The sequence below is a fragment of the Parvibaculum sp. genome (assembly GCF_046297875.1).
In the GTDB taxonomy this organism is placed as follows: Bacteria; Pseudomonadota; Alphaproteobacteria; order Parvibaculales; family Parvibaculaceae; genus Parvibaculum.
Map to the genome: position 1 here is coordinate 2,072,134 of NZ_JBKBHD010000001.1, position 218,812 is coordinate 2,290,945.

The following is a 218,812-nucleotide window of genomic DNA, read 5'->3' on the forward strand; positions in this document are numbered from 1 at the left end:
TGCGCTGCGTTCGCGCGGCATGAGCGTCGACCAGACAGGCTTCGATGCCGCGATGGCAAAGCAGCGGCAGGATGCGCGCGCCGCCTGGGCGGGCTCGGGCGAAAAGGCGACGGAAGCGGTCTGGTTCGAACTGCGCGAGGCGCATGGCGCGACCGAGTTCCTCGGCTATGAAAGCGAGGTCGCGGAAGGCAAGGTCGTGGCGCTGCTCGTCGGCGGTCAGCCGGTCGATGCAGTCGAGGCGGGGCAGGAAGCGGCGATCATCACCAATCAGACGCCCTTCTATGGCGAGTCGGGCGGGCAGGTCGGCGATACGGGCATCATCTTCTCGGCGGATGGTGCCGAATTTCCCGTGATCGACACGATGAAGAAGCTCGGCGACATGCATGTCCATATCGGCAAGCTCGCGCGCGGGCGGCTGACGGTGGGCGGCATTGTCGAAATGAAGGTCGACAAGGCGCTGCGCGATGCGACGCGGGCGAACCATTCGGCGACGCATCTCGTGCATGAGGCGCTGCGCCGTGTGCTCGGACCCCATGTCACGCAGAAGGGTTCGATGGTGGGGCCGGAGCGGCTGCGCTTCGATTTCAGCCATCCGAAACCGATGACGGTGGGGGAGATTGCCGAGGTCGAGACGATCGTGAACCGCATCATTCGTCAGAACACGGAAGTTTCGACGCGGCTGATGACGCCCGACGATGCAATCGCTGCGGGCGCGCTGGCGCTGTTCGGCGAGAAGTATGGCGAGGAAGTGCGCGTGCTTGCCATGGGCGTCGACGATGCAAAGGACAATCACACCTATTCGGTGGAGCTTTGCGGCGGCACGCATGTACGCCGTGTCGGCGACATCGCAATCTTCAAGATCGTGAGCGAGAGCGCGGTTGCCTCCGGCATCCGCCGGATCGAGGCGCTGACGGGCGAGGGCGCGCGCGCCTATCTTTCGCAGCAGGAGCGCATTGCGAAGGAAGCGGCCGGTGCGCTGAAGATCGCGCCGGAAGACCTGCCCGCCCGCGTCGTCTCGCTGATGGAAGAGCGCAAGCGCCTCGAGCGCGAGCTTGCCGAGGCGAGGAAGAAGCTGGCGATGGGCGGCGGCGCATCCGGCGGCGATGCCGGTTCGCAGATCGAGGAAATGGGCGGCGTGAAGCTGATACTTCGCAAGCTCGAAGGTGTGAACCCGAAGGATCTGCGCGGCCTTGTCGATGACGGCAAGAAGCAGCTCGGTTCGGGCGTCGTTGCCTTCGTTGCCATTTCCGAAGACGGCAAGGGTGCCATCGCGGTCGGCGTCACGGCCGATCTCACCGGGCGTTTCAACGCCGTCGAACTCGTCAAGGCGGGGGCGAAGGCGATGGGCGGTTCGGGCGGCGGCGGCCGGCCCGACATGGCGCAGGCCGGCGGGCCGGATGCCTCCAAGGCCGATGCGGCGCTTGAGGCCGTTCGCGGCGCCATCGGCGCGCTGGCGGGCGCTGCCTGATTTTCCGATACGGCTTTGGAAACAAAAATGGCCCGGTAGTTCCGGGCCATTTTTATTTCGTCTAGCCGGAAGGCCCTCACCCAGCCTTGGCGAGTGCCTTGTCGAGATTGGCGGCGACCTTGTCGAGGAAGCCTTCGGTCGAGAGCCAAGACTGTTCCGAGCCGACGAGGAGGGCCAAGTCCTTCGTCATGTAGCCGGACTCGACGGTGGAGACGCAGACCTTTTCAAGCGTGGCGGCGAACTTCGCCAACGGCTCGTTGCCGTCGAGCTTTGCGCGATGGGTGAGGCCGCGCGTCCAGGCGAAGATCGAGGCGATGGAGTTGGTGGAGGTTTCCTCGCCGCGCTGATGGGCGCGGAAGTGGCGCGTCACCGTGCCGTGGGCGGCTTCGGCTTCCATGATCTTGCCATCGGGCGTGAGCAGCACGGAGGTCATGAGGCCGAGCGAGCCGAAACCCTGCGCCACCGAGTCCGACTGCACGTCGCCATCATAGTTCTTGCAGGCCCAGACATAGCCGCCCGACCATTTCATCGCCGAGGCCACCATGTCGTCGATCAGGCGGTGCTCGTAGGTCACCTTGGCCTTTTCGAAATCGGCCTTGAATTCCTTTTCGTAAATCTCCTGGAAGAGATTCTTGAAGCGGCCGTCATAGGTTTTCAGGATCGTGTTCTTGGTCGAGAGATAGACCGGGTAGCCGCGGTCGAGGCCGTATTTCAGGCAGGCGCGGGCGAAGTCGCGGATGCTGTCATCGAGATTGTACATGCCCATCGCGACGCCGCCGCCGGGGAAATCGTAGATCTCTTCCTCGATCGTCTCCTTGCCGTCTTCGGACACCCACTTCATGGTGAGTTTGCCCTTGCCGGGAATGCGGATATCCGTCGCGCGGTACTGGTCGCCAAAGGCATGGCGGCCGATCACGATCGGCTCGGTCCAACCGGGCACGAGGCGGGGAATGTTGCGGCAGATGATGGGCTCGCGGAAGACGGTGCCGCCGAGAATGTTGCGGATGGTGCCGTTCGGCGACTTCCACATCTTCTTCAGCTTGAATTCCTCGACGCGGGCCTCATCCGGCGTGATGGTCGCGCATTTCACGCCGACGCCGTATTTCCTGATCGCCTCGGCGCTGTCGACCGTCACCTTGTCGTCGGTGTCGTCGCGGTGCTCCATGCCGAGGTCGTAATAGTCCAGCGTCAGGTCCAGATAGGGGAAGATCAGCTTGTCCTTGATCATCTGCCAGATGATCCGGGTCATCTCGTCGCCATCGAGGTCAACCACGGGATTTGCGACTTTGATCTTCGGCATGGGGGGTCCTTCGAAGCTGGTACGGAATTGGGCAGAAAACGGCGGAATCGCGCGGCGAGCCGCCATATGCAAGCCTAACCCCTATAACATTGCAGGCCGATTGATTAAAGGCGGCCAATCGCCTATTGACCGGCTGCCCAGCTTCGCGGGCATGGTTCCCCCAACGGAAAGCGGCAGATTGGCAGCATGGCCGGAACGGATCGCACGAAAAAATCGGAGGCTACGGTCACGCCCGGTCCGGCGGTGATTCTCGTCGCGCCGCAGCTTGGCGAGAACATCGGCACGGCGGCGCGCGCCATGCTGAATTTCGGGCTATCGGACCTGCGGCTGGTCAGGCCACGCGACGGCTGGCCGAACGAGCGGGCCAATGCGGCGGCTTCCGGCGCCGATCTCGTGATCGAGCGGGCGCGGCTTTTCGACACCACGGCGGAGGCAGTCGCCGATCTCGATTATGTCGTTGCGACGACAGCGCGCAGCCGCGACATGGTGAAGCCGATCCTGACGCCGGAGACGGCGGCGCGGCAGATGCGGCAGACTTTCGCCGGGGGTGGACAGGCGGGGCTGCTGTTCGGGCCGGAGCGCACGGGGCTCGAGAATGACGATGTGGCGCTGGCCGATGCCATCATGATGGTGCCGGTGAACCCGGCCTTTGCCTCGCTCAATCTCGCCCAATGCGTTCTTCTCATGTCCTATGAGTGGTTCAAGGCCGGGGACGATACGGAGGCGACACGGATCGAATATCTGCAGACCCGGCCCGCGAGGAAGGAAGAGCTGATCGGCTTTTTCGAGCATCTGGAAGGCGAGCTTGACCGGTTCGGCTTCCTCAAGCCGCCGGAGAAGCGGCCCTCGATGGTGCGGAACCTGCGCAACATGTTCCAGCGGGCCGGCCTCACCGAACAGGAGGTGCGGACGCTGCGCGGCGTCGTCGCCTCGCTGACGCGGCGATATCCGAAGGGCGAGAGGCCGACGGAATAGGCCTGAACCGGGGCCATTTGACACCCCCGGCCCCCCGCGCTACAAACCGCCTCGAAACGGGCTCCCTCCTATCGGGGGCCCGCTTCATTTGAATACGCACCCGCGGGAATGGCGACGCTTGTAGCCGGTCCCTGTCGGCCTCGATCCCCGAAAGGGGAAAAGGCAAAGGAGGGCGCGTTTCCTTAGTTTTTGACCTTCAAGGGAACTGCGATGACAAAGCGCCAGGAGTCCAAGTACAAGATCGACCGCCGGATGGGCGAAAACATCTGGGGGCGTCCGAAGAGCCCGGTCAACCGCCGCGAATATGGCCCCGGCCAGCACGGCCAGCGCCGCAAGGGCAAGCTCTCGGACTATGGCGTGCAGCTGCGCGCCAAGCAGAAGCTCAAGGGCTTCTATGGCAATATTTCCGAAAAGCAGTTCCGCGGCATCTACAAGGACGCCGACCGCCTGCGTGGCGACACGGGCGAGCTGCTGATCGGCCTGCTTGAGCGCCGTCTGGATGCCGTCGTCTATCGCGCCAAGTTCGTGCCGACCGTCTTCGCCGCCCGCCAGTTCGTGAGCCACGGCCATGTGCTCGTGAACGGCAAGCGCGTCAACGTGCCGAGCTACCGCGTCCGCGAGGGCGATGTGGTGGAAGTGCGCGAGAAGTCGAAGCAGCTTGCGCTGGTTCTCGAAGCCGCGCAGTCGGCCGAGCGCGACACGCCGGACTATCTCGAAGTCAATCACGACAAGATGACGGCTAAGTTCGTCCGCATCCCGGCTTTCGCCGATGTGCCCTATGCGGCGCAGATGGAACCGAACCTCGTCGTCGAATTCTACTCGCGCAGCTAATCGCAGCGCTGACCGCAAAACGAAAAGGCCGCTCGAAAGAGCGGCCTTTTTTGTTGTGCGTTTCCCATTTCGTCATGACCCGCTTCAGGCGGGTCATCCACGTCTTTCTTCCTGGATCGGTTCAAGACGTGGATGGCCCGGACAAGCCGGGCCATGACGGGAATGGTGGTGCCTGAGAGCCGGAGCGTTACGCCGCCTGCGTCTCGATGCCCTTTTGCGCGAGGTAGTCGCGCAGTTCGCCCTGTTCGAACATTTCGCGGACGATGTCGCAGCCGCCGACGAATTCGCCCTTCACATAGAGCTGGGGGATGGTCGGCCAGTCGGAGAATTCCTTGATGCCCTGGCGAATTTCCTCGTCCTCCAGAACATTGATGCCCTTGAAGGGGACGCCGAGATAGGTCAGCACCTGCACGACGGCATTGGAGAAGCCGCATTGCGGGAAGACCGGCGTGCCTTTCATGAAGAGCACCACGTCCTGGCTTGCCACTTCGCTCTTGATGCGGTCGAAGACCGGGTTCTCGCTCATTGTCGTTCTCCTTCGCCGTAAGGCGGGTTCAATCCTGCGGCGCGCTGGTCTGCAGCGCCAATGCGTGAAGTTCGTTGCCCATGCCGCCTTTCAGCGCCGCATAGACCATCTGGTGCTGCTGCACGCGCGTCTTGCCCTTGAAGGCGGCGGAGATGACGTTGGCGGCATAGTGGTCGCCGTCGCCGGCGAGATCGCGGATGTCGACCGTCGCGTCGGGAAGTGCTTCCTTGATGAGCCGTTCGATTTCCGACGCCGTCATGGCCATGCGTTCGTCTCCTCGCGTCTCTTCAGAGTTCGGCGCCGGCGGCCATATAGGCGGGCAGCCAGCCTTCGTGTACGTCCTTGAGCGCATTCAATGATATGGGTTTGGCGCCCTCAAGTGTCAATTCCGTGCCGCCGGTCGTGCCGATGCGGGCGGCGGGGATACCGGCTTTTGCCGCCCGCTCAAGGAAGGCGGCGGCGGCGCTTTCCGGCAGGGTCACGGCATAGCGCGCCTGATCCTCGGCGAAGGCCCAGACATGGAGGGGGAGGGCGGTTTCCGGCGCGAGCTTGGCGCCGATGCCGCCTGCCATCGCCATTTCGGCGATAGCGGCAAGCGCGCCGCCATCCGAAAGGTCGTGGACGGCTGTGAGATTACGGTTGCGGATTTCGGCGCGGATGAAATCGCCATTGCGGCGCTCGACGGCGAGATCCACCGGCGGGGGCGCGCTGCGGTCGTCCGACTTGCGAACGATGTCGCGCAGATAGATCGACTGGCCGAGATGGCCTTTCGTTTCGCCGACAAGGATGATGGCCTCGCCCGCCGCCTTGAAGGCGATGGTGGTGCGGACCGCGATGTCGGGCAGAAGGCCGACGGCACCGATGGCAGGGGTGGGCAGGATGCCCTTGCCGTTGGTCTCGTTGTAGAGCGAGACGTTGCCGGAGACGACTGGGAAGTCGAGCGCGCGGCAGGCTTCGCCGATGCCTTCGATGCAGCCGACGAACTGGCCCATGATCTCGGGCTTTTCGGGATTGCCGAAATTCAGATTGTCGGTGATGGCGAGCGGTTCGGCGCCGACGGCGGTGAGATTGCGCCAGCATTCGGCCACCGCCTGCTTGCCGCCTTCCTGCGGATCGGCGGCGCAGTAGCGCGGCGTCACGTCGAGGGAGAAAGCGAGGCCCTTCGGCCCGTCGCCGATGCGGACCACCGCGGCGTCGCCGCCCGGTCCGATCGCCGTGTTGCCCTGAATGAGATGATCGTACTGCTCCCAGACCCAGCGGCGCGAACACATGTCGGGCAGGCCGAGCATTTTCGTCAGCGCGTCCGAGATGTCGTTCGGCGCGGGCACATCGGACGGGGCGAGCGGCGCAGGCTTTGCGGCTTTCACGAAGGGGCGGTCATATTCGGGGGCCTGATCGCCAAGCTCCTTGATCGGGAGATCGGCCATCACGTCGCCATGCTGCCTGATGCGGAAGCGCAGGTCGTCGGTCGTCTTGCCGATGATCGCGAAGTCGAGGCCCCATTTGCGGAAGATAGCTTCCGCGTCCTTCTCGCGCGCCGGATCGAGCACCATGAGCATGCGCTCCTGGCTTTCCGACAGCATCATCTCATAGGCGGTCATGCCCTCTTCGCGGCAGGGCACCTTGTCGAGATCGAGTTCGACGCCGAGATCGCCCTTCGCGCCCATTTCGACGGCGGAGCAGGTGAGGCCCGCGGCGCCCATGTCCTGAATGGCGATGACGGCGCCGGAGGCCATCAGTTCGAGGCAGGCTTCGAGCAGCAGTTTTTCGGAGAAGGGATCGCCGATCTGGACGGTCGGGCGCTTCTCCTCGGAGTCCTCGCCGAATTCGGCCGATGCCATGGTGGCGCCGTGAATGCCGTCGCGGCCGGTCTTGGAGCCGAGATAGACGATGGGCAGGCCGACGCCCTTTGCTTCGGAGTAGAAAATCTTGTCGGCATCCGCGAGGCCCGCCGCAAAGGCGTTCACAAGACAGTTGCCGTTGTAGCTTGCGTCGAAATTCACTTCGCCGCCGACGGTCGGCACGCCGAAGCTGTTGCCGTAGCCGCCGATGCCGGCGACGACGCCCGAGACGATGTGGCGCGTGCGCGGATGGTCCGGTTCGCCGAAGCGCAGCGCATTGAGCGCGGCGATGGGGCGCGCGCCCATGGTGAAGACGTCGCGCAGGATGCCGCCGACGCCCGTTGCCGCGCCCTGATGCGGCTCGATATAGGAGGGGTGGTTGTGGCTTTCCATCTTGAAGATGATCGCCTGTCCGTCGCCGATATCGACGACGCCCGCGTTCTCGCCGGGGCCGCAGATGACGCGGGGGCCCGTGGTCGGCAGCGTGCGCAACCACTTCTTCGACGACTTGTAGGAACAGTGCTCGTTCCACATGGCGGAGAAGATGCCAAGCTCGGTCAGCGTCGGCTCGCGGCCGATCAGGTCGAGAATGCGCTGGTACTCGTCGGGCTTCAGCCCATGTTCGGCGACGAGTTCCGGCGTGATCCTGATATCGTTCGGTATCACGCCACGGCCTCCATAATGCTTTCAAAAAGGGCGCGCCCGTCGGTGGCGCCATTCAGCGGTTCGATCATGTTTTCGGGATGCGGCATCATGCCGAAGACATTGCCGCGCTCATTGAGAATGCCGGCGATGTCGTTCTGCGAGCCGTTCGGATTGGTGCCTTCTGCATAGCGCAGGCCGACGCGGCCTTCGCCTTCGAGGCGCTTCAGTGTCTCGGCATCGGCGAAGTAGTTGCCGTCACCATGTGCAACCGGGCAACGCCACACCTCGCCTTGCCTGTATTTGCGCGTGAAGTCGGTTTGCGCATTGGCAACTTCGAGCTTCACTTCCTTGCAGACGAATTTGAGGCCCGCATTGCGCATCAGCACGCCGGGCAGGAGCCCCGCTTCGCAGAGGATCTGGAAGCCGTTGCAGATGCCGAGTACACGCACGCCTTTTTCAGCGGCTTTTGCGACGGCGGGCATGATATGGCCGCGCGCGGCGATGGCGCCGGTGCGCAGATAGTCGCCATAGGAAAAGCCGCCGCACAGGACCACGAGATCGAGGTCGGGCAGCTCGGTATCCGCATGCCAGATATAAGCGGGCTTCTTGCCGGTGATCTTCTCGAGCGCGATCAGCATATCGCGTTCGCGGTTTGAGCCGGGGAAAACGACGACGCCTGACTTCATGCTCACTTCTCGTCGAGCTCCACGGCGTAGTTTTCGATCACCGTGTTGGCGAGGAGCTTCTTGCTCATCTCGTCCAGTGCGGCCTTTGCCTTCACCGGATCGGTTTCGTTCAGTTCGACCTCGAAGAGCTTGCCCTGACGGACGCTGGCGACGCCGGAAAAGCCGAGCGAGCCCAGCGCACCTTCGATTGCCTTGCCTTGCGGGTCCAGCACGCCGTTCTTCAGCGTGACCTTGATGCGCGCTTTCATGCTTCCTCGTCTTTCACGTAACTCACTTCACCAGCGTGGGCCCGCGCCGTTTCGGTTCGGTCTCAACGAGAACGCCGAGGCGCCGCGCTACTTCCTGATAGGCTTCGACGAGGCCACCCATGTCGCGGCGGAAACGGTCCTTGTCGAGCTTGTCGTTGGTGCGGGTGTCCCAGAGGCGGCAGCAATCGGGGCTGATCTCGTCGGCGAGCACCACGCGCACCATCTCGCCTTCATAGAGGCGGCCGAACTCGACCTTGAAGTCCACGAGGCGGATGCCTATGCCGAGGAAGAGGCCGGTCAGGAAGTCGTTGATACGCAGCGCAAGCGCCATCATGTCGTCGATTTCCTGCGGCGTCGCCCAGCCAAAGGCCGTGATGTGCTCTTCGGAGACCATCGGGTCGTGCAGCTCGTCATTCTTGTAATAGAACTCGATGATGGAGCGGGGCAGCACCGTGCCTTCGTCGATGCCGAGCTTTTTCGACAGCGAGCCGGCGGCGACATTGCGCACCACCACTTCGACGGGGATGATTTCCACTTCCCGAATGAGCTGCTCGCGCATGTTGAGCGCGCGGATGAAATGCGTCGGCACGCCGATCTCGTTCAGCTTGGTGAAGATGAATTCCGAGATGCGGTTGTTGAGGACACCCTTGCCGTCGATGATCTCGCGCTTGGTCGCGTCGAAGGCGGTCGTATCATCCTTGAAATGCTGGATGAGCGTGCCCGGTTCCGGGCCTTCGTAAAGCACCTTCGCCTTGCCTTCATAAACGCGTCTGCGCCGGCTCATGTCATGAATTCCAATCGGTTAGCCCGGATGGAAGGTCCGGGGCTGGCGGGGGGCTCCGCACATATTCGAGGACCGCCTCGCGGCGGAAAAGAGCCGGGCGGGCAGGTTCGGAATCGGCCCTTCGGCGAGCGCAAGGTAGCCCAAGGCCGGACGCGATACAATGAAGCTGTGCTGCGCCGCACCTGTCATAAAAAATGTCTGAAAATCATGGGGTTAGACAATTCGACGCGGGGGCGCCCCGGCTGGCCGATGGCTGTTGATTTGAATTGATGGGCCCGCTATGCCTAAGGCCAATTCCGGGAGTTCCCCAAGCCGGGGCCCCGCCACATGACCCCAATACGGAGTGCCAGGTTCCATGTCCAGCTTCGACAAGCGCGAGGAAGGTTTTGAAAAGAAGTTCGCTCATGACGAGGAGCTTCGCTTCAAGGCAAGCGCACGCCGCAACAAGCTGCTCGGGCTCTGGGCGGCCGAAAAGCTGGGCCTCACGGGCGAGGCCGCCGAGTCCTACGCGCAGGACGTGATCGCCGCGGATCTGAAGGAAGCGGGCGATCAGGATGTGTTCGACAAGATCCGCGCCGATTTCGACGCGAAGGGCGTGGCACAATCCGACCATCAGCTTCGCCGCACCATGGACGAGCTGATGGATGAGGCCGTCCGTCAGATAAAGAGCTGAGACTCAGTGTTCCGGGAATATCGAGATACAGCCGAGGAGCAGGATTTCGTCGGCGCGTGCGCCTTCCATCGGCAGGTGAACGATCTCGAGATTGAGGAAGTCCCGGTTAATGCCGGACAGGCGGCCCTGCGTGATGTGGGGCCGCTTTTCCTTTGTCACCATGCGATAGATGCCGGCATCCTTGCCGACGGTCGCCGGGTGATAGATCTCGCGGATCGTCATGCCGGTCGGATCGAAGTCGAGCCAGCGCGTCAGCGTCGTGCCGACCAGACGTAACCGCCAGTCGTAGCCGTCATCATCCAAAGGCTCGAGAACAAAGACGCTCGGCAGGAAGGATGCGGCTTCGCGGCAGGGAAGATCGGATCGGCTCAGGAGACGCCCATCCCGGCAGTGACGCTGCCAGAATTCCATCAGCTTTATGGATTGGGCATGCAGGGGCTTTTCGATCGGGACGACATTCGTCTCGATCCGCGTGGCGCGATCCTGCGTCGTACGGGCTCCGGGCCGGGTTTCCATGAACATGGGGCCTGTCCTGCATTCAACGAGGCCCTTCTTCCGGCCCTCCATTTCCCATGTCAGCAGCAAAGCGATAAAAAGCTCTTAAGTGTTGCGCCGGGCTGCCTGAGAAGGCGCCGAAGGTGTCGACAATATGACAGCAAAACTTTCCGCCGCCGTCTCGCGAGCGCCATTTTCCGTCAATCCGGCGATTGCATTGGTGGCGGATTCCCTCAGGCGGTGCATGGCCGCCCAGGCCACTGTCTCGATGGCAAGACGGGCGGCAAGTTTTTGCTCTGGCGAGGGCGGGCCTGCGGCCCCGGCGAATTTGAGGGCAATTTCGGCCAGTTGATCGCGGTGGCGGCCACGCAGATCCAGCGCATGAAGCTGCTCGAAGGCAGGGACTTCCCTTGCGCAGCGATCGACCAGCCAGATGGCGCGGCGGGCCTCGTGCAGCATGTCGTAAAGCTCGTGGCCGATGGCGCGGAGCGTTTCCATTTCCACCTTTGCGCCGGGAGCAAGCGCGGTGTCGAAGGACGGCCAGTGGCGCACTTCCTTCACGCGCGCGGCAAAGATTTGCACCGTCGCAATGATGCCGGGGTCTTCAAGGGGGAGGGGGAGACCTGTGAGCGGGCGGGCGCAGACCTTCAGAATGGCAAGGTGGAGCAGTGCTTCCTTGCTCGCGACATAGAGATAGACCGTGCCGGCGGAAACGCCTGCGGCCTTCGCCACATCCGCCATCTGGGTGCGCCTGATGCCGAGTTCGGAAAAGCAGGTTATTGCCGCATCGGCGATTTCTTCGAGTTTTCCTTCGGATTTCTTTCGGGCCACGGCGCCTGCTTCTCCCCTCGGCTGCGCCGTTTCACGTGAAGCAGCGCAAATCATCTTGACTCCTGATAATAAATGAATGACTCATTCAGTCAATTGATTTGAGGAGGGACTCATGGGACGCGTCCGGTTTGCATTTGTCGCTGCGCTTCTTGCTGTGGTTTTTGCGGGATTGCCGCAAGCCGCGGCTGCCGGAATGGGCTGGCTCCATTATGGCGGCGATGCCGGCGGCACGCGCCACTCGGCCGCTGCCGAGATCACGCGCGAGAATGTGAAAGGTCTTCGCGAGGCCTGGACCTATCGCACGGGCGACATGGAAGCCCGTGCGGACGTCATGAAGCACAGCGCCTTTCAGGCAACGCCCATCCTCTTTCACGGGTCGCTGATCCTTTGCACGCCCTTCAACGAAGTGATCGCGCTCGATCCGGGCACAGGCGCGGAGAAGTGGCGCTACGATACGAAAATTGCGACGGACTACCGGCCGGCCAACCAGTTTGTCTGCCGCGGCGTGACGCCCTGGGTGGATGCGGCCGCTGCGCCGGAGGGGCTTTGCGCATCGCGGCTTTTCATCGGGACAGCGGACGCGCGACTGATCGCGCTCGATGCGGGAACGGGGCAGCCTTGTCTCGGCTTCGGCATGGATGGCGAAGTGCAAATCGATCCCGGCATGGAACTCGAATGGCCGGGCGAATTCCAGATCACCTCGCCGCCTTCGGTTGCAAATGGTGTCGTCGTAGCCGGCTCGTCCATCGGCGACAATCGCCGAGCCAATGCACCGAAGGGGACGGTGCGCGCCTTCGATGCGCGGACGGGAAAGCCTGTGTGGGAATTCGATCCGGTGGTTCGCGGCGCGAAAGATCATCCCGAAAGCTGGCCGCGCGGCGGCGTGGCCGAGCGCACGGGCCATGCGAATGTCTGGGCGCCGATCGCGGCGGACGAGGCGCGGGGGCTCTTCTTCCTGCCGACCTCATCGCCATCGCCGGATTTCTTCGGCGGGCTTCGCGCGGGTGACAATCGCTATGCGAATTCCGTGGTGGCGGTTGAAGCGGCGAGTGGAAAGGTGCGCTGGCATTTCCAGACGGTGCATCACGATGTCTGGGACTACGATCTTCCGGCGCAACCGAGCCTTGTCACGCTGATGCGCGATGGCCAGCCTGTCGATGCCGTGGTTCAGGTGACGAAGCAGGGTTTCGTCTTCGTGCTCGACCGCGACACGGGCAAGCCGATCTTCGATGTGGAGGAACGGGCTGTGCCGCAGGACGGTGCGGCGGGCGAGTTTCTGTCGCCGACGCAGCCTTTCCCGGTTGCGCCGCCGCCGCTCGTGCCGCAGATGCTGACGGCAGACGACGCATGGGGCCTCACTTACTGGGACCGCAAGGCATGCCGCGACAAGATCGCGGCCGCGCGCTCCGAAGGCATCTACACACCGCCTTCGGCGCAGGGCACGATCATGTATCCGTTCACGGCAGGCGGGGCGAACTGGGGCGGGGCGGCATACGATCCCGCGACACAGACGCTCTATGTCAACACGAACCGCGCGGCGCATATCATCACGCTGATCCCGTCGGAAAACTATGAAGCGGCGAAGGCTGCCGAACCGAATGAAGAGATTTCGCCGCAAGCGCCGACGCGCTGGGCCGTGAAGCGCGAACTGTTGCTTTCGCCGCTCGGCCTGCCTTGCACGCCGCCGCCCTGGGGCATGCTGACCGCCGTCGATCTCTCCGATGGCACGATCAAATGGGAAAGCGTGCTTGGCACAGTGCGCGACATTGCGCCGGTTCCCGTGTCCCTCAAATGGGGCGTGCCGAATTTCGGCGGACCGATCGTGACGGCAGGCGGCGTCGTCTTCATCGGCGCGACGATGGATGACTATCTGCGCGCCTTCGATGCGGCATCGGGCGAGGAGTTGTGGAAGGGGCGCCTTCCGGCGGGCGGGCAGGCGACACCCATGACCTATGTATGGGAAGGCCGGCAATATGTTGTCATCGCGGCAGGCGGCCATGCCCGCGCCGGCACGAGACCTGGTGACTATGTGAAGGCTTATGCGCTGCCGGAATAGTCTATTCCGCTTGTAACTCTGTCGCGTTTACCCGCAGAATTGCCCGACAAGAACAACAAGACGGGGAGACGGCCATGGGCGACTACAAGAATGTGACGATCGAGAAGCGCGGTGCTGTCGCACTGGTGCGATTCGACCGAAAGGGCGCCCGCAATGCCTTCAATCAGGAGACGATCCTCGAACTCACCGATGTTGCACGGCGCTTCCAGGACGATCTCGAGACGCAGGCGGTGGTGCTGACGGGCACGCGCGAAGCCTTTTCCGGCGGCATCGACCTGAAGGAGCGGGCGAGCCGCGCCGTTACCGCCGGGACAGACCTCGAACTCCGGCAGGTCTATTATCGCGGTGTGAAACTCTGCCAGGCGTGGGAAGACATGCCGCAGATCACGGTTGCCGCTATCGAGGGCATGGCGGTCGGCGCGGGTGTGGCTCTGCCGCTCGCGCTCGACTGGCGCGTGATGGGCAAGGGCGCTTTCCTCTATGTGCCGGAAGTGAAGATCGGCATCAACCTGCAATGGGGCGCGCTGCCGCGGCTCATCACGCTGGTGGGACCGGCGCGCGCCAAGCGCATCTGCATTCTCTGCGAGCGCATGGGCGCGGAACACGCGCTCGATTGGGGACTCGTGGACGAGATTGCAGAGGACGGGCATGTGGCCGATAAGGCGATGGAGCTTGCCGCGGCGGCTGCGTCGATGCCGGCGCCGGCGGTGCGCATGGTGAAGGAGGCGGTCAATGCGACGGCGAACGCGCTTCACAAGGTCAGTGCCTATGCCGATGCCGACCAGAGCCAGCTTTCGACCAATTTCCGTTCGGCGCAGGCAGAAAGCGACAAGTTCGTGAAGGGCAAGAGCTAGGTCAGGCGTCTGCCTTCGCCCTGAGCCGCATCGCGATCTGTTCCAGCGACTGCAGGTGGTTGCCTTCCTTCACGACGTCATAGACGGCGATGTTCATGGCGCGCACCGACTTGCGGACGATGGTGCGCGTTTCCGGGTGCTCGTCGAAGTCGATGACGTTGAGGCAGCAGGTGTTCTGGTCGATGGCGGCAAATGTCTGAAGGCCGGTGCCGAAGGCCCAGCCGATGACGAGCCTGTTGATGCCGCCATGCGCGACAAGGGCGAGCGTGTCCCATTCGGGCTCGGCGATGAGGCGCTCGAGCGCTGCGACCACACGCGCATTCACTTCCTCGAAGCTGTCGCCGCCATTGTAGCGGGCGCCGGGGAGGTGGGCGTCGCGGAAAGAATAGGCGATGTCGTTCAGGTCGAGGATCTTGTCGCGGTATGACGCGTCGCTCTGGAACTCGACGAAATCGTCATGGCGTTCCACGGGCAGGTTGCGGCCTGCGAGGATGATCTCCGCCGTTTCGACCGAGCGCGGAAAGGCAGACGCCACGGCGCGGTCGAAGGGGATGTTCGTCAGCGCCTTGCCCGTCATCTCTGCCTGTTCGCGGCCCCAGGGGGTCAGCCGCACGGCGGTCGAATCCGCCACCCGGTTGCCCCTCTCGTCGACATAGGAGACGTCGCCATGGCGGAACAGATAGATCCGGCGGCGGCGGGAGCCGTCAAAGGCGGTGCGGAGCATGGGAATCCTCAAAGTAGTGGAATGTCTGTGCCGCGCAGTATAGGGCGGATTGTGACAGGCGGGTGAAGCAGAGGCGGCAGATTTCCTTGCAATCCCGATATACCCGTATTATATATCTGTATATCTCTAGAGGATATAAAGATGGCATTCTCCGTCAAAGACGAAGCGACCGACGCGGCAGTTCGCAAGCTGGCAAAGCTCAAGAAAACCGGGCTGACCGACGCCATCCGCATGGCCGTGGAAAACGAGATCAAGAGGTCTGCCGAAGAAATGCCGCTGGTTCAACGGCTGAAAGCGATCGGCGACCGCTATTCCAAATACAAGAAGACGGGGACGAAAGCCGACAAGGCTTTTTTCGACGATCTGGGTGGCGGGCTCTAGATGTTTGTCGACGCCTCGGCCGTCATAGCCATCGTCGCGCAGGAAGAAGGGTGGGAGGCGCTTGCCGGGCAATTGAGGCAGGCCGAGCGCACCTATGTATCGCCGCTCACGCTATGGGAGGCGGCGGCGGGGCTTGCGCGGCAGGCCGATTGCCCCCCGGCGGAAGCGGAGGCGCTTGTTCGGGAATTTGTCGCGACCGTCGATGCAGAAAGCATCGCGGTAGACGACGCCATAGGGTGGGAGGCTTTTGCCGCCTTCGGCCGCTACGGCAAGGGCCGCCACAAGGCGTCGCTCAATTTTGGCGATTGCTTTGCCTATGCCTGTGCAAAGGTCCTCGATATGCCACTTCTCTATAAGGGCGACGATTTTCTGTATACGGACCTTGGCTGACGCCTATTCCGCCGCCTTGCCCTTTGCAGATGCCGCCATGGCTTCCTTGCCGAAGATGCGGGCGAAGATCGTGTCCACATGTTTGGTGTGGTAGCCGAGGTCGAAGCGTTCCTCGATGTCGGCGTCGGTGAGATATTTCTTCACGTCGGCGTCGGCCTTCAGCAGTTCGAGGAAATTGCCCTCGCCGCGCCAGACCGGCATCGCGTTGCGCTGCACGAGGCGGTAGGCGTCCTCGCGGCTCGCCCCCTTCTGCGTCAGCGCGAGGAGGACGCGCTGCGAATGGACGAGGCCGCCGAGCTTGTCCATGTTCTTCTGCATGTTCTCGGGATAGACGAGCAGCTTGTCGATGACGCCGGTGAGGCGGACAAGTGCGAAGTCGAGCGTCACCGTCGCGTCCGGGCCGATCATGCGTTCGACGGAGGAATGCGAGATATCGCGCTCATGCCAGAGCGCGACGTTTTCCATCGCGGGGATCGCCATGCCGCGCACGAGGCGCGCGAGGCCGGTGAGGTTTTCCGTCAGCACCGGGTTGCGCTTGTGCGGCATGGCGGAAGAGCCCTTCTGGCCTTCCGAGAAATGTTCCTCCGCTTCCAGCACTTCGGTGCGCTGCAGGTGGCGGATTTCGGTCGCCACGCGCTCGATCGACGAAGCGATGACGCCGAGCGTCGCGAAGAACATGGCGTGGCGATCGCGCGGGATGACCTGGGTCGAGACGGGCTCGACTTCGAGGTCGAGCGCCTTTGCGACATGCTCTTCCACGCGCGGGTCGATATTCGCGAAGGTGCCGACGGCGCCGGAGATGGCGCAGGTCGCGATTTCCTTGCGCGCATTGACGAGCCGTTCGCGGCAGCGCTCGAACTCGGCATAGGCTTCCGCCATCTTGAGGCCGAAGGTGACGGGTTCGGCATGGATGCCGTGGCTGCGGCCGATGCAGACCGTATCCTTGTGCTCGAAGGCGCGGCGCTTGATGGCGGCGAGAAGCTCGTCCATGTCGCGGAGCAGGATGTCGCTCGCGCGGGCGAGCTGCACATTGAGGCAGGTGTCGAGCACGTCGGAGGATGTCATGCCCTGATGGACGAAGCGCGAATCCTCGCCGATGAATTCGGCAAGATGCGTGAGAAAGGCGATGACGTCGTGCTTCACCTCGCGCTCGATCTCGTCGATCTTGGCGACATCGAACACCGCCTTGTCGCCGCGCTCGCGGATGTTCCGTGCGGCTTCCTTCGGGATCACGCCGATTTCCGCCAAGGCCTCGCAGGCATGGGCCTCGATCTCGAACCAGATGCGGAATTTTGTGTCGGGTTCCCATATGGCGACCATTTCGGGCCGCGAATAGCGCGGAATCATCAGGCGCCTCTCAATGGTTGGCGGGCGGGCGGGAAGGAATGGGCAGGGTTTAGCACTTGGGGGGAGGCCCCTCAAGGGGTGGTTGGGGAGCGGCGGCAACGCAGCGGTATGGCGCCCAGCGTGCGTTTGGGGCTAGGCTTCGGGTACAGAAAAAGAACAAAGGGGAGGGGCTGATGGACAGCAATCTGAAAGGTGCCGCGCCGGTGATGCCGGAGCTAGCAAAGCTCGATGCGACGGCGCAGGCCGCGCTGGTCGCCAAGGGCGAAGTGACGGCGCTGGAGCTGGTGGAGGCAGGGATTTCCCGCATCGAGCAGGTGAACCCGAAAATCAATGCGGTCGTCGGCACGTTTTACGACCGCGCCCGCGAGGCGGCGGAGGGGAAGCTGCCCGCCGGGCCCTTCACCGGCGTTCCCAATCTCGTGAAGGATCTCGACAACCTCAAAGGCACGTCCGCCACCTCGGGCTCGCGCTTCCTTGCGCAGAATATTTCGCCGGAGACGGACCCGATCATCGCAAGCTGCGAGGCTGCGGGCTTCGTGATGGTGGGCAAGAGCAATACGCCGGAATTCGGCTTGCTCGGCACGACGGAGTCTCTGCTGCTGGGCCCATGCAACAATCCGTGGGATGTCACACGCTCGCCGGGCGGATCGTCGGGCGGCGCGGCGGCGGCGGTTGCCTCCGGTATGGTGCCTGTTGCGCATGCGACGGATGGCGGCGGCTCGATCCGCATTCCCGCGTCGTGCTGCGGCGTGTTCGGCCTCAAGCCGAGCCGGGGGCGCATCGAACTTGGCGAGCGGCAATTGCCGGGCGATATCGGATTTCAGCATTGCGTCTCCCGCAGCGTGCGCGACAGCGCGACGCTTCTCGATGCGACGGAGCGGAAGGGTGCCGCCGCCGTGCTGCCGCCCGTGGGCAAGGTCGAAGGGCCGGGGAAGAAGCGCCTCAAAATTGCTTTCGCCACGATGGATTACAAGGGCAAGGAGCCGGCGGCGGATGTGAAGGCGGCGATTGAGGATGTGGCGAAACTTTGCGCCTCGCTCGGCCATGAGATTATTCCGGCGCGCAACCCGCTCGATGGCAAGGCCTTCGAAGACGCGTTTCTTGCGGCCTGGGCGTCCGGCCCGGCGGAGCTTCTTGCGCTGGTGACGCAGATGGGGCTCAAGCCCGAAGATGTGCTCGAGCCCTGGACGCTCGGTCTCGCCGATCTCTACAACAGCAAGCCGAAGGACACGCTGGCGAAATCGCTGGCGCATTTCGAGAAGATCACGGCGGACACGCTTGCCTTCATGGCGGATTACGATGTGTGGTTGACGCCCGTGCTTGCCGCTGCGCCGCCGAAGACGGGCGAGCAGGCGCCGACCGTTCCCTTCGACACGCTTTATGAGCGCGTGTTCAATTATGTGAGCTATACACCGCTTCACAATGTGGTGGGGACGCCCGCCATGTCGGTGCCGCTCTCGTGGAACGCGGAGGGGCTTCCCATCGGTTCGCAATTTGCGGCGCTGCCCGGGCAGGAGCGGGTGCTGCTTGAGCTCGCCTTCGAGCTTGAACAGGCGCGGCCCTGGGCGGAGAAATATCCGCCGGTGTTTGCGGGGTAACGGCCCCTCACCCTTCCGCGGGCTGACGCCCTGCTTCCCTCTCCCCAGCGGGGAGAGGGAAGCAGGGCGTTTCAATTACATCAGCCCGAGCGATCTGAAGCTCGCGTGGCGGCCCTTGCCGACGACGAGGTGGTCGTGGACTTCGATGCCGAGGGGTTTGGCGGTGTCGACGATCTTGCGGGTCATTTCGACATCGGCGTTGGAGGGGGTCGGGTCACCCGAGGGGTGGTTGTGGACAAGGATGAGAGCGGAGGCGTTCAGCTCCAGCGCGCGTTTCACGACTTCGCGGGGATAGACCGGCGTGTGGTCGACCGTTCCCTTCTGCTGCACTTCATCCGCGATCAGAACGTTCTTGCGGTCGAGAAAGAGGATTCGGAACTGCTCCACCGGATTATGCGCCATGGAGGCAGCGCAATAATCGATCAGCGCGTTCCATGAGCCGATTACTTCCTTTTTCATGACTTTGGCTTGCGCGAGGCGGAGGCCGGTTTCGCGGGCGATGCGGAATTCGGTGACGATCGCGTCCGACACGCCTTTTACTTCGCGGAGCCGCGCGGGCTCGGCATTGATGACTTCCGCGAAGCCGCCGAATTTTGCGATCAGTTCCTTTGCCAGCGGCTTCACGTCGCGGCGCGGCACAGCGCGGAAAAGGACGAGTTCGAGAAGTTCGTAGTCGGGCAGGGTGTCGGGCGATTTCAGGAAGCGTTCGCGCAGCCGCTCGCGGTGGCCGGTGTAGTGGGGCTTGCCGTCATCCGCCGCCACGCGCTTGCCGCCCGGTCAGGCGTAGGGCGGGCAGTCGAGGCCCGCGGGGGACTTGGTGAAAATCTCGCAGCCATCGGCGGTGACGCCGACCGAATGTTCGAACTGGGCGGAGAGCGAGCGGTCGCGCGTCACCGCTGTCCAGCCGTCGGAGAGGATCTTCACGCCGGGCTTGCCGAGATTGATCATCGGTTCGATGGTGAAGAACATGCCTTCCTTGAGCGTGGCGCCCTGGCCCTTGCGGCCGTAATGGAGCACGTTCGGCGCGTCGTGGAAGACGCGGCCCAAACCATGCCCGCAGAATTCACGCACCACGGAGCAGCGCTGGCCCTCGGCATGTTCCTGGATGGCGTGGCCGATGTCGCCCAATGTCGCGCCGGGCTTCACGGCGGCGATGCCGCGCATCAGCGCTTCGTAGGTGACTTCGACGAGGCGCTGCGCCTTGCGGGGGGCTTCGCCTGCGAAATACATGCGGTTGGTGTCGCCGTGCCAGCCATCGAGGATATAGGTGACATCGACATTGACCGCGTCGCCGTCGCGCAGCACGCGGTCGCCGGGAATGCCGTGGCAGACGACATGGTTGATCGAGGTGCAGCAGGACTTGCGGAAACCGCGATAGTTCAGCGGCGCGGGATAGGCGCCGTGATCGAGGCCGAAATCATGCACCAGCCGGTCGATATGGTCGGTCGTGATGCCGGGCTTTATTTCAGCCACAAGCATGTCGAGCGCCTGCGCCGCAAGGTGGCCGACGCGGCGCATGCCTTCGAAGGCTTTGGCGTCGTGGATCTTGATCCGGCCGATATTGCGGTCCGGGGCTTCGATGGCGTCGGTATAGCTCATGGCAGCTTTCACAAAATGGCGGCTTTGCCTTGCTTTCTAACATAGTGCGGTGGGGCGGCATTTGAAAGCCGGGCCCTCAGCGCTATTCTCCCTTACTCACGTGACCCCGGGGATAGGTTTCATGTCCGACCAAGCGGCGCAAGCGCGCCCGAAAACCGTTACCGCCTGTGTGTTGACCATTGGCGACGAAATCCTCTCCGGCCGGACGCGGGATGCGAACCTTGCCTATATCGCCACGCATCTGAACCGCATCGGCATTCAGGTGCGCGAGGCCCGCGTGATCCCCGATGTGGAGGAGGTGATCGTCGCGACGCTGAATGAGGTTCGGGCGCGCTACGACTATGTGTTCACCACGGGCGGTATCGGCCCGACGCATGACGACATCACGGCGGATGCGGTGGCCAAGGCCTTTGGCGTCGGCATCGGCTATCACCCGGAGGCGCTGAAAATCCTCGGCGAGCATTACGAGCGGACGGGGGCGGAGTTCAACACCTCGCGCAAGCGCATGGCGCGGCTGCCCGACGGCGCCAGCATGATCGACAATCCGGTGAGCAAGGCGCCGGGATTCCAGATCGGCAATGTTTTCGTGATGGCGGGCGTGCCGATGGTCATGCAGGTGATGATGGACAGCCTGACGGACCGGCTGGAAGGCGGGGCGCAGATGCAGAGCCGCACGGTGACGGGCCAGATCGGGGAGGGGACGATCGCCGAAAAACTGGGCGAATTGCAGGCCCGGCACCCGGATGTGGGCATCGGCAGCTACCCCTATTATGTGGGCAAGACCTTCGGCACGAGCATCGTCATGCGGGGCGTCGATTCGAGTGAGCTCGACATCGTGGCGGGCGAAGTCATGGCGCTGATGCGGGAGTTCGGGGTGGAGCCCGTTGCGGGCGGGGCAGCCTGAAAAACGGCTGAAACCGGGGCTTTTGTCGCATATCTGCAACAGATTCCGGCAACATTACGAAAGTTTCAGCATTTCCGCCGTTTCCGCGCGATACAATCTCCCGTGGACCGATTACAGTTTCCGGCATGAAGGTCTGACGGTCGCAGCCAAGCGCGAAGACGCAAGGGGCCCGGCAGAGGGGGATACAGGCTCCGACCTGATCGGCCTGAGAACAAAATTGGGGTCAGTTGACCCGGAGGGAGAAACGACATGAAGAAGACCATCGGAATTCTCGGCATGGCCGCCGGCGCGATGATGCTGTCCAGCGCGGCTCTGGCTCTCGACTCGAGCTTCGACGCTATGTCGAAGGCTGGCAACCACAAGTTCTATGTCTGGTGCACGGGCGGCCCGGATCGCGAAGCGAGCCAGCAGGGCTCGAACGCGAAGGAAGCCCAGGCGGCGCTCGCCGCTTCCGCCGGCAACAATTGCTGGCCGGTGTGGCAGGGCCTCGAAGGCTAAGCCAGTCCCGCATCAGCGGACGATACGGAACGGCGGTCCCAGTGGCCGCCGTTTCCTTTTTCAGCATTTCCTTTTGCGCGGACGCGGCCAAGCGGGCATAGCTAGGGCGCTGTGCGGCGCGCAGGCCGGCGCGCGATGCGCATGGGGCCCCTTGGCGAAACTGGTATACGCAGCGGACTTAAAATCCGCTTCCCGCAAGGGAGTGCGGGTTCGAGTCCCGCAGGGGCCACCACCCTAAGTCCGCCAAATAAAAACGGGCCAGCCTGTGCGGTTGGGGAATGCGGGCGCAGGACTCAACCGCTCAAAAAGATTGTCACCCCGGCACTTGTTGCCGGGGCCCAATCGATCTTCCGCAAAATTCGAGAGGCTAATGGGTCCCGGGAATAAATCCCGGGATGACACTTATGGTTTTGGCAGGCTCAGGCCGGCTTTCGGAAAATCAGACTGCGACTTTGCGCGGCTCGTGCCAGAGGGCGTCGGCGGGGACGCTTTGATCCGCCTTCATGCCCGCATCATGGCGGTAGAGCGTCGAGCAATAGGGGCAGACGATCTCGCTCTCGCGGCCCATGTCGAGGAAGACATGCGGATGGTCGAAGGGCGGGGCCGCGCCGATGCACTCGAATTCCTTCACGCCGATGCGGATCTCGCGCATACCCGCCTCATTGCAGAATTTCGGTGTCTTGCCGCCCGCCATGTCGCTTACTCCTCGGATGTCCGGGGCCTGTCCGGATGGGCCGAAACTAGAGGCGCCGGGGCCGGAGGGCAAGGGGGCACGCAGAGGCGCAGAGCCGCAGAGAGAATGTGAAAAAAACTTGTCCCTGGATTTCGTAGCTCGCCATCTTGGCCACCTCACGGGGCGGGCGGGCCCCAAGCAAGCGCAGGTGGGTTGGGCATATCTCGCCGCCTGCACGAATGACCGTTTCAATGTCATTTCGCTGTCACCAGCGACGGAATTGGCGGCAATCTGCATTCAAGGTTACGAAATTGTGAGGGTGGCCCTTCCGATGCCGCTTGGAGGGGGAAGGGGGGCCGGGCATAATTGACGTAATGTCATGATCGGGCGGGGACGGGCCGGAAGAGCCTTGCGCCTGCCTTTGGGAGGAGGAACCCCATATGAGCGATGCGGCCGCAACCGGCCCGGCTGCCCGCGAGGCGCACCGGCCCCTGTCGCGCTGGACACTGCTTGCCTTTGCGCTGCCGGCCGCGCCGATCTCGGCGATGGGGCTGCCGCTCGTCGTGCATCTGCCGCCCTTCTATGCGGGTTCGCTCGGCCTGGGGCTCACCGTCGTCGGCACGATCTTCATGCTGGCGCGCTTCTGGGACGTGTTCACGGACCCGGTGCTCGGCATCGTTTCCGACAAGTTCGAGACGCGGTGGGGCAGGCGGCGGCACTGGATCGTGCTAGCCGTGCCTATCATGATGCTCTCGGTGGTGATGATCTTCATGCCGCCGGGGGGCGTGTCGGCGGCCTATCTGATCTTCTGGCTGTTCGTGCTTTATGTCGGCTGGACGCTCATCACCATCTCCCACATGAGCTGGGGGGCGGAGCTGACGCCCGATTATCACGAGCGGACGCGCGTGCATGGCGCGCGCGAGGTGGCGCTCATTCTCGGCATGGTGCTGGTGCTGACGCTGCCGGTCATCATCGAGCAGTCGAACCCGGAAAATCTCGCCGCGGCGCGCGTCGCCTCGATGGGCTGGTTCGTGCTGATCCTGCTGCCGATCGCCGTCGGCCTTGCGGTATGGAAGGTGCCGGAGCGGCCGACGCCGCGGCCCGTGCATGTGCCGTTCAAGCAGGCGGTGGGGGCGCTCGTGTCGAGCCGGCCGCTGCAGATCGTTCTCGCGGCCGATCTTCTCGGCGGCATGTCGGGCGGACTTGTCGCCTCGATGTTCCTGTTCCTCGCCGAAGACGCGCTGAAGCTCGGCACCTATTCGAGCCTGATGCTGCTCGGCTATTTCATTTCCGGCGTCTGCTTCATTCCGCTGATCCTCGCGGTGGCGCGCCGCCTCGGCAAGCACAAGACGGCGGCGGCGTCGGCCGTGTTCAACGCGCTCACCGTGCCGCTCATCCTGCTGGTGCCGGCGGGCAATCATTTTGCGGCGCTCGGCGTCTGGGTGCTGTGCGGCGTCAACATGGCGGCGGGGCCGTTCCTGTTCCGCTCGCTGATGGCCGATGTGTCGGAGCATGACACGGTGGTGACGGGGCAGCAGCGGACGGGGCTCTTCTATTCGCTGCTCACTTCCACCAGCAAGGTGGGCGCGGCGCTCGCCATTTTCATCGCCTATACGCTGCTCGACAGTATCGGCTTCCAGGCGGGCGGCGAGAATTCGCAATCGGTGCTCGACAGCCTGCGGGCCGTCTATGTCTGGCCGGCCTGCATCATCAGCGCGGCGGTGGCGGGCATTCTCTGGTTCTATCCGATCGACGAGGAGCAGCAGGTGGCGAACCGGCGCATCATCGAAGAGCGGGGGCTGCAAACGGCGGCGGCGGCGCTCGCCATGCGCACCGGCCAGCCGCGCGACCCGCAGTCTTCCGGCGTTGCGGCGGATTGAGCGGCATGGGCGAGTTCACGTCGAACGGCGTTTCGATCGCCTATGAAGTCACGGGCGAAGGGCGGCCGATCCTGCTGATCCACGGCTTTTCGGCGACGGCACATGACAATTGGGAGCGTACGGGCTGGGTGCAGGCGCTCACCCGCGCGCGCTTCAAGGTGGTGACGTTCGACCTGCGCGGGCATGGGGCGAGCGGCAAGCTCCACGATCCCGCCGATTACGGCCATGCGAAGCATGTGGGCGATGCGCTGGCGCTGCTCGACCATCTGGGCATTGCGGAAGCGGACCTGATGGGCTTTTCCATGGGGGCGGGGATCGCCATGCGGCTGGCGGCGCATCATGGCGAGCGCTTCGGGCTTGTGGTGCTGGCGGGCGTGGGCGGCAAGGCGCTGGAGCCTGCCTCCTCCTTCGGGACGAAGACGGCGGATGCACTCGAAGCCGCGGACCCCAACACGATCGAGGACCGCACCGCCAAGGCCTTCCGGCTCTATGCCGAAAATCTCGGGCAGGACCTCAAATCCATCGCCGCCTGCGCGCGGGCGCCGCGCGAGGGGGGCGCTGCCGATCTCGTGCCGCTGATCCGCAACCGGGCGCTCGTGATCGCCGGCGCGCGGGACGACCTTGCGGGCGATCCGACTGCGCTTGCGGCGCTGATGGCGAATGCGCGCGCCGAAATCATTCCCGGTACGGATCATATGTTCGCGCTGCCGAACCCGATGTTCAAGGGCGCGGTGATGGATTTCCTCACCGGCTACAGTTGAAGCCTTGGCGCGGCACCCCATCTGACAGTTTCGCTTTCCCTTTCGGCACATGGCAGGACAAATGACTTCTTCGGACGGTTCCGCGAACAATTCCGCGGGAAATGGCGGACGGCTTTCCGGCTGGCGGCTTTCCGCCTTTTCAGGGCCCGCCATTCCCATTGCCGCGCTGGGACTGCCGATCGGTGTCTATCTGCCGCAATTCTATGCCGGGCCGATGGGGCTCGGGCTTGCCGCCGTCGGCACGATCTTCATGCTGGCGCGGCTCTGGGACGTGATCACCGACCCGATGATGGGCGTGCTGTCGGACAAATATCCATCGCGCTGGGGGAGGCGCAGGCACTGGCTTGTGCTCTCGGTGCCGCTTCTCGTCATCTGCGCCTATATGGTGTTCGTGCCGACGGCGCCGGTATCGAGCTTCTATCTCATAGGCTGGATGTTCTTTCTCTATATCGGCTGGACCATGCTCACGATTTCGCACATGGCCTGGGCGGCGGAGCTGAGCGAGGACTATAACGAACGCTCGCGCATCCAGGGCTACCGCGAGGCGTTCCAGCTTCTCGGTGTGCCCTTGGTGCTGCTGATCCCGGCGATCATCGAGCAGATCGGCGCGGAGAATATGGAGTCGGCGCGCGTCGCCGCCATCGGCTGGTTCATCGTCATCACGCTGCCGATTGCGGTCGCCATCAATATTTTCTTCGTACCGGAGCGCAAGGCGACTCCGCAGCCACCCGTGGAGATCGGCGCGGCAGTGAAAGCGATCTTGCGCAATGTGCCGCTCCGGCGGCTTCTTGCAGCGGACTTCTTGTCCGGTTTTGCGGGCGCGGCGCTTGCCTCGATGTATATCTACGAGGCGACCTATGTCTGGGGCATCGGCTCGGTCGCAAGCTTCCTGCTGCTGCTCTATTTCTTCGGCGGCATCATCTTCATTCCCGTGGTGCTGAAGCTTTCCTACCGTTTCGGCAAGCACATAACAGTGGTGATGGCGGGGCTGTTCAACGTCGTCTTCCCGCCCGTCATCTTCCTGATCCCGGAAGGGAATTATTATGTGGCGGCGCTGGTGCTGCTGTTCCTCGGCGTGAATGTCGGGACCACGACGACGCTCTATCGTTCGATCATGGCGGATGTGGCCGATATCGACGAGCTGGAAACCGGGCAGCGGCGGACGGGGCTTTTCTATGCGCTGCTGACGCTGACGCAGAAGCTCGGCGGGGCTTTCGCGGTCGGCGTCGTGTTCTGGACGCTGGCGCTGATCGGGTTCGAGCCGCAGGGCGAAAATTCACCCGCGACGCTGACCGGGCTTTCCATCGTCTTCGTGGCGACGCCGATGATCTGCAATGCGATCGTCGCGCTCATCATGTGGAAGTTCCCCATCGGCCTCAAGGAGCAGGAGGAACTGCGCCGCAAGCTCGACGAGCGTTTCGTCGAGGAAGTGGAACAGACGGAGCGGCTGCCGAATCTGCCGTGAGGCGTTACATGCAGCCGCAGCCGCCGATATGGGCGAGGCCGTTCGGATCAAAGGCGGCGGCAACGGAGCGGGCAGATGCATCCGCCGTGGCGGCGAAATCGGCCTTTGCCTGTTCGCGCATGCCGGCGTCCATCATGAAATCGATCGCGGTCATGGCGAGCGCCTTGGCGCCGTCGAGGCAGGCCTTGTCGCCGAGATCGGACGCCGCCCATTTCGCGAATTCCGGGTTGTGGATCACGACATGAGGGGGCGCGGAGGCGATCATCGGATGGATGGACGGCACGCGATGGCTGATATTGCCCATGTCTGTGCTGCCCGATGAGCCTGCCGGCATTTTCGACAGCGGGAAGAAATCGCGGCCGAGCGATTTCGCATTCGCCTCATAGGCGTTGGCAAGCGGCATACTGGTCTTCAGGTCGAGATAGTCGGCCTTCGCCCATTTGATTTCCGCCGTGCAGCCGCTTGCGAGCGCGCCCGCCTCGAAGCAGGCCTGGACGCGCTTTTTCAACGGCGCGAGGTCTTCGGCATTGGCGGCGCGGACATAGAACAGCGCCATCGTCTCGTCCGGCACGATGTTGGGCGCGAGGCCGCCCTTCTTGATGATGCCGTGGATGCGCTCGGTCGGGCGGATGTGCTGGCGGAGTTGCGCAATCGCCTGATAGGCGGTGATGAGCGCGTCGAGCGCGTTCAAGCCCATATGCGGCATGGCGGAGGCGTGCGCCGAGCGGCCGTGATAGGTGACGGCGACTTCCGAGACGCAGATGCAGGGCATGGTGACGAGGTCGACGCCTGCCGGGTGGACCATCATGGCGGCGTCGAGACGGTCGAAAGCGCCTTCCTGCGCCATGAGTTCCTTGCCGCCGCCTTGCTCCTCGGCTGGCGTGCCGAGATAGCGGACGCGGCCGGGCAGGCGGGCCCCGAGTTTCGCGAGAGCAAGAGAGGCGCCAAGGCCCGTCGTCGCGATGATGTTGTGGCCGCAGGCATGGCCGATGCCGGGAAGGGCGTCATATTCGGACAGGATCGCGACTTCAGGGCCCTTTTCGCCGAAGCTCGATGCATAGGCGGTGGGGAGGCCGAAGGCGCCTCGCGTGACGGGAAGGTCTGCGCGATCGAGCGCGGCGGTGAGGATGCGTGCTGCCTCATGCTCGTGGAACGCGAGTTCGGGCTTGCCGTGGATCTCGTGGCTCACGGCGAGGAGGTCCGCCGACATGGCGTCGATCGTATCGCAGACTTCGCGCTTCAGGGCGGCGGCATCGGTCATGGTTCTCTCCCCGTGTTTCCGCTTAGCCTAGACTGCGAAGCGTGTATTTTCCAGCCGAAGCGGAAAGTGGAGCGGATGGAGCATTTCATTTCCCATGACGGCTTGAAGATCACCTACCGGGTGGAGGGCGAGGGGAGCCCGGTCATGCTCGCACATGGCTTTGCCTCCACCCATGAAGCGAACTGGGTGGCGACGGGATGGACGAAGGCGCTGGTCGAGGCCGGCTACTGCGCCATCCTGCCGGACATGCGCGGGCATGGCGAAAGCGGCAAGAGCCATGAGAAGGCGGACTATACGCTCTCCACGATGGCGGCTGATCTTGTTGCACTGCTCGATTATCTGGGCGAGCCGGGCGCTGACCTGATGGGCTATTCGATGGGCGCGATGGTGGCGCTGGTCGCGGCGATGGAAGCGCCGGAGCGGTTCGACCGGATCGTGGCGGCGGGCGTCGGTGCGCGGCTGCTCGATCCCGACCGCGATCCCGGCCCGGTGATCGAGGCGCTGCTGGCGGACGATCCCTCAAGTGTGACGGATGCGGGCGCGCGCGGATTTCGCGTATTCGCCGATCAGAACGGGCAGGACAGGCATGCGCTTGCGGCTTGTTTCGAGGCGGTACGCGCGCCGTTTCCGGTTGATGGATTGGCACGGATCAAGCGGCCGGTGCTTGTGGTGGCGGGCGAAACGGACATGCTGGCCGGTGCGGCGAGCCCGCTCGCCGAACGGATACCAGGTGCACGCGTCTTCACTGTGCCGAAGCGCGACCACATGAAGACGGTGGGGGACAGGGCTTACAAGCAGGCAGTGCTGGCGTTTCTGGGGGAGTGAGTAGCGGCTGAGGCACTAGATAAAATCGTCATGGCCCGGACAAGCCGGGCCATGACAAGTTTGTTTTTGGAGTTTTCAGGTCTTAACGCGCCGTCAGCGGGGCGAAGCCGAGATGCATCCCCGCATCGGTGATGAGGGTTTCGCCGGTGATGTGGTCGGAGCCTTCGCCGCAGAAGAAGACGACGGCGGTGGCGATGTCTTCGGGCGTTCCGGCGCGGCCGAGCGGTGTCGACTGTTCCTGCTGGCGCTTGATGCCTTCAAAGGTCTGCTGGCCGAAGCGATCCGAGAACCAGCGCGTACCGATGAAACCGGGGCAGACGGCATTGACGCGGATCTTCGGCGCCAGCGAGCGGGCAAGCGAGAGCGTCATGGTGTTGAGTGCGCCCTTCGACGCCGCATAGGCGACCGAAGAGCCAATGCCGGTGACGCCTGCGATGGACGAGACGTTTACAACCGAGCCCTTGCCAGCCTCTTTCATATGCGGCGCGCAGGCGCGGATCATCTGATAGGCGCCGACGACATTCACCTTGTAGATCCAGAGGAAGTCTTCGGCGTTCAGCTCGTCAAGCTCGGCATGGTTGGCGAATTTCGTGCCGCCGGCATTGTTCACCAGCACATCGACGCGGCCCCATTTCTTCACCGTCTCATCGACGATGCGGCGGCAGTCGGCGTCTTCGCCGACATCGCCCTGGGCGAGGATCGCCTCGACGCCCTTCGCCTGACAGGCGGCAAGCGTTTCCTTCGCTTCCTTTTCGCTCTTCGTATAGTTGATGACGACATTGCAGCCCTTGTCCGCAAGCTGCAGTGCGACGGCGGCGCCAAGCCCGGTGGCAGAGCCTGTGACGATGGCGACCTTGTTCTTGAGCGACGACATGACGTATCTCCCCTGATGAATTTTGAGGGGAGTGTAGCGGGCGCGGATGCCAGACCCAAACGGAGATCAGCGTGGGCCGGGCTCGGGCGGATTGCGGAAGGCGGCGAGGATCAGCCGGTCGTTCAGCCGGTCGCGCCGGGCGGGCGGCGTTTTGAGGTCAATCGAGACAGTGAGGCCGTCATGGCGCATGGCGCGGCCGCGGGCGAAGCCGACGCCCGGCACTTCGAGCGCCACATCCGCGCCGATGGCAGGGAGCGGCGAGGCTTCGACGATGGCGCCCGTGGCGGACATTTCATGGATCAGGCATTCGGCATCGACACCGGCAAAGACGATGCGGCCCTCAATGCGCGTGGCGATGCGGCGGAAGCGGCGGCGTTCCGCATCCGTCTGATTTTCCTGGGTGTTTTCCGGTCCAGCTTCGGACGGTATGGCCATGAGAAGCGCCTCCAGCCCGGAGGCTAGAGGCGAGAGATTGCCAAACCCTTGATGCGGACCGGCGAGGCCTAGGCCGGTTTCCGCTGGTCTTCCGGCAGGGCGGCGAGGAAATCGCCGATCACCTTCTCAAAGTCGATGCGCTTGCCGAGCGTGGCCATCGGGCCTGCGGTCAGCGCGCCGTCGACTGCGATGGTCTGGCCGTTGACAAAGGTGGACTCGTCGCTTGCAAGGAAGAGGGCGGCATTGGCGATGTCTTCCGGCAGACCCGAGCGCGGCGTCGGCTGGATTTTCGCCAGATGCGTCTTCATCACTTCGGCGAACTGGTCCGCCACCTGCGTGCCGAGGCCGAGGCCGGAGCCGAAGATCGAGGTGGCGATGCCGCCGGGGCAGATCGCATTGGAGCGCACGAAGAAGGGCGCGAGTTCGAGCGCGGCGCAGCGCGAGAAGTGATGCACGGCTGCCTTGCAGGCGGAATAGACGAGAGGGCCATAGCCCGCCTGGAGGCCGGCGACGGAGGCCGTCGAGATGATCGAACCCGATTGCTGCGCCTTCATGTGAGGTACGGCATATTTGTAGCCGAGGACGACGCCCTTCAGCAGCACGCCGACGGTTTCGTCGAAACCGTTCATGTCTATCTCGGCGAGTTCGCCGCCGACGCCGCCATAGCCCGCATTGTTGAAGAGGATGTCGAGCTTGCCGAATTTCTTCACCGTGTGGTCGACGAGGTTTTTCACTTCGTCTTCATGGGCGACATTGGTGCGGCAATAGGAGAAGGCGGCGCCGAGTTCGCGCTCCATCGCTTCGCCCTTGTGGTCCTGCAGGTCGGCGGCGACGACTTTCGCGCCTTCCTTCAGGAAGAGATCGACCGTGCCGCGGCCAATGCCGCTGGTGCCGCCGGTGATGATGGCGACCTTGCCGTCGAGACGTCCCATGATGTTTCTCCTTGTTTGAATTCTTATTTGCCCTTGAAGGCGGGCTTTCTTTTTTCCATGAAGGCGGCGCGGCCTTCCTTGTAGTCGTCGCTGGCGAAGCAGCGGGCGATGAGCGCGTCGCATTTTTCAGCGTCGAAGTTGCCCGGCGCTTTCGCGAATTCATCCACCACCTGCTTGGCGGTGTTGACGGTCATGGGCGCGTTTTCGGCGATGAGAGCGCAGTAATCCCGAACGAAATTCTCCAGTGCCTCTTTCGTCGTCACGCGGTTGACGAGGCCCATCGCCAGCGCTTCGTCATGCGTGAAGCGGCGGGCGGTGAAGAAAATTTCCTTGGCGAAGGAGGGACCGACGACATTCACGAGGCGGCCGGTGCCCGAAGCGCCATAGGCGAGACCGAGTTTCGCGGCGGGGATGCCGAAAGTGGAGCCTTCGGCGGCGATGCGCATATCGCAGGACAGTGCGATGCCGAGACCGCCGCCGATGCAGAAGCCGTCGATCATGGCGATGGTGGGTTTCTGCGCTTCGGTGATGGCATTGAAGGCGCGCTCGGTCGCTGCTTCATAGGCGAGGATGCCTTCCGCCGTGGAGCGGCTTTCGCCGAATTGCGAGATGTCGGCGCCAGCGACGAAGGCGCGATCGCCCGCGCCCGTCAGCACGATGACGCGGATTTCCTGGTCGGCATCGAAAGCGGAGAGGATCTCCGGCACGGCCTCCCACATGTCGAGGCTGACGGCATTCAGCCGCTCGGGATTGTTGAAGATCATCCAACCGATCGCGCCGTCCTTCTTCGCGATCATGCGGGGGGTGGGGGAGGCAATCGTCAAAGGTCTGTTCCGGCCAGAGTTTCTGCTGCCGACTGGGATACAGGCGGGGCGGGGTGCTGGCAACAACCTAACAGAAGTCATTGCCGGGCTTGACCCGGCAATCCAGAGCGGGATGGCATGGGGCACGAGGCCCTTGGATGCCCGGGTCAAGCCCGGGCATGACAACCTTGTTTCAAACCGGCGCGACGCATTCGAGGCGGGGCGTACGGGCGGGGGGCTCGGCGTCTTTCAGGTCGGCGAGAAGGTCCGATTTCAGCTTCGCATAGGCCGGGTCGTTCCAGAGGTTGCGGAACTGCTGCGGGTCTTCCTTGTGGTCGTAAAGCTCGCCCTCGGTGCCGTCATAGATCGTGCCAGGGAGATAGGCGGTGATGGTGTAGCCGTCGCGATAGATGGTGCGGAGCACCACCGTCGTGCCATCGACATGCTGGCAGTCCCATTCGGTGAAGACGCGTTCGCGCTTCTGCTTTTCGGCCTCCGCTTCCGATTTCGGCATGGGCTTTCCCTGCATCCATTCGGGCACGGGCAGACCTGCGATCTCGCAGAAGGTGGGCGCGAGGTCGACCTGACCAACGGGCTTGCCGACAGTGGCGGGCGAAATCTTCGCCGATTTCGCGGGACGCCAGATCATCGGCAGGCGCATCAGCGCATCGACGTGATAGGGCCCCTTGAAGAGCAGGCCGAATTCGCCCTGGAATTCGCCGTGATCGGTGGTGAAGACGACATCGACATCGTCGCCCCAGCCGCGCTTTTCGACATAGGCCATGACTTTCGCAATGGCCTCGTCGATCAGTTCGTTCTCGACATGGGTGAAGGCGTTGATCTCCTGCACCTGATCGGCGGTCATGTCGCATGCGCGGAATTCCGGCGGCGCCTCGAAATTCGTGACGCGCTCGCCCTTGTACCATTCCATCCAGTGGCGGGGCTTGTCGGCCAGCATCTTCTCGATCTTGTCCTTCGAGCCCGGATAGAACTCGGGCAGCGGCGTGTCGCGCCAGGGATGGCGGTGCAGCTCGGATTGCGGCGGGTCCCAGGGGTGGTGCGGATCGGGGAAGCTCATCCAGCAGAACCAGTCGTCATTCGCGCCGACTGAGCCCAGCCAATCGATGGTGCGGTCTGCCACCCAGTCGGTGTGGTAGTGCTCGCGGCTCACGGGATTGAAATGCACCTGACAGGCGCCGGTATCGCCGCCGCCGGCCGCATTCACCTGAAACTTCTCGTTGAGGTTCTGGTAGAAATAGCCGAAGGCGTCGGGATCGTTCTTCCTGATCCATTCGGCGTAATGGAGGATGAGCGGCGAGTGCGTCGCAAGCTCCATATAGTCGAAGCCGCGATGAGGCCCGTGCTCGCCCTTGCGCGCCATCTGGCTTTCATAGAATTGCTGCTTCGGGTCGATGAAGGGCTCGAAATGCGCCTTGCCGATGAGCGCTGTCTTGTAGCCCGCCTTGTCATGCAGATATTTCGCGACGGAGGGCGCATCTTCCGGCAGCGGCACGCCGTTCATCCAGACGCCATGCGTCGAGACATACTGGCCCGTTATCATGGTCGAGCGGGCCGGCATGCAGACGACATTCTGGTTATGCGCGCGGGTGTAGTTGATGCCATTTGCGGCAAGCGCGTCGATGGCGGGGGTCTTCGCGATCTTCTGGCCGTTCGCGCCGATGGCGTCGAAGCGCATCTGGTCGGTGGTGATGAAAAGGATCTTCCGGCCCATGCGTCACTCCCTCGCGCCCGCGTTTTAATGTTATCCATTAATTTTACAAGGAAAGGCGCGGCAGGGCAAGGATGGAGGGGCGGTCAGGGAGAAAGGGTATCAGCTGCACCAGCTTTCGCGACGTCCGCCACCATAGGGCCGGGCGAGGCCCTGCGCGATCAGTGTATCGGCTACATCGCGGCCGTCCACCGTGACGCGGGCGAGCGTGCGGCCATAGCGGTCTGTGCCCTGGCGCTGGAGTTCGACATTGCCGCGGGCAATTTCGCCGATCAGCGCCTGTTTCGCCCGTTCGGCGGCGAGGGCTTCGAACTCGCATTCGGCGCGGTGGCCAAGCTCCGGCGTATCGAGGCCGACGATGCGGATGCGCTCTTGCCCCAAGCGGATCGTGTCGCCGTCATAAACGGAAATGGCGTAATGAAGTGCGGGCGCGGGTGGAGGACTGTCCGTGAAGATGATGGCGGCGGCAAAGGCAGCAAGCAGGAAGAGCACGAAGCCGCCATGCCGCCGGCCAAGCAGGATGGCGAGGGGCGAGGGCGGCCGCCTGCCCAGAAAAAGACGCCGCGCCTGCCGCAAGGGGCGGGTGCGGGAACCGAAACTGCCGATCATGGAAGGGCCGCCTCAGACGCTGATGTCGAGGCGCTGGCCGAGGCCTATGGGCGGGGTGGATTTGGTGACGGCCTGCGAGGCTTCCGCCAGCATGTCGATAAGCGCCTTTTCCTGCTCGTGCCCGGCGCGGATCATGGCCATCTGCATGGCCTGAGCGATCTGGCTCTGATTGGCGGCAACGGCGGCCGACGCGATACTCGAAACAGACATGGATACCCGGACGCGATACGAGGGATTCGCGTTCAGACTAGGCGTCGGAGATTAACGGTTGATTGCCGGATTGTGCCAAAACGGGTCAGCCGGCGTCCTCGCCCTTGAGGAACGAGATCATGGCGGGGAGCGCCGTTCGGTCCTGCAGCATGAAGAGGTGGCCGCCTTCGAAGAAGCGAAGTTCCGCGCCGCGGATGCGGGAGGCCATTTTCTCCTGCGTTTCGGGAAGGGCGATGCCGTCATATTTTCCGGCGCAGATGAGGGTGGGGCAGCGGATCTGATCCAGCCGGTTCCATGTGTCATGGGCGGCGCGGGCCTCGAGCTGGCGGCGGGCGCCCATCTCGCGGCCCGTTTCATCCGCATAGGGATCATTTGCTGCGAAGGCGAGGAGCTGTTCGTAAGCATCCGGGTTTGCGGCGGCCCAGGCGGCATCGTGGCGCGTGTCGGAAATCGGGATCATGTGGCGGGCGCGCCCCTCGCGGCTCATGCCGATCAGCGTGTGGAGCGGATATGATGCGCCGCCCGCGCCGCCGGGCGAGGTGCAGGCGAGAACGAGCCCTTCCACGACATGGGGATGATTGATCGCGAGTTCCTGCGCGACCATGCCGCCGAAGGAAACGCCGACGACGAGTGCCGAGCCCCAGCCGATGGCGGCCATGAGGTTCACCGCATCCTCGGCATATTCGGACATGGAATAGGGGCGGTCGGGCTTTGCCGACTGGCCGAGGCCGCGCTGGTCATAGGCCAGCATGTCGAAATGTTTCGGGAAGGGGCCGTCCAACACATTGGGCCGCATCCGCAGATCGCTGCCGGTGCCGGAAATGAAAAGAAGGCGGGGGCCGCTGCCCACGCGCTCATAGTAAATGTCGATGCTGCCTGCGGCGATGACCGGCATTGGCCCCCCATACTCAACAAATTTCGAATCCGGCGGAGGTTAACACGAAGAAAAGTGAGTTCCCCCATTGAACTCGCTCAGGAGCGGCCCATGTGTTAGGCTTCCGGAAACCGCCGCCATGCATTTCATATGGCGGCCTTCCGCCGCGGGGTCGGCCATGATGGCTGGGCAATCCCGGAGACAGGGCGAGGAGAGAGACATGTCGAAGCCGGTCGAACGCAATCAGCCCTTGTCGGTCTGCGATCCCGTGTGGGAGCGCCTGCGCAAGGAAGCGGAAGAAATGGCGGCGGGCGAGCCCGTGCTTGCGAGCTTCCTCTATGTGACGATCCTCAATCACCGCGATTTCGAGAGTGCGCTTTCCTATCATCTGGCGCAGAAGCTGGCGCATCCCGAGATGCGCGCGATGCAGCTTCGCGAGCTTCTGGACGAGGCGCTGGAAGCCTCGCCCGAAATCGGCGAGGCCTGCCGCGCCGACATCGTGGCCTATTACGAGCGCGACCCGGCCTGCCATTCCTATGTGCAGCCCTTCCTGTTCTTCAAGGGCTTCCACGCGCTGCAGGCTTACCGCGTGGCGCATTGGCTGTGGGGGCAGGGGCGCAAGGCGATGGCTCTCTATATCCAGAACCGGATTTCCGATCTCTTCGCGGTGGACATTCATCCGGCGGCGAAGATCGGCCGTGGCATCTTCATCGACCATGCGACCGGCATTGTGATCGGCGAGACGGCGGTTGTGGAAGACGATGTGTCGATGCTGCATGGCGTGACGCTGGGCGGCACGGGCAAGGAACAGGGCGACCGGCATCCGAAGGTGCGCCGCGGCGTCTTGATCTCGGTGGGCTCGAAGGTTCTCGGCAATATCGAGATCGGCGAATATAGCCGCATCGGCGCGGGCAGCGTGGTGCTGCAGAACGTGCCGCCGCATTGCACGGCGGTCGGCGTTCCGGCGAAGATCGTCGGCTGCGCAGGCTGCGACAAGCCGGCCCATGCGATGGATCAGATGATCCAGGGCGAAGACGGCGAGAGCATCTGACGCGGTTGCTGCCGGTTCAAGGCAGCCTGTCCTTCATTGCATAGAAGAGCATGCCGGCGACGAGGCCGGGATAGCGCAGCCATGTGCCGCCGGGGAATTTTGGCGTCTTGAGCTTCGCCATCACGTCGAAGCGTTCGGCCTGACCGGCGACGGCTTCGGCGACGAGCTTGCCGCCGAGCGTTGCGATGTTGATGCCCTGTCCCGAATAGCCATGCGCGAAGACGATGTTCGGTTCGAGGCGGCCGAAATGCGGCATGCGCTTCAGTGTGATGGCGACGGAACCCGACCAGGCATAGTCGATGCGCTTGTCTTTCAGTTGCGGGAAGACGCGGAGCATGGGCTTGCGCACGAAACCGGCGAGGTCCTTCGGCAGGTTCGGCGAATAGCTTTCGCCGCCGCCGAAGAGCATGCGTCCGTCCGCCGAGAGGCGGTAATAGTCGATCACGAATTTCGTGTCCTGCACGCAGGCATCGTTGCGGATGAGCGCGCGGGCTTCATCGCCGAGAGGTTCGGTTGCGATGATAAAATTGTTGATCGGCATGATGGCGCCGGCGACGCGCGGCTCGAGCATACCGAGATAGGCATTGCAGGCGAGGACGACATGGGCGGCGCGGACGGAGCCCTTCGCGGTTTTCACCGTTGCGGGGTCGGTGCGCGAGATATCCGTGACACGGCTTTCCTCATGGATGACGACGCCCTTTGCGCGCGCGGCGCGGGCGAGGCCGAGCGCATAGTTCAGTGGATGGAGATGGGCGCCGTCTTCGTCGTAGATGCCGCCGTGATAGCAATCGCTCGCAATCGTCTCTCGCATTTCCTCGCGGGATAGGTAGCGCATTTTCGTGTAGCCATATTCCGAGGCCATGTGTTCAACCTCGGTGCGGTGCCAGTCCGCATCGCTCTTTTTCCAGGCGGCCTGAATAAGACCCGGTTTCAGGTCGCATTTGATCGCGTGGCGGGCGATCAGCTCCTTCACCAGCGCATTGCTTTCGACGCCGAGATCCCAGAGGCGGTGCGCCCACTCCTTGCCGAGCCGTTCCTCAAGCGAACGCTGGTCCTTGCGCTGGCCGATGCCGAGCTGGCCGCCATTGCGGCCCGATGCGCCCCAGCCGATGCGCTCCGCTTCGAGGACGACAACGGAATATCCACTCTCCGCGAGATGCAGCGCTGCGGAAAGGCCGGTATAGCCCGCACCCACCACGCAGACATCGGCGGACATTTCGCCTTCCAGCGGTGTGACCGGCGGCGCGTCATTCGCGGTTGCTGCGTAGTATGAAGCGGGATAAGCCATCGGTCAGAGTTCGACCTTCTCGTCCTTGCGATCGTCCGCATAGATGTCGCAAAGATCGAGACAGGCTTCGAATGGCGCACTGTCGAGCGTATATTCGAGCGCGTCGTCATTTTCCCAATCGCTCTGGAAGACCACCCTGCCGTCCACTTCCTCGATCCGCGAGCCGAGGAAGCCGCGCGGCGGATTGCGGTCGAATTCGCGCTCCTTGTAGGCGCGGAGCTGCGTGAGGATGTGGTCTGCCTGCGAGGTTTCGAAGGTAATCCTGAGGGCGATAGCCATTTCTGCTCCTTGATCGGCCCGCCCGTTCTGGCGGGGTCTTCCGTGCTGTTTGTGCGGTTCTATAGCACAGGCTGCGGGTGCGGCGCTTTCGTGCTTTGCCGCAGCCCAAGGCCACGGCAGAATGGCACAAACAAACCATAAATTCAGGGGAGATGGCGGCTTATGGCAAGACTGAACGGCAAGGTGGCATTGGTGACGGGTGCGGCGAAGGGCATCGGCGCGGCGACGGCGAAGGTGCTGGCGCGCGAAGGCGCGAAAGTGGTCTGCACCGATCTCGACGAAACAGGCGGGCTTGCCGTCGCGGACGAGATTGCCAATGCGGGCGGCGAGGCCGCCTTCATGCGGCAGGACGTGGTGGACGAGGCGCAGTGGGAAGCGGCGGTGAAGCTCGCGGAGGACCGTTTCGGCGCGCTGCATGTGCTGGTCAACAATGCGGGCATCGCGCCGGAAGGCGGGCCGATCGAGGAGAAGACGCTGGCCTCATGGCGGCGCACGATCGAGGTCGATCTCGACAGCGTTTTCCTCGGCTGCAAGCACGGCATCCGCACGATCAAGAAATATACGTCGAAGGGCGGTGTGGGAGGGTCGATCATCAATCTCTCGTCGATCCTCGGCCTTGTCGGCCAGCCCAATGCGAGCGACTACAATGCGGCGAAGGGCGGCGTGCGGCTGATGACGAAATCCGTGGCGCTCGAATGTGCGGACGCCGGGTACAATATCCGCGTGAACTCGGTGCATCCGGGTTATATCGATACGCCGATGGTCAAGGATGCGCTCAATCGCGGTGTCGTTCAGGGGCAGGCGGTGGGGCCGAACGAAATGCGCGAACTGCTGATCATGCTGCATCCGATCGGCCGGCTGGGCATCGACACGGAAATCGCCAATGCGATCCTATTCCTGGCGAGCGACGAATCGAGCTTCATGACGGGAACGGAGGTCGTGGTGGATGGAGGCTATACCACCCGGTAAGGCGTCAGCGGGGGCTCGGCATGAGGAGGGCGCGCTGATCTGCGCCCGATTCCGGCGGGAAGGCCGCTTGCGCCAGCGTGAGGACTGCGGCGACCGTCAGTGCGCAGGCTACAAAGGTCAAAAATCTGCGAGTCCGGCGTGACATCTCGCCTTCTCCTCCGACAGGTCCGGCGAGAATGACATCGCAAGCGCCTGCCCGCCATTGGACCAAGCGCCGCAGGGGGGTGCCCGTCAGGGTTTACACCTGCGGCGGCAAATGGGTACAACCACCGGGCGCGGCCCTGAGGGGCCCATCCGGCCCCCGAGAGGCGGCAGGACACCAATCCAGCGTCGACGGGAGAGCTTCGTGAACAAGACCGAAATCCAGCGCATCGAGAAATATCTGCGCCAGAAGTTCCAGCTTCCCTCGATCATCGTCCGCCAGCGGCCGCAGAAGGACGATTCCGCCGAAGTGCATATCGGCGATGAGTTCATCGGGGTGCTTTTTCGGGACGACGACGAAGGCGAGGTTTCCTACGCCTTCAACATGGCCATTCTCGAAATCGATCTCGACTGATCTCAGTCGGCGATCGAGCCCTGCAGATCGTCGATCCGTTCGATCGCGGCGAAGCGGTCCACCAGCGCGGAAATGTTCCGGTCGATCATGCGCCAGCTATCGAGATGGTGCCGCTTGTAGCGGTAGGACATTTCGAGGCGGGGCCCGAGCAGCAGCGAGCGATAGCAATTCGGGCTTTCGATCTGGGCGCTGCGGCGGTCGCAGATCAGCAGAAGGATGCGTTCTTCCGCATCCTTTCCGACAAGTAGATCCTGATTGGCATAGCCGGTATTGTCACGGAAGCGAAAGAGCTGAAGCCCGTCCGGGCCTTCCTCGGGCTCTGCCGATGCCAGATATTTCGAATAGATGTCCTTCAGGCGACGCGATGAATTGAGCGCGGCGTCGCGCTGGCTGAGCGAGAAGTAGATGACATTCGAGCGGATGGAGTTGTCGGCGAAGCTCTCCTGCTGGTCCGGTGAATAGGGCAGGAGGCCGGGCAGGAGCGCGTGCATGTCTATCATGTTCATGCGGCCGCCGCCGCGCTGCGCCGGATAGCGGGTGTAGTTTTCGGGGATCACGAAGCGCTGGTCGGCGATGATGGCCTCGATCTCGCTGCTGGCGCTGCTGGCGCGCGCGTCGCGGCCGAGCAACTCACCCGGCGTCGGTCCGAAGTAGTAGTAAAGGAAGATGCCGGAGAAGATCAGGACGCCGGCGAACACCAGAAGCGGGATCATCCAGGCCGGGCGCTCATGGACCAGCTCGTCGTCTGTCTGTCTGCCTCGCGCCAAGCCGCTGCCCTCTCGCCACTGGCCCAATTCGTTCCGCTTTGAAACAGCCCCGGCGCAAACCGGTACGTCCGTTCCGGGAACCGGCGATGCGCGGCCCGGCGCTGTCTCAGATCCATCCTTATAACCCGCTGAAATTAAAAGATCATTTCAAATCGTTCGCGGTGGGGGCGGATCTTGCGCGCGGCTGGTACGCGGCTTGCGGACGGGGTGGCATGACCCGTTTCGTTTTCAAATCGCTGATGATCGCAGGCGCCTTCCTGTTTTTCGGGGGCCACCTTCCCATGCCGGAAGGGCGCGCCGGGGGCACGCCTGCCGCCAATCTGCAAATGAGCCTTGCCGATCCGGAAGTGATCGGACTGCTCGATGAACGGGTCGTACCGGAATTCATCATTGCGGCTGCCGAAGAGCGGGTGGCGGCCATAGCGCATCGTTTCATCGAGGAGGTCGAAGCCGGCCGCCGCTAAAGGCCGGACGACAGCAGCAGGGGCTATCAGGGGCACATGAGTCAGTTGGCGACATTGTTTTTTGCGATTGCGACGGGTTTCGTCGCGGCCGGTCTCACGAGCAGCTTCTACAGGCTCGTCACCAAGAAGCCGCCGAGCTTTCAGCTCACGTCGCATTCGGCCTTCGGCCAGATCATCGGTGTGTTCACACTGGTTCTGGCCGGTCCGACGGTGATCCTGCGCAATGCGCTCCGGGCGCAGGTGTTCGAAAACCGGCCACCCTTCTGGATGCTGCTGTCAGGCTGCATCGCGACGTTCTGGAGCTTTCTCTCCGGTGTCTTCCTGCTCGGCTTGATGCTTTCGATCTGACCGGGCCCGCCGGTCATGCTCTCCGGCGGCTTGCAACGCGGCGGCCAAGCGCCGTCGCAACGAGAGCGCCGATGCCGCCGATGATTGCCCACACCCATTCAAGTGCCATGAGGATCAGGTTCCACGCCGTCTTGAAGGCGCGGAGACTGGTCTTGCCTGTGATCTCCATGATGCCACGCGACTTTGTGCCGTATTTGCCTGTCATCTTGCCGACGCGGGCGAGATCGTCGGTGTTTTCCACATAGCGCATCAGCCGCACGGTTTCCGCAGGCCCGGCGGCGCGTTCAATTGCCGCCACATCGTCGAGTACAGGCGCTACGCGCGCAAATGAAATGCCGTCCGCATAGGAAGTGACTGCGCGGCGCGTGGCCGCCGTGTCGGCGAGATCGACGGCGCGCAATGTGTCGCCCAGCTTATCGAAATTCATCGCTTCATTGAGAAGCCGGGACATGTCGCGGGCGAAACCGGCGGTGATCGTGCCCGATTTGCGGGCAATCTTGAGAAGCGACACGCCGACGCGGGCGGGCAGCCCGCCGCCGCCGGTTGCGACGGTTGCGGTGGTCGCCGCAAGCCCGACGACGGAGAGGCCCAGGATCATCGTGGAATATTCCTCGCCGCGCGCGAGCTTCGATCCTTCCGAACTTATGTCGCGAATATCGCCGACGACAGTGAGGTCCGATGCGAGGGCGCCCATGAAAGCCGGCGTGTCGTCGCCCGTGCCGGTGACGAAGCCGGTGACGAAGCTGCCCGTGTTGCGCGCCGCGCGGCGGGCGAAGGCATTTTCCGCCTCAAGGCGCATGGCCGTGTCCGGTGCGAGCGGCATGTCCATGAAGACGGCGATTTCGGCGTACATGGCAGCGTCATCCCAGGCCTTTGCCTCAAGCGCCGCATCGACGCGCCGGCTCAGATCCTCGGGGCTCGTTTTCGAGGCGAGTTCGGCGCGGATGAAGGGTTCGTCGGGAATTGCGTCTTCGTTCACATAGTCGTCGAGCAGGCCGCGCTCGAAAGCGAGCATGAAGACAAGCGGCAGGGCCAGCAGGAAGAAGACGAGGCTGAACAGAAAGCGCATTTACACATAGCCCTTGTCGCTCCGGCGGGGCGCGAGGCGCCCGGCCGCTCATGCCGCATTCCAAGAGTGGGCCATCAGGCGCCGATGCGCAACCCGCATGGGATCAGCCGCCGTCAACCGCCCACCGGGCCGCCATTCTTTGCGGTGATGACGACGATCGAGGGCCGGGGCGGCATGCCGGGCTGGAAGTCGGGCCAGCGGGTTGCCGGATCATCGAAGGTGGAGGCGCGCTCAAAGCCCTCATAGTTCTTCGTGCCATCGGCGGCGGGATGCTGCACGGCGACGAAAAGCGTGGTGCCGTCAGGCGTGAAGCAGGGACCGCAGACTTCGGCGCCGATGGGCGCGCGGAAAATCTGCCGCGCCATGCCGCGCTTCTCGCCCGCGGTGGCGAGCGCATATAGCCCGTCGGCGGTGCCGGAAGCGGCGCTCCATCCGGAGCCCTGATCGGTGGCGACCCAGAGGCGGCCCTTGGCATCTATGGTGAAATTGTCCGGGCAGGCGAACCAGCCGTTTTCACCGGTCTCGGGATGCCATTCGGCACCAATGGCGGGGGAAGCCGGTTCGCCACATTTCACCACGAGGTTCCAGACGAAGGTGGCAGAGCCGTGATCGCCGCTGCCGGGTTCGATCTCGACGATCTGGCCCCAGAGGTTTGCAGCACGCGGATTGACAGCGTCGGTTTCGGTGCGCTCCTTCGAATTGGTGAGCGCGAGATAGACCTTGCCGGTGAGGTCGTTCGGTTCGACGTCTTCGGGGCGGTCAAGCGGCGTTGCGCCAAGAATATCAGCGGCGCGTCGCGTTTCGATGAGCACGTCCGCCTGCGAGGCAAAGCCGTTCGATTCATCGAGGCCGTTTGCGCCGAAAGTCAGCGGCATCCATGTGCCGGAGCCATCCTCCTCGAAGCGCGCAACATAGAGCGTGCCGTCATCGAGCAGCGCGGCATTGTCCTCGCGATTTCGTTTCACCTTTCCGGCGGTGACGAATTTGTAGAGATATTCGAAAGCCTGATCGTCGCCCATGTAGATGGCGAGGCGGCCGTCCTTCGTCAGCGCGTTCTCGCAGCCCTCGCGCTTGAAGCGGCCAAGCGCGGTGCGCTTCACGGGCGTCGAGGCGGGATCGAGCGGATCGACCTCAACCACCCAGCCATAGCGATTCGGCTCGCGCGGTTCGGCGGCGAGGTTGAAGCGTTTGTGGAAATAGCCCCAGGGATAGGAGCGGCTGCCGGGCACGCCGAGCCGCTTGTGGTTTTCGGCTTCGGCGGCATCGGTGTTCTCGCCGAGGAAGTAGAAATTGAAATTCTCTTCCGACATGAGCCATGTGCCCCAGGGTGTGATGCCGCCAGCACAATTATTGAAGGTGCCTATGACACGGCGGCCTGAAGGGTCTTCATTCGTTTGCAGGCGGGCGTGACCTGCAGCAGGGCCGGAGAGCTTCACCTCCGTTGCGAGCGGCGTGAGGCGGCGATTGTAGTCGCTGTCGCGCACGACCTGCCATTTCCCATCTTCACCGCGCGCCACTTCCACGATGCTGCCACCATGCGCGGCCATCGAAATATCGACGATCTCGCGCGTGTAGAAGCTTGCCGGATTGTCTGCCGGATAGTCCGGATACATCAGGTCGTCATTGGTGTATTCGTGATGGATGCAGAGAAGACCGCGGTCGCTGGCGCCGGAGCCAAAGGGCAACGGCACGAAGCCGATGAAGTCGTTGTTGTAGCCGAATTGTGCAAGCTGCGCGGCGGCCGTCTGGCTTCGAACGTTGAAATCCGGTGCGTCCTTCAGGATCGGATCGCCCCAGCGGATCAGAATGTCCGCATTGTGATCGGCGGGGACGTGATGATCGCCGTCGATGCCATGCGGCACGGACTCGAAGCCGAATATGTCGTTGGGGGTGGCTTTCGGCGGTTCGTCGCAGGCGGCGAGCGAAAGAATAGCGGGCGATGCCGTGGCGAGAAGGGCGGCCTTGCCCATGCCGGCAAGAAAGCCGCGCCGTGCGATGCGCCTTTGCCAGATTTCGGCGAGCGAGGGGGCTGTGCTGCGCGCGGCGGGGCGGTCGTCCAGTTCCTCGAATTTTTCGCCAAAGGATTTGCCGTCCGCCATCGCTGCCTCCATTTCGTGCCGCCTGATCGTAAGGGGCGGCTTTGACCCTCAGATGACAACCATATCAGGCCGGGACCGCAAGTCTCGTATCGCGGCGCTGAGCGTGGCATATTGCCCGGCAAAGCAATGATTTCACGGAGGAAGACCCATGCCCGTCTATGCCATTGGCGACAGAAAGCCGATCCTGCCCGCCGAGGGAGAATACTGGATCGCGCCCAATGCGGAGGTGATGGGCAATGTGAAGCTCGAGACGAATGCCAGCGTCTGGTTCGGTGCGGTGCTGCGCGGCGACAATGAACTCATCACCATCGGCGAGAACTCCAATGTGCAGGACGGTTCGGTGCTGCATACGGATCCCGGTTCGCCACTGATGATCGAGCGCGATGTGACCATCGGCCATATGGTGATGCTGCACGGCTGCACCATCGGCGCGGGGAGCCTCGTCGGCATCGGCAGCATCATTCTCAACAATGCGAAAATCGGGAAGGGCTGCCTGATCGGTGCGAATACGCTGATAGCGGAGGGGAAGGAAATTCCCGACTATTCGATGGTGCTCGGATCGCCGGGCAAGATCGTTCGGTCGCTTGAAAAGGAAATGTCCGAGGCGCTGCGTCTTTCCGCCGATCACTATGCAGAGAACTGGAAGAAATATGCCGCCGGTCTGAAGCGGATCGATTGATGCGCGGGGCCTTATTTCTTGCCGCGTTTCTTCTTGCCGCGCTTGCAGGATGCGACGGCGAAGAGGCGCGGCGGGTGACCATCGAAACGCGGGGCGGGGCACTCCATTCCTTTTCGGTGGAGCTTGCGCTGACACCGGACGAGCAGCGGCAGGGGCTGATGTATCGCCGCGAACTGGCGGAAGATGCAGGAATGCTGTTCTTCTATCCAGCCTGCACGCGCGCCGCCTTCTGGATGAAGAATACCTATATTCCGCTCGACATGATCTTCGTGGCCGCAGATGGACGGATCGTCAGGATTGCCCGGATGACAGAGCCGGAGACGCCCGATATTCACGATAGTGGCGTGCCGGTGAACGGCGTCTTCGAGGTGAATGGCGGGCTGACGCAACGTCTCGGGATAGAGGAGGGGGATTTCCTGAGGCACCCCTGGTTTGGCGAAAACGGGCGGGCTACTTGCGGCTGATTTTATCGGCTAGACTGCGCAAAACGGACATCCGGCAAAAGCAGAATATCGGGAGGGGCCATGAGCCAGGCAAAGGCAGCGCCGCAGGACGCACAGGAAGTTCTCTACGAGGTGGATGGTCACATTGCCACCATCACGCTCAATGCGCCGGAGCGCATGAACACGATTTCCGGCCCGATGCTGAACCAGCTGACGGTGCGGTTGCAGGAGGCCGATGCCGACCCGCAGGTCCGCTGCGTGATCCTGACCGGCGCGGGGCGCGCCTTCTGCGCGGGGCTTGACCTCAGGGCGCAGACGCAGAGCGGCGGGCTTTCCATCGGTTCGAGCGGCGGGGTGACCTCGACCACGCTCGACCTCAAGAACACGCCGCCGACCGTGCTGCAGGAAATGGAGACGCCGACGATCTGCGCGATCAATGGCGGTGCGGCAGGCTATGGCATGGACACGGCGCTTGGCTGCGACATCCGCATCATGGGCAGGTCGGCGAAACTTGCGGCGGCGTTCTGCAAGCGCGGTCTTGTGCCGGAATCGGGCGGCACCTGGTATCTGCCGCGGCTGATCGGCTGGTCGAAGGCGGCGGAGCTCATCTTCACCGGGCGCACGCTCAATGCGGAAGAGAGTGTTGTCTGGGGGCTTGCCTCACAGGCGGTGGAAGATGCCGATCTGATGCCACGGGCACGCGCGATGGCAGCCGAGATTGCGGGCAATGCGCCGCTCGCCGTGCGTGCCGCCAAGCGCATGATGCGGATGGGTCTCAACGAACCCTTCCCGGAGCATGTGCACCATGTCTATCTGCAGCTTCTGCCGCTGATGCGGACGGAAGATGTGAAGGAAGGCATGATGGCCTTTGTGGAGAAGCGCACACCTGACTTCAAGGGACGGTAAGGCTGCGGAGATACTGAGGCAAATGACGGCTGGTCATGCCGCGCGATGCGCGGCGGGAGAGACGAAGCGGACAGCGTGGACATTGTTCACGCTGTTCCTGTTTCTTGCCGTCTTCATTCAGATTTCCCCGCTTCGGGCCGCGGAATTTTCCGGTGGCTATGACGGGATCGGCGAGGCGGCGGGCATGTCGCTCACACTGAGCGAGATGGAGCGGCGCGTGGTCGGACGGCTCACGCTTCCGTCCGGCACGTCCTACACGCTGAACGGCGAACGCGCACGTGCGGGCGATGGCGATGCGCAGGGCGCGCTGCGCGTGGCGGGGGCGGTCGAGGACGGCGCTTTCTTTCATGTCGAGGAACGGCCGCTCGGGCTGCAATTTCTTTTCATTCCGGCCCGGGGCGACGGCACACCGGATCTTGCGGCGGGACGGGAATATTCATTCCTCAAGCGCGGTGTGCGGCCGACCGTGCCGCAGGAGGCGGCACGCAAATACAAGCCTGCGCCGGAACAGGCGGGCGATATCGTCGTCTTTATCGATGGTTTCCGCACATGGTCGCCTGCCGATATTGCACGCCACTACACGTCGCTGCCCGACAAGGCGCGGGGACTGCTGCTGCTTTACGACCATGCGACGGCGGAACTCATGTGGCGCATCTGCGAGGCGCAACCGGAAGCGGGGACGCTCACCGCTTCGCGGCTTGCCGAAATGCAGGACCGGCAGCAGACGGAATGCGCGGCCTATCTGCCGCTTGTCACGGCGGCGCAGAAGGGCGGGCTCTTTCCTGAATTTCTGCGGCGATCGCTGTTTCAGCTTGAGCTTGTGCGCGCGACCGCGCTTTGCGACCTGGGCGAAACGCCGGCTGCACGATGCGCGGACGTAAGCGCGCTGGCGGCGCCGCTTGTGCTCCGGTGGCGGCGGGCGGACGCGATCATGCGCGAGCTAGGGCGGGCGGGCGGCGTAGCGGTGGAGGAAGCGGCTCAGATTGCGCCGGTGGCAGATGCACCTGAGCCGGAGGAAGAAGCGGATGAGGCGCCGGTTGCCGCGGCGGCGCGCGGTGTGCCAATGCCGCTTATCCGTCCAGGTACTGAGGATCAGGGCGTTTCCGATTTCGAGCCCGATGTCTCGATGATTACGCTTGAGACGATCAGGGCTTACCGGCTGCCGCTATCGCGGCCCTGAAGATCAGGCCGCGATTTCGACGAGCTGGATTTCGAAGGTGAGGTCTTCGCCCGCGAGCGGGTGGTTCGCGTCGAGGCGGACGGCAGTGCCGGTCACTTCAGTGATGACGAGGCCGATCTCGCGTCCGTCCTGGCCCGTCGCCGTGAGGCGCATGCCGGGCTGCGGCTCAAGGCCGGGCGGCAATTCGCTCAGCGGCACATCCTGCACGAGACGCGGATCATGCTCGCCATAGGCTTCGGCGGAAGCGACGGTGAAGCTCTTGGTTTCGCCCGGCTCCATGCCGAGAACAGCGCTTTCGAAGCCGGCGATCACCATCTGGCTGCCGATCGCGAATTCGATGGGCTCGCGCTCGCGGCTCGTGTCGAACACGGAGCCATCATTGAGGGTTCCGGTGTAGTGGACGCGCACCGTGTCGCCGTTCTTCGCTGCCATAGTCATGCCTTTCCGTCCGCGCCCTGCCGCGCTTCACATTTGATGTTCGATTGATGAAATGGAAAAGGGCTTTCCGGCAGAACACCGGAAAGCCCTCATATCATCGACGGAAGCCACGTTATCACTCCCGTTCCTTCGTGGCCACCTTGCGGATGGAATTAATCGAAGGGATCGATCTCAATATGTGCGGCGCCAGACGCGACGGATTTTGGCGTCGACCTCGGGGCCCATCGAGCTCCAGGCAGTGCGGTCGCGCGTGGTGTCGGCGATGAACATGCTGTCGGTACGGCCGATATACTGGCTGAGATCGTTGAGCAATCCGGCGGCCGTCGCATCCGTGTTCACGCACCAGACATTGGGGGCGAGCTTGTAGGCAGGCCCGAGCGACATGATCGCCTGTTCGAGGGGGCCGGCGAAACGAGCCTTGATGTCCATGACGATCAGGAAGTTCGCCGTGTCGGGCTGGCGGCGGCGGTCGACCTGGCCCTTGCCCGGGCCGTAGGCGGGGCGTTGGCCATCGGCCGAAGGCGAGGCCGGCTGGCGGATCGCCATTTCATGCGTGACGTCGGCTTCGGGCGAGGCGTCGGGTTGCCGGGCGGGTACATCCGCCGCGCCGGCATCCCCCGTCTCGCCAGCCATCTCTTCCGCGGTCGCGGCGTCCTGGCTGGCGGGCGTTTCGGTTGCATCGGTTTCAGGCAGGCCGGCATCGGCGGGCTGGCTCAGGAAGAGTTCCGCGAAGGCCGGGATGTCGGCCGCGTATTGCCACATGGTCGCGCCCGCGGGCGTGCCTTCAGGCGCGAGCAGGCTGTGCTCGGCGACACGGCCTTCCGCGACATAGGATTTCATGGCCTCGAAACTGTAGGGGCCATAGACCTTGTCGCCATATTTCAACACCCAGCGATGCTGCTGCGCAGCGGCAAGCTGAGTTATCGCGTCGGGAGATGTTTCCGCTGGATAAGCCATGATTTACACGCGGCGGCCTCCGCCGCCTTCCCGGTAGAGAAACTGTTTCCAGACATTTTTACCGGCTTTTGGTTACCGCAAGGTCAACACGACAGCGCTTGATGCGGCACGGGCGAGGGGGCAAAGTCGGCCCAAGCGCGGATATCCGCGAAATAACTGGTTAACCTGAACTTAACGGGAAGCGCCGATGACCGAATTCTGCACCACCGAACGCGACGGCCATGTGCTCGTCGTCACCATCAACCGTCCGGAGCGCATGAACGCGCTGCATCCGCCGTCGAATTTCGAACTGGAAAAGGTGTTCGACGATTTCGCGAAGGATGACGATCTCTGGGTTGCGATCGTGACAGGTGCGGGTGATCGCGCGTTCAGCGCGGGCAACGATCTGCGCTGGCAGGCCGAAGGCAACAAGATCGAAGTGCCGAAGACGGGCTTTGCGGGCCTCACCGCGCGCTACGATCTCAACAAGCCGGTGATTGCCGCGGTGAACGGCGTTGCGATGGGCGGCGGTTTTGAAATCGCGCTTGCCTGCGACCTCATCATTGCGTCGGAAAATGCCGTCTTTGCGCTGCCCGAGCCGAAGGTCGGCCTTGCCGCGCTGGCAGGCGGTCTGCACAGGCTACCGCGCCAGATCGGCGTGAAGCAGGCGATGGGCATGATCCTGACGGGCCGCCAGGTGCCTGCGAAGGAAGGCAAGGAGCTCGGCTTCGTGAACGAGGTGGTGCCGGCGGGCGACCTCATTGCGGCGGCAAAGCGCTGGGCGAAGCTCATCGAGGAGTGCTCGCCCATGTCGATCCGCGCCTCGAAGGAATCCGTCTACAAGGGGCTCGACGAGGCCAATCTGCAGAAGGCGGTCGAGGGCAAGTATCCGGCGGTTGCCGCGCTCTTCAAAAGCGAGGATCTGATCGAGGGTCCGCGCGCCTTCGCCGAGAAGCGCAAGCCCGTCTGGAAGGGCAAATAGACCGTTGCAAAAAGAACCGGCCCTGCCGCGGGGGGAGCGGCAGAGCCGGCCTCGACAGGACCAGGCTCCGAGTTGGGGGGCGGCGGAGACTGGTCAGCAGGTCAATTGATCGCGGCGGTCGGTTCCTCCTTGGGTGCTGTGACGGCCGCGGTCAGACCATCTTCGATGCCCGGCCGAAGCGAAGGCTCGGGCGATTTCCTCTCGATCGCGGCAAGGAACGGCGCCTTTTCGCCAAGCGGCGGCAGGGGCGGGTTCATTGCGGCAACGCGAACGGCATTCACGTCGAGATTGACCCAGATGTAGGGCCGTTCCTCGGACTGGCGCTTGATCCACTGATAGGGCGTGTCGGACCAGATCGCGATATCCCAGCTCTTGTTGTCGAGCACGAATTCGCCGCGATCCGTCTTCACGAGAAGCACGGCATGACCGTCGCCGTTCCACTCGCGGACAACGGAAATGAGCAGGTTTTCCGGCGCCCAGCCGCGCTTGATCAGCAGGCGGCGCTTTTCGAGCGCGAAGTCCTCGCAGTCGCCGCCGCGTTCATCGGGAAAGGCCCACCATTCGGCGCGGCCGTATAGGTCGATATCCTCGACCTGCGGAACGGTGCGGTTCACATAATCGTTGATCTGGGACAGCTCGATCCATTTTTCCGGCGTCATCGCCGCGGGTTCTGGCGTATCCGTACCGCCTGCGCATTCATCCGGGTGACGGATGCAGAAACCGATATAGCCGAAGGGCGGCGCGACCTGCTGGTAGGTCGGCATGTTGGCGGCAATGACCTGTGCCCTGTCCGAGCGTTCGAAATGAGCAGCCGTGATACTCCCCACATAGTCGGGAGACTGACATCCCGCGAGCAGGGCTATCGCCCCTATCGCCATCATGAATTTTGTACGCCACAACATGATACCCACCCAACAATCGTCGTCTTGGGTGGAACAATGGCAGGCACCAATTTGTGGCCGTTTAAATCCGGGACGCGAATTTGAGACAAACAAAGCTCAAACTTGAAGTTGGTTTTCCTAAAATTCGAAAGAGCCGGATTTGAATAAAATTGTTCCGATTGGCGGGTGACGGAAAAACCCTTTGTTTCAAGCGTTTTCCGCGCATTCGAAGGTGGAAATCGGCCGCGGAACGGATACGAAGAGCGGTGCCGAAGATGCCTTGCGAGGCACCCGGTTATGGATCAAAAAAATTTTTGCAGCTTTGTCTTCAGCGCGATTGTGCGCCGTCGAAAGTGCCGGAATCCACCTTCAAGGTACTGCGGATAAGGGTGATCGTGGCCTGCCTTTCCTTGCGTTTCGTATTGGCAAAGGCGGGCTGCTGAAGGGTGGCGAGAGCGGCGGCGCGGGTCTTTGCCGTATCCATCAGTGCGGCGGCAGGGACCGTCCCGTCGAGATAGCCGACTGCCACGGCGTCGGCAGGGCCATAGATGCGGGCCTGGGTGACAGCCTCGCTGAAACGGTTGCGGGCAAGGCGGTCGCGGGCAAGTTCGATGCCGAAGACGGGCATGGTCATGCCGATGGCGACTTCGGGCAGGCCGATGCGGAATTCGCCGTCGGTGCCAATCCTCGTGTCGCCTGCAAGCAGAAGCAGGCCACCCGCGGCGAGCGCGTGGCCGGTGCAGGCCATGACGACCGGCAGGGGATATTCGTAAAGTCTCAGGAGCAATTCGGCGCCGGCTGTGACGAGCTTGCGGACGTTTTCCGGGCCGGAGCCCATCACATCGAGGTCGAATCCGGCGCAGAACCGCTTTTCGCGACCGGCAATCAGCACGGCCTTTGCCTTGCCTTCGGCCTCGTCGAGCGCGCCATTCAAGGCGTCGATCATGGCGTGGCCGAGCGCATTGGCGCGGCCGTCATCCATTGTGAGAATGGCGAGATCGTTCTCGAAGGCGGTGGTAAGCGGTGCGGACATGAGTTCCCCCAGATGTTTCGGGGCAGTCTAGTGCGCCGCAGGGCTTTCGTCAGCCGAAGGGACGGGAAAGGGCGGCAGCCTTTTCCGGCATGTTCGTGAACTGGATGCCGATGCCTTCTTCCGTGTGGCGGACGATGCGGCCCGACATGCGGCCAATGGAGACCTCGGTTCCGATGGGCGGGCGGTTCTCGACGGCAACCTGGGCACCGCCAAGCGACATATCGATGATACGGCAGGGCATGGACTCTCCGTCCGCCAGCGTCAGGACCGAGCTTTCCTCGAGTCCTGCTTCGCCCGGCGCATAGCGGGCAAAGGCGCGGCGCGCCGAAATTTCGAGCTTTTCGCCACGGGCAAGCGCCTCAAGACGCTGGCGCAGGCGCTCACGGCGGGGACCGGCGATCGAGGTTTCGATGGCGAAACCGCCTTCGTAGCAACGGACGACCTTGCCTTCGAAACGGCCATAATCATCGAGATAGACGATGATCTGGGCGCCTGGATCGAGCACGACGTCGGTGGTGAGGGCGATGCCCCCGAGCGACATGTCGCGTATGGAGCAGGTATGTTCCGAGCCGTCGGGCGCGAGGAAGCGGCCTTTGGCTTCAAAGGCTACGCGCGGATTTTGACGGCGTTCATCGTGGTCGGACTGCATTGGTTTGCCTGCAAAGAGTCGACGGCGCGAAAGCGCTGAAATCTGTTCCCGGCAGGATAAGGGCAACAGAGTTAATGAAATTCTACTCACGCACTGATTACAGGCGAATATTTGCCCGTTTCGGGACTAAAATACCGGAGGGCCATCTGAAATTGACGCTTGCGTCAGCTTCGGCGATTCCCGACAATCGGGCAAAATCCGGCCAATAGCGGAATCGGGCGAGGTATCGGCACAGGGCTGCTGGCCTTGGGCCGCTGCAGTTTGCAGGATGGCACCCGGCGCAGCGTTGAAACACCAGTAACGGCCGGCAAAAGGGATTGGGAACAGTGTAATGAGCGAATTCGACTACATTATCATCGGTGCGGGAAGTGCGGGCTGCGTTCTGGCCAATCGCCTCTCGGAAAACCCTTCGAACAAGGTTCTGCTGCTCGAGGCAGGCTCGAAGGACTCCAATTTCATGATCCATATGCCGGCGGGCGTCGGCAAACTGATCGGCACCGATATGGCCAACTGGTGCTATGACACCGAAGGCCAGCCCTTCCTGAACAATCGCAAGCTCTACTGGCCGCGCGGCAAGGTGCTGGGCGGTTCGTCCTCGATCAACGGCATGATCTATATTCGTGGTCATGCGCGCGACTACGACATGTGGCGCCAGCTCGGCCTGGAAGGCTGGGGCTTTGCCGATGTGCTTCCCTATTTCCGCCGTTCGGAAGGCAACGAGAACGGCAACAGCGCCTTCCACGGTGGCGATGGTCCGCTCGGCGTCTCCAATCCGCGCAAGACGAACGTGCTTTTCGATGCCTTTGTCGAGGCCGGCAAGCAGGCAGGCCACCCCTATACGGAAGATTTCAACGGACCGCAGCAGGAGGGCGTCGGCCCCTATCAGCTGACCATCAAGAACGGTCAGCGCTGCAGCGCCGCCAAGGGCTATCTCGTGCCGGCGCTCAACCGGGCGAACCTCACCATCGAAGTCGAGGCGCTGACCTCGCGCATTCTCTTCGAGGGCAAGAAGGCCATCGGCGTCGAATACACGCAGAAGGGCGAGACGAAGGTTGCCAAGGCCGGCAAGGAAATCGTGGTGTCCGGCGGCGCGGTAAACACGCCGCAGATACTGATGCTGTCGGGTATCGGCAAGGGCGAGTATCTGCGCAAGTTCGGCCTTGATGTGGTGGCGGATCTGCCGGGTGTCGGCCAGAACCTGCAGGACCATCTGGATTGCGTGGTCATCAACGAATGCACACAGCCGATCACGCTGCACAGCACGGTGAGCAATCCGTTCAAGCAGCTCATGAGCGGCATGCAGTACACCTTCTTCAAGACCGGTCTTGCGACGTCGAACGGGCTTGAAAGCGGCGGCTTCCTGAAGACGCGGCCGGAGCTTGAAATCCCGGACATCCAGCTGCATTTCGTGGCGGCGATGATGCGCGATCATGCGCGCATCAAGTCCGACCGGCACGGCTTTACGGTGCATATCTGCCAGCTGCGGCCGGAAAGCCGCGGCTATATCGGCCTCAAATCGACCAACCCGTCGGATTATGCGCTGATCCAGCCGAACTATCTCGAATCCGAAACCGACCGCAAGGTGATGCGCGACGGTGTGCGCATGGTGCGCAACATCATTGCGCAGCGCGCGATGGACCCCTATCGCGGGCCGGAATTCTGGCCGGGTGCGGGCAAGCAGTCGGATGCTGAAATCGACGCCTGGATCCGCGAGACGGCGGAGACGATCTATCATCCCGTCGGCACGGCGAAGATGGGCAACGATCCGATGGCAGTGGTCGATGCGAAGTGCCGCGTACACGGGTTGCAGGGCCTGCGCGTGGTCGATGCCTCGGTGATGCCGACGCTTGTGGGCGGCAACACGAATGCGCCGACCATCATGATCGCGGAGAAGATTTCCGACGACATGCTGGGCAAGGTGCCGCTGCCGGCCGAGAATGTGACGATCGCAGAAGACCGTGTGGGCCACGCGGCCTGATCCCGACTTCGCACAAAACAAAAGCCGGTGTCGCGAGACACCGGCTTTTTTGTTTGGCTGGGGGGTTGGTGCCTAGCCCAATTCTTCCTTGCCCTGGGCGGGCACTTTCACGAGGCGCAGATAGGATCGCTCGCTGCGCAGCGGCGCGCGGCTGCGGCTTGCATGGCTGGCGATGCTGGCGACGGCAAAGGGCGGCTTTTCCGACAGGATGCGCTGGGCAACGGCTTCGGCATCGTGCTGCGGCGTGCGCATGCGCTCAGGGTCGAGGCGGCGCAGGCGATCGATCCACTGGCGCGCGAACATGCGCTCGCCAATCCAAGGGAAGCGGTCGATGGGAACGGCGGCGCCGAGCACACGGCTCATCGAGCCATCCTCATGCGCGAGCGGCAGCAGGATCATTTCGAAGGTCGCTTCGCGCTCGTCATTCGTGGCGGCGGTGTATTCGACGACCGAGATGGTGGCATTCACCGTCACGTCTTCAAGCGCAGCCTTGAGGTTTTCGGCGCAATCGTCCGACCACATGGACAGCATGTTGTGGCCGCGGAATTCCATGCCATAGGTGCTGCAAAGGCCGGTGCCCGCGAGGCGGAAGCGCCAGGTGTCGCGGTCCTTGCGTTCGAGAATGAAGACGTAGGGAAGGACGCGGCGAATATCGCCCGGCTCGATCTCGGCGCGGCGCGGCGCCGGCCGGCCGGCCCGCAGCGCGTTCCAGTAATCGAACAGAATCTGGTTGTTCCTGTGCTTCATAGCCCTCGACCCCGCCGCGCTGCCCGCCCGGCGGGGAAGCCCCCGTTTGCCCTTGGCGGAAATCCTAACTCAAACCGGAAAGTCCGTCCCGTTTCGGATCGACTTTCCCAAATCCGGTCCCGAATTTGTCCGGGGTACCGATCCGGCACGACTTTGAGCGATGTTCGCCCCGGACAGCCCCTTGGGAGCAGAAAGCGTGCCAGACGTTAACGGCAGCGGCGCGACAGCGGCGGCGGCAGCCGGACCGGAAAATAAAAGCAAATAAAAACAAATGGTTAGTTTGATTTTGTGTTCGGCCCGGGCGGTCGCATTGGTTAATGGCGCGGCCTGGCTGCGTCTTTTCGGGGCGTGTTGGCGGTTCGTTAACCATGTTCTGTCGCGTTTCGCGCCATGCCGGGCGTCCGGCATGTGTTCTGCATCATCCGCTTCGAACGCCCCCCAAGGGTTTCCTATCGACGCAGGCCAACGAGCCCCGAAAGGGCCGGGAGTGTCAGGATGAAGCAGATGTCTCTTTCCAGTTCGAACCGGGTTCCGGTTCTCGGTGCGCTCGCATTCGGCGTGGCGCTGTTCCTCTTCGCCTTTGCGACGCCGGCGGGCGCCGGTTCATATGGCGGCGGTGGCGGATGCAACACGGGCTGCAAGCCCCCTCCGACAAATTGCGGCACTTGCGGCGGCCATGACGGCGGCAAGGGCGGCAACTACAACAGCAACAAGAATTACAACTACAACTACAACAAGAACTACAACAACAACACGAACACCAATACGAACACGAACACCAATACGAACATCAACGAAAACAACATCAACATCCAGGTGAACGCGAATGCCAGCGCCTCGGCGTCGGCGACCGCTATCGCCAATGCGAACGCCGCGGCTGACAGCGCCTCGCAGTCGATGGGCCGCGACAGCGCAGTCGGTATCGGCAATGGCAGCGGCGGCGGCTTCGGCGGCGGTTCGAGCTATTTCGTGTCGGCACCGCAGGCGGCGCCGATGGGCGCGCTCAATGTGATCGTGCGCACGGCGCGTGTCGTGAAGCCGGTGAAGGCCATCTGCGTCAGCGCCAAGGGCCTTGAAGAAGCGGCGCGGATGAGCTCGAACGTCACGGAAGTCAATCCGACCGACGATGTCGAACTCTTCCATTGCACGGCGGGCGACATGCTCGTCGCCACGATCGGCCGCATGGCGGGCAAGGGCGATGACGCGAAGCCGGACTATATGGGCGGCTATGTGATCGAGTGCCGTCCGGGCGAGGCGCTGCGCCACGGCTCGAACGGGATGCTCGCCTGCCTGCCGCAGCAGAAATATGGCCAGAGCAACGTGCCGGCGGCATCGCGCAAGGCTTATGCGGAAGTCTTCATCCGCAAGAACGAACGCGGCGAGGAAGTCGCCGCGACGGGCGGGGCATTCTTCTCCGGCGGCGTGGGCTACTGACGAGGGGCGTGGGCCGCGAGCGCTTCATCCCGCGACCCGCAAAGCGCCGGAAGGAACGGGGAGGACGAAAGTCCTCCCCGTTTTCGTTCGGGATAGAACTCCAGGTGCGCGGAAAATGCGTCCCAATAAAAATGCTCCCGCTTACTTTCCCTGGGGGTGTGAACGGGAGCGAGGTGGAGCGGAGGAGGAACGCTCTGCTTCCTTGAGGAAACCTATTCGGCGCGTTCCCAGGTCTGGGTGCGGCTTCCGATGCCGCGCGAGCCGGTGACTTCGAGTTTCGTGCCGCCGTCGGCCAGCGCAATGCTGGCATTTGCCGTTCGGCCATTGGCGGGGCGGAGGATGGTGCCGCCGGCCCAGCCGCTGCCCTTTGGCGTCAGATCCCAAAGAACGACCATGCCGACCAGCGGCTGGTTCTTTCGCGCGCCGTCGCATTTCGAGCAGATGGTTTCGTCATCGTCGAGCAGTTCGACGACGGTGCCGGTGAGTTTGCCGCCGGTCTCGCTGATTTCGATGATGGTCTTGGGTGCGCCGGTATCCGGGTCGAAGGTGCGCCACTTGCCCAGCGGCGAAGATACATCTGCGGAAGCGGGAGCCGTGTGCATGACGGCCATGAGTGCCACCGCGCAGATATATGTCAGTATACGAATTGTCATGTCAGTCCTCCCTGACTGAAAACCATTTTGCCGCCGGGCGCCATCGCCAGACGGTCTCAATCGATCCGCTGCCAGCGCTGATCGACCTGAAGCGGGCCGCGGCCCGTCGTCATGTGGATCGCCTCGCCGCCTGGTTCGAGCTGGAAGAATGCCGGCGCGACCATGCCTGTGGCGGGGCGCATCATCACCGCGGTCCAGCCCTGACCGTTCCACTTTCCATCCTTGATAAATTCCATGCCGGCGAGCGGCTTGTTCTTGTTTTCGCCGATACAGCTCCAGCAGATTGCGTCGGCCGGACCATCGGCCAGGCCGATAATATGACCGGAGAGATCACCGTTCTTTTCCTCGATCTCGACGATCATGTAGGGCTCGCTCGTCACAGGATGATAGATACGCCATTTGCCTGCAGGCGACGTGTTGTCTGCCTGAGCGGCGGGCGCGGCGAATGCGGCGAGGGCGATGACTGCCGCTGTTGCCACGGCGGTGCGGCGTTTCCGGAAACGTACGGTCATCTGGACCCTCCTGGCTCATATATTGGCATTGATCATGCCAATATAAGGAAAATGCGCGGGGATGCAAGACCGTTCCCGATTTGCTATCCATGCGCGTGCAGGGACGGCCCTGCATGCGGCGGCATTCCGCCAGTTTTCCTTTTGCGGGGACGGCCTCGCTTCTTCGACAGGAGAGGCAGATGGCCTGGATCTATCTTCTCATTGCGAGCGGCGCGGAAATCGTCTGGGCGTTCACGCTCAAGGCAAGCGACGGTTTCACGAAGCCCATGATGGTGGCACTCAATGTGACGGCGCTGCTCATCGCGGTCTGGTTTCTGGTGCAGGCGATGCGTGTGCTGCCGCTCGGTACGGCCTATGCCGTGTGGACCGGGATCGGCGTTGCGGGCGCGGCGGTGCTTGGCGTGGCGATGCTTGGAGAGAGTATGGCACCGATGCGGCTCCTTGCCATCTGCATCATCGTGGCCGGCGTGGCGATGCTGAAGTTCGCGGAAGGATGAACCGCAAAAAAGGGGAGGGCCATTGGCCCTCCCAAGTGGTCTTCCTGACCGGATAAAGGAAACTTGTGAAACCCGGTCCGGGATCGGCGGACAAGCTCCGCCTCGGCTCTCATGGTCCGGCTGGAGGCCGACCTGCCTGGACACAATGAGGGTGTGAACCGGCGATACGTTTTTTCATTTCTGTCTCCGGTATCGCCGGTAATTCGGTTCAAGGTCGGGTGATTAGTAGGTGCCGCCGCGCAGGCCGCCGGTCTCGAAGACGGGCTTTTCGTAATAGGCGTAGGGTTCGGTTTCAGCTTTGCGGGCCGCCGTCTGGGCAGGGGCTTCGGCGACAAGCTGGGCGGGCTTTGCCTTCGCGCCGGGATTGGCCTGGCGATAGTCGATCTCGCCCATCGGGTCATTGAAACGCGAGCAGTCGGCCTGGTTCGCGCCGTAGAGCGGAACCAGCATCTTGAGTACGGCACGTTCGATGACGGAGCGGACGGCGAGCTGGATCGGTTCCTGCGCGCTGGTGCCGGCGCCGATCGAGAAGAGGTTGCCGCCGAAGAAATCGAACACACCGGCGCGGATTTCGCGGCCAACGATCTGCTTCTGGTAAGAAACATAGTCGACGACTTCGAGCGTGCGGCTGTTCACGAGACGCAGGTCGAGACCGATATTCATGACATAGGTGGAGGCCGAAGCGTTGGCCGCCGCGCCCATGTCGCCGCCTTCGGCAAAGCCCGCATTAAGGCCGCCCGAGCGGATATTGAAGTTGAGTTCGGTGATGCCGCCGACAAGGTAATAGTCGGAGCCGCGGATTTCGCCTGCATAGATCTTGCGGTAATCGTCTTGCGCGCCGTCGCCGATCAGCTTGTTGTTCGTGTACTTGAGTTCAAGTTCGGTGATCGACGTGTCGTAGCGCTCGACGAGCGGCACACCGGCCTTGCCGAGAGCGGACATGGCCATGAGCGAGGCGCCTTGGGTGAGCTTCATGCCGGTGCCGTCGGCTTCCGCCTTGCCGGTGTAGTCGCGGATGTTGCCGACCGCGATGCGCGTGGCCGTCGTGCTGGCGGGCACATGGCGCGCAAGGCAGCGCAGCGCATTGGAGTAGGGCGTTTCATTGGTGATGACGGGGGCATTGCCGATCGGCGCGGTGTAGCGGCCGTCAGAGCCTGCATTCGCGCTGACACATCCCGTGAGCGCAACTGCCATGGCGAGGGCGCCCAGCGTCCGCTTGGGCATTCCATTCTTCGCCGCGATCGACACAACCTTGTTGAACACTTTGGCCTCCTGATGGTCCGCTCTTCGGTGGTCGGCGTGGCGATCAATTTTTTCGATTCTGCCAGCCGGGCCGCCAAGGCTTCGGTTGACCCAGTGAGTGCAACCGGTGTGCCAGCGGTAAGAATTCGTTAGGAAACGCGGAAATCCGCGGTTTCCCAGTGGGGGCCAGGTGAAGCCGGGATGGTTGGAATGGTTAGCGCAGCGTCCCGGTACAGTGCTGGCGGCCAATGTCCCGTTTTGGCGCGTCAATATTTCGTTAAGCCTGTGCCGCCTTGCGACACGCGGCATGGCAGGCAGGAGAAGCGTATTGCGATGCGGCGCCACGCGAGCGACACTCCGCGTCCTGTCGTTAACTTTTCAAGATGCGGAACCTCGACATTGGCAAAGCTTGAGTTCTTCTATGACTGTTCCAGCCCGTGGACATATCTCGCCTTCAGCCGGATCGAAAATCTGGTGAAGCGTACCGGGGCGGAGATGGTGTGGAAGCCGATCCTGGTGGGCGGCGTGTTCAACGCGGTTAACGAGAGCGTCTATGAGGCGCGGGCGAACCCGCATCCGGTGAAGGCCCGCTATTACAACAAGGACCTGAAAGACTGGGCACGCTATTGCGGCATCGAGATCGGCAGGCCGCCCGTCTTCCCGGTGCGCTCGGTCGACGCGATGCGGGCGGCGATCGTCGCGCTCGACAAGGGCAAGCTGCCGGCATTTTCCTGGGCGACCTTCCGGGCCTATTGGGGGGAACTCAAGGATATAAGCCAGCCAGAAGTGCTTGAGGAAATCTGCCGCTCCGTTGGGCTCGACTGGGATGAGGTGAGCCGGCTTATCAAGACCGAGGATGTGAAGGGACGGCTGCGCGCCAATACGGAGGAGCTGATTGCGCGGGGCGGCTTCGGCTCTCCCACCATGTTCGTCAACGATAAGGACATGTATTTCGGCAATGACCGGCTACCACTCGTGGAGGCCGCGCTCCAGAATGGCTGATTCCTTTCAGGACGAATTGCCGCCGCGGCGCGAGCCCCCGGCCTTCAATGTGCCGGGGCCGGTGCTTCTGCTGCTGCTGGCGATCGTCGCGGTTCATGCCGTGGTGTCGCTTGGCGACTGGCCACTGCGCGAACAGGTGCTGATCTGGTTCGCGCTGTTTCCCTCACGCTACAGCCCCGAAACAAGCCAGATCGCGCATCTGTTGCCGGGCGGTTTCGCGGCTGCCGTCTGGACGCCGATCACCTACACCTTTCTGCATGGCGGCTGGGAGCATCTTTTCGTCAATTCAATCTGGCTGCTTGCCTTCGGCTCGCCGCTGGCGCAGCGCTTCGGCGCCCGGCGTTTCTTTATCTTCTATTTCCTTTGCGGCGCTGCGGGCGCCGCGCTGCATGTCTTTCTGCATCCGGGTTCCGACATTCCGGTCGTCGGCGCATCCGCCGCGATTTCCGGGCTGATGGGCGGGGCAGCGCGCTTCGTGTTTCTGTCCGACGGGCCGCTCGGCGCGCTGGGCGGCAGGGGAGCGATGACGGGGCCGCGGCGCCGGGCCGGCATTTTCGCCTCGCTCCGCGACCGGCGGGTGCTGATTTTCGTGGGTGTCTGGATCGGCCTCAATTTTCTCTTCGGCGCGACGGCGTTGAGCGGTGTACTCGGCGTGACTTCGCAAGTTGCCTGGGAGGCGCATCTTGGCGGCTTCCTGATGGGACTTCTCGTTTTCGGCCTTTTTGACCCGCTGCGCTGGTCGCCTTCGGGCGGGCCGGGCAATGTCGGCTATGGCGAGTGGCTGGGCGAAGACCCACGCGAGTGAGGCTGCTTATTGAATTGGGCCGGAGAGAAACCACATAGTGGGGAGGCCCTTTAATGAGGAGGACTTCATGAGCGACACGTCTGCGGATTCTGGCGCGCATTCCGGCGGCCAAAGCGGCTTCGACGGCGACGCTTCGTCGGGCCGGAAGGAACTCTGGATCCGGCTGCTCTACATGATCGGATACTGGATTCTCGGCAATATCGCGTTCTCCGTTGCGATTTTCCTCGCCGCGGTGCAATTCGTGGTGGTGCTCATCACGGGTAACAAGAACGAGGAGCTTCGCAGCTTCAGCCGCAATCTCATCCAGTATGTCTGGGAATGTCTCGCCTTCGTGATTTTCGCGCGGGACGAAAAACCGTTTCCGCTCGGCCGCTTTCCCTCGGTGACTAGCCCCGAGTGAAGCTCTCGAATTTTTCGAGACCTTTCGGCGTCAGCAGGCCGCGCAGGATCGCTTCGGTCGTCAGATTGAAGCGCTTCTCCGCGGCCTCTCTATTTTCGTGGAAGCCCGCCAGTTCAAGGCTGCAATGGCCATGTACGGCGGACCAGAGCGCGCCAGCGAGCTCGTCCGGCTCTCTGTCCGAAGGGAAAGTTCCATCTGCGATGCAGGCTTCGACCGCGCTCAGCATGATCTGGTAGGAGGCATGCTGCGAGACGCCGCGGGCGGCGGGCTCTGCCGTTTCCTTGTGGTGAAGCGAATCCGGGATGGGCAGGGTGGCGCTGATCATCAGCGCGTAATAGGACGGGTTCTTGAGGGCGAAGCCGCGATAGGCGCGGGCAAGCTCGCCAAGCCAGAGCAGCGGCTCGTCATGCTTCGGCGCGGCGGATTCTGCGGCGGCGAGGCGGTCGAAGGCTTCCTCGAACAGGGCGGCGATGAGACCGTCCTTGCCGCCAAAGGCCGTGTATACCGCCATTGTGGAGGTGCCGACGCGGGAGGCTAGCTTTCTCAGCGAAATGGAATCCGGGCCGCCATGTACCAACATTTCGCTCGCAGCATCGAGCAGCGCCTCGCGCTGCGCGAGACGCTTCTTTCCAGCAGTGCTTTCGGGTTCGGCGATCGTCATTCGATCTCTATCGAACAGGCTTGACGGTGTGTCCAGCGATATCTAAGCTCCGCAAATAACACTGTTATAAACACGCGCAAGCGCGAAGCGGAGAAGTTGCCCCATGTCGAATCCCTTTCCCGACAATCCCTTCTTTGCCGGAAATTTCGCGCCTGTGATGGCCGAGTGCGATGCGCCTGACCTGATCGTGACGGATGGCGAGCTGCCGCGCGATTTCGCGGGCACGCTTTACCGCAACGGGCCGAACCCGATGTTTCCGCCGCTCGGGCATCAGCATCACTGGTTTCTTGGCGAAGGCATGATCCATGCGATCCATGTCGAGAACGGCAAGGCGAGCTATCGCAACCGGTGGGTGCGCACCGAGCAATATGAGGTGCAGCGCGAGGCCGGCGAGCGGCTTGTGCCGACCTCATTCGGCGGCGCAGCGCTGCCGGGCGCAGAAGGCGTGAAGCGCAATGTCGCGAATACGAATGTCGTCTGGCATGCGGGCAAGCTGCTTGCGCTGGACGAGGGAAGTTCGCCGGTCGCGATGGATGGCGACACGCTGGAGACGCAGGGCTCGTGGACCTTCGAGAGCAAGTATTCAGGCCCGATGACGGCGCATCCGAAATTCGATCCGCGCACCGGCGAGATGCATTTCTTCGGCTACATGGCGGCGGGCCCGGCAAGCCCCGACATTTCCTATCAGGTGGTGAATGCGAAGGGCGAACTGATCCGTAGCGATATGTTCAAGGCGCCTTATGCCAGCATGGTGCATGACTTCATCGTGACAGACGAACACGTCATCTTCCCGATCTTTCCGGCGACGATCGATGTGGAGCGCATCATGAAGGGCGGGCCGGTGATCGCCTGGGATCCGGATGCGGGCACGCATATCGGCATCATGGCGCGGGACGCGAGCATCGACACGATCCGCTGGTTCAAGGGCGACCCTTGCTATGTCTATCACCCGATGAATGCCTTCACGAGCCATGAAGGCGGGCGGACGCGGGTGCATGCCGACATGATGAAATACAGCCGTGTACCGCTGTTCCCGAGCGCGGACGGGACGCGGCCGCCGAGCAGCCTTGAGGACGAGCAGGGGCTGCTGGTGCGCTGGACTTTCGATCTCGACAGCAACTCCGACAGCTATACGGAAGAGGTGCTTACCGATCTTGGCGGAGAGTTCCCGCGCCTAGACGAACGCTTTGCGGGGCATGGCTACCGCCACGGCTATTACGCGGCGATGCACAGGCCAAAGGAACAGAAAGGGTCGTCCTTCGATACGCTGGTCCATATCGATCTCGAGACGGGCAAGCGCAGGGAATGGGAACCCGGCAAGGGCCGCTATGTGCATGAGCCGATCTTCGTGCCGCGCAAGGAGAAGGCGGCGGAAGGCGATGGATATATCGTCTCGCTCGTCTATGACAGCGCGCGCAATATCAGCGACTTCGTGGTGCTCGACACGGACGATGTGTCGAAGGGGCCGATCGCGCGCGTGGAACTGCCGCAGCGCGTGCCGTTCGGCTTCCACGGCAACTGGCGGAACGCCTAGAAGAGCGGTTCCTCGTAGATGGGCTCGCCGTCAAGCCTGAGCTGCTTGATGGCGGGCGTGCCGTCCCTGCCGAGCGCGACATCGATGGTGATGCGGCCGGCATTCCGGCTGTCTTCAAGCTCGCGGCCTTCGCCTTCCGGCACGAAATAGCTTTCGATGCCATAGGTGACGAAGGCGCTTCCGCAATCGGGACAAGGCGGGCGCCGGCCCTCTTCCCCGTCCATCGCGTCACCGGCAAAGACGTCCTGCATGATGTTGGTCACGCGGCCGCGCATGATGGCATTGCCCGGGCCTGCTTCCCGGAATTCGCGCCAGGCGGCGACGGGTTTCCAGAGTTTACCTTCCGGGGCCAGTTCCACATAGACCGGCTTGCCGCGCTCAAATTCATCGTCGCCGTCGAGATCGCCGAGTGCGAGCTGGGAAATCGCAAAATTCAGGATCACGTAATGCCCGCGGAAAAGATCGCGCGGGTCGATGGGCGCCGTTTCGAGCGTGACGACAATGGGTGAGCGCAGCAGCGACACGCGTTCCCAGACCATCGCGCCTAGGAAGGCCGACTGGCCGATGGCGAGCGCGAAGACGGCGAGGGCAAAGCGGCTCATGATGCACCTCCTGTCGTCGCCACGAGGCGCCTTCGCATGCGCTCCATTATGAAGGCGCCTGCGATGAGAAGGATGCCGCCGGCAGCGAAGAAGAGGGCTGTGTCGAGCAGCGTGCCCAGCGTTTCGAAATAGAGCCAGAGAAGTTCGGCGCCGAAGGCGATGAAGCCGAAATTGACGGCGAAGCGCCATTCGCGCGATGCGCCGTAAGAGACGAGCCAGGCCGACAGCGCGAGGAAGAGGGCGGCGTAGAGCCACGGGATGAGCGCCGCGTTCGATGCTTCGACATAGGGATAGGCGAGGGCGGCGAGGGCGATTGCGCCGATGCCGGCGGCATTTCGCGGCTCGATCAGCTTGCGCGTAAGGACAAGCGCAAGGAGCGCCGCAAGGACGGCTGCCATGCCGATGCAGATGACGATTCCGGTATTGGTCGCATCTTCGCGCAGCTCATTGGTGGGCGGTTCGAGCTGAAAAACCCAGAAAAGGGCAAAACCGATGACGATGGCATAGGCCTGGGCGGTGGCAGCAAAGCGCGGTGCACGCCCCTCGACGATGAGGGCGGCAAGCCAAACGACGAGGGCTTCAAATACGAAGAAGATGAGGAGCCAGACAGGCTCAATGCCGAAACTGTCTGAAATAGCGGCCACGTTCACCGCCTGCCAGACGAAGCCCGCGATCAGCACGAGATGGAAGCCGGGCCCCCACGCGAGGCGCAGCGCGACGAGGGCAGACACCGCCCAGAGAATCCAGAAGGGCCAATGCGGCACCGTATCATCGAGCTGCCAGGCGAAGACCGACCAGATGACGGTGAGCAGAATGCCGAGTGCAAGGGCAGGGCGCGACGGCAGCAGGAGCGCTGCGGCAAGCGAAGCGATCGCCCAGGCGAGGACGCCAGCCGGATCGTCCGTGACGATGTGATAGATCTGCGCGATCAGCATAATGCCCGCGCCGAAGAGCGCGAGGCCCGCCAGAACGGCCGCCTGCGCATAGGCCGGATGGTTCCGCTTCTCCAGCATGATGGCGGCGATCCAGGCGGCCCACATGGCGCCGAAGATCATGACGAGTTTCACGAGCTTCGGAATTTCATTCCAGTTCGCTGCGACGAAGCTCATCGCGGCAAAGCCGATCAGCACCGCGCCGAGAATTGCGAGGATCGCAGGCATGCGCCGGGCGGATGGGCGCTCTTCCGAGGCTTTCAGGATGAGTTCCGCATTGGCGGGAGTGACCCAGCCGCGCTCGATCCAGAGGTCGATATCGGATTTCAGTTTGCGGAGATAGGCGCGCTGCCACATGGGTCGAGTCGTTCTTTCTGATCTGGACGCCAATCTGGCGCGGGAATTGGGACTCAACCAAGGCTGCGGCGATTATCTGCCGCGCAGCGGGGTTGTCAAAGCAGTGCCCCCAACCGTCCGGGAAATGGCCGATTCCTGCAAATTATATGTATCGCCTTGCTGGATGCGGCGGAATGTCGCATCATTTCCCCAAGGGAATGGCGCGGCGGCTTGGGGAGGCCGTTGTGGCGGGGGACCTGCCAACCGGTCCGGACACAGGAGGAGACGCTATGAACGTTGCCACGATCTTGAAGGCCAAGGGTTCCGATGTGGCGACCGTGAATCCGGGTATAACGCTTTCGGAGGCCGCCATGCTGCTGACCGAACGCGGCATCGGCGCCGTCGTCGTGATGGAGGACCGCAGGGTGCTTGGCATTGTGTCGGAGCGCGACATCGTGAGGGCGGTGGCGCGTGGCGGCGCGGAGGCGCTGAAGGCGCCAGTCCGCGATGTCATGACCACGCGCGTCATCACTTGCAGCCTGAACGACTCCGTCGATGAACTCATGGACTCGATGACGGAAGGCCGCTTCCGGCACCTGCCGGTGATCGAGAATGGCGAGCTTGCGGGCATCGTCTCGATCGGCGACGTGGTGAAGCATCGCATTGCCGAGACGGTGATGGAGACGGAGGCGCTGCGCCTCTACATCGCCACGGGCTGAAACGGCGCCGTCAGCCGGCAAGCTCCACGATTTCCCTGATCTGAGGAATCGCTTCCTCGGCGGCTTCTTCGCCGAGCTGGATCAATTCGTCCGCGCGGTCGAAGTCGAGCAGGCTCAGATGGCCGACCTTTGGCGCAATCATGATGTCCGGCGGGTCGCCAGCCATGCGCATGCGGGCGAGGCGGTCCTGCACGATATTGAGCGAGGCGAGCATGACGCTCGCAATCCCCGGCTCGCGCCGGTCGCCGCCAATGACACGGCGCATCAGTTCCTTTTCCGGCTTCGATTTCCAGCCCAGATTGTTGAATGTCGAGCGGATACGTTCCTTGATCGGGGCGGCACCGGTTGCGGGCGCGAGAGCGTCGGCTATTTCATCTTGCGCTTCCTCGATTTCATCTTCCTCGGCGATCTGCCGTTCGATTTCGCGGAACAGCTCGTCTTCCGGCATCAGAGGCGCATTGGAGGGAATATAGCCGGGGAAGCTGCTTGAGACGCGGCGGCGCGTGGCGGGATCGAAGGGATCGTTGTTGAGATTGACGGCGATGAGGACGCGGGCGCCGAGCGCACGGGCAACCGAGACGGGGACGGGGTTCACCAGCGCACCGTCGATCAGCCAGCGGCCTTCCATGGCAACGGGTGCGAAAACACCCGGCAGCGCATAGGACGCACGGATCGCCTTGATGAGATTTCCCTGATGCAGCCAGAGTTCATGGCCGGTGGTGAGTTCGGTCGCGACACCGACGAATGTGCGCGGCAGATCCTCGATGCGCAGATCGCCGAGATGTTCGCGCATGAGATCGGCGAGTTTTGTATCGCCAATCAGGCCGGAGGAGCGGAAGCGCAGATCGAGCAGGCTCAGCATGCGGCGGCGCGTCAGCGAGCGGGCGAACTCCTCCAGCGGGTCAAGCTTGCCTGCGACAAGGCAGCCGCCGACCAGCGCACCGATCGACGTGCCGGAGACGATGTCGGGTTCGATGCCCGCGCGTGAGAGCGCGCGCAGCACGCCGATATGGGTCCAGCCGCGCGCAACGCCTGCGCCAAGTGCAATACCGATCTTCGGACGGGGCATGCGAAAATGCTTCATGGCCGTGGAACCAAACCGAATGTCGCACACTTGCGGCAGGTTCGTCCTGCCGGTTCTCCCCCGCATATGGGGAGAGGTGTGATCGCATTCGAGGCTGCGCTTCTACTCCTGAACGGAAGCTGAAAGCTTTTGTTCCCCGGTGGGCTGAAGTGCCGCAGGCTCTCCCTTCGGCACGCGGCGGTAGAAGCAGGAGCGGTAGCCGACGTGGCAGCAGCCGCCGTCGCCTGCGACTTCGACCTTCAGCCAGACCGTGTCCTGGTCGCAGTCCGTTCTAAGTTCGACGACGGTCTGGATCTGCCCGGACGTATCGCCCTTGTGCCAGAGTTCGTTGCGCGAGCGGCTCCAGTACCAGGCTTCGCCCGTTTCGATTGTACGGGCGAGGGCTTCGGCGTTCATCCAGGCGACCATGAGGAGTTCGCCCGTCTTCGCGTCCGTCGTGACGGCGGTGACGAGACCCTTGTCGTCGAATTTCGGCGCGAAGACCGAACCTTCCTCGGTTTCGCTCTTGCTGCTGCAAGTGCCGAAAGGGTGTTCGTTGCACATGGTTTCATTCCCTCTGGGCGGGACGCAAAGAAAAGGCCCCGCCATTCAGATGAAGGCGGGGCCCTTTGTCAAAGCCTGAGGCTTCAAACGGTCAGTATCCGCGGATCATCTGCATGAACCGGGCTTCCATGCGGGGATCGTCGCGGAAGACGCCGGTGAACTGCGTGGTGATGGTGGCGACATCGGGCTTCTTGATGCCGCGCGTCGTCATGCACTGATGCTTCGCCTCGATGAGGATCGCAACGCCCTGGGGGGCGAGCGCCGCATTGATCGTGTCGGCGATCTGCGCCGTCATGGTCTCCTGCGTCTGCAGGCGCTTGGCGTAGATTTCGATGACGCGGGCGAGCTTCGAGATGCCGACGACCTTCTTGGTCGGCACATAGGCGACATGGGCACGGCCGAGAATCGCGACCATGTGATGCTCGCAATGCGACTCGATGTTGATGTCGCGGAGCATGACCATGTCCTGATAGCCCTCGACTTCCTCGAAGGTGCGGGTCAGCTCCTTGAAGGGGTCTTCGTTGTAGCCTTCGAAGAATTCCTCATAGGCGCGGACGACGCGGGCGGGCGTGTCGATCAGGCCTTCGCGGTCCGGGTTGTCACCTGCCCAGGCGATCAGCGTCCGCACGGCGGCTTCGGCTTCCTCGCGGGAAGGCTTCGCCACCAGGGCAAGGCGATCGTCTTCGGTCTGGGCGCGGAGCCCATCAACAGCAGCATTCATGTCCATTCGACCAATCTCGTTTAGGGGTTTCCCGGCATTTCCGTCCCTTTCGGGCCGGGGGCGTCCGGTTCAAGTCACGGGCCTTTCCTTAGCGGAACAACCCATTTTGCCCATCAAGCACGGGGTCTTATGCCATGCTGAAGTTGATGTGACATCGGCTCAACCTTGCATATAGCCTTGCGCAAACGGCCTATCAAGGGTGCGAGGATGCCGATATCCCGCAAAATGGTGGTGAGGCATCGTCCCAGCGGCCTCACTGTTTAGACGAGGAAACCGGCCGTTTGGTTCTCTTTCGGGGGCAGAATCCTGCGGTCCCTGGTTAATTCTTAAACCTTGCCACCGAGCATGGGCTTCGCTAACAGAGTGGCAGGCTGGCGTTGCGGCCAGCGGCTGGCAAAGGGTTCCGAAGGTGACACAGCGCGTCATCACATGTTGCCGAACTTCGCGTTGCCTGACGGGCGGCTGCGCCGGCACCTGCGCGCCCGGCTGTCCCACTATCTGAGGCCCGTCTCGCGGCGGGCATGAGGATGAAGCCCCTGCCGACGACCGAATGGCCCGACCGATGAACACCCAGATCAAGAATCGCAAGCTCTCGCTCTACAATTCGCTGACGCGAAAGAAGGAAGAGTTCGTTCCCGCCGATCCCGAGCGCGTGACGATGTATGTCTGCGGGCCGACGGTCTACAATTATGCCCATATCGGCAATGCGCGGCCGGCGGTCGTGTTCGACGTGCTGGCGCGGCTCTTGCGGCGGCTCTATCCGCATGTCGTCTATGCGCGCAACATCACCGACATTGAGGACAAGATCATCGCCGCGGCGAAGGCGCAGGGCGTCGATATTTCCGTCATCACCAAGAAATATGCCGATATCTACCGCAAGGATATGGGCACGCTTGGCGTTCTCGCGCCCGATGTCGAGCCGAAGGCGACGGAAACGATCGCCGAGATGATCGCCATGATGGAACGGCTGATCGAGGCGGGGCACGCCTATGCGGCGGAGGGGCATGTGCTCTTCAACGTGCCGAGCTTTGCCGATTATGGCCGCCTTTCGGGCCGCGACCGCGACGAGATGGTGGCGGGTGCGCGCGTCGAGGTTGCGCCCTACAAGAAGGACCCGTCGGACTTCGTCTTGTGGAAGCCGTCGGATGCCGACCAGCCGGGCTGGGACAGCCCCTGGGGCCGGGGCCGGCCGGGCTGGCATATCGAATGCTCGGCGATGATCGAGAAGCATCTCGGTCAGACCATCGACATTCATGGCGGCGGCATCGACCTGCAGTTCCCGCATCACGAGAACGAGCTGGCGCAGTCGGCCTGCTCGCATGACGGGGCGCCGCTGGCGCGCTTCTGGCTTCACAATGGTTTCGTGAATATCGAATCCGAGAAGATGTCGAAGTCGCTCGGCAATGTGCTGCTGGTGAATGACCTGATTCAACAAGCGCCGGGCGAGGCGATCCGCCTTGCGCTTCTGAACGGCCATTACCGCCAGCCGCTCGACTGGACGGCGGAAGGGCTGACGCAGGCGCGGCGGATGCTCGACCGGCTTTATGGCGCGCTCCGGAACCTTGCCGATGTGAAGGCGGAGCCCGCGAACGACGCCGCGCCCGACGCCTTTGTGGATGCGCTGCTCGACGACCTCAACACGCCGAAGGCGCTGGCCGTGCTGTTCGATCTTGCGAAGCAGGCCAATACGGCAACCGATACCGGCACCAGGGCACAGCTCAAGGCGGCGCTGATCGGGGCGGGGCGGATGATCGGTATTCTCGAAATGGACCCGGAAGCCTGGTTTGCGGGCGGCGGGGCGGCTTCCCATATCGATGGAGACGAGATCGAGCGGCTGATCGCTGCCAGGAATGCGGCGCGAAAGGCCAGGGATTTCGCCGAGGCCGACCGCATCCGCGACGCGCTTGCCGCGCAGGGCATTCAGATCGAGGATGGGCCGCAAGGCACAAGCTGGAGAGTGGCGAGCTAGATGCTCAACGAGATCTACAACAAGCGCATTCTCGCCCTTGCCGCGGATATTCCGCATGGCGAGCGGCTTGCCGCGCCCGACGCCTCGGCGACGGCGGTCTCGAAGCTGTGCGGCTCGAAGGTGACGGTCGATGTGAAGCTCGATGCCGAGGGCCGGGTGGCCGATTACGGCGCCGAGGTGAAGGCCTGTGCGCTGGGGCAGGCTTCTTCCTCGATCATGGCGCGGCATGTAATCGGCGCGAGCGCCGCGGAGCTTCACGAGGTCGCCGCCGCCATGCGGGCCATGCTCAAGGAAGGTGCCGAGCCGCCGCGCGAAATCTATGGCGGCAAGTGGAAAGACCTCGAGGTGCTGGAGCCGGTGCGCGAATACAAAGCCCGCCACGCCTCGACGCTGCTCGTCTTCGATGCGGTGGAAGAGGCGGTGGAAGCCGCGCTTGCCAAAAAGGGGAGTGGTACTGCGCCCATGCAGACCGGGACCGCCACTAGCACCGGCCCGGCTGCTTAAGGCGCCGGGCCCGGCTGCTCCCGCGCGATCTGCGTCTGGGCGGCTTTTTTCCAAGCAGAACAGATGGATAGGCCGGAAAGGCGCCGGGTGCGCCTGCGTGTTGTGCCTCATCCGATTAAAAGCTAACAAGTGCGTGTAATTTTGAGTTTGTCGCGTTTTCGAACCGCAAAAGTGGAGTCCACTTTTGCTGAAAACGCTTCCTGGTGGGTTTTCCCATGCGGCGCGACCCCTTATCGCTCGCGATGCGCGGCCTGATCCGGCTCTATCAGTGGTTCATATCGCCGCTGATCGGGCCGAAATGCCGCCATCTGCCAACCTGCTCCGACTATATGGTGCAGGCGATCGAGCGGCATGGGCCGTGGCGCGGGGGATGGCTCGGCCTGTCGCGGATCCTCCGCTGCCACCCCTGGGGCAGCCACGGCTTCGACCCGGTGCCCGAGGTACTGGAGAAGCAGCCCTTCTGGGCGCCGTGGCGCTATGGAAGGTGGCGGATGCCGGACCCGGAAGTCCACACGCACGGAACGCATTGAGAGAGAAAAATGATCCAGTTGAAACTGCCAGACGGTTCCGTCCGTGAAGTTGAAGCTCCGCTCGACGGGCTCGCCTTTGCCGAGAGCATTGCGAAATCGCTTGCGAAGAAGGCACTCGCCATCAAGATCGACGGCAAGATGAAAGACCTGTCCACGGTGATCGACCGGGACGCGATCGTGGAAGTGGTGACGCCGCAGACGGATGACGGGCTTGAAATCCTGCGTCACGACTGCGCGCATGTGATGGCCGAAGCCGTGCAGGAGCTTTTTCCCGGCACGCAGGTGACGATCGGGCCGGTGATCGAAAACGGCTTCTATTACGACTTCGCGCGCGCCGAGCCTTTCAAGGCAGAAGACCTCGAAAAGATCGAGGCCAAGATGCGCGAGATCGTGGACCGCAACGAGACGATCACGCGCGAAGTGTGGAGCCGCGACGATGCGGTTGCCTATTTCAAGAAGATCGGCGAGCACTACAAGGCCGAGATCATCGAGAGCATTCCGGCGGGCGAGGATGTGTCGGTCTATCGCCAGGGCAACTGGCTCGACCTTTGCCGCGGCCCGCATCTGCCGTCGACGGGCAAGCTCGGCAAGGCCTTCAAGCTGACGAAGCTTGCCGGCGCCTATTGGCGCGGCGACAGCCGCAACGAAATGCTCCAGCGCATCTATGGGACGTGCTGGGCAACGGAGGCCGACCTCAAGGCCTATCTCACGATGGTGGAAGAGGCGGAGCGCCGCGACCACCGCAAGATCGGCCGCGAGATGGACCTGTTCCATCTGCAGGAAGAGGCGCAGGGCTCCGTCTTCTGGCACCCGAAGGGCTGGCGCATCTGGCAGGCGCTCGAGCAATATGTCCGCCGCCGGATCGATGCGACGGGCTATGTGGAAGTGCGCACGCCACAGCTTCTCGACTCGAAATTCTGGGAGCAGTCGGGCCATTGGGGCAAGTATCGCGAAAACATGTTCGTGGTGCCGGACGAAGTGCCGGGCACGGACGAGGAAGCGCCTGTGCTTTCCGGCAAGGCGAAGCTCATGGCGATCAAGCCGATGAACTGCCCGGCGCATGTGCAGATTTTCAAGCAGGGCGTGAAATCCTACCGCGACCTGCCGTTGCGCATGGCGGAGTTCGGCTGCTGCCACCGCAACGAGGCGCATGGCGCGCTGCACGGGCTGATGCGCGTGCGGCAGATGACGCAGGACGATGCGCATATCTTCTGCACGGAAGACCAGATCAAGGACGAGACGTCGGCTTTCGTGTCGCTGCTCGAAAGCGTCTATGACGATATGGGCTTCACGGATCTGAAGGTGCGCCTCGCGCTCCGCCCCGAACAGCGTGTCGGTTCGGATGAAAGCTGGGACAAGGCGGAGAAGGCGCTGGAAGAGGCGCTGACGGAGATCGGTCGCGAGTTCACGCTGGCGCCGGGCGAGGGCGCCTTCTACGGGCCGAAGCTCGAATTCCATCTGAAGGATGCGATCGGCCGTTCATGGCAGCTCGGCACGCTGCAGCTCGACTTCAATCTGCCGGAACGGCTCGATGCGAGCTATATCGGAGAGGACGGGGCGAAGCACCGCCCGGTCATGCTGCATCGCGCGATCCTCGGGTCGCTGGAGCGCTTCATCGGTATCCTGATCGAGCATTACGAAGGCCGCTTCCCGCTCTGGCTGGCGCCAGTGCAGGCGGTGGTGGCGACGATCACGTCCGACGCCGACGCGTATGCGGAGAAGGTGGCTGCCGAATTGCGCGCGGCCGGGCTTCGCGTGGAGCTCGATCTCAGGAACGAGAAGATCAACTACAAGGTGCGCGAACATTCCGTAGGCAAGGTGCCGGCGATCCTTGTCGCGGGCAAGCGCGAGGCGGAGGAGGGCACGCTCTCGGTCCGCCGTCTTGGCTCCCAGGAGCAGAAGACGATGGCGCTTGGCGATGTGGTTGCCTCGCTCGCTGAGGAGGCGACGCCGCCCGATCTCAGGTGAGGCGATAATCTCAACGACAATGTCATGCCCGGACTTGATCCGGGCATCCAGGAGCCGCTCGCTCCGAGAACGTTGCCCTGGATTGCCGGGTCAAGCCCGGCAATGACATGTTGGTTGGGAAGGGGCGAGTAGCGTCACTGTAAATTCAGTTGCCATGACACGCCGAAGCGGTCATTGAGCCAGGTGAATTTGCGGCTGAAGCCGTAATTGTCGAGCGGCATCAGGACCGCGCCGTCCTTGCCGAGGATCGCGGCGATCCTTTCCAGCTCTTCTTCCGTTTTGAGATCGACGAAGAAGGAAAAAGACGGCGTGAAGGTGAAGGTGTGTTTCGCCGGGCTGTCGATGCACATGGCGGTCTGGCCGGCGAGAGTGAAGCTCGCAAGCTGCACCGTGCCTTCGGGGCCGGGGCCTTCGCGCCCATAGCGATTGATGCTCTCGATGCGGCTCTCCGGGAAGAGCGAGACATAGAGGCTCATCGCTTCTTCCGCTTTGCCTTCGAACATCAGGAAGGGGCGTATCGTCGTTCCGGGCATTTCTTCTCCCTTTTCTATTTGCCGGTGTAGCGCTGGCGGTAGTTCTTTTCCAACCCGTCGAAGGCGGACCAGAAGGGCGTTTTCACTTCGCCTGCAAGCTGCTCCTCGAGCATGAGCAGATGGATGTGCCAGCCGCCGGAGACGTTGATGGCGCCGTCGATGCCCGAGAGGCGGCGATGGGTGAGGACGAGGCGGACCTTGCCGCCTTCTTCCGTCAGCTCGATTTCCACCACGCAGCCTTCCGGATTCATGTCGTCGTCCCAGGTGAAGCCGAGACGGTGCGGCGGCTCCCAGATTGTCACGACATGTTTGCTGTCGAAGGGGCCTTCATATTTCCTGAAGCGCTCCGGCGCGGGCTCGGGATGGGCGCCGAGATTTGAATTGTCGAAAACGACATCCATCTTGCCGCCGGCACGCGGCTCCATCGGCCCGCCGGCGAACCAGAGCCCACGCAGCTTTGCATCTGTGAGATAGTCCCAGACGCGGGTGATGGGGCCGGGCAGCTGGCGCTCGAAGCGCACAGTGTTGTTGTCGATCAGTTCGCCCCAGGCCTTGTCAATTACGGTCATTTTCCATGTCCCTTTCGGCTGCTGCGTTCAATGCGCTTTCGAGCGCGTCGAGTTTCGGTCCCCAGAAGCGGCGGATTTGGGCGAGCCAGTTCTCCACGGCGTCAATTCCCTCCAGGTCGAGCGAATAGATGCGGCGCTGCGCGTCGACTCGTACCTGGACGAGGCGGGCCGATTTCAGCACCTTCAGATGCTGCGAGATGGCGGGGGCGCTCATCTCGAAGCGGCGGGCAATGTCGCCAGCGGCGAGTTCACCGCTGGCGAGGATTTCGACGATCTGGCGCCGCGTGGGGTCGGCAAGGGCTGCGAAAGTTTCCATACCTCATTGATTCCATATTCACTTAAATAAGTCAAAATAAAAATACCAAGAAAGCCGGGCTGTTGCGGACAGGCCCCGCGTGAACGTGGTTAATTAACGGTTGGGGGTGCTGCGACAATCAGCCGGTAAGAGGATTGCGGATGAGGCGTGGAAGGTTCTGGTGCGGGGCTGTGGCGGCGCTGCTGACAGTCATGGCGTGGCCTGCGAGCGCTGAAACGGCCGCAATGGCGCCTGTGGCGAGCGGCGGCGAGAGGGTGGACCCGGCGCTGGTGCAGACACCCGCGTCCCTGCGCTGGCGCGTCACCCGCACGGCATGGACGGAGAGCGACGAGCGCGCCTTCGGCGAATTCGTGACGGCGATCGGCGAGAGCAATTGCCGGACCTTCGATGAATGTCTGAAAGGCCCATGGAACATCTACCGCGCGTCCGATCCGAAGGGCATGTTCTTCTATGCCGATTGCGCGGATCTGCCTTATGCGCTGCGCGCCTATTTCGCGTGGAAGAACGGGCTGCCCTTTTCCTATGTGAGCGCGGTGGCGCCCATCGGCGCGTCCAACGATCTGCGCTATTCGCGCTACGGCAATTATGCGGTGCGGCGCGTGGATGTGGTGCCGCAGGCAGATGGTGCATTTCCCAATGCGCGGACGGTGCTCAACACGGTCAACAATTTCGTCTCAAGCGCGATGTATCGTTTCTCGCCGGATGTATCGCGCGGTGAGCTTTTCGACTTCTATCCCGTGAAAATTCAGCGCGGCTCGATCCGTCCGGGCACGGTGATCTACGATCCGAACGGGCATGTTGCCGTCGTCTACAAGGTGGATGACGAGGGACGCATCCGCTTCATCGACACGCATCCCGACAACACGTTGACGCGCGGTTCCTACGGCAAACGCTTCGTGCGCGCCTCCGCACCGATGGGGGCGGGTTTCAAAAACTGGCGGCCGATGAAGCTTGCGGGCGCGAAGCAGGGCAAGGACGGCACATGGGTTGGCGGCCGGGTGGTGCTCGCAAAGGACAGTGAAATATCCGACTGGTCGGACGAACAGTTCTTCGGCACGGAGAGCCCGCGCCCGGCGCAGTGGCGCGCGGGCAGCTTCGTGCATAACGGGGTCGCACTCGATTATTACGATTATGTGCGGCAGGCTTTGGCGATTGGCGATGTGGACTACGACCCGGTCGCCGAAACGCGGCTCATGGTGCGCGAGTTGTGCGACGATCTGCACTACCGGGTGCAGGCGGTCGATGTCGCTGTGGCGGCTGGGCTTCACCGCCAGCCGCAGCCATCGCGCCTGCCGGACAATATCTACGGTACGCATGGCGATTGGGAGACCTATTCGACGCCGTCGCGCGATGCGCGGCTCAAGACATCTTTCGTGGAACTGCGCGATACGGTCACGCGCTTCATCGAGATGGCGGAGGCGGGCGATCCGAAACTTTCCTATGAGGGCGCCGATATAAGGCGCGATCTGCAGGCGGCCTATGAGCAAGAGGCGGGCGCCTGCAATATTTCGTATACGGCGAGCAATGGCGAAGCGCGGGCCCTGACTTTCGAAGAAGCGCGCGCGCGTGTGTTCGATTTTTCCTTCGACCCCTATCATTGCCCGGAGCGGCGCTGGGGCGCGCGTGACGAGGCGGAGCTGGCGACATGCCCGGACGGGCGCGACAAGACCGACTGGTATCATGCACAGCAAAGGCTCCGGAACCAGATCGAGCGAACCTATGACGTGCGGATGGGCTTCTCACTGGCCGAGTTGCGTGCGGGCAAGCCGGGTTCGGGTGTCGATGCGCCGCCCGGTACGGATGTTATGTTGGCGCTGGGCGCGGCAGAGGGCGACAGTGTGATCGCGACGGCGGGCGAATAGCTCAGAAGCGATACCAGAGCCCGAGGCGCCATGTCGTGTCGGCAACGGTGCCTTGTCCGGCAATGGTCCGCTCCATGCCGGCTTCCAATGCGACGCCAGGCGCAAGATGTTCCGGCAGATTTTGCACGATGGAGATGGCGAGTTTGCTGGAGCGATAGAGTTCGCCCGACTGCGTCGATGCAACAGATGCCGTGTTGAGGCTCTTGAGCAGCAAAATGGTTCCGTCGAACGGCTTTCCGCCCAGCGTTATGTCGGCGCGAATCTGATCGGGCCGACCCCGGTCGCGGTAGCGCCAGGCAACTTCCTGCACCGAAAAGATGTTCATGCCGAAGAGTGTTTCATTGCGCGCCAGCACAAGGCCAAGCTCGGCGTCAATGTCGCCACTTTTTGTCGCCGCCGGATCGTCGCCCGCATCGTCGAGATGCAGTGTCGCCAGCGTCTGAACGGAGAAAAGCGTTTCCTGCCATGTGCCGATGGCATAGCGGGCACCCGCCTTCACGCGGGAAAATCCATCATCCTCGAAGGTGATACCGAAGAAATCCGTCTTTTCGCGCTTCCATGCGGCTTCGCCGATCAATGTCAGATTGTCGAACAGTCCATATTCGGCATAGGACGAGATTTCGTATTTGGTGTAGCGGCTGGTCCAGCGCTTTTTGCCATTGCTTTCATACCGCTCGTTGGCGGTAAGGCGGGAGCCAGTGAGGATGATCTCGCCCTTGCCGGCAGGCAGGGGCCAGCCGCCTGCATGCGTTTCAGCCACGAATGTCATGCTCGCGGCCATGCCTGCCAGCAGGGCACGGCGCACGCCTATCCATTGTTCCATGCAGAATGCCCCCTCTCTCCCCAAGGTCATGGTGGCGGGCGGGCTTGTCCAAGTAAAGCGCCGGGCTTAATTAGATTGGTACCGCCGATTGGCATATGTCAGCAAAAGGACGAAATCGTGCCCCGTTCCCCCGAAACAGTCGATCTTCTGCTCACGCGCCGCTCGGCCAAGGCGCTGACGATGGTCGAGCCGGGGCCGGACGCGGACGAGCTTCAGACAATTCTGACGGCGGGCGCGCGAGTACCGGATCACGGCAAGCTTGCGCCGTGGCGTTTCATCATTTTCAGGGGTGAGGCGAGAGCAGCCTTCGGCCAGGAACTTGCCCGGATTCATGCCAGCGCGCAGCCGGGTGCAACGGACGACCAGATTGCATTCGAGGCGAACCGGCTGACACGTGCGCCCGTCGTCGTCGCTGTCGTTTCGCGCGTCACGCCGGGTATCAAGATTCCGGAATGGGAACAGGTTCTCTCCGCCGGTGCCGTTTGTCAGAACATGCTGGTTGCGGCGACGGCGCTCGGCTTCGGCGCGCAATGGCTGACGGAGTGGTATGCGTTCGATCCGGAAGTGAGTGCGGTGCTCGGGCTTCAGGAGAATGAAAAGATTGCAGGCTTCATCTATCTCGGCAGCGAGAGCGTTGCGAAGGATGAGCGTCCGCGTCCCGTGCTCGCCGAAATCACATCGGAATGGAAGCCAGACAATTGATGGTCAATTGCCCGAAAAGGTGGGAGAGCCGCGTACCTCGCCTTCGGCGAAGCGGGTAAGCGCTGTGCCCTGCGCGATGGCCGTACCGACTTTCTTGTCGCGCCGGTTGATACGCTCGGCTTCTCCCGGAAAGAGCGAGCGGCGATTGTCGGCCATGAAGGAAACCAGCACCAGAAATATGAGGGAGCCAACGCCAATGGCGCCGGTTTCGTTCTGCAGATAGATCGCTCCCGTCACGCCCGCACCGCCAAGTGCGATGATCGACGCTATGATGATCTTGAAGAGTCGCATGATGCCTCCTCAGCCTTTCAGCCCCCTACAGATCACGTAGTATAGGCCCGAATTGTGTCGAAACGGAACATGCTAGGGCAAGGACAAGTGCGGGAATGGCGGAAATCCGGGAATTGAAGCGGCCAAAGGGACTGCTTTTCGACAAGGACGGCACCATGTTCGACTACCATCGGACATGGACGCCGCTGCTGACGGAAGTGGCGGAGCGGCTCGCCGTTGGCGACAGGCGGAAGGTGCAGGCGATGCTTGCCGCGATCGGCCATGATGCGGAGAGCGGCCGCTTCCTCTCGGGCAGCATCGCGGCGGCGGGCGACACGTTCGCGCTGGCGGATGTCTGGCTGCGCCATCTGGATGGTGCCGACCGTGCGGCGTTGATCGCCACGCTCGATGCGCATTTCGCCGAGGAGGGACCGAAGCGTTCAATACCTGTTGCAGACCTCGCGGCGCTGTTCGGGCGGTTGAAGGCAAACGGATTTATTCTCGGCATTGCGACGAATGACGTCGAAGCATCGGCGCTTGGAACGGTCGAGCGCTTCCGCCTCGGTGCACATGTCGATTTCGTGGCAGGCTACGACAGCGGCCATGGGCAGAAACCGGGTCCGGGCATGGCGCTTGCCTTTTGCGATGCGGTGAAGTTGATGCCGGTCGAAATAGCCGTGATCGGCGACAATTCACATGATCTTGAAATGGGCCGGAGGGCGGGCGCTGGGCTTGGCATCGGCGTGTTGACGGGAACGAGCGCGCGCGACGATCTTGCGCCGCTTGCCGACCATGTGATCGAGAGCATCGAGCTGCTACCACCGCTGCTCGACAGTTTTGAATCCTAGCTATCCCAGATCGAGCGGAAGGAGCGCGTGTCGTCCAGCAGGCGCTGCGCCGGCGTTTTCTTGTCGATATGGCCGATCAGATTGCGATAGGTGCCGAAGCCACACAGCTCGCGCAGGCGCGGCTCGAACTCCCTGACGATGTTGAGCGGAATGCCAAGCTGCTGGTTCTCCTGCTGGCGGATGAAGCCCGCGCAATAATTCATGGCGATGCCGACTCGGCGCGCCTTCGATTTGTTTGCGCCGCCGCCATGCCAGAGGCTGCCATGCCAGATGAGCACGGAGCCCTTTTTCATTTCGGCGGGAATGCTGTCGTAATGCTTGCCATATTCAGGCGAGCTGTCGCGCTTGTGCGTACCGGGAATGATGCGCGTCGCGCCGTTCTCTTCGGTGAAGTCCGTCAGCGCCCACATCGAATTGCAGACAAAGGGGATATGCGGCTTTGCAGCCGGCATCACCTGATCGTCGGCATGGATCGGCTGGGCGGTTTCACCGGGGTCGATGGAAATGGAGGAGAGGGAGGAGACGAGGCAGCCATCGTCCAGCACGCCTTCGACAACGGGCAGCACGGAAGCGTGAACCGGGATGCGGCGGAAAACAGGGTCGAGCGCCAGCAGATTGTAAATGCGGACCGTGTGATGGCCTTCGAAGCTGTTCCTTGCCGGCACGATATTCATCTCGCGCTCAAGCCGGAGAAGCGTGTCGTTCAGCCGGTCGATCAGATCCGGTTCAATGGCGTTTTCGACGATGGTGTAGCCATGCTCTTCCACGGCGGCGATATGGGCGGCGGCTTCTTCCGGCTTCATTTGTTCCTTCCTTTTCACGTCTCTTTTGCAGGCATGATACGCTTGCCGCCACTGACGTCCATAGCGGGAGATCACCCATGTTCTACGATGCCGGCCGCAACGATCATGGCCTCCGGCACGATCCATTCAAGGCGGTGGTTGTGCCCCGGCCCGTCGGCTGGATTTCATCGGTAAGCCGGGACGGTGTCCTCAATCTCGCACCCTACAGTTTCTTCAATGCGGTTTCGACCGATCCGCATATCGTCGCCTTTGCGAGCTATGGCCGGAAGGACAGTCTCGTCAATGCGGAAGAGCAGGGGGAGTTCGTCTGCAATCTGGCAACCTGGGACCAGTGCGGCGGCCTGAACATGAGTTCGGCGACAGTGGAGCCGGAGGTGGACGAGTTTGCGCTTGCGGGCCTCGAGACGGAGCCTTCCCGCATGGTCAGGCCGCCGCGCGTGAAGGGCGCGCCGGTGTATTTCGAATGTGTCTGGCTGCAGACCATGCCGATGAAGGGGCGCGACGGGCGGCTCAGCTACTTCCTCGTTTTCGGGGAAGTGGTGGGTGTCCATATCGAGGACCGGTTCATCCATGACGGCATGGTCGATACCGCCGCGATGAAGCCGATCGCGAGGCTTGGCTATCACGATTATTCGGTGGTGGACGAGGTCTTCACGATGAAGCGGCCCGGCTAGCGCCAGCTTGTCGGTTTCACGTCGAAGGCGAGGCTGATGCGGCGCTCGGTGCCTGAAAAAGGCAGCGTGCGATGGAAGAGATAGGAGGGGAAGAAGATGGCATCCCCTTCGCGCGGCTCGAGCGTGATCGTATGCGGCTCGAAAGCGGCATCGAATTCCGGCGGCGGATGGCCGAACTCGATCCAGCCGTCCTGTCCGGAGTCGCCCTGGCCGAGTGTAGGCGGCAGCGCGACGTAATAGACGCCGCTCATCCAGCCGCCGACATGGATATGCGAGTGCTGGTGGCCGCCTTCGGAGAGAAGCGTGCCCCAAAGATCGAGGTGATAGGTTTTCGGCACCTGACCGAGATAGGGATGTTTCGGCTGCACCTTGATGCTGTCGAAATGCGCATCGATGGCGCGGCGCAGGACTTTCTCGAAAGCGATGAAGGGCTCGCGCGGGTTGTCGAGCAAGAGGCCCGTCTGGCCGCCCTTGCGCGTCGCCTTGCCGGCAGGTTCCCATGTCACGGTCGGGTCTTCATCGAGGGCCTTTACCAGCGCGGCATTGAAGGCCGCCATGCTGGCATGGCCTTCCGGCGTTTCCAGAGTCATGCGGGTGAGGAGACGCCCAAGTTCGGCGCGGTAGCCTGACGGCATTTCGCCGAATTCCTGGGCGCGCGCGAAGGGAAGCCAGGCCGCGGCGCGGCGCTCCGGCCCGTGAACGGCAAGGGTGCGTTCGAAGATTTCCGCTGCCTCGCGCGCATGACCGAGCTTCATGCGCGCCATGCCGAAGCTGACATAAGAGAGGGTGTCCTTCGGATTGAGTGCGCAGGCGCGTTCATAGGCGGCTGCTGCTGCTTCCATGTTGCCGCGCTTCTGCTCGGCATTGCCGAGATTGCCGTAAGCCGCGGCGAGGTTCGGATTGAGCTCGATGGCCTTTTCGAAGGCCGCGACCGCTTCATCGAGCCGTTCCTGACGAAGCAGCACCATGCCGAGCTGAACATGGAAAGCTGCGATGGGCTGATGCTCAATGGCGCGGCGATATTGCGCTTCGGCATCCGCGAAGCGGTTTGCGCGCTGATAGATCTGGCCAAGCGTTGCGGCGATCTGCGGATGGTTCGGAAAGAGATTTGCCGCATGTTCGTAATGCGTGATGGCCTCGCCCCAGCGGCCGCCCTGCTGCAACAGCCGGCCAAGATTGACCCAGGTGGTCGACTGGTTCGGCGCGAGCTTGAGTGCCTGCCGGAGAAGCTGCTCGGCTTCGGCAATCGCACCGCGCTCGACGATGATCGAGGCGAGCAGCGACATTGCGTCGACATCTCCCGGCGCCGCGGTCAGAAGCTCGCGGCAGCGCGTTTCGGCGACGCCTTTGCGGCCCTCTTTCATCAAGGCGAGGATGTCCCGGTAGCGCTCGGGAATTTCGGGGGCGGCAGCTTCGCTGGTCAAAATGCGGTCCATATCGTGTTGGGATTGCGCTCAAACTGCACAGGCGGACCCGCTGCGTCAATCGCATTGCGGGAGGGGCGACATGCAATTGATGCAGTTTTCCGCTGTAGCCGCAATATTGACGGTTCGACTGCGCCGAATCGCCCTGCCAGCGGAGTTAACGATATGAGCGGAAACACCGAAGTGAGCTTTGGCGAGGCATTCCGCGTCTGGACCAAGATCGGTTTACTGAGCTTCGGCGGGCCGGCCGGACAGATTGCACTCATGCACCGGATACTGGTGGAGGAGAAGAAGTGGCTCTCCGAGCCGCAGTTCCTTCACGCGCTCAATTTCTGCATGTTGCTGCCGGGGCCGGAGGCGCAGCAGCTTGCGACCTATTCCGGCTGGCTGCTGCATGGTGTGAAGGGCGGGCTCGCGGCGGGGTTGATGTTCATTCTGCCGGGCGTTGCCGTGATGCTGGTTCTCAGCATCCTCTATGCCACCTATGCCGATCTCGGGACAGTCGAGGCGATCTTCTTCGGCATCAAAGCGGCGGTCTTCGCCATTGTGATAGAGGCGCTGATCCGCATCGTGAAGCGTGCCATGAAACAGGGTGCGCTTTATGCGGTTGCGGCGGCGGCCTTTGTGGGGATTTTCTTTTTCGACATTCCCTTTCCGCTGGTGATCGCGGGCGCGGCGTTGCTTGGCTTTGTCGCCCTGCGCTCCGGGCTAATTTCATCCACGCCGCCCGATGGCGGCGAGGACGGGAACGGTGCGACGAAGCCGGTGACGCGAACAGGCATGGCGCTTCGTTCATTCGGAACTCTTGTTATCGGCCTCGCGCTTTGGCTCGGGCCTGTGGCGGCGCTGATCTTTTTCCTTGGTGGCGGCCACGTTCTCGCGCAGCAGGCCGTCTTCTTCTCGCAGATGGCGGTCGTTACCTTCGGCGGCGCCTATGCGGTGCTTGCCTATGTGGCGCAGGAAGCTGTGCAGAATTACGGGTGGCTGTCGGCGCACGAGATGCTGGATGGGCTTGGCCTTGCCGAGACGACGCCGGGGCCGCTCATTCTGGTTCTGCAGTTTGTCGGCTATCTCGGCGCCTTTCGCGCGGAGACCGGGCTCGATCCCGTCATGGCGGGTATTGCGGGCTCGGCGGTGACGGTCTGGGTCACATTCGCACCGTGCTTCCTGTGGATTTTTCTTGGCGCGCCTTACATCGAACGGTTGAGAAAGGTCGAAAGCCTCAATGCCATATTTGCGACGATTACGGCGGCGGTGGTCGGTGTCATTCTCAATCTGGCAATCTGGTTCGGCCTGCATGTGCTGTTCGGCGAGGTCGCCGAAAGGCATGTCTCGGTGCTGCGGCTCTGGGTACCCGATATATCGACGCTGGATTTCTGGGCGCTTGCCCTCAGCATTGGCGCGCTTGTCGCCGTGCTGAGGTTCAAGATGGGCATGGTGAGCGTGCTCGGGCTTGCGGCCCTGCTTGGCCTGGCGATCCGGCTCGTTTAGGCGTTCACCGGGTTCGGCAATGGTTTGCCGCCGAAGAAGGCATCGAGATTGGCGATCACCGTGTCGCCCATAGCAACGATCGCCTCTGACGTACCGCCGCCAAGATGCGGCATGACGACGATATTGGGCAGGCTGACGAGATCGGCGCGGGGCGTGGGCTCGTTCTCGAAGACGTCGAGGCCGGCGCCGGCGATGGTGCCGTTTTTCAGGGCGTCCATCAGCGCCTCTTCATCGATGGCGGAGCCGCGCGAGATATTGATGACGTGGCCTTCGGGGCCGAGCGCCTTCAGGAGTTCGGCATTCACCAGATGCCGGTTCGTCTCGTCGGCGCGGTGGGCGAGGATCAGCGTGTCCGCCCAGGTGGCAAGATCGAGTGCCGATCGGAAATAGCGATAGTGGATGCCGGGCTTTTCGCTGCGGCCGGTATAGGCGATTTCGGTTTCGAAGCCTTCGAGACGCTTTGCGATCTTCAGGCCGATCGCGCCGAGGCCGACGATGCCGATCTTGCGGCCGGTGAGGCCGCGCAGGAAGAGAAGCGAGGCAGGATTTTCGCCGCGCCATTTTCCGGTGCGGGTGAGCCTGTCTGCTTCCACGACCTTGCGGATCGAGGCGAGGAGAAGGGCGATGGCGAGATCGGCGACGGTCGCGGCATTTGCGCCAACGGTGTTTGCGACCTTGATACCGCGGCGTTCTGCCTCCGCCACGTCGACGCCTTCATGGCCCGAGCCGAAGCAGCAGATGAGTTTCAGTTTCGGCATGGCATCCATCGCGGCGGCATCCGTGATATTCGCGCCGATGGTGATCAGGGCTTCGGCCGCGCCGCGCGATGCAGGGTCGGTGATGACGGTAAAACGATCGGAGAGCTTGCGCTCGAAGGGCTTGCCAAGCGGCAGGGCGAGAAAGACGGAAGGTTTCATAAGCGGTACTATGCTCCTGCGCGGGCGAGAAGGGCGCGCGCCTGTTTTAGATGCGGGATGTCGAGCATGACGCCATCGAGCGCGACGACGCCGACGTCGCCTGCCCCATCGAAGGCGGCAATGACGGCGCGGGCATGGGCGAGATCGGCCTCGCTTGGCGTGAAGACTTCGTTGATGATAGCGACCTGTGCCGGGTGAATGGCCATCTTGCCGGTGAAGCCGTCTCGCATGGCGATGCGTGCTTCAGTCTCAAGACCTTTCTCGTCGCGGAAATCCTTCCAGATGCCATCGACAGGCTGCACGCCTGCAGCGACCGCGCCAAGCAGCGTCAGCGTGCGGGCGAGCCGGTAGGGTCCGGTATAATTCCCGTTCTCGTCCTTGTTGTCGCGCGCGCCGAGCGCTGCGGCGAGGTCTTCCGCACCCCAGGTGAGGAAGGCGAGGCGCTCATGGGAACCGGCATAGGTACCAAGGGTAAAAAGCGAGGCTGCGGTTTCGGTTGCAACGCAGCCGATGCCGATATGCTTGTCGCCGCCCATGCGGTCGATGCGGGCGCCCACCTTTTTCACGCAGTCGCCGGAAAGCGTTTTCGGCACGACGATGAGGTCGGGCTTTGCCGGGACTACGGCTTCGAGGTCCTTCTCCCAGAAAGGCGTGTCGAGTGCATTCATGCGGACGATGATTTTCGGGCCGGTGCGATCCGCCGATTTCAAGTAGGCGGCGGCGGAGTGGCGTGCGGCGTCCTTGGCGGAGAGGGCAACCGAATCCTCGAGATCGAGGATGATCGCGTCTGCGCCGCAGCTTGCAGCTTTCGACAGTTTCTTTTCGCTGTCGGCGGGAATGAAGAGGAAGGAGCGCATGCGTTCAGCCTTCCTCGCTTTTCGCGATCATGAAGGCCTGGCGCGTGCATGAGGCGACTTCCTCATTGCGCTGGTTGAAGGCCTTGTGCTCGAAGGTGACGATGCCGGCCTTGGGCCGTGACTTCGACCGGCGTTTCGAAATAACGCGGGTTTCGATATGCAGCGTATCGCCGTGGAAGACGGGCTTGGGGAAGGTCACATCCGTCATGCCGAGATTGGCGATGGTGGTGCCGAGCGTCGTGTCATGCACGGAAATGCCGATCATCAGGCCGAGCGTGAAGAGGCTGTTCACCAACGGCTTGCCGAATTCGGTTTCGGTCTCGGCATAATGATGGTCGAGATGGAGGGCCGCCGGGTTCATGGTCATGGTGGAGAAGAGGACATTGTCCGTTTCCGTCACCGTGCGCCTGATCTGGTGCTGGAAGACGTGGCCTTCCGCGAATTCCTCGAAATAAAGTCCCGGCATTTTGATCCCCGTCTTTTCTTTTCCCGGCGGGCCTCGCTCGAAAGCCCCCTCCCGGCTAGGTTATAGCGGCGCAAATCACAACACGAAACGGCGCGGGGAGGATAAATGGATTTCCGGTTCAGCGATGAGCAGCAGGCCATCCGGGACGCAGTGGCCCGCATCTGCGCAAAGTATGACGATGCCTATTGGCTGGAGCGCGACCGCAAGGGCGGCTTCCCGGATGATTTTGTGGCCGATATTGCGGGCGGCGGCTGGCTCGGCGTCGCCATGCCGGAAGAATATGGCGGCTCCGGGCTCGGCGTGACGGAAGCGGCTATCGTCGCGCAGACCATTGCGGAATCGGGCGCCTGTCTTTCGGGTGCTTCTGCCATTCATATCAACCTCTTCGGGCCCATGCCTGTGGTCGTGTTCGGCACGGCGGAGCAGAAGGAGCGGAACCTGCCGCCGCTCATTCGTGGCGAGGATCGCTGCTGCTTCGGCGTGACGGAGCCCGATGCGGGGCTCAACACGACATCCATATCAACACGGGCCGAGAGGGACGGGGATAAGTATGTCGTTCATGGCCGCAAGATGTGGACATCGACGGCGCAGAGCGCGAACAAGATCCTGCTGCTCGCCCGTACCACGCCCAAGGAAAAATGCGCGAAGCCGACAGAGGGCCTGTCGCTTTTCTATACCGATCTCGACAGGGACGGCGCGACAGAGGTGCGCGAAATCGAGAAGATGGGGCGCAAGGCCGTCGACTCGAATGCCGTCTTCTTCGACGGGTTGCGTGTGCCGAAAGACGATCTGATCGGCGAGGAGGGCAAGGGCTTTCACTATCTGCTGCACGGTCTCAACCCGGAGCGCGTGCTGATCGGTGCCGAAGCCGTGGGTGTCGGGCGCATCGCGCTGAAGAAGGCGACGGATTATGCGCGGGACCGCGAGGTCTTCGGACGGCCGATCGGGCAGAACCAGGCGATCCAGCATCCGCTCGCGCGGGTATGGGCGGAGCTTGAGGCGGCGAACCTGATGGTTTTCAAGGCGGCGGCGCTTTACGACGCGGGCGAGAATTGCGGCGCAGAGGCCAATGCCGGGAAGTATCTCGCGGCGGAGGCGGGCTTCCGGGCCTGCGAGACCGCAATCATGACGCATGGCGGCATGGGCTATGCCAAGGAGTTTCACGTGGAACGCTATATGCGCGAAATAATGATCGCGCGGATTGCGCCGGTGAGCCGCGAGCTGATCCTGAGTTTCATCGCCGAGCGGGTGCTCGGATTGCCGAAGTCGTATTGAGGCCTGAATGTCCTTCGAAATCCATGATCGGCTTGCCGCCGATACCTTTCTCGTCACCGATCTCACGCTTTGCCGGGTGCTGCTGATGAACGACCGGCGGTTCCCGTGGCTCATTCTCGTTCCGCGGCGGGCGGGCCTCAGGGATTTCGACGATGTGGCGGGGGCGGAGAAGGCGGATTTTCACGCCGAGATCGACCTCGCCTCGGCGGTTCTCAGGGAGGTGTCGGGGGCTGAGAAAATGAACGTGGCCGCACTGGGGAATATGGTGCCTCAGCTTCATGTCCATGTGATTGCCAGATTTGCGGCGGATGCGGCCTGGCCGGGCCCCGTGTGGGGCGTGGGGCAGGCAGAGCCCTATGGGCCAAATGAGGCAAAAGGTCTCGTCGCCCGGCTTTCCGGTGCTTTCCGGGGCTGAGGGAAACGCGGTTAACGATTGGTTTAAGACTCGGGGCCTAGTGTCCTTGGCAGAGACGGGCGTGGTGCCCGCATGCCGGACATGGACCCTTGGCCAAAGCTCTCGTTGCCGATTCCTCTGCCGCCGCTGGACGGGCTGCCGCCCATCTGCTGGAGCAGCTCGGCTTTCGCGTCGCCTGTGCGGCGGGCGCGGAAGAGGCGATGGCGCTGATCGCGGGGACGCGGCCGGAGCTTGTGCTGGCCGATGGCCGGCTTGAGAAGGCGGGCGGAGGCGGGCTCATAGAGGCGATCCGCCGTCAGGTCTGGGGCGATGACCTTTGCCTGTTCCATGTGACGGCCGATGGCTCTGCATCCTCGATCCGCCGTGCGCTCGATGCTGGCGCCGACGATTACATCGTGAAGCCCTATGACGAGGCTCTGCTGCGCTTCAAGCTGATGCAGGCGCGGACACGCGGGCGGCTCGATACCGGCCGGCCGAAGCTCCGCGTGGTGCAGGACAATTCCAGCGCGGGCGATACATCCTGGCGGTTCCGGGTCTATGGCCGGACGGCCTGACTGGCCGGCTGTGAACAAGTCCCGAGAGGGTTTCCTGTCCGCGCGCTAGATCGCTTTCTTCAGATTTTGAACCCGGAAGCTGAGATACCGATTCAGGTGCCTCAGATTCCGGTTCAACATGTTTGCAGTCCTCGATGAGACCTTCGCAATCAAATTAGCCAAGTTCTACAAGTTATTGAATTAGAGTTATTTTTCGTTTTCGGCGCTCCACTTTTCGAGATAGTCGAGGCTCTCCTTGTAGGGCTTGAGCCCAAGTAAGCCGATCACGATGGCGAGCGTCAGAACGATGGCCGGCACCAGCACCAGCGAGTAACGCAGCATCATTTCATCGCCATAGACGAAGTCCGTCGCCAGCGCGATCGAGGTGGGCCCCAAGCCCAGGCCAATGATCGTCACCACGAAGATGAGGATGGCGGAAGCGAAGCCGCGCATCTGGTTCGGCATCAGCTCCTGGAGGGCCGAGGGGCCGGCGCCGGTGGTGAAGGTGGCGAAGAAGGTAGAGGGGCAGAGCAGCAGAATGGCGATCCAGGGATCATCCACCAGCGGATATGCAATTGTGAAGGGAAAGGCCGCGAGGCCGGTAAAGGCGCAGACCCTCATACGTCCGTTGCGGATGCCCTTGCCGGTGAGGTAGTCGCCCGCCCAGCCGCCTGCGATGACGCCGACGGTGCCGAAGATGACGATGACGAGGCCGTACCAGAAGCCGGCTTCCGGGTAGGACCAGCCGTGGGTGCGGACGAAAAGGGTCGGAATCCAGGCGGCGACGCCATAGGCCATCATGGCGGAGAGCGCGTAGCACAGATTGAGTGGCACCATGGTGCGCCAGTTGCGGCCCATATACTGGAAGACTTCCTGAACCGGCACTTCGACGCGGCGGGCGATGCCATCTTCGCCGACGGCTGTGCGGACATGGCCGCGCCGGTCCGGCTCGCGGAGCGTCCAGACCCAGATGGCCACCAGAATGCCCGGCAGGCCGACCACGAAGAAGGTGATCTGCCAGGCATAGACTTCGCCGACGATCGGCAGGTCCATGCTGCCGCCTTCCGATACCAGCGCAATGACGGCGGCTCCGATGATGAGGGCGAGGCCGGCGCCGATATAGACGCCCATGCCATAGACGCCGAGCGCGAAGCCGAGACGTTTCGGGGGGAAATAATCCGCGATGATCGAATAGGCGGCAGGAGAGAGAGCAGCTTCGCCGACACCGACGCCTGCGCGGAAGATGAAAAGCTGCCAGAAGGAGCGCGCCGTGCCGCAAAGGGCGGTCATCAGGCTCCAGACGAAGACACCCAGCGCGATGATATTGACACGGTGGTGGCGGTCGACGAGACGGCCGATGGGCAGGCCCGCGATGCAATAGAAAACGGCGAAGGCAAAGCCCTGCAGCAGGCTCATCTCGGTGTCGGAAATGCCAAGGTCGCGTTTGATCGGACCGACAAGGAGGCTCAGGATCTGCCGGTCGATAAAGGAGAAGGTGTAGGCGAGGACAAGGACGCCAACCACGTACCAGGCGTAGATCGCCTTCGGGTACGGCTTGTCCGACTTTTCCTTGTGCGGGTGATGAAGTTCCTGTTCGACCTCGGCGGCCACTTCGACTTCAGACATGTTCCCTCCCGTTTTGCGCAGTTCCCCTCCGCGCTTTTACGAAGCTTAACGCGCCGAAACGAAATTGCTCGCGAAAAACGCAAGGTTTCCGCCAGATGGAACGATCTTTTGGCTGGCGCCCCGGCTGGCATGGCGCTTGCGACCTTTCCAGCAGAAGGAAAGGAAGCATCTCGTGAGTCTCGTCGAAAATATCGCCATTCAGCCGACCATTGCCTCTGCGCTTCAATCTGCGAGCCAGCGGACTGGGGTCGACTTCGACTATCTGCTGAAGACGGCGATGCGCGAGTCGAGCCTAGATTGCCAAGCAAAATCAAGTACTTCCACGGCTTGCGGCCTATTCCAGTTTACCGAGCAGAGCTGGCTCGGGACGATGAAGAAGCACGGTGCGGCGCTAGGACTTGGCAAAGAGGCGGCGGCGATCGAGCAAAATGGCAACCGCTACCGGGTGGCAAATGCTGCCCAAAGAGCGGAAATTCTTGCCCTCCGGAACGATCCGCATGTGGCGGCGCTGATGGCGGGCGCCTATACGCAGGACAGCGCCTCGGCGCTCGAAAACCGGCTCGGCCGGAGTGCGGGCGAAGGCGAGCTCTATGTGGCCCATTTCCTGGGTGCGGGTGGCGCGGCGAAGCTCATCACGGCGGCCGAAGAGGCGCCGAATACGCGGGCGGACCTTCTTTTCCCCGCCGCCGCGGGTGCCAACAAGTCGATCTTCTACAAGAAGGGCGGTGAGCCGCGCAGCGTGCAGGAGGTTTATCAGAACCTCGTCGCTAAGCATGAAGGCACGGATGCCACGCGGATCGCCGAAGAAGCGGCGAAGCGGCCTGCAAACACGAAACGCCATGCGAATGCGTCCGAACGGGCAGGCGTGCTCAGCGATCTCGCGGGCAGCGACCGAAGCCGTGGCTATGCGACGCGGGGCATGGCTCTCGCCACGCCTGCCTCTGAAAGCAATGGCGGTGCGGCGTCTGCGACCACAAGCTATGGCCGGGCACCGCTGGTGCTCAGTTCGACGGTTGTGGAAATTCTCGCCTCGCTCGATCCCATACCGCGCGGCAATGACACGTCTCGTTCCGAGCGGAAGAGCGAGCGCGATGTGGTGGATGAACGCCGCGAGGCGCATCGCGAACGCGCACGGCTGCTGCCGCGTTCGGGCTTCACCTACGGCTGATGCTGCCTAGCCCGTAAGGGCGAGGAGGCGGCGGAGCGGGGCCGGGCGCGCGACGAGATCGGCGAGCGTCGCGCCATCCAGAATGGCCACCCAGGCTTCAAGCGCCTCGCGCAGCAGATGTTTCAGGCGGCAGGCGGGCGCGATACAGCAGCTGTTCGCCGCGCGATCGAAACATTCCACAATCCTGAAATCTTCCTCCATGACGCGCACGACATGGCCGATGGAAATCTCATCGGGCGAGTGGGCAAGGCGAAGGCCGCCGCCGCGTCCACGCAGGGTTTCCACGAAGCCTTCCTGCCCGAGTTCATGCGCCACCTTGACCAGATGGTTGCGGGAAATGGCATAGGCCTCCGCGACCTCGGAGATCGTGACGAGTCTTTCCGGCGCGAGGGCAAGGTGCATCAGCAGGCGCAGCGCATAATCGGTGTGGAGTGTCAGGCGCATCTCTTTTTCCGTCGGGCTGGCGAAATGCCGCATGGAAGTTTGGCGGTTTCGCTATAAGATGTATATTAAATACATCTTATAGAAGTGCGCCATGACTGACAATCGAAATGGGACGGACGGCGGCAAGGCGCAGGGCATCTGGTGCCGCGAGGCGGATTCCGGTCCGGGCACGACCTCGGAGGCCGAAATCAGGACACTCGTTCACAGATTCTACGAACGCATTCGTGCGGATGCTGACCTTGGACCGGTCTTCAATGGCGAGATTGAGGATTGGGAGCCACATCTCGCCAAGATGTGCGACTTCTGGTCGAGCGTGATGCTGACGACAGGCCGCTACAAGGGCCAGCCAATGCGCGCGCATATGAAGCTGAAGCAGGTGACGCCGAAGCATTTCGACCGCTGGCTGATGCTCTTCCGGGAAACCGCGGAGGAAGTCTGCGGGCCGGAGACGGCAGAACGCTTCGTCGAGAAGGCGGCGCGCATTGCCGAGAGCCTGCAACTCGGCATGTTCTTCAAGCCGGCCCTGCATGACCCCGAACGCTGCACGGGCAGCTGCTGAGGCTGCGGCAAGGCGCCGACTGACACTCCCACGAAAATTGCGGCATAGTGAGTGGAGCACTTGCAGCAATCGGGGGAGAAGTGGGCGCGCCGAAGGATCATGTCTGGCACAGCATGGAAACGCGCGAAGCGTTTTCGCTGCTCAAGACGAGCGATGATGGCCTTTCCCGCGAGGAGGCAGCGCGCCGTCTTGCCGAGTACGGGCCCAACGGGCTGCCACAAGGGAAGAGGCGCGGCCCTTTCGGCCGCTTCATCCGGCATTTCAACAATCTTCTCATCTATGTGCTGATTGCTGCAGCGGTGCTCGCCCTTTCCATCGGGCATATTGCCGATTCGATAGTGATTGCCCTTGTGGTGCTCACCAATGCAACCATCGGTTTCATTCAGGAGGGGCGCGCCGAGAAGGCGCTTGAGGCAATCCGCGGCATGATCGACCCCCATGCCTCGGTGCTGCGGGACGGACGGCGGAGCAGCATTGCGGCGAGTGAGGTCGTGCCCGGCGATATCGTTCTGCTCGAGGCCGGTGATCGGGTGCCCGCCGATCTCCGGCTGGTGAAGGCGAGCAATCTCAAAATCGACGAGGCTGTGCTGACGGGCGAATCGGTGCCGGTCGACAAGGTGACGCAGCCCACCGATGCATCAGCTTCGCTCGGCGACCGCATGTCGATGGCCTATTCAGGTACCTTTGTGGCGGCGGGACAAGGCGCGGGCGTTGCCGTTGCGACCGGTGCCGGCACTGAACTCGGACGCATCAGCGGCTTGCTCGAAAAGGTCGAGGAGCTCACCACGCCGCTCACACGGCAGATGGATCAATTCGCACGGCAGATTGCCATTGTCGTGCTGACGCTGGCCTCCTTCATCTTCCTCTATGCGGCCCTCGGCCCGGTCTACGACATCGGCGAGGCCTTCATGATTCTCGTGGGGCTGGCGGTCGCCTCCATTCCTGAAGGCTTGCCTGCTGTTATGACGATCACGCTTGCGGTCGGTGTGCAGCGCATGGCGAGCCGCAATGCCGTGATCCGGCGGCTGCCTGCGGTCGAGACACTCGGTTCCGTCTCCGTCATCTGCTCGGACAAGACGGGGACGCTGACCCGGAACGAAATGACAGTGAGCGCCGTGGTAACGGCACTGGTTCAGGCGAAGGTCGAGGGCGCAGGCTACAAGCCGGAGGGCCGCTTCCTGGCGAATGGTTCTGCTATCGACGTTCCGTCCTATCCGGTGATCGAGGAGCTGACACTGGCAGGGCTCCTTTGCAACGATGCGGAACTCACGGAGAAGGAAAGCCAGTGGGTCACCGACGGCGATCCGATGGAAGGAGCGCTGCTGTCGCTCGCGATCAAGGCGGGGCACGACGTTGCGGCGGCGCGGGCACGGTTTACGCGGCTTGCGGAAATCCCCTTCGATGCGCGGCACCGCTATATGGCGACGCTGAACAAGCGCGATGAAGGGGCACCAATTCTCTATCTCAAGGGCGCACCGGAACGCGTGATAGACATGTGCGCCACAGCGGCGACACCGGAGGGGACATCGGAGATCGACGGCGCGTTCTGGCATGGGCAGGTCGACGCGCTGGCGGCGGAAGGGCAGCGCGTCATCGCACTGGCGCGGCGTGTCATGCCGGAAGGTGTGTCGGAGGTTTCAAGCGCCGATGCGGAGAGCGGGCTCACGCTGCTGGGTCTCGTCGCGTTGATCGATCCGCCGAGGCCCGAAGCCATTGCGGCCATCGAGGAGTGCCGGGGAGCGGGCATCGCCGTGAAGATGATAACCGGCGATCACGCCGTGACGGCAAGCGCAATTGCGCGCCAGCTCGGCATGGGCGCGGAGGTGCGCACCGTTACCGGGCAGGATCTCGATGCGCTGGACGATGCGGGGTTCCTGCGCGCGGCACGGGAAGCGAGCGTCTTTGCGCGGACGAGCCCCGAACACAAGCTCCGTCTTGTCGAGGCACTGCAGGCAGATGGTTCCGTGATCGCGATGACGGGCGATGGCGTCAACGATGCACCTGCGCTGAAGCGCGCCGATATCGGCGTTGCGATGGGCGGCAAGGGCACGGAAACGGCAAAGGAGGCGAGCGAAGTTGTGCTCGCCGACGACAATTTCGCCTCGATCGTTGCCGCCGTTCGGGAAGGACGAACGGTCTACGACAATCTGACCAAGATCATTTCATGGGTTCTGCCGACCAATGGCGGCGAGGCGCTGACGATCATTCTGGCCGTGCTGTTGGGCCTTACCCTGCCTGTGCTGCCGATCCAGATTCTCTGGATCAACATGGTGACCGGCATTGCCCTCGGCCTCACTTTTGCCTTCGAGCCGACGGAACCCGGCGCAATGAAGCGCGCACCGCGCCCGGCGGGGCAGGCGCTGCTGTCAGGCCGCGTACTCTGGCGCGTTCTTTTCGTTTCCCAGCTGATGGTGATGGGGACGTTTGGCATCTACTTCTGGGCGGTGAGCCGCGATCTGCCGGTCGAAACGGCACGAACAATGGTCGTCAATACCATCGTCGTGATGGAGATTTTCTATCTTTTCAGCGTGCGTTATGTGCACGGCACTTCGCTGACGCTGCAGGGGGTGATGGGAACACGCGCCGTATTGTTCGGCGTAACGGGTGTCACCGCTGCCCAGTTTGCCTTCACTTACCTGCCGTTTCTTCAAAGCGTGTTCGGCAGTACACCTGTGTCGTTCGCCGACGGCGTTGCGATCGTGTGCGTAGGCGTGACCTTGCTGATCGTGGTGGAGGCCGAAAAACGTATCGCGTGGCGACTTGGATATGTGAGGTGAGGCATGAGCCTCACCTCACCTGATGTTCACTCGGCCGCGGGCTTTCCGGCCTTCTCGAAGTCGCCTGCGTCGTGGCGCTCGGGCAGCTGGCTCGCCGGATCGCCCCAGGTGCGATTGACCATGCGGCCGCGCTTCACGGCCGGGCGCTGACCGACTTCGTCCGTCCAGCGGTTCACATGCTTGTATTCATGGACGCTGAGGAATTCGGCGGACTCGTAGAGCAGGCCTTTTGCCAGCGCGCCATACCAGGGCCAGATTGCCATGTCGGCGATGGTGTAGTCGTCGCCCGCGATGAAGCGGCTTTCGGCGAGACGGCGGTCGAGAACGTCGAGCTGGCGCTTCACTTCCATCGCGAAGCGGTCGATCGCATATTCGATCTTAACGGGCGCATAGGCGTAGAAGTGGCCGAAGCCGCCGCCGAGATAGGGCGCGGAACCCATCTGCCACATGAGCCATGAGTAGCACTCGGCGCGCTTCGAGAGATCTTTCGGCACGAAGGCGCCGCCGAATTTCTCCGCGAGATAGAGCAGGATCGCGCCGCTTTCGAAGACGCGGGTGTGCGGATCGGTCGAGCGGTCGAGCAGGGCGGGAATCTTCGAGTTCGGATTGATCGAAACGAAGCCCGAGCCGAACTGGTCGCCAGTACCAATATTGATGAGCCAGGCGTCGTATTCGGCGCCGCTGTGCCCGGCTTCGAGCAGTTCCTCCAGCATCACCGTTACCTTGACGCCGTTCGGCGTACCAAGGGAATAGAGCTGCAGCGGATGCTTGCCGACAGGCAGCTCCTTCTCCTGGGTCGGGCCGGCAATGGGCCGGTTGATATTGGAGAAGCGGTTGGCGTTCTTGTCCTGATTCCAGGTCCAGACTTTCGGCGGCACATAGGTGTTTTCAGTCACGGCGTACAACTCCCTTTGCGGATATGATTCGGCTTTATATGGGTCGCAAGAGGCTCATTTGATAGCGCCTGCTGCGCGAAGGGCGTCAAGTTCGGCGTCGCTGTAACCGGCCTCTCTGAGCGTTTCAACAGTGTGCTGGCCGAGAGCGGGCGAGGCGGAGCGCGGCGTGTCGTCGTAACCCGGAAAGCGGATGGGGGAAGCGGGCGCAAGATAGTTGCCCGAGCCGTCTTCCTCCGGCACTTTCACATAAGCTCCGGCGGCATGCGCCTGCGGATCGGCATAGACATCGGCCGGGCGCATGAGCGGCGCCCAGATGATGTCTTCGGCATCGAGCTTCGCGCGCCAGTAGTCGAGATCGTGTTCGGCGAAGGCGGCATCGAGAATATCCACCAGCTCGGCAGCGTTCTGGCGGCGCTTTTTCGGATTGTGGAAGCGTGGATCGGTTTCGAGTTCGGGGCGGCCGACGGCGCGGCAGACCGCCGTCCAGTCGACCGTGCCCTGACGCGGCACGATGACGATCCAGGTGTCCTTCGCCTGGAAGAAATTGCTGATCGGCATGAGCGCCTCATGGCGCGATTTGGTGGAGCCGAGCTTTCCATAGCGAAGCTGGACGGCGGTGTCGGAACCTGCCGCATAGATGCCAGCGCGAAGCAGCGAGGCCTCGACAAGGCGGCCAGCGCCTGTTTTCTGGCGCTCGACAAGGGCGGCAAGGATGCCGCCAACCGTTGCCATGCTGGTCGTGTGATCGCCGATACCCGTGCGCAGCGTGACCGGCTCCTTGCCCTTCACGGTCTGCAGCCAGCCGACGCCTGAGCGCGCATAGAAGGCGGCGATGTCGAAGCCGGGGCGGTCGCGGTCCGGCCCTTCGAGGCCATAGCCCGTCACGCTCGCATAGACGAGGCGGGGGTTCACCTGCTTGAGCGACTCATAGTCGAGGCCCGCACGCTCCAGCCCGCCGGGGCGGACATTGGTGATGAAGACGTCTGCATCCTTGACCAGCCGCTTAACGGCTTCGACGCCTTCGGGCTTCGAGGTATCGATGGCGAGGCCTTTCTTGCCGCGATTGTCGAGGTCGAAGATCGGCGAGCCCTTGAGGTGGTCGGCGCCGACATTCGACATGGTGTAGCGCATCGGGCAACCCGACAGCGGCTCCACCTTGATGACCTCCGCGCCCCAGTCGGCGAGGATGCCCGCCGCACCCGGTGCTGCGATGTAGGTGGCCATTTCAATGACCTTAATGCCTTCAAGCATGGAATCCGGACCCCGTTAGCTGAATTTTCTGGTTGGGCCGGATCATCCATGAAAAGGCGGGGGAGTCAAAATCACGGCCCGGACGGGGGTATTCAGGCTGGACAGGGCCTGGAGCCGGGAGAATTATTACCACAGGATTTTCGGGGAAATTTCGGGGAGGAGATTTCATGACACCGGGATTCGTTGCTGCCATTCTCGAGGCGCCGGCCACCGCTGTCGTCACGCGCATTCTGCTGACTTTCATGTTCTGGGGGAGCGGGCTGGGGCTTCTCGCCAATTTCGGCGAGAGCGTGGAGATAATTGCCTCGCTCGGCTTCTCTCAACCGGCCCTTGTCGTGATCGCGACGGCGGCGACCCAACTTGTCGGCTCTGCGCTCGTCATCACCGGCCGCCATGTCTGGCTCGGGGCAGGCGCGCTTGGCGTATTCACATTTCTTACCATTCTGCTCGTCCACAATTTCTGGGCGATGCCGGAGGGGCCGCAAAAGGTTAACAGTTTTCATACGGCCACGGAGCATGTGAGCATGATCGGGGCTCTTATTCTCGTTTCGATCTTCATGCATCAAAGGCAAAATCGTAAGTTTTCTTAATGCTTTCCGGGGGCTGAATAAACCGTTCGGCAAGGGTTCTCACCTAGGCTAAGGGCATGTGCGCTCAATGTTTGAGCGCGCCGCAAGTCGTGTGAACCGAGAACCGGAATGAAATCGGAAAAGCTGACGATTGCCGATGTGGAGCGCCTCCTCTCGGACCCGTCGGAAAACGCAAGGGCGCAGGTGGCGGCGAAAGTCGCCCGGCAGGTCGCGGATGTGGAGCTTCTCCCCCGCGAGCGCGAGCTTGCGCATGAAATTCTCGGCTATCTCGTTCATGACGTCGCCGTTTCGGTGCGTGAGTCGCTGGCGCGCTGCCTGACGGACAATGCGGCTGCGCCGCGAAGTATCGTGCTGCAGCTTGCGCGCGATATCGACCAGGTGGCCATCCCCGTTCTGGAGCGATCGCCCGTACTCACGGACGAGGATCTCGTGGGTCTCGTCTATTACGGCTCGCCCGCCAAACAGCGCGCCATTGCCGGCAGGCCGGAAGTGCGTGCGCAGGTTTCCGAGGCGATCGCGCATCGCGGCGACCGGACGGCGGTGCTGACGCTGGTTCACAATTCCGGCGCCGTCATCAACGAAGCGGCGGCGACGATGCTTGCCGAGCGGTATGCGGACGATGCCGATGTCGCAGCGCCGCTGGTAAGACGCGGTGAGCTGCCGGCACTGCTCGTCGAGCGGCTGATCGCGATGATTTCGGAGCAGATCCGCGAATATCTCGTCGAGGAACATGAAGTCGACCACCGCGTGGCGGCGAACCTGGAAGAACAGGCACGCGAGCGCACCACCGCAGATACGTTCAAGCGGATGAGCACCGACGATATGAAGGCGCTGGTTGCTCAGCTCGCGTCGAATGGCCGTCTGACGGCGACGCTGATCCTGCGAGCCGCATGTTCGGGCGAAATCCGGTTTGTCGAAGCGGCCTTCGCCGAATTGACGGCGGTGCCCGACGAGCGAATCTGGCGGCTCATTCACGATGTGGGCGCGCTCGGCTTCCGCGCCGTCTATGCGCGGGCCGGCATGCCGGAGGCGCTTTATCCAGCGTTCCGCCGCGTGCTTGACACCTATCATGCCGCTCGCAGCTCCGATGGCTCTCTCGACATCGAGCTTTTCCGGCATCACGTGCTCGAAGGCCTGCGCGAGATCTACGAGCATGTGGAAGCGAGCGATCTCGACAGCATGATCGACAAGCTGGCCCGCGTGGCCGCCATGCCCGCCGCGCTGCGCAAGCAGAATGTCGCCTGATCTGCCAATTCCCCTGCGTCACTAAATGATCTAGGTTTCGCCCTCTGGACGACAGTAGAGGACAAAGCCCATGAGCCATCATCAGGAAGCCTTTATCTGCGACGCGGTGCGCACCCCCATCGGGCGTTACGGCGGTTCGCTTGCGAGCGTGCGCGCGGACGATCTGGGCGCGGTGCCGCTGATGGCGCTGATGGCGCGCAACCCGGATGTGAACTGGGAGCGTGTGGACGATGTGATATTCGGCTGCGCAAATCAGGCGGGCGAGGACAACCGCAATGTGGCGCGTATGTCGGCGCTGCTTGCCGGATTGCCGGAGGGTGTGCCGGGTTCGACCGTAAACAGGCTTTGCGGCTCGGGCATGGACGCAATCGGCACGGCGGCGCGGGCGATCAAGTCCGGCGAGGCGGGGCTGATGATTGCAGGCGGCGTGGAGAGCATGTCGCGCGCGCCCTTCGTGATGGGCAAGGCGACGAGCGCCTTTTCGCGCGATGCCGAAATCTTCGACACAACGATCGGCTGGCGCTTCGTGAACCCGCTGATGAAGCGGCAATATGGCGTCGATTCCATGCCGGAAACGGCGGAGAACGTCGCCGAGGATTTCCAGATTTCGCGCGAGGACCAGGACGCATTCGCCTGGCGGAGCCAGCAGCGCGCAGGCGCGGCGATGGCATCCGGCCGCTTTGCGACGGAGATCGTGCCGGTGACGATTGCGAGCCGGAAGGGCGAGACGGTAGTCGATAGCGACGAGCATCCGCGGCCCGATACGACGCTCGATGCCTTGTCAAAGCTCAAGGCGCCGTTCCGCGAGGGCGGCACGGTAACCGCGGGCAATGCATCGGGCGTGAATGACGGTGCCTGTGCGCTTATCCTTGCCTCTGCGGAGGCTGCGGAGGCGAATGGGCTTCGTCCGCGCGCGCGCATTGTTGCGATGGCAACGGCTGGTGTGCCGCCGCGCATCATGGGCATTGGTCCGGCGCCCGCGACGCGCAAGGTGCTGGAAAAAACGGGCCTCAATATCGGCGACATCGACGTTATCGAACTGAACGAAGCATTTGCTTCGCAGGGGCTTGCCGTTATGCGCGATCTCGGACTGCGCGACGATGCGGATCATGTGAACCCGAACGGCGGCGCCATTGCGCTCGGTCATCCGCTCGGGATGAGCGGGGCGCGGCTCGTCACTACGGCCATGTATGAGCTTGAAAAGCGGCAGGGCCGCTACGCGCTTTGCACCATGTGCATCGGTGTGGGGCAGGGCATTGCGATGGTGATTGAAAGGGTGTGAAGCGCGCCTAGAAACCGAGCGCAAATTGCACGAGGCTTGGCCGCGTGACGAGGCCAGCGGGCGCGCGCTTCGTCATGCGGCGCATCGGTGCGCGCCGGACCGGCTTTTTCGCCGGCGCCGATTCTTTCGCCGCGACGACAGCCTGCGCTACCGCCTTCTTTCGAGGAGGCTTTTTTGCTTCCGCCTTTTTCATGTGGGGCAGAACGCGCTTGCGGCGGATCAACGCGACGAGGTGGCGGTCCGGGAAGAGGCAGACGCGGTCGATGCGCCATGCGACGCCGCGCACTTCTTCTTGCGGGATCATGGCGTCGGCATCTTCCCATGAATATTCGACGATGGGATCGGTGAGTTCGAGAACCGTCTCGACGGCGCATTCCACATCGTCGTTTTCGGGCAGCGGATCGTGAAGTTCCATCACGTCTTCCGCGGGGGAGACGGGCTCCGGCTCCGGCACGAGATGGGGTGCGGACCAGCCGAACAATTCGGCGGGCGCCGATGGACGGCAGATATGTGCACCCTGCGCGGCGGTGAAGCCGAGAGCGGGGAGGGCGGCAAGCGTCGTTGTGTCCTCGACGCCGACGGCGGTGGCATCGAGCCCACGCGAAGCGGCGAGCGCGACGCGCTTGCCGACAAAGCCGAGGCCGGTGCTTTTGAGCCGTCGTGCAAACTGGATGATTGCGGCGCCGCCGATCTTCACTTCGTCGAAATGTTCGCGCGTCAGCAGATCGTCCGGCACGATGACGGCACCGCCGCCATCGAGCGCGGTGCGGAATCCGAGACGCCGGAAATCGGCAAGAGTGCGCTGCGCCGTCTCGCCATGCCGCGCGAAGGCGCCTTCCGGCACCTCGAGAATCAGCGAAGCGGGGTCGAGGCCATGCTCGGCCATGATTTCATCGAGAGCGCCGGGGAGCCCCATATCGGCAAGATCGGGCGCGGATAGATTGATCGAGAGCGGCCATTGCTGGCCGGCGGTCTGCCATTTGGCGAGGGTGCGTGCAGCGGCGCGGGCCACGAAACGGGTCAGCTCGCCGCTACGTTCGCGGCGTTCGAAGAACGAGAGGAAGAGGCCCGGCGGCAGAAGGCCGTAATCGGGGTGGTTCCAGCGGATATAAGCTTCCGCGCCCAGCGCCTCGCCGGTGGCCAGGCAAAGCTTCGGCTGGCAGACGAGAAACAGGTGCCCTGCATCGAAAGCTATGTCGATGTCCCGATTGGTCAGGCGGAAGGAACTGCTGTACATCTCATTTCCGGGCGGTGCGCGCATTACTGGGACTTAGCCTGAAGCGAGACCCTTTCCGAGTGCTTAACCGCGCCAAGCGAGCGGCGGACAACGTCGCCAATGCGTGAACGAGATGCATCAAATTCGATGCAATGGGAGGTTCTTATGGCGGATGGGCAGGCAAAAACCGGCGGAGATGCGCTAATTCCGGCGGCGACTATCCTTTTGTTGCGGGATAGCACAGAAGGACTGGAGGTTTTCATGGTGGTGCGGCACCACCAGATCGATTTTGCGAGCGGCGCGCTCGTCTTTCCCGGCGGCAAGGTGGACAAGCTCGACATGGCGCCGGGCGTTCGCGAGCGGGCGGACGGGATGGAAGGTCTCGACGATTGGGAATTCTCGATGCGCGTGGCGGCGATCCGCGAGGCGTTCGAGGAATCCGGTGTGCTGCTCGCGCGCAGCGAACAGACGGGGTCGCTGATCGACGCGGGGCGGCTGAAGGCGCTGGAGCAGTTCCGCGATCCGTTGAACAAGGGTGAGCTTGGTATTGCGGATTTTCTGGTACGCGAGGGGCTTCGCCTTGCCGGCGACATGCTGACGCCATTCGCACACTGGATCACGCCGAACATGATGCCCAAGCGTTTCGACACGCGGTTCTATCTCGCCAGCGCGCCGGCGGATCATCTCGCCGTGCATGACGGATCGGAGTCGGTCGACAGCGTATGGATCAGGCCGCATCTCGCGCTTCAGGAGGCCGACGAGGGCAAGCGCACCATCATCTTCCCGACACGGATGAATGTCGAGAAGGTTGGCCGCAGCCCGAGTGTCGCCCATGCCATCGAGACGGCGCGCAAGACGCCGGTGGTGACGGTCGAGCCGCAGGTGATGAAAAACGAGAAGGGCGAGCCGATCCTGCGCATTCCGGCGGAAGCAGGCTATTGCGTGACGGACGAACCGCTTTCGGCGGTGGCGAATGTTGCCAAACCGAAAGCGGGATGAGGCCACGGCCGGTCAGTAAAGAAACTGCTCCGTGATGATGCGTTCCTCGAGCCCATGGTCGGGATCGAAGAGCATGAAGAGGTCGATGGAGCTGTCCTCCTCGACCTCGACATCGCGGACGCGGCGGAACTCGGTGTGGTCGGCAACTGCGCTTACGGGACGCTTTTCGGATTCGAGAATATCGAAGCGCACTTTCGCGCGGTGCGAGAGCAGGGCGCCACGCCAGCGGCGGGGACGGAAGGCACTGATCGGCGTAAGCGCGAGAAGTGCCGCGTCGATCGGCACGATAGGCCCCTGCGCAGAGAGATTGTAGGCCGTCGATCCTGCAGGCGTTGCCACCAGCACGCCGTCGCAAATCAACTCCTCCATGCGAGTCTTGCCGTCGATGGAAATGCGGATCTTCGCCGCCTGATAGGTTTCGCGGAGCAGCGAGACCTCGTTGATGGCGAGCGCCTCCTGACGGCTGCCATCGGCAAGCGTGGCGCGCATCCTCAGCGGGTGGATGGTAGCGCGCTCGGCGGCCGCGAGACGTTCTTTCAAATTGTCGTCCCGGTATTCATTCATCAGGAAGCCGACCGAGCCCCGGTTCATGCCGTAGATCGGAATGCGCTTGTTCAAGTGCTCATGGAGCGTCTGCAGCATGAGCCCGTCGCCGCCCAGCGCGACGATGACATCCGCCTCGTCCGGAGAGGCGGCGCCATATTGTGCGGTCAGGCGGGCCAGCGCCGCCTGGGACTCGGGCATTTCGGTCGCCACGAAGGCGATCTTGTCGAAACTCATCGGCTTCATCTTTCGCTGCTTGCGCTGGCATAGTAGGGGCGAGGCCCCGCAGTGTCAGCAGAGGTAAGCATATGAGCGGCGATAAGCAAGCGGAGGGTGAATTCATCTTCCTCTATTCGACCTTCGGTTCGGTGGCGGAGGCCGAGGTGACTGCGGAAGCGCTAGTACGCGAGCGGCTGGCAGCCTGTGTCAATATCCATCCCGGCATGCGCTCCGTCTACGAATGGAAGGGGACCGTTGAAAAGGCAGAAGAGGCGGCGGTCTTCATCAAGACTCGGGAGGCGCTGAAGGAGCGCGTCATGGCGCGCCTCCGGGCGCTCCACCCCTATGACGTGCCGGCCATGCTGGTGCTGCCCATCCTTGGCGGGAACGAGGATTATCTTGAATGGGCGAGGGAGCAGACGCGGGGGTGAGTGGTTTCGCATCTTTAGTTTTCGTCACGTCACCCCCGGGGCTTGACCCGGGGGTCCAGGGTGGCAAGCACCTGCGTCTCATTGACTGAAATGTGATCTAGATTTTTTCGAAGATTGACGCTGCCTGCGGCAGCTTCTGGATTGCCGGGTCAAGCCCGGCAATGACATTTTTTACCCGCCTGTGAGCGACATGTGGCGGGGCACGGCGGGGCGGTTGCTGGCGCGATCAATGACGAAATCATGGCCCTTGGGCTTGCGGCCGATGGCTTCATCAATGGCGGCGTGGAGAAGGTCGTTGCTTGCGCTGGCACGGAGTGGCGCGCGGAGGTCCGCAGCATCTTCCTGGCCGAGGCACATATAGAGTTTGCCCGTGCAGGTAAGGCGGACGCGATTGCAGCTTTCGCAGAAATTATGCGTGAGCGGCGTAATGAAGCCGAGCTTGCCGCCCGTTTCCTTCACGCGGACATAGCGCGCGGGGCCGCCTGTGCGCTCGGCGAGATCGTCGAGCGTCCAACGGGCCGAGAGTGCGCGGCGGACTTCCGACAGCGGCAGATATTGATCCGTGCGGTCGCCGTCTATATCGCCCATCGGCATGGTTTCGATCAGCGTGAGATCGTGACCCTCGCCATGCGCCCATTCGATGAGTGAAGGAATTTCTGCCTCGTTCACGCCTTTGAGAGCCACGGTGTTGATCTTCACCTTGAGCCCAGCACGTTTTGCCGCCGCGACGCCGTCAAGCACCTGGGGCAATCTCCCCCAGCGCGTGATCTCCTGAAAGCGGGCTTCGTCCAGCGTGTCGATGGAGACATTGATGCGGCGGATGCCGGCGGCGAAGAGGTCGTCCGCATAGCGGGCGAGCTGGCTGCCATTCGTCGTCAGCGTCAGTTCGTCAAGCGCGCCGGTTTCGAGGTGGCGGCCGAGTGCACGGATCAGCACCATGACATCGCGGCGCACCAGCGGCTCGCCGCCCGTGAGGCGGAGCTTGCGGACGCCTTTGGCAATGAAGGCCGTGCAGAGCCGGTCGAGTTCTTCCAGCGTCAGCAGGTCGGCTTTGGGCAGGAAGTTCATGTGCTCGGACATGCAATAGACGCAGCGGAAGTCGCAGCGGTCCGTCACCGAGACGCGCAGATAGGAAACCGTCCGCCCGAAGGGGTCGACCATTTCCGGTTTTGCGGCGGGGCGGTCCATGTCCATGACCGGAATATAACATCTGGTCAGTGAAATTTCGCCCCTTCGCGCTAAAGGGGTTTTTGCCGGGCCGCGCGCCGGGTTAGCCTTTGCCCCAAGAAAAGGGGAGGCTCATGGCGGACTATATTCTTTCCATCGATCAGGGGACGACGAGCACGCGGGCGCTGCTGTTCGACAATTCGGGCTCGCCCATGCGGGTCAGGCAGAAGGAGCTTCGGCAGATTTTCCCGCGCGATGGCTGGGTGGAGCATGATGCGGCGGAAATCTGGGCGGCGACGCTGGAAGTCTGCCGGGGCGTGCTGACGAGCGGCACAACGGCCGAAAATATTGCGGCCATCGGCATCACCAATCAGCGCGAAACGACGGTGCTCTGGGACAGGGCCACGGGCAAGCCGCTCCACAAAGCCATTGTCTGGCAGGACCGGCGGACGGCGGATTATTGCGCGAAGCTGAAGGCGGACGGCAAGGAACCGCTTGTGCAGGCGAAGACCGGGCTGCTGCTCGATCCTTATTTCTCGGGCACGAAGCTCCGCTGGCTCCTCGACAATGTGGAAGGCGCGCGGGCGCGGGCCGAGAAGGGCGAACTGTGCTTCGGGACGATCGACAGCTGGCTCATCTACAATCTCACCGGCGGCAAGCGCCATGTCACCGATGCGACCAATGCCTCGCGGACGCTTCTCTTCAATATCGAGACGAATGAGTGGGACGACGAGCTGCTGAGGCTCTTCGCCATTCCGCGCGGCGTGCTGCCGGAGGTGCTCGATTGCTGCGCGGATTTCGGCGTGACGGCGAAGGAACTGCTCGGCGCGCCGGTGCCTATTGCGGGTGTGGCGGGCGACCAGCAGGCGGCGACGGTGGGGCAGGCGTGCTTCGAGCCGGGGCTGATGAAATCGACCTATGGCACGGGCTGTTTCGCGGTGCTGAACACGGGGGCGAAGCGCGTCGAGAGCCGCAACAGGCTGCTCGGCACCATTGCCTATCGTATCGGCGGCGAGACGACCTATGCGCTTGAAGGATCGATCTTCATGGCGGGCGCGATCGTGCAATGGCTGCGCGACGAGATGAAGCTGATAGACCATTCTGCCGAGAGCGAGCAGATGGCGCGTGAGGCCAACCCGCATAGCCAGACCGTACTTGTTCCGGCCTTTACCGGGCTCGGTGCGCCTTACTGGGAGCCCAATGCGCGCGCCGCGCTGTTCGGCATGACGCGGGATACGGGCGCGAAGGAAGTGGTGCGCGCGGCGCTTGAAAGCGTGTCCTATCAGACGCGCGACCTGATGGAAGCGATGGCCGCCGACATGAAGGCGGCGGGGCTGACAAGCCCGCAGGCGCTCCGCGTCGATGGCGGCATGGTGGCGAACAACTGGTTCGCGCAGAACCTTGCCGATATTCTGGGGAGGCCGGTGGAGCGGCCGGAAATCACCGAGACGACGGCGCTCGGCGCGGCCTATCTTGCGGGAATGCAGACCGGCTTTTACGGCGACCGGGCATCGGTTGCGAAACACTGGCGCTGCGAGCGGGGCTTTTCGCCGGAAATGGCCGAGAGCAAGCGGGCGGCGCGCTATGAGCGGTGGCTCGGCTATGTGAAGCGGGTGATCGGGTGAAGCGCACTTGGCCCGCTTTCCCGCTATAGTCGCATCCAAGAACATGATCCCGGGAGGATGACATGGCATCGGACGAACTCATCTCGAAGCTGAAGGCGGCGCTCGGGGCCCAGTGCGTATTGACCGGGGCGGAGGCGGCGGAGAAGGCGCAGGGCGGCTGGAGCAAGCTCGGTGTGCCAGCGGCGGTGCTTCGTCCGGCGAACACAGAAGAGGTATCCGCGGCCTTGAAGCTCTGCCATGCGGCGGGTGAGGGCGTGGTGCCCTGGGGCGGCAAGACAGGGCTTGTCGAAGGTGGCGAGGCGGATGGGCATATCGCGCTTTCGCTCGAGCGCATGCACAGGATCGAGGAGATCGACGAGGCGGGTGGCACGATGACAGTGCAGGCGGGCTGCGTATTGCAGACGGTGTGCGAAGCGGCGGACGCAAAGGGGCTCATCTTCCCGCTCGATCTCGGCGCGAGAGGCTCGGCCACCATCGGCGGCAATATTTCCACCAATGCGGGCGGCAACCGCGTGATCCGCTATGGCATGACGCGGGACATGGTGCTCGGGCTTGAGGCGGTGCTGGCGGACGGCACGGTGATGACCTCCATGAACAAGCTCATCAAGAACAATGCGGGCTATGACCTGAAGCAGATGTTCATCGGCTCCGAGGGCACTCTCGGCGTCGTGACGCGGGCGGTGCTGCGGGTCTGGCCGAAGCCGCGCTCGCAGGATACGGGCTTCGTGGCGGTGGAAAGCTTCGAGCAGCTGCCGAAATTCCTGCGGCATATGGAGCGCGCGCTTGGCGGCACGCTCTCTGCTTTCGAAGTGATGTGGGAAGATTTCTACAAGCTCGTGACGATGGAGCCCGCCAAAGGCAAGCCGATCATCGCGCATGGCCACCCCTATTATGTGCTGGTCGAGTCCATGGGCGGCGATCAGGAGGCGGATTCGGCGCGCTTCGAGGCGGCGATGATGGAGGCGCTGGAGGCGGGCGAGATCTCGGATGCGGTGATCGCGAAGAGCCAGGCGGAACGCGATGCGATGTGGGCGCTGCGCGACGATGTGGGGCAGGTGGTCCACACCTATCCGATGTTCACTTTCGATGTGAGCCTCGGCATTGCCGACATGGAAAGCTATATCGCTGAAGTGCGGAAGGGGCTCGCCGCGAAGTGGCCGCAAAGCTCGCTGATGGTGTTCGGCCATCTAGGCGACGGCAATCTGCATGTTATTCCGGGGCGCTTCCCGGATGCGAATATCGAGACGCGGCGCGGCGTGGAGGCCGTCGTTTATGGCGAATTGCGCAAGCGCAACGGCTCGGTTTCGGCGGAACACGGGATCGGCCTCGAAAAGCGGCCCTATCTCGACTGGTCGCGCAGCCCGGAGGAAGTGACGCTGATGCGGTTTCTGAAGCGCACACTCGACCCGAAGAACATTCTCAACCCCGGCAAGGTGCTGGAACCTGTGCCTCAGACCAAGGCGGCGGAATAGCCGGTTTGCGGTGAGCCCCCGCCTCGTGGCACACTGACCGGAACATAGAATCCGGTTTTTGAGGAAAGGGAGGACGCCATGTCCGTTGCCGCAGATTTCAGAGACGTTCCTGTGCGCGAACTCGTGACGGAGGCGGAGTGGCAGGTGCGTGTGGACCTCGCGGCCACCTACCGGCTGGTCGAGCATTACGGGTGGAGCGACCTCATCTATACGCATATCTCGGCACGCGTGCCGGGGCCCGAGCACCACTTCCTCATCAATCCCTATGGCATGAGCTTCGACGAGATCACGGCATCGAGCCTCGTGAAGATCGATCTCGACGGCAATATCGTCATGCCGACCGACTATGCGGTGAACCCGGCGGGCTTCACCATCCACAGCGCGGTGCATATGTCGGTGCCGGAGGCGAATGCGGTGATCCATACGCATTCGGACGATGGTGTTGCCGTGTCGGCGCAGGCGGACGGGCTGCTGCCGCTGTCGCAGACGGCGATGGTCGTGCTCGAAGACCTCGCCTATCACGACTATGAAGGCATTGCGCTCGAGCATGACGAGCGCGAGCGGCTGGTCGCCGATCTTGGCAACAAGCATTGCATGATCCTGCGCAATCACGGTTTGCTGACGGCGGGCGCGACCTGCGCCGACGCTTTCCTGCGGCTCTATTTCCTGGAGCGGGCCTGCACCATGCAGGTGCGCGCGCTTGCGGGCGGCGTGAAGCTGACCATGCCCAATCCCGGCGTGCCGGAAAAGACGGCGGACCAGGGCATGTTCCACAAGAAGCACGGCATCGGCAACCTGGCCTGGCCCGCCCTTCTGCGCACGCTCGACCGGATCGATCCGTCCTTCCGCGATTGATCCCCCGCACCGGCGCGTCCTGCGCTGGCGATGTTCCATTCCGGGTGCGGGTTCTTGTTCGCGCATCCTTCACGCATCTGAGTGAGGTCCGTTCATGGTGAAGTTCGGTGTGGGGCAGCCGGCGCGGCGCGTCGAGGATATGCGTCTTGTTTCGGGCAAGGGGCGGTTCACCGACGACATCTCGCTGCCGGGTCAGCTCTATGCGGTGATGGTGCGCAGCCCCCATGCCCATGCGCGGATTGCCAGCATCGACACGGAAGATGCGAAGGCAGCGCCGGGCGTCGTCGCCATCTATACGGGCAAGGATGCGGAAGAGGCGGGGCTCGGCACGGTCTATTCGCCCGCCGCCGACATGCTGAAGAACAAGGACGGCACGCCGATCTTCAAGACGACGCGCTGGCTGATCGCGCGCGACCGTGTGCGCCATGTCGGCGATCTTGTGGCGATGGTCGTTGCCGAAACGCCGGCGCAGGCGCGTGACGCGGCGGACCTCGTGATGGTCGATTATGAAGACCTGCCGGTGATTGCGGATACGGCGGGCGCGCTTGCCGCGGATGCGCCGGTGATCTGGGAGGAAAACGGGAGCAATCTCGCCTATGACTGGTCAATCGGCGAGGCGGAGCCGGTCGAGGCGGCGATGAAGGCCGCGCATCATGTGACGCGGGTGAAGCTCATCAACAATCGCATCGTCGTGGCGGCAATGGAGCCGCGCGCCGCGCTCGGGAATTACGAGGCGGATCGCGATCACTATACGCTTTATGTGTGCAGCCAGGGTGTGCATGGCATGCGCACGAATATCGCGAAGCACTCGCTGAACATTCCGGTCGAGAAGCTGCGCGTCGTGACGGAGGATGTGGGCGGCGGCTTCGGCATGAAGACCTTCGTCTATCCCGAATATCCACTGGTGCTGTTTGCCTCGAAGATGATCGGCCGTCCGGTGAAGTGGACGGCGGACCGCTCGGAAAGCTTCCTGACGGACAGCCAGGGCCGCGACCATGTGACGGAAGCTGCCCTCGCGCTCGACAAGGATGGCAAGATCCTCGCCGTGAAAGTCGACACGATCGCCAATCTCGGCGCCTATCAGAGCCAGTTCGGGCCTTTCATTCCCTCGCTCGCGCCGCGCGGCATGCATGTCGGCGTCTATATGGTGCCGGCGATGCATAATCATGTGCGCGCGGTCTATACGAACACGGTGCCGGTGGACGCCTATCGCGGCGCGGGGCGGCCCGAAGCGTCTTATGTGATCGAACGGCTGATGGAGAAAGCCGCGCGCGAGATGGGTCTCACGCCCGACGACATCCGCCGCCGCAATTTCGTGCCGCCAAGCGCGATGCCGCTCAATGCGGCGCCGTCGCTGCCTTTCGACTCCGGCGATTTCGAGCGCAATCTGAACGATGCGATGAAGCGGGCGGATGTTTCGGGTTTCGCCGCGCGGCGCGCGGCGGCGGAGCGCGAGGGCAAGCTCCTCGGGCTCGGATACAGCTATTATGTCGAGCGCACGGCGGCGGGCATGGCCGATTATGCGCGCATCTCGGTCGATCCGAAGGACGGGCACGTCCATGTCTGGACTGGCCAGCAGACGAACGGGCAGGGGCATGAGACGGCCTGGACGCAACTTGTGTCGTCGCGGCTCGGTATCGACGGCGAGAAGATCAAGGTGCATCTTGGCGACTCCGATGTGCTGCCCGGCGGCGCGGGCACCGGCGGCTCCAAGGCGCTCTACATGGCGGGCGGCGCGATTTCCGATGCCTCAGACAAGCTGATCGAGAAGGGCCGGGAGATCGCGGCGAACGAACTCGAAGCGGCGAAGGCCGATATCGAATATCGCGGGGCCGATGGCGAGCCTGTGTTCGTGGTCGCGGGCACGGACAAGGTGATCGACCTCTTCGCGGTGGCGAAGATTGCCGAAGGCCAAGCCGATCTCGGCGAATTCGCAGGCGACGGCGAATATACGCAGAAGGGCAATACCTTCCCGAATGGCGCGCATATCTGCGAGGTGGAGATCGACGCGGAGACTGGCACCTATCGCGTCACGAGGTTTACTGCGGTGGACGATTTCGGACAGATCCTGAACCCGCTGCTCGTTGCGGGGCAAGTGCATGGGGGCATCGTGCAGGGGCTTGGCCAGGCGATGGGCGAACATGCCGTTTATGACGAGAACGGCCAGCTCGTGACCGGCTCCTTCATGGACTATTGGATGCCGCGCGCCTCCGACTTCCCGGATTTCGATGTGAGCTATAACGAGATCCCGGCGCGCTCCAATGCGCTTGGCGTGAAGGGCGCGGGAGAGGCCGGCACAGTCGGCGCGCCTGCGGCCTTCATCAATGCGATGATCGATGCACTGGCGCCCTATGGCATCGAGGAAATCGACATGCCGGTGACGCCTGTGAAGCTCTGGGAGATCCTGCAACGGGGCCGCAAGGCGGCGGAGTAGGCTCTTATGTGGGCCGGGCGCTTCGAGTTCGGCGAGGGGTGGGCCGTCTATCGCGGACGAACGGATGCCAATGCGCCGCATCGCCATGCCGCAATCCAGATTGCGGCCGGCAGGGATGCCGGCATCGCGATGCGGAGCGACCGCACCGTGCTGGAGGCGCGGGCGATCGTCATTCCGCCTATGGTGCGGCATGAATTCCTGAGCGCGCGCGGCGAAGTGACGGCGCTATATGTCGAGGCCGAATTGCCGCTTGGCCGCGCGCTGCGGCGGCGGTTTGGCGAGGCGATATCGCCGCTTCCCGAGAGCCTCGCGGCATCACTTTCAACGGCCGATCCCGAAAACGCGATCATTGAGCTCTCCGCATTTCTAGATATCGCCGCGCCGGAAGCCCTCGACCCGCGGCTTACCGCGTCGCTTGCCTTTCTGCGCAATGAGCCCGGCGAGCGGGGCGCTATCGGCGCGGCGGCAAAGGCGGCCGGGCTTTCGGCGCAGCGATTGAGGGAACTGGCTCAGGCCGAACTCGGCGTCGCGCTGTCGCAATCGCTGCTGTGGCAGAAGCTTGGCCGCGCCTCGCGCGCAATTGCCGCCGGTGCGACGCTCGCCGAAGCCGCCGCGTCGGGCGGCTTCTCGGATCAGGCGCATTTCTCCCGCACCATGCGGCGCATGTTCGGCGTCACGCCCGGCGTTGCGGCGGGGACCCTTGGCTGAACGTCAGGCCGGTTTCACCGCGTGGTAGATGCTGATCGAGCCAGTATGTGTCGGGAAGACACGACGCTCCTCAAGTGCGGTGAAGCCTGCGGCCGGAATCAATTCGCTCAGAATGCCGTCCGCATTCGGCTGCGTATATTCGAAGCCGTCCGCCATCTGCACCTGCCGGAAAAGTGTGCGCATCAGGAAGGAGCGTTGCAGGCCGTAATCGCCGATAACAAGGCGGCCGCCCGGCTTCAGCAGGCGAAAGGCGGATGCCAGGATGCCGGACTTCACCTCCATTGGACATTGATGCAGGACGAGGCTCGACACCACGGCATCCGCGAAGCCCTCGCCGAGATGGTCATGCGCCTCGTCGCCGAAACCTTCGTGCCATTCGATGGCCGCGTCCGCCCCCTCTGCCTTGGCGCGGGCTATCGCAAGAACCTGCGGGTCGGGATCGATCGCGATCATGCGAATGTCCGGGGTTTGCGTCTTCAGCAGTATCGCCTGACTACCCGTGCCCGCGCCGATATCCACCACGGTTTCGCCGGGTGCGAGCGCGAGGGCCTTGGCGACGAGGGGGCGCCAGCGCTTTTCCCGCGTCATGATAGCGATGACCTTGTCATAGGCATTGGTGAACTCGGCTTTGCCGAGAGCGGGCACGAAGTCGCGTTTGGCGGGCATGGGTCTCTCCCTGTTCAGGGAGGACGCTAAGGGCCGGGAGCGGGGCGGTCTTGAACGAAACGCTGACAGGATTCAGGCAGACCGCCCGCAAAGGGAGGGTAATCATATTGACATTTTGTCAATATGGCCCGACGCTTTCTGCATGACCACGGAGGAAACGGGTTCCAGAACCCGAGAAGCCGCAGAAGCGGCCGTTCTGGAAGATGGTGACCGGGGAGAATCGGCCGTGCGGGCGAGCGGGGCTGAACCTTCCGGCGTGAGCGGCGGCGCGAAGCGGAAGCTCGAGAGCCGGCGAAAGCTCATGGAGGCGGCGCGCAAGCTCTTCGCCGAGCGCGGCTATCACGAAACGCGGCCGCAGGATATTTCCAAGGCGGCGGGCGTCGGTCACGGCACCTTCTATCTGCATTTCGAAGACAAGCTCGATTGCTTCCTCGCCTTCACCGACGAGGCGGCGGACGAGCTGCATGAATTCGTCGAGCGGCACATGGCCCTTGCGCATTCGCTGGACGAAGGTATCCGCGAATTGCTGATCGCCGTCTTCGAATATTCCGACAAGAATCCCGGTGTGCTCGGCGCGGCGCTGACCGATATCGATGTGCTCAGCACCGGTGGCGTGGGGCGGCGCGGGCCGGTGGATCGCTGGGCGGATGTCTGGGCCGAACTCATGGAGAAGTGGAAGACGACGGGCGAGGTGTCGCCGGACGTCGATACCCGCATGGCTGGGTATCTTATCGTCGGTGCGATCAAGCAGGGCGGCGCCTATGGCGTTCGCCGCAAGCTCGACCGCAAGAAAATGATCGACAGCATGACCTGGCTATTCGTCCGGGCACTGAAGAAATAAGGGCCACAAGGCTCACGGGAGGAGAACTAGATGGCGAAGCTCACATATACGCGCGATGAACTGATGGCGAGCCACGACTATGCGCGGCCGCATGAACAGGCAGGATACCGGTTGCATGGCGGGTTTCTGGCAGACGGCACTTATGTTTCGCCGCGCGTGCTGCATCGCTGGCCGGCGGTTCATGCCTGGCAGGAGGCGCTGACAGCGAAAGGCTGGCCGCTGATCGATGCGACCGTGCAGCTGCTGAAGCGTGGCAATTACCCGAATATTCCGCAGGAGCGCTTTCTGCTGAGCCATGGCATGGGGCAGCAGCTGTGGAATTCGCTCACCATTACCGGCGTGATCGAGGCGCGGGGACGTGCGCTTTGCGACCTGGTGGCGCCGGACTTCCAGCAGATCATCGTCGAGGATATTTCGCGGACCTGCACGGGCCATCTCCACAAGGGGCTGCTCTACGCGCATGGCGCGGATGAGGGCGGCGATCCGGCGGAACCCGAATTCGGCGCGCATGATGCGATGTGGTATGCGGCGCGGGATCTCTGTTTCGGCAAGGACCGCTATCCTCTGCCTGAAATCCCCGAAAGCATTGCGCGGCCGGATACGGGCCGGCTGATGCCGCAACTTCCTGCGGGTTTCGAGCAGCTTATCCTCCTGCTCATGAATGTGCTGATGATCGAGGTGCGGGCGGAGAGCTTCTTTGCATTCTGCTGCGAGATCATGCGCGATCCCGAGGCGTTCCCCGCGCGGCGCGCGGAAGCGGCCGAGGCGGCGGCTATGGTCGAACGCATCCGGACCGACGAAGCGATCCATGTCGGTTATCTGCAGACCACGGTGTCTGAGATGCGCAGCTTCACCTTCAAGACCGTCGATGGCGGGACGGTGAAGGGGACCGATCTGATCGATCCTATCTGGCAGGGCATGGTGCACTGGCATGCCGTGACGCAGGCCGATTTCTCGCGCGAGCAGACGCGCGAGGCGATCCGCGTCGGTCTCGAAAAAGCGCCCAATGGCGCAACACTCTTCGCCGAGTTCGACGCGCTCGACGATCTCGCAAAGGCAGCATGATGAAAGATATTTCCGGCAAGACCGCCTTCGTGACAGGCGGCGCAAGCGGCATTGGACTGTCGATGGCGCGGGCCTTTGGCGCTGCGGGCATGAATGTGATGCTCGCCGATATCAACGAGGACGATCTAAACGTGGCGCTGAAGGATCTGCGCGAGCGGCAGATCAAGGCGGAAGGCGTACGCTGCGACGTGGCGGAACGCTCCTCCGTGGAGCAGGCCGCGCGTGCGACGCTCGATGCCTTCGGCAAGGTGCATGTCGTCTGCAACAATGCGGGCGTCGGCGCGGGCGGGGCCATTGGTACGATGGAGCCGGGCGACTGGGAATGGACCATCGCGGTCAATGTCATGGGCGTGGTTTATGGCATGGAGGTTTTCCTGCCGCATATTCGCGCGCATGGCGAAGGCGGGCATTTCGTCAATACGGCGTCGATGGCCGGGATCATTTCCGCGCCGGGCATGGAGCCCTATACGGCGTCGAAATATGCTGTGGTCGGCATGTCGGAAGGCTGGGTGCAGCAGCTAGCACCGGAGAATATCGGCCTGTCGGTTCTCTGCCCCGGTTTCGTCAAGACGCGAATCTATGAAAGCGATCGCGCGCGGCAGGAGAAATATGGTTCGGCGAACGACGAGCGCGATCCCGAGCGGGAGGAGATCGCCAAGCAGTTCGTTCTGTCGGGTATCGACCCTGACCATGTCGGCGCGCGGGTGGTTGAGGCCATTCTCGGAAATGAGCTCTACATTTTCACCCACCCGGACATGGCGCCGCTTTTCGAGGCGCGGGCAGCGGCCATCCGCAGCGCCTTTGCCCATGCGGCGGAAAGCCCGGCGCTGAAGGGCGTCGCGTTCCGCTCGCCGGAGAAAATTGCGCTTCTCGACCAGTGAAGCCGCCTCGGGGTTCAGAATGTGTTAGGTTGCGTCGGTTGTTCGAGTAGCGTTATTGCCGGAGATCAAGCAGATGAGAAAGTTCGCCAGACTTGTCCTTGGCGCCGCGCTGGCCATGTGCCTTGGGGCGGGCGGCGCATTTGCAGCGCAGAATGTCAGGAGCGGGCAGCAGCTTGTTTCCGTCTGCCGTAGCCTGATCGATGGTGGCCATGCCGCAGGCTCGCAAGGCGAGGCCTGCAAGGAATTTCTTGTCGGCCTCATCATGCCGCAGCATGAAACCCTCACTATGGGCGAGCCGTTCCGGGCGGAACGCATGGGCCCCAACAGCGACGAAAGAGGCTGTTTCGATCTGCCGAACGAACTCAGCTTCCGTCAGTTCGCGCAGCACGTGGTCGGTTATGCCGAGGCGAATCCCGGTATGGTTTCGCGCCCGGCCTATGAGATTGCCGTGCGCGCGCTCGAGGCGAAATACCCCTGCGATCCGGTCTACCTGCAGTAGCGCTCAGACGTTCCTGAGATACCATTCGATATCGGTGCTGCTGACCGCTGCAAAGAAGCGGTCGCACTCGGCTTCCTTGATGGTCAGATAGATGCTGGCGAACTCGCCGAGCCGCTCACGCGCAAAGGTGGAGTTGCGCGTGGTTTCGATCGCCTTCCACCAGTTCGCGGGCAGCGTCGCTTTCATCTTGCCATAGCCGTCGCCGGTGACAGGCGCATTCGGTGCAATCTTCATTTCCAGACCTTCGGCAATGCCTGCGAGCACGATGGCGAGCGCAACATAGGGGTTCGCATCGGCGCCGCAAACGCGGTGTTCGAGGTGGCGTGTCTCCGGCCGGCCTGATGTGACGCGAAGCGGAACCGAGCGGTTGTCCACCGCCCATGCCGGTGCGAGCGGCGCGTAGGAGTTCGGCCGGAAACGGCGGTAGGAATTGGCGTTCGGCGCAAAGAAGGCCATGCTTTCGCCCATCGTTGCTTCGAGGCCGCCAATCGCGTGGGCGAGATGCGGTGTGAGGTCGGCGCCATCGCCTGCAAAGAGATTTTCATTTTTGTCGTCGGCGAGCGAGACATGCACATGCATGCCGCTGCCGGAAAGTTCGGCATAGGGTTTTGCCATGAAGGTTGCGGTGAGCCCGTGGCGTTCGGCCATGCCTTTCACGAGGCGCTTGTAGAGAATGGCGTCGTCTGCGGCGCGCATGGCGTCGTCGCGGTGTTCGAGCACGATCTCGAACTGGCCGGGCGAATATTCCGAGATCAGCGTGCGCGCAGGCAGGCCCATCTTCTTCGCGCCATCGAACACGTCGTTGAGGAAGGGCGAGAAGTCCTCGAGATCCTGCATCAGATAGGCCTGATGATGGGAGGGCGCGAAACCGTTTGGCGCGGCAGGCGGCTTGAGGCGTCCGGCGGCGGCGGCTTCGCGGTCCACCAGATAGAATTCGAGTTCAATGGCGACAACTGGCTTCACGCCGAGCTTTTCGAGCGCGGCAACAGTGCGGGCGAGTGCGTGGCGCGGATCGGCCGGCGTCGGCGAGCCGTCGCGCTCAAATGAGGTCAGGATCAACTGCGCCGTCGGAACGTCATGCCAGGGGGCATGGGTGAGGGAGCCCGCAACGGGGAGACAAGGGCGGTCACTGTCGCCCTCTTCCCAGACAAGGCCCGTCTCCAGCACATCGACGCCCAGCATGTCGAGCGAGAGAATGGAGCAGGGGAGTGGCCTGCCATCACGATAGGCGGTTTTCATTTCCTCGGGCCGCAGCACCTTGCCGCGTGCCACGCCGGACGGGTCGGTCAGGTAGGCCTGGATCTGCACCGTCTCAGGGTGGGCGGCGAGAAAATCTGCCGCTTCCTTTTCATCCGCTCGCGTCATTTTCAGCGTCCTTCCTTGCCGCAAAGCGCGTCGAGAGCGGCGCTGAAATTCGCGACGAGCTTTTCAACATCGGCGCCAGTCGTTGACGGGGCGACAAGGGTCATGTTGTGGAACGGCGTGACAAGCACATTCCGGTTCAGGAGAAAGAGATGGATCGCGCGTTCGACCGTGTGATCGATGGCGGCGGCGGCTTCCGCGCCGCTTTCAAGCGGGCGTTCGGAGAAGACGAGTTCGGCGCGCGCGCCGATCTGCGTCACCGTCCAGGGCAGGCCGTGTCGCGCGACTTCGGCGCGCAATCCGGCGGCGAGTTTCTCGGCGAGCGAGGTCATATGCGCGAAGTTTTCAGGCGTCATCACTTCGACGAGGCAGGCGCGCATGGCGGCAAGTGCGAGCATGTTGCCCGACAGCGTGGTGCCGATGCCGGAATAGCCGGGCGTCTTTTCGGCAAGGACGCGGTTCATGTCCGCCTCGACCCTGGCGGTGAAGCCGAAGACAGCGGCGGGAAGTCCACCCGCCACGGGCTTGCCGAGGACGAAGAAGTCCGGGTCGATATTGTGTGTGCGGGTATAGCCGCCGGGGCCGGTCGAGATGGTGTGCGTTTCGTCGATGCAGACGAGCGAGCCATGGCGATGGGCGGCGTCGATCAGCTTTTCGATGAAGCTGTCCTTCGGCAGCACCATTGCCGTGTTGGTAAGCGCGGGCTCGGTCAGCACCAGTGCGATGTCTTCGCAGGCGAGCAGGGCTTCTGCCGTTTCGATATCGTTGAAAGGGGCGGCGATGCTGTTTTCGGCAACGTCCACCACCTGACCGAGGAGGCTCGGCTTCATTTTCGTCTTGCCGCCATCGAGCTTCACGAAGGCATCTTCGACCTGACCATGGTAGCAACCGTCGAAGACCAGCACTTTCCGGCGGCCGGTCAGGGCGCGCGCCCAGCGAACGACGGCCCGGTTCGCATCGCTTGCCGTGGCTGTTACCTGCCAGTAGGGAAGTCCGAATTGGCTGGCGAGAAGCCTGCCGACTTCTGCCGTCAGATCGGAGGGGAGCATGGCGGTAAGGCCGCTCGTTGCCTGCGCGGCGATCGCCCTTGCCACGGGTTCAGGCGAATGACCGAACATGGCGCCCGTGTCGCCGAGGCAAAAATCGCTATAGGTCAGACCATCGACATCCGTGACCGTGGAGCCCTTCGCGGCACGGACGAAAAGCGGGAAAGGCGTTTCCCAGTCGAGCATCCAGTGCAACGGCACGCCGCCCGGAAAATGCGCGCCGGCCTCAGCCGCCATCTGCCGCGAGCGGGGGTGCAGCTCGGCATAGCGGGCTTTTTCGGACGCAATCAGGATTTCGGCGCGCTGCCGGATTTCGGTCGGCATGGGCATGGAAAGGGCTCCTTGGGAAAGCCCTTTCTCTTTAACTCATGGAAGGGGGGCGCGGCTAGCCGGGCTGCGCCCATTGGACGCGCGGCAGGCTGTCCGGTTCGCCTTCCGCGCATATCCGTGCAACGATGGTTTTCACACCAGAAAGAGGAGGAATGCCATGACATTCAAAGGATATCTTGCTGCGAGCCTGATCGCCGTGACAATCCCCGCGGGGGCAGCTTTCGCGCAGATGCCGCGCATCACTACCGGAGCGGAGCTTGTTTCGGCCTGCACCGTGGCCCTCAGCCCGAGCGAATCCGCGGAGGACCGTATTGCGCGTGCGTCGTGTCATCAGTTCCTCGCGGGCCTCGTTGCAGGCGTCTATGCTTCGGTGGACAAGGGCGCGCCGATGGTCGTGCGCCGGCTTGGGGAAAACATGGATGAGGAAGCCTGTTTCCGGCTGCCGGATCGCCTCGCCTTCGAGGATTTCGCAAAGCAGGTGACAGACTATGCGCCGGAGCATCCCGAGCTCTACCAGCGTTCCGCCTTTGAGATGGGAGCAAGGACACTCGCGGAGAACTATCCCTGCCCGGAATGACATGCCGATGTGTCTGAAAAGGAAAAGCCGCCCCGTCCGGGCGGCTTTTTCATTGGATATGCCGCTATGGGGTTCCCTGTGGCTGCGCCACGCGTAGCCCGTAAGGGCGAAGCGTGGTGCCCCCGGCAGGATTCGAACCCGCGACCCCCTGATTACAAATCAGGTGCTCTACCAACTGAGCTACAAGGGCATCCGTGGCGCGCAACATAGTGGCGCGCGGCAGCCGCGGCAAGCGCGGCTTTATTGCCGTGCCGCAACCTGTCCGCACCGTTTCCCCGAATTGGACCCTGAAAAGTGGCGTGCCGCCGCCCAGCTATGGCCCTGCATTTTGTTGTGGAGGCCGAGATGGACGAGCAGCGAGCGGCGATACTTGATGTGCGAACGGGCGAGCGGGGCAGCTATGCCGATTGGGTGAGGCTTTTCGACGAGGTTTGGGAGGCGCCACGCGAAAGGCTCGAACGGCTGCTCGCCCTGTTGAGCGACGAGATCGTGCTTAAGGCGCCGACACGGCCGCCGGTCTCGCGCGGCAAGGAAGCCGGACGACGGGCCTTTCTTCGCGCTTTCAGGGCATTCCCGGATCTTCATGCGCGGTCGAAACGCTGGGCCTCGTCCGGCGACGTGCTTTTCGTCGAGATGACATTCACTGCGACCATTGCGGGCGAGGTTTTCTCCTGGGACAGCGTCGACCGCTTCATCTTTCGCAATGGCGAGGCGATCGAACGCATCGCCTTCTTTCAGGACTCGACCGCTGTTGCCAGGCGCCTGCGCCGCCGTCCCGCGGGCTGGCGCCAATTGTACCGGCTGGCGGCAGGCTGAAGCGAATTCCGGTTGCCGTTCCCCGACATTCACTGGAGAAGACAATGAAGCTTGTTACCGGACCTCTGAGCATGTTTGGCGCGAAGACGCAGATCGCCATCGCCGAAAAGGGCATCGATTGCGAGATCGAAATGGTGCCGTTTTCGATTCAGCATCGTTATTCACCTCTTCATCCGGAGGTGGAGAGACTCAATCCGAAAAGGCAGGTGCCGCTCCTTTTCGACGGGGCGGTCCAGATCTTCGACTCGACACAGATATTCGAATATATCGAACACAAGTTTCCGTCGCCCGCGCTGTGGCCGGCAGGCACGGCAGAGCGGGCCGAGGCGCGGCTTCTCGAGCTCAAGTCGGATGAAGTGTTCTTTCAGGATTTCAAGACACTGATGTCCGCTGCCGGAAATACGCAGACACCCGAGGCGCGAGTGGCCATAGAGAACATGCAAGGCTACTACCGGGCGATGGACGACCTGCTCGCTTCACGCGAATGGCTCGCCGGCAGCTACTCATATGCAGATATTGCATTTTTATGCGCAAGCTGGTTCGCCTCGATCCTGGGCGGTGCGCCGGGGGTGGAGTTCCGTCATGTCGGCGATTGGCGCAAGCGGATGATTGCGCGGCCCGCAGTCAATCAAACGATGAAAGAGATATCGGCATTTCTATCGCGGAATGGAATTCCTGCGCCTGTCATCTGATGAAGCGGAAGCGTGGGGCGGAACGGCCCGTTGTGGCTTCACGCCCGTCTGAAGAGTTCGTAGAGGGCAACGGCTGCGGCGTTCGAGACGTTAAGGCTTTTCATGTCGCCGGCGGCCGGCAGGCGGGCGAGCAGGTCGCAATGTTCGCGCGTCAGCCGGCGGAGCCCTGCGCCCTCGGCGCCTAGGACAAGGGCTACCTTGGGCGAGAGATTCATTTCAGGGAGGGACATTTCGCCCTCGCCATCAAGGCCGATCACTTCGAAGCCGAGTTCCTTCAGTTCCTCGATGGCCCGGATGAGATTGGCGATACGGGCGATCTTCACCTTTTCGAGTCCGCCCGAGGCGGCCTTGGCAAGTGCGCCACCGAGTACCGGGCTGTTCCGTTCGGTGGTGACAAGGGCCTCGGCCCCGAATACGGCGGCGGAGCGGAGAATCGCTCCGAAATTATGCGGGTCCGTGACCTGATCGAGCACGACGATGCGGCTCGCACCTTCGCAGGCGTCAAAAACGTCTAGATCGGGCAGAGGGGAGGTCTTGAGGGCGATACCCTGATGGACGGCCCCGGCCGGGAGCAGGGCGGAGAGGGCTTCGCCATCCATGATTTCCGGCTGGATATTGGGGCGGAGGCCCTGGCGGGCGAGCTCGGCTTCCGCATTTCTTGTCATAATCAGACGCTCAGGGTCGCGCTCCGGATTTGAGAGCGCAGCCAAAACCGCATGAAAACCATAGAGATAGGCGTCACCGCCGGCTTGGCCACCAGCCTTGTGGGGCTTGCCACCCGGCCGGCCGCGCGTGCCCTGAGGCGGGCGGCTGTCGCCGCCGTCATGGGTCCGGTTCCGGGGCGGGTTGTGTTGCTTGCGTCTGCTCATGGCGGCGCTTATATTGCGGGGACCGGGCTCTTGCAAACGCCCCCGAACAGTATGCCTTGCCGGGCCAATCGGCTGGAGGCACGCTGCGGGGGTGTTTACACTTTCGGGACCGGGATTTTAGTTGACACAAGCCCGGCAAACCTGAATAAAGCCGCGCGTGTCCGGTAGAGGCCTGCACTATCAACTGCATCCGCGAACTTATTGGGATTTCACAACATTTGACATCGGACACGGAGGGGTGCCCGAGTGGCTAAAGGGGACGGACTGTAAATCCGTTGGCTATGCCTACGTTGGTTCGAATCCAACCCCCTCCACCACCCTTCGCTGCAAAGGCGGCTTCGGGTGGCGCGCCAATTAAAGAGGGAAGCGAAGGGTGCCCGCCGAAGCCTTGGCGAAGGCGGGCTTTAGATAGAGGCCCAACAGGCAGCGCGGGTGTAGCTCAATGGTAGAGCAACAGCCTTCCAAGCTGATGACGAGGGTTCGATTCCCTTCACCCGCTCCAGCCTCGCTGCAACGCAGCACCGGCCTGGCAAGCCAGACGAGACAAGCGCGGCGGCGTCGCGCTTCGGCCTGAAAGCCGAGACATTGCGCCGGACAGGACAAGACGAGACCGACAACTGAAGGTAGCTAGACGCCCATGGCCAAAGAGAAGTTTGAGCGGAACAAGCCGCACTGCAACATCGGCACGATTGGTCACGTTGACCACGGCAAGACGTCGCTGACGGCGGCGATCACGAAGGTGCTTGCGGAGACGGGCGGGGCGACCTATTCGGCCTATGACCAGATCGACAAGGCGCCGGAAGAGAAGGCGCGCGGCATCACGATCTCGACGGCGCATGTCGAGTATCAGACGGAAGCCCGGCACTATGCTCACGTCGACTGCCCTGGCCATGCCGACTATGTGAAGAACATGATTACGGGTGCGGCGCAGATGGACGGCGCGATCCTCGTTGTGTCGGCTGCCGACGGCCCGATGCCGCAGACGCGCGAGCACATCCTGCTCGCCCGCCAGGTCGGCGTTCCGGCGCTTGTGGTGTTCATGAACAAGGTTGACCAGGTTGACGATCCGGAGCTTCTGGAGCTCGTCGAGATGGAAATCCGCGAGCTTCTGTCTAGCTACGACTTCCCGGGCGACGATATTCCGATCGTGAAGGGCTCGGCGCTTGCGGCGCTTGAGGACTCCAACAAGGAGATCGGCCACGACGCGATCCTCGCGCTGATGAAGGCGGTGGACGAGTACATCCCGCAGCCTGAGCGTCCGATCAACCTGCCGTTCCTGATGCCGATCGAAGACGTGTTCTCGATCTCGGGCCGCGGCACGGTGGTTACGGGCCGTATCGAGCGCGGCATCGTGAAGGTGGGCGACGAAATCGAGATCGTGGGCATCAAGCCGACGACGAAGACGACCTGCACGGGCGTCGAGATGTTCCGCAAGCTGCTCGACCAGGGGCAGGCGGGCGACAATGTGGGCGTCCTGCTGCGCGGCACGAAGCGCGAGGAAGTGGAGCGCGGCCAGGTTCTTTGCGCGCCGGGGTCGATCACGCCGCATACGGAGTTCGAGGCGGAAGCCTACATCCTGACGAAGGAAGAGGGCGGGCGTCACACGCCGTTCTTCACGAACTACCGTCCGCAGTTCTACTTCCGCACGACGGACGTCACGGGTGTCGTGACGCTTCCGGAAGGCACGGAAATGGTCATGCCGGGCGACAATGTGAAGATGAACGTGACGCTGATCGCGCCGATCGCGATGGAAGAGAAGCTGCGCTTCGCCATCCGCGAAGGTGGCCGCACCGTCGGCGCAGGCGTCGTCTCCAAGGTGTTGAAGTAAGACGGTTTGCCGCTTCGGCGGCGGACTTAGGAGTGTAGCTCAACTGGTAGAGCACCGGTCTCCAAAACCGGGGGTTGGGGGTTCGAGCCCCTCCACTCCTGCCACCCTCCGCAAGGGGCGCGGCAGGCCGGAGAGGCCCCCGGCTCCGGGCGGAAGCTGGAAGAGCGGCGCGGCAGGAATTTGAGAAGAGGCGTCTGAGAAAATATGACGAAGACCAATCCACTCGAATTCATTCAGCAGGTTCGCTCGGAGACCTCCAAGGTCACCTGGCCGACCCGCCGCGAAACGCTTGTCACCACCGTGATGGTCTTCATCATGGTGGCTTTCGCTATGGTGTTCTTCTTTCTGGTCGATCTCGGACTGAGCAATATCGTCTCGTTCGTGCTCGGCCTGGGCGGCAATTGAGGTCAAGGGGCGAAAGCTCCTTCGGAAGCAAGCATGGCTAAGCGCTGGTACATCGTCCACGCCTACTCGAACTTCGAAAAGAAGGTTGCCGAGTCGCTGCGCGAACAGGCGGAGCAGCAGGGCCTTTTGGATCAGTTCGAGGAAATCCTCGTTCCCACCGAAGAGGTGGTCGAAGTGCGCCGCGGACGGAAGATCAATGCGGAGCGCAAGTTCTTTCCCGGCTATGTGCTGGTGAAGATGGAGATGACGGACGAGGCCTATCACCTTGTCAAGAATACGCCGAAAGTGACCGGCTTCCTCGGCGCGGACAACAAGCCGCAGCCGATCAGTCAGGGCGAAGTCGATCGCATTCTGCATCAGGTGCAGGAAGGCGTGGAGCGGCCGAAGCCTTCGATCACTTTCGAGATCGGCGAGCAGGTCCGCGTGGCGGACGGTCCGTTCGCCTCGTTCAACGGTTTCGTCGAGGAAGTCGACGAAGAAAAGGCGCGGCTCAAGGTTGCCGTGTCGATTTTCGGCCGGGCAACCCCGGTCGAGCTCGAGTACGGGCAGGTGGAAAAGCTCTAGGGCTTTTCGTACCTCCCGCAAGTCCGTGGGAGGCGCAAGGGAAGCGGAAGTTTCCAGCGCGCTGCTGAACCACTAACCCAATATGGCCGGATGTGTCCGGCAGGGGAAAGAAATGGCGAAGAAAATCGAAGGCTACATCAAATTGCAGGTGCCGGCCGGCGCGGCGAATCCGTCGCCGCCTATCGGCCCTGCTCTCGGCCAGCGCGGTCTCAATATCATGGAATTCTGCAAGGCGTTCAATGCCGCTACGCAGAAGATGGAACAGGGGATGCCGATCCCGGTCGTCATCACGGCCTATTCGGACCGTTCCTTCACTTTCGCGATGAAGACGCCGCCCGCGTCCTACTTCCTGAAGAAAGCGGCGAAGATCCAGTCCGGCTCGAAGACGCCGGGCCGTGCCTCCGCCGGTACGGTGACGCTCGCGCAGTGCCGCGAGATTGCCGAAGCCAAATTCGTCGACCTGAACGCGAACGACCTCGATCAGGCGACGAAGATCATTGCAGGTTCCGCCCGTTCCATGGGCCTTCAGGTTGTGGAGTGAGCGCGATGTCGAGCAAAGCAGGAAAGCGTATTGAAAAGGCCCGTGACGGTATCGATCGCAAGAAGACCTATGGTCTCGGCGAAGCCGTGAAGCTCGTCAAGGAACGTGCGAGCGCGAAGTTCGACGAGACGATCGAAGTTGCGATCGCGCTCGGTGTCGATCCGCGTCATGCCGACCAGATGGTGCGCGGCGTCGTCGCGCTTCCGAACGGCTCCGGCCGCTCGGTCCGTGTGGCCGTGTTCGCGAAGGGCGACAAGGCGGATCAGGCGAAGGCCGCCGGTGCCGACATCGTCGGTGCGGAAGATCTCGCCGAGATCGTTCAGGGCGGCAAGATCGACTTCGATCGCTGCATCGCCACGCCGGACATGATGCCGCTGGTCGGCCGTCTCGGTAAGGTACTCGGCCCGCGCGGCCTGATGCCGAACCCGAAGGTCGGCACGGTGACGCCGGATGTGGCTGAAGCGGTGAAAGCCGCGAAGGGCGGCGCCGTCGAGTTCCGCGTCGAGAAGGCGGGCATCGTTCATGCCGGTGTCGGCAAGGCGAGCTTCACCGAGGATCAGATCACCGGAAACATCCGTGCGCTGATCGACGCAGTGCAGAAGGCGAAGCCGACCGGCGCCAAGGGCACATACATCAAGCGGATCGCCATCAGCTCCACCATGGGGCCTGGCGTGAAGGTCGAGCCGTAGAGCGTTGTGGCGGGCGCGTAAGCGCTGTTGAAGGTTTCCGTCCGCGTTCCCCAGGGAGTGCGGGCGGCGAGGGACGGACGGGACGTGTAGTCACTTCGGTGTGAACCGGAGTGGCTGCGCCATCGTCCGTTTACCTGTCCGAGACTGCAGGTGCCGAGGTTCGAGAGAACCGACGCTTAATCGCCTTCGAGACGGCGGCCGGCAATAGACGGGAGTTGAACGGTTTCGCGGAACCATTGGTTCCGGGGGATCGGTTGGAACCCGGGACAGGCAAGTGAGCGCCGCTCGAAGCGGTGCGGGGCTTGCGAGCCCCGTACGACGAGTGAGCGGCAAATGCCAATGGCGGACGAGGGAAGGGTGTTCCTTCCGGAGCCCGCCCCCAGGTGTACGAGGGTTTCGTACATGACGGAGAGAGCAAGTGGACAGAGCTGAAAAAGCAGAGCTCGTGACGCATCTCAACGGCGTTTTCCAGAACGCCAATGTGGTCGTCGTCGCCCACTACAGCGGCCTCACCGTGAACCAGATGTCCGATCTGCGTTCGCGGATGGCCAAAGCTGGTGCTTCGTTCAAGGTGACGAAGAACCGGCTGGCGAAGCTCGCTCTGGATGGCACCCCGATGAGTGAGATCGGCGATCTCTTCACGGGGCCGACGGCAATCGCCTATTCCGATGACCCGGTTGCAGCCCCCAAGGTTGCTTCCGAGTTCGCCAAGGAAAACCAGAAGCTGGTGATCCTGGGCGGCGCGATGGGCAATACGGTTCTCGACGCAAAGGCAGTCAAGCAGCTTGCTGAACTGCCGTCGCTCGACGAACTGCGGGCCAAGTTGCTCGGCATGATCCAGACGCCGGCGACCCGCATTGCGGGTGTGCTGCAGGCGCCTGGCGGCCAGCTTGCCCGGGTGCTGAATGCCTATGCCACCAAGGGCGAAGCGGCGTGACCGCTGCAGTGAACAAGATATCCAACCGAACCCAGACAGAGAGACATTGAAATGACCGATCTCGCAAAAATCGTTGAAGACCTTTCGAACCTGACCGTCCTCGAGGCGGCCGAGCTTTCCAAGATGCTCGAAGAGAAGTGGGGCGTTTCCGCTGCCGCTCCGGTCGCGGTGGCGGCTGCTGGCGGTGCGGCTCCGGCTGCCGCTGCCGAAGAGCAGACCGAGTTCGAAGTCGTTCTGGCTGCCGCCGGCGACAAGAAGATCGAGGTGATCAAGGAAGTTCGTGCGATCACCGGCCTCGGCCTCAAGGAAGCCAAGGACCTCGTCGAAGGCGCGCCGAAGACCGTCAAGGAAGGCGCGTCCAAGGACGAAGCCGCCAAGATCAAGGCGCAGCTGGAGAAGGCCGGCGCCAAGGTCGAACTCAAGTAAGTTCGCTTACGCGACTGCGGTTCGGAGCGGCGGCGAAATCCGCCGCTCCGGCCGGAGCGCGGCGCCCCCCCAAAGCCGCCGCGATCTATCGAGGAGAATGTCGGGCCTGAGACCGGGCTGCCCCTTTTTCCTACTTGAAGCCCGGCCGCCGTTCTAAAGCAGAGCGTTGCGAGGAGCACAGATGACGCAGTCCTTCACTGGTCGAAAGCGGGTTCGCAAGGTCTTCGGTCACATTCCGCAGATCGCGGAAATGCCGAACCTGATCGAAGTTCAGAAATATTCATACGACCAGTTCCTGCAGGTTGATGAGCCGCGAGGCGGACGCGAGGAGCAGGGGCTCCAGGCCGTCTTCAAATCGGTTTTCCCGATCAGCGATTTTTCGGAAACCTCCACGCTCGAATTCGTGAACTACGAGTTCGAAGCACCGAAATACGATGTGGAAGAGTGCCAGCAGCGCGGCATGACCTTTGCTGCGCCGCTCAAGGTGACGCTCCGGCTCATCGTGTTCGAAGTGGATGAAGATACCGGAGCGAAATCCGTCAAGGACATCAAGGAACAGGATGTCTATATGGGCGACATGCCGCTCATGACGGAGAACGGCACCTTCGTGATCAACGGCACAGAGCGCGTCATCGTTTCGCAGATGCATCGCAGCCCTGGCGTGTTTTTCGATCACGACAAGGGCAAGACGCATTCCTCCGGCAAGCTGCTGTTTGCTGCGCGCGTCATTCCGTATCGCGGTTCGTGGCTCGACTTCGAGTTCGACGCGAAGGACATCGTGTTCGTGCGCATCGACCGCCGCCGCAAGCTGCCGGTGACGACGCTTCTCTATGCGCTCGGCCTCGACTCGGAAGAAATCCTGTCGACCTTCTACAACAGCGTCATCTTCACCAAGGTGAAGCAGGGCTGGCGTGTGCCTTTCGATGCCGATCGCTATCGCGGCGCGAAACCCGAGCGCGACCTGATCGACGCGAAGACCGGCAAGGCCGTTGTGGAAGCGGGCCGCAAGGTGACGCCGCGGCTTGCGAAGAAGCTCGCCGAGGATGGCCTCAAGGAACTTCTCGTTCAGGACGAAGACCTTTTCGGCCGCTACCTCGCGCAGGAAATCGTCAATCTCGAGACGGGTGAAATCTTCGCCGAAGCCGGCGACGAGATCACGCCGGATCTGCTGACCTCGCTGCTCGAGGCGGGCTACGACCAGATTGCGACGCTCGACATCGACCATGTGAACACGGGCGCCTTCATCCGCAACACGCTCGCAGCCGACAAGTGCACGAACCGCGAGCAGGCACTGATCGACATTTACCGCGTGATGCGTCCCGGCGAGCCGCCGACGGCGGACACGGCGGAAGCCCTGTTCGGCAGCCTGTTCTTCGACGCGGAACGCTATGACCTCTCGGCTGTCGGCCGCGTGAAGATGAACATGCGCCTCGATCTCGACTGCCCGGACACGGTGCGGGTGCTTCGCAAGGAAGACATCCTTGCTGTCATCAAGACGCTGGTTGGCCTGCGCGACGGCAAGGGCGAGATCGACGACATCGATAATCTCGGCAACCGCCGTGTCCGTTCGGTCGGCGAGCTGATGGAAAACCAGTATCGCGTCGGCCTGCTGCGCATGGAGCGTGCGATCAAGGAACGCATGTCGTCTGTCGATATCGACACTGTCATGCCGCACGATCTCATCAATGCGAAGCCGGCAGCCGCCGCGGTTCGCGAGTTCTTCGGCTCCTCGCAGCTCTCGCAGTTCATGGACCAGACGAACCCGCTTTCCGAAATCACGCACAAGCGCCGCCTCTCGGCGCTTGGACCGGGCGGTCTGACGCGCGAGCGTGCAGGCTTCGAGGTGCGCGACGTGCACCCGACGCATTACGGCCGCATCTGCCCGATCGAAACGCCTGAAGGGCCGAATATCGGTCTCATCAATTCGCTGGCGACCTTTGCCCGCGTCAACAAGTACGGCTTCATCGAGAGTCCGTACCGGCGCGTGAAGGGCGGCAAGATGGCCGAAGAGGTCGTCTATCTTTCGGCGATGGAAGAAAGCCGCTACCGCATCGCCCAGGCGAATGTGGAAGTGAACAAGAAGGGCGAGATTCAGGGCGAACTCGTGAATTGCCGCGTTGACGGCGATTTCGAGATGGTGCCGCCGGATCAGGTCGACTTCGTCGACGTGTCGCCGAAGCAGATCGTGTCCGTCGCTGCCGCGCTCATTCCGTTCCTCGAGAACGACGACGCGAACCGCGCTCTCATGGGCTCGAACATGCAGCGTCAGGCCGTTCCGCTCATCCGCTCCGAGGCGCCGCTTGTCGGCACCGGCATGGAAGCGGTGGTGGCGCGCGACTCCGGCGCCGCAATCGGCGCGCGCCGCACGGGCATCGTCGACCAGGTGGATGCCACGCGTATCGTTATCCGCGCGACGGAAGAAGTCGACAGCTCCAAATCGGGCGTCGATATCTACAATCTGCGGAAGTTCCAGCGCTCGAACCAGAACACCTGCATCAACCAGCGTCCGCTGGTGCGTGTGGGCGATGCGGTGCGCAAGGGCGACATCATCGCGGACGGTCCTTCGACCGAACTCGGCGATCTCGCGCTCGGCCGCAACGTGCTCGTCGCGTTCATGCCCTGGAATGGCTACAACTTCGAGGACTCTATCCTCATTTCCGAGCGCATCGTCCGTGACGACGTGTTTACCTCCATTCACATCGAGGAATTCGAAGTGATGGCGCGCGACACAAAGCTCGGGCCGGAGGAAATCACGCGCGATATTCCCAATGTCGGCGAGGAAGCCCTCAAGAATCTCGACGAAGCAGGCATCGTCTATATTGGTGCCGAAGTGAACCCCGGCGATATTCTCGTCGGCAAGATCACGCCGAAGGGCGAAAGCCCGATGACGCCGGAAGAAAAGCTGCTGCGCGCCATCTTCGGCGAAAAGGCATCTGACGTCCGCGACACGTCGCTGCGACTGCCGCCGGGCGTTACCGGTACGGTTGTCGAGGTGCGTGTGTTCAATCGCCACGGCATCGACAAGGACGAGCGCGCCATGGCGATCGAGCGCGAGGAAATCGAACGTCTCGCAAAAGACCGCGACGACGAAGTCGGCATTCTCGACCGCAACATCTATGGCCGTCTGTCGGAAATCCTGCTTGGCAAACAGATCGCTTCTGGCCCGAAGGGCATGGAAGCCGATCAGAAGGTGAGTCAGGCCGATCTCGACAATCTGAGCCGTGGCCAGTGGTGGCAGATCGCACTCAAGAACGAGAAGGCGCAGGCCGAAGTCGAAGCGCTGAAGAAGCAGTACGACGAAAGCAGGGAACGCCTCGAGGCGCGCTTTGCCGACAAGGTCGACAAGCTGCAGCGTGGCGACGAACTGCCGCCGGGCGTGATGAAGATGGTCAAGGTCTTCGTGGCCGTGAAGCGCAAGCTGCAGACCGGCGACAAGATGGCCGGCCGTCACGGCAACAAGGGTGTCATCAGCCGTATCGTGCCGATGGAAGACATGCCCTATCTGGATGATGGCCAGCCGGTCGACATCGTGCTCAATCCGCTCGGCGTGCCGAGCCGCATGAATGTCGGTCAGATTCTGGAAACGCATCTGGGCTGGGCCTGCGCGGGTCTCGGCAAGAAGATCGACGTGGCGCTCGAGTCCTATCGCCGCGAGAACAAGCTGAAGGATCTGAAGGATCTCGTTCACAGCATCTATGGCGATGACGAGACCGTTGCTTCGCTCGACGACGACCAGCTCGTCGAAATGGCGGGTAACCTGACCAATGGCGTGCCGATCGCAACGCCGGTGTTCGACGGCGCGCGCGAGCCGGAAGTCGTGGAAATGCTGGACCTTGCCGGTCTCGATCACTCCGGCCAGGTCACGCTCCATGACGGACGGACCGGCGAGGCTTTCGACCGCAAGGTCACTGTCGGCTATATCTACATGCTGAAGCTGCATCATCTTGTCGACGACAAGATCCACGCACGCTCCATCGGCCCGTACTCGCTCGTTACCCAGCAGCCGCTGGGCGGCAAGGCGCAGTTCGGCGGGCAGCGCTTCGGCGAAATGGAAGTGTGGGCACTCGAAGCTTACGGCGCCGCCTACACGCTGCAGGAAATGCTTACCGTGAAGTCGGACGACGTCGCAGGCCGCACGAAGGTCTACGAAGCCATCGTTCGCGGCGACGACACGTTCGAAGCCGGTATTCCCGAAAGCTTCAACGTGCTCGTGAAGGAAATGCGGTCGCTCGGCCTCAATGTCGAGTTGATGACGCCTTCGGCGAACTGACGAACAGGAGCGGCGCATCCCTTCAGCAGGATGCGCCGCGGCCTCTCTCTCCCGGGTGGGCGAGGGCAGGCAGAGAAACATCGATATACGGGGTATGCGGACGGAAGGCCCCACCGGCCGCGCAATCAAGACTCCCCGTTGGCTTTGAGGCCGAGTTCAGGAGAAGTACATGAACCAAGAGGTCATGAATCTTTTCAATCCGACGGCGCCTGCGCAGACATTCGACCAGATCAAGATTTCGATCGCGAGCCCGGAACGGATTCTTTCCTGGTCTTATGGCGAGATCAAGAAGCCGGAAACGATCAACTACCGTACGTTCAAGCCCGAGCGCGACGGCCTGTTCTGCGCGCGCATCTTCGGTCCGATCAAGGACTATGAGTGCCTGTGCGGCAAGTACAAGCGGATGAAGTACAAGGGCATCATCTGCGAAAAGTGCGGCGTTGAAGTAACGCTCTCGAAGGTCCGGCGCGAGCGCATGGGCCATATCGAGCTTGCGGCGCCTGTCGCACATATCTGGTTCCTGAAGTCGCTGCCTTCCCGCATCGGCCTTCTGCTCGACATGACGCTGAAGGATCTCGAGCGCGTTCTCTATTTCGAGAACTATATCGTTCTGGAGCCAGGCCTCACCTCATTGAAGGAGCGCCAGCTCCTGACGGAGGAAGAGTATATCGACGCGCAGGACCAGTATGGCGAAGACAGCTTCACCGCCGGCATCGGTGCGGAAGCGATCCGCGAACTGCTGATTGCGCTCGATCTCGAAAAGATCGCGGCCGATCTGCGCGTGGAAATCGCCGAGTCGACATCGGAACTGAAGCCGAAGAAGCTCGCCAAGCGCCTGAAGCTCATTGAAGCCTTCATCGAATCCGGCAACAAGCCGGAATGGATGATCATGACGGTCGTTCCGGTCATTCCGCCGGAACTGCGCCCGCTTGTGCCGCTCGATGGCGGCCGTTTCGCAACGTCCGACCTGAATGACCTCTACCGCCGCGTCATCAATCGCAACAATCGTCTGAAGCGGCTGATGGAACTGCGCGCGCCGGATATCATCATCCGCAACGAAAAGCGCATGCTGCAGGAGTCCGTTGATGCGCTGTTTGACAATGGCCGCCGCGGCCGTGTCATTACCGGTGCGAACAAGCGTCCGCTGAAGTCGCTCGCCGACATGCTGAAGGGCAAGCAGGGCCGCTTCCGCCAGAACCTGCTCGGCAAGCGCGTCGACTATTCGGGCCGTTCGGTCATCGTGGTGGGCCCGGAGCTGAAGCTCCACCAGTGCGGCCTGCCGAAGAAGATGGCGCTCGAACTTTTCAAGCCGTTCATCTATTCGCGCCTTGAGGCAAAGGGCCTTTCGGCGACGGTGAAGCAGGCGAAGAAGCTCGTCGAGAAGGAGCGTCCCGAGGTCTGGGAAATCCTCGAACAGGTGATCCGCGAACATCCGGTGCTACTCAACCGTGCGCCGACGCTGCATCGCCTCGGCATTCAGGCTTTCGAGCCCGTGCTGATCGAGGGTAAGGCAATCCAGCTTCATCCGCTCGTCTGCGCTGCCTTCAACGCCGACTTCGACGGCGACCAGATGGCCGTTCACGTGCCGCTGTCGCTTGAAGCTCAGCTTGAAGCGCGTGTGCTGATGATGTCGACGAACAACATCCTGCACCCCGCGAACGGTTCGCCGATCATCGTGCCGTCTCAGGATATCGTTCTGGGTCTCTATTACGTGACCATCCAGAAGGACAACGAGCCTGGCGATGGCATGGTGTTCTCGAGCATCGCCGAAATCGAGCATGCGCTGGCGGCCAAGGCCGTGACGCTTCATGCGAAGGTGAAGGCCCGCTACACGACGAAAGATGCCGATGGCAACCTCTACACGGAGGTCGTCGACACGACGCCGGGCCGAATGCTTGTCGGCGAGCTTCTTCCGAAGCACCCGAACGTGCCGTTTGATCTCGTGAACCGTCTGCTCACGAAGCGCGACATTTCCAAGATGATCGACGTGGTCTATCGCCACTGCGGTCAGAAGGAGACGGTTATCTTCTGCGACCAGATCATGGCGCTCGGCTTCCGCCAAGCATTCCGTGCCGGTATTTCGTTCGGCAAGGACGACATGGTCATACCGGAAGAAAAGGCGAAGCTCGTCGAAGAGACGAAGGCTCTCGCGACCGAGTATGAGCAGCAGTATATCGACGGTCTCATCACACAGGGCGAGAAGTACAACAAGGTTGTCGACGCCTGGGCCAAGTGCACGGACCGCGTTGCCGACGTGATGATGCAGAAGATTTCTGCGGTTCAGGTCGACGCCGAGACGAAGCGCGAGAAGCCGATCAACTCGATCTATATGATGTCTCATTCGGGTGCGCGTGGTTCGCCCGCCCAGATGAAGCAGCTTGCGGGTATGCGCGGCCTGATGGCGAAGCCGTCTGGCGAAATCATCGAGACGCCGATCATCTCGAACTTCAAGGAAGGCCTCACCGTTCTCGAGTACTTCAACTCGACCCACGGTGCGCGTAAGGGTCTCGCGGATACAGCGCTCAAGACGGCGAATTCGGGCTATCTGACCCGCCGTCTCGTAGACGTGGCGCAGGATTCGATCATCACCGAGGAAGATTGCGGCACGAATGGCGGCATCACGGTTCATGCCGTGATCGAGGCTGGTGACGTGATCGTCTCGCTCGGTACTCGCGTTCTCGGCCGCACCACCGCCGAAGACGTGCTGAACCCGGCGACGGGCAAGGTTCTTCTGCCGAAGAACCACCTGATCGACGAAGCCGATGTTGATTTGATCGAAGAGGCGAATGTCCAGTCGATCAAGATTCGTTCGGTGCTGACCTGCGAAGCGGCGAACGGTGTTTGCGGTGCCTGTTATGGCCGTGACCTCGCACGCGGCACGCCCGTCAATATGGGTGAGGCGGTGGGCGTCATCGCCGCTCAGTCGATCGGCGAGCCGGGCACACAGCTCACCATGCGTACCTTCCATATCGGCGGTACGGCGCAGGTTGTGGACTCCTCGTTCATCGAGTCGAACCATGCCGGTACAGTGAAGATCGTGAACCGCAATGTGGTGAAGGACTCGAATGGCCAGCTCGTGGTCATGGGTCGCAACGTGCAGGTGCTCGTCATCGACGAGCACGGCAATGAGCGTGCCTCGCACAAGCTCACATACGGTTCGCGCCTGAAGGTGGACGAGGGCGGTTCGATCGCCCGCGGCCAGCGCATTGCCGAATGGGATCCCTACACCATGCCGATCCTCACGGAAGTGAACGGTACGGTGGAATTCGAGGATCTGGTCGATGGTGTGTCGATCCGCGAAGTTGCGGACGAAGCGACCGGCATTTCCAGCCGCGTCGTGGTCGACTGGCGCGCCTCTCCGCGCGGCAGCGAGCTGCGGCCTGCCATGGTCGTCAAGGGCAAGGACGGCAAGGTGCTGAAGCTTGCGAGCGGTAACGACGCCCGCTACCTGCTCTCGGTTGATGCCATTCTTTCGGTAGAGAACGGCTCGGATGTGCATGCCGGCGACGTGCTGGCGCGTATTCCGACGGAAGGTGCCAAGACGCGCGACATCACGGGCGGTCTGCCGCGCGTGGCGGAGCTGTTCGAGGCACGCCGTCCCAAGGACCATGCGATCATCGCGGAAGCGACGGGCCGCGTGGAATTTGGCCGCGACTACAAGAACAAGCGCCGTATCATCGTGCACCCGCTGGATGAGAGCCTCGAGCCGATCGAGTATCTGATCCCGAAGGGCAAGCACATCTCGGTGCAGGAAGGCGATGTGATCGAAAAGGGCGAGTTCCTGCTCGACGGTCACCCGGCGCCGCACGACATCCTTGCGATTTCGGGTGTCGAAGAGCTTGCTGCCTATCTCGTGAACGAGGTTCAGGACGTCTACCGCCTGCAGGGCGTGTCGATCAACGACAAGCACATCGAAGTGATCGTGCGCAACATGCTGCAGAAGGTGGAAGTGACGAACCCGGGCGACTCGATCACCCTGCCGGGCGAACAGCTCGACCGGATGGAGTTCGACGAGATGAATGCGAAGCTCGAGGCGCAGGGCAAGACGCCCGCCACGGCGACGCCGGTTCTGCTCGGCATCACCAAGGCAAGCCTCCAGACGCGCTCCTTCATCTCGGCCGCCTCCTTCCAGGAGACGACCCGCGTGCTCACGGAGGCAGCTGTTTCCGGCAAGGTCGATCAGCTGATCGGTCTCAAGGAAAACGTCATCGTCGGCCGGCTTATTCCGGCTGGTACGGGCGGCATGCTGCAGCGGCTTCGCGGCGAGGCGAAGAGCCGCGACGACAAGGCTTTGGCCGATCAGGGCGAGGAGCCGGTGGTGGCTTCCGCCGAGATCGCGGAACAGGCCGAAGGCGCTGCCTGAGCACTTTGAGTTTTCAAGGATTGGAGACGGGCCGCCTTTCGGGTGGCCCGTTTTCGTTTCGGATCCGGTTCAGACGGCCTGTTTCGGGCTCCGGTAGAGCCAGATGGCGAATGCGGCAACGAAGAGCAGGTCGCCGGCGGCCAGGAGCGGCATCACCGGAGGGAGCGACGAGATATAATGAAGGACGAGGGCGCAGACACCGAGCTTGCCTATGATGCCGAGGGTCACGATGTGGCGGGTGCCGGGGAGGCCGAGCGCGACCAGCGCGTAGCCGATGCCGAAGGTGCAGATGAGCAGGCCGGCAAGGCGCATCGTCAGAAGGTGCTCCGGGGCGAGCTCGCCTGCGGGCAGCCCCATTCCAAGCAGGGAGGGCAGGCCTGCCGCAAGGTTGTACAGCGCCGCCAGCCAGAAGATGATGGGCCAGATTTTGCCGGTCATTTCGGTCCTCTCGAGGGGGCGTTGGTGCCGTACTGTACACCGGCCGGCAGGGCCGCCAAGCGGGGATTGTGCCAAAATCTCCGGCGAGGCCGATTTTTCCCGGAATTTTAAGGAATCCGGGGCTTGCAGGGTTGACGACTCGTGGGGCCGCGAGTAGGTTCCGCTCACTTTCGCTCCAGGTAGTAGAGGATTCCCGGACCGCTGGCACCAAGTCCTTGATAGGACGGGCCTTTTGGTCGGATCTAGACACTGGGGCCGGTAAACAGAATACAAGGAATGGCGCACGATTCCGAGCGCAAGCATCGGAATCCTCTGCATTTGGACGCAAGCCCCGAATAGGGGTCAGTGTCCTCAAGCGCGCGCAGCCTTTTCCGGATTGGGTTCCGGGGCGGCGCGTCGTTTCTTTTGTTTGGACAGACAGGATCGAGCAGGCGAATGCCCACCGTCAACCAACTCATCCGCAAGCCGCGCAAGCCGCTGGTGAAGCGAAACAAAGTACCGGCCATGCAGGCGTGTCCGCAGAAGCGCGGCGTTTGCACGCGCGTCTACACCACGACCCCGAAGAAGCCGAACTCCGCTCTGCGTAAGGTTGCCCGTGTGCGCCTGACCAACCAGTTCGAAGTGACGAGCTACATTCCGGGTGAAGGCCACAACCTGCAGGAGCACTCCGTGGTGCTTATCCGCGGCGGCCGCGTGAAGGACCTTCCCGGCGTTCGCTACCACATCATTCGTGGCGTGCTCGATACGCAGGGTGTGAAAGATCGCCGCCAGCGCCGCTCCAAATACGGCGCGAAGCGTCCGAAGTAAGGAACAGAGATATGTCCCGCCGCCACAGTGCAGAAAAGCGCGAAGTTCTTCCGGACGCCAAATATGGCGACGTCGTTCTCGCGAAGTTCATGAACAGCCTGATGTATCATGGCAAGAAGTCGGCCGCCGAAAAGATTATCTACGGCGCCTTCGACCAGATGCAGCAGAAGGCCAGTGTCGATCCGCTTCGTACCTTCCATGAAGCGCTCGAGAATGTGATGCCGGCCCTTGAAGTGCGTTCGCGCCGCGTTGGCGGTGCAACATATCAGGTTCCGGTCGAGGTGCGGCCTGACCGCCGCCGCGCGCTTGCCATCCGCTGGATCATTGCCGCCGCCCGCGCTCGCAACGAGACCACGATGGTCGGCCGCCTGTCGGGCGAGTTGCTCGACGCCGCAAACAATCGCGGCTCCGCTGTAAAGAAGCGTGAAGACACGCACCGGATGGCGGAAGCCAACCGCGCCTTCTCGCACTATCGCTGGTAAAGCGTTCAAGTCCCCTAAAGGCAGACCGTCATGGCACGCAAAACTAAGCTCGAAGATTACCGCAATATCGGCATCATGGCTCACATCGATGCCGGTAAAACGACGACGACCGAGCGCATCCTTTACTACACGGGCGTGAGCCACAAGATCGGCGAAGTGCATGACGGCGCGGCCACGATGGACTGGATGGAGCAGGAGCAGGAGCGTGGCATCACGATCACGTCCGCTGCGACGACCTGCTTCTGGAACGAAAAGCGCATCAACATCATCGATACTCCCGGCCACGTGGACTTCACCATCGAAGTTGAGCGTTCGCTGCGTGTGCTCGACGGTGCCGTGACTGTGTTCGACTCCGTTGCCGGCGTCGAGCCGCAGTCGGAAACCGTGTGGCGCCAAGCTGACAAGTACGGCGTTCCGCGCATGTGCTTCGTCAACAAGATGGACCGCATGGGTGCGAATTTCTATCGATGCGTGGACATGATCGTGACGCGTCTTGGCGCGAACCCGCTGGTTATCCAGCTGCCGATCGGGTCGGAAGCCGAGTTCGAGGGTCTGGTTGACCTTATCCGGATGAAGGAAATCGTCTGGAAGGACGAGTCGCTGGGCGCCGAGTTCGAATATCGCGACATTCGCGACGATCTGAAGGATCAGGCGGACGAATATCGTTCGAAGCTCGTCGAAGCCGCTGTCGAAATGGACGACACGGCGATGGAAGCCTATCTCGAGGGCAATGAGCCCGACGAGGCGACTCTCAAGAAGCTCATTCGTAAAGGCACGATCGGCCGCAATTTCGTGCCGGTTCTCTGCGGCAGTGCGTTCAAGAACAAGGGCGTACAGCCCATGCTCGACGCTGTTGTCGATTATCTGCCCTCGCCGGTCGACGTCGATAGCGTGCAGGGTATCGATCCCAAGACCGAAGAGCCGTCGACCCGCAAGACCTCTGACGAAGCGCCGCTTTCGGTTCTCGCGTTCAAGATCATGAACGACCCGTTTGTCGGTTCGCTCACCTTCTGCCGTATCTATTCGGGCGTGCTGACGACCGGCGCCGGCGTCCTCAATTCGACGAAGGACAGCAAGGAGCGTATCGGCCGCATGTTGCAGATGCATGCGAACCACCGCGAAGACATCAAGGAAGCCTTTGCCGGTGACATTGTCGCCGTGGCCGGTCTCAAGAATGTCACGACGGGCGACACGCTTTGCGACCCGCTGAAGCCGATCATCCTGGAGCGAATGGAGTTCCCTGAGCCGGTTATCGAAGTGGCGGTCGAGCCGAAGACGAAGGCCGACCAGGAAAAGATGGGCATCGCGCTCAATCGCCTTGCGCAGGAAGACCCTTCGTTCCGCGTGTCGGTAGACGAAGAATCCGGCCAGACCGTCATCAAGGGCATGGGCGAATTGCATCTCGACATCATCGTCGATCGCATGCGCCGCGAGTTCAAGGTCGAGGCGAATGTCGGTGCGCCGCAGGTGGCTTATCGCGAAACGCTCACCAAGCGTGCTGAGATCGACTACACGCACAAGAAGCAGACCGGCGGTTCGGGCCAGTTCGCCCGCGTGAAGATCGTGTTCGAGCCGGGCGAGCCGGGTTCGGGCTTTGTCTTCGAAAGCAAGATCGTCGGCGGTTCGGTGCCGAAGGAATATGTGCCTGGTGTGCAGAAGGGTGTCGAAAGCGTGAAGGACTCAGGTCCGCTCGCCGGCTTCCCGATGATCGACTTCAAGGCGACGCTGATCGATGGCGCCTACCACGACGTCGACTCGAGCGTGATGGCCTTCGAAATTGCCGCGCGTGCCGCGTTCCGTGAAGGTGCGCAGCAGACGGGCGTGAAGCTCCTCGAGCCGATCATGAAGGTCGAGGTTGTGACGCCGGAAGAGTACATGGGCGACGTGATCGGCGACCTGAACAGCCGCCGCGGCCAGATCAGCGGTACGGAGCAGCGCGGCATCGCGCAGGTCATCCATGCCATGGTCCCGCTCGCCAATATGTTCGGCTATGTGAATACGCTGCGTTCGATGAGCCAGGGCCGTGCCCAGTACACGATGCAGTTCGACCATTACGAGCAGGTACCGCAAGCTGTGTCCGACGAAGTCCGGGCAAAGCTCGCCTGATAAATCGCCTAATCAACTGAACGAAGTCAGTTCCAGAGGAATGGAGCGCCGAGATGGCCAAAGAGAAGTTTGAGCGGAACAAGCCGCACTGCAACATCGGCACGATTGGTCACGTTGACCACGGCAAGACGTCGCTGACGGCGGCGATCACGAAGGTGCTTGCGGAGACGGGCGGGGCGACCTATTCGGCCTATGACCAGATCGACAAGGCGCCGGAAGAGAAGGCGCGCGGCATCACGATCTCGACGGCGCATGTCGAGTATCAGACGGAAGCCCGGCACTATGCTCACGTCGACTGCCCTGGCCATGCCGACTATGTGAAGAACATGATTACGGGTGCGGCGCAGATGGACGGCGCGATCCTCGTTGTGTCGGCTGCCGACGGCCCGATGCCGCAGACGCGCGAGCACATCCTGCTCGCCCGCCAGGTCGGCGTTCCGGCGCTTGTGGTGTTCATGAACAAGGTTGACCAGGTTGACGATCCGGAGCTTCTGGAGCTCGTCGAGATGGAAATCCGCGAGCTTCTGTCTAGCTACGACTTCCCGGGCGACGATATTCCGATCGTGAAGGGCTCGGCGCTTGCGGCGCTTGAGGACTCCAACAAGGAGATCGGCCACGACGCGATCCTCGCGCTGATGAAGGCGGTGGACGAGTACATCCCGCAGCCTGAGCGTCCGATCAACCTGCCGTTCCTGATGCCGATCGAAGACGTGTTCTCGATCTCGGGCCGCGGCACGGTGGTTACGGGCCGTATCGAGCGCGGCATCGTGAAGGTGGGCGACGAAATCGAGATCGTGGGCATCAAGCCGACGACGAAGACGACCTGCACGGGCGTCGAGATGTTCCGCAAGCTGCTCGACCAGGGGCAGGCGGGCGACAATGTGGGCGTCCTGCTGCGCGGCACGAAGCGCGAGGAAGTGGAGCGCGGCCAGGTTCTTTGCGCGCCGGGGTCGATCACGCCGCATACGGAGTTCGAGGCGGAAGCCTACATCCTGACGAAGGAAGAGGGCGGGCGTCACACGCCGTTCTTCACGAACTACCGTCCGCAGTTCTACTTCCGCACGACGGACGTCACGGGTGTCGTGACGCTTCCGGAAGGCACGGAAATGGTCATGCCGGGCGACAATGTGAAGATGAACGTGACGCTGATCGCGCCGATCGCGATGGAAGAGAAGCTGCGCTTCGCCATCCGCGAAGGCGGCCGCACCGTCGGCGCAGGCGTCGTCTCCAAGGTGTTGAAGTAATCAAGGCGATCGGGGCGCGGGTCTTCCGCGCCCCGGCTTTCTGAAGTCGCGATAGCGCAGGCCGAGAGGCACAGGTACGAAAATGCAAAGGCAGAAAATTCGCATCCGCTTGAAAGGTTTCGATCACCGCGTGCTCGATGTGTCGACGCGCGAGATCGTGAACACGGCGAAGCGCACGGGTGCGCAGGTGCTTGGTCCGATTCCGCTTCCGACCCGGCTTGAAAAGTTCACCGTGCTTCGCGGCCCGCATATCGACAAGAAAAGCCGCGAACAGTTTGAAATTCGGACACACAAGCGTGTGCTCGACATCATAGACCCCACGCCGCAGACCGTGGACGCGCTGATGAAGCTCGATCTCGCTGCCGGTGTGGATGTCGAGATCAAGCTCTAAAAAGCTCGATCGAGAACAGAACGAGGAATGGGACCCATGCGTTCCGGTGTTATTGCCAAAAAGGTCGGTATGACCCGTCTCTTTACAGATGACGGGCGCCATATTCCGGTCACGGTGCTGAAGCTCGACAACTGCCAGGTTGTCAGCCAGCGCACGGATGAAAAGAACGGCTATACGGCCGTGCAGCTCGGCGTGGGCCGTGCGAAGGCGAAGAACGTGCCGAATGCGCAGCGCGGTCAGTTTGCGCGCGCGTCGGTCGAGCCGAAGCTCGAGCTCGCGGAGTTCCGCGTGAGCCCGGACAATCTGCTCGATGTCGGTGTGGAAATCACCGCCGACCATTTCGTTGCCGGCCAGTATGTCGATGCCTCGGGCACGTCGATCGGCAAGGGTTTCGCCGGCGTCATGAAGCGGCATAATTTCGGCGGCCTGCGCGCCACGCACGGCGTGTCGATCAGCCACCGCAGCCACGGCTCGACCGGTCAGAACCAGGATCCGGGCAAGGTCTTCAAAGGCAAGAAGATGGCCGGTCACATGGGTGCGACCCGCGTGACGACCCAGAATCTCGAAGTCGTCCGCACGGATGTCGAGAAGGGCCTCATCATGGTGAAGGGCGCTGTGCCTGGCTCCAAGGGTGGCTGGGTCCTGCTGCGCGACGCCGTGAAGAGCAAGCTGCCGGAAGGTGCGCCGGTTCCGGGCGCGTTCCGCCGGCAGGGCGAAGCAGCTGCGGCTCCCGCGGTCGAAGCGCCTGCCGAGGCGCCGGCCGAAGAGACCGAAGCTCCGAAGGAAGGTGCGTAATGAAGATCGACGTTCAAACGCTTGAGGCCAAGAAGGCCGGTTCCGTCGATCTGACGGACGAGGTGTTCGCGCTCGAGCCCCGCGCCGACATTCTGCACCGCATGGTCGCCTGGCAGCTTGCCAAGCGGCAGGCCGGTACGCACAAGACGAAGGGCCGCTCCGAGATCGCGCTCACGGGCAAGAAGTTCGTGAAGCAGAAGGGTTCGGGCGGCGCCCGCCACGGCGATCGCAAGGCGCCGCAGTTCCGCGGTGGCGGCAAGGCGTTCGGTCCGGTCGTTCGCAGCCATGCGTTCGATCTGCCGAAGAAGGTCCGCGCGCTCGCGCTGCGCCACGCTCTTTCGAGCAAGGTGAAGAGCGGCAGCTTGATCATCCTCGAGGATGCCAAGCTTTCGGCGCCGAAGACTAAAGATGCGAAGGACGCCTTCGCGAAGCTCGGTCTCACTTCGGTGCTGATCGTGGATGGCGCCGAGGTCGACGAGAATTTTGCTCTGGCCGCGCGCAATCTTCCGAATGTCGATGTGCTGCCGGTGCAGGGCATCAACGTCTACGACATCCTGCGGCGCGAGAAGCTCGTGCTGACCAAGGCCGCGGTTGAAAGCCTGGAGGCTCGCTTCAAATGAACGAGCGTTATTACGACATCATCCTGTCGCCGGTGATCACCGAAAAGGCGACGATGGCCTCGGAAGCGAACCAGGTCATCTTCAAGGTGGCTTCCAATGCCACCAAGCCGCAGGTGAAAGAGGCGGTCGAGAAGCTCTTCGATGTGAAGGTGAAAGCGGTGAATACGCTGAACCGGAAGGGCAAGACGAAGCGGTTCCGCGGCATCGTGGGACGGCAGAGCGATTTCAAGAAAGCGATCGTGACCCTTGAAGAGGGCCATTCGATCGACGTTACGACTGGACTTTGAGGATCGGGCTCCGGCCTCTAAAGCGAGAAGCCTAGAACGATGGCACTGAAAAAGTACAAACCGACAAGCCCCGCGCAGCGCGGCCTTGTGCTCGTTGACCGCTCCGGCCTTTACAAGGGCAAGCCGGTCAAGGGTCTGACCGAAGGACTTACCAAGTCCGGCGGCCGCAACAACTATGGCCGTATCACGGTCAGGTTTCGCGGCGGCGGTCACAAGCGCAGCTATCGCCTGATCGATTTCAAGCGCACCAAGGCCGATATGCCGGCCACGGTCGAGCGGCTGGAATATGATCCGAACCGCACGGCGTTCATCGCTCTCATCAAGTATGAGGACGGCGAGCTTGCCTACATCCTGGCGCCACAGCGCCTTGCTGCCGGCGATGTGGTTGTCTCGGGTAACCGCGTCGACGTGAAGCCGGGCAATGCGATGCCGCTCGCGAATATTCCGGTCGGCACGATCGTTCACAATGTCGAGATGAAGCCGGGCAAGGGCGGTCAGATCGCGCGTTCCGCGGGCGCCTATGTGCAGCTCGTCGGCCGCGACCAGGGCTACGCGCTTCTCCGTCTCTCGTCGGGCGAACAACGCATGGTACCGGGCACCTGCATGGCGACTATCGGTGCCGTGTCCAACCCGGACCACTCGAACATCACCATCGCCAAGGCCGGCCGTAACCGCTGGCTCGGCAAGCGCCCGCACGTTCGCGGCGTCGTGATGAACCCGGTCGACCATCCGCATGGCGGCGGCGAAGGCCGCACCTCTGGTGGCCGCCACCCGGTTACCCCTTGGGGTAAGCCGACCAAAGGCAAGAAGACGCGCCGCAACAAGTCGACGAGCAAGTTCATCGTCCGCAGCCGTCACCAGAAGAAGGGTTAAGGGAACTCGACCATGACACGTTCTCTCAAAAAGGGCCCCTTCGTGGATGGCTACCTTCTCAAGAAGGCGGAAGCCACGCGTTCTTCGGGCCGCAAGGAAGTCATCAAGATGTGGAGCCGCCGCTCCACGATCCTGCCGCAGTTCGTCGGACTGACCTTCGGCGTGCATAACGGCAAGAAGCATGTTCCGGTGCTCGTGACCGAAGACATGGTGGGCCACAAGTTCGGCGAGTTTTCACCGACGCGCACCTATTACGGCCACACCGCCGACAAGAAAGCGAAGAAGGGCTAAATCATGGGCAAAGCTGCAACAAAGCGTCGCCTGCCCGACAATGAAGCGCAGGCCGTCGGCCGGATGCTCCGGGTCAGCCCGCAGAAGCTCAATCTCGTCGCGCAGCTCATTCGCGGCAAGAAGGTGGAGACGGCGCTCGCCGATCTGACCTTCTCGCGCAAGCGGATCGCGGGCGATGTGAAAAAGGTTCTGCAGAGCGCGATCGCGAATGCGGAAAACAATCATGACCTCGATGTCGACGATCTCGTCGTCTCCGAGGCCTATGTGGGCAAGAACCTGGTCATGAAGCGCTGGCATGCGCGCGCTCGCGGTCGCGTGGGCCGTATCGAAAAGCCGTTCAGTCAGATCACCATCGTTGTGCGTCAAGTCGAGGAGCAAGCCTGATGGGTCACAAGGTCAATCCGATCGGTCTGCGGCTCGGCATCAACCGCACCTGGGATTCGCGCTGGTTTGCCGGCCGTCACGAGTACGGTCAGCTGCTGCACGAAGATATCAAGATCCGCGAACTGCTTTCCGAGCAGCTGAAGCAGGCCGGTATCTCGAAGATCGTGATCGAACGCCCGCACAAGAAGTGCCGCGTGACGATCCACACGGCCCGTCCCGGCGTCGTCATCGGCAAGAAGGGTGCGGATATCGAGAAGCTTCGCCGCGACATCGGCAAGATCACGGCGTCCGAAGTGCATCTCAACATCGTTGAAGTGCGCAAGCCGGAAATCGACGCAACGCTGGTTGCCGAGAATATCGCGCAGCAGCTCGAGCGCCGTGTGGCGTTCCGCCGGGCGATGAAGCGCGCCGTCCAGTCGGCCATGCGCCTCGGCGCGGGCGGCATCCGCATCAACTGCGCGGGCCGTCTCGGTGGTGCCGAAATCGCGCGCACGGAATGGTATCGCGAAGGCCGGGTGCCGCTGCACACGCTCCGCGCCGATATCGATTATGGCGTGGCGACGGCGAAGACCGCCTATGGCACTTGCGGTGTGAAGGTCTGGATCTACAAGGGTGAGATCCTGGAGCACGATCCGATGGCGTCCGAACGCCGTGCCCTTGAGGGCGGCGGTGAGGGCGGTGGACGTCAGCGTCGCGAAGAGCGCGCCTGAGCGCCTTTGAATTGAGCGAAGAGAGTTTCGATCATGTTGCAACCGAAGCGCACTAAGTTCCGCAAGGCCCACAAGGGCCGCATCCATGGCAAGGCCAAGGGCGGAATGAATCTCGACTTTGGGGCTTTTGGCCTCAAGGCGCAGGAGCCTGCCCGTATCACGGCGCGGCAGATCGAGGCGGCGCGCCGCGCGATCACCCGTCACATGAAGCGTGCGGGCCGCGTGTGGATCCGGGTGTTCCCGGACGTGCCGGTTTCCTCGAAGCCGACCGAAGTCCGCATGGGTAAGGGCAAGGGCGCGCCGGAATACTGGGCAGCGCGTGTGAAGCCGGGCCGCATCATGTTCGAGATCGATGGCGTTCCGCTGTCGATTGCAGAAGAGGCGCTGCGTCTCGGCGCGGCAAAGCTGCCGATCAAGACGCGTTTCGTGGCGCGTCCGGGCGAACACGCTTAAGGCATCCGAACCCGTCTCCGGACGGTCGAATGAAAGGGTAAGGCCATGAAGGCCAGCGAAGTACGAGACATGACGCCGGACCAGCTCGAGGATGAACTTCTCAAGCTGAAGAAGACGCAGTTCAACCTGCGCTTCCAGGGTGCGAGCGGCCAGCTCGAGAAGGTTCACCAGATGCGCCAGGTGCGCCGCGACATCGCGCGGATCAAGACGATCCAGAGCCAGCGTGCCGCTGAAGCGAAAAAGGGCTGAGGATACCGAAATGCCGAAGAGAATCCTTCAGGGTGTCGTGGTCAGCGACAAGAACGACAAGACGGTCGTGGTGAATGTCGAGCGCCGCTTCAAGGACCCGCTCCTCAAGAAGATTGTGCGCCGGTCGAAGAAGTTCCACGCCCATGACGAGAACAATGCGGCGAAAGTCGGCGACATCGTGAAAATTCGCGAATGCCGTCCGTTCTCGAAGCTGAAGAAGTGGGAAGTTTATACGGACGAAGCCTGATCCCAACCGGGATAAGGAACCGTTCCGAGCAAGGCGGATGAAGTCATGATCCAGCAAGAAACCAATTTGGAGGTTGCCGACAACTCCGGTGCGCGTCGCGTGATGTGCATCAAGGTGCTCGGCGGTTCCAAGCGGAAGTACGCTTCCGTCGGCGACATCATCGTCGTCAGCATCAAGGAAGCGATTCCGCGCGGCAAGGTGAAGAAGGGCGACGTCATGAAGGCGGTCGTCGTTCGCACCGCCAAGGACATCCGCCGTGCAGATGGCAGCGTTATCCGCTTCGACCGCAATGCGGCGGTGCTGATCAACAATCAGGGCGAACCGATCGGTACGCGTATCTTCGGCCCGGTGACGCGCGAACTTCGCGCCAAGAACCACATGAAGATCGTATCGCTCGCGCCGGAGGTGCTGTAATGGCCGCGAAGATCAAGAAGGGCGACAAGGTCGTCGTCCTGACAGGCAAGGACAAGGGCAAGAAGGGCGATGTCATCGCCGTCTTCCCGAAAGAAAGCAAGGCGCTCGTGCAGGGCGTCAATATGGTGAAGCGCCACGAGAAGCCGTCGCAGACGACGACGGGCGGTATCGTGTCCCGCGAAGCGAAGATCGACCTGTCCAATATCGCGATCCAGGATCCGAAGACGGGCAAGGCGACGCGCGTTGGTTTCAAGACGCTGGATGACGGCCGCAAGGTCCGTGTTGCCAAGGCGTCGGGAGAGATGATCGATGGCTGAAGCTCAGTACACTCCGCGGCTGAAGGCCCAGTACCTGGAACAGGTGCGTCCGGCGCTGACCGAGCAGTTCGGCTACAAGAACGTGCTTGAAGTTCCGCGGCTTGAAAAGATCGTGCTCAACATGGGCGTTGGCGAAGCGGTTGCCGACTCCAAGAAGATCAAGAGCGCGTTCGAGGATCTGCAGGCGATTGCCGGCCAGAAGCCGGTCATCACCAAGGCGAAAAAGTCGATTGCGACGTTCAAGCTGCGCGATGGCATGCCGATCGGCGTGAAGGTCACGCTCCGCAAGGACCGTATGTATGAGTTCCTCGACCGCCTGGTCACGATCGCGCTGCCGCGCGTGCGCGACTTCCGCGGCCTGAATGCGAAGAGCTTCGATGGCCGTGGCAACTACGCCATGGGCCTCAAGGAGCATATCGTGTTCCCGGAGATCAACTACGACAAGGTCGATCAGGTCTGGGGCATGGACATCATCGTCTGCACGACGGCGAAGTCGGACGACGAGGCGCGCGAGCTGCTTCGTAAGTTCAACTTTCCCTTCACGAAGTGATTTTTTCTCTGGCTTGCTCAGGGCAGGCCAACGGAGGTTTGAATGGCTAAGAAGAGCGCCATTAATCGGGATCAGAAGCGGCGGAAGCTGGTGGCGAAGTTTGCCAACAAGCGCGCAAAGCTGAAGGCTGCCACGAAGGACGAGTCGCTTTCGATGGAAGAGCGCTTCCAGGCGCAGCTCAAGCTTGCCGAGCTGCCGCGCAACTCGTCCAAGACCCGGGTTCACAACCGCTGCGAGGTTTCCGGCCGCAGCAAGGCTTATTACCGGAAGCTGCGCATGTCGCGTATCGCCCTTCGTGACCTCGCGTCGCGCGGGCAGATCCCCGGCATGGTCAAGTCGAGCTGGTAGGAGACACGCGAATGACGATGACCGATCCACTTGGCGATATGATCACCCGCATCCGCAATGCTCAGCTTCGCGGCAAGAGCAAGGTGGTTACGCCGGCTTCGAAGCTGCGCGGCTGGGTGCTTGATGTGCTCGCCGACGAAGGCTTCATCCGCGGTTACACGCGTGTCGAATATCCTGGCGGCAAGAGCGATTTCGAGATCGAGCTGAAGTATAACGAAGGCGCCCCCGTCATCCAGATGATCGAACGTGTGTCGACGCCGGGCCGCCGGGTCTACTCGTCGGTAAAGACGATGCCGACGGTGCATAACGGCCTTGGTATTTCGATCCTCTCGACTCCGAAGGGCATCATGTCCGACGCGGCCGCGCGGGAACAGAATGTAGGTGGCGAGGTTCTCTGCCGCGTCTTCTAGGACAGGCAGGGGCATTCGGCACGAGACGACAGGAAACAGGAACCATGTCGCGAATTGGTAAGTATCCCATCGAACTCCCCAAGGGAGTCACGGTGACGCTGAACGGTCAGGAAGTGATCGCAAAGGGCGCCAAGGGCGAGCTGCGGCTTACCTTGGTGGACGACGTGACGGTCGAGCAGAGCGAGGCGGGCATCAAGGTCGCGCCGCGCGATGACTCGCAGCGCGCTCGCGCGATGTGGGGCCTGTCGCGGACGCTGGTAAAGAACCTCGTCGACGGCGTGACGGAAGGCTTCTCGAAGACGCTCGAAATCAACGGCGTCGGCTACCGTGCAGCGATTCAGGGCAAGAACCTGCAGCTGAACCTCGGTTTCAGCCATGAAGTTCTCTACCCGATCCCGGAAGGCATCGACATCAAGTGCACGAAGCCGACCGAAATCGTCGTGAGCGGTATCGACAAGCAGAAAGTCGGTCAGGTTGCGGCGGAAATCCGCGCTTATCGCGGACCGGAGCCCTACAAGGGCAAGGGCGTGAAGTACGCCGGCGAATATATCTTCCGCAAGGAAGGCAAGAAGAAGTGATCGGATCCAGGCCATGAGCAAGATGAACAACCTCACTCAACGCCGGGCCATGCGCAATCGCGCGAAGCTCGCGCGGGTTTCGACGAACCGGCCCCGTCTGTCCGTGTTCCGGTCCTCGAAGCATATCTATGCGCAGGTAATCGACGATGCGCGCGGCGTGACCGTCGCTGCCGCCTCCTCGCTCGACGAGGGTCTGAAGGCGAAGTCCGGTGCGAATGTCGACGCGGCGTCGGCCGTAGGCAAGCTCGTTGCCGAGCGCGCGAAGCAGGCCGGTGTCACCGATGTCGTCTTCGATCGCGGCGAATACATCTATCATGGGCGCGTCAAGGCGCTCGCCGAAGGCGCCCGCGAAGGCGGTCTCAACTTCTAAAGGAAACTGGCTGTGGCACGTAAGGAAAACAGAGACCGGGATCGGGATCGCGAAGAGCGCGACAGCGAGTTTGTGGACAAGCTTGTCCACATCAATCGCGTCGCCAAGGTTGTGAAGGGTGGCCGCCGCTTCGGCTTCGCTGCGCTCGTTGTGGTTGGTGACCAGAAGGGCCGTGTCGGCTTCGGTCATGGCAAGGCGCGTGAAGTGCCGGAAGCGATCCGCAAGGCGACTGAATCCGCGAAGCGCGCGATGATCCGCGTGCCTCTGCGCGAAGGCCGCACGTTGCATCACGATGTCGACGGCCGCCATGGTGCGGGCCGCGTGGTTCTCCGCGCCGCTCCTCCTGGCACCGGCATCATCGCAGGCGGTCCGATGCGCGCTGTGTTCGAGACGCTCGGCGTCCAGGACGTGGTTGCGAAGTCGCTCGGCTCGTCGAATCCGTACAACATGGTGCGTGCGACTTTCGACGCACTGAAGAATGAGCAGAGCCCGCGCATGGTTGCGGCGCGCCGCGGCAAGAAGGTCAGCGAGATCGTTGGCCGCCGTTCGGACGCCGCTGCCGAAGCCGGTATCGAGTAAGCCAAGAGGAACGAACCGATGGCAGCGAAGAAGTCAGCCGGCAAGACGGTGACGGTGCAGCAGATCGGCAGCCCGCTCCGCCGCGAGCCGTCGCAGCGCGAGACCTTGATCGGTCTCGGCCTGAACAAGATGCATCGTACCCGCACGCTTGAGGATACTCCGGCCGTGCGCGGCATGATCGGCAAGGTGTCACATCTCGTCCGCGTCGTGGACGAGGCCTGAACGCATTCATATTGAGAGCCCCTGGCTCGCGAGGCAGAACGATGAAACTGAATGAAATCCGCGACAACGAAGGCGCCCGCAAGTCGCGTATGCGCGTGGGCCGCGGCATCGGCTCCGGCAAGGGCAAGACCGGCGGACGCGGTGTGAAGGGTCAGAAGTCCCGTACCGGCGTGGCGATCAAGGGCTACGAAGGCGGCCAGATGCCGATTCACATGCGCCTGCCAAAGCGCGGCTTCAAGAATCTGTTCCGTCTGGACTTCGTGGCAGTCAATATCGGCCGCATTCAGGCCGCGGTCGATGCAGGCAAGATTGCCAAGGGTGCGAAGGTCGATGCGGCTGCGCTCGTCGAGGCCGGCGTCATTCGCCGCGTCAAGGACGGTGTGCGTCTTCTTGGCAGCGGCGAGCTCACGACGAAGCTCGATTTTGAAGTTTCCGGCGCGTCGGCCGGTGCGAAGGCCGCAGTCGAAAAGGCCGGCGGCTCCGTCACTGTGATCGAGCCGAAAGCGAAGGCGGCGGCTGAGTAAGCAAGCTCCATTTCTGCGGGCCGGATGTCCGGGCGACAAGGTGAGATGAATGGCATCAGCGGCTGAACAGCTCGCAGCGAACCTCAACTTCGCGGCCTTCTCCAAGGCGACCGAGTTGAAGAAGCGCATCTGGTTCACACTGGGTGTGCTGATCGTCTATCGCCTTGGCACCTATATCCCGCTGCCGGGTATCGACCCGATTGCGCTGGCGCAGGTTTTCAGCCAGCAGCAGTCCGGTCTTCTTGGCGTGTTCGATATGTTCGCGGGTGGTGCGATCGGCCGAATGGCCATCTTCGCGCTTGCGATCATGCCCTACATCTCGGCATCGATCATCATCCAGCTGATGACGACCGTCTCGCCGCATCTCGCCCAGCTCAAGAAAGAGGGCGAGCAGGGCCGCAAGCAGATCAACCAGTACACGCGCTACGGCACTGTGATTCTTGCCGCACTGCAGGGCTACGGTATCGCGGTCGGTCTCGAAGGCGCGCAGAGCGGTGTCGGCAGTGTGGTTATCGACCCGGGCTACTTCTTCCGTGCCACCACCGTCATCACGCTGGTCGGCGGTACAGTCTTCCTGATGTGGCTTGGCGAGCAGATCACGGCGCGCGGCGTGGGCAATGGTATCTCGCTCATCATCTTCTCGGGCATCGTCGCGGAGCTGCCTCGCGCTCTCGCCGGTACGCTCGAACTCAGCCGTCAGGGCGCCCTCTCCGTGGCGATCGTTCTTTTTCTGGCGGTCATGGTCATCGTTGTCATCATGGGCATCGTGTTCGTGGAGCGCGCGCAGCGCCGACTCCTCGTGCAGTACCCAAAACGCCAGGTGGGCAACAAGCTCTATGGCGGCGACAGCTCACATCTGCCGCTGAAACTCAACACGGCCGGCGTCATTCCGCCGATCTTTGCCTCGTCGATCCTGCTGCTACCGATCACGCTTGCCAATTTCAGCGGCGGGCAGGGCCCGGATTGGCTGAACACAATCACCGGCATGCTGGCGCATGGTCAGCCGCTCTATATCGCGCTCTATGCCGCGGGCATCATCTTCTTCGCCTTCTTCTATACGGCGATCGTGTTCAATCCTGCGGACACGGCCGACAATCTGAAGAAGTATGGCGGCTTCATTCCGGGCATCCGTCCGGGGCAGCGCACGGCGGAATATATCGACTACGTTCTGACGCGGCTCACGGCGGTTGGTGCGATTTATCTCACGATTGTCTGCCTGATCCCGGAAATCCTGATCTCGCAGTACAATGTGCCGTTCTATTTCGGCGGCACCTCGCTCCTCATCGTGGTGAGCGTGACCATGGATACGGTCTCGCAGGTGCAGAGCCATCTTCTCGCGCACCAGTATGAAGGCCTCATCAAGAAGTCGAAACTCAGGGGCCAGCGCCGATGAAACTGATCCTTCTTGGACCGCCCGGTGCCGGCAAAGGTACGCAGGCGAAGCGTCTTGAAGACAAGTACGGCTTTGTCCAGCTTTCGACCGGCGACATGCTGCGCGCAGCCGTAGCCGCGGGTACCGAAACCGGCAAGAAGGCCGAGGCCATCATGGCGCGCGGCGAACTGGTGCCGAACGACGTCGTGGTCGGGATCATCGCGGACCGGATCGAGCAGCCGGACGTGGCAAAGGGCTACATTCTGGACGGCTTCCCCCGGAACGTCGCCCAGGCCGAGGCGCTGGACGAGATGCTGAAGGGCAAGGGTGCCGCGCTCGATGCCGTGGTCGAACTCGTGGTCGATGACAGCGTCCTGCTCAAGCGGATCGAAACCCGCGCAGCCGAGACGGTAGGCGGCGCCCGTGCAGACGACAATGCCGAGGCGCTGGCAAAGCGCCTCAAGGTCTATCACGAGCAGACAGCGCCGCTCTCGGCCTATTACAAGGGCAAGGGCAGGCTGAAGGCCGTGGACGGCATGAAGGAAATGGATGAGGTAACCCGCCAGATCGAGGCGGCCCTCGGGCTTTGAAACGAGAAAAGGAGAGTTCGCTTAGCCGGTTGACTGGGGATCAGTAAATTCTATAATCCCGGCCTTCGCGGCGGTACTTTCAGAGAACGAACCGGCTCAGGACCGAAAAATGGCGGAATTCCGCGGTTTTCGGGCGGTCCGAGGCGGGTTTTTACTCAGGTGCCGGGTTAAGCGATTCCCGAAGTTTAGGAGAGACACGTGGCTCGTATCGCTGGCGTCAATATCCCGACCAACAAGCGGGTGGTCATCGGCCTGACCTATATCCATGGCATCGGCAATGCCAAGGCCAAGGAAATCTGCGCCGCGGTCGGCATTCCGGCCGAGCGCCGCGTGAATGAGCTGACCGACGCCGAGGTCATCCAGATCCGAGAGACGATCGACCGCGATTATCTCGTGGAAGGCGATCTGCGGCGCGAAGTCTCGATGAATATCAAGCGGCTGATGGATCTCGGCTGCTACCGCGGTCTGCGCCACCGCAAGGGCCTGCCGGTCCGCGGCCAGCGCACCCACACCAATGCCCGCACCCGCAAGGGTCCGGCGAAGGCTATTGCCGGCAAGAAGAAGTAACAGGCCCAGGGCTCTTTATTCCGGGGCGCGGGCAACGCGTTTCCCGCGTGACACGAAGGTTTCAGACGGATGGCGAAAGACAAGGTTCGCGTTAAGCGCAAGGAACGGAAGAATATCTCGTCGGGCGTTGCCCACGTGAATTCCACGTTCAACAACACGATGATCACGATCACGGATGCCCAGGGCAACGCGATCTCGTGGTCCTCGGCCGGCATGATGGGTTTCAAGGGCAGCCGCAAGTCGACGCCCTTCGCCGCGCAGATGGCGGCGGAAGATGCAGGCAAGAAGGCCATGGAACACGGCATGCGCACCCTCGAAGTCGAGGTTTGCGGTCCGGGTTCGGGCCGCGAGTCGGCGCTGCGCGCGCTGCAGTCGGTGGGCTTCACCGTCACGACCATCCGCGACGTGACGCCGATCCCGCACAATGGTTGCCGCCCGCCCAAGCGGCGCCGCGTCTGAGGTGACCCGTATCTGACCGGCATGGCTATCGCCGCGCCGGTCACGTCCGTTCGCACGATTGAATGGTGGAACGGACGTTAAAGAGATCAGGTGGCGGATGTCTCCCGCCCGGTGCGCATCGCTCGCGCGCCGCAAACGACGGCACGAGGTTTCAAAGTGATCCAGAAGAACTGGGAAGAGCTGATCAAACCGAACAAGCTCGAAATCAATTCCGGCCATGACGCGCAGCGTTTTGCGACCGTGGTCGCAGAGCCGCTTGAGCGCGGTTTCGGCCTGACGCTCGGCAATGCGCTCCGCCGCGTGCTGATGTCCTCGCTCCAGGGAGCGGCCGTCACGGCCGTGCAGATCGACGGCGTGCTCCATGAGTTCTCCTCGATCCCCGGTGTGCGCGAAGACGTGACCGACATCGTGCTGAACATCAAGCAGCTTGCGCTGCGTCTTCACGCCGAAGGTCCGAAGCGTATGACGCTGTCGAAGAAGGGCCCCGGTGCGGTGACCGCGGGCGACATCACGGCGGGCGCCGACATCGAGGTGCTGAACCCCGATCTCGTGCTCTGCACTCTGGACGATGGCGCCGAAATCCGCATGGAATTCACCGTCGCGCTCGGCAAGGGCTATGTCGCCTCCGATCGCAATCGTCCGGAAGATGCGCCGATCGGCCTGATCCCGGTCGACAGCCTCTACAGCCCGGTGAAGCGTGTTTCCTACAAGGTCGAAAATACCCGCGAGGGCCAGATTCTCGACTATGACAAGCTCACCATGCAGATCGAGACCAACGGCGCCGTGACGCCGGAAGATGCTGTGGCCTATGCCGCGCGCATCCTGCAGGATCAGCTCCAGACCTTCGTGAATTTCGAAGAGCCCGAGCAGAAGCATGTCGAGGAGAGCCGCCCCGAACTCGAGTTCAACGCGGCGCTGCTCAAGAAGGTGGACGAGCTCGAACTTTCCGTTCGTTCGGCCAACTGCCTCAAGAACGACAACATCGTCTATATCGGCGACCTCATCCAGAAGACGGAGAGCGAAATGCTCCGCACTCCGAATTTCGGCCGCAAGTCGTTGAATGAGATCAAGGAAGTGCTTGCCCAGATGGGTCTCCATCTCGGCATGGAAGTCCCGAACTGGCCGCCGGAGAATATCGAAGAGCTGGCGAAGCGGTACGAAGATCAATACTGAGTAATCAACGCCGCGTCCTGACGACGCCGCATCTAACGAGGAGTAGGGCACATGCGCCACGGAAAAGCCGGCCGCAAGCTCAATCGCACCGCCAGCCATCGCAAGGCCATGCTCGCCAATATGGCAGTGGCGCTCATCAAGCATGAGCAGATCGTCACCACGCTGCCCAAGGCGAAGGAGCTTCGTCCCTATGTCGAGAAGCTTGTGACGCTCGGCAAGCGCGGCGACCTTCATGCGCGCCGTCAGGCGTATGCCGCGCTGCCGGACAAGCTCTGGGCTGCCAAGCTGTTTGATGTGCTTGGGCCCCGCTATCAGGAGCGTCAGGGCGGATACATCCGCGTCCTCAAGGCGGGTTTCCGTCATGGCGACAGCGCGCCGATGGCCGTGATCGAATTCGTCGATCGCGACGAGAGCGCGAAGGGCCAGGATTCGGGCCCGGTATTCTCGGATGACGAGGGCGACGAGGATTGATCTCCTCTACCCGGCAAAGGTTCAGGGCGGCATCTGCGGATGCCGCCTTTTTCTTTAGGCCTTCATGACAATCCGGTAACGCAAAGATTGCCATTTCCGTCTTGTCACAGCGCGGCCCGGCCCGCAAAATTCCGGCGCGGTTGAGTTTGCGGGGCTCAAGGGGCCGTTTCCCGTCCTTGTTCGAGGGCGCGTTGAATGGTGGTGGAAATGTTGTCGGAGTCCAATTGGACAGGCGCGCTTGCCATGGCGCTTGCTGCGATGCTTCTCATTGCGGCACTCGTCATCATACCGTGGAGCGCGAAAGCCGAGACGGAACGCAGGGTTCCGGGCAGCCGGGGCGAGGTACAGCTTTCCTACGCGCCGGTGGTGACGCGCGTCGCGCCTGCTGTCGTCAATGTCTATTCAAAGCGCGTCGTACGGGAGCAGATGCGCTCGCCCTTTGCGAATGACCCATTCTTCCAGCAATTCTTCGGCAACCGTTTCAGCTTCGGTGTGCCGCGCGAACGTGTTCAACAGTCGCTTGGCTCCGGCGTCATCGTCGATCCCTCAGGGCTTGTGGTCACGAATTATCACGTCATCAAGGATGGGCAGGAGTTTACAGTTGCGCTTGCCGACCGGCGCGAGTTCGAGGCCGAGCTCGTTCTCTCGGATGAGCGTACCGATCTCGCCGTTCTCAGGATCGGCAATGGGCGCGAGAAGCTGCCGCATCTTGTCTTCAAGAATTCGGATTCGGTCGAGGTCGGCGATCTCGTTCTCGCGATCGGCAATCCCTTCGGTGTCGGCCAGACCGTGACATCAGGCATCGTGTCGGCCCTGGCACGCACACATGTCGGGGTGTCGGACTACCAGTTCTTCATCCAGACGGATGCGGCAATCAACCCGGGCAATTCGGGCGGCGCGCTGGTCACGATGGATGGTCAGCTCATCGGCATCAACACCGCCATATATTCGCAGACGGGCGGAAGCATCGGTATCGGCTTTGCCATCCCGTCCAACATGGTGGAAAGCGTGGTCGCCTCGGCGCGGGACGGGGGCCATGTGAAGCGGCCCTGGTTCGGCGCCGCGCTGCAGGCCGTCGATGCGGAGCTTGCCCAATCGCTTGGCCTCGACAGGCCGGGCGGCAGCCTCATCCGCGATCTTGCCGCCGGCAGTCCGGCCGACAAGGCGGGGCTCAAGGTCGGCGATGTCATTCGCGCAGTGGACGGGTTTGAAGTCGACGAGCCGCAGGCCCTTCGCTATCGCTTCGCAACGAAGGGGCTGGGTGGCAAAGCGAAAATTTCCTATCTGCGCGACGGCAAGTGGCGCGAGGCAGAAGTAGCGCTTGTTGCGCCACCCGAAGTTCCGCCGGCGGAGGAAACGGTGATCGCCGGGCGCAATCCGTTTGCGGGGGCGACCATTGCCAATCTCTCGCCCGCCGTCGCGGATCGTCTCGGCTTCGACTCGCTGACGGAGCAGGGAGTCGTCATCGTGAATGTCGAGCCGGGTTCCGCCGCAAACCGTATCCAGTTCCAGCGGGGTGACATCATTGTCGATGTTGGCGGCCAGAAAATCGCAAAGGTCGGAGATCTCGTGAAGGCTACCGCCGGTACAAGGGCGCAGTGGACCTTCACCGTGAAGCGCGGCGAACGCGTCTTCACGGCGACGGTCGGCGGATAGGGCGTGTTTTACGAGGCCTTGTGGTCGCCCATCTGCGACTGGAGGTAATTCTCGAGGCCGACTGTCTTCACCAGTTCGAGCTGGGTTTCGAGGAAGTCGATGTGTTCTTCCTCGTCCTCAAGAATGTCCTCGAAGATTTCGCGCGTGATGTAGTCGCGCACCTGCTCGCAATAGGCGATGGCCTCCTTATAGAAGGCATGGCCCGAATATTCGAGCTTCAGGTCGCATTCCAGGCATTCGACGGGCGTCTCGCCGATCATCAGCTTGTCGAGATCCTGAAGGTTCGGCAGACCCTCCAGAAAGAGGATGCGCTCGATCAGCTTGTCGGCGTGTTTCATCTCGTCGATCGATTCGTGATACTCGATCTCGCCAAGCTTGGTCAGGCCCCAGTTCTTGAACATGCGCGCATGCAGGAAATACTGGTTGATGGCCGTGAGTTCGGCCCGGAGGGCCTTGTTCAGATATTCGATGACCTTGGCGTCGCCGCGCATTTCAGACCTCTTAAATCTCCGACTCGTTGCGGAAGAGTAGGCTGAAGACGTCACAGGTCAAAGCTGCAATTTCAAAAAATGCAGCAAAAACAATAGTTTGATAATGATTTTGAGAATATTTCTCGACTGAACTGCTCAGTCAGCGGCCGCAAGTGCAGTGGCGACAGCGTTCTCGTTGCGGACTTCGGAAATCATGCCTGCGATGGTGGGCAGGCAGCGGCCGCATTGCGGGGTTGAACCCATTGCACGGTGGGCGGCGGCAGGCGTGTCGATATGCGGACTTTGCGACAGAACCTCGCGGACTGTCCGGCAATTCTTGGCATTGCACACGCAAACGATCATCTGACGTCCGACTCCTGCCCGGCCATTGGCCTTGTCTGCCCCGAGCGGCGGGGCAGGAACGACATTGCCAGCCTTGCGAATGGTTTGCAATAGCGTTGTTACTGACAATCGCTTGCAAAAATGCCGCACCCGGCAGGGCGGGCCGAAACGCCCCTCAGCGCCGCCCGGAATCCGTGCTAAACAGCCGCCATGAGCACACTTTTCGAAGCCGCAGGCATGGACGAAGGCGCCCCGCGCCCGCTGGCCGACCGGCTGCGCCCGAAAGCGCTCGAAGAAGTTGTGGGGCAGGACCATTTGCTGGGCCCCAAAGGGCCGCTGGGGCGGATGCTCGCCGCCGGACATCTTTCCTCGATCATACTCTGGGGGCCGCCGGGTACGGGCAAGACCACCATCGCCCGGCTGCTGGCGGACAAGGTGGGCCTCCATTTCGAGCCCATGTCGGCCATCTTTTCCGGTGTTGCCGACCTCAAGAAGGTATTCGAGGCGGCCCGCGCTCGCCGATCCACCGGCAAGGGCACGCTGCTATTCGTCGACGAAATTCACCGCTTCAACCGCGCCCAGCAGGACGGATTTCTACCTGTGATGGAGGATGGCACGGTGACGCTGGTCGGCGCGACGACGGAGAACCCGTCCTTCGAGCTGAATGCGGCGCTGCTTTCCCGCGCGCAGGTGATGGTTCTGAACAGGCTGGACGATTCCGCGCTTGAAAAGTTGCTGCGGCGGGCCGAAGGCTGGTACGGCGCTCCGCTGCCGCTCGATGAGGACGCGCGCGCTTCGCTTCGCGCGATGGCGGATGGCGATGGGCGCTACGCGCTCAATCTTGCCGAGGAGGTTCACACGCTGGCGCCTGTCGGGGCTTTCGATACGGCTGCACTGATTGCTGCCGTGCAACGCCGTGCGCCGCTGTACGACAAGGGGCGGGAAGGGCACTACAATCTCATCAGCGCTTTGCACAAGTCGATCCGCGGTTCGGATTGCGATGCCTCGCTCTACTATCTCGCGCGGATGCTCGCCGGCGGCGAAGATCCGCTCTACATCGCGCGCCGCCTTGTGCGCGCTGCGATCGAGGATATCGGCCTTGCCGATCCCGAGGCTGTGCATCAGGCGCTTGCAGCCAAAGACGTGTTCGATTTCCTTGGTGCGCCGGAAGGTGAGCTGGCGCTGGCGCAGGCGACGATCTATCTGGCCACCGCGCCGAAATCGAATGCCTCCTACGCAGCCTTTGGCGCGGCGAAGCGTTCGGCTCGGGATACGGGGTCCGTTGCACCGCCAGCGCATATTCTCAACGCGCCGACAAAGCTCATGAAGGAACTCGGCTATGGCGCGGGCTATGAATACGATCATGACGCGCCGCAAGCCTTCTCCGGTCGGGACTATTTCCCGGAGGAAGTCGGGCGTCAGGAATTCTACCGTCCGGCCGAGCGCGGTTTCGAGCGCGAGATTTCAAAGCGGCTCGCCTATTGGCGCAAGCTGAGAGAAGAGAGGGGCGAATGAATACATTTCTTGCGGTCGTCGCGGGAGGCGCTATCGGCGCAGGCGCACGACACTTGTTCAACGTGCAGATGCTTCGTCTGTTGGGGCCAAGCTTTCCCTGGGGCACATTCGGCGTCAACGTCATCGGTTCGCTGATGATGGGGCTTCTCGTCGGCCTCTTCGCGCTCAAGCTCGATCTTAGCCCAGAGGCACGCAGCTTTCTCACCACGGGCATTCTCGGCGGGTTCACGACCTTCTCCGCCTTCTCGCTCGATGCCGTGAACATGCTTGAGCGGGGCGACATGGAGCTTGCCTTCGCCTATATGGGCGGCTCCGTCGTCGCCTGCGTCGGGGCGCTTTTTCTCGGTCTCGCTCTTGTCAGGATGTTTTTTCAGGCATGAAGGAAGTTTCCCAGATCGCCGTCAGCGCGGATGAAGATGGCATTCGCCTCGATCGCTGGTTCAAGCGCCATTTCCCGATGCTTACGCATGGCCGCCTCGAAAAGCTTTTGCGGACGGGGCAGGTGCGTGTCGATGGCGCGCGAGCCAAAGCGAATGCGCGTCTCGACCAGGGACAGGTCGTGCGGGTGCCGCCATTGGGCGACGATGCCGCCAAGCCTGCGCCGAAAGCCGAGCGCGGTGTAAGCGAACAGGATGCGGCTTTCGTCCGGTCGCTCGTTATCCACAAGGACAAGTCGATCCTCGTGCTCAACAAGCCTTCAGGGCTTGCCGTGCAGGGCGGGACCAAGACCGAGCGTCACCTCGACGGGATGCTCGATGCGCTTACTTTCGATGCAGTGGAACGCCCGCGTCTCGTGCACCGCCTGGACCGCGACACGTCCGGCGTGCTCGTGCTGGCGCGGACGGCAAAGGCGGCTGCATCTCTTGCCCGCGCCTTCAAGCAGAAAGATGCGCGCAAGACCTATTGGGCGCTCGTCGTTGGCGTTCCCACGCCCCGGCAAGGCACGATCGATCTCGCGTTGACGAAGCAGGGTGGACCACGCGCCGAGCGTGTTTTCGCGGCGGACAAGGACGATGAGGATGCGCGGCATGCCATCACGCATTTCTCGACTGTCGCCACGGCGTCCTACAAGCTTGCGTGGCTCGCCCTGATGCCGCTCACCGGCCGTACACACCAGATCCGCGCCCATGCTTCCGCTATCGGCACGCCCATAGTGGGCGACGGAAAATATGGCGGTGTGAACGCACATCCCGGCGGAGAGATCGCGCGCCGCCTTCATCTCCATGCCCGCTCTATCGACATCGCGCATCCCGATGGCGGCCGCTTCTTCATCGAGGCCGAGCTGCCGCCGCACATGATGTTGAGCTGGAAATTGCTCGGTTTCGACGAGCGCGATGCGAAAGATGCCTTTGAAGGGTTGGACGGATGAGTAAACACCTCCGCCTCGTCGTGTTCGATTGCGACGGAACGCTGATCGATAGTCAGCACATGATCGTGGCGGCGATGAACCATGCCTTTGATGCGCATGGGCTCCCGCATCTGCCGCGTGAGAAGGTGCTTTCGATTGTCGGTCTGTCGCTCGATGAGGCGATAGAAGCGCTGGTGCCTCAAGTCGCCTTGCCGTTGCGCCGGAAGCTGACGGAAAGTTACAAGGGGGCATTCTTTGAGTTGCGCACGCGGAAGGAACTAGCGGAGCCGCTGTTCCCCGGTGTGCGTGAGGCACTCGATCTTCTTTCGGGTCAGGAGAATGTGCTGCTCGGCATTGCCACGGGCAAGTCGCAGCGCGGGCTCCGGCATGCGCTGGAGACCCACGGGTTGCGCGACTATTTCGTGACGCTGCAGACGGCGGACGATGCGCCGTCGAAACCCCATCCCGAGATGCTGCGCCGCGCCATGCGCGAGACGGGTGCCGATCCCGCGGATACAGTGCTGATCGGCGATACGACCTTCGATATGGAGATGGCGCGTTCTGCGCATGCACATGCGCTCGGTGTCGATTGGGGCTATCATCAGCCACACCTGCTGACGGCCAGCGGCGCGCGCAAGGTTCTGGGTGATTTTGCCGGACTTGGGCCCGCGCTTGATGAAATCTGGGCGCCTGTGCCCATTACCGGAGGGGCATGAAGATCATGAGGAAATTTCTCGGTTTCATTCTCGTCGTCGTTCTGCTTCTCGCGGGCGGACTTTATGCGCTGACGCTGATCGATCTTGGCCGCTTCGCGCCGCAGATAGAAACTGCAGCGAAGGAAGCGACGGGCCGTACGCTGAAAATCGAAGGTCCGCTCCACATCGGTTTTTCGCTGGTTCCGACGGTCGTTGCCGAGAAGATCAGTTTCTCGAATGCGGAGTGGGGTACCAAGCCGAACATGCTTTCGGCGGCGCGTCTGGAGCTTGAGGTGGCCATGTTGCCGCTTCTCTCAGGTAGTGTCGATGTGCGCCGCGTTGAAATTGCGGATGCAGACATTTTCCTCGAAACGGACAGGCGCGGGCGCGGCAACTGGATTTTCGCGGAAGGCGAGGCCGCGCCAAGGGCTCCGGCTGAAGGAGCGGGCGGCGGCATGGCGCTGGCAGGCGTACCGGAGCTCAATATTTCCAATTTCCGTTTCGCCTATCGCGATGGCGCGACCGGGCAGGTGAGTGAAGCGGCTTTCGACGAAGTGACTCTCGCGGCGAAAGGCGCGGGCTTTCATGCGGTGATCGAAGGCAAGGTGAACGGTTCTGCCGTTTCCTTTGCATCGGATATTGAAGGCGATGCCACCAATATTGCGCTCAACAATGCGGCGCTCACCGTTGCCGGTACGAGCATAGGTGGCGATCTGGCACTCGACTTGAGGGCCAGGCCGAAGCTCACCGGCGCGCTGACCAGCCCGGCCTTCGATGTAACACCTTTCCTCACGGGCGGTGGCGGGAGCGGTGGTCCGCTTTTCAGCAAGGATCCGCTGCCGCTCGACGGCCTGGCATCGGCAGATGCCGATCTTTCGCTTGCGCTTGAAGAGCTACGCTATGGAAAGATCGTTCTCACCTCAATGAAGCTGCCCTTGAAAATTCAGGATGGCAAGCTCGCCGCGCCGCTGAGTGCGGCCTATCGCGGACGCCCTCTCAAACTTGCGCTGAACGCCGATACGCGCGGTAATGTTTCTCTCGATGCGGATGCAGTGAATTTCGATCTTGGCCGTCTGCTTACCGATCTAGACCTCACGACCATGCTTTCCGCCAATGCGGATTTCGGCGCGCGGCTGAAGGGGCAGGGCAAGTCGCTCAATGCGATTGCCTCCTCGCTCAACGGTCAGTCCAATCTAGTAATCGGCAAGGGCACGATCAATTCACGCGCCTTTGCCGTCGTTTCGGACGATCTGACACGTGTGCTGATCCCGTCCGGCGAGAGCGGCGATACAGCGAAGCTCGTTTGCGCTATTTCGCGGTTTGATTTCACGAGCGGTATCGGCAAGGCATCGGCGATCGCGCTTGAAACGGACACGCTGATCACGACAGGTTCCGGCACGATCGATCTCGGCAAGGAACGCATCGATCTTCTGTTCAAGCCCAAACCAAAGAAGGCAAGCCTTGTCAGTCTGGCTTTCCCTGTGCGGTTGTCCGGTCCGCTCACCTCACCTTCCGCTGGGCTCGACCGGACGGGTGTGGCCACCAGCGTTGCGACGGCGGTGGGCGGGGTTGCGCTGACTGGCGGCCTCGGCGCGCTTCTGCCGTTGATGAGCACAGGGTCTGGCTCCGTCGCGGCCGGTGGTGAATGCGGTGCGGCTGCGGCGGCTGCCAGCGAAGAGTCGCGCGGTGTCGTTGGCACGATTGGCGGCGCTGCGGAAGGTGCTGCGCGCGGGGCGGGCGAAGTGCTTGATGGCATTGGCCGCGGCATCGGCAATATCTTTGGTCGGTAATGGTTCGAGAATCCCGATGAACGATAACGACGATACAGCCGCCGCGATCTTCGATCTGGCGCGAAACCGCTCGCTCGATCAGCAGGTTTCGCATCCGGGCCGGGACAAGCCGAAGCTGCCGAAGCGTTTCTACATGAAGGCAGAGGCGGGACAGCATGACGGTAGCTACGCCGTGCTGCTTGATAGGAAAGTCGTGAAGACGCCGTCGAAACAGGCGCTCGCCGTGCCGTCGCTCGCGCTTGCCGAGGCGATGGCAGCGGAATGGGAGGCCCAGCGGGAAGAAATCGACCCCAGGAAAATGTGGCTCACCAAGCTCGCCAATACCGCGATCGATCTTGTGGTGCCGCGCCGGGCAGACGTGATTGCGGAACTCGTAACCTATTCGGGTACCGATCTTCTCTGCTACCGGGCCGAACATCCCGCCGCGCTGGCTGCGCGGCAGGCGGCGCTGTGGGATCCTCTGCTCGGCTGGGCGGCGGCGCATGGAATTGCGCTTACGCCGACCACGGGCATCCTTCATGTGGCGCAGCCGCCAGCCTCGCTTGACGCTTACGGCAGGGCGCTGGAGGCGTTCGACGCCTTCCGCATTGCCGCCCTTCACAATGCGGTCACGCTGACTGGCTCGGCCGTGATCGGCCTGGCCGTGACGCTCGGCCGGTTGCAGCCGGAGGAGGCCTTCGATATTGCCCATCTGGATGAGCACTGGCAGATGGAACTTTCCGGCGAGGACGAGGATGAGCGGGCGAGACTCGAAACGAGACGCTCCGAACTTGTTGAAACCGGCCGTTTCATCCGCCTTCTCGGCTGAATCCGGCGGTTCCGGCTCAAGCTAACGCAGCGTTGCCGCAGACCCTGGCGCCGGTTCCTACCCGCCCATAGGAATGGCGGCCAAGCCATTGGCAAAAACGAGATTTCGGTGCTATTCAGGTCGCCTTCGCGCGATGCGACAGCGCCAGCGGGCCGCTTATTCTCAGCCCGAGCTCAGGCGTCCAGACACAGTTCAGAGAGGCTGCCTCCCGAAAGACCGGGCAGGGCGGCCCGTCCGGTATATCGAGGGGGCGGCATGAAGGACATTCTTCGTCGGCTTGAAGAGCGGCGGCAGGAGGCGCGGACCGGTGGCGGCCAGAAGCGCATCGAGGCGCAGCATGCGAAAGGCAAGCTCACGGCGCGGGAGCGCATCGAGCTCCTGCTCGACGAGGGCTCCTTCGAGGAGTTCGACATGTTCGTCGAGCACGACTGCCAGGATTTCGGCATGGAGAAGCAGAAAGTGCCGGGCGACGGCGTCGTCACGGGCTGGGGTACGGTGAACGGCCGTCCCGTCTTCGTCTTCGTGAAGGACTTCACGGTGTTCGGCGGCTCGCTTTCGCGCAATCACGCGAAGAAGATGACCAAGGTGCAGGACATGGCGCTGAAGACCGGCGCCCCCATCATCGGTCTCTTCGATGCCGGCGGCGCGCGCATTCAGGAAGGCGTCGATGCGCTGGGCGGCTATGGCGAAGTGTTCACACGCAACGTGCTTGCCTCGGGCGTGATCCCGCAGATTTCCGTCATCATGGGCCCCTGCGCCGGTGGCGACGTCTACTCACCCGCCATGACCGACTTCATTTTCATGGTGCGCGACACGTCCTACATGTTCGTGACGGGCCCCGACGTCGTGAAGACGGTGACGAACGAAACCGTCACCTCCGAGCAGCTTGGCGGCGCGTCGATCCATACGACCAAGTCCTCGGTCGCCGACGGCGCCTTCGACAATGACGTGATCGCGATGACGCAGATCCGGCGCCTTGTCGATTTCCTGCCGTCTTCCAACAAGGACGAAGTGCCGGAGCGTCCGTTCTTCGACGATGCGCAGCGCATCGAGTATTCGCTCGACACGCTCATCCCCGCCAACCCGAACATGCCCTATGACATGAAGGAGTTGATCCTCAAGGTCGTGGACGAGGGCGATTTCTTCGAGATGCAGGAGAGCTTCGCGAAGAACATCATCACGGGTTTTGCGCGCATGGAAGGCCGGACCGTCGGTATCGTCGCGAACCAGCCGATGGTGCTTGCCGGTGTGCTCGACAGCGACGCGAGCCGCAAGGCCGCGCGCTTCGTGCGCTTCTGCGATTGCTTCAATATTCCGATCGTCACCTTCGTGGACGTGCCAGGCTTCTTGCCGGGCACGGCGCAGGAATATGGCGGCCTCATCAAGCATGGTGCGAAGCTGCTCTTTGCCTACACGGAAGCCACCGTGCCGAAAGTCACTGTCATCACCCGCAAGGCCTATGGCGGCGCCTACGACGTGATGTCGTCAAAGCACATTCGCGGCGATCTCAACTATGCCTGGCCGACCGCGGAAATCGCGGTGATGGGCGCCAAGGGCGCGGTCGAGATCATCCATCGCGCGGACATCAAGGACCCGGAAAAGATCGCGGTTCATACCAAGGCCTATGAAGACCGCTTCCTCAATCCCTTCGTCGCAGCCGAGCGCGGCTATATCGACGAAGTCATCATGCCGCATTCCACGCGTGTCCGCATTGCGCGGGCGCTCGCGCTCCTTCGTCACAAGGAGCTCGAGAATCCGTGGAAGAAGCACGACAACATTCCGCTCTGAGGCGCGCTCCCATGTTCAAAAAAATCCTGATCGCCAACCGGGGCGAAATTGCCTGCCGCGTCATGAAGACCGCGAAGAAGATGGGCATCAAGACCGTTGCCGTCTATTCCGATGCGGACAAGGACGCACTGCACGTGGAGATGGCGGATGAGGCGGTGCATATCGGCCCGCCGCCCGCCGCGCAGTCCTATCTTATCGTCGACAAGATCATCGATGCCTGCAAACAGACCGGCGCAGAGGCGGTTCATCCCGGCTATGGCTTCCTGTCGGAGAATGCGAAATTCGCGCAGGCGCTGAAGGATAACGGCATCGCTTTTATCGGCCCGAACATCAAGGCCGTCGAGGTGATGGGCGACAAGATCGAGTCCAAGAAGTTCGCCAATGCCGCCAAGGTGAACACGGTGCCGGGCTATCTCGGTGTCATCAAGGACGCGGAAGAGGCCGTCAAGATCGCCAACGAGATCGGCTATCCGGTCATGATCAAGGCGTCGGCCGGCGGCGGCGGCAAGGGCATGCGTATTGCCTGGTCAGAGAAGGAAGTCGCGGACGGCTTCAATTCGTCCATGTCCGAAGCCAAGTCCTCTTTCGGCGACGATCGCGTCTTCATCGAGAAGTTCGTGACGCAGCCGCGCCACATCGAAATCCAGGTGCTCGGCGACAAGCATGGCAATGTCGTTTATGTGCATGAACGCGAATGCTCGATCCAGCGCCGCAACCAGAAGGTCATCGAAGAAGCGCCGTCGCCCTTCCTCGACGAGGCAACGCGCAAGGCGATGGGCGAGCAGGCCGTCGCGCTTGCCAAGGCTGTGGACTATGAGAGCGCAGGCACGGTCGAGTTCATCGTCGACAAGGATCGCAATTTCTATTTCCTCGAAATGAACACGCGCCTGCAGGTGGAGCATCCGGTGACGGAGCTCATCACCGGGATCGATCTTGTTGAGCAGATGATCCGCGTGGCCGCGGGCGAGAAACTCACGATCAAGCAGTCCGACATCAAAATAAATGGCTGGGCGATCGAGTCCCGCGTCTATGCGGAAGATCCCTATCGCAACTTCCTTCCCTCGACGGGCCGTCTCGTGCGCTATCAGCCGCCGCAAGAGAGCGTCGCGGAGGGGCTTACCATCCGCAACGATACCGGCGTCTATGAAGGCGGCGAGATCTCGATGTTCTACGATCCGATGATTGCGAAACTTTGCACGCATGGACCGGATCGTCTGTCGGCGATCGACCATATGGCCTTTGCACTCGACCAGTTCCTGATCGAAGGTATCCAGCACAATATCCCCTTCGTGAATGCGATCATGGAGCATCCCCGTTTCCGCGAAGGCCGTATCACGACCGGCTTCATCGCCGAGGAATATCCGGATGGTTTCAGCGGTGTGCCGCTGTCTGATGAACGAGCCATGATGCTTGCCGCCATTGCGGTCTACATGAACAAGGTCCATGCCGAGCGCGCGGTGCAGATTTCCGGCCAGCTGGCCAACCGCCCGCGCAAGCTGCCCAAGGAATGGGTCGTCGCGGTCGATGACTGGGCGCGCCGGGTGACCGCCGATGACATGGGTGGGTCGGTTCGCGTCGTTTTTCTCGACGATGATGGCAATCGCGCCGAAGCGCACAATGTCCGCTCCGATTGGGTGCCGGGAGACGCCGTGTTCCGTGGCGAGGTCGATGGCCGTCCGATGGTGGTGGAACTCGTGCGCGCGAAGCAGGGCTATGTTCTGCGCTATCGCGGCGCTTCGGCGCATGCGGCCGTCCGCACGCCGCTCGGCCATCGCCTCAACCTGCTGATGCCGGAAAAGGTGGCGCCCGATACGTCCAAGATGCTGCTTTGCCCCATGCCGGGTCTCGTGAAGGCCATTCATGTGACCGTCGGCCAGGAAGTGAAGGCGGGCGAAGCGCTTGCCGTCGTCGAGGCGATGAAGATGGAAAACATTCTCCGCGCCGAGAACGACTGCACGGTCGAAAAGATCAACGCAGAGCCGGGCGACAGCCTCGCGGTCGATGCGGTGATAATGGAGTTTGCGTAAGGGGCCGGCTCGCTTCGCGTCCTCTCACGCTTCCGCGAACCAGTGTCCGCTTCCCCGCTCCCTGCAAGGGAGAAGGGAAGCGGTTCCTGAACCCTGTCTCCTTCGGCTTTTGCGCGCTATAGTCTCTTCCGGGGCCAAGGAAGGAGATCTGACATGCGCGGCACGATCGTCCGGCTATTTGCCATTCTCATCGTCTTTGCTAGCGGCACTGCGGCGCAGGCGCAGAACGACCTCGCAGGCAAGGTGCTTGAGTGGGCGAGCGGCAAGGATGTCTTTTCCGTTGCGCGCGATCTCACCTTCGACCGCAAGGTGGATGGCACGCTCTCGGCGGCTGGCGAAGTCGTCATCCTGACCCGCGATGCGCAAGTTAAGGGCGATACCTGGATTGCCGCCCGCCGCGCCGCTGTCGAGGGTGAGCTTGACGGCGATCTCTCGATCCGCGCGCAGGAAGCGCTCATCAATGGCAAGGTGAAGGGCGATGTCAGCTTTTATGGCCTCGATCTCACGCTCGGTCCGGATGCGGATATCGGCGGAAATGTCACCTATTACTCGCCTTCGGTGGCGCGGGTGGACCGGAACGCGAAGGTGAAAGGCGAAATCAACGGCCACGACATTGCGACGGCGCGCGACCAAAGCCCGCCTGCGGCGCCGCGCGCCGATACGCGCGAGCGGTGGCGCGATCGTCATATTGACGAGCAATGGGGCGGGCCGCGCATCGCCGCGCCGGGCTACCACATGTCGGCCGGGGGAGCGCTGTTCTTTGGCGTCATCGCGCTTGCCATCGCCTTCGCCGCACCTGTTACGACATCGAGAATGCGTGAAGCACTTGTTGCGCAGCCTGTTCCCGCGCTTGGGCTTGGATTGATCTGGCTTGTCGGTCTGCCGGTCGCGGCCATCCTGATCGCAGTCACGATTGTCGGATTGCCATTCGCATTTCTGCTTCTGCTGCTCTGGCCGCTCGGCATGATCTTCGGCCTTGCGGGCATGCTGGCCGCCTTCGGCGAGTTTCTTGCGGGCAGGATTGGCGAGGCGGGGAAGGGCGTTCTTGGCCGCATCGTGGGAATCGTTCTTGCCGCTGCAATCATCTGGATCGGGATTTCCGTACCTTTCCTCGGCGCGCTGGTCTGGCTCTTTGCGGTGGCGGGCGGTATCGGGCTTCTCTATCTCGGCTTCCGCCAGACGCCGCTCTAGCTCGAAGTGGTGGTGATACTAGCGGCTTGGATCCGAACCCCCGAAGATCTTTGCGAAGTTGCGCTTCAGCGCGATATCCACATCGGCCATCGTCGCGGTGATGCCGAGATCGGCAAGGCTCGTTACGCCGTGCTGGCTGATGCCGCAGGGTACGATGCCGGAGAAGTGGTCGAGGTCTGGATCGACATTCAGGCTGACGCCGTGGAACGTGACCCATTTGCGGATGCGCACACCGATGGCGGCAATCTTGTCCTCGGCGGTGAGGCCCTTCTCGGCTCGCCTGACCCAGACGCCGACACGGCCTTCGCGAAGTTCTCCCGTCACGTTGAATTCGGCAAGCGTCGCGATCAGCCATTTCTCTAGGTCGCCGACGAATTCGCGCACATCGGGCCTGCGCCGTTTCAGATCGAGCATGACATAGGCCACGCGCTGGCCGGGGCCGTGATAGGTGTATTGGCCGCCGCGGCCCGTCTGGAACACGGGGAAGCGGTCCGGGTCCATCAGGTCGCGTTCTTCGGCGCTGGTGCCGGCCGTATAGAGCGGCGGATGTTCGAGCAACCAGACGAGTTCGCGCGCGCGGCCGTCCGCGATCGCAGCCACCCGTTCTTCCATCTCCCGCACTGCCGCTTCATAAGGGACAGGCGCGTCGGAAATGCGCCATTCGGGCGTTTCCGCGTCCGCAGCTGCGAGAGGGAGGGGCTTAACCATGAGGTAACTCTAGCATGCGATTTTAGGACCGTTATCAGTGCTTCTGGTCAGTGCTTCGGGCAAGTGGGGTCCATCTTGAATTCCGTCAACAACGTCTATGTCGAACTCTCGGTGGTGATTGGCAAGTCATCAATGCCGATCCATCAGCTTCTGAAGATGGGTCGCGGCGCGGTGATCGAGCTCGGCACAAAGCAGGACGAGGAAATCTGGGTGCTGGCCAACAATGTGCCGATCGCGCGGGGCGAGATTGTCGTGCAGGGCGAACGGGTTGCGGTCTCTATCACATCCATTCTCTCGGCTTCCGAAGCGGCCAACACGCAGATTTAAGCGCAGTTTCCTGCAACGAGTTGAAGGGGCCCAAGGGCCCTTTTTTGTTATATACCACTACAAAAATGTGAAATATAATATTATACGGACGTGAGTTGAATTATAGGGCATAGTTGTTATCTCTAACGGGAATTGAGCGGCCGCGCGCGGCGGCGCCATTTCCAGGGTCAGCTTAGGAGGCGCCCATGTTGCCGATCCTGCTCGATCTAGCCTCGCTGAAGGTGGTTCTGGTTGGCGAGGGAGAGGCGGCGGAGAAGCGGCTCGGGCTTCTCGACGAGGCAGGTGCGGCACGTCTCGAGGTCTATTCCTCGGCCCCGTCAGAGGCATTTGCAAGACAGGCAGGCAAGCGGCTCAAGGGTGCGCGTCCTGCCGACGCGGTTCTGACCGGCGCGCATATCGTGTTTCTGGCCGGACTGGGCGACCGCGAGAGCATTGAGCTTGCCGGCAAGGTGCGGGAAGCCGGGCGGCTCGTAAATACGGAGGATGTGAAGCCGCTTTGCGACTTTCACGTTCCCTCCATCGTGAGGCGCGGCGATCTGGTGATCTCCGTGTCGACCGGCGGCAAATCGCCGGGCCTTGCGCGCCGGCTCCGGCGCCATCTTGAAGGCCTGTTCGGGCCCGAATGGGCGGGCCGTCTGGATGAAGTGGGGCGCCAGCGGCGGGTCTGGCGCTCGGAAGGACTGGAACTCGCCGAGATCGGCCGCAGGGTCGATGCCTATATCGAAGAGAAAGGCTGGCTTTCATGACTGCTATCGACCTCAGGAAGCGCCCCGGAAAGGCGTCCATGGGCGAGGACCGAGCGGCCGTCATGGATTCCGCCACGGTGGTATCGCCCGCGTTGCAGCGTCTGCGCGCGGCCCACAAGGGGCTAGGCGGTATCGACCTGCTCCGGGCCACCATCAAGACCGAATTTCCCGGGAAGATTGCCGTCGTGTCGTCGTTCGGCGCGGAATCGGCCGTGCTGCTGCATATGGTGGCCCAGGTCGATCCCTCGACGCCCGTCATCTTTCTCAATACCGGCAAGCTCTTTGGCGAGACGCTGCGCTATCGCGACCGGCTGCAGGAAAAGCTCGGCCTGACGGATATCCGGGCAATCGGGCCGCACCCTTCGGACCTCGCGGCGCGCGATCCTCATGGCGGGCTCTGGAACGCCGATCCCGACGCCTGCTGCTTCATCCGCAAGGTGCTGCCTCTCGAACGCGCGCTTGCGGGGTTCGACGCCTCGATCACGGGCCGCAAGCGCTTCCAGACAAATGCGCGCGCTGCCATGGAGTCCATCGAGGAAGAGAAGGTGCGGGGCACGGGCGAGCCCGGTACAGCCACCGGCACCCGGTTCAAGGTGAATCCTCTGGCCGACTGGGCCCAGGAAGACCTGGAAGCCTATCTCGATGAACACAAGCTTCCCCGCCATCCGCTGGTCAAGGACAACTACCTGTCGATCGGCTGCATGCCCTGCACGGAACGTGTGCCGGAGGGTGGCTCCTATCGCGACGGACGCTGGGTCGGCCGCGACAAGGACGAGTGCGGCATCCACTTGCCGAACAATATTGACGGTGACGGCATATAAGGCGGGAATTCCGCCATTTGCCGCTTGAGCAAGCGACGCGGATTTGTTACATCCGCCCGGCTCACGAGACATGCGGTCGTGGCGGAATTGGTAGACGCGCAGCGTTGAGGTCGCTGTGGGGTAACTCCCGTGGAAGTTCGAGTCTTCTCGACCGCACCATCTCACCCCGGTTAAGGGGAAGGGTTCATCCTTCATCGCAATGAACCGCCGTTTTTGCCCGGCCTGGCGCGCTTTTTGGTCCGGCCCGGCTGGCGGCCCCCTGCCAAATGAAGCACACTCGCGGCGTTCGGAAACGCGATTCATCGGGAGTGGCGCCCTTGGCCGATCCGGCTCTTGCAGAAACCGGCGACGAGGTGGCGGAAGAAGCGCTTTCGCCGGGGTTCGTGCGCGCCGTCGTCGATGCCGTGGACCGGGCGGATGCCCACTCGGCACGAGAGTTGGTGTTGCCGTTGCGCCCGGCCGATCTCGCCGAACTTCTCGAATTGCTGCGGTCCGATGAGCGCCAGGTTCTCGTCGGAATGCTCGGTGAGGACCTCAATCCTGAGGTTCTGAGCGAGCTCGATGAAAGCGTCCGCGACCACGTGATCGAAATGCTCGATCCGAAGGATATCGCGGCTGCTCTCACCGAGATGGATTCGGACGATGCGGTCTATCTCCTCGAAGACATGGATGAGGACGAGCAGCGCCTTATCCTCGACCAGCTTCCGGCAAGCGACAGAGCCGCTCTCGAGCAATCGCTCGACTATCCCGAATATTCGGCCGGCCGTCTCATGCAGCGCGAGCTGGTTGCCGTGCCGCCGTTCTGGGATGTCGGCCAGACGATCGATCATCTGCGTGAGGCCGACGAGCTTCCCGAGGAATTCTATGAAATCTTCGTGGTCGACGCGGCTTACAAGCCGATAGGCACCGTGCCGCTGTCGCGCGTCATGCGGACGAAGCGGCCCGTGAAGATTTCCGAGATCATGGAAGGCGAACAGACGCTCATTCCGGTCGAAATGGACCAGGAAGAAGTAGCGCATCAGTTCGGCAAGTACGATCTGATCTCGGCGGCGGTGGTGGATGAGTCCGGGCGCCTCGTCGGCGTCATCACGGTGGACGACATCGTCGAGGTTATCAGCGAGGAAGCGGCAGAAGATATCCGTCTGCTGGCGGGCGTAGGCGATGAATCGATTTCCGATACGGTTATGCAGACCTCGCGAAGCCGGATTCCCTGGCTCCTCGTAAATCTGGTCACAGCGGTCCTCGCTGCATCGGTAATCTCGCTGTTCGATGCGACCATCGAGCAGATGGTTGCGCTTGCCGTTCTGATGCCGATCGTTGCCTCCATGGGCGGCAACGCCGGTACGCAGACCATGACCGTAACGGTACGTGCGCTGGCGACTCGCGACCTGGTCAATTTCAATGTGAGCCGCACGATCATTCGAGAATTCTGGGTTGGTATTCTGAACGGCCTCTTCTTTGCCGTGCTGCTCGGGGTGCTGGTTGGACTTGTTTTCGGCAATGAATGGCTCGGTATCGTCATTGCGAGCGCCATGCTGATCAATCTCGTCGTGGCAAGCCTCACCGGCATTCTTGTACCCTTGGGACTCGAGAAGATGGGCGCCGATCCGGCTGTATCGTCGCCCGTATTCGTGACGACCACGACGGATGTCGTCGGCTTTTTTGCCTTTCTCGGTTTGGCCGCAGTCGTGTTGTTCTACTGAGTGCGGATGAGCGAGGGGAGTTCAATGATGTCAGTACTTCGGAATGCAATCCGTTCGCTTTCCGCTCTTGCGTTGCTCGCTCCGGCAATCATTATTGCCCTGCCTGACTTCGCCGCGGCGGATGTCTGGCGCGAAGGCGCGCCAATGACTACGGGGCGGGCTTTCGCAGGTGGCGCACTGATCGGCTCTGAACTTTATGTTGTTGGCGGTGACAGTACGTCGGGTCCGCGCACGGACGCGGAAATCTACGATATTCGCGGTGACATATGGCGCGCTGCACCGTCGCTGCCGGCGGGTTTACTGCAATTCGGGATGGCGGAATTCGGCGGCCGAATCTATGTTGCGGGCGGCTATGAAGCGCTGCCTGCCGAGCGCCCGCAAATGGGTATCTTCAATGGCGCCGACGCACAGAGCGCCGCGAGCGAAGGCGATTCAGCCAAGGCCTGGGTCTATGATCCGCAGGTCGGTACATGGATCGGAATTGCCTCGATGCCCGCCGCCCGCGCGGGGCATGGATTTGTCGTGTCGGGCAGCAGGATTTACGCGCTGGGTGGCCGAGGCGAAGCGGCTTCGCGCGTCTGGACCTATGATCCGGCTGCGAACAGCTGGCAACAGGTTGGCGAGCCAATGCCCGCTCCGCGCGTTGCTGCGGCGTATGTGGCTGCAAACGGGCGCATCTATGTGATTGGCGGGTTGATTGAGGGCAATGCAACGGCGCGGGTCGACATTTTCGAGCCGACGACCGGACGCTGGCAGAGCGGGCCGGCACTGCCTTCGCCGCGTGCAGGCCATGTGGCGGCGGAAATGAATGGCCGCATCCATGTGACGGGTGGCGAGCAGCGGCGGCCCCCGCGCACCTATGGCGATCATTTCGTACTCGACGCGGGCAGTAATTCCTGGCGTCGTGCGGCTTCCATGCCGTCACCGCGTCACGGCGCGGTTGCGGCAGTGGCTGATGGCAAGCTGGTCGTGGTGGGCGGCAGCCCGGGCGCCGGGGTCTATACGGTTTTTACGGAATCCGACGTGGTTGATATTTATTCGGAAGAGTAGTCTCCGTCCTATCCCGATCGGGATAAAGACGGAAAACGAAGGGCGCGGCAAAGTCGCCCGGCAAATAAAAGGAAACAGGCATGCGCGCGAACGACTATCCTTCTCTCGATTTCGATCTTGGCGAAACCGCCGACATGATCCGCGATACGGTGCGCGCTTTCACAGCAGACAAGATTGCGCCGCGCGCAGCCGAGATCGATCGTACGAACGAATTTCCGCGCGATCTCTGGCCGCAGCTTGGCGAACTTGGCCTGCTCGGCATTACTGTCGAGGAAGAATTCGGCGGCGCAGGGCTTGGCTATCTCGAACACGTCGTCGCGATGGAGGAGATCAGCCGCGGTTCGGCGAGCGTCGGACTTTCCTATGGTGCTCATTCCAATCTCTGCGTGAATCAGCTTCGCCGCTGGGGGACGGACGCACAGAAGCACAAATATCTGCCGAAACTCATCTCCGGCGAGCATGTCGGCGCGCTTGCCATGTCGGAACCGGGCGCAGGCTCGGACGTCGTTTCGATGCGGCTCAAGGCGGAGAAGAAGGGCGACCGCTATGTGCTCAACGGCAACAAGATGTGGATCACCAACGGGCCAGACGCCGAGACGCTGATCGTCTATGCCAAGACCGATCCCAATGCCGGTCCGAAGGGCATAACGCCGTTTCTGATCGAGAAGGGCATGAAGGGTTTTCGTCCGGCGCAGAAGCTCGACAAGCTCGGCATGCGCGGCTCGAACACGGCGGAACTTGTGTTTGAGGATTGCGAGGTGCCGGAGGAGAATATTCTCGGCAAGGTGAATGAGGGCGTGCGCGTTCTCATGTCGGGTCTCGACTATGAGCGCGCGGTACTTGCCGCAGGGCCACTCGGCATCATGCAAGCCTGCATGGACGCGGTGGTGCCCTATGTTCACGAGCGCAAGCAGTTCGGAGAGCCCATCGGCACGTTCCAGCTCATGCAGGGCAAGCTTGCCGACATGTACTCAACCATGAATGCCTGCCGCGCTTATGCGTATGCCGTGGCGAAAGCCTGCGACCGCGGGCAGACGACGCGCAAGGATGCAGCGGGCGCAATCCTCTATGCCGCCGAAAAGGCGACATGGATGGCGCTCGAGGCAATCCAGACGCTGGGCGGCAATGGCTATATCAACGATTACGCGACAGGTCGCCTGCTGCGCGATGCGAAGCTCTATGAGATCGGTGCAGGCACGAGCGAAATCCGCCGCATGCTGATTGGCCGCGAGCTTTTCAACGAGACGGCGTGATGACAGGCATATACCGGCTGCTCGGCGGACCCGGCTCTCCTTATTCGCACAAGCTGCGGGCCGTGCTGCGCTACCGGCATCTGCCGCATCGATGGATCGTGCCGCTTGGCGCCTTTCGCGGAAGCGGGGCGATGGGCGAGGGAACGGAGATCGCCGGTGCGGGCAAGCGGCAGGTGCCGGTGATCCAGTTTCCCGAAGGCAGCTATCATTCGGACTCGACGCCGATCATCGATGAATTGGAAAAGCGGCATCCGGATGTCCGCTCCGTCGTGCCTGAGGATGCGGGCATCGCTTTCCTTGCGCGCGTGATCGAGGAGGCATCCGACGAGTGGCTGCCGCTGCCGATGTTCGACTATCGCTGGAACGAAGAGGCGGATCGTATCTTCTGTCCGCGCAGGCAGATGGCAGGCTGGCTCGGTGCCGTGCCGGAAGCGGAGCTTGGCGATGCCGCCGCAGCCTTTCTTTCCCGCCAGGAGACGTTGCGCGAGTTTCTGGGTGGTACGGCTGAGAACAGACCGCTGCTGCAATCGACCTATGACGAGTTGCTTGGCTTCATGGAGGCGCAGATGGCGGAGGGACTTTTCCTCTTCGGCTCGCGGCCTTCCATTGCCGATTTTGGCCTCTACGGGCAGTTGAGCCAATATGCCGTCGATCCGACGACGTCGAACCTGATGAAGCGGAAAGCCGTGCGCCTGTTTCAGTGGGTGCAGCTCATGGATGACGCATCCGGTGTCGATGGTGAGTGGAACGCTCCCGATGCGCCGCTCTCCACCGGCGCGAAGGGCATGCTGAAACTTGCGGGCGAGGTGGCGTTGCCGATGCTGCAGGCGGCGGTGGATGCTCACCTTGCAGGCAAGGATTTCAAGCCGATGGTGGCCGATATCCGCGGTCATGGCTTCAAGACGCTGGCGCGGCCCTATCAGGCGCACACATTGCTCTGGCTGAAACAAGCCTATGTCTCACTCGACGCTACCACGCGGACCCGGATCGATCCGGCACTCGCGGAGAGCGGCTGCCTTCGCTGGCTCTCCTTCAATGAAGGTGAGCGCGAGAAGACACCGCCCTACGCGATGGCATGAGGCACTACTTCATCAGCTTCAATGCGCGGAAGCTCATCGGGGCAAGCCCCGTCATGTAGAAGCCGAGGATCGCCGCACCGCCATAGGCAACGGTCGCGCGGTCGAGGCCGATGGCCGGGCCGCCCGTCTCGATGACCCAGCGGATGCCGAGCAGCACGGCGATGCCGCCGACTGCCATCACAATCTGCCTCCAGGCTTCGGCGCGCGGGCCGCGTTCGGGCGCGAGGCGATAGTCGAGCGTCTGCCCTGCGACCCAGCCGAAGAGCAGAAACAGTACGGCGACATGACCGAAAAAGCTCGATCCGGCAGCGCCTTCCGGCGGCCAGATGACCCAGAGTGCAGGTACGAGGGCGAGGATCACTGCGAGGTGGACCCAGACCGGCAGGCGGCGCCACCAATCGAAGCCCGGACCGAGCAGCAGCATGAAGAGGCCGATGCTTGCGAGGCCAAAGGCGATACCGGTGAGAATATCGTCGACATCATGGACACCCAGATAGAGGCGGCTGAAGCAGATGCCTGCGGCAATGAAAATGGCGGCGGCCCAAGCCCAGTTCTTTCTGATTTCATAGGCGAGCCAAAGCCACATGGCGACGGCGATCTGGGCGTGGCCGGAGGGGCGGCCGGGCGAACCGTCGATGCGGCCATCGAGCCAATATTTCGGGTCGGGCCGGGCGTCCTGCCAGAAATCCTTGAACCAGCCATTCACAACCGCCGAGATGGCGATGAGGACCGCAAGGCGCGTGAAGACGGCCCTGTCCCAGAGCCAGTAGCCGATGGGCAGGAAAATCAGAAAAAACGTGGTGTAGCCAAGGGCCGTAAAGCCATCGGCGATGGGTGTTGCCCAATCGCTGCGGAGCGGCAAAACCCAATCCATGCTGTGCAGGAAATCTTCCAAGGCAATACTCCCCCAAGTGGCTTTGGCAGCCTGTTTTTCTGGGATAGGGTTTGCCCCGAATCCCGGCCCTTGCGGCCAAGTCTAACCGCGGAATCCGTCTCATGTCACAAGACCGTCACGAAACTGTCGTCATTGTCAGCGCCGCGCGTACGCCGATGGGCGGCTTTCAGGGCTCGCTTGCGGTCAAGACGGCGCCCGAGCTTGGCGCCATCGCGGTAAAGGGAGCGGTGGAGCGGGCAGGGCTCACGCCGACGGCTGTGGATGAGGTCTTGATGGGCTGTGTGCTCTCGGCCGGGCTTGGCCAGGCGGCGGCACGGCAGGCAGCGCGCGGCGCAGGCCTCGACGATGGCACGACTGCGACGACGATCAACAAGATGTGCGGCTCGGGCATGAAGGCCGTGATGATGGCGCATGACGCGATCGTGGCGGGCAATGCGGAAGTCGTTGTTGCGGGCGGGCTCGAGAGCATGACCAACGCGCCCTATCTGCTGCCGAAGGCGCGGGGCGGGATGCGGCTCGGCCATGGCGAGGTCAAGGACCACATGTTCCTCGACGGGCTCGAGGATGCCTATGAGGGCCGCCTGATGGGCAGCTATGCCGAGGAGACGGCGAAGCATTATCAGTTCACGCGAGAGCAGCAGGACGCCTATGCAGTAGAGTCGCTGGCACGTGCAAAACGCGCCGTCGAGAGCGGCACCTTTTCACATGAGATCATTCCGGTGGAGGTCGCCGGACGGAAGGGGATTGCCGAAGTCGTCAATGACGAGCAACCGCTGACGGCGGACCCCGCGAAGATCCCCACGCTGAAACCCGCCTTCGCGCGCGACGGCTCTGTGACGGCAGCTAACTCAAGCTCGATTTCGGATGGCGCGGCGGCGCTGGTGCTGATGCGGCTTTCGGAAGCGGAGCGCCGCAGGCTCACGCCGCTTGCCGCCATTCGCGGCCACACGATGCATGCGCAGGAACCGGCGTGGTTTTCCACCGCACCCATCGGCGCGATAAACAAGCTGATGGAAAAGACCGGTTGGTCGAAGGGGGATGTCGACCTATGGGAAGTGAACGAGGCCTTTGCCGTGGTCGCGATGGCGGCGATCCGCGATCTGGGGCTCTCACACGACAACATGAACATCTATGGCGGGGCCTGCGCGCTTGGCCATCCGATCGGCGCGTCGGGCGCACGGATCATGGTGACGCTGCTCAATGCGCTGAAGCAGACCGGCGGCAAGCGCGGCGTTGCCTCGCTCTGCATCGGTGGCGGCGAGGCGACGGCGATTGCGATAGAGACGCTGAATTAAGCGGCGGCGTCTTTCGTCAGTGCGTTCTTCACATGCTCGGCAAGGGCGATGAGACCATTCAGAGGGCGGATCAGCACTTCGATATGTGCGATCTGACCTGCCTCGTTCACCGTGATGCGGTCGATGCCTTTCAGCTTCGTGTCGCCGATGCGCGAATTGAATTCGAGGATGATCTCATTCCCATCCACCCATTCCTTTGTGTAGGTGAAATCCTCGAAGCCGGCGATGACGGCATTGAGGATCGCCAGCACATAGGGCTTCGATGCCTTGGGCTTGTAGAAGGCGGGGGATGAGATCATCGCATCTTCGGCGACCAGCGCATCGAGCAGCGCGGGATCGTGGTTCTCGACATAGGCATACCAGCGGTCGAGAAATTTGCGTGCGGCATCAGCCATTCCGTCCTCCAGGTGTCATTTCATCACGCCCTGCAGCACAAGGCGGGTGTGAATGCCGATGAGCTTCTTCCGCCCGATGCGGCCTTTCGTATCGTACCATGTGCAAATGCCGGTCAGCATGGCGAGGATTGCATAGGCGCTGACACGCACATCCTCAATTTTGAACAGGCCGCGGTCCGCCCCTTGCTTGAGAATGGCGCAGAGCCTGTCTTCATAGGTGCGGCGCAGCGCAACGATCTTCCGCCGGCTTTTCGATTCAAGGCTTCGAAGCTCCGATGAGCCGATGAAAACCTCGCGCTTTCGTTCGACATGATAGGTGAGGTGGAAGGCGATGAAGGCTTCGAGCGCTTCCAGCGGATCGTCAATGCCGGCAAGCGCCTCTTCGAGGCTGGCCAGCAGTGTCACCATGTGGTTGTGGATGAGATCGAACAGCAGATCCTGCTTCGTCTCGATATGGTTGTAGAGGGAGCCGGGCTGGAGGCCGATGCGGGCGGCAAGCTGGCGGAGGCTCATCGCCTCATAGCCATGCGCATGAATGAGGTCGAGCCCCGCCTCGCGGATTGCGGCAAGGGTCTTTTCGCCGGATGAACCTGCCGTTCGCGCCAAGGCCGATCTCCCGATAGAGCTATTGCTCATGTCTGGATACGAACGTATGATCGTTTTTATAAATAGTCCAGTCCGGGGTTAAGGCCGTGGCCATTCTCAAGACGAATATCAATACGCGCGATGCCCGATATAAAGAGAATGTGGAGGCGATGGCGCAGCTCACTGCCCGGCTCAACGAGCAGAGGGCAAAGGCCGCGCTTGGCGGCGACGAACGCTCGCGCGAGCGTCATGTGTCGCGCGGAAAGCTCCTGCCGAGAGACCGCGTCTATGGGCTGATTGACCCCGGAACGCCCTTCCTCGAACTTTCGCCCATGGCCGCGCATGGCATGTATGGCGAGGCGATCAACGGGGCGGGGATCATCACCGGCATCGGCCGCATTGCAGGTCAGGAATGTGTGATCGTCTGCAATGACGCGACGATCAAGGGCGGCACCTATTATCCCGTCACGGTGAAGAAGCATCTGCGGGCGCAGGAAATTGCGCTCGAAAACAATCTCCCCTGTTTCTATCTGGTGGACTCTGGCGGTGCGAACCTGCCGAACCAGGCTGAGATTTTCCCGGACCGGGAGCATTTCGGCCGCATCTTCTACAATCAGGCGCGGATGTCGGCGAGGGGCATTCCGCAGATCGCGATCGTCATGGGCTCCTGCACAGCGGGCGGGGCCTATGTGCCTGCCATGTCGGACGAGACGGTGATCGTGCGCAAGCAGGGAACGATCTTTCTCGGCGGGCCGCCGCTCGTGAAGGCGGCGACGGGTGAAATCGTCTCGGCGGAGGATTTGGGCGGCGCCGATGTCCATTCGCGGAAGTCGGGCGTTACCGACCATTATGCAATGGACGATCATCATGCGCTCGCCATCGCGCGGCAGATTGCGGGCACGCTCAACCGCAAGAAGAAGATTTCCATTCCGCTCGCAGAGCCGCGCGCGCCGCTTTACGACATGGCGGAGCTTGACGGTGTAGTGCCGCATGCGCTGTCGATCCAGTACGATGTGCGCGAGGTGATTGCGCGGCTGGTAGATGGTTCCGATTTCGATGAGTTCAAGAAGCTTTATGGCACGACGCTTGTCTGCGGCTTCGCGCATATTCACGGGCTGCCCGTCGGCATCATCGCGAATAACGGCATCCTGTTTTCTGAGTCCGCGCTCAAGGGCGCGCATTTCATCGAGCTTTGCTGCCAGCGCAAAGTGCCGCTCCTTTTCCTGCAGAATATCGCAGGCTTCATGGTGGGCCGCGAATATGAGACAGGCGGCATCGCCAAGGACGGCGCGAAGCTCGTGACGGCGGTGGCATCCGCCAATGTGCCGAAGGTGACGCTCATTGTCGGCGGTTCCTATGGCGCGGGGAATTATGGCATGTGCGGGCGGGCCTATAGCCCCCGCTTCCTTTTTACCTGGCCCAATGCGCGCATTTCGGTGATGGGCGGCGAGCAGGCGGCAAGCGTGCTTGCAACCGTGCATCGCGATGCCGAGAAATGGACGCCGGAGGAAGCCGGCGCCTTCAAGGCGCCGATCCGCGCGCAGTATGAGGAAGAGGGCCATCCCTATTTTGCGACCGCGCGGCTTTGGGATGACGGCATCATCGCTCCTTCCGAAACCCGCCGCGTCCTCGCACTCGCCTTTTCCGCAACGCTCAACGCCGAGATCCCGGAGACGCAGTTCGGCGTCTTCCGGATGTGAGGGGAAGCCAGATGTTCAAATCCCTTCTCATTGCCAATCGCGGCGAGATTGCCGTTCGCGTCATCCGCACGGCGCGGCGTATTGGGCTTCGCACCATCGCGGTCTATTCCGAAGCGGACGCCAATGCCTATCACGTTGCGGAAGCAGACGAGGCATATTGCATCGGCGGGGCGGCGGCGGCGGAGAGCTATCTGCGCGCGGATGCCATTCTCGACGCCTGCAAGCGTTCGGGCGCGGACGCCGTACATCCGGGTTATGGCTTTCTCTCCGAGAATGCGGGCTTCGCGGAAGCCTGCGAGAAAGCGGGGCTCATCTTCGTCGGCCCGCCTGCCAGCGCCATTCGCGCGATGGGGCTTAAAGATGCCGCCAAGGCACTGATGGAGAAGGCGGGTGTGCCTGTCGTGCCGGGCTACCATGGCGACAATCAGGATGCGGGTTTCCTCGCCGAGCAGGCGAAGGAGATCTGCTATCCCGTGCTCATCAAGGCGGTAGCGGGCGGCGGCGGCAAGGGCATGCGCCGTGTGAATGCGCCTGACGATTTCGAGAAGGAATTGAAGAGTGCGCAGCGCGAGGCCGGTGCTGCCTTCGGCGATGAGCGTGTGCTGGTCGAGAAATATGTCGCGCGGCCGCGCCATATCGAAATACAGGTCTTTGCCGACAGTCATGGACAGGCGGTCTCGCTCTACGAGCGCGACTGCTCGCTGCAGCGCCGCCACCAGAAAGTGGTGGAGGAAGCGCCAGCGCCCGGCATGCCGCCTGAAATGCGCAAGGCGATGGGTGAGGCGGCGGTGGCCGCCGCCAAGGCCATCGGCTATCGCGGTGCGGGCACGGTCGAGTTCATCGCCGATGCGTCGGAGGGACTTAAGCCGAACGGCTTCTGGTTCATGGAAATGAATACGCGCCTTCAGGTCGAGCATCCGGTGACGGAGGCGATCACGGGCCAAGATCTCGTGGAGTGGCAGCTTCGTGTGGCGGCGGGCGAGCATCTGCCTCTCGCGCAGGACAAGGTGCCGCTGAAGGGGCATGCGGTCGAGGTTCGGCTATATGCCGAAGACCCGGCGAAGAACTTCTTCCCCTCGACGGGCAGGCTTGCGCGACTGCGCGTGCCCGCGAACATGCCGCATGTCCGCACGGATATGGGCGTGCGCGAGGGCGATGAAGTCACGATGTTCTATGACCCGATGATCGGCAAGATCATCGCGCATGGCGAGACGCGGCTTCTGGCGCTGAGAACGCTCAAGCGTTTCCTGACGGCCATGGAGGTCGCGGGGCCAAAGACCAATCTCGGTTTCCTCATCAATGCGGTGGGCCATGACGCATTCCTGAAAGGCGATATCGACACGGGCTTCATCGACCGGCATATCGCAGAGCTGGTCCCTGCGGGCGGTGCCTCGCCGCGCGTGCTGGCGCTGGGCGTGGCCGCGCATCTGCTGATGCGCGGCGTGGAGCGGCAGAGAGCGCAGGCGGCAAGTGCGGAGCCCCATTCGCCCTGGGCGGCGAATGATGGCTGGGTGCCGGGCGGACAGCGCAGCGAGATATTGAAGTTTAATGTATCCGGCGAGGATGTTGCGCTGACCGTGACGCCGGACGGAAATGGCTGGTGCATCGCCGGGGCGGGTGAGCGAGACATCGGGATTTCCGCCTCTCTCAACGGTGAAGGTGCGCTTGCGGCAACGGTGGACGGCGTACGCGTCACCGCGTCCTGCGTGGCGAAAGGGGCGGGCTTCGTCCTGATCCATGAGGGCATCGCCACGGAATTTGCGATCGCCGATCCGCTCGATGTCGATGTGGCATCGGACGCCGATGCAGGGGCGCTGAAATCACCCATGCCGGGTAAGATCGTGCAGGTGCTGGCTGAGGCGGGTGCGAAAGTGCGCAAGGGCGCGCCGCTCGTCGTCATGGAAGCCATGAAGATGGAGCAGACGCTTGCCGCCGGCATGGACACGGTCATCGCCTCGGTCCATGTTGGCGTTGGCGACCAGGTGGAAGCGGGCGCCGTGCTTGTTTCCTTCGAAGAGGCCAGGGATTGACGGTCCATCTCGTAAAGCTTTGCGTCGGTGCGGACGATATTGCCGATCTGGCGAACTGGCAGGCCGAGCGTCTTGCCGAGAAGAAGCAGCTGAAGCAGCCCCAGGTGCTTGCGCATGTGACACGCATGACGCCAAAGCGTATGGATGAATTGCTCGCAGGCGGATCGCTATACTGGGTAATGAAGGGCGCCATCCGCTGCCGCCAGAAGTTCATCGGCATAGAGCCATTTACGGATGGCGAAGGGACCGGCCGCTGCCGTCTTGTGCTCGACAATGAGATCGTGCCGACGCGGCGGCAGGAGCGCAGGCCCTTTCAGGGCTGGCGCTATCTCGACCCGAAGGATGCGCCTGCCGATGTGAGGAAGGGCGAGGCGGAAGACGACATGCCCGAAGAGATGCGCCGCGCGCTTGAAGAACTCGGCTTGCTTTAAACTGGCATATTGTCGATGAGGCGGGTCTTGCCGATCTTTGCCGCGACGAGGATGCGGGCGGAGCTTGTGGGCCTGTCGTCCGGGTAGGCGACGAGAGAGCCAGAATCGCGGATTTCCAGATAGTCGATCTTGTCGAAGCCGAGTGCGAGGACGCGCCTGGCGCCTTCCGCCGTTGCGTCCGAAATCCTTGCACCCTTCGCTACATGTGCCGCCGTCTCGCGCAGGATGACGTTTAGCTGGCCCGCGGCCTTCCGCTCGTCCGGCGAAAGATAGACATTGCGCGACGACATGGCGAGGCCGTCGGCTTCCCGCATGATTGCACCGCCGAGGATCTCCACAGGAATGTCGAGATCGGCAACCATGCGGCGGATCACCATGAGCTGCTGCCAGTCCTTTTCGCCAAAGATCGCAACATCGGGCATGGCGCGCAGGATGAGCTTCGCGACGACGGTGGCGACGCCCGCGAAATGCGTGGGGCGGAATGTGCCTTCAAGTGGCTCGGTGACGCCGGTGAGCGAAATGGTGGTGGAGAAGCCTTGCGGATACATATCTGCCGCGTCGGGCGCGAAGATCAGATGCGCCTTGCCTTCAAGGCGTGCGGCATCCGCCGCTTCGGTGCGGGGATAGGCAGAAAAATCCTCATGCGGGGCGAATTGCGTCGGGTTCACAAAGATCGAGACAATGACGCGGTCCGCCTTCTCGCGGCCGAGATCGACAAGGGAGAGGTGGCCGTCATGGAGCGCCCCCATGGTGGGCACGAGCGCGACGGTGCGGCCCTCGCGGCGCCATTCGGCAACGGCATCGCGCAGTGCAGCGGCGCTGCGGGCGACGGGAACGGCATAGCTTTTGGTGTCGAGCGGCATGGGCGAACTCTCGTGGAAATCCGCGCGGAAGATAGCGGCAGGGGGCAGTGAACTCAATCGGCCTCGAAAAAGGGCGGGCGACCGCCTATATCCATTTCATGAACATGATGCCCACCCTGATAGCGATTGCGCTGCTTTTGCCCGCCGCCGCTGCGGCACAAGAAGAGCGCCCGACCTCACTGGATGTGCCTGAATTGCACGGGCAGGAAAATCCGGCGCCTGCGCCGGAACAGCGCCGCAGCTTCGTGCCGGGCCATACTGGTGAAACCGGCACCTGGGTCCGTCCGCAATACAGGGATGGCGGGCCGCCGCCGCTCGGACCCGATGGACGGCCGCGCGGCTACCGGCCCGGCGGCTATGACTCCGACGGGCGCTGGCAGCCGGGCGGGCCGAACTAGGCGAGCTTGCCTTCGATTGCCTTGGCGTAAAGCGTTTCGTACTCCCCGCGCGTCATGGGCAGCGGGTTGCCGCCGGAGCAGGGATCTTCGAGCGCCATGGGCGCCGCTTCCGGAATGACGTCGGTATCGACGCCGATTTCCTTCAGCGTGTGCGGAATGCCCACTTCCTCGCGAAGCGCGAGAACCCAATCGACAAAGCCATTGAAGCTCTGGTTCTTGAGGCCGAGATAGCGCGCGGCGGCGGTGAGCTTTTCCTCCACCGCCTTCTGGTTGTGGACGAGCACATAGGGCATCACCACGGCATTGGTGAGGCCGTGATGCGTGCCGCGCAGCGACGAGCAGGGATGGCTCATGGCATGCATGGCGCCGAGGCCCTTCTGGAAGGCGGTCGCGCCCATCGAGGAGGCCGCCATCATGAAGGCGCGGGCATCCACATTGCTGCCGCGCTTCGTCGCTTCCGGCAGCCATTCCTTGCAGAGCCGCATGCCTTCAAGCGCCACGCCCTGGGCAAGCGGGTGCCAGAAGGGCGAGCAGAAGGCTTCGAGGCTGTGCGACAGCGCGTCCATGCCCGTCGCCGCCGTGATATGCGGCGGCAGGCCGATGGTGAGCTCGGGGTCGGCGATGACATCGACCGGCATCATCTTCGGATGGAAGATGATCTTCTTCGTGTGGTCGCTCTCATCGGTGATGACGGCGGCGCGGCCGACTTCCGAGCCCGTGCCCGCCGTGGTCGGCACAGCGATGACGGGAGCGATGCCTTTCGGGTCGGCGCGCGTCCACCAGTCCTCGCGATCTTCATAGTCCCACATGGGGCGCGTCTGGCCGGACATGAAGGCGATGGCCTTGCCCGCATCCATGGCGCTGCCGCCGCCGAAGACGATGACGCCGTCATGCTTGCCGCGCGCAAAGGCCTTGAGGCCCAGTTCCACATCGGCGCCGACGGGGTTCGGGTGGACATCCGCGAAGATCGCGGCGGCGAGGCCGTTCTTCTCGAGGAGGGCCAGCGCCTCGGCGATCATCGGCAGCGGCTTCAGGCCGGGATCGGTGACGAGAAGCGGGCGCTCGATGCCAGCCGCGCCGCAGGCCTCGGCGAGTTCCTTGATGCGGCCCGCGCCGAAGCGGATCTTGGTCGGGAAGTTCCAGTTGCCGGTGACGCTCGGATAGGTGTCGATCATTTTGTCTTTGTTCTCAGGTGATAGCTCTTCGGGCGGGTGAGGTGTTCATAGCCGACGCGGGAGAGCGTTGCGCCACGACCGGTATCCTTGACACCGGTCCAGGCAAGGGCAGGGTCGAGATAGTCGCAGCGGTTGAGGAAGAAGGTGCCGGTGTCGATCCGTTCGCCGATCTTCTCGCCAGCCTCTTCGTCTTCCGTCCAGACGGAAGCGGTGAGACCGAGCGTGCTGTCGTTCATCAGGCCGATGGCTTCCTCGTCCGACGTAACCTTCATGATGCCGATGACGGGGCCGAAGGTTTCCTCCCGCATCACGTCCATCTGGTGGTTCACATCGACCAGCACCTCGGGTCCGAGATAGGGCGTACCGGCCTTCGAGGCGGGGAAATGCGCCTCGCCGATCAGGGCCTTCGCGCCAGCGCGTTTTGCCTGCTCGATCTGGCCGCGCACGAAAGTGGCTGCGGAAGCGCGCACCATCGGGCCGATGGTCGTGTCCGGATCGAGGGGGCTGCCGAGCTTGTATTTCTTCGCGAGGTCCGCGAAGCCTTCTACGAATTCGTCATAGACATCGGCATGGACATAGAGCCGTTCCTTGCCGCAGCAGGACTGGCCGGAATTGAAATAGGCGCCGTCCACCAGGTTCTCGATGGCGAAGGGCAGGTTGGCATCCGCGCGGACATAGGCCGGGTCCTTGCCGCCAAGTTCGAGGCCGATATCGATGAAGCGGTCGACGGCGGCGCGGACCACCGCATGGCCGCCCGCAACCGAGCCCGTGAAGACCACATGATCGACGCGCTTGTCGCCGATGGTGCGCTCGGTCATGTCGTGGCTCATATGGATGGCCTGGAAGAGACCATCCGGCGCGCCTGCTTTTTCAAAAGCGGTGGCGAAGCGTTCGGCGCAGAGTGGCGTCTGGCCGGAATGTTTCAGGATCACGGCATTGCCCGCCATGATGGCCGGGACGACCGAGTTCACGGCGATCAGATAGGGATAGTTCCAGGCGGCGACGGCGAGGACGACGCCCAGCGGTTCGCGGCGCACCCAGCGGCGGAAGCCTTCCTTCGGTCCCGCATCGATATCGGCCAGCGCCTCTTCGGCGATCGAGACCATGTAGCGGGCACGCTCCTCGAAGCCGCGCAGTTCGCCTGCGCCATAGGCGATGGGCCGGCCCATCTGCCAGGCGAGTTCCGGCACGATCTCGTCCTTCATGCCAAGGAACGCCTCGACGAAACGAAGGCAGAGCGAGGCGCGTTCGGCCAGTGGCACGAATTTCCATGCCGCCTGGGCTGCGTGGGCTGCGCCAAGCGCGCCGTCCACCTCGGCCCAGGTCGCCAGCGGGCGCTCGGCGTAGACGCTCCCGTCAACCGGAGAAATGACCTTCAATACGTCGCTCATCCTCGCTCAAATCCTCTCATCAGTTCCCAGTCGGTCACGCGGCGCTCATATTCGTGCTGCTCCCAGCGGCCGGTATGCAGATAGTGTTCGACGACATCCTCGCCGAGTGCGGCGCGCAACGTATCCGATTTTTCAAGTTCCGTAAGTGCGGCATGAAGGCTCTTCGGCAGCGAGGGAATGCCGGCCGTGCCATAGGCATCGCCGGTGAATTCCGGTTCGAGCTTGAGCTTGTTTTCCACACCTTCGAGACCTGCCGCGAGCAGGGCCGCATAGGCGAGGTAGGGGTTCAGGTCGGCGCCGCCAACGCGGCATTCGATGCGCAGGCTCTTGCCCGTGCCGCACATGCGGAAGCCTGCCGTGCGGTTGTCGTTCGACCAGACGATGTTCGTTGGCGCGAATGAGCCATTCACGAAACGCTTGTAGGAGTTCACCTGCGGCGCGAGGAAATAGGTCATTTCGCGCGCATGGCGGAGCTGGCCCGCAAGAAACTGCTGGCAGAGTTCCGACATGCCATGGGGCTGTGCCTTGTCATCGAAGAAGAGAGCGGATTTTGCCTTCTCGTCCCAGAGCGACATGTGGATGTGGCAGGAGGAGCCGGCAAGCTCGTAATTCCACTTCGCCATGAAGGTGATGGCCTTGCCATGCAGCCAGGCTATTTCCTTGATGCCATTCTTCAGGATCGTGTGGCGGTCGGCCATTTCGAGGGCTTCGGCGTAGCGGATATTGATTTCTTCCTGTCCGGGGCCCCATTCGCCCTTTGAGTTTTCGACCGGGATGCCCGCGCCCTCAAGCCCGTTGCGGATTGCCCTCATGATCCCTTCTTCCTTGCTGGTCGCAAAGACATGGTAGTCCTCGATGTACCAGTTCGGGGTCTTTAACCCGCGATAGTACTTCTCGTGGGCGCTCTCATAGGTTTCGTCGAAGAGATAGAATTCGAGCTCGGATGCCGTGAACGCCTTCATCTTCATGGCGGCGACGCGCTTCAGCTGCTTCTTCAGGATGGAGCGCGGCGCATGAGGCACATCCTCGCCGTGGTGGTCCACCGTATCGCAGATCACCAGCGCCGTGCCGGGCAGCCAGGGGATGCGGCGCAGCGTTGCGAGATCGGGCTTCAGCGCGAAGTCGCCATAACCCTGCGCCCAGCTTGCCGCCTTGTAACCCGGCACGGGCTCCATATCGGTATCGACGGTCAGCAGGTAGTTGCAGGCATGGGTCTCGTGGACGGCGGTATCGAGGAAATAGGGGGCTGCCATGCGCTTGCCGACCAGCCGGCCCTGCATGTCGGGCATGGCCATGACCACGGTGTCGATCTCGCCGCTTGTCACGAGATCGGATAGCTGGTCGAGCGTGAGCAGTCCCTTCATTCTCAATATTCCCCGGATGTTGTCGCCAAGAGGTGAGGCGGCAACGAAAGGGCGCCCCGCCAGAAGTTCCCCCGGAGTGTAGCCGGAGGGACGGGGGAGGCCGCAAGGGGCTTACGTTGCGTCCATCGTGGCCTTTGGTTGACGCCCAAGGCGCCAGATCCCAGACTCCACGCGATTCGACCGGGGGCGTTACCGGCGGGAATGGCGGGGCTACATGACTGAGGGACAGCAGGCGCGATTGTCTGCTCATGTGATCGTTCTTGGCAATGAGAAGGGCGGGTCGGGCAAGACGACCACCGCCATGCATGTCATTGCCTATCTGCTTCGCGAAGGGTTCCGCGTCGGGTCCATCGACCTTGACGGGCGGCAGCGGTCGTTGACCCGCTATGTCGAGAACCGCAAGGCATGGGCCGAGGCGGCAAATGTGAACCTGGTGATGCCGGAACATGCGGTCATCATGAAATCGGCGGCCGCGACGGTAGCCGAAGCAAATGCGGCCGAAGAGGCGGAACTCGAGGCTACAATGGCGCGGCTTGCGGCAGCCAACGATTTTCTGGTGATCGACTGCCCCGGCAGCGACAGCAATCTTTCGCGGCTTGGCCATGCCCGGGCCGATACGCTGATCACGCCGATGAATGACAGTTTCGTCGATTTTGACCTGCTGGGCCGGGTCGATCCGCAGACCTACCGGATCAAGGGGCCAAGCGTTTACAGCGAAATGGTATGGGAAAGCCGCAAGTGTCGCGCCGTGCGCGACGGCGGCGAAATTGACTGGGTGGTGGTGCGCAACCGGCTCTCGCATCTCGATGCGAAAAACAAGCGCCGCGTGGAAGCGGTGCTGGAGGCGCTGGCCTCACGCATCGGCTTTCGGATCGGGCCGGGCTTCGGCGAGCGCGTCATTTTCCGCGAGATGTTTCCATCAGGTCTGACCTTGCTTGATCTGAGGGAAGAGGGGGTCGATACCCAGATGTCCATGTCGCATGTCGCGGCGCGCGCAGAGGTGCGGGCGCTGGTCGAAGCACTCGAACTTCCTCTGGAGAAGATCAGGTCGGAAGCTGCGGAGGCGGCGCGCGCCTAGCCGCGGCGGTTATCCCTGCTATCCGGGGTCACGGGCAGCGCCCAGTTGGCCGGGGGTATGGGGATGCACTGGATCGCCTGACGGGCGAGGCGGCCACAGGCGTTGCGCGCCTGCTGCTCGCCCTCGAAACCGCCAAAACGGGAACGGTAGAGCGTGCGGTTGTCGGCGGTATTGACCGGGATCGTGACGGGCACGGCCTTGCCGAGTTCTTCAGGCGCCGCGCGCACGGCTTTGCGGATGCTCTCCACCGCATCGGCTTCGCTCGCATAGGCGCCGATCTGGATAACCCAGGAGCCATCGGGGATGAGCGGATCGCCGTCGCGCCAGTCGCGGGCGAGTTCAGGCTCGGTGCGCGCCGGGTCGTTCATGGCGGAGCGAAGCTGCGCGTCCAGCGTGTTGGCGGGCGGGGTCGAGGCATTGGCCGGCGTGACCAGGAAGTTGCCGATCTCGCGGCCAGCCTGACGGACAGGGCCTTCGGCGGAGCGGATGGCGGCAACGGCATAGGCGGTCACGCTGTCCACTGGTGCCGCAGGCGCCGATTTAGTGACAACCGGCGCTTCGATGGGGCTGGGGGCTGCTGCGACCTCAATCGCCGGAGCGGCGACAGGAGCGGGGGCGACAGGAGCGGGCACTTCCTGCACTTCAATCGACGAAGCAAGCTGCATAAGCGCGGCGCGATCTTCGGCCGGGACGATGCCGGCAGGGCGGTCAATCGGCGCCGGTGGGAGAACGGCCGGTGCCGCAGGGCGCTGCGCCGAGGCGACCTGCGTGTTGCCGCGCTTCATGGCGACGGCGCGCGGATAGGCGCGGTCCAGAATTTCGATCATGTGATCGTCGCGGCTCTTCGCCTTCTCCCCGCCCATGACGACGCCAACGAGATACTTGTCGTCGCGCTCGACCGTGGTGGTGAGGTTGAAGCCCGAGGCGTTGGTGTAGCCCGTCTTGAGGCCCGTGGCACCCTGATAGCGGCTGAGCAACCTGTTGTGGTTCTGGATGCGGGCCTTGCCCCAGGTGAAGTTTTCCGTGCTGAAATAGTGGTAATATTGCGGGAAATCTTCACGCATGCGCATCGCGAGTGTCGCCTGGTCGCGGGCGGTGGTGATCTGCTGCTTGTTTGGAAGGCCCGAAGCATTCTTGTAGGTCGTTTTCGACATGCCGAGCGCGCGGGCCTTTTTCGTCATCATCACGGCAAAATTGTCTTCCGAGCCAGCGATGAAAGCGCCGGTTGCGGAGGCGACGTCGTTGGCGGAGCGGGTGACGAGAGCAAGGATCGCATCTTCGACGCTGATCGTCTGGCCGACGCCAAGGCCGAGCTTGGATGGCGGCTGGTTCGCGCCGCGCTGGGTCATTGTGATCCGCGATTTCAGCGTTGCTTCGCCCTTTTCGAGCTTCTCGAAAAGCAGGTAGAGCGTCATGACCTTGGTGAGCGAGGCTGGATAGCGCGGCTCGTCGGCATTTCGGGAATAGAGGACCTGGCCGGTATGCGCATCGATGACGAGCGCGGCATATTTCGGGTTGGCATGAGCCGGAAGGGCGAGCATGCAGGCCATGAGGGTCAGGCAAAGCGATGCCGCAATGCTGCCAACCCTGCCTTTAAGGTCGAAGGAAGTGCGCCCAATACTCGCGTGCGCAGGCCCCTGCATATACCCTAACCCCTCTTGCGGGCACGCTTTTCGCCAGCGCACCACCCCGAACGATATTCCCCGAGAAAACTTTAGCGTCAGAACCTCATTTTGCGAAGACCTTTAGGTGGCAAAATGATGAAATTCCTCTGATTTTCCAAGCATCTCGGTATCACACGACGATATATCGAGTGTGTTACCAAAGTATTAACATAGTTAACGAGTGTTAATTTCGTGGTACCCGGCATGGGCGGTGTCCCGGACGGCGCCATGATGGCGCCGGGCCCTTTCGAGGGCGTCGCCGGCCAGGAAAGAACCGCCGCCGCCGCTCAAGCATTGGCGAATCCAGCTAGGATTGGGCTGGTCTTTGAATTTCGATATGGTCGACTATCTAATGGTGGTGCGGCGCGCCGGATCGGACTGGCGGTACGCAAAGGATTGCAGGAACGGAATGTCGGACGACAGGCGGCGCGGTGATGAGGACGGGGGCGTTGGTACCGGCGTCATCACGAAGACGAAGCCCAAAACGAAGAAGCCCTCGCTCTACAAGGTTCTGCTCCTCAACGACGACTACACTCCGATGGAGTTTGTCGTCCATGTGCTGGAGCGGTTCTTCAACAAGGGGCGCGAGGAGGCGACTGTCATCATGCTCCATGTGCATCAGCATGGGGTGGGCATTTGCGGCCTCTATACCTATGAGGTCGCGGAGACGAAAGTGACGCAGGTGATGGATTTCGCGAGGCAGCACCAGCATCCGCTGCAATGCACGATGGAAAGAGAATAGTTGCGCGTAGAAGCTGTATAGTGGTTCAGCAGAAGAAGGGAAGGTTCGCACGTGCCGACGTTTTCACGCAGTCTGGAAGAGGGCCTTCACCGCGCACTGGCGCTCGCCAATGAGCGCCATCACGAATATGCGACGCTGGAGCACCTGCTTCTTTCCCTGATGGACGACCAGGACGCCGCCGCGGTAATGCGGGCCTGCAATGTCGATATGGACCTGCTGCGCCAGCAGCTCACCAATTATGTAGACAATGAACTGTCGAGCCTCGTGGTCGACAATGGCGAGGACTCGAAGCCGACGGCCGGTTTCCAGCGCGTCATCCAGCGTGCGGTGATCCATGTCCAGTCGTCGGGCCGCGAGGAAGTGACGGGCGCCAACGTGCTTGTCGCGATGTTCGCCGAGCGCGAGAGCCATGCCGCCTATTTCCTGCAGGAGCAGGACATGACGCGCTATGACGCCGTGAACTATATCAGCCACGGCATCGCCAAGCGCGGCGACATGAGCGAGACGCGGCCGGTGCGCGGCGCGCAGGAAGAAGTGGAAGGCGGCGGCGAGCGCGGCCGCAAGGAGCGCACGACCGAGGCGCTCGACAACTACTGCGTGAATCTCAACGAGAAGGCGAAGCAGGGCAAGATCGATCCGCTGATCGGGCGCGAGCGCGAGGTTGAGCGGACGATCCAGATTCTCTGCCGCCGTTCGAAAAACAATCCGCTTTTCGTGGGTGATCCCGGCGTCGGCAAGACGGCAATCGCCGAAGGGCTGGCGCGCCGCATCGTGAAGGGCGAAGTGCCGGACGTTCTGAAGAACGCTACGATCTTCTCGCTCGACATGGGCACGCTGCTTGCGGGTACGCGCTATCGCGGCGATTTCGAGGAGCGTATCAAGGCCGTCATCAAGGAGATCGAGGCCTATCCAGGCGCGGTCATGTTCATCGACGAGATCCATACGGTGATCGGCGCCGGCGCGACGAGCGGCGGGGCAATGGATGCCTCGAACCTGCTGAAACCTGCGCTGGCAAGCGGCTCGGTGCGCTGCATCGGCTCCACCACCTACAAGGAATATCGCCAGCACTTCGAAAAGGACCGCGCGCTGGTGCGCCGGTTCCAGAAGATCGACGTGGCCGAGCCTTCGGTGCCGGACACGATCAAGATCATCAAGGGCCTCAAGCCCTATTTCGAGGAGTTCCACAAGGTTCGCTATACCAATGATGCGGTGAAGGCGGCGGTGGAGCTGTCGGCGAAATACATGCATGACCGCAAGCTGCCCGACAAGGCGATCGACGTGATCGACGAGGCGGGCGCCTCGCAGATGCTGCTGCCGGAATCGCGCCGCAAGAAGACTATCGGCGTCACCGAGATCGAATCCGTCATTTCGACGATGGCGCGCATTCCGCCGAAGTCGGTTTCGAAGAGCGATACGGAGAAGCTGAAGGACCTCGACACGGAGCTGAAGCGCGTCGTGTTCGGGCAGGATCAGGCCATCGAGGCGCTGGCTGCATCGATCAAGCTTGCGCGGGCGGGCCTGCGCGAAGCGGAAAAGCCCATCGGCTGCTACCTCTTCTCGGGCCCCACGGGCGTCGGCAAGACGGAAGTGGCCCGCCAGCTTGCCTCAATTCTCGGCGTCGAGATGCTGCGCTTCGACATGTCGGAGTATATGGAGCGGCATACCGTGTCGCGGCTCATCGGCGCGCCGCCCGGCTATGTCGGCTTCGATCAGGGCGGGCTGCTTACCGATGGCGTCGACCAGCATCCGCATTGCGTGCTGCTGCTCGACGAAATCGAGAAGGCGCATCCCGATCTCTTCAATATCCTGCTGCAGGTGATGGATCACGGGAAGCTCACCGACCATAACGGCAAGAAGATCGACTTCCGCAATGTCGTGCTCATCATGACGACCAATGCGGGCGCCGCCGATATGGCGAAGCCCACCATCGGTTTCTCGCAGAAGAAGCGGGTGGGCGACGACGAAGACGCTATCAAGCGGCTGTTCACGCCGGAGTTCCGCAACCGTCTCGATGCCGTGGTGCCGTTCGGTCATCTGCCGAAGGAGGTCATTGCGCAGGTGGTCGAGAAGTTCGTGCTTCAGCTCGAAGCGCAGCTTGCCGACCGGAACGTAACGATCGCACTCACGCCGGAGGCGAACCAGTGGCTTGCCGAACGCGGCTATGACGAACAGATGGGTGCGCGGCCTCTGGCGCGCGTCATTCAGGAAAACATCAAGAAGCCGCTGGCAGACGAGGTTCTCTTCGGACGCCTGCTCAAGGGCGGGCATGTGGTGGTGAAAGTTGAGGACGATGCGCTCGTCTTCGACATTGAACCGGCGCAGCCGAGCAGCTCAAGCGGCGGCGGATCGAAGAAGCCGGGTGTACGCAAACCGAAGGACGGTTCGGGCGGCGGCGACGGCGGAAGCACTGTGCCGAAGGTACCGCTTCTCGTGGAGTGAATTCGGTCCGCATTGCGCGGACTGGAAGAGACAGAGGACGGTCGCGATGGAAACATCGGTGACCGTCCTTTTTCTGTGCAAGTGAAACAAGAAAACAGGGAGAGAAGAATGATCGGATATGTGATGGTCGGGACCAACGATCTCGACAAGGCGTGCGCCTTTTACGACGACCTGCTCGGCGTCATTGGTGCCAAGCGCGCGATGTCGGACCCGGGCCGTTTCGTCGGCTGGTCCAACGGCGGGCCGATGCTCGCGGTGACGAAGCCGCATGATGGCAACAAGGCGACCTTCGGCAATGGCACGATGGTCGCTCTTGCGGCTGGTTCTCGTGAAAATGTCGACAAGATGCATGCTAAGGCGTTGAGCCTTGGCGGCAAGGACGAGGGCGCGCCGGGCCTGCGCGGCGACACCTTCTACGGCGCCTATTTCCGCGACCTCGACGGCAACAAGTTCGTTGCCTTCCACATGGGCAAATAAATCATATCAGACGCGCCCAAATAAACCGGCCGCCACTTCATGAAAGTGGCGGCCTTTTTATTGGTCCGGTTGCCACGCGCCTGCGGCCTTATCCCTTGCGCAGACGGTAAATGCGAGCGTCGAGATCCGACGAGAAATAGATGTCACCGTCTTCGGCAACGGCGACGCCGGTCGGAATGAAAAGCGGCGGTGCCGATTCCGGTGCGGCAAGGCCAATCGGCAGATTGTTCTTGATGACAGTCTTCTTGCCCGAAGCGAGGTCAATGGCGGAAATGCGCTTCGCACCGACTTCGGCGACGAAGATGCGTCCATCCGGCGCGATATCAATGCCTTCCGGTGCATCGAGACCTTCAGCGACGGTTCTCATTTCGCCGCTCGCGAGATCGATATGGCGGATTTTGCCGCCGAGATTTTCGCTGACATAGAGCCCGCCTGAGCCGTCTAGTTTCAGCATGGCCGGGCCTTCAAGACCGGTTGCGATATCCGCCCTGTCCGACCAGTCGTCACCGCTGACGTGCATGACGGCGCCGCGCGCATATTCGGAGATGATGACACTGCCATCGTCCAGCACCACGGCGTCGGCCGGCGTGGCGAAGCCGTGATGAAGAGCGAGCGATGTCTCGGATGCCTGATCGAAAATCTGGACGGCGCCCGAGGTCAGGCCGGCGACGGCGATCATGCCGCCATTGGCGGAAATGCCGAGCGGATAGTCGATGTTGGACGACCAGACGCGTGCCATTTCCGACACCTGGCCGCTTTCGATATCGAATTTGCGGATCGAGAACAGGTCAGCGATATAGACGATGCCGCCAGAAATCTCGATATCGCCTGCAATGGCAAGCGGGCCGGAAACGATGGTTTCGGCGCGGCCCGTTTCCGTGTCGATATGGATGACGGCGTTGTCGGCCATGTTGGTGATGTAGAGATTGTCTTCCGCATCGAAAGCGAGATTGTCGATGGAGGGTTCGACTTCGGCGAGGAGGGTCTTTTCGCCGGTTTCGATATTCACGCGGTACACATGCCCTGCTTCCGTGTCGACCACATGCAGTTCGCCCTTCGAATTGAAGTTTGCGGCGGCGGGAGTCGCGAAGCCTTCGGCGACTACTTCCAGCGTCCCCGCATCGACATCGACGCGCACAGCCTGCTTCTTGAACCAGAGCGGACCATAGAGTTTGCCGTCGGGCCCGAAATCGAAACCGTTGAGGCCGCCCATGCCTTCCATGATCTTGCGCGGCGGATTCGCTCCGCTCGGGTCGAGTTCGTAGAGCGCATCACCGAGAAAGACCTGCGTCGCGAAGAGGCGGCCATCATCGGTCCACGCGAGCGAGTTGATGCCGGGCAGGCCCTCGGCCAGCGTCAGCAATGTGCCGTCGGGCTTGCGCGCATAGACCCTGCCGTCGAGGAACGCGGTCCAGGCAAGCGTGCCGTCCGGTCCTTCCTCGATGTCGTCGGCCATGCCCGTGGGCGGGCCTTCAAAGACGCTGGTTTCGCCGGTCTCGCGGTCCACTTCATAGATGGCGCTGCCGACAACGCTGCCTGCGAGGAGCTTTCCCGCGCCGGTGACGGTCAGCCCGTGAATGCCGTGAAAGGGGGAGGGGCCGGTGACGGCCACCATCTCATAGGACGGTTCATTTTCCGAGCAACTTGCAGCAAGCAGGGCGAGCGCGGCGGCGGCCACGCCCAGTTTAAGTCCTCGCATGATGTCCTCCCCAGAGTGACGCCGCCCCTGCTTTCCCCGGACGGCCGTCGTTTGCAATTTATCCAAGCGCCTTCTTTATCCGCTCCGCGTGACGCTTCAACTCCTCGAAGTCCGCCAGTTCGCGAGCATGGAGCTTCAGGTCGATGCCGTTCGAGCGCGGAATGATATGCGTGTGAATGTGGAAGACGGTCTGGCCTGCAGCCGCACCGTTCAGCTGCGCGATGAGGATGCCCGGCGCATCGAAGGCCTGTTTCACTGCGGCGGCGAGTTTCTTCGTCGTCTTCGCCATCGCGCCTGCATATTCCGGATCGAGGTCGAACAGGTCTTCTGCCGGGAATTTCGGAATGACGAGCGTGTGCCCTTCCGCCTGCGGCATCACATCCATGAAGGCGAGCGTCATATCGTCTTCATATACGGGAAAGCACGGCGCTTCCTTGCGGAGAATTTTCGCAAAAATGTTGTTCTGGTCGTAGGCCACGTCAGAAATCATCCTCTTGGAGTTCTTCAATCTTCGTATCGTGCCGGAAGGGCGCGTATTCGCCAAGGGCAGCAATGTCACGGTCGACATAAAGCCGCTCGCGGGCGAGGTATTCGGCGACTGCCTCCCGGAAGGAGGTATTGGCGATCCAGTGGGCGCTGTGGGTACGGACGGGAATGTACCCGCGGGCAAGCTTGTGTTCGCCCTGGGCGCCCGCCTCGACACGGGCCAGGCCTCGTTCGATGGCGAAGTCGATGGCCCGGTAATAGCAGCATTCGAAATGCAGGAAGGGGTGATGCTCGATCGCGCCCCAGTTCCGCCCGTAAAGCGCATCGCCGCCGATGAAGTTCAGCGCGCCTGCGACGAGGCGTCCGTTCCGGCGCGCCATGACAAGCAATATGTCGCGGGCCATGCGCTCGCCGATCAGGCTGAAGAATTCGCGCGTGAGATAGGGCGTGCCCCATTTGCGCGAGCCGGTGTCCATGTAGAAGGCGTAGAAGGCGTCCCAATGGTCTTCGGTGATTTCACCGTTGGTGACGCATTCGATTTCAATGCCGTTCTCCAGCGCCTTTTCGCGCTCCTTGCGGATCATCTTGCGCTTGCGCGAGGAAAGATCGGCAAGGAAGTCGTCAAAGGCGCCATAGCCCCGATTGTGCCAGTGAAATTGCTGGTCGGTTCTCTGTAAAAGACCGAGTTCACCCGCGCGCGTCCATTGCCGCTCCGGCATGAAGTTGATGTGCAGCGAAGAAACGCCGTGGTGCTTCGCCAGTTCGACGGCGCCGGCAAGGAGCATGTCTTCGGCGGCATCGCGTCCCGGTCCTGCGGGTGTGAGCAGCCGGGGGCCGGTTGCGGGCGTGAAGGGCACGGAGCATTGCAGTTTCGGATAGTACCTGCCGCCTGCATTTTCCAGTGCATTTGCCCAGCCGTGATCGAAGACATATTCGCCGCGACTGTGATTTTTCAGATAGAGCGGCATGCAGCCGGTAAGGCGGCCTTCATCTTCCTCCAGCAGCAGATGCTGGCCGAGCCAGCCTGTGCGCCGTGTGGCCGAGCCGCTTTTCTCCAGCGCATGGAGGAAGGCATGGGAGACGAAGGGGTTGTAGATCTCTCCCGGCGGATTGGCGCAGGCGTTCCAAGCGGCAGGATCGACAGAGGCAAGGCTGTCGATCACTTTCACAATGGCTGCTTCCCGGTCTCCCATACGCCAATTCTAGATGAGGGGCGAGGCTCAAGCGATCTCAAAAATCGCCTCGATCTCGACCGTGATCTGGAACGGCAGCGAGGGCGCTGCGACAGCGGAGCGTGCATGACGTCCGGCATCTCCGAAGATTTCGACAAGGAGGTCCGACGCACCGTTGATGACGGCGGGCTGCTGGTCGAAGTCCAGTGTCGCATTGACGAAACCGAGGAGTTTCACGCAGCGCGTCACCCGGTCGAGATCGCCGCCGCAGGCGGCCTTCAACTGGGCGAGCACATTCAACATGGTCAGGCGGGCGGCTGCCCTGCCTGCGTCGATGTCATGGTCCTTGCCGAGCTTTCCCTGATATTCGATGCCCTTGGCGCCCATCGGTCCCTGGCCGGAAATAAAGACGAGATTGCCAGTTACGACATAGGGTACATAGGTGCCGGCAGGGCCAGCCGGGGCCGGCAGTTCGATCCCGAGTTCCTTCAGTCGCGCGTCGATTTTTCCGGCCATTTCGGTGTTTCTCCCCAAGCGCAGTTGCCGTGATTTCCTCTGCGTTATACCTATCGTCAAAGCGCCAGAGACGAAAGCCCGGAGACAAGCCAGATGCCCGAAGCGCGGATGCCCGCCGATGACGGTTTTTTCATGCCTGCCGAATGGGAGCCGCATGAAGGGTGCTGGATGCAATGGCCGTCTCGCGCGGATGTATGGGGCGAGCGCCTGCCGCAGGCCTATGCGGCCTATGCGCAGGTGGCGCGCGCTATTGCCGGGTTCGAACCCGTGTCAATGGTCTGCCGGCCGGAGGACGAAGCGCAGGTGAAGCTCGCCTGCGGGCGCGGCGTCACGCCGGTGCCGATCCCGATTGACGATAGCTGGGCGCGCGATTCAGGCCCGATCTTCGTGATCGACGGCAAGGGCCATGTGGCGGGTACGCATTGGGGCTTCAATGCCTGGGGCAATACCTATCACGGCTATGAGAACGATGCGGCGGTCGGAGGGCGCATTCTCGATCATCTCGGCATGCGCAAATACACGTGCAACATGGTGTTCGAGGGCGGTTCGATTTCCGCCGACGGCTTCGGGACATTGCTGACGACCGAGGAATGCCTGCTCAATGACAACCGGAACCCGGAACTGACGCGGCAGCAGATCGAGGAAAATCTTGCGCTGATGCTCGGTGTGCGTCGGATCATCTGGCTCGACCGGGGATTGCAGGATGACGAGACGAGCGGCCATGTCGACATGATCGCCTCATTCGCAGGCGAGGGCCGTGTGCTGCTCTATATGCCGGACGACAAGATGGACCCGAACTACGGGTTGATGCAGGACAACAGGCAGCGGCTTGAAGCAGCCCGCGATGCGCGAGGGCAGAAGCTTGAAATTATTGAGATGCCGCAGCCGCAGCGGCAGATGCGGCGGCCGGACGGGCGCAGGCTCTGCACTTCTTATGTGAACGCCTATATCGCCAATGGCGCCGTCATCATGCCGACCTATGACGACCCGAACGACGAACGCGCGGCGGCGATCATGGCAGAGGCATTTCCGGGGCGGAAGATCGTGAGTGTGCCGGCGCTCGAAATCGCGGCAGGCGGCGGCTCGATCCACTGCATCACGCAGCAGCAGCCGAAAGGCATCGCCGTCAAATAGGCGTCAGCCGTTCGTCGTCAGGCGGGCGGCGCGTCCGCCATGCTGCTTGTCGGCATACATGGCGCGGTCTGCGCGTTCGATCAGGCTCTCGGCGTCGGTGTCCCCACTATAGGCGGCAAGGCCGAGGCTCGCGCTCACTGAAATTACGGTGCCTTTGCAGCGGACTTCGAGTTCCGAAACGCCGCGGACCAATTCGCGCGCACGTTCGCGGGCGCGCTTGTGTTCGGCGCGGACAAAGAGAATCGCGAATTCGTCGCCGCCGAGACGCGCGGCATAGTCGGTCGAGCGGATGCCTTTCGCGATATAGGCGCCGACGGTGCGCAACACCTCGTCGCCGACATTGTGGCCGAAGCGGTCGTTGACTTCCTTGAAGCCGTTGAGATCGATATAGGCGAGGAGGCCGGTTTCGTCGTATCGCGCGGCGCTGGACAGATTGCGGCGGATGATTTCACCGAAGCCGCGGCGATTGAGCAGCCCGGTCAGTTCGTCAGTCTGGGTGAGCGCCTCGAGATGGCGGATGCGGGCATTGAGTTCGGCAATCCGTGCCTCGGTCTGCTTGGCGAAACCGAGGGCCTGGTTGACGAGCGTCTCGTTGGCGAGGCTGCGTCCGAGGTTGAGGTTGCGCCGGAACCGTTCGGTTTGCGGGTCGCGGTCAAGCGCGCTGTCTGGCAGGACAGCCGATCCGCCAGTTTCGTCCGGCAATTCGAATGCGCGTTTCAGATAGGCCATCGCTCATTTCGCGGGTTCCCCGCGACCTCCGCTCCATGCATGCCCAATTCGGGCGTGTGAGTGGGATTGCAAATGCAAACATGCGGCCAGCGAATTAATGATGAAAATTCAATAGCTTGGTAAATGGCGTGTGGCTGCTGCCGGGCAATATCTGCCGGTTTGGGTGGGTTCGAAGGGCAAGCTGTGCCTAATCGGCGTCGCGGGAGAGGCGGAAGCCGGCGATGGAATAGCGGCCATGAGAGGGGCGGCTTTCGCGGGCACCGATACGGACGGGACCGGGCGTATCGGTCCATGACCCGCCGCGCAAAACCCGGCGTTCGCAATTGTCCGCGAGGTGGGCCGAGCCGTCGCGCGGGGAGGTGCGGTAGTCGCCATGCCAGCAATCGGCGAGCCATACCCAGGCGTTGCCGATTGCGTCATGGATGCCGAAGGGATTGGGGCGGAAATGGCCGGCGGGGCTCGTGTAGAGGAAGCCGTCGGTGCAGTTCTCGGCCGCCTTGGCGGTTTTGTTCTTCGCCGTGATGTCGTTCACGTTTGCAAAGGTGCAGACCTGCGTGCCGTCATCGCCCCAGAAATTGCCTTCCTTGAAACCGCCGCGTGCTGCGAATTCCCATTCGGCTTCGCTTGGCAGACGATAGGTTTTGCCGGTGCGCGCGCTCATCCATGCGGCATAGGCCGTGGCATCGTGCCACGAGACGCAGACCACGGGATCGAGCGGTGTTTGCAGGAAGCCGGGCGCGCGCCAGTTCGCGTTTTCGTCCATGCGCCAGCCGTCATCGGTGAAGGCGTAGCAGCCGGGTCCGGTTTCATGGCCGGTGGCGGCGGTGAAGGCATCGAAGTCCTTGACGGTGACGTGATGTGCGGCGATGGCGAAGGGGCGTTCGATGTTAACTTCATGATGCGGCTGTTCGCTTTCATCTGCCGCCGGATCGCCGCTTTCTGCGCCGCGCATGAAACTGCCGCCTTCAAGGAGGACAAGTTCTGGGCAATCGCCGCAATCGCGCAACTGGCGGTCTGTCTCTTGCGAACAGGCGGCAAGCAGGAACGGAAGCAAGAGGGAGGAGAGCAGGCGCATCATGCTGTGAGGAGATCCCGCGGTGTCTGCCCGGCGAAGAAGGCATCTAGATTGTCGAGCGCGCGAAAGCCCATGGCATTGCGCGTCTCGCGCGTTGCGCTGCCGAGATGGGGCAGCAGGAAGGCGTTGGGCAGGTCGAGATAGCGCGGATCGAGATTGGGTTCGTTGGCGAACACGTCAAGCCCTGCTGCTGCGAGGCGTCCCGAGGCAAGCGCCTCGATCAGTGCATCGTCATCGACGATGTCGCCGCGCGCCGTGTTTACGACGACGGCGTTGTCAGGCAGCAGTGCGATCGTTTCGCGGTTGACGATGCGGCGCGTTTCCGGCGTCGAGGCGCAGTGGAGCGAGAGCACGTTGGAGACGCGGAACAGGCTTTCGATGTCTGCATGGTAATTGGCGCCAGCCTCGTCCTTCGGGTCGAGGCGGCGGCGATTGTGGTAGTGGATTTCCATGCCGAAGGCGCGGGCACGATGTGCGGTGGCGCGGCCGATGCGGCCAAGGCCCAATATGCCGAGGCGATTGCCGGTGATTTCCATGCCGAGCATGCCGGTGGGCGCCCAGTTCTTCCACTGGCCGCTGCGCAATGTGGCAATGGCCGATGTGGCGTTGCGCGCCGCGCCGAGCATCAGCAGGAGCGCGATTTCCGCCGTAGCGTCCGTCAGCACATCCGGCGTATTGGTGACGGCAATGCCCCGCGCCTTGGCGGCGGTAATGTCGATATGGTCATAGCCCACGGAAAAGGTGGCGATGACCCTAACGGTTTCCGGCAGCGCGCGGATGAGATCGCCGTCGATCCTGTCGGTTACGGTGACGAGAAGGCCGTCCTTGCCCGTGGCGCCTGCCAATATCGTCTCCCGCGAGGGCAGGCTGTCTGCACGGCTCAGCGCCGCGTCATAGTCGCGGGAAAGGCGCGCTTCCACATCGGGCGGCAATTTGCGGGTGACGAAGATGGCAGGGCGGGGCATGTCGGTCCGGGTTGTTGCAATCGCTTTCCCGGTTTAGCCGATGGTATAAGCTTGCGAAAGGGCATGAAGGCGAAGCAGGAGCGGAAATATCGTGGCGGTAAAAGGGTGCAAGTGGCTGATACCGCTTGGTTTTCTGGTGCTTGCGAGCGGCGCGGGCGCAGCTCCGCTGCAGATGCACCGCGCGGTCTATGACCTGTCGCTCGGGCGAACGGAGGCTGCAAGCGACATCGCCGGGATCGACGGGCGCATGGTGATCGAGTGGCGGGGCGGGCCTGCCTGCGGCGGCTACACCTCGCTCCAGCGCGTCGTGATGCGCGTGACCGGGCTCGACCAGGCCTATATGAGCAACGACATTCGCCTCAGCTATTTCGAGAAGATCGACGGGCGCGAATTCAGCTATACGCGCGCGGAATATACCGATGGCGAACTGACGGATCGGGACGACGGGACAGCTGTGCGCGCCGATGATGGTACGATCGAGTTGTCGAGGGAGGGTGCTACGAAGAGGGAACTGCCTGCCGGTGTTCTCTTTCCGGTTCAATACCAGCGCGCCCTTGTCGAGCGGGCGGAGCGCGGCGAGCGCATCTTCGAGCTCGTGCTTTTCGACGGCACAGAGGAGCGCGAGAGCCCGACAACCATCTTCGTGTCGAAACAGGCAGAGGCGGGGCGCGACAAGCTGCCCGATGTGAAGGGTGCGGAGGTGCTGCAATCCGCGGCGCGCTGGCCCATCCGCATCAGCTATTTCGATGTGGAGAGCGAGGAGGGTTTGCCGAATTTCGAAATGGGCATAACCGTCTTTGCAAACGGTATCGCGACCGGCATGACGCTCGACTACATCGATCTCGAAATCAAGGCGCAGCTCAAGGATCTCACGCTCTTTGAAGACGGCACCTGCTGATCTTCGTCACTTTCGCAAGCCGCGTCCCTTGCCGATGGATTGCTCGCCGAATTTTTCGCGTAGCCGGTCCATCGCGCGTTCGGCAGCGGCGCGGCGCGCGGCGTCCGGGTCCAGCATGTCGGGCGGGTCAGCCAGGCCGCCATCCGAAAGCCCCGATATGCCGACGCCGAGCAGACGGAAGCTCGTGCCTGTTGCCTCACGCGCGAGCATGGGTGCGGCAATGCGATAGATCACTTCGGCAAGCTGCGTCGGATCGTGCAATGTCTGGTTTCGCGTGCGGGTCTTGAAGTCGGCGGTTTTCAGCTTCAGTACGACTGTCGAGCCCGAAAGATTTGCGGCCTTGGCGCGGCGCGAGACTTTTTCGCAGAGCGGCCAGAGAATGCGGTCGAGTTCGGCGGCGTTTGAAATATCGCGCATGAAGGTCGTCTCGGCGGAAATGCTTTTCGCCTCATGGCCCGGTTCGACATGGCGGAAATCCTCGCCGCGCGCGAGGCGCCAGAGGCGGCGGCCCACCGAACCGTAGCGCGCCATCAGGTCGTTCTCTTCCATCTTCTGCAGTTGCGCGATGCGGGTGATGCCGTCGCGGGCGAGCTTCGCCTCCAGCGCCTTGCCGACACCCCAGATCAGCGAGACGGGTTTGCCCGCCAGGAAAGAGAACGTTTCCTCACGGCCGATCACGGCAAAGCCGCGTGGCTTGTCGAGATCGGAAGCGATCTTCGCGAGAAACTTGTTGTGGCTGAGACCGACGGAAATGGTGATGCCGATTTCATCCTCGATGCGCTTTGCGAGACGCGCCATGCTCACCGCTGCGCTCGCATGATGCAGGCGCTCGGTGCCGGTGAGATCCAGAAACGCCTCGTCGATGGAGACGGGTTCGACAAGCGGTGTCATGTCGCGCATCAGCGCGCGGACCTCGCGACCGACACGCGCATATTTCGCCATGTCTGGCTTCAGCACCACGGCTTCGGGGCAGGCGGCGAGCGCCTTGAACATGGGCATGGCGGAACGGACGCCGCGAATGCGCGCGATATAGCAGCAGGTGGAAACGACGCCGCGCTGGCCACCGCCGATGATGAGCGGCTTGTCGCGCAGCTCCGGGTTGTCGCGCTTTTCCACGGCAGCATAGAAAGCATCGCAGTCGAGATGGGCGATGGTGAGCTGGTGCAGTTCGGGATGAAACAGAAGGCGAGGACGCTTGCAGGCAGGGCAACGCTCCGAACCTTCCGGCACGGGCGAAAAGCAATCGCGGCAGAGGCCTGTGGTTGTTGTCATGAGCCTTGCTAACGTTGAATTCTGTTTAGCAACCGATCTCGTTTGATGTCAAAAAAGGTGTCCATATCAAAATAATTAAAAACTTTTTTGATTGAAAAGCGCTGCTGCAACCGTCTTTGAATATCAACGGCATCTGGGTTTACAAGAACGACTGCCGGGTCATTTTTGCGAATCGCAAGGACCGAGCGAAGGACAGAAGAGAAATACAAATCGGCGACTGGAAAGGAGTACCCAATGAATACGAATGCCTTTGCGGATTGCATCTCTCGTTCCATCTGCTCCCAGATAAACTTAATCTCTTCAGAATGATTCAATGTTCCCAGATGCTTGTTGTCATCATTTTCTGATCCCACAAATTTAAGATGGGTGGGTGCGACGATGAGGGATTGTTCGGGGTTCTCTTGAATTCGAATTTCGTGCTTCGCCAGAGTCCAATTTATCGAGCCATGTGGCTTTATGAGTTTCAATCCATTGGCTGTCTTGGAGACGCCGACATAGTGCCATTGCTTTTGCGTTGGCATTGATAGCTCGAAAATCGTGTCATAATTGAATGAGACTACGGCATCCCGGGACCTAACATGGTTTTGCAGAAGCAATCCATAGGAATGTCGCGTACTCTTATTTGCCTTATACCGCCCAAATACATTCCCAATTTCCGAAACTAGATCGTCCCAAATTTGAGTTGTATAGGTGCGGAGCTGTGAGCTGGTGCCGGGCGCTTGGATACGCTCAGACAGAAATGTGAAAACTTCTTCGACATCGATATCGGCGAGCAACTCTCTTCGCTGTTTGGAGCTGTGCCTACCCGGAACTTTGGCGTAGTTGAGAAAATATCGAAATAAGAATGCTTCTATGCGCTTAGATTTTTCTCTGTCGGTGCAGAATCTAAGGAAGGTTGGCCAGAATTCTTTTTGAATAGGGATAGGAACCTTTCCGCCGCCTTGAACCGCGGCAGTGGCTCCTGCGCCATATGATGCGCCAGCCCCGATAAAATAGATTATTTTTCTGCTTGGCTTTTGTTTTGGCATAGAAATTTTCCCCGAAAATTGAAGGATGGGTTTGGCAAGATGCTAAAATCTTTCCGGCCACAACCGCGCTGCGCCGCGGACGCCGCTTGAATCACCGTGCTTATGCCGGGCAAGGCGTGTGGCCACCGTGTCCGAGAATACGTAAGCACCTCAGCGCGAGGGCACTTCGTCATAGAGCGCATCGACATTCGACATGCCGCCGCCCAGCACGATGACATGCGGGTCGAGGATATTGATGACATGGGCAAGCGCGCGGGCGAGGCGGTCGGCATAGCGGCGAAGCGCGATCTTGGCCGGGCGGTTGCCGGAGGCGGCGGCCGCGACAATGCCTTCGGGCGAAAGTGCCTCGCGGTTTTCGATCAGGTAGTCGGCGGCGAAGCCGGGGCCGGAGAGCCATGTCTCGATACAGCCCTTCTTGCCGCAATAACAGTCGCGGCCGGGCGTTTCGTCCGGCATGACGAAGGGTAGCGAGTTGTGGCCCCATTCCCCGGCAATGGCGTTGGGACCGGAGAGCAGCTTGCCGCCGATCACGATGCCACCGCCAACGCCGGTGCCGAGGATGACGCCGAAGACCGATGCCGCGCCTTCGCCCGCGCCGTCGCTTGCTTCCGAAAGCGCGAAGCAATCGGCATCATTTGCGAGGCGTACGGACCGGCCGAGCGCCGCTTCGAGGTCGCGATGGAAGAGATGGCCGTTGAGCCAGGTACTGTTCGCATTCTTCACGAGGCCGGTCTCGGGAGAGATTGCGCCCGGCATGCCTATGCCGATGCTGGCCGTTTCGCCTGTTTCGGCTTTGAGCGCAGCGACGAGATCGCGGATCGCGGCAATGGTTTCCTCATAGCTCCCCTGGGGCGCCGGAATGCGCTTGCGCGCCCGCTCCGCGCCGCCTTGCCCAAGGGCAATGCCTTCGATCTTCGTGCCGCCAAGGTCTATGCCGATCCGCATGGGGGAGATTCCTTTTTCGGGCAGGATAGCATGGCAGGGAGGGGAGGCCGTTCGGGATTTCACCCGCAAAACCAAGCCCGGCAATGACGTGGTACTTTAATGTCTGAAAAATTTTGGCGGGCATACATGCACATCAGATCAATCTTCCTGTCAGCCCTGCTCATCATGCTTCCGCTCCATGCCCATGCGCAGCAACGGCTCACGGTCGTTCTGATGGGCGATACGGGGTTCAATGGGCCGGGTGCGCATGTGTCCGAGGCGGGCGGGTTCAAGCGGGGCGAGCTTGTCGCGGTAGAGGACGCGATGGCAAAGATCGGGCCTGTCATTCGGGGCGATGTCGTGCTTGCCAATCTCGAAACGGTGGTGACGGACCGGAACGACATTCCGCAGCGGGAAAAGATGTTCGTCTTCCGCACGCATCCGGCTCATGTTCGCGCGCTTGTCCGCCATGGCATCGACGTGCTGCCGCTTGCCAATAATCATGCGATGGATCTCGGTGGTGCCGGTGCGGGCGAGACGCTCCGCCATATGGAGGGGGTGCCGGGGCTTCGCGCCTTTCCCGGTCTTGGGCGGACGCGCGAGGAGGCGATGCAGCCACATGTCTTCGTCGTGCGCGGCGCGAAGGTTGCCGTCTCGGCGGTGGGGAATGCCGGCGGCGGGCTGCCCGCGCGCGAAGGCGAGGCCGGAATGCTGCGTGAGGACCGCGACTTTGCCGGTGTCGCTGCTCGGCTGGCGGGCGAGCCTGCCGATATCCGCATCCTCTCGGTTCATTATGGGCCGGAGTTTGCGCCGCTGACAGAGAAAGCGGCACAGGAGCGTTTCCGCAAAGTGGAGAGCGCAGGCCTCACCATCATCGCAGGGCACCATCATCATGTCGCGCGGGGTGTCGAGCTTTCGGACGGAAAGCTGATCGCCTATGGACTCGGCAATTTCCTGCATCTCGGCACGCAGGACATGCGCCGCTTCGACATCTGCCGCGACTATGGCCTCATTGTGAAAGCCGGACTCCTGCGCGGACGGGGCGGATACGCGGTCGAGACGGTCGAAATCGTGCCGATCACGAAAATGCATATCGCGCCGGAGCCGCTGACGGGCGATGCCGCGCGGCTGCGTGTCGAGGTGATGAATTATCTGGGGTCTCGGCTCGGGGAAGGCAGGTTACGCTTCGCTCCGCAGGCGGATGGTTCCGGCCTCTGGTGCGCAGCAGGTGCAACGGATGCGCGCTGCGCCGGATGGCAGGCGCCTGAGGCCTCACCGCGCGAAGCGGAGATTGCGGCGGCTTGCGGGAAGGATGTCAGGCGCGGGAATTTTTGACCTGGTTCGATAGTGTCGTCCCGAATCGAACAACATGTCATGCCCGGGCTTGACCCGGGCATCCAGTGCGACTGTTCCTGTGGCACTTTGAGGTTTCTTGCGAAGAGAGACGCCGCCTGACGGCAGCTTCTGGACCCCCGGGTCAAGCCCGGGGGTGACGTGTTCCTTTTCAGAACCCCTCCGCCTTCAGCGTCTCGTCGATGAAGCCATGCGCTTCCGGCCAGAGCGTCGTGTGGAAGTGGCTGTCTTTCGCGGGCCCGAGCAGCTTCGCGAGCCGGGGGTCTGCGATGAAGTGGATGAGCCGCGCCGGTGCATGGGCCTTTGCGACCGATGAGAGGTTGTGCGGGATGTCGTCGAGGAAGATCACCGGCGCTTCCACGCGCTGGGCGAGGCGGCGGACCGCGCCGCCTTTCAGCCCCTTGTTCGCGACGACCGGGAAGGGGATGCCCTGAGCGGCGAGGCAGGCTTCGCGCCGCGCCTTCGCTTCCAGCGGCACATTGGTGAGGATCACCACCTGCGCCCGCGCCGAGAGTTCGGCGAGTGCCTCCGCCGCGCCGGGCACCACGTCGAGGTCATGGGCCGAGGCTGCGAAGAAGGCATCGAGAAGGGCGGGCATGTCTGCGGGCGGCACGGGTTCGTTCGTTGCCTTCCGCTTGATATTGCCGGTCAGCGCGAAGCTTTGGAGGTCGATCCAGAGATCCTGCGTCTCGAGGTAGCGTTCGAGCCCGACCATGAATTGCAGCAGCACCTCGTCGGCGTCCGAGACGATGAGCGGCCGCCCGCGCTCCAGCGTCAGCGCGTCGATCTGGGGGATGACAGCTTCGTCGATCGCCAGTGGGTCCCGCTCTGGGTGGCGCGTGCCGGCCACTTCGCCAGCGGTCGAGCCGGGGTCGTTTTCCGGGTGGGAGGTCATGGCCATTCCACCCGTTCGCCGCCGGGCAGCGCCTTGCGGGCGCGGGCCGGGAGGTCGGGCTTCAGATCGGCGGCCTGGCAAAAGGCGAGGAGCCTTGCCTCGTCAGCCAGCATGAAATCGAGGATGCCGCCGAGCGTCTCGGGCTCGCCCGCCCGCTCGCGCAGTTCATCGGGCGAAAGTCCGGAAAGGGACAGGAAGTCGCCCAGCAGGTCGTCATCGCCCGCAATATGGCCCAGCGCCCGAATGGCCAGAAACTCGGCATCGTCTCTCGTCATCGAAATTTCCATATTTCGGGCCCGAATTCGGGGATTCAGGCGGATTTTTTCCGGTGCGGGCCCCGGCGCTCACGCAAACTTAATCATAGGCGGGCTTTAATCGGAAACCCCGGGATTCCGGGGGGCCTGAGGGCGGCGGTAAAGGGTTGGTTAAGGATATTGGGGTCTTATCTCCCCAATGGGAATCGACCCGCTGGCCGGACATCAGGGTACAGCTACGGGCAAGCCCGGCACAGGTGGAGTTCTGGAGCAATGGACGCAATGTCTAAGAAAGTCCTGATCGTTGAGGACAATGAGCTCAATATGAAGCTCTTCCACGATCTACTGGACGCGCATGGCTACGAGACGCTGCAGACGCGTGACGGTATCGAGGCGCTGGAGATTGCGCGCACGAACCGCCCCGACCTGATTCTGATGGACATTCAGCTTCCTGAAGTTTCCGGCCTCGAAGTCACAAAGTGGATTAAGGAAGACGATAATCTGCGGTCGATCCCGGTTGTCGCCGTCACGGCATTTGCCATGAAGGGCGACGAGGAGAAGATCCGCGAGGGCGGCTGCGAGGCCTATATCTCGAAGCCGATCTCCGTCACCCAGTTCCTGGAAACGGTTCAGCGTTTCCTTCGTTGATCGCCCCCCGACCTTTCGAGAGAGGGCAGAGTGACTGCGCGCGTACTTATTGTCGATGACGTTCCGGCCAATCTGAAGCTGCTCGACGCCAAGCTGACCGCCGAGTATTTCGACGTGCTCAAGGCCAGCTCCGGCATGGAGGCGCTTGAGGTGGCCAAGGAACAGCAGCCCGATATCATCCTGCTCGACGTGATGATGCCGGGCATGGACGGATTCGAGGTCTGCCGCCGCCTCAAGGCGATGCCGGAGACCGAGCATATTCCCGTCGTCATGGTGACCGCGCTCGACCAGCCGAAAGACCGGGTGCAGGGGCTTGAGGCCGGCGCCGACGACTTTCTCACCAAGCCTCTCAACGATCTCGCGCTTTTCGCGCGTGTCCGCAGTCTTGTGCGCCTGAAAATGGTGACGGACGAACTTCGCATGCGCGAGGCGACGGGCCAGCGTATCGGCGCGCTCGGCACGAAGGAGGGCGATGCCTTCCTCATGTCCGCCCCGGGCCGCATTCTCGTCATCGACGACCGGCCGACCTCGCTCAAGCGCATCACCGAGACGCTGGCGGACAAGCACAATGTAACTGTCGCCGAAAATCAGGAAGACCTGATGCAGCTCGCCGCAACCGGCGACTACGATCTCCATATCATCAGCCTGACGCTGCAGGAATTTGACGGGCTTCGTCTTTGTTCCCAGCTCCGCTCGCTCGAGGCGACGCGGCAGACGCCGATCCTCGTGATCGTCGAAGAGGGCGACACTACGCGTCTCGTCCGCGCGCTCGACATGGGCGTGAACGATTATCTGCTGCGGCCTGTGGAGCGTAACGAGATGGTGGCGCGCGCGCGCAGTCAGCTCAAGCGCAAGCGCTATCAGGACTATCTGCGCGACAAGTTCCAGCAGGGGCTCGAACTCGCGATCACGGACGGCCTGACCGGGCTCTACAACCGCCGCTACATGGAAGGCCATCTGGCGACGCTGGTGGAGGAGGCTGCGAATACCGGCAAGCCGGTCTCGCTGCTCATCTTCGACATCGACCACTTTAAGCCGGTGAACGATACTTATGGCCATGCGGCGGGTGACGCCGTGCTGCGCCAGTTCGCCGGCCGCATTTCCGCCAATGTACGCGGTGTCGATCTTGCCTGCCGTCTTGGCGGTGAGGAATTCGTGGTGGTGATGCCTGATACCGAAATTGGCTATGCGACGACGGTGGCCGAGCGGCTTCGTCAGTGTGTGGCGGCAAAGCCCTTCGTGCTCGACGATGGGGGCCGTGAACTAGACGTCACGGTCAGCATCGGCATTGCGATGACGCATGGCCCCAAGGATACGGCGGCGAAGCTCCTCGAGCGGGCCGACCAGGGGCTTTACCGCGCCAAGCGCGACGGACGAAACCGCGTCGCGGCCGAAGCGGCCTAAGTCTTTCCTCCATCGGTTACAGTCTAGATGTGTCCGCCGTACAGCATTCGCGCGATGCGTGTGGCATTAACCTTGTTTGTTCATGGTTAACGCAATCAAGCGCCGTATTTCTTTCCCATATACCGGCCTCAGTCCTTTATTGGCACAGAAGAGCGTGATAGCTTCAATGCAATTCGTTTCGCTGCCGATGTCGGTTCCGCTTCTTGCTGGGGGGTGAGGCCGGAACCGTTCCTGGCAGCGATACGTGTCCTCGTGGGGCGCTCAGGTCCGCCGCATCTCCTGGGTCCGCGAGGCACGGCCGGCCGGGGCGCGGTAATGGAGTGGCCTCCTCTGATATGCCGCAATTTTCCCGGCCGGCCACCTTTTTCGAGGGGCCGATGGGCCTGAAAGAAAAGAGCCGGTTCCTTGCGGGACCGGCTCTTTTTCATTTCGGAAAGCGAAGGCGCGAGGGCCGCGCCGCAAGATCACTTGATCTTGGTTTCCTTGAACTCGACATGCTTGCGCGCAATCGGGTCGTACTTCTTGATGACCATCTTTTCGGTCATGGTACGGCTGTTCTTCTTCGCAACGTAGAAGTAGCCGGTGCCCGCCGTGCTCTCGAGCTTGATCTTGATGGAAGCTGGCTTCGCCATGTCGCGAAATCCTTGAGTTTGCGCGGGCTTTAAACCCACGAGGCCAAAAGTGCGCCATCCAGCGCTAGGCCGGGAATGTGCGGAGTTGCGCGCAGGCTACTCAGGACGCGGCGGAAGTCAAGCGGCCCGGATGCAGCCGGATTAAATTCCTATCATTGACGCGGTTCGCGCGGCGCCGTCAGGTAGCGCCAGCCCGCCACCAGCACATAGAGTCCGCAAAGGCTGGCCATGGCGACGATCAGGCCGTGCGGGTTCCACAGGTCCATCGCGACGCCGGCCATGGGCGGGCCGACAAGCGCGCCGAGCGAGAACATCATCACGAAGGCGGCGTTGGCAGCGGCGAGATTCGCGCCCTTGAAGCGCTCGCCGAGCAGCGTCAGCCCCACCGTGTACATGCCGACCACCACGCCGCCAAAGAAGAAGAGCGCCGGGGCGAACAGCCAGACGGAGCCCATGACGAAGGGGAGGGCGAGCGTACCCAGAAGGCCGATACTCGCGCAGAAGAGCAGGACGAGGCGCCTGTCCGTCCGGTCGGACCACATGCCGATCGGGATCTGCAGGAGTATGTTACCGGCCGCGAAAAGCGACAGGACGAAGGCGGCATATTGCTCGGTCAGTCCGATGCGAACGCCATAGATGGGCAGCATGTTGAAGACGTTGGTTTCCGTCGCGCCATAGACGAAGCCTGCCAGCGTGGCGGCCGGCGCGGCCATGAGGAAGGTCACAAAGGCATGGCTCGGCCGCTCGGTGACGCGCGGCGCAAGGCCGCGGCCGAACAGGACGAGCGGCACGGCGGCGGAAAGGATAAGCGCGCCGATGACGGCGAACGGCGCGACGCCTTCCGTGCCGACAAGGAAAAGCAATACGGGGCCAGAGGCGAAGCCGCAGGAAAGCACCGTGCCGTAGATGCCGATGAGGCGGCCGCGGTTCTTGTCGTCGGCCAGCATGTTCACCCAGAATTCCGAGACGACGAAAAGGCCGGTCAGCGCCAGGCCGTTCATGAAGCGGATGAAGAACCAGAGCCAGACATTCGGGAAGTAGTAGTAGGACGGCATCGCGATGGCGGATATGGCGATGCAGCCGAGTAGAAACGGAATTGCCGGTATCCGCCGGAGCAGCGCCGGAATGAAGGGCGTCATCAGGAAGGTTGCAAGCGCCGGCATTGCCGTGTTGAGGCCGATGATGGAGGCCGGTACGCCGTTGCGTTCCATCATCAGTGCGAGCAGCGGGATCGATACACCGAGCCCCATGCCGACGACCGAAATACAGGCGATGACTGCGACGAGGCTGCGCCTGCGCTCCCTTTCGGTGAGCGGCGCATCGGCCAGCATGGTGAGGCTCTTTTCGGTCATGCCTCAGGCGATAGCCGAGTTTTCGGCATTTGTCATGGGGGAGTGCGCTAGCCCCGCACGACGGGCTTGTCGTTCCGGTAGCTGTAGAGGGGCGCGCGGGCGCGGCGTTCGCCCTTGCGGCGGCGGGCGATTTCGTGGAGCACGAATTCGGTCACGTCGATCACGGGCAGTTTGAGCGCTTCCGAGACCGTGTACCAGCCGAGGTCTTCCAGCTCGCCGCTGCCTTTCAGATCGCCGCTTGCCGCTTCGGCGTTCGCCGCGAAGAAGCGGGCATGGAAACGGATCGGGCTCGAGGCGGGCGTGATGGCGCGGGCAACGAAATCGAGCACGTCGAAGCGGGGCGCAAGGCCGCGCTCGCGAAAGGGCGTCCAGCCTTCGCCCGCTGCGTCGCCGACATCGCCTTGCCGCGCAATGAAGAGGCCCGTTTCCTCGAAGGTTTCGCGAATGGCGGCGGCAGCAAGTGCTTCTGCCTTCAGGCGCGACGCGGCGGCACGCTTCACCGCTTCCGCCGTTGCCTCGGCGAAGCCGGAGGCCGGCCGCACGCCGATATCGCCCTGATCGAGCTTGCCGCCCGGAAAGACGAAAGCATCGGGAATGAACTTCATGCGCGAGTGACGCCGCCCCATCAGGATGCGTGGTTCGCCTGCGCGGTCGTCGATCAGCACGAGGCTTGCTGCATCGCGCGGGCGGATGCCGCGCTTCGTGTTGGCCAGGTCGTTCACTGCGTCAGTTCCCGATTGCGTCGCGAATGGCATTGCCATTGCGGAAATAGACGAAGGGAACGGCGCGGCGCGCCTGCGCGGCCTTGGCGAGCGACAGGCGTTCGTCGATTTCGTCCAGCACCACGCGGGTGATGTTCGGCAGGTCGAGGCCCCGCGCATCGTCGATGGTGAGCCAGTGCAGGCCCTGCAATTCGCCCGAGCCTTTCACCTGCATCGGATCGCCCTGGATCGCTTCTGCGTCGGCGATGAAGAAGCGCGTGTCGAAGCGGCGGGTGCGATAGGGCGGTGTGATGGCGCGGGCGACGAAATCGAGCGCGCCGAGCGCAGGGGCGACGCCTTGCGCGAAATATTCCGCCCAGTCGGGATGCTTGCTTGTCTGCGGCGCGGCTATCTTCTTGCCGATCACGAGGCCGGTCTCCTCGAAGGTTTCTCGGATCGCGGCCATGGCGAGCGCGCGGGCGCGCAGCTCCGACGGCTTGCCGGACATGCGCACCATCAGCTTGCGGGCGACGGGCTCGCGCAGATCCTGCGCCGGGCGGATGCGGCTGTCGGCGCGGTCGACGCGGCCGCCGGGAAAGACAAACTTGTTCGGCATGAATTTGTGGTTCGCATGGCGCTGGCCCATCAGCACCTGGGGCGTGGCGCCGTCGCGGCGGACGATGATGAGCGTTGAGGCATCGCGCGGCCGCACGGCCTTTCCCTGCGTTGCCTCGCGATATTCCTGTTCGCGCGATTTCTTCTGATCGAAGATCGCCCCTTTGCCCGCGCTCATGATTCCGTCCCTGTTATCGAATGTTTGTTGGGGACAGGATGCCCCTTCGCGCGCGCGAATGCCAGCCGGAGAAAAATGCTGCGGATGACGCGGCGTCAGTCGTCGGTCTCGCCGCCGAAGCCGTGCATGCGAAGCGCCCATTGCCAGCCAACCACGGCGCCCTTGATGCGGGGGAGCAGCGCGAGGGAGAGGAAGAGCGTCAGCGCCGGCCAGATGACCATGTGGACCCAGATCTCGGGCTTCCATGCAAGCTCTGTCCAGAGCAGCATCGGCACGACGATATGGCCCACCACCATGATGGTGAAATAGGGCGGTGCGTCGTCGGCGCGGTGATGGTGCAGTTCCTCGCCACAGGAGGCGCATTCGTCCGACACCTTCAGGTACTTGCGGAAGGCATTGCCCCTGCCACAGGCCGGGCAGCGGCCGAAGAACCCGCGCAGCATCGAGGGCGTGAGCGGCCGGGGGGCGGGCTCGGCCGGCTGGTAGATGCTTGTATCGGTCATATCCATGCGCGGACTCGTACGGGAGGGATAGGCTTACCCGAGCAAAATGGTCGGAATGGCCGCGAGAAGAAATGTGGCAGGTTGCCGCGCGGCAGCGTTACCGGCGGGAACCGTTGCCCCGGGCCTGCTTGCCATATTTGCCGCGTTTCGCACCCGACCGTCCCGATGGCGCGCGCGAGCGGCGGCCGGCGCCTTTCGGAGCCTCGCTGCCGCCGTCGAGAAGCTCGAAGCGCAATCCGCCCGTGACCGGCACGGCTTCCTCAAGGCGCACACGAACGGCATCGCCCAGCGAATAGGCGATGCGCGTGCGCTGGCCGATCAGCGCATGGATGATCTCGTCGTGATGGAAGAAGTCGCCGCCGAGCGAGGAGATGGGCACGAAACCATCCGCTCCTGTCTCGTCGAGCTTCACGAAGAGGCCGAAGCGCGTCACGCCTGCGATGCGGCCTGTGAACTCGGCGCCGATGCGGGCTTCGAGGAAGGCGGCGATGAAGCGGTCCTTCGAGTCGCGCTCGGCGATCATCGAGCGGCGCTCGGTCATGGAAATGTGTTCGGCGATCTCGGTCAGTTCCGCGACTTCATCATCCGTCTGCCCATCCTTGCCGAGGCCGAGCCCTGCGATCAGCGCGCGATGGACCGTGAGGTCCGCATAGCGGCGGATGGGCGAGGTGAAGTGGGCATAGCGGCGCAGATTGAGCCCGAAATGGCCGATATTGTCCGGCGAATAGATGGCCTGCGCCTGCGAGCGCAGTACCACGTCGGAGACGATGCGGTCATGCTCCGTGCCGTCCACCTGCGAGAGCACGCGGTTGAAATTCGCCGGGCGGATATTCTCGCCCCGCGTGAAGTTCAGGTTCAGCGTTGCGAGGAACTCCGCCAGCGCCACGAGCTTCTCGCGCGAGGGGGCATCATGGATGCGGTAGATGACCTTCCGGCGCACCGCTTCCGCCTGTTCGGCGGCACAGACATTCGCCTGGATCATGAATTCCTCGATGAGCTTCATCGATTCGAACTTGTCGCCGATGCGCACGCCTGCGATCCGGCCATCGGCGCCAATGTCGATCTTGTGTTCCGGCAGGTCGAGGTCGAGCGGTGCACGCACTTCGCGCGCCTTGGCGATGATGCGATAGGCCGCCCATAGCGGCTTCAGCACAGGTTCGAGCAGCGGCCCGGCAATATCGTCCGGCCTTCCGTCGATCGCTTCCTGCACCTGCCGGTAGCTCAGGCTCGCGGCGGAACGCATCAGGCCCCGGATGAACTCATGGCCACGCTTGTTGCCGTTCCGGTCGAAGACCATGCGCACGGCAAAGCACGCGCGGTCTTCGCCGTCGACCAGCGAGCAGAGATCGTTCGAAATGCGCTCCGGCAGCATGGGCACGACACGGTCCGGGAAATAGGTCGAGTTGCCGCGCTTCCTCGCCTCGCGGTCCATCGGCGAGCCGGGCTTCACATAGGCCGCGACATCGGCGATGGCGACGATGGCGACGACGCCGCCATCGTTTTTCGGGTCCGTGTCGGGCGCCGCCCATACGGCATCGTCATGGTCGCGCGCATCAGCCGGGTCAATGGTGATGAGCGGTATGTCGCGAAGGTCCGTGCGGCCCTTGAGACCGTGATGCTTTGCCGCTTCCGCTTCGGCGATCACATCGTCGGGGAAGGCATCGGGAATGCCATGCGCGTGAATGGCGATCAGGCTGATCGAGCGCGGGTCTTCGCTGTCGCCGAAGACTTCGCGGATGCGGGCGCGGGAGAGCCCGTATTTCTTGCCGGGAACGGTTTCCGCGAAGACGAGGTTTCCTTCTTCTGCACCGTTCACATCTTCCGGCGCGATCTCATATTCGTTGCGGAGTTTCTTCTCGACAGGAACGAGGCGGCCGCCTTTCCCTTTCTTGTTCGCGCGGTAGAGGCCGAGAATGCGCTCTGCGCCCTTGCCGATGCGGCGGATGACCTGCGCTTCGTAGGGGTAGGGTTCTTCCTCGTCTTCCACTTTCGCGATGCGCGCCAGCACGCGGTCGCCGACGCCTGCGGGCGGCTCGTCATAGTCGCGCTTCTTGCGCGACGTGTCGGGTGCCACGACGATGAGCGGCGCGGGCTCTTCACCCGGCCAGCTCACGGGCCGCGCGATCAGCTCGCCATCCATATCCGTATGCGTGATTTCGATGACGGTGACGGGTGGCAGTGCGTCGGTGCGGCGCAGGTTCTTCGCCTCGTCCCTCGCGATCAGCCCTTCCTCCGTCATCGCCTTCAGCATCTGCTTCAGGGGAATGCGGTCGTCTCCCTTGACGCCGAAGGCGCGGCCGATCTCGCGCTTCGAGGTCTTGCCGGGATTTTCGGAGAGGAAGGCGAGGATCTGTTCGCGCGTCGGCAAGCCGCCGGATTTCTTCTTTCCGGCGGGCTTTTTCGTCGTGGCCCGTCTGGGCTTGCCTTCGGCCAAGGTCAGTCCGCCAATTCAGTGGCTTTGCCGCTCTTCTTCGCGGCAGGCTTTTTCGCAGCAGGCTTTTTCGCAGCAGGCTTTTTCGCTGTGGTCTTCTTTGCGGGGGCCTTTTTCTTCGCGGCAGGTTTCTTTGCGGCTGTCTTCTTCGCCGGGGCTTTCTTTTCCGCCGGTTCCTTCATTGCGGCCGCCTTCTTTGCCGGCTTCTTCTTGCCGCTCTTCGCGTCCTTTTCGGTAACGAGCGCAAGCGCCGCGTCAAGCGTCACATCTTCAGGCACGGCGGATTTCGGCAGCGTCGCATTCGTGCTGCCATGCTTGATGTAGGGGCCGTATTTTCCTTCGCGCAGCTGCACGGGCTTGCCCGTATCGGGGTGGTCGCCCAGCTCCTTCAGCACCTTGCCTGCGCGCTCTTCGGCGCGGGCGATCTTTTCGGCAAGCACGGTGACAGCGCGGTTCACGCCGATGTCGAAAAGCTCTTCCGGGTCTTTCAGGTTCGCGTAGGTGCCATCATGCAGGATGAAGGGACCGAAGCGGCCAAGGCCCGCTGTGATCTTCTTGCCGGTTTCCGGGTGGATGCCGACGTCGCGCGGCAGAGTAAGAAGGCGCAGCGCCATGTCGAGATCGACATCGGCGGCGGAAGTTTTCGCGGGCAGGCCACTCCGTTTCGGTTTGTCGTCGTCCGAAAGCGGCGCACGCTCGACATAAGGTCCGAAGCGGCCGGTCTTGAGCGAGACTTCCGCGCCCGTTTCCGGGTCGGTGCCGAGTACGCGGTCGCCAGTCGCTTCCTCGCCTTCGGCGCCCACGGTTAGCTGGCGCGTGAACTTGCAATCGGGATAATTCGAGCAGCCAACAAAGGCGCCGAAGCGGCCGACCTTCAGCGACAGGCGGCCATTGTCGCAGGAAGGGCATGCGCGCGGGTCCGTGCCGTCACCCTTGTCAGGGAAAACGTGGGGCGCGAGAACATCGTTCAGCCGGTCGAGCACTTCGGTGATGCGGAGTTCCGTCGCTTCGGCGACGTTGCCGGTAAAGTCCTTCCAGAATTCGCGCAGCAATTCCTTCCA

The 218,812-nt window shown here is 62.5% G+C and carries 231 protein-coding genes and 6 tRNA genes (2 of these 237 running past the window's edge); 141 read left to right on the forward strand and 96 right to left on the reverse strand.

Features of this window, described 5'->3' with window-relative positions; translation table 11 throughout:
• Positions 1-1,468 carry the 3' portion of an alanine--tRNA ligase gene (gene alaS / locus ACK4FH_RS10125; RefSeq protein ID WP_409813202.1) on the forward strand. It extends 1,211 nt beyond the left edge of the window, so 1,468 of the gene's 2,679 nt are visible here — the last part of the coding sequence; the start codon falls outside the window, past its left edge; it ends in the stop codon at positions 1,466-1,468.
• 76 nt (positions 1,469-1,544) lie between these two features.
• Here the strand turns inward: alaS and ACK4FH_RS10130 are convergent, their stop codons facing one another.
• Positions 1,545-2,768, reverse strand: a complete 1,224-nt coding sequence (locus ACK4FH_RS10130; protein ID WP_409813203.1) for an NADP-dependent isocitrate dehydrogenase — start codon at positions 2,766-2,768, stop codon at positions 1,545-1,547.
• Positions 2,769-2,954: 186 nt separating this feature from the next.
• On the opposite strand from ACK4FH_RS10130, the gene ACK4FH_RS10135 reads away from it, so the two are divergent.
• Entirely contained in the window at positions 2,955-3,743 is a 789-nt protein-coding gene (locus ACK4FH_RS10135) for an RNA methyltransferase (RefSeq protein ID WP_409813205.1), read from the forward strand.
• Positions 3,744-3,953: 210 nt separating this feature from the next.
• Positions 3,954-4,574, forward strand: coding sequence for a 30S ribosomal protein S4 (gene rpsD, locus ACK4FH_RS10140; RefSeq protein WP_409813207.1), 621 nt, complete (start codon positions 3,954-3,956; stop codon positions 4,572-4,574).
• A gap of 187 nt (positions 4,575-4,761) precedes the next feature.
• Here the strand turns inward: rpsD and grxD are convergent, their stop codons facing one another.
• Genes grxD through purC form a run of 6 tightly spaced genes read right to left on the reverse strand, consistent with a single transcriptional unit; the run spans position 4,762 to position 9,304 of the window.
• A complete protein-coding gene (gene grxD, locus ACK4FH_RS10145) occupies positions 4,762-5,100 on the reverse strand; it encodes a Grx4 family monothiol glutaredoxin (RefSeq protein WP_409813209.1) in 339 nt (112 codons plus the stop codon).
• Between the two features lie 28 nt (positions 5,101-5,128).
• Entirely contained in the window at positions 5,129-5,365 is a 237-nt protein-coding gene (locus tag ACK4FH_RS10150) for a BolA family protein (RefSeq protein ID WP_409813211.1), read from the reverse strand.
• A 22-nt stretch (positions 5,366-5,387) separates the two neighbouring features.
• Positions 5,388-7,607, reverse strand: coding sequence for a phosphoribosylformylglycinamidine synthase subunit PurL (gene purL, locus ACK4FH_RS10155; protein ID WP_409813213.1), 2,220 nt, complete (start codon positions 7,605-7,607; stop codon positions 5,388-5,390).
• Positions 7,604-8,272: a phosphoribosylformylglycinamidine synthase subunit PurQ gene (purQ, locus tag ACK4FH_RS10160; RefSeq protein ID WP_409815242.1), complete on the reverse strand. Its 669-nt coding sequence runs from the start codon at positions 8,270-8,272 to the stop codon at positions 7,604-7,606. Before purQ ends, purL begins: the two co-directional genes overlap by 4 nt.
• Before the next feature lie 2 nt (positions 8,273-8,274).
• Positions 8,275-8,520 (reverse strand): phosphoribosylformylglycinamidine synthase subunit PurS, encoded by a 246-nt coding sequence (gene purS / locus ACK4FH_RS10165; RefSeq protein WP_409813215.1) that lies wholly within the window; start codon positions 8,518-8,520, stop codon positions 8,275-8,277.
• A 22-nt stretch (positions 8,521-8,542) separates the two neighbouring features.
• Positions 8,543-9,304, reverse strand: coding sequence for a phosphoribosylaminoimidazolesuccinocarboxamide synthase (purC, locus tag ACK4FH_RS10170; protein WP_409813217.1), 762 nt, complete (start codon positions 9,302-9,304; stop codon positions 8,543-8,545).
• Between the two features lie 355 nt (positions 9,305-9,659).
• Here purC and ACK4FH_RS10175 point away from each other — a divergent pair, with 355 nt between their 5' ends.
• A complete protein-coding gene (locus tag ACK4FH_RS10175; RefSeq protein WP_409813218.1) occupies positions 9,660-9,977 on the forward strand; it encodes a DUF1476 domain-containing protein in 318 nt (105 codons plus the stop codon).
• A 3-nt stretch (positions 9,978-9,980) separates the two neighbouring features.
• On the opposite strand, the gene ACK4FH_RS10180 is transcribed toward ACK4FH_RS10175, so the two are convergent.
• Entirely contained in the window at positions 9,981-10,499 is a 519-nt protein-coding gene (locus ACK4FH_RS10180) for a PAS domain-containing protein (RefSeq protein ID WP_409813220.1), read from the reverse strand.
• A gap of 78 nt (positions 10,500-10,577) precedes the next feature.
• Positions 10,578-11,303, reverse strand: coding sequence for a TetR/AcrR family transcriptional regulator (locus ACK4FH_RS10185; RefSeq protein ID WP_409813221.1), 726 nt, complete (start codon positions 11,301-11,303; stop codon positions 10,578-10,580).
• Between the two features lie 112 nt (positions 11,304-11,415).
• On the opposite strand from ACK4FH_RS10185, the gene ACK4FH_RS10190 reads away from it, so the two are divergent.
• Together ACK4FH_RS10190 and ACK4FH_RS10195 are read left to right on the forward strand one after the other, a co-directional pair.
• Complete coding sequence (locus ACK4FH_RS10190) at positions 11,416-13,359, forward strand: pyrroloquinoline quinone-dependent dehydrogenase (protein ID WP_409813223.1); 1,944 nt, start codon at positions 11,416-11,418, stop codon at positions 13,357-13,359.
• Positions 13,360-13,433: 74 nt separating this feature from the next.
• Positions 13,434-14,213, forward strand: a complete 780-nt coding sequence (locus tag ACK4FH_RS10195) for an enoyl-CoA hydratase/isomerase family protein (RefSeq protein ID WP_409813225.1) — start codon at positions 13,434-13,436, stop codon at positions 14,211-14,213.
• Position 14,214: 1 nt separating this feature from the next.
• On the opposite strand, the gene ACK4FH_RS10200 is transcribed toward ACK4FH_RS10195, so the two are convergent.
• Positions 14,215-14,937, reverse strand: a complete 723-nt coding sequence (locus ACK4FH_RS10200; protein ID WP_409813227.1) for a histidine phosphatase family protein — start codon at positions 14,935-14,937, stop codon at positions 14,215-14,217.
• Positions 14,938-15,078: 141 nt separating this feature from the next.
• Between ACK4FH_RS10200 and ACK4FH_RS10205 the strand changes: the two genes are divergently transcribed.
• Positions 15,079-15,318, forward strand: a complete 240-nt coding sequence (locus ACK4FH_RS10205; RefSeq protein ID WP_409813229.1) for a type II toxin-antitoxin system VapB family antitoxin — start codon at positions 15,079-15,081, stop codon at positions 15,316-15,318.
• Entirely contained in the window at positions 15,319-15,708 is a 390-nt protein-coding gene (locus ACK4FH_RS10210) for a type II toxin-antitoxin system VapC family toxin (RefSeq protein ID WP_409813231.1), read from the forward strand. It begins immediately after the preceding gene.
• Positions 15,709-15,711: 3 nt separating this feature from the next.
• Here the strand turns inward: ACK4FH_RS10210 and purB are convergent, their stop codons facing one another.
• Positions 15,712-17,055, reverse strand: a complete 1,344-nt coding sequence (gene purB / locus ACK4FH_RS10215) for an adenylosuccinate lyase (RefSeq protein WP_409813233.1) — start codon at positions 17,053-17,055, stop codon at positions 15,712-15,714.
• 173 nt (positions 17,056-17,228) lie between these two features.
• On the opposite strand from purB, the gene ACK4FH_RS10220 reads away from it, so the two are divergent.
• Positions 17,229-18,653: an amidase gene (locus ACK4FH_RS10220; RefSeq protein ID WP_409813235.1), complete on the forward strand. Its 1,425-nt coding sequence runs from the start codon at positions 17,229-17,231 to the stop codon at positions 18,651-18,653.
• 75 nt (positions 18,654-18,728) lie between these two features.
• On the opposite strand, the gene radC is transcribed toward ACK4FH_RS10220, so the two are convergent.
• The gene (radC, locus tag ACK4FH_RS10225) at positions 18,729-19,415 is read right to left on the reverse strand and encodes a RadC family protein (protein WP_409813237.1); all 687 of its coding nucleotides are present in this window, start codon (positions 19,413-19,415) and stop codon (positions 18,729-18,731) included.
• Positions 19,416-19,430: 15 nt separating this feature from the next.
• Positions 19,431-20,252 carry a type I methionyl aminopeptidase gene (map, locus tag ACK4FH_RS10230; RefSeq protein ID WP_409813239.1) on the reverse strand — a complete coding sequence of 274 codons (822 nt, stop codon included), beginning with the start codon at positions 20,250-20,252 and terminating at the stop codon, positions 19,431-19,433.
• Between the two features lie 121 nt (positions 20,253-20,373).
• On the opposite strand from map, the gene ACK4FH_RS10235 reads away from it, so the two are divergent.
• From ACK4FH_RS10235 to ACK4FH_RS10245, 3 genes are all read left to right on the forward strand, one after another.
• Positions 20,374-21,156: a competence/damage-inducible protein A gene (locus tag ACK4FH_RS10235; protein ID WP_409813241.1), complete on the forward strand. Its 783-nt coding sequence runs from the start codon at positions 20,374-20,376 to the stop codon at positions 21,154-21,156.
• 249 nt (positions 21,157-21,405) lie between these two features.
• On the forward strand, positions 21,406-21,654 hold the full coding sequence (locus tag ACK4FH_RS10240) for a hypothetical protein (RefSeq protein WP_409813243.1): 249 nt from the start codon (positions 21,406-21,408) through the stop codon (positions 21,652-21,654).
• Positions 21,655-21,799: 145 nt separating this feature from the next.
• Positions 21,800-21,886: transfer RNA gene (locus tag ACK4FH_RS10245), tRNA-Leu, on the forward strand.
• 207 nt (positions 21,887-22,093) lie between these two features.
• On the opposite strand, the gene ACK4FH_RS10250 is transcribed toward ACK4FH_RS10245, so the two are convergent.
• A complete protein-coding gene (locus ACK4FH_RS10250; protein ID WP_409813245.1) occupies positions 22,094-22,348 on the reverse strand; it encodes a zinc-finger domain-containing protein in 255 nt (84 codons plus the stop codon).
• A 419-nt stretch (positions 22,349-22,767) separates the two neighbouring features.
• Between ACK4FH_RS10250 and ACK4FH_RS10255 the strand changes: the two genes are divergently transcribed.
• The 3 genes from ACK4FH_RS10255 (at position 22,768) to ACK4FH_RS10265 (ending at position 26,433) form a co-directional block, all read left to right on the forward strand.
• Positions 22,768-24,207 carry an MFS transporter gene (locus ACK4FH_RS10255; RefSeq protein ID WP_409813247.1) on the forward strand — a complete coding sequence of 480 codons (1,440 nt, stop codon included), beginning with the start codon at positions 22,768-22,770 and terminating at the stop codon, positions 24,205-24,207.
• A gap of 5 nt (positions 24,208-24,212) precedes the next feature.
• Positions 24,213-24,968: an alpha/beta fold hydrolase gene (locus tag ACK4FH_RS10260; protein ID WP_409813249.1), complete on the forward strand. Its 756-nt coding sequence runs from the start codon at positions 24,213-24,215 to the stop codon at positions 24,966-24,968.
• Between the two features lie 61 nt (positions 24,969-25,029).
• Entirely contained in the window at positions 25,030-26,433 is a 1,404-nt protein-coding gene (locus ACK4FH_RS10265) for an MFS transporter (RefSeq protein ID WP_409813251.1), read from the forward strand.
• A 4-nt stretch (positions 26,434-26,437) separates the two neighbouring features.
• Here the strand turns inward: ACK4FH_RS10265 and ACK4FH_RS10270 are convergent, their stop codons facing one another.
• Positions 26,438-27,694, reverse strand: a complete 1,257-nt coding sequence (locus tag ACK4FH_RS10270; protein ID WP_409813253.1) for a M20 family metallopeptidase — start codon at positions 27,692-27,694, stop codon at positions 26,438-26,440.
• Positions 27,695-27,769: 75 nt separating this feature from the next.
• Between ACK4FH_RS10270 and ACK4FH_RS10275 the strand changes: the two genes are divergently transcribed.
• Positions 27,770-28,519, forward strand: a complete 750-nt coding sequence (locus ACK4FH_RS10275) for an alpha/beta fold hydrolase (protein WP_409813254.1) — start codon at positions 27,770-27,772, stop codon at positions 28,517-28,519.
• An 82-nt stretch (positions 28,520-28,601) separates the two neighbouring features.
• Here the strand turns inward: ACK4FH_RS10275 and ACK4FH_RS10280 are convergent, their stop codons facing one another.
• The 8 genes from ACK4FH_RS10280 to ACK4FH_RS10315 all read right to left on the reverse strand — a co-directional run bounded on the left by ACK4FH_RS10280 (position 28,602) and on the right by ACK4FH_RS10315 (position 35,006).
• Positions 28,602-29,393: an SDR family NAD(P)-dependent oxidoreductase gene (locus tag ACK4FH_RS10280; RefSeq protein WP_409813256.1), complete on the reverse strand. Its 792-nt coding sequence runs from the start codon at positions 29,391-29,393 to the stop codon at positions 28,602-28,604.
• Between the two features lie 66 nt (positions 29,394-29,459).
• Positions 29,460-29,828: a PilZ domain-containing protein gene (locus ACK4FH_RS10285; protein ID WP_409813258.1), complete on the reverse strand. Its 369-nt coding sequence runs from the start codon at positions 29,826-29,828 to the stop codon at positions 29,460-29,462.
• 68 nt (positions 29,829-29,896) lie between these two features.
• On the reverse strand, positions 29,897-30,760 hold the full coding sequence (locus tag ACK4FH_RS10290) for an SDR family NAD(P)-dependent oxidoreductase (RefSeq protein WP_409813259.1): 864 nt from the start codon (positions 30,758-30,760) through the stop codon (positions 29,897-29,899).
• A 23-nt stretch (positions 30,761-30,783) separates the two neighbouring features.
• Positions 30,784-31,584: an enoyl-CoA hydratase gene (locus ACK4FH_RS10295; protein ID WP_409813261.1), complete on the reverse strand. Its 801-nt coding sequence runs from the start codon at positions 31,582-31,584 to the stop codon at positions 30,784-30,786.
• Positions 31,585-31,756: 172 nt separating this feature from the next.
• Complete coding sequence (locus tag ACK4FH_RS10300; RefSeq protein WP_409813263.1) at positions 31,757-33,295, reverse strand: sulfatase; 1,539 nt, start codon at positions 33,293-33,295, stop codon at positions 31,757-31,759.
• Between the two features lie 99 nt (positions 33,296-33,394).
• A complete protein-coding gene (locus ACK4FH_RS10305) occupies positions 33,395-33,901 on the reverse strand; it encodes a thermonuclease family protein (protein ID WP_409813264.1) in 507 nt (168 codons plus the stop codon).
• Positions 33,902-33,913: 12 nt separating this feature from the next.
• Positions 33,914-34,111 (reverse strand): putative motility protein, encoded by a 198-nt coding sequence (locus tag ACK4FH_RS10310; RefSeq protein WP_409813265.1) that lies wholly within the window; start codon positions 34,109-34,111, stop codon positions 33,914-33,916.
• Between the two features lie 85 nt (positions 34,112-34,196).
• Entirely contained in the window at positions 34,197-35,006 is an 810-nt protein-coding gene (locus tag ACK4FH_RS10315) for an alpha/beta fold hydrolase (RefSeq protein ID WP_409813266.1), read from the reverse strand.
• 199 nt (positions 35,007-35,205) lie between these two features.
• Here ACK4FH_RS10315 and cysE point away from each other — a divergent pair, with 199 nt between their 5' ends.
• A complete protein-coding gene (gene cysE, locus ACK4FH_RS10320; RefSeq protein WP_409813268.1) occupies positions 35,206-36,036 on the forward strand; it encodes a serine O-acetyltransferase in 831 nt (276 codons plus the stop codon).
• A 16-nt stretch (positions 36,037-36,052) separates the two neighbouring features.
• Here cysE and ACK4FH_RS10325 read toward each other — a convergent pair whose 3' ends face one another.
• Both ACK4FH_RS10325 and ACK4FH_RS10330 read right to left on the reverse strand, forming a co-directional pair.
• Complete coding sequence (locus tag ACK4FH_RS10325; protein WP_409813270.1) at positions 36,053-37,252, reverse strand: NAD(P)/FAD-dependent oxidoreductase; 1,200 nt, start codon at positions 37,250-37,252, stop codon at positions 36,053-36,055.
• Between the two features lie 75 nt (positions 37,253-37,327).
• A complete protein-coding gene (locus ACK4FH_RS10330) occupies positions 37,328-37,603 on the reverse strand; it encodes a hypothetical protein (protein WP_409813271.1) in 276 nt (91 codons plus the stop codon).
• A 162-nt stretch (positions 37,604-37,765) separates the two neighbouring features.
• On the opposite strand from ACK4FH_RS10330, the gene ACK4FH_RS10335 reads away from it, so the two are divergent.
• Both ACK4FH_RS10335 and ACK4FH_RS10340 read left to right on the forward strand, forming a co-directional pair.
• Positions 37,766-38,572, forward strand: coding sequence for a glucose 1-dehydrogenase (locus ACK4FH_RS10335; protein WP_409813273.1), 807 nt, complete (start codon positions 37,766-37,768; stop codon positions 38,570-38,572).
• 346 nt (positions 38,573-38,918) lie between these two features.
• Positions 38,919-39,128 (forward strand): DUF3126 family protein, encoded by a 210-nt coding sequence (locus ACK4FH_RS10340; protein ID WP_409813275.1) that lies wholly within the window; start codon positions 38,919-38,921, stop codon positions 39,126-39,128.
• A gap of 2 nt (positions 39,129-39,130) precedes the next feature.
• On the opposite strand, the gene ACK4FH_RS10345 is transcribed toward ACK4FH_RS10340, so the two are convergent.
• Entirely contained in the window at positions 39,131-39,895 is a 765-nt protein-coding gene (locus tag ACK4FH_RS10345; protein WP_409813277.1) for a hypothetical protein, read from the reverse strand.
• An 86-nt stretch (positions 39,896-39,981) separates the two neighbouring features.
• Between ACK4FH_RS10345 and ACK4FH_RS10350 the strand changes: the two genes are divergently transcribed.
• Positions 39,982-40,359 carry a hypothetical protein gene (locus ACK4FH_RS10350; protein ID WP_409813279.1) on the forward strand — a complete coding sequence of 126 codons (378 nt, stop codon included), beginning with the start codon at positions 39,982-39,984 and terminating at the stop codon, positions 40,357-40,359.
• Positions 40,360-40,395: 36 nt separating this feature from the next.
• The gene (locus ACK4FH_RS10355; RefSeq protein ID WP_409813280.1) at positions 40,396-40,707 is read left to right on the forward strand and encodes a DUF6949 family protein; all 312 of its coding nucleotides are present in this window, start codon (positions 40,396-40,398) and stop codon (positions 40,705-40,707) included.
• 13 nt (positions 40,708-40,720) lie between these two features.
• On the opposite strand, the gene ACK4FH_RS10360 is transcribed toward ACK4FH_RS10355, so the two are convergent.
• The gene (locus ACK4FH_RS10360; protein ID WP_409813281.1) at positions 40,721-41,776 is read right to left on the reverse strand and encodes a hypothetical protein; all 1,056 of its coding nucleotides are present in this window, start codon (positions 41,774-41,776) and stop codon (positions 40,721-40,723) included.
• A gap of 113 nt (positions 41,777-41,889) precedes the next feature.
• Entirely contained in the window at positions 41,890-43,875 is a 1,986-nt protein-coding gene (locus ACK4FH_RS10365) for a PhoX family protein (RefSeq protein ID WP_409813283.1), read from the reverse strand.
• Positions 43,876-44,023: 148 nt separating this feature from the next.
• Here ACK4FH_RS10365 and ACK4FH_RS10370 point away from each other — a divergent pair, with 148 nt between their 5' ends.
• From ACK4FH_RS10370 to ACK4FH_RS10385, 4 genes are read left to right on the forward strand one after another with little or no spacing between them, the layout of a single operon-like run.
• Entirely contained in the window at positions 44,024-44,554 is a 531-nt protein-coding gene (locus tag ACK4FH_RS10370) for a gamma carbonic anhydrase family protein (protein WP_409813285.1), read from the forward strand.
• Positions 44,554-45,018, forward strand: a complete 465-nt coding sequence (locus ACK4FH_RS10375; RefSeq protein WP_409813287.1) for a DUF192 domain-containing protein — start codon at positions 44,554-44,556, stop codon at positions 45,016-45,018. Before ACK4FH_RS10370 ends, ACK4FH_RS10375 begins: the two co-directional genes overlap by 1 nt.
• A gap of 60 nt (positions 45,019-45,078) precedes the next feature.
• Positions 45,079-45,903: an enoyl-CoA hydratase/isomerase family protein gene (locus ACK4FH_RS10380; protein ID WP_409813289.1), complete on the forward strand. Its 825-nt coding sequence runs from the start codon at positions 45,079-45,081 to the stop codon at positions 45,901-45,903.
• A gap of 22 nt (positions 45,904-45,925) precedes the next feature.
• A complete protein-coding gene (locus ACK4FH_RS10385; RefSeq protein WP_409813291.1) occupies positions 45,926-47,083 on the forward strand; it encodes a hypothetical protein in 1,158 nt (385 codons plus the stop codon).
• 3 nt (positions 47,084-47,086) lie between these two features.
• Here the strand turns inward: ACK4FH_RS10385 and ACK4FH_RS10390 are convergent, their stop codons facing one another.
• Both ACK4FH_RS10390 and ACK4FH_RS10395 read right to left on the reverse strand, forming a co-directional pair.
• Positions 47,087-47,521, reverse strand: coding sequence for a peptidylprolyl isomerase (locus ACK4FH_RS10390; protein ID WP_409813292.1), 435 nt, complete (start codon positions 47,519-47,521; stop codon positions 47,087-47,089).
• 171 nt (positions 47,522-47,692) lie between these two features.
• Entirely contained in the window at positions 47,693-48,478 is a 786-nt protein-coding gene (locus ACK4FH_RS10395) for a hypothetical protein (protein WP_409813294.1), read from the reverse strand.
• Positions 48,479-48,665: 187 nt separating this feature from the next.
• Here ACK4FH_RS10395 and ACK4FH_RS10400 point away from each other — a divergent pair, with 187 nt between their 5' ends.
• Positions 48,666-49,439: an enoyl-CoA hydratase-related protein gene (locus ACK4FH_RS10400; RefSeq protein WP_409813296.1), complete on the forward strand. Its 774-nt coding sequence runs from the start codon at positions 48,666-48,668 to the stop codon at positions 49,437-49,439.
• Positions 49,440-49,540: 101 nt separating this feature from the next.
• Here ACK4FH_RS10400 and ACK4FH_RS10405 read toward each other — a convergent pair whose 3' ends face one another.
• From ACK4FH_RS10405 to ACK4FH_RS10415, 3 genes are all read right to left on the reverse strand, one after another.
• Positions 49,541-50,341 (reverse strand): transglutaminase-like cysteine peptidase, encoded by an 801-nt coding sequence (locus ACK4FH_RS10405; protein ID WP_409813298.1) that lies wholly within the window; start codon positions 50,339-50,341, stop codon positions 49,541-49,543.
• A 307-nt stretch (positions 50,342-50,648) separates the two neighbouring features.
• Positions 50,649-51,353 (reverse strand): crotonase/enoyl-CoA hydratase family protein, encoded by a 705-nt coding sequence (locus ACK4FH_RS10410; RefSeq protein WP_409813300.1) that lies wholly within the window; start codon positions 51,351-51,353, stop codon positions 50,649-50,651.
• Positions 51,354-51,402: 49 nt separating this feature from the next.
• Positions 51,403-52,002 carry a PilZ domain-containing protein gene (locus ACK4FH_RS10415; protein WP_409813301.1) on the reverse strand — a complete coding sequence of 200 codons (600 nt, stop codon included), beginning with the start codon at positions 52,000-52,002 and terminating at the stop codon, positions 51,403-51,405.
• A 331-nt stretch (positions 52,003-52,333) separates the two neighbouring features.
• On the opposite strand from ACK4FH_RS10415, the gene ACK4FH_RS10420 reads away from it, so the two are divergent.
• Entirely contained in the window at positions 52,334-53,980 is a 1,647-nt protein-coding gene (locus ACK4FH_RS10420) for a choline dehydrogenase (protein ID WP_409813303.1), read from the forward strand.
• 72 nt (positions 53,981-54,052) lie between these two features.
• On the opposite strand, the gene ACK4FH_RS10425 is transcribed toward ACK4FH_RS10420, so the two are convergent.
• Entirely contained in the window at positions 54,053-54,727 is a 675-nt protein-coding gene (locus ACK4FH_RS10425; RefSeq protein WP_409813305.1) for a PAS domain-containing protein, read from the reverse strand.
• A gap of 504 nt (positions 54,728-55,231) precedes the next feature.
• On the opposite strand from ACK4FH_RS10425, the gene ACK4FH_RS10430 reads away from it, so the two are divergent.
• Entirely contained in the window at positions 55,232-56,161 is a 930-nt protein-coding gene (locus tag ACK4FH_RS10430) for a hypothetical protein (protein WP_409813307.1), read from the forward strand.
• Positions 56,162-56,373: 212 nt separating this feature from the next.
• Here ACK4FH_RS10430 and ACK4FH_RS10435 read toward each other — a convergent pair whose 3' ends face one another.
• Together ACK4FH_RS10435 and ACK4FH_RS10440 are read right to left on the reverse strand one after the other, a co-directional pair.
• Positions 56,374-56,814 (reverse strand): DUF2147 domain-containing protein, encoded by a 441-nt coding sequence (locus tag ACK4FH_RS10435; RefSeq protein WP_409813309.1) that lies wholly within the window; start codon positions 56,812-56,814, stop codon positions 56,374-56,376.
• Positions 56,815-56,870: 56 nt separating this feature from the next.
• On the reverse strand, positions 56,871-57,326 hold the full coding sequence (locus ACK4FH_RS10440; protein ID WP_409813311.1) for a DUF2147 domain-containing protein: 456 nt from the start codon (positions 57,324-57,326) through the stop codon (positions 56,871-56,873).
• 179 nt (positions 57,327-57,505) lie between these two features.
• On the opposite strand from ACK4FH_RS10440, the gene ACK4FH_RS10445 reads away from it, so the two are divergent.
• Complete coding sequence (locus ACK4FH_RS10445; RefSeq protein ID WP_409813313.1) at positions 57,506-57,823, forward strand: DMT family transporter; 318 nt, start codon at positions 57,506-57,508, stop codon at positions 57,821-57,823.
• Positions 57,824-58,045: 222 nt separating this feature from the next.
• Here the strand turns inward: ACK4FH_RS10445 and hfaB are convergent, their stop codons facing one another.
• Positions 58,046-59,086, reverse strand: a complete 1,041-nt coding sequence (hfaB, locus tag ACK4FH_RS10450) for a holdfast anchoring protein HfaB (protein WP_409813314.1) — start codon at positions 59,084-59,086, stop codon at positions 58,046-58,048.
• A gap of 378 nt (positions 59,087-59,464) precedes the next feature.
• On the opposite strand from hfaB, the gene ACK4FH_RS10455 reads away from it, so the two are divergent.
• From ACK4FH_RS10455 to ACK4FH_RS10465, 3 genes are all read left to right on the forward strand, one after another.
• Entirely contained in the window at positions 59,465-60,067 is a 603-nt protein-coding gene (locus ACK4FH_RS10455; RefSeq protein ID WP_409813316.1) for a 2-hydroxychromene-2-carboxylate isomerase, read from the forward strand.
• On the forward strand, positions 60,060-60,872 hold the full coding sequence (locus tag ACK4FH_RS10460; protein ID WP_409813318.1) for a rhomboid family intramembrane serine protease: 813 nt from the start codon (positions 60,060-60,062) through the stop codon (positions 60,870-60,872). The genes ACK4FH_RS10455 and ACK4FH_RS10460 overlap by 8 nt, the downstream gene beginning before the upstream one ends.
• 67 nt (positions 60,873-60,939) lie before the next feature.
• Positions 60,940-61,272, forward strand: coding sequence for a DUF4389 domain-containing protein (locus ACK4FH_RS10465; protein WP_409813320.1), 333 nt, complete (start codon positions 60,940-60,942; stop codon positions 61,270-61,272).
• Here ACK4FH_RS10465 and ACK4FH_RS10470 read toward each other — a convergent pair.
• A complete protein-coding gene (locus ACK4FH_RS10470) occupies positions 61,259-61,933 on the reverse strand; it encodes a TetR/AcrR family transcriptional regulator (protein WP_409813322.1) in 675 nt (224 codons plus the stop codon). The two genes, ACK4FH_RS10465 and ACK4FH_RS10470, sit on opposite strands and share 14 nt — an antisense overlap.
• A gap of 103 nt (positions 61,934-62,036) precedes the next feature.
• Here ACK4FH_RS10470 and ACK4FH_RS10475 point away from each other — a divergent pair, with 103 nt between their 5' ends.
• Positions 62,037-63,467, forward strand: coding sequence for a carotenoid oxygenase family protein (locus ACK4FH_RS10475; RefSeq protein WP_409813323.1), 1,431 nt, complete (start codon positions 62,037-62,039; stop codon positions 63,465-63,467).
• Here ACK4FH_RS10475 and ACK4FH_RS10480 read toward each other — a convergent pair.
• Together ACK4FH_RS10480 and ACK4FH_RS10485 are read right to left on the reverse strand one after the other, a co-directional pair.
• On the reverse strand, positions 63,464-64,069 hold the full coding sequence (locus ACK4FH_RS10480; protein ID WP_409813324.1) for a GDYXXLXY domain-containing protein: 606 nt from the start codon (positions 64,067-64,069) through the stop codon (positions 63,464-63,466). The genes ACK4FH_RS10475 and ACK4FH_RS10480 overlap by 4 nt on opposite strands.
• A complete protein-coding gene (locus tag ACK4FH_RS10485; RefSeq protein ID WP_409813326.1) occupies positions 64,066-65,358 on the reverse strand; it encodes a DUF2157 domain-containing protein in 1,293 nt (430 codons plus the stop codon). Before ACK4FH_RS10485 ends, ACK4FH_RS10480 begins: the two co-directional genes overlap by 4 nt.
• 269 nt (positions 65,359-65,627) lie before the next feature.
• On the opposite strand from ACK4FH_RS10485, the gene ACK4FH_RS10490 reads away from it, so the two are divergent.
• Complete coding sequence (locus tag ACK4FH_RS10490) at positions 65,628-66,056, forward strand: CBS domain-containing protein (protein WP_409813327.1); 429 nt, start codon at positions 65,628-65,630, stop codon at positions 66,054-66,056.
• Between the two features lie 10 nt (positions 66,057-66,066).
• Here the strand turns inward: ACK4FH_RS10490 and ACK4FH_RS10495 are convergent, their stop codons facing one another.
• The 3 genes from ACK4FH_RS10495 to folE form a co-directional block, all read right to left on the reverse strand.
• The gene (locus ACK4FH_RS10495) at positions 66,067-67,125 is read right to left on the reverse strand and encodes a patatin-like phospholipase family protein (RefSeq protein ID WP_409813329.1); all 1,059 of its coding nucleotides are present in this window, start codon (positions 67,123-67,125) and stop codon (positions 66,067-66,069) included.
• A 117-nt stretch (positions 67,126-67,242) separates the two neighbouring features.
• Positions 67,243-67,683 carry a phosphoribosyl-AMP cyclohydrolase gene (gene hisI / locus ACK4FH_RS10500; RefSeq protein WP_409813331.1) on the reverse strand — a complete coding sequence of 147 codons (441 nt, stop codon included), beginning with the start codon at positions 67,681-67,683 and terminating at the stop codon, positions 67,243-67,245.
• A 91-nt stretch (positions 67,684-67,774) separates the two neighbouring features.
• Positions 67,775-68,404: a GTP cyclohydrolase I FolE gene (gene folE / locus ACK4FH_RS10505; protein ID WP_409673326.1), complete on the reverse strand. Its 630-nt coding sequence runs from the start codon at positions 68,402-68,404 to the stop codon at positions 67,775-67,777.
• A 562-nt stretch (positions 68,405-68,966) separates the two neighbouring features.
• Between folE and cysS the strand changes: the two genes are divergently transcribed.
• The 4 genes from cysS to thrS all read left to right on the forward strand — a co-directional run bounded on the left by cysS (position 68,967) and on the right by thrS (position 73,375).
• Positions 68,967-70,373, forward strand: coding sequence for a cysteine--tRNA ligase (gene cysS / locus ACK4FH_RS10510; RefSeq protein ID WP_409815244.1), 1,407 nt, complete (start codon positions 68,967-68,969; stop codon positions 70,371-70,373).
• Positions 70,374-70,877 carry an iron-sulfur cluster assembly scaffold protein gene (locus tag ACK4FH_RS10515; protein WP_409813333.1) on the forward strand — a complete coding sequence of 168 codons (504 nt, stop codon included), beginning with the start codon at positions 70,374-70,376 and terminating at the stop codon, positions 70,875-70,877.
• A gap of 203 nt (positions 70,878-71,080) precedes the next feature.
• Positions 71,081-71,407, forward strand: coding sequence for a membrane protein insertion efficiency factor YidD (yidD, locus tag ACK4FH_RS10520; RefSeq protein ID WP_409813334.1), 327 nt, complete (start codon positions 71,081-71,083; stop codon positions 71,405-71,407).
• A 9-nt stretch (positions 71,408-71,416) separates the two neighbouring features.
• Positions 71,417-73,375, forward strand: a complete 1,959-nt coding sequence (gene thrS, locus ACK4FH_RS10525) for a threonine--tRNA ligase (RefSeq protein WP_409813336.1) — start codon at positions 71,417-71,419, stop codon at positions 73,373-73,375.
• Between the two features lie 134 nt (positions 73,376-73,509).
• Here thrS and ACK4FH_RS10530 read toward each other — a convergent pair whose 3' ends face one another.
• Genes ACK4FH_RS10530 through ACK4FH_RS10540 form a run of 3 tightly spaced genes read right to left on the reverse strand, consistent with a single transcriptional unit; the run spans position 73,510 to position 74,793 of the window.
• A complete protein-coding gene (locus ACK4FH_RS10530; RefSeq protein WP_409813338.1) occupies positions 73,510-73,908 on the reverse strand; it encodes a VOC family protein in 399 nt (132 codons plus the stop codon).
• A gap of 14 nt (positions 73,909-73,922) precedes the next feature.
• Entirely contained in the window at positions 73,923-74,477 is a 555-nt protein-coding gene (locus tag ACK4FH_RS10535) for an SRPBCC family protein (protein ID WP_409813340.1), read from the reverse strand.
• Entirely contained in the window at positions 74,464-74,793 is a 330-nt protein-coding gene (locus ACK4FH_RS10540) for an ArsR/SmtB family transcription factor (protein ID WP_409813341.1), read from the reverse strand. Before ACK4FH_RS10540 ends, ACK4FH_RS10535 begins: the two co-directional genes overlap by 14 nt.
• A gap of 140 nt (positions 74,794-74,933) precedes the next feature.
• Between ACK4FH_RS10540 and ACK4FH_RS10545 the strand changes: the two genes are divergently transcribed.
• Positions 74,934-76,655, forward strand: coding sequence for a hypothetical protein (locus ACK4FH_RS10545; protein WP_409813343.1), 1,722 nt, complete (start codon positions 74,934-74,936; stop codon positions 76,653-76,655).
• Between the two features lies 1 nt (position 76,656).
• On the opposite strand, the gene ACK4FH_RS10550 is transcribed toward ACK4FH_RS10545, so the two are convergent.
• Entirely contained in the window at positions 76,657-77,478 is an 822-nt protein-coding gene (locus ACK4FH_RS10550) for a hypothetical protein (protein ID WP_409813345.1), read from the reverse strand.
• 117 nt (positions 77,479-77,595) lie between these two features.
• Here ACK4FH_RS10550 and ACK4FH_RS10555 point away from each other — a divergent pair, with 117 nt between their 5' ends.
• Positions 77,596-78,180: a nitroreductase gene (locus ACK4FH_RS10555; RefSeq protein WP_409813346.1), complete on the forward strand. Its 585-nt coding sequence runs from the start codon at positions 77,596-77,598 to the stop codon at positions 78,178-78,180.
• Between the two features lie 3 nt (positions 78,181-78,183).
• Here ACK4FH_RS10555 and ACK4FH_RS10560 read toward each other — a convergent pair whose 3' ends face one another.
• Positions 78,184-78,471, reverse strand: coding sequence for a hypothetical protein (locus tag ACK4FH_RS10560; RefSeq protein WP_409813348.1), 288 nt, complete (start codon positions 78,469-78,471; stop codon positions 78,184-78,186).
• Between the two features lie 95 nt (positions 78,472-78,566).
• On the opposite strand from ACK4FH_RS10560, the gene ACK4FH_RS10565 reads away from it, so the two are divergent.
• Positions 78,567-79,298, forward strand: a complete 732-nt coding sequence (locus ACK4FH_RS10565) for an HAD family hydrolase (protein WP_409813349.1) — start codon at positions 78,567-78,569, stop codon at positions 79,296-79,298.
• Here the strand turns inward: ACK4FH_RS10565 and ACK4FH_RS10570 are convergent.
• Positions 79,295-80,101, reverse strand: coding sequence for a phytanoyl-CoA dioxygenase family protein (locus ACK4FH_RS10570; protein WP_409813350.1), 807 nt, complete (start codon positions 80,099-80,101; stop codon positions 79,295-79,297). The genes ACK4FH_RS10565 and ACK4FH_RS10570 overlap by 4 nt on opposite strands.
• 77 nt (positions 80,102-80,178) lie before the next feature.
• Here ACK4FH_RS10570 and ACK4FH_RS10575 point away from each other — a divergent pair, with 77 nt between their 5' ends.
• Positions 80,179-80,775: a flavin reductase family protein gene (locus ACK4FH_RS10575; RefSeq protein ID WP_409813351.1), complete on the forward strand. Its 597-nt coding sequence runs from the start codon at positions 80,179-80,181 to the stop codon at positions 80,773-80,775.
• On the opposite strand, the gene ACK4FH_RS10580 is transcribed toward ACK4FH_RS10575, so the two are convergent.
• Complete coding sequence (locus ACK4FH_RS10580) at positions 80,772-82,199, reverse strand: tetratricopeptide repeat protein (RefSeq protein ID WP_409813353.1); 1,428 nt, start codon at positions 82,197-82,199, stop codon at positions 80,772-80,774. The genes ACK4FH_RS10575 and ACK4FH_RS10580 overlap by 4 nt on opposite strands.
• Before the next feature lie 165 nt (positions 82,200-82,364).
• Between ACK4FH_RS10580 and chrA the strand changes: the two genes are divergently transcribed.
• Positions 82,365-83,690: a chromate efflux transporter gene (chrA, locus tag ACK4FH_RS10585; protein WP_409813355.1), complete on the forward strand. Its 1,326-nt coding sequence runs from the start codon at positions 82,365-82,367 to the stop codon at positions 83,688-83,690.
• Here the strand turns inward: chrA and ACK4FH_RS10590 are convergent.
• Genes ACK4FH_RS10590 through ACK4FH_RS10600 form a run of 3 tightly spaced genes read right to left on the reverse strand, consistent with a single transcriptional unit; the run spans position 83,687 to position 85,930 of the window.
• The gene (locus ACK4FH_RS10590) at positions 83,687-84,607 is read right to left on the reverse strand and encodes a 2-hydroxyacid dehydrogenase (protein ID WP_409813357.1); all 921 of its coding nucleotides are present in this window, start codon (positions 84,605-84,607) and stop codon (positions 83,687-83,689) included. The two genes, chrA and ACK4FH_RS10590, sit on opposite strands and share 4 nt — an antisense overlap.
• An 8-nt stretch (positions 84,608-84,615) precedes the next feature.
• Entirely contained in the window at positions 84,616-85,464 is an 849-nt protein-coding gene (locus tag ACK4FH_RS10595) for an HpcH/HpaI aldolase/citrate lyase family protein (RefSeq protein ID WP_409813359.1), read from the reverse strand.
• Positions 85,465-85,468: 4 nt separating this feature from the next.
• Positions 85,469-85,930: a MaoC family dehydratase gene (locus tag ACK4FH_RS10600; protein WP_409813361.1), complete on the reverse strand. Its 462-nt coding sequence runs from the start codon at positions 85,928-85,930 to the stop codon at positions 85,469-85,471.
• 105 nt (positions 85,931-86,035) lie between these two features.
• Here ACK4FH_RS10600 and ACK4FH_RS10605 point away from each other — a divergent pair, with 105 nt between their 5' ends.
• From ACK4FH_RS10605 to ACK4FH_RS10615, 3 genes are all read left to right on the forward strand, one after another.
• Positions 86,036-87,205, forward strand: coding sequence for an acyl-CoA dehydrogenase family protein (locus ACK4FH_RS10605; RefSeq protein ID WP_409813363.1), 1,170 nt, complete (start codon positions 86,036-86,038; stop codon positions 87,203-87,205).
• 7 nt (positions 87,206-87,212) lie between these two features.
• A complete protein-coding gene (locus ACK4FH_RS10610; protein ID WP_409813365.1) occupies positions 87,213-87,620 on the forward strand; it encodes an HIT domain-containing protein in 408 nt (135 codons plus the stop codon).
• Between the two features lie 89 nt (positions 87,621-87,709).
• A complete protein-coding gene (locus ACK4FH_RS10615; RefSeq protein ID WP_409813367.1) occupies positions 87,710-88,174 on the forward strand; it encodes a response regulator in 465 nt (154 codons plus the stop codon).
• 186 nt (positions 88,175-88,360) lie between these two features.
• Here the strand turns inward: ACK4FH_RS10615 and ACK4FH_RS10620 are convergent, their stop codons facing one another.
• The gene (locus tag ACK4FH_RS10620; protein ID WP_409813369.1) at positions 88,361-89,779 is read right to left on the reverse strand and encodes a spinster family MFS transporter; all 1,419 of its coding nucleotides are present in this window, start codon (positions 89,777-89,779) and stop codon (positions 88,361-88,363) included.
• 172 nt (positions 89,780-89,951) lie between these two features.
• Here ACK4FH_RS10620 and ACK4FH_RS10625 point away from each other — a divergent pair, with 172 nt between their 5' ends.
• The gene (locus ACK4FH_RS10625; RefSeq protein WP_409813371.1) at positions 89,952-90,947 is read left to right on the forward strand and encodes a lytic transglycosylase domain-containing protein; all 996 of its coding nucleotides are present in this window, start codon (positions 89,952-89,954) and stop codon (positions 90,945-90,947) included.
• A gap of 6 nt (positions 90,948-90,953) precedes the next feature.
• Here the strand turns inward: ACK4FH_RS10625 and ACK4FH_RS10630 are convergent, their stop codons facing one another.
• Positions 90,954-91,391 (reverse strand): Rrf2 family transcriptional regulator, encoded by a 438-nt coding sequence (locus ACK4FH_RS10630; RefSeq protein WP_409813373.1) that lies wholly within the window; start codon positions 91,389-91,391, stop codon positions 90,954-90,956.
• A 91-nt stretch (positions 91,392-91,482) separates the two neighbouring features.
• Here ACK4FH_RS10630 and ACK4FH_RS10635 point away from each other — a divergent pair, with 91 nt between their 5' ends.
• Both ACK4FH_RS10635 and ACK4FH_RS10640 read left to right on the forward strand, forming a co-directional pair.
• Complete coding sequence (locus tag ACK4FH_RS10635) at positions 91,483-91,950, forward strand: group III truncated hemoglobin (RefSeq protein ID WP_409813375.1); 468 nt, start codon at positions 91,483-91,485, stop codon at positions 91,948-91,950.
• 113 nt (positions 91,951-92,063) lie between these two features.
• Positions 92,064-94,727: a cation-transporting P-type ATPase gene (locus ACK4FH_RS10640; protein ID WP_409815247.1), complete on the forward strand. Its 2,664-nt coding sequence runs from the start codon at positions 92,064-92,066 to the stop codon at positions 94,725-94,727.
• Positions 94,728-94,753: 26 nt separating this feature from the next.
• Here the strand turns inward: ACK4FH_RS10640 and yghU are convergent, their stop codons facing one another.
• Both yghU and ACK4FH_RS10650 read right to left on the reverse strand, forming a co-directional pair.
• Complete coding sequence (gene yghU, locus ACK4FH_RS10645) at positions 94,754-95,623, reverse strand: glutathione-dependent disulfide-bond oxidoreductase (protein WP_409813377.1); 870 nt, start codon at positions 95,621-95,623, stop codon at positions 94,754-94,756.
• 54 nt (positions 95,624-95,677) lie between these two features.
• Entirely contained in the window at positions 95,678-96,874 is a 1,197-nt protein-coding gene (locus ACK4FH_RS10650) for a CaiB/BaiF CoA transferase family protein (protein WP_409813379.1), read from the reverse strand.
• A 167-nt stretch (positions 96,875-97,041) separates the two neighbouring features.
• Between ACK4FH_RS10650 and ACK4FH_RS10655 the strand changes: the two genes are divergently transcribed.
• From ACK4FH_RS10655 to pcaF, 3 genes are all read left to right on the forward strand, one after another.
• Positions 97,042-97,464 carry a DoxX family protein gene (locus tag ACK4FH_RS10655; protein ID WP_409813381.1) on the forward strand — a complete coding sequence of 141 codons (423 nt, stop codon included), beginning with the start codon at positions 97,042-97,044 and terminating at the stop codon, positions 97,462-97,464.
• Positions 97,465-97,572: 108 nt separating this feature from the next.
• Positions 97,573-98,709 carry a DUF2336 domain-containing protein gene (locus ACK4FH_RS10660; protein WP_409813383.1) on the forward strand — a complete coding sequence of 379 codons (1,137 nt, stop codon included), beginning with the start codon at positions 97,573-97,575 and terminating at the stop codon, positions 98,707-98,709.
• A 70-nt stretch (positions 98,710-98,779) separates the two neighbouring features.
• Complete coding sequence (gene pcaF, locus ACK4FH_RS10665; RefSeq protein WP_409813385.1) at positions 98,780-99,991, forward strand: 3-oxoadipyl-CoA thiolase; 1,212 nt, start codon at positions 98,780-98,782, stop codon at positions 99,989-99,991.
• 7 nt (positions 99,992-99,998) lie between these two features.
• On the opposite strand, the gene ACK4FH_RS10670 is transcribed toward pcaF, so the two are convergent.
• Complete coding sequence (locus ACK4FH_RS10670; protein ID WP_409813387.1) at positions 99,999-101,228, reverse strand: EAL domain-containing protein; 1,230 nt, start codon at positions 101,226-101,228, stop codon at positions 99,999-100,001.
• Positions 101,229-101,468: 240 nt separating this feature from the next.
• Between ACK4FH_RS10670 and ACK4FH_RS10675 the strand changes: the two genes are divergently transcribed.
• Complete coding sequence (locus ACK4FH_RS10675) at positions 101,469-102,206, forward strand: NUDIX hydrolase (RefSeq protein WP_409813389.1); 738 nt, start codon at positions 101,469-101,471, stop codon at positions 102,204-102,206.
• A gap of 12 nt (positions 102,207-102,218) precedes the next feature.
• On the opposite strand, the gene ACK4FH_RS10680 is transcribed toward ACK4FH_RS10675, so the two are convergent.
• The gene (locus ACK4FH_RS10680; RefSeq protein WP_409813391.1) at positions 102,219-102,995 is read right to left on the reverse strand and encodes an NAD kinase; all 777 of its coding nucleotides are present in this window, start codon (positions 102,993-102,995) and stop codon (positions 102,219-102,221) included.
• Positions 102,996-103,057: 62 nt separating this feature from the next.
• On the opposite strand from ACK4FH_RS10680, the gene cutA reads away from it, so the two are divergent.
• Positions 103,058-103,399, forward strand: a complete 342-nt coding sequence (gene cutA / locus ACK4FH_RS10685; RefSeq protein WP_409813393.1) for a divalent-cation tolerance protein CutA — start codon at positions 103,058-103,060, stop codon at positions 103,397-103,399.
• Between the two features lie 171 nt (positions 103,400-103,570).
• Here cutA and moaA read toward each other — a convergent pair whose 3' ends face one another.
• Positions 103,571-104,587, reverse strand: coding sequence for a GTP 3',8-cyclase MoaA (moaA, locus tag ACK4FH_RS10690; protein WP_409813395.1), 1,017 nt, complete (start codon positions 104,585-104,587; stop codon positions 103,571-103,573).
• Between the two features lie 113 nt (positions 104,588-104,700).
• Here moaA and glpK point away from each other — a divergent pair, with 113 nt between their 5' ends.
• The 5 genes from glpK (at position 104,701) to ACK4FH_RS10715 (ending at position 111,660) form a co-directional block, all read left to right on the forward strand.
• Positions 104,701-106,191, forward strand: coding sequence for a glycerol kinase GlpK (gene glpK / locus ACK4FH_RS10695; protein WP_409813397.1), 1,491 nt, complete (start codon positions 104,701-104,703; stop codon positions 106,189-106,191).
• A 62-nt stretch (positions 106,192-106,253) separates the two neighbouring features.
• Positions 106,254-107,663: an FAD-binding oxidoreductase gene (locus ACK4FH_RS10700; protein WP_409813399.1), complete on the forward strand. Its 1,410-nt coding sequence runs from the start codon at positions 106,254-106,256 to the stop codon at positions 107,661-107,663.
• Between the two features lie 78 nt (positions 107,664-107,741).
• Complete coding sequence (locus ACK4FH_RS10705) at positions 107,742-108,518, forward strand: class II aldolase/adducin family protein (protein WP_409813402.1); 777 nt, start codon at positions 107,742-107,744, stop codon at positions 108,516-108,518.
• 94 nt (positions 108,519-108,612) lie between these two features.
• Positions 108,613-110,952 (forward strand): xanthine dehydrogenase family protein molybdopterin-binding subunit, encoded by a 2,340-nt coding sequence (locus tag ACK4FH_RS10710; RefSeq protein ID WP_409813404.1) that lies wholly within the window; start codon positions 108,613-108,615, stop codon positions 110,950-110,952.
• A 6-nt stretch (positions 110,953-110,958) separates the two neighbouring features.
• Positions 110,959-111,660: a helix-turn-helix domain-containing protein gene (locus ACK4FH_RS10715; RefSeq protein ID WP_409813407.1), complete on the forward strand. Its 702-nt coding sequence runs from the start codon at positions 110,959-110,961 to the stop codon at positions 111,658-111,660.
• A gap of 3 nt (positions 111,661-111,663) precedes the next feature.
• Here the strand turns inward: ACK4FH_RS10715 and ACK4FH_RS10720 are convergent, their stop codons facing one another.
• Positions 111,664-112,326, reverse strand: coding sequence for a class I SAM-dependent methyltransferase (locus ACK4FH_RS10720; RefSeq protein WP_409813410.1), 663 nt, complete (start codon positions 112,324-112,326; stop codon positions 111,664-111,666).
• Positions 112,327-112,552: 226 nt separating this feature from the next.
• On the opposite strand from ACK4FH_RS10720, the gene ACK4FH_RS10725 reads away from it, so the two are divergent.
• From ACK4FH_RS10725 to ACK4FH_RS10740, 4 genes are all read left to right on the forward strand, one after another.
• Positions 112,553-113,167 carry a TetR/AcrR family transcriptional regulator gene (locus ACK4FH_RS10725; protein WP_409813412.1) on the forward strand — a complete coding sequence of 205 codons (615 nt, stop codon included), beginning with the start codon at positions 112,553-112,555 and terminating at the stop codon, positions 113,165-113,167.
• 30 nt (positions 113,168-113,197) lie between these two features.
• Entirely contained in the window at positions 113,198-114,232 is a 1,035-nt protein-coding gene (locus ACK4FH_RS10730) for a hypothetical protein (RefSeq protein ID WP_409813414.1), read from the forward strand.
• Positions 114,229-115,113 carry an SDR family NAD(P)-dependent oxidoreductase gene (locus tag ACK4FH_RS10735; RefSeq protein ID WP_409813417.1) on the forward strand — a complete coding sequence of 295 codons (885 nt, stop codon included), beginning with the start codon at positions 114,229-114,231 and terminating at the stop codon, positions 115,111-115,113. Before ACK4FH_RS10730 ends, ACK4FH_RS10735 begins: the two co-directional genes overlap by 4 nt.
• 73 nt (positions 115,114-115,186) lie before the next feature.
• A complete protein-coding gene (locus ACK4FH_RS10740; protein ID WP_409813420.1) occupies positions 115,187-115,612 on the forward strand; it encodes a Rap1a/Tai family immunity protein in 426 nt (141 codons plus the stop codon).
• A gap of 3 nt (positions 115,613-115,615) precedes the next feature.
• On the opposite strand, the gene ACK4FH_RS10745 is transcribed toward ACK4FH_RS10740, so the two are convergent.
• Together ACK4FH_RS10745 and ACK4FH_RS10750 are read right to left on the reverse strand one after the other, a co-directional pair.
• The gene (locus tag ACK4FH_RS10745) at positions 115,616-116,977 is read right to left on the reverse strand and encodes a glutamine synthetase family protein (protein WP_409813423.1); all 1,362 of its coding nucleotides are present in this window, start codon (positions 116,975-116,977) and stop codon (positions 115,616-115,618) included.
• Between the two features lie 2 nt (positions 116,978-116,979).
• Positions 116,980-118,350: an aspartate aminotransferase family protein gene (locus tag ACK4FH_RS10750; RefSeq protein WP_409813426.1), complete on the reverse strand. Its 1,371-nt coding sequence runs from the start codon at positions 118,348-118,350 to the stop codon at positions 116,980-116,982.
• A 157-nt stretch (positions 118,351-118,507) separates the two neighbouring features.
• Between ACK4FH_RS10750 and ACK4FH_RS10755 the strand changes: the two genes are divergently transcribed.
• The gene (locus ACK4FH_RS10755) at positions 118,508-118,927 is read left to right on the forward strand and encodes a Rap1a/Tai family immunity protein (protein WP_409813429.1); all 420 of its coding nucleotides are present in this window, start codon (positions 118,508-118,510) and stop codon (positions 118,925-118,927) included.
• 114 nt (positions 118,928-119,041) lie between these two features.
• Here ACK4FH_RS10755 and ACK4FH_RS10760 read toward each other — a convergent pair.
• Positions 119,042-119,117: transfer RNA gene (locus ACK4FH_RS10760), tRNA-Thr, on the reverse strand.
• 155 nt (positions 119,118-119,272) lie between these two features.
• Between ACK4FH_RS10760 and ACK4FH_RS10765 the strand changes: the two genes are divergently transcribed.
• Both ACK4FH_RS10765 and ACK4FH_RS10770 read left to right on the forward strand, forming a co-directional pair.
• On the forward strand, positions 119,273-119,743 hold the full coding sequence (locus ACK4FH_RS10765; protein ID WP_409813432.1) for a nuclear transport factor 2 family protein: 471 nt from the start codon (positions 119,273-119,275) through the stop codon (positions 119,741-119,743).
• A gap of 44 nt (positions 119,744-119,787) precedes the next feature.
• Positions 119,788-120,435 (forward strand): glutathione S-transferase family protein, encoded by a 648-nt coding sequence (locus tag ACK4FH_RS10770; RefSeq protein ID WP_409813434.1) that lies wholly within the window; start codon positions 119,788-119,790, stop codon positions 120,433-120,435.
• Positions 120,436-120,473: 38 nt separating this feature from the next.
• On the opposite strand, the gene rlmB is transcribed toward ACK4FH_RS10770, so the two are convergent.
• A complete protein-coding gene (gene rlmB / locus ACK4FH_RS10775; protein ID WP_409813437.1) occupies positions 120,474-121,304 on the reverse strand; it encodes a 23S rRNA (guanosine(2251)-2'-O)-methyltransferase RlmB in 831 nt (276 codons plus the stop codon).
• Positions 121,305-121,536: 232 nt separating this feature from the next.
• Here rlmB and ACK4FH_RS10780 point away from each other — a divergent pair.
• The 12 genes from ACK4FH_RS10780 (at position 121,537) to rpoC (ending at position 135,327) form a co-directional block, all read left to right on the forward strand.
• Positions 121,537-121,621, forward strand: a tRNA-Tyr gene (locus ACK4FH_RS10780).
• Between the two features lie 111 nt (positions 121,622-121,732).
• Positions 121,733-121,806 (forward strand) — tRNA-Gly (locus ACK4FH_RS10785).
• 135 nt (positions 121,807-121,941) lie between these two features.
• The gene (gene tuf, locus ACK4FH_RS10790; RefSeq protein ID WP_409813439.1) at positions 121,942-123,132 is read left to right on the forward strand and encodes an elongation factor Tu; all 1,191 of its coding nucleotides are present in this window, start codon (positions 121,942-121,944) and stop codon (positions 123,130-123,132) included.
• A gap of 28 nt (positions 123,133-123,160) precedes the next feature.
• Positions 123,161-123,236 (forward strand) — tRNA-Trp (locus tag ACK4FH_RS10795).
• Positions 123,237-123,336: 100 nt separating this feature from the next.
• Positions 123,337-123,537, forward strand: coding sequence for a preprotein translocase subunit SecE (secE, locus tag ACK4FH_RS10800; RefSeq protein ID WP_409813442.1), 201 nt, complete (start codon positions 123,337-123,339; stop codon positions 123,535-123,537).
• Positions 123,538-123,570: 33 nt separating this feature from the next.
• Entirely contained in the window at positions 123,571-124,101 is a 531-nt protein-coding gene (nusG, locus tag ACK4FH_RS10805) for a transcription termination/antitermination protein NusG (protein WP_409813445.1), read from the forward strand.
• Between the two features lie 112 nt (positions 124,102-124,213).
• Positions 124,214-124,642, forward strand: a complete 429-nt coding sequence (gene rplK / locus ACK4FH_RS10810; RefSeq protein ID WP_407950887.1) for a 50S ribosomal protein L11 — start codon at positions 124,214-124,216, stop codon at positions 124,640-124,642.
• A gap of 5 nt (positions 124,643-124,647) precedes the next feature.
• Complete coding sequence (rplA, locus tag ACK4FH_RS10815) at positions 124,648-125,331, forward strand: 50S ribosomal protein L1 (RefSeq protein WP_409813449.1); 684 nt, start codon at positions 124,648-124,650, stop codon at positions 125,329-125,331.
• Positions 125,332-125,749: 418 nt separating this feature from the next.
• Positions 125,750-126,268 carry a 50S ribosomal protein L10 gene (gene rplJ, locus ACK4FH_RS10820; protein ID WP_409813452.1) on the forward strand — a complete coding sequence of 173 codons (519 nt, stop codon included), beginning with the start codon at positions 125,750-125,752 and terminating at the stop codon, positions 126,266-126,268.
• 51 nt (positions 126,269-126,319) lie between these two features.
• A complete protein-coding gene (rplL, locus tag ACK4FH_RS10825; protein ID WP_409813454.1) occupies positions 126,320-126,694 on the forward strand; it encodes a 50S ribosomal protein L7/L12 in 375 nt (124 codons plus the stop codon).
• A gap of 181 nt (positions 126,695-126,875) precedes the next feature.
• Entirely contained in the window at positions 126,876-130,964 is a 4,089-nt protein-coding gene (rpoB, locus tag ACK4FH_RS10830) for a DNA-directed RNA polymerase subunit beta (protein ID WP_409813457.1), read from the forward strand.
• Positions 130,965-131,133: 169 nt separating this feature from the next.
• Positions 131,134-135,327: a DNA-directed RNA polymerase subunit beta' gene (gene rpoC, locus ACK4FH_RS10835; RefSeq protein ID WP_409813459.1), complete on the forward strand. Its 4,194-nt coding sequence runs from the start codon at positions 131,134-131,136 to the stop codon at positions 135,325-135,327.
• A 69-nt stretch (positions 135,328-135,396) separates the two neighbouring features.
• On the opposite strand, the gene ACK4FH_RS10840 is transcribed toward rpoC, so the two are convergent.
• Positions 135,397-135,765 (reverse strand): hypothetical protein, encoded by a 369-nt coding sequence (locus ACK4FH_RS10840; RefSeq protein ID WP_409813462.1) that lies wholly within the window; start codon positions 135,763-135,765, stop codon positions 135,397-135,399.
• 435 nt (positions 135,766-136,200) lie between these two features.
• On the opposite strand from ACK4FH_RS10840, the gene rpsL reads away from it, so the two are divergent.
• The 32 genes from rpsL to ACK4FH_RS11000 all read left to right on the forward strand — a co-directional run bounded on the left by rpsL (position 136,201) and on the right by ACK4FH_RS11000 (position 156,304).
• A complete protein-coding gene (rpsL, locus tag ACK4FH_RS10845; protein ID WP_012111654.1) occupies positions 136,201-136,572 on the forward strand; it encodes a 30S ribosomal protein S12 in 372 nt (123 codons plus the stop codon).
• 11 nt (positions 136,573-136,583) lie between these two features.
• Positions 136,584-137,054, forward strand: a complete 471-nt coding sequence (gene rpsG / locus ACK4FH_RS10850) for a 30S ribosomal protein S7 (RefSeq protein ID WP_409813465.1) — start codon at positions 136,584-136,586, stop codon at positions 137,052-137,054.
• A gap of 30 nt (positions 137,055-137,084) precedes the next feature.
• Entirely contained in the window at positions 137,085-139,160 is a 2,076-nt protein-coding gene (gene fusA / locus ACK4FH_RS10855) for an elongation factor G (RefSeq protein WP_409813467.1), read from the forward strand.
• A gap of 53 nt (positions 139,161-139,213) precedes the next feature.
• Complete coding sequence (tuf, locus tag ACK4FH_RS10860) at positions 139,214-140,404, forward strand: elongation factor Tu (RefSeq protein WP_409813439.1); 1,191 nt, start codon at positions 139,214-139,216, stop codon at positions 140,402-140,404.
• Between the two features lie 82 nt (positions 140,405-140,486).
• Complete coding sequence (gene rpsJ, locus ACK4FH_RS10865; RefSeq protein WP_409813469.1) at positions 140,487-140,795, forward strand: 30S ribosomal protein S10; 309 nt, start codon at positions 140,487-140,489, stop codon at positions 140,793-140,795.
• A gap of 36 nt (positions 140,796-140,831) precedes the next feature.
• The gene (gene rplC / locus ACK4FH_RS10870; protein ID WP_409813472.1) at positions 140,832-141,590 is read left to right on the forward strand and encodes a 50S ribosomal protein L3; all 759 of its coding nucleotides are present in this window, start codon (positions 140,832-140,834) and stop codon (positions 141,588-141,590) included.
• Positions 141,590-142,210, forward strand: a complete 621-nt coding sequence (rplD, locus tag ACK4FH_RS10875; protein WP_409813475.1) for a 50S ribosomal protein L4 — start codon at positions 141,590-141,592, stop codon at positions 142,208-142,210. Before rplC ends, rplD begins: the two co-directional genes overlap by 1 nt.
• A complete protein-coding gene (locus tag ACK4FH_RS10880; protein ID WP_409813478.1) occupies positions 142,207-142,497 on the forward strand; it encodes a 50S ribosomal protein L23 in 291 nt (96 codons plus the stop codon). Before rplD ends, ACK4FH_RS10880 begins: the two co-directional genes overlap by 4 nt.
• 39 nt (positions 142,498-142,536) lie before the next feature.
• Positions 142,537-143,370: a 50S ribosomal protein L2 gene (gene rplB / locus ACK4FH_RS10885; protein WP_409813481.1), complete on the forward strand. Its 834-nt coding sequence runs from the start codon at positions 142,537-142,539 to the stop codon at positions 143,368-143,370.
• Between the two features lie 12 nt (positions 143,371-143,382).
• On the forward strand, positions 143,383-143,661 hold the full coding sequence (gene rpsS, locus ACK4FH_RS10890) for a 30S ribosomal protein S19 (protein ID WP_409673081.1): 279 nt from the start codon (positions 143,383-143,385) through the stop codon (positions 143,659-143,661).
• 3 nt (positions 143,662-143,664) lie between these two features.
• Positions 143,665-144,045: a 50S ribosomal protein L22 gene (gene rplV / locus ACK4FH_RS10895; protein WP_409813484.1), complete on the forward strand. Its 381-nt coding sequence runs from the start codon at positions 143,665-143,667 to the stop codon at positions 144,043-144,045.
• Complete coding sequence (gene rpsC / locus ACK4FH_RS10900; RefSeq protein ID WP_409673087.1) at positions 144,045-144,755, forward strand: 30S ribosomal protein S3; 711 nt, start codon at positions 144,045-144,047, stop codon at positions 144,753-144,755. The genes rplV and rpsC overlap by 1 nt, the downstream gene beginning before the upstream one ends.
• 33 nt (positions 144,756-144,788) lie before the next feature.
• A complete protein-coding gene (gene rplP / locus ACK4FH_RS10905) occupies positions 144,789-145,208 on the forward strand; it encodes a 50S ribosomal protein L16 (RefSeq protein WP_409813487.1) in 420 nt (139 codons plus the stop codon).
• Positions 145,209-145,253: 45 nt separating this feature from the next.
• Positions 145,254-145,457 (forward strand): 50S ribosomal protein L29, encoded by a 204-nt coding sequence (gene rpmC / locus ACK4FH_RS10910; protein WP_409813491.1) that lies wholly within the window; start codon positions 145,254-145,256, stop codon positions 145,455-145,457.
• A gap of 10 nt (positions 145,458-145,467) precedes the next feature.
• A complete protein-coding gene (gene rpsQ, locus ACK4FH_RS10915) occupies positions 145,468-145,704 on the forward strand; it encodes a 30S ribosomal protein S17 (protein WP_409813492.1) in 237 nt (78 codons plus the stop codon).
• A gap of 45 nt (positions 145,705-145,749) precedes the next feature.
• Positions 145,750-146,118: a 50S ribosomal protein L14 gene (gene rplN / locus ACK4FH_RS10920; protein ID WP_012111668.1), complete on the forward strand. Its 369-nt coding sequence runs from the start codon at positions 145,750-145,752 to the stop codon at positions 146,116-146,118.
• Positions 146,118-146,435, forward strand: coding sequence for a 50S ribosomal protein L24 (gene rplX, locus ACK4FH_RS10925; protein WP_409813495.1), 318 nt, complete (start codon positions 146,118-146,120; stop codon positions 146,433-146,435). Before rplN ends, rplX begins: the two co-directional genes overlap by 1 nt.
• Positions 146,428-146,985 (forward strand): 50S ribosomal protein L5, encoded by a 558-nt coding sequence (rplE, locus tag ACK4FH_RS10930; protein WP_409813498.1) that lies wholly within the window; start codon positions 146,428-146,430, stop codon positions 146,983-146,985. Before rplX ends, rplE begins: the two co-directional genes overlap by 8 nt.
• A gap of 42 nt (positions 146,986-147,027) precedes the next feature.
• Positions 147,028-147,333, forward strand: coding sequence for a 30S ribosomal protein S14 (gene rpsN, locus ACK4FH_RS10935; RefSeq protein ID WP_409813499.1), 306 nt, complete (start codon positions 147,028-147,030; stop codon positions 147,331-147,333).
• An 11-nt stretch (positions 147,334-147,344) separates the two neighbouring features.
• Positions 147,345-147,743, forward strand: a complete 399-nt coding sequence (rpsH, locus tag ACK4FH_RS10940; protein ID WP_409813502.1) for a 30S ribosomal protein S8 — start codon at positions 147,345-147,347, stop codon at positions 147,741-147,743.
• A gap of 44 nt (positions 147,744-147,787) precedes the next feature.
• Entirely contained in the window at positions 147,788-148,321 is a 534-nt protein-coding gene (gene rplF, locus ACK4FH_RS10945) for a 50S ribosomal protein L6 (protein WP_409813504.1), read from the forward strand.
• Positions 148,322-148,334: 13 nt separating this feature from the next.
• Complete coding sequence (gene rplR / locus ACK4FH_RS10950; RefSeq protein ID WP_409813506.1) at positions 148,335-148,691, forward strand: 50S ribosomal protein L18; 357 nt, start codon at positions 148,335-148,337, stop codon at positions 148,689-148,691.
• Positions 148,692-148,703: 12 nt separating this feature from the next.
• Entirely contained in the window at positions 148,704-149,270 is a 567-nt protein-coding gene (gene rpsE, locus ACK4FH_RS10955; protein ID WP_409813509.1) for a 30S ribosomal protein S5, read from the forward strand.
• Positions 149,271-149,288: 18 nt separating this feature from the next.
• Complete coding sequence (gene rpmD / locus ACK4FH_RS10960; RefSeq protein ID WP_409673120.1) at positions 149,289-149,492, forward strand: 50S ribosomal protein L30; 204 nt, start codon at positions 149,289-149,291, stop codon at positions 149,490-149,492.
• 41 nt (positions 149,493-149,533) lie between these two features.
• Positions 149,534-150,016, forward strand: coding sequence for a 50S ribosomal protein L15 (gene rplO, locus ACK4FH_RS10965; protein WP_409813512.1), 483 nt, complete (start codon positions 149,534-149,536; stop codon positions 150,014-150,016).
• A 49-nt stretch (positions 150,017-150,065) separates the two neighbouring features.
• Positions 150,066-151,409: a preprotein translocase subunit SecY gene (secY, locus tag ACK4FH_RS10970; protein WP_409813514.1), complete on the forward strand. Its 1,344-nt coding sequence runs from the start codon at positions 150,066-150,068 to the stop codon at positions 151,407-151,409.
• On the forward strand, positions 151,406-151,978 hold the full coding sequence (locus tag ACK4FH_RS10975; RefSeq protein ID WP_409813515.1) for an adenylate kinase: 573 nt from the start codon (positions 151,406-151,408) through the stop codon (positions 151,976-151,978). Before secY ends, ACK4FH_RS10975 begins: the two co-directional genes overlap by 4 nt.
• A gap of 198 nt (positions 151,979-152,176) precedes the next feature.
• Positions 152,177-152,545 carry a 30S ribosomal protein S13 gene (rpsM, locus tag ACK4FH_RS10980; RefSeq protein WP_409813517.1) on the forward strand — a complete coding sequence of 123 codons (369 nt, stop codon included), beginning with the start codon at positions 152,177-152,179 and terminating at the stop codon, positions 152,543-152,545.
• 69 nt (positions 152,546-152,614) lie between these two features.
• Positions 152,615-153,004: a 30S ribosomal protein S11 gene (gene rpsK / locus ACK4FH_RS10985; RefSeq protein WP_293205686.1), complete on the forward strand. Its 390-nt coding sequence runs from the start codon at positions 152,615-152,617 to the stop codon at positions 153,002-153,004.
• A 156-nt stretch (positions 153,005-153,160) separates the two neighbouring features.
• Positions 153,161-154,177: a DNA-directed RNA polymerase subunit alpha gene (locus tag ACK4FH_RS10990; RefSeq protein ID WP_409815250.1), complete on the forward strand. Its 1,017-nt coding sequence runs from the start codon at positions 153,161-153,163 to the stop codon at positions 154,175-154,177.
• A gap of 51 nt (positions 154,178-154,228) precedes the next feature.
• Entirely contained in the window at positions 154,229-154,648 is a 420-nt protein-coding gene (gene rplQ, locus ACK4FH_RS10995; RefSeq protein ID WP_409673134.1) for a 50S ribosomal protein L17, read from the forward strand.
• A gap of 207 nt (positions 154,649-154,855) precedes the next feature.
• Positions 154,856-156,304, forward strand: coding sequence for a DegQ family serine endoprotease (locus tag ACK4FH_RS11000; protein ID WP_409813519.1), 1,449 nt, complete (start codon positions 154,856-154,858; stop codon positions 156,302-156,304).
• Between the two features lie 8 nt (positions 156,305-156,312).
• Here ACK4FH_RS11000 and bfr read toward each other — a convergent pair whose 3' ends face one another.
• Complete coding sequence (gene bfr, locus ACK4FH_RS11005; RefSeq protein WP_409813522.1) at positions 156,313-156,795, reverse strand: bacterioferritin; 483 nt, start codon at positions 156,793-156,795, stop codon at positions 156,313-156,315.
• 135 nt (positions 156,796-156,930) lie between these two features.
• The gene (locus ACK4FH_RS11010; protein WP_409813525.1) at positions 156,931-157,137 is read right to left on the reverse strand and encodes a bacterioferritin-associated ferredoxin; all 207 of its coding nucleotides are present in this window, start codon (positions 157,135-157,137) and stop codon (positions 156,931-156,933) included.
• 189 nt (positions 157,138-157,326) lie between these two features.
• On the opposite strand from ACK4FH_RS11010, the gene ACK4FH_RS11015 reads away from it, so the two are divergent.
• The 9 genes from ACK4FH_RS11015 to ACK4FH_RS11055 all read left to right on the forward strand — a co-directional run bounded on the left by ACK4FH_RS11015 (position 157,327) and on the right by ACK4FH_RS11055 (position 168,278).
• Positions 157,327-158,631 carry a replication-associated recombination protein A gene (locus ACK4FH_RS11015; protein WP_409813527.1) on the forward strand — a complete coding sequence of 435 codons (1,305 nt, stop codon included), beginning with the start codon at positions 157,327-157,329 and terminating at the stop codon, positions 158,629-158,631.
• A complete protein-coding gene (gene crcB, locus ACK4FH_RS11020) occupies positions 158,628-159,011 on the forward strand; it encodes a fluoride efflux transporter CrcB (protein ID WP_409813530.1) in 384 nt (127 codons plus the stop codon). Before ACK4FH_RS11015 ends, crcB begins: the two co-directional genes overlap by 4 nt.
• Positions 159,008-160,000 (forward strand): RluA family pseudouridine synthase, encoded by a 993-nt coding sequence (locus ACK4FH_RS11025; protein WP_409813533.1) that lies wholly within the window; start codon positions 159,008-159,010, stop codon positions 159,998-160,000. Before crcB ends, ACK4FH_RS11025 begins: the two co-directional genes overlap by 4 nt.
• Positions 159,997-160,695 (forward strand): HAD family hydrolase, encoded by a 699-nt coding sequence (locus tag ACK4FH_RS11030; protein WP_409813535.1) that lies wholly within the window; start codon positions 159,997-159,999, stop codon positions 160,693-160,695. Before ACK4FH_RS11025 ends, ACK4FH_RS11030 begins: the two co-directional genes overlap by 4 nt.
• Positions 160,692-162,464 (forward strand): AsmA family protein, encoded by a 1,773-nt coding sequence (locus ACK4FH_RS11035; RefSeq protein WP_409813537.1) that lies wholly within the window; start codon positions 160,692-160,694, stop codon positions 162,462-162,464. Before ACK4FH_RS11030 ends, ACK4FH_RS11035 begins: the two co-directional genes overlap by 4 nt.
• 16 nt (positions 162,465-162,480) lie before the next feature.
• Positions 162,481-163,272 carry an ATP12 family chaperone protein gene (locus tag ACK4FH_RS11040; protein WP_409813539.1) on the forward strand — a complete coding sequence of 264 codons (792 nt, stop codon included), beginning with the start codon at positions 162,481-162,483 and terminating at the stop codon, positions 163,270-163,272.
• 255 nt (positions 163,273-163,527) lie between these two features.
• A complete protein-coding gene (locus ACK4FH_RS11045) occupies positions 163,528-165,060 on the forward strand; it encodes an acyl-CoA carboxylase subunit beta (RefSeq protein ID WP_409813541.1) in 1,533 nt (510 codons plus the stop codon).
• An 11-nt stretch (positions 165,061-165,071) separates the two neighbouring features.
• Positions 165,072-167,087 (forward strand): acetyl-CoA carboxylase biotin carboxylase subunit, encoded by a 2,016-nt coding sequence (locus ACK4FH_RS11050; protein ID WP_409813544.1) that lies wholly within the window; start codon positions 165,072-165,074, stop codon positions 167,085-167,087.
• A 153-nt stretch (positions 167,088-167,240) separates the two neighbouring features.
• The gene (locus ACK4FH_RS11055; RefSeq protein ID WP_409813546.1) at positions 167,241-168,278 is read left to right on the forward strand and encodes a hypothetical protein; all 1,038 of its coding nucleotides are present in this window, start codon (positions 167,241-167,243) and stop codon (positions 168,276-168,278) included.
• A gap of 18 nt (positions 168,279-168,296) precedes the next feature.
• Here ACK4FH_RS11055 and lipB read toward each other — a convergent pair whose 3' ends face one another.
• Complete coding sequence (gene lipB, locus ACK4FH_RS11060) at positions 168,297-168,986, reverse strand: lipoyl(octanoyl) transferase LipB (RefSeq protein ID WP_409813548.1); 690 nt, start codon at positions 168,984-168,986, stop codon at positions 168,297-168,299.
• 75 nt (positions 168,987-169,061) lie between these two features.
• On the opposite strand from lipB, the gene ACK4FH_RS11065 reads away from it, so the two are divergent.
• The 8 genes from ACK4FH_RS11065 to ACK4FH_RS11100 all read left to right on the forward strand — a co-directional run bounded on the left by ACK4FH_RS11065 (position 169,062) and on the right by ACK4FH_RS11100 (position 175,965).
• Positions 169,062-169,313: a FliM/FliN family flagellar motor switch protein gene (locus ACK4FH_RS11065; protein ID WP_409813550.1), complete on the forward strand. Its 252-nt coding sequence runs from the start codon at positions 169,062-169,064 to the stop codon at positions 169,311-169,313.
• Positions 169,314-169,498: 185 nt separating this feature from the next.
• Positions 169,499-170,059: a bifunctional precorrin-2 dehydrogenase/sirohydrochlorin ferrochelatase gene (locus tag ACK4FH_RS11070; protein WP_409813553.1), complete on the forward strand. Its 561-nt coding sequence runs from the start codon at positions 169,499-169,501 to the stop codon at positions 170,057-170,059.
• Entirely contained in the window at positions 170,056-170,880 is an 825-nt protein-coding gene (locus tag ACK4FH_RS11075; RefSeq protein WP_409813555.1) for a phosphoadenylyl-sulfate reductase, read from the forward strand. The genes ACK4FH_RS11070 and ACK4FH_RS11075 overlap by 4 nt, the downstream gene beginning before the upstream one ends.
• A 72-nt stretch (positions 170,881-170,952) precedes the next feature.
• Positions 170,953-171,039: transfer RNA gene (locus tag ACK4FH_RS11080), tRNA-Leu, on the forward strand.
• Positions 171,040-171,146: 107 nt separating this feature from the next.
• Positions 171,147-172,583 carry a magnesium transporter gene (gene mgtE, locus ACK4FH_RS11085; RefSeq protein WP_409813558.1) on the forward strand — a complete coding sequence of 479 codons (1,437 nt, stop codon included), beginning with the start codon at positions 171,147-171,149 and terminating at the stop codon, positions 172,581-172,583.
• A 27-nt stretch (positions 172,584-172,610) separates the two neighbouring features.
• Entirely contained in the window at positions 172,611-173,633 is a 1,023-nt protein-coding gene (locus ACK4FH_RS11090; RefSeq protein ID WP_409813560.1) for a Kelch repeat-containing protein, read from the forward strand.
• A gap of 80 nt (positions 173,634-173,713) precedes the next feature.
• On the forward strand, positions 173,714-174,886 hold the full coding sequence (locus ACK4FH_RS11095; RefSeq protein ID WP_409813563.1) for an isovaleryl-CoA dehydrogenase: 1,173 nt from the start codon (positions 173,714-173,716) through the stop codon (positions 174,884-174,886).
• Positions 174,886-175,965 carry a glutathione S-transferase gene (locus ACK4FH_RS11100; protein ID WP_409813565.1) on the forward strand — a complete coding sequence of 360 codons (1,080 nt, stop codon included), beginning with the start codon at positions 174,886-174,888 and terminating at the stop codon, positions 175,963-175,965. The genes ACK4FH_RS11095 and ACK4FH_RS11100 overlap by 1 nt, the downstream gene beginning before the upstream one ends.
• 4 nt (positions 175,966-175,969) lie before the next feature.
• Here the strand turns inward: ACK4FH_RS11100 and ACK4FH_RS11105 are convergent, their stop codons facing one another.
• Entirely contained in the window at positions 175,970-176,860 is an 891-nt protein-coding gene (locus ACK4FH_RS11105) for a phosphatase PAP2 family protein (RefSeq protein WP_409813568.1), read from the reverse strand.
• Between the two features lie 101 nt (positions 176,861-176,961).
• Between ACK4FH_RS11105 and ACK4FH_RS11110 the strand changes: the two genes are divergently transcribed.
• Positions 176,962-178,155 carry an acetyl-CoA C-acyltransferase gene (locus ACK4FH_RS11110; RefSeq protein ID WP_409813570.1) on the forward strand — a complete coding sequence of 398 codons (1,194 nt, stop codon included), beginning with the start codon at positions 176,962-176,964 and terminating at the stop codon, positions 178,153-178,155.
• Here the strand turns inward: ACK4FH_RS11110 and ACK4FH_RS11115 are convergent.
• Positions 178,152-178,550: a nuclear transport factor 2 family protein gene (locus tag ACK4FH_RS11115; RefSeq protein WP_409813574.1), complete on the reverse strand. Its 399-nt coding sequence runs from the start codon at positions 178,548-178,550 to the stop codon at positions 178,152-178,154. The two genes, ACK4FH_RS11110 and ACK4FH_RS11115, sit on opposite strands and share 4 nt — an antisense overlap.
• Positions 178,551-178,565: 15 nt before the next feature.
• Positions 178,566-179,156, reverse strand: coding sequence for a TetR/AcrR family transcriptional regulator (locus ACK4FH_RS11120; RefSeq protein ID WP_409813577.1), 591 nt, complete (start codon positions 179,154-179,156; stop codon positions 178,566-178,568).
• 149 nt (positions 179,157-179,305) lie between these two features.
• Between ACK4FH_RS11120 and ACK4FH_RS11125 the strand changes: the two genes are divergently transcribed.
• From ACK4FH_RS11125 to ACK4FH_RS11135, 3 genes are read left to right on the forward strand one after another with little or no spacing between them, the layout of a single operon-like run.
• A complete protein-coding gene (locus ACK4FH_RS11125) occupies positions 179,306-180,835 on the forward strand; it encodes a carboxyl transferase domain-containing protein (RefSeq protein WP_409815253.1) in 1,530 nt (509 codons plus the stop codon).
• Between the two features lie 11 nt (positions 180,836-180,846).
• Positions 180,847-182,865, forward strand: coding sequence for an acetyl/propionyl/methylcrotonyl-CoA carboxylase subunit alpha (locus tag ACK4FH_RS11130; RefSeq protein WP_409813578.1), 2,019 nt, complete (start codon positions 180,847-180,849; stop codon positions 182,863-182,865).
• Complete coding sequence (locus ACK4FH_RS11135) at positions 182,862-183,296, forward strand: DUF1489 family protein (protein WP_409813581.1); 435 nt, start codon at positions 182,862-182,864, stop codon at positions 183,294-183,296. Before ACK4FH_RS11130 ends, ACK4FH_RS11135 begins: the two co-directional genes overlap by 4 nt.
• Here ACK4FH_RS11135 and panC read toward each other — a convergent pair.
• A complete protein-coding gene (panC, locus tag ACK4FH_RS11140; protein WP_409813583.1) occupies positions 183,293-184,159 on the reverse strand; it encodes a pantoate--beta-alanine ligase in 867 nt (288 codons plus the stop codon). The genes ACK4FH_RS11135 and panC overlap by 4 nt on opposite strands.
• A 47-nt stretch (positions 184,160-184,206) precedes the next feature.
• Here panC and ACK4FH_RS11145 point away from each other — a divergent pair, with 47 nt between their 5' ends.
• A complete protein-coding gene (locus ACK4FH_RS11145) occupies positions 184,207-184,557 on the forward strand; it encodes a hypothetical protein (RefSeq protein WP_409813585.1) in 351 nt (116 codons plus the stop codon).
• On the opposite strand, the gene ACK4FH_RS11150 is transcribed toward ACK4FH_RS11145, so the two are convergent.
• The 3 genes from ACK4FH_RS11150 to ACK4FH_RS11160 are packed head-to-tail and all read right to left on the reverse strand — an operon-like array spanning position 184,554 to position 188,487.
• Positions 184,554-185,732 carry an iron-containing alcohol dehydrogenase gene (locus tag ACK4FH_RS11150; RefSeq protein ID WP_409813588.1) on the reverse strand — a complete coding sequence of 393 codons (1,179 nt, stop codon included), beginning with the start codon at positions 185,730-185,732 and terminating at the stop codon, positions 184,554-184,556. The two genes, ACK4FH_RS11145 and ACK4FH_RS11150, sit on opposite strands and share 4 nt — an antisense overlap.
• Entirely contained in the window at positions 185,729-187,123 is a 1,395-nt protein-coding gene (locus tag ACK4FH_RS11155) for an aldehyde dehydrogenase family protein (protein WP_409813591.1), read from the reverse strand. Before ACK4FH_RS11155 ends, ACK4FH_RS11150 begins: the two co-directional genes overlap by 4 nt.
• On the reverse strand, positions 187,120-188,487 hold the full coding sequence (locus ACK4FH_RS11160; RefSeq protein ID WP_409813594.1) for a glutamine synthetase family protein: 1,368 nt from the start codon (positions 188,485-188,487) through the stop codon (positions 187,120-187,122). Before ACK4FH_RS11160 ends, ACK4FH_RS11155 begins: the two co-directional genes overlap by 4 nt.
• Positions 188,488-188,701: 214 nt before the next feature.
• On the opposite strand from ACK4FH_RS11160, the gene ACK4FH_RS11165 reads away from it, so the two are divergent.
• Positions 188,702-189,565, forward strand: a complete 864-nt coding sequence (locus ACK4FH_RS11165) for a division plane positioning ATPase MipZ (protein WP_409813596.1) — start codon at positions 188,702-188,704, stop codon at positions 189,563-189,565.
• Here the strand turns inward: ACK4FH_RS11165 and ACK4FH_RS11170 are convergent.
• The gene (locus tag ACK4FH_RS11170; protein ID WP_409813599.1) at positions 189,562-191,115 is read right to left on the reverse strand and encodes a D-alanyl-D-alanine carboxypeptidase; all 1,554 of its coding nucleotides are present in this window, start codon (positions 191,113-191,115) and stop codon (positions 189,562-189,564) included. The two genes, ACK4FH_RS11165 and ACK4FH_RS11170, sit on opposite strands and share 4 nt — an antisense overlap.
• Positions 191,116-191,638: 523 nt before the next feature.
• Here ACK4FH_RS11170 and clpS point away from each other — a divergent pair.
• The 3 genes from clpS (at position 191,639) to ACK4FH_RS11185 (ending at position 194,887) form a co-directional block, all read left to right on the forward strand.
• A complete protein-coding gene (gene clpS / locus ACK4FH_RS11175; RefSeq protein WP_409668925.1) occupies positions 191,639-191,971 on the forward strand; it encodes an ATP-dependent Clp protease adapter ClpS in 333 nt (110 codons plus the stop codon).
• A gap of 51 nt (positions 191,972-192,022) precedes the next feature.
• Positions 192,023-194,410 carry an ATP-dependent Clp protease ATP-binding subunit ClpA gene (gene clpA / locus ACK4FH_RS11180; RefSeq protein ID WP_409813602.1) on the forward strand — a complete coding sequence of 796 codons (2,388 nt, stop codon included), beginning with the start codon at positions 192,023-192,025 and terminating at the stop codon, positions 194,408-194,410.
• Positions 194,411-194,518: 108 nt separating this feature from the next.
• Positions 194,519-194,887 (forward strand): VOC family protein, encoded by a 369-nt coding sequence (locus ACK4FH_RS11185; RefSeq protein ID WP_409813603.1) that lies wholly within the window; start codon positions 194,519-194,521, stop codon positions 194,885-194,887.
• Between the two features lie 88 nt (positions 194,888-194,975).
• Here the strand turns inward: ACK4FH_RS11185 and ACK4FH_RS11190 are convergent, their stop codons facing one another.
• From ACK4FH_RS11190 to ACK4FH_RS11205, 4 genes are read right to left on the reverse strand one after another with little or no spacing between them, the layout of a single operon-like run.
• A complete protein-coding gene (locus ACK4FH_RS11190; protein WP_409813606.1) occupies positions 194,976-196,586 on the reverse strand; it encodes a hypothetical protein in 1,611 nt (536 codons plus the stop codon).
• A gap of 58 nt (positions 196,587-196,644) precedes the next feature.
• Positions 196,645-197,076, reverse strand: coding sequence for an HIT family protein (locus ACK4FH_RS11195; protein WP_409813608.1), 432 nt, complete (start codon positions 197,074-197,076; stop codon positions 196,645-196,647).
• Positions 197,066-198,265 carry a GNAT family N-acetyltransferase gene (locus ACK4FH_RS11200; RefSeq protein ID WP_409813610.1) on the reverse strand — a complete coding sequence of 400 codons (1,200 nt, stop codon included), beginning with the start codon at positions 198,263-198,265 and terminating at the stop codon, positions 197,066-197,068. The genes ACK4FH_RS11195 and ACK4FH_RS11200 overlap by 11 nt, the downstream gene beginning before the upstream one ends.
• Before the next feature lie 27 nt (positions 198,266-198,292).
• Complete coding sequence (locus ACK4FH_RS11205) at positions 198,293-198,760, reverse strand: RidA family protein (RefSeq protein WP_409813613.1); 468 nt, start codon at positions 198,758-198,760, stop codon at positions 198,293-198,295.
• Positions 198,761-198,853: 93 nt separating this feature from the next.
• Here ACK4FH_RS11205 and ACK4FH_RS11210 point away from each other — a divergent pair, with 93 nt between their 5' ends.
• The gene (locus tag ACK4FH_RS11210) at positions 198,854-199,894 is read left to right on the forward strand and encodes an agmatine/peptidylarginine deiminase (protein ID WP_409813616.1); all 1,041 of its coding nucleotides are present in this window, start codon (positions 198,854-198,856) and stop codon (positions 199,892-199,894) included.
• A gap of 3 nt (positions 199,895-199,897) precedes the next feature.
• Here ACK4FH_RS11210 and ACK4FH_RS11215 read toward each other — a convergent pair whose 3' ends face one another.
• From ACK4FH_RS11215 to ACK4FH_RS11225, 3 genes are all read right to left on the reverse strand, one after another.
• Complete coding sequence (locus ACK4FH_RS11215; RefSeq protein WP_409813619.1) at positions 199,898-200,623, reverse strand: GGDEF domain-containing protein; 726 nt, start codon at positions 200,621-200,623, stop codon at positions 199,898-199,900.
• Between the two features lie 187 nt (positions 200,624-200,810).
• Entirely contained in the window at positions 200,811-201,701 is an 891-nt protein-coding gene (locus ACK4FH_RS11220) for a formylglycine-generating enzyme family protein (protein ID WP_409813621.1), read from the reverse strand.
• Complete coding sequence (locus ACK4FH_RS11225; RefSeq protein WP_409813623.1) at positions 201,698-202,663, reverse strand: 2-hydroxyacid dehydrogenase; 966 nt, start codon at positions 202,661-202,663, stop codon at positions 201,698-201,700. The genes ACK4FH_RS11220 and ACK4FH_RS11225 overlap by 4 nt, the downstream gene beginning before the upstream one ends.
• A 91-nt stretch (positions 202,664-202,754) precedes the next feature.
• Here ACK4FH_RS11225 and ACK4FH_RS11230 point away from each other — a divergent pair, with 91 nt between their 5' ends.
• Positions 202,755-203,561 carry an EipB family protein gene (locus ACK4FH_RS11230; protein WP_409813625.1) on the forward strand — a complete coding sequence of 269 codons (807 nt, stop codon included), beginning with the start codon at positions 202,755-202,757 and terminating at the stop codon, positions 203,559-203,561.
• A 6-nt stretch (positions 203,562-203,567) separates the two neighbouring features.
• On the opposite strand, the gene ACK4FH_RS11235 is transcribed toward ACK4FH_RS11230, so the two are convergent.
• The 3 genes from ACK4FH_RS11235 to ACK4FH_RS11245 form a co-directional block, all read right to left on the reverse strand.
• On the reverse strand, positions 203,568-204,833 hold the full coding sequence (locus tag ACK4FH_RS11235; protein WP_409813626.1) for a DNA polymerase IV: 1,266 nt from the start codon (positions 204,831-204,833) through the stop codon (positions 203,568-203,570).
• A gap of 8 nt (positions 204,834-204,841) precedes the next feature.
• Positions 204,842-205,861 carry an SIR2 family protein gene (locus ACK4FH_RS11240; RefSeq protein ID WP_409813629.1) on the reverse strand — a complete coding sequence of 340 codons (1,020 nt, stop codon included), beginning with the start codon at positions 205,859-205,861 and terminating at the stop codon, positions 204,842-204,844.
• Positions 205,862-206,011: 150 nt separating this feature from the next.
• Positions 206,012-206,806: an ROK family protein gene (locus ACK4FH_RS11245; RefSeq protein ID WP_409813630.1), complete on the reverse strand. Its 795-nt coding sequence runs from the start codon at positions 206,804-206,806 to the stop codon at positions 206,012-206,014.
• Between the two features lie 126 nt (positions 206,807-206,932).
• On the opposite strand from ACK4FH_RS11245, the gene ACK4FH_RS11250 reads away from it, so the two are divergent.
• Positions 206,933-208,120: a CapA family protein gene (locus ACK4FH_RS11250; RefSeq protein WP_409813633.1), complete on the forward strand. Its 1,188-nt coding sequence runs from the start codon at positions 206,933-206,935 to the stop codon at positions 208,118-208,120.
• A gap of 169 nt (positions 208,121-208,289) precedes the next feature.
• Here ACK4FH_RS11250 and ACK4FH_RS11255 read toward each other — a convergent pair whose 3' ends face one another.
• A complete protein-coding gene (locus tag ACK4FH_RS11255) occupies positions 208,290-209,039 on the reverse strand; it encodes a hypothetical protein (protein ID WP_409813636.1) in 750 nt (249 codons plus the stop codon).
• A complete protein-coding gene (locus tag ACK4FH_RS11260) occupies positions 209,030-209,308 on the reverse strand; it encodes a DUF3572 domain-containing protein (RefSeq protein ID WP_409813639.1) in 279 nt (92 codons plus the stop codon). Before ACK4FH_RS11260 ends, ACK4FH_RS11255 begins: the two co-directional genes overlap by 10 nt.
• 261 nt (positions 209,309-209,569) lie before the next feature.
• Here ACK4FH_RS11260 and ACK4FH_RS11265 point away from each other — a divergent pair, with 261 nt between their 5' ends.
• Positions 209,570-209,935 carry a response regulator gene (locus ACK4FH_RS11265; RefSeq protein ID WP_407950730.1) on the forward strand — a complete coding sequence of 122 codons (366 nt, stop codon included), beginning with the start codon at positions 209,570-209,572 and terminating at the stop codon, positions 209,933-209,935.
• 30 nt (positions 209,936-209,965) lie between these two features.
• The gene (locus ACK4FH_RS11270; protein WP_409813641.1) at positions 209,966-211,339 is read left to right on the forward strand and encodes a PleD family two-component system response regulator; all 1,374 of its coding nucleotides are present in this window, start codon (positions 209,966-209,968) and stop codon (positions 211,337-211,339) included.
• 464 nt (positions 211,340-211,803) lie between these two features.
• Here the strand turns inward: ACK4FH_RS11270 and rpmG are convergent, their stop codons facing one another.
• The 7 genes from rpmG to topA form a co-directional block, all read right to left on the reverse strand.
• Complete coding sequence (rpmG, locus tag ACK4FH_RS11275; RefSeq protein ID WP_409813644.1) at positions 211,804-211,971, reverse strand: 50S ribosomal protein L33; 168 nt, start codon at positions 211,969-211,971, stop codon at positions 211,804-211,806.
• A 152-nt stretch (positions 211,972-212,123) separates the two neighbouring features.
• Complete coding sequence (locus ACK4FH_RS11280) at positions 212,124-213,323, reverse strand: MFS transporter (RefSeq protein ID WP_409813646.1); 1,200 nt, start codon at positions 213,321-213,323, stop codon at positions 212,124-212,126.
• Positions 213,324-213,370: 47 nt separating this feature from the next.
• Positions 213,371-214,045 (reverse strand): NUDIX hydrolase, encoded by a 675-nt coding sequence (locus tag ACK4FH_RS11285; protein WP_409813648.1) that lies wholly within the window; start codon positions 214,043-214,045, stop codon positions 213,371-213,373.
• A gap of 4 nt (positions 214,046-214,049) precedes the next feature.
• Positions 214,050-214,817, reverse strand: a complete 768-nt coding sequence (locus ACK4FH_RS11290) for an NUDIX hydrolase (RefSeq protein ID WP_409813651.1) — start codon at positions 214,815-214,817, stop codon at positions 214,050-214,052.
• 95 nt (positions 214,818-214,912) lie between these two features.
• On the reverse strand, positions 214,913-215,326 hold the full coding sequence (locus ACK4FH_RS11295) for a DUF983 domain-containing protein (protein ID WP_409813653.1): 414 nt from the start codon (positions 215,324-215,326) through the stop codon (positions 214,913-214,915).
• A 91-nt stretch (positions 215,327-215,417) separates the two neighbouring features.
• The gene (gene rnr / locus ACK4FH_RS11300; protein ID WP_409813656.1) at positions 215,418-217,754 is read right to left on the reverse strand and encodes a ribonuclease R; all 2,337 of its coding nucleotides are present in this window, start codon (positions 217,752-217,754) and stop codon (positions 215,418-215,420) included.
• Between the two features lie 2 nt (positions 217,755-217,756).
• Positions 217,757-218,812, reverse strand: the final stretch of a protein-coding gene (topA, locus tag ACK4FH_RS11305) for a type I DNA topoisomerase (protein WP_409813659.1). It continues 1,653 nt past the right edge of the window; 1,056 of the gene's 2,709 nt are visible here — the last part of the coding sequence; its start codon lies beyond the right edge, outside the window — the gene reads right to left on this strand; its stop codon occupies positions 217,757-217,759.

Excerpts from the sequence above, each read along its gene's own strand:
- ACK4FH_RS10130 (WP_409813203.1), bottom strand. The coding sequence starts at position 2,768 with ATGCCGAAGATCAAAGTCGCAAATCCCGTGGTTGACCTCGATGGCGAC.
- ACK4FH_RS10135 (WP_409813205.1), top strand. The coding sequence starts at position 2,955 with ATGGCCGGAACGGATCGCACGAAAAAATCGGAGGCTACGGTCACGCCC.
- rpsD (WP_409813207.1), top strand. The coding sequence starts at position 3,954 with ATGACAAAGCGCCAGGAGTCCAAGTACAAGATCGACCGCCGGATGGGC.
- grxD (WP_409813209.1), bottom strand. The coding sequence starts at position 5,100 with ATGAGCGAGAACCCGGTCTTCGACCGCATCAAGAGCGAAGTGGCAAGC.
- ACK4FH_RS10150 (WP_409813211.1), bottom strand. The coding sequence starts at position 5,365 with ATGGCCATGACGGCGTCGGAAATCGAACGGCTCATCAAGGAAGCACTT.
- purQ (WP_409815242.1), bottom strand. The coding sequence starts at position 8,272 with ATGAAGTCAGGCGTCGTCGTTTTCCCCGGCTCAAACCGCGAACGCGAT.
- purS (WP_409813215.1), bottom strand. The coding sequence starts at position 8,520 with ATGAAAGCGCGCATCAAGGTCACGCTGAAGAACGGCGTGCTGGACCCG.
- purC (WP_409813217.1), bottom strand. The coding sequence starts at position 9,304 with ATGAGCCGGCGCAGACGCGTTTATGAAGGCAAGGCGAAGGTGCTTTAC.
- ACK4FH_RS10175 (WP_409813218.1), top strand. The coding sequence starts at position 9,660 with ATGTCCAGCTTCGACAAGCGCGAGGAAGGTTTTGAAAAGAAGTTCGCT.
- ACK4FH_RS10180 (WP_409813220.1), bottom strand. The coding sequence starts at position 10,499 with ATGTTCATGGAAACCCGGCCCGGAGCCCGTACGACGCAGGATCGCGCC.
- ACK4FH_RS10190 (WP_409813223.1), top strand. The coding sequence starts at position 11,416 with ATGGGACGCGTCCGGTTTGCATTTGTCGCTGCGCTTCTTGCTGTGGTT.
- ACK4FH_RS10195 (WP_409813225.1), top strand. The coding sequence starts at position 13,434 with ATGGGCGACTACAAGAATGTGACGATCGAGAAGCGCGGTGCTGTCGCA.
- ACK4FH_RS10200 (WP_409813227.1), bottom strand. The coding sequence starts at position 14,937 with ATGCTCCGCACCGCCTTTGACGGCTCCCGCCGCCGCCGGATCTATCTG.
- ACK4FH_RS10205 (WP_409813229.1), top strand. The coding sequence starts at position 15,079 with ATGGCATTCTCCGTCAAAGACGAAGCGACCGACGCGGCAGTTCGCAAG.
- ACK4FH_RS10210 (WP_409813231.1), top strand. The coding sequence starts at position 15,319 with ATGTTTGTCGACGCCTCGGCCGTCATAGCCATCGTCGCGCAGGAAGAA.
- purB (WP_409813233.1), bottom strand. The coding sequence starts at position 17,055 with ATGATTCCGCGCTATTCGCGGCCCGAAATGGTCGCCATATGGGAACCC.
- ACK4FH_RS10220 (WP_409813235.1), top strand. The coding sequence starts at position 17,229 with ATGGACAGCAATCTGAAAGGTGCCGCGCCGGTGATGCCGGAGCTAGCA.
- map (WP_409813239.1), bottom strand. The coding sequence starts at position 20,252 with ATGAGCTATACCGACGCCATCGAAGCCCCGGACCGCAATATCGGCCGG.
- ACK4FH_RS10235 (WP_409813241.1), top strand. The coding sequence starts at position 20,374 with ATGTCCGACCAAGCGGCGCAAGCGCGCCCGAAAACCGTTACCGCCTGT.
- ACK4FH_RS10240 (WP_409813243.1), top strand. The coding sequence starts at position 21,406 with ATGAAGAAGACCATCGGAATTCTCGGCATGGCCGCCGGCGCGATGATG.
- ACK4FH_RS10250 (WP_409813245.1), bottom strand. The coding sequence starts at position 22,348 with ATGGCGGGCGGCAAGACACCGAAATTCTGCAATGAGGCGGGTATGCGC.
- ACK4FH_RS10255 (WP_409813247.1), top strand. The coding sequence starts at position 22,768 with ATGAGCGATGCGGCCGCAACCGGCCCGGCTGCCCGCGAGGCGCACCGG.
- ACK4FH_RS10260 (WP_409813249.1), top strand. The coding sequence starts at position 24,213 with ATGGGCGAGTTCACGTCGAACGGCGTTTCGATCGCCTATGAAGTCACG.
- ACK4FH_RS10265 (WP_409813251.1), top strand. The coding sequence starts at position 25,030 with ATGACTTCTTCGGACGGTTCCGCGAACAATTCCGCGGGAAATGGCGGA.
- ACK4FH_RS10270 (WP_409813253.1), bottom strand. The coding sequence starts at position 27,694 with ATGACCGATGCCGCCGCCCTGAAGCGCGAAGTCTGCGATACGATCGAC.
- ACK4FH_RS10275 (WP_409813254.1), top strand. The coding sequence starts at position 27,770 with ATGGAGCATTTCATTTCCCATGACGGCTTGAAGATCACCTACCGGGTG.
- ACK4FH_RS10280 (WP_409813256.1), bottom strand. The coding sequence starts at position 29,393 with ATGTCGTCGCTCAAGAACAAGGTCGCCATCGTCACAGGCTCTGCCACC.
- ACK4FH_RS10285 (WP_409813258.1), bottom strand. The coding sequence starts at position 29,828 with ATGGCCATACCGTCCGAAGCTGGACCGGAAAACACCCAGGAAAATCAG.
- ACK4FH_RS10290 (WP_409813259.1), bottom strand. The coding sequence starts at position 30,760 with ATGGGACGTCTCGACGGCAAGGTCGCCATCATCACCGGCGGCACCAGC.
- ACK4FH_RS10300 (WP_409813263.1), bottom strand. The coding sequence starts at position 33,295 with ATGGGCCGGAAGATCCTTTTCATCACCACCGACCAGATGCGCTTCGAC.
- ACK4FH_RS10305 (WP_409813264.1), bottom strand. The coding sequence starts at position 33,901 with ATGATCGGCAGTTTCGGTTCCCGCACCCGCCCCTTGCGGCAGGCGCGG.
- ACK4FH_RS10310 (WP_409813265.1), bottom strand. The coding sequence starts at position 34,111 with ATGTCTGTTTCGAGTATCGCGTCGGCCGCCGTTGCCGCCAATCAGAGC.
- ACK4FH_RS10315 (WP_409813266.1), bottom strand. The coding sequence starts at position 35,006 with ATGCCGGTCATCGCCGCAGGCAGCATCGACATTTACTATGAGCGCGTG.
- cysE (WP_409813268.1), top strand. The coding sequence starts at position 35,206 with ATGTCGAAGCCGGTCGAACGCAATCAGCCCTTGTCGGTCTGCGATCCC.
- ACK4FH_RS10325 (WP_409813270.1), bottom strand. The coding sequence starts at position 37,252 with ATGTCCGCCGATGTCTGCGTGGTGGGTGCGGGCTATACCGGCCTTTCC.
- ACK4FH_RS10330 (WP_409813271.1), bottom strand. The coding sequence starts at position 37,603 with ATGGCTATCGCCCTCAGGATTACCTTCGAAACCTCGCAGGCAGACCAC.
- ACK4FH_RS10335 (WP_409813273.1), top strand. The coding sequence starts at position 37,766 with ATGGCAAGACTGAACGGCAAGGTGGCATTGGTGACGGGTGCGGCGAAG.
- ACK4FH_RS10350 (WP_409813279.1), top strand. The coding sequence starts at position 39,982 with ATGCGCGGCCCGGCGCTGTCTCAGATCCATCCTTATAACCCGCTGAAA.
- ACK4FH_RS10355 (WP_409813280.1), top strand. The coding sequence starts at position 40,396 with ATGAGTCAGTTGGCGACATTGTTTTTTGCGATTGCGACGGGTTTCGTC.
- ACK4FH_RS10360 (WP_409813281.1), bottom strand. The coding sequence starts at position 41,776 with ATGCGCTTTCTGTTCAGCCTCGTCTTCTTCCTGCTGGCCCTGCCGCTT.
- ACK4FH_RS10365 (WP_409813283.1), bottom strand. The coding sequence starts at position 43,875 with ATGGCGGACGGCAAATCCTTTGGCGAAAAATTCGAGGAACTGGACGAC.
- ACK4FH_RS10370 (WP_409813285.1), top strand. The coding sequence starts at position 44,024 with ATGCCCGTCTATGCCATTGGCGACAGAAAGCCGATCCTGCCCGCCGAG.
- ACK4FH_RS10375 (WP_409813287.1), top strand. The coding sequence starts at position 44,554 with ATGCGCGGGGCCTTATTTCTTGCCGCGTTTCTTCTTGCCGCGCTTGCA.
- ACK4FH_RS10380 (WP_409813289.1), top strand. The coding sequence starts at position 45,079 with ATGAGCCAGGCAAAGGCAGCGCCGCAGGACGCACAGGAAGTTCTCTAC.
- ACK4FH_RS10385 (WP_409813291.1), top strand. The coding sequence starts at position 45,926 with ATGACGGCTGGTCATGCCGCGCGATGCGCGGCGGGAGAGACGAAGCGG.
- ACK4FH_RS10390 (WP_409813292.1), bottom strand. The coding sequence starts at position 47,521 with ATGACTATGGCAGCGAAGAACGGCGACACGGTGCGCGTCCACTACACC.
- ACK4FH_RS10395 (WP_409813294.1), bottom strand. The coding sequence starts at position 48,478 with ATGGCTTATCCAGCGGAAACATCTCCCGACGCGATAACTCAGCTTGCC.
- ACK4FH_RS10400 (WP_409813296.1), top strand. The coding sequence starts at position 48,666 with ATGACCGAATTCTGCACCACCGAACGCGACGGCCATGTGCTCGTCGTC.
- ACK4FH_RS10405 (WP_409813298.1), bottom strand. The coding sequence starts at position 50,341 with ATGTTGTGGCGTACAAAATTCATGATGGCGATAGGGGCGATAGCCCTG.
- ACK4FH_RS10410 (WP_409813300.1), bottom strand. The coding sequence starts at position 51,353 with ATGTCCGCACCGCTTACCACCGCCTTCGAGAACGATCTCGCCATTCTC.
- ACK4FH_RS10415 (WP_409813301.1), bottom strand. The coding sequence starts at position 52,002 with ATGCAGTCCGACCACGATGAACGCCGTCAAAATCCGCGCGTAGCCTTT.
- ACK4FH_RS10420 (WP_409813303.1), top strand. The coding sequence starts at position 52,334 with ATGAGCGAATTCGACTACATTATCATCGGTGCGGGAAGTGCGGGCTGC.
- ACK4FH_RS10425 (WP_409813305.1), bottom strand. The coding sequence starts at position 54,727 with ATGAAGCACAGGAACAACCAGATTCTGTTCGATTACTGGAACGCGCTG.
- ACK4FH_RS10430 (WP_409813307.1), top strand. The coding sequence starts at position 55,232 with ATGTCTCTTTCCAGTTCGAACCGGGTTCCGGTTCTCGGTGCGCTCGCA.
- ACK4FH_RS10435 (WP_409813309.1), bottom strand. The coding sequence starts at position 56,814 with ATGACAATTCGTATACTGACATATATCTGCGCGGTGGCACTCATGGCC.
- ACK4FH_RS10440 (WP_409813311.1), bottom strand. The coding sequence starts at position 57,326 with ATGACCGTACGTTTCCGGAAACGCCGCACCGCCGTGGCAACAGCGGCA.
- ACK4FH_RS10445 (WP_409813313.1), top strand. The coding sequence starts at position 57,506 with ATGGCCTGGATCTATCTTCTCATTGCGAGCGGCGCGGAAATCGTCTGG.
- ACK4FH_RS10460 (WP_409813318.1), top strand. The coding sequence starts at position 60,060 with ATGGCTGATTCCTTTCAGGACGAATTGCCGCCGCGGCGCGAGCCCCCG.
- ACK4FH_RS10465 (WP_409813320.1), top strand. The coding sequence starts at position 60,940 with ATGAGCGACACGTCTGCGGATTCTGGCGCGCATTCCGGCGGCCAAAGC.
- ACK4FH_RS10470 (WP_409813322.1), bottom strand. The coding sequence starts at position 61,933 with ATGACGATCGCCGAACCCGAAAGCACTGCTGGAAAGAAGCGTCTCGCG.
- ACK4FH_RS10475 (WP_409813323.1), top strand. The coding sequence starts at position 62,037 with ATGTCGAATCCCTTTCCCGACAATCCCTTCTTTGCCGGAAATTTCGCG.
- ACK4FH_RS10480 (WP_409813324.1), bottom strand. The coding sequence starts at position 64,069 with ATGAGCCGCTTTGCCCTCGCCGTCTTCGCGCTCGCCATCGGCCAGTCG.
- ACK4FH_RS10485 (WP_409813326.1), bottom strand. The coding sequence starts at position 65,358 with ATGTGGCAGCGCGCCTATCTCCGCAAACTGAAATCCGATATCGACCTC.
- ACK4FH_RS10490 (WP_409813327.1), top strand. The coding sequence starts at position 65,628 with ATGAACGTTGCCACGATCTTGAAGGCCAAGGGTTCCGATGTGGCGACC.
- ACK4FH_RS10495 (WP_409813329.1), bottom strand. The coding sequence starts at position 67,125 with ATGCCCCGTCCGAAGATCGGTATTGCACTTGGCGCAGGCGTTGCGCGC.
- hisI (WP_409813331.1), bottom strand. The coding sequence starts at position 67,683 with ATGTGCAACGAACACCCTTTCGGCACTTGCAGCAGCAAGAGCGAAACC.
- folE (WP_409673326.1), bottom strand. The coding sequence starts at position 68,404 with ATGAATGCTGCTGTTGATGGGCTCCGCGCCCAGACCGAAGACGATCGC.
- cysS (WP_409815244.1), top strand. The coding sequence starts at position 68,967 with ATGAACACCCAGATCAAGAATCGCAAGCTCTCGCTCTACAATTCGCTG.
- ACK4FH_RS10515 (WP_409813333.1), top strand. The coding sequence starts at position 70,374 with ATGCTCAACGAGATCTACAACAAGCGCATTCTCGCCCTTGCCGCGGAT.
- thrS (WP_409813336.1), top strand. The coding sequence starts at position 71,417 with ATGATCCAGTTGAAACTGCCAGACGGTTCCGTCCGTGAAGTTGAAGCT.
- ACK4FH_RS10530 (WP_409813338.1), bottom strand. The coding sequence starts at position 73,908 with ATGCCCGGAACGACGATACGCCCCTTCCTGATGTTCGAAGGCAAAGCG.
- ACK4FH_RS10535 (WP_409813340.1), bottom strand. The coding sequence starts at position 74,477 with ATGACCGTAATTGACAAGGCCTGGGGCGAACTGATCGACAACAACACT.
- ACK4FH_RS10540 (WP_409813341.1), bottom strand. The coding sequence starts at position 74,793 with ATGGAAACTTTCGCAGCCCTTGCCGACCCCACGCGGCGCCAGATCGTC.
- ACK4FH_RS10545 (WP_409813343.1), top strand. The coding sequence starts at position 74,934 with ATGAGGCGTGGAAGGTTCTGGTGCGGGGCTGTGGCGGCGCTGCTGACA.
- ACK4FH_RS10550 (WP_409813345.1), bottom strand. The coding sequence starts at position 77,478 with ATGGAACAATGGATAGGCGTGCGCCGTGCCCTGCTGGCAGGCATGGCC.
- ACK4FH_RS10560 (WP_409813348.1), bottom strand. The coding sequence starts at position 78,471 with ATGCGACTCTTCAAGATCATCATAGCGTCGATCATCGCACTTGGCGGT.
- ACK4FH_RS10565 (WP_409813349.1), top strand. The coding sequence starts at position 78,567 with ATGGCGGAAATCCGGGAATTGAAGCGGCCAAAGGGACTGCTTTTCGAC.
- ACK4FH_RS10570 (WP_409813350.1), bottom strand. The coding sequence starts at position 80,101 with ATGAAGCCGGAAGAAGCCGCCGCCCATATCGCCGCCGTGGAAGAGCAT.
- ACK4FH_RS10575 (WP_409813351.1), top strand. The coding sequence starts at position 80,179 with ATGTTCTACGATGCCGGCCGCAACGATCATGGCCTCCGGCACGATCCA.
- chrA (WP_409813355.1), top strand. The coding sequence starts at position 82,365 with ATGAGCGGAAACACCGAAGTGAGCTTTGGCGAGGCATTCCGCGTCTGG.
- ACK4FH_RS10590 (WP_409813357.1), bottom strand. The coding sequence starts at position 84,607 with ATGAAACCTTCCGTCTTTCTCGCCCTGCCGCTTGGCAAGCCCTTCGAG.
- ACK4FH_RS10595 (WP_409813359.1), bottom strand. The coding sequence starts at position 85,464 with ATGCGCTCCTTCCTCTTCATTCCCGCCGACAGCGAAAAGAAACTGTCG.
- ACK4FH_RS10600 (WP_409813361.1), bottom strand. The coding sequence starts at position 85,930 with ATGCCGGGACTTTATTTCGAGGAATTCGCGGAAGGCCACGTCTTCCAG.
- ACK4FH_RS10605 (WP_409813363.1), top strand. The coding sequence starts at position 86,036 with ATGGATTTCCGGTTCAGCGATGAGCAGCAGGCCATCCGGGACGCAGTG.
- ACK4FH_RS10610 (WP_409813365.1), top strand. The coding sequence starts at position 87,213 with ATGTCCTTCGAAATCCATGATCGGCTTGCCGCCGATACCTTTCTCGTC.
- ACK4FH_RS10620 (WP_409813369.1), bottom strand. The coding sequence starts at position 89,779 with ATGTCTGAAGTCGAAGTGGCCGCCGAGGTCGAACAGGAACTTCATCAC.
- ACK4FH_RS10630 (WP_409813373.1), bottom strand. The coding sequence starts at position 91,391 with ATGCGCCTGACACTCCACACCGATTATGCGCTGCGCCTGCTGATGCAC.
- ACK4FH_RS10635 (WP_409813375.1), top strand. The coding sequence starts at position 91,483 with ATGACTGACAATCGAAATGGGACGGACGGCGGCAAGGCGCAGGGCATC.
- ACK4FH_RS10640 (WP_409815247.1), top strand. The coding sequence starts at position 92,064 with ATGGAAACGCGCGAAGCGTTTTCGCTGCTCAAGACGAGCGATGATGGC.
- ACK4FH_RS10650 (WP_409813379.1), bottom strand. The coding sequence starts at position 96,874 with ATGCTTGAAGGCATTAAGGTCATTGAAATGGCCACCTACATCGCAGCA.
- ACK4FH_RS10655 (WP_409813381.1), top strand. The coding sequence starts at position 97,042 with ATGACACCGGGATTCGTTGCTGCCATTCTCGAGGCGCCGGCCACCGCT.
- ACK4FH_RS10660 (WP_409813383.1), top strand. The coding sequence starts at position 97,573 with ATGAAATCGGAAAAGCTGACGATTGCCGATGTGGAGCGCCTCCTCTCG.
- pcaF (WP_409813385.1), top strand. The coding sequence starts at position 98,780 with ATGAGCCATCATCAGGAAGCCTTTATCTGCGACGCGGTGCGCACCCCC.
- ACK4FH_RS10670 (WP_409813387.1), bottom strand. The coding sequence starts at position 101,228 with ATGTACAGCAGTTCCTTCCGCCTGACCAATCGGGACATCGACATAGCT.
- ACK4FH_RS10675 (WP_409813389.1), top strand. The coding sequence starts at position 101,469 with ATGGTGGTGCGGCACCACCAGATCGATTTTGCGAGCGGCGCGCTCGTC.
- ACK4FH_RS10680 (WP_409813391.1), bottom strand. The coding sequence starts at position 102,995 with ATGAAGCCGATGAGTTTCGACAAGATCGCCTTCGTGGCGACCGAAATG.
- cutA (WP_409813393.1), top strand. The coding sequence starts at position 103,058 with ATGAGCGGCGATAAGCAAGCGGAGGGTGAATTCATCTTCCTCTATTCG.
- moaA (WP_409813395.1), bottom strand. The coding sequence starts at position 104,587 with ATGGACCGCCCCGCCGCAAAACCGGAAATGGTCGACCCCTTCGGGCGG.
- glpK (WP_409813397.1), top strand. The coding sequence starts at position 104,701 with ATGGCGGACTATATTCTTTCCATCGATCAGGGGACGACGAGCACGCGG.
- ACK4FH_RS10700 (WP_409813399.1), top strand. The coding sequence starts at position 106,254 with ATGGCATCGGACGAACTCATCTCGAAGCTGAAGGCGGCGCTCGGGGCC.
- ACK4FH_RS10705 (WP_409813402.1), top strand. The coding sequence starts at position 107,742 with ATGTCCGTTGCCGCAGATTTCAGAGACGTTCCTGTGCGCGAACTCGTG.
- ACK4FH_RS10710 (WP_409813404.1), top strand. The coding sequence starts at position 108,613 with ATGGTGAAGTTCGGTGTGGGGCAGCCGGCGCGGCGCGTCGAGGATATG.
- ACK4FH_RS10715 (WP_409813407.1), top strand. The coding sequence starts at position 110,959 with ATGTGGGCCGGGCGCTTCGAGTTCGGCGAGGGGTGGGCCGTCTATCGC.
- ACK4FH_RS10720 (WP_409813410.1), bottom strand. The coding sequence starts at position 112,326 with ATGCCCGCCAAACGCGACTTCGTGCCCGCTCTCGGCAAAGCCGAGTTC.
- ACK4FH_RS10730 (WP_409813414.1), top strand. The coding sequence starts at position 113,198 with ATGGCGAAGCTCACATATACGCGCGATGAACTGATGGCGAGCCACGAC.
- ACK4FH_RS10735 (WP_409813417.1), top strand. The coding sequence starts at position 114,229 with ATGATGAAAGATATTTCCGGCAAGACCGCCTTCGTGACAGGCGGCGCA.
- ACK4FH_RS10740 (WP_409813420.1), top strand. The coding sequence starts at position 115,187 with ATGAGAAAGTTCGCCAGACTTGTCCTTGGCGCCGCGCTGGCCATGTGC.
- ACK4FH_RS10745 (WP_409813423.1), bottom strand. The coding sequence starts at position 116,977 with ATGACGCGAGCGGATGAAAAGGAAGCGGCAGATTTTCTCGCCGCCCAC.
- ACK4FH_RS10750 (WP_409813426.1), bottom strand. The coding sequence starts at position 118,350 with ATGCCCATGCCGACCGAAATCCGGCAGCGCGCCGAAATCCTGATTGCG.
- ACK4FH_RS10755 (WP_409813429.1), top strand. The coding sequence starts at position 118,508 with ATGACATTCAAAGGATATCTTGCTGCGAGCCTGATCGCCGTGACAATC.
- ACK4FH_RS10765 (WP_409813432.1), top strand. The coding sequence starts at position 119,273 with ATGGACGAGCAGCGAGCGGCGATACTTGATGTGCGAACGGGCGAGCGG.
- ACK4FH_RS10770 (WP_409813434.1), top strand. The coding sequence starts at position 119,788 with ATGAAGCTTGTTACCGGACCTCTGAGCATGTTTGGCGCGAAGACGCAG.
- rlmB (WP_409813437.1), bottom strand. The coding sequence starts at position 121,304 with ATGAGCAGACGCAAGCAACACAACCCGCCCCGGAACCGGACCCATGAC.
- tuf (WP_409813439.1), top strand. The coding sequence starts at position 121,942 with ATGGCCAAAGAGAAGTTTGAGCGGAACAAGCCGCACTGCAACATCGGC.
- secE (WP_409813442.1), top strand. The coding sequence starts at position 123,337 with ATGACGAAGACCAATCCACTCGAATTCATTCAGCAGGTTCGCTCGGAG.
- nusG (WP_409813445.1), top strand. The coding sequence starts at position 123,571 with ATGGCTAAGCGCTGGTACATCGTCCACGCCTACTCGAACTTCGAAAAG.
- rplK (WP_407950887.1), top strand. The coding sequence starts at position 124,214 with ATGGCGAAGAAAATCGAAGGCTACATCAAATTGCAGGTGCCGGCCGGC.
- rplA (WP_409813449.1), top strand. The coding sequence starts at position 124,648 with ATGTCGAGCAAAGCAGGAAAGCGTATTGAAAAGGCCCGTGACGGTATC.
- rplL (WP_409813454.1), top strand. The coding sequence starts at position 126,320 with ATGACCGATCTCGCAAAAATCGTTGAAGACCTTTCGAACCTGACCGTC.
- rpoB (WP_409813457.1), top strand. The coding sequence starts at position 126,876 with ATGACGCAGTCCTTCACTGGTCGAAAGCGGGTTCGCAAGGTCTTCGGT.
- rpoC (WP_409813459.1), top strand. The coding sequence starts at position 131,134 with ATGAACCAAGAGGTCATGAATCTTTTCAATCCGACGGCGCCTGCGCAG.
- ACK4FH_RS10840 (WP_409813462.1), bottom strand. The coding sequence starts at position 135,765 with ATGACCGGCAAAATCTGGCCCATCATCTTCTGGCTGGCGGCGCTGTAC.
- rpsL (WP_012111654.1), top strand. The coding sequence starts at position 136,201 with ATGCCCACCGTCAACCAACTCATCCGCAAGCCGCGCAAGCCGCTGGTG.
- rpsG (WP_409813465.1), top strand. The coding sequence starts at position 136,584 with ATGTCCCGCCGCCACAGTGCAGAAAAGCGCGAAGTTCTTCCGGACGCC.
- fusA (WP_409813467.1), top strand. The coding sequence starts at position 137,085 with ATGGCACGCAAAACTAAGCTCGAAGATTACCGCAATATCGGCATCATG.
- tuf (WP_409813439.1), top strand. The coding sequence starts at position 139,214 with ATGGCCAAAGAGAAGTTTGAGCGGAACAAGCCGCACTGCAACATCGGC.
- rpsJ (WP_409813469.1), top strand. The coding sequence starts at position 140,487 with ATGCAAAGGCAGAAAATTCGCATCCGCTTGAAAGGTTTCGATCACCGC.
- rplC (WP_409813472.1), top strand. The coding sequence starts at position 140,832 with ATGCGTTCCGGTGTTATTGCCAAAAAGGTCGGTATGACCCGTCTCTTT.
- rplD (WP_409813475.1), top strand. The coding sequence starts at position 141,590 with ATGAAGATCGACGTTCAAACGCTTGAGGCCAAGAAGGCCGGTTCCGTC.
- ACK4FH_RS10880 (WP_409813478.1), top strand. The coding sequence starts at position 142,207 with ATGAACGAGCGTTATTACGACATCATCCTGTCGCCGGTGATCACCGAA.
- rplB (WP_409813481.1), top strand. The coding sequence starts at position 142,537 with ATGGCACTGAAAAAGTACAAACCGACAAGCCCCGCGCAGCGCGGCCTT.
- rpsS (WP_409673081.1), top strand. The coding sequence starts at position 143,383 with ATGACACGTTCTCTCAAAAAGGGCCCCTTCGTGGATGGCTACCTTCTC.
- rplV (WP_409813484.1), top strand. The coding sequence starts at position 143,665 with ATGGGCAAAGCTGCAACAAAGCGTCGCCTGCCCGACAATGAAGCGCAG.
- rpsC (WP_409673087.1), top strand. The coding sequence starts at position 144,045 with ATGGGTCACAAGGTCAATCCGATCGGTCTGCGGCTCGGCATCAACCGC.
- rplP (WP_409813487.1), top strand. The coding sequence starts at position 144,789 with ATGTTGCAACCGAAGCGCACTAAGTTCCGCAAGGCCCACAAGGGCCGC.
- rpmC (WP_409813491.1), top strand. The coding sequence starts at position 145,254 with ATGAAGGCCAGCGAAGTACGAGACATGACGCCGGACCAGCTCGAGGAT.
- rpsQ (WP_409813492.1), top strand. The coding sequence starts at position 145,468 with ATGCCGAAGAGAATCCTTCAGGGTGTCGTGGTCAGCGACAAGAACGAC.
- rplN (WP_012111668.1), top strand. The coding sequence starts at position 145,750 with ATGATCCAGCAAGAAACCAATTTGGAGGTTGCCGACAACTCCGGTGCG.
- rplX (WP_409813495.1), top strand. The coding sequence starts at position 146,118 with ATGGCCGCGAAGATCAAGAAGGGCGACAAGGTCGTCGTCCTGACAGGC.
- rplE (WP_409813498.1), top strand. The coding sequence starts at position 146,428 with ATGGCTGAAGCTCAGTACACTCCGCGGCTGAAGGCCCAGTACCTGGAA.
- rpsN (WP_409813499.1), top strand. The coding sequence starts at position 147,028 with ATGGCTAAGAAGAGCGCCATTAATCGGGATCAGAAGCGGCGGAAGCTG.
- rpsH (WP_409813502.1), top strand. The coding sequence starts at position 147,345 with ATGACGATGACCGATCCACTTGGCGATATGATCACCCGCATCCGCAAT.
- rplF (WP_409813504.1), top strand. The coding sequence starts at position 147,788 with ATGTCGCGAATTGGTAAGTATCCCATCGAACTCCCCAAGGGAGTCACG.
- rplR (WP_409813506.1), top strand. The coding sequence starts at position 148,335 with ATGAGCAAGATGAACAACCTCACTCAACGCCGGGCCATGCGCAATCGC.
- rpmD (WP_409673120.1), top strand. The coding sequence starts at position 149,289 with ATGGCAGCGAAGAAGTCAGCCGGCAAGACGGTGACGGTGCAGCAGATC.
- rplO (WP_409813512.1), top strand. The coding sequence starts at position 149,534 with ATGAAACTGAATGAAATCCGCGACAACGAAGGCGCCCGCAAGTCGCGT.
- secY (WP_409813514.1), top strand. The coding sequence starts at position 150,066 with ATGGCATCAGCGGCTGAACAGCTCGCAGCGAACCTCAACTTCGCGGCC.
- ACK4FH_RS10975 (WP_409813515.1), top strand. The coding sequence starts at position 151,406 with ATGAAACTGATCCTTCTTGGACCGCCCGGTGCCGGCAAAGGTACGCAG.
- rpsK (WP_293205686.1), top strand. The coding sequence starts at position 152,615 with ATGGCGAAAGACAAGGTTCGCGTTAAGCGCAAGGAACGGAAGAATATC.
- rplQ (WP_409673134.1), top strand. The coding sequence starts at position 154,229 with ATGCGCCACGGAAAAGCCGGCCGCAAGCTCAATCGCACCGCCAGCCAT.
- ACK4FH_RS11000 (WP_409813519.1), top strand. The coding sequence starts at position 154,856 with ATGTTGTCGGAGTCCAATTGGACAGGCGCGCTTGCCATGGCGCTTGCT.
- bfr (WP_409813522.1), bottom strand. The coding sequence starts at position 156,795 with ATGCGCGGCGACGCCAAGGTCATCGAATATCTGAACAAGGCCCTCCGG.
- ACK4FH_RS11010 (WP_409813525.1), bottom strand. The coding sequence starts at position 157,137 with ATGATCGTTTGCGTGTGCAATGCCAAGAATTGCCGGACAGTCCGCGAG.
- ACK4FH_RS11015 (WP_409813527.1), top strand. The coding sequence starts at position 157,327 with ATGAGCACACTTTTCGAAGCCGCAGGCATGGACGAAGGCGCCCCGCGC.
- crcB (WP_409813530.1), top strand. The coding sequence starts at position 158,628 with ATGAATACATTTCTTGCGGTCGTCGCGGGAGGCGCTATCGGCGCAGGC.
- ACK4FH_RS11025 (WP_409813533.1), top strand. The coding sequence starts at position 159,008 with ATGAAGGAAGTTTCCCAGATCGCCGTCAGCGCGGATGAAGATGGCATT.
- ACK4FH_RS11030 (WP_409813535.1), top strand. The coding sequence starts at position 159,997 with ATGAGTAAACACCTCCGCCTCGTCGTGTTCGATTGCGACGGAACGCTG.
- ACK4FH_RS11035 (WP_409813537.1), top strand. The coding sequence starts at position 160,692 with ATGAAGATCATGAGGAAATTTCTCGGTTTCATTCTCGTCGTCGTTCTG.
- ACK4FH_RS11040 (WP_409813539.1), top strand. The coding sequence starts at position 162,481 with ATGAACGATAACGACGATACAGCCGCCGCGATCTTCGATCTGGCGCGA.
- ACK4FH_RS11045 (WP_409813541.1), top strand. The coding sequence starts at position 163,528 with ATGAAGGACATTCTTCGTCGGCTTGAAGAGCGGCGGCAGGAGGCGCGG.
- ACK4FH_RS11050 (WP_409813544.1), top strand. The coding sequence starts at position 165,072 with ATGTTCAAAAAAATCCTGATCGCCAACCGGGGCGAAATTGCCTGCCGC.
- ACK4FH_RS11055 (WP_409813546.1), top strand. The coding sequence starts at position 167,241 with ATGCGCGGCACGATCGTCCGGCTATTTGCCATTCTCATCGTCTTTGCT.
- lipB (WP_409813548.1), bottom strand. The coding sequence starts at position 168,986 with ATGGTTAAGCCCCTCCCTCTCGCAGCTGCGGACGCGGAAACGCCCGAA.
- ACK4FH_RS11070 (WP_409813553.1), top strand. The coding sequence starts at position 169,499 with ATGTTGCCGATCCTGCTCGATCTAGCCTCGCTGAAGGTGGTTCTGGTT.
- ACK4FH_RS11075 (WP_409813555.1), top strand. The coding sequence starts at position 170,056 with ATGACTGCTATCGACCTCAGGAAGCGCCCCGGAAAGGCGTCCATGGGC.
- mgtE (WP_409813558.1), top strand. The coding sequence starts at position 171,147 with ATGAAGCACACTCGCGGCGTTCGGAAACGCGATTCATCGGGAGTGGCG.
- ACK4FH_RS11090 (WP_409813560.1), top strand. The coding sequence starts at position 172,611 with ATGTCAGTACTTCGGAATGCAATCCGTTCGCTTTCCGCTCTTGCGTTG.
- ACK4FH_RS11095 (WP_409813563.1), top strand. The coding sequence starts at position 173,714 with ATGCGCGCGAACGACTATCCTTCTCTCGATTTCGATCTTGGCGAAACC.
- ACK4FH_RS11100 (WP_409813565.1), top strand. The coding sequence starts at position 174,886 with ATGACAGGCATATACCGGCTGCTCGGCGGACCCGGCTCTCCTTATTCG.
- ACK4FH_RS11110 (WP_409813570.1), top strand. The coding sequence starts at position 176,962 with ATGTCACAAGACCGTCACGAAACTGTCGTCATTGTCAGCGCCGCGCGT.
- ACK4FH_RS11115 (WP_409813574.1), bottom strand. The coding sequence starts at position 178,550 with ATGGCTGATGCCGCACGCAAATTTCTCGACCGCTGGTATGCCTATGTC.
- ACK4FH_RS11125 (WP_409815253.1), top strand. The coding sequence starts at position 179,306 with ATGGCGCAGCTCACTGCCCGGCTCAACGAGCAGAGGGCAAAGGCCGCG.
- ACK4FH_RS11130 (WP_409813578.1), top strand. The coding sequence starts at position 180,847 with ATGTTCAAATCCCTTCTCATTGCCAATCGCGGCGAGATTGCCGTTCGC.
- panC (WP_409813583.1), bottom strand. The coding sequence starts at position 184,159 with ATGCCGCTCGACACCAAAAGCTATGCCGTTCCCGTCGCCCGCAGCGCC.
- ACK4FH_RS11150 (WP_409813588.1), bottom strand. The coding sequence starts at position 185,732 with ATGATCGACACCTATCCGAGCGTCACCGGCAACTGGAACTTCCCGACC.
- ACK4FH_RS11155 (WP_409813591.1), bottom strand. The coding sequence starts at position 187,123 with ATGAGCGACGTATTGAAGGTCATTTCTCCGGTTGACGGGAGCGTCTAC.
- ACK4FH_RS11160 (WP_409813594.1), bottom strand. The coding sequence starts at position 188,487 with ATGAAGGGACTGCTCACGCTCGACCAGCTATCCGATCTCGTGACAAGC.
- ACK4FH_RS11165 (WP_409813596.1), top strand. The coding sequence starts at position 188,702 with ATGACTGAGGGACAGCAGGCGCGATTGTCTGCTCATGTGATCGTTCTT.
- ACK4FH_RS11170 (WP_409813599.1), bottom strand. The coding sequence starts at position 191,115 with ATGGCCTGCATGCTCGCCCTTCCGGCTCATGCCAACCCGAAATATGCC.
- clpS (WP_409668925.1), top strand. The coding sequence starts at position 191,639 with ATGTCGGACGACAGGCGGCGCGGTGATGAGGACGGGGGCGTTGGTACC.
- ACK4FH_RS11185 (WP_409813603.1), top strand. The coding sequence starts at position 194,519 with ATGATCGGATATGTGATGGTCGGGACCAACGATCTCGACAAGGCGTGC.
- ACK4FH_RS11190 (WP_409813606.1), bottom strand. The coding sequence starts at position 196,586 with ATGCGAGGACTTAAACTGGGCGTGGCCGCCGCCGCGCTCGCCCTGCTT.
- ACK4FH_RS11195 (WP_409813608.1), bottom strand. The coding sequence starts at position 197,076 with ATGATTTCTGACGTGGCCTACGACCAGAACAACATTTTTGCGAAAATT.
- ACK4FH_RS11200 (WP_409813610.1), bottom strand. The coding sequence starts at position 198,265 with ATGGGAGACCGGGAAGCAGCCATTGTGAAAGTGATCGACAGCCTTGCC.
- ACK4FH_RS11205 (WP_409813613.1), bottom strand. The coding sequence starts at position 198,760 with ATGGCCGGAAAAATCGACGCGCGACTGAAGGAACTCGGGATCGAACTG.
- ACK4FH_RS11210 (WP_409813616.1), top strand. The coding sequence starts at position 198,854 with ATGCCCGAAGCGCGGATGCCCGCCGATGACGGTTTTTTCATGCCTGCC.
- ACK4FH_RS11215 (WP_409813619.1), bottom strand. The coding sequence starts at position 200,623 with ATGGCCTATCTGAAACGCGCATTCGAATTGCCGGACGAAACTGGCGGA.
- ACK4FH_RS11220 (WP_409813621.1), bottom strand. The coding sequence starts at position 201,701 with ATGATGCGCCTGCTCTCCTCCCTCTTGCTTCCGTTCCTGCTTGCCGCC.
- ACK4FH_RS11225 (WP_409813623.1), bottom strand. The coding sequence starts at position 202,663 with ATGCCCCGCCCTGCCATCTTCGTCACCCGCAAATTGCCGCCCGATGTG.
- ACK4FH_RS11235 (WP_409813626.1), bottom strand. The coding sequence starts at position 204,833 with ATGACAACAACCACAGGCCTCTGCCGCGATTGCTTTTCGCCCGTGCCG.
- ACK4FH_RS11240 (WP_409813629.1), bottom strand. The coding sequence starts at position 205,861 with ATGCCAAAACAAAAGCCAAGCAGAAAAATAATCTATTTTATCGGGGCT.
- ACK4FH_RS11245 (WP_409813630.1), bottom strand. The coding sequence starts at position 206,806 with ATGCGGATCGGCATAGACCTTGGCGGCACGAAGATCGAAGGCATTGCC.
- ACK4FH_RS11250 (WP_409813633.1), top strand. The coding sequence starts at position 206,933 with ATGCACATCAGATCAATCTTCCTGTCAGCCCTGCTCATCATGCTTCCG.
- ACK4FH_RS11255 (WP_409813636.1), bottom strand. The coding sequence starts at position 209,039 with ATGGCCATGACCTCCCACCCGGAAAACGACCCCGGCTCGACCGCTGGC.
- ACK4FH_RS11260 (WP_409813639.1), bottom strand. The coding sequence starts at position 209,308 with ATGACGAGAGACGATGCCGAGTTTCTGGCCATTCGGGCGCTGGGCCAT.
- ACK4FH_RS11265 (WP_407950730.1), top strand. The coding sequence starts at position 209,570 with ATGTCTAAGAAAGTCCTGATCGTTGAGGACAATGAGCTCAATATGAAG.
- rpmG (WP_409813644.1), bottom strand. The coding sequence starts at position 211,971 with ATGGCGAAGCCAGCTTCCATCAAGATCAAGCTCGAGAGCACGGCGGGC.
- ACK4FH_RS11280 (WP_409813646.1), bottom strand. The coding sequence starts at position 213,323 with ATGACCGAAAAGAGCCTCACCATGCTGGCCGATGCGCCGCTCACCGAA.
- ACK4FH_RS11290 (WP_409813651.1), bottom strand. The coding sequence starts at position 214,817 with ATGAGCGCGGGCAAAGGGGCGATCTTCGATCAGAAGAAATCGCGCGAA.
- ACK4FH_RS11295 (WP_409813653.1), bottom strand. The coding sequence starts at position 215,326 with ATGGATATGACCGATACAAGCATCTACCAGCCGGCCGAGCCCGCCCCC.